Source organism: Morganella sp. BCCO 40_0007, from assembly GCF_032989665.1.
GTDB lineage: Bacteria > Pseudomonadota > Gammaproteobacteria > Enterobacterales > Enterobacteriaceae > Morganella > Morganella sibonii.
This window is the reverse complement of the sequence record NZ_JAVBIN010000012.1, coordinates 1-185,977: the sequence shown is the minus strand read 5'-3', so window position 1 is coordinate 185,977 and position 185,977 is coordinate 1. Positions and strand designations below refer to the sequence as shown.

Annotated in this window: 170 protein-coding genes, 1 pseudogene and 1 riboswitch; of the genes and pseudogenes, 90 read left to right on the top strand and 81 right to left on the bottom strand. The window is 49.8% G+C overall.

The genetic code is table 11. The features are described from left to right. Positions 1-292: hypothetical protein (locus R5268_RS15690; RefSeq protein WP_317423110.1), on the bottom strand; the 292-nt coding region annotated here is incomplete at its 3' end. A gap of 70 nt (positions 293-362) precedes the next feature. Here R5268_RS15690 and R5268_RS15685 point away from each other — a divergent pair. Then, entirely contained in the window at positions 363-1,049 is a 687-nt protein-coding gene (locus R5268_RS15685) for a FadR/GntR family transcriptional regulator (RefSeq protein WP_046892807.1), read from the top strand. A gap of 53 nt (positions 1,050-1,102) precedes the next feature. Beyond that, the gene (mdtD, locus tag R5268_RS15680) at positions 1,103-2,518 is read left to right on the top strand and encodes a multidrug transporter subunit MdtD (protein ID WP_046892808.1); all 1,416 of its coding nucleotides are present in this window, start codon (positions 1,103-1,105) and stop codon (positions 2,516-2,518) included. Here the strand turns inward: mdtD and rbsR are convergent. From rbsR to rbsD, 6 genes are all read right to left on the bottom strand, one after another. Further along, positions 2,515-3,516, bottom strand: a complete 1,002-nt coding sequence (rbsR, locus tag R5268_RS15675) for a ribose operon transcriptional repressor RbsR (RefSeq protein WP_369128120.1) — start codon at positions 3,514-3,516, stop codon at positions 2,515-2,517. The genes mdtD and rbsR overlap by 4 nt on opposite strands. 4 nt (positions 3,517-3,520) lie before the next feature. Continuing rightward, positions 3,521-4,447, bottom strand: a complete 927-nt coding sequence (rbsK, locus tag R5268_RS15670) for a ribokinase (RefSeq protein WP_317419671.1) — start codon at positions 4,445-4,447, stop codon at positions 3,521-3,523. Positions 4,448-4,510: 63 nt separating this feature from the next. Continuing rightward, positions 4,511-5,401 carry a ribose ABC transporter substrate-binding protein RbsB gene (gene rbsB, locus R5268_RS15665; protein ID WP_046892811.1) on the bottom strand — a complete coding sequence of 297 codons (891 nt, stop codon included), beginning with the start codon at positions 5,399-5,401 and terminating at the stop codon, positions 4,511-4,513. Between the two features lie 33 nt (positions 5,402-5,434). Further along, a complete protein-coding gene (gene rbsC, locus R5268_RS15660) occupies positions 5,435-6,406 on the bottom strand; it encodes a ribose ABC transporter permease (RefSeq protein WP_127378079.1) in 972 nt (323 codons plus the stop codon). A 3-nt stretch (positions 6,407-6,409) separates the two neighbouring features. Further along, positions 6,410-7,915: a ribose ABC transporter ATP-binding protein RbsA gene (gene rbsA / locus R5268_RS15655; protein ID WP_052927984.1), complete on the bottom strand. Its 1,506-nt coding sequence runs from the start codon at positions 7,913-7,915 to the stop codon at positions 6,410-6,412. Positions 7,916-7,922: 7 nt separating this feature from the next. Continuing rightward, the gene (gene rbsD / locus R5268_RS15650; protein WP_004236749.1) at positions 7,923-8,342 is read right to left on the bottom strand and encodes a D-ribose pyranase; all 420 of its coding nucleotides are present in this window, start codon (positions 8,340-8,342) and stop codon (positions 7,923-7,925) included. 322 nt (positions 8,343-8,664) lie between these two features. On the opposite strand from rbsD, the gene R5268_RS15645 reads away from it, so the two are divergent. The 3 genes from R5268_RS15645 (at position 8,665) to viaA (ending at position 12,374) form a co-directional block, all read left to right on the top strand. Then, positions 8,665-9,240 carry a lytic polysaccharide monooxygenase gene (locus R5268_RS15645; RefSeq protein WP_107679597.1) on the top strand — a complete coding sequence of 192 codons (576 nt, stop codon included), beginning with the start codon at positions 8,665-8,667 and terminating at the stop codon, positions 9,238-9,240. Between the two features lie 159 nt (positions 9,241-9,399). After that, on the top strand, positions 9,400-10,926 hold the full coding sequence (ravA, locus tag R5268_RS15640) for an ATPase RavA (protein WP_317419670.1): 1,527 nt from the start codon (positions 9,400-9,402) through the stop codon (positions 10,924-10,926). Continuing rightward, positions 10,920-12,374 carry an ATPase RavA stimulator ViaA gene (viaA, locus tag R5268_RS15635; protein ID WP_052927982.1) on the top strand — a complete coding sequence of 485 codons (1,455 nt, stop codon included), beginning with the start codon at positions 10,920-10,922 and terminating at the stop codon, positions 12,372-12,374. Before ravA ends, viaA begins: the two co-directional genes overlap by 7 nt. A 29-nt stretch (positions 12,375-12,403) precedes the next feature. Here viaA and asnA read toward each other — a convergent pair whose 3' ends face one another. Next, positions 12,404-13,396, bottom strand: coding sequence for an aspartate--ammonia ligase (gene asnA / locus R5268_RS15630; protein WP_046892817.1), 993 nt, complete (start codon positions 13,394-13,396; stop codon positions 12,404-12,406). A gap of 163 nt (positions 13,397-13,559) precedes the next feature. Here asnA and asnC point away from each other — a divergent pair, with 163 nt between their 5' ends. The 16 genes from asnC to R5268_RS15550 all read left to right on the top strand — a co-directional run bounded on the left by asnC (position 13,560) and on the right by R5268_RS15550 (position 29,859). Next, a complete protein-coding gene (gene asnC, locus R5268_RS15625; protein ID WP_004240216.1) occupies positions 13,560-14,021 on the top strand; it encodes a transcriptional regulator AsnC in 462 nt (153 codons plus the stop codon). Positions 14,022-14,109: 88 nt separating this feature from the next. Continuing rightward, the gene (gene mioC, locus R5268_RS15620; protein ID WP_052927981.1) at positions 14,110-14,553 is read left to right on the top strand and encodes an FMN-binding protein MioC; all 444 of its coding nucleotides are present in this window, start codon (positions 14,110-14,112) and stop codon (positions 14,551-14,553) included. 372 nt (positions 14,554-14,925) lie between these two features. Then, complete coding sequence (gene mnmG / locus R5268_RS15615) at positions 14,926-16,815, top strand: tRNA uridine-5-carboxymethylaminomethyl(34) synthesis enzyme MnmG (RefSeq protein ID WP_182106365.1); 1,890 nt, start codon at positions 14,926-14,928, stop codon at positions 16,813-16,815. Between the two features lie 3 nt (positions 16,816-16,818). After that, complete coding sequence (gene rsmG, locus R5268_RS15610) at positions 16,819-17,445, top strand: 16S rRNA (guanine(527)-N(7))-methyltransferase RsmG (protein WP_317419669.1); 627 nt, start codon at positions 16,819-16,821, stop codon at positions 17,443-17,445. Positions 17,446-18,048: 603 nt separating this feature from the next. Beyond that, on the top strand, positions 18,049-18,426 hold the full coding sequence (atpI, locus tag R5268_RS15605) for a F0F1 ATP synthase subunit I (protein ID WP_004236739.1): 378 nt from the start codon (positions 18,049-18,051) through the stop codon (positions 18,424-18,426). A 30-nt stretch (positions 18,427-18,456) separates the two neighbouring features. Continuing rightward, entirely contained in the window at positions 18,457-19,281 is an 825-nt protein-coding gene (atpB, locus tag R5268_RS15600; RefSeq protein WP_004236738.1) for a F0F1 ATP synthase subunit A, read from the top strand. 48 nt (positions 19,282-19,329) lie between these two features. Then, the gene (gene atpE, locus R5268_RS15595) at positions 19,330-19,569 is read left to right on the top strand and encodes a F0F1 ATP synthase subunit C (protein WP_000429386.1); all 240 of its coding nucleotides are present in this window, start codon (positions 19,330-19,332) and stop codon (positions 19,567-19,569) included. Between the two features lie 58 nt (positions 19,570-19,627). Then, positions 19,628-20,098 carry a F0F1 ATP synthase subunit B gene (atpF, locus tag R5268_RS15590; RefSeq protein ID WP_024473723.1) on the top strand — a complete coding sequence of 157 codons (471 nt, stop codon included), beginning with the start codon at positions 19,628-19,630 and terminating at the stop codon, positions 20,096-20,098. Positions 20,099-20,110: 12 nt separating this feature from the next. Then, positions 20,111-20,644 (top strand): F0F1 ATP synthase subunit delta, encoded by a 534-nt coding sequence (gene atpH, locus R5268_RS15585; protein WP_025153703.1) that lies wholly within the window; start codon positions 20,111-20,113, stop codon positions 20,642-20,644. A 14-nt stretch (positions 20,645-20,658) separates the two neighbouring features. Next, positions 20,659-22,200 carry a F0F1 ATP synthase subunit alpha gene (gene atpA / locus R5268_RS15580; protein ID WP_025153702.1) on the top strand — a complete coding sequence of 514 codons (1,542 nt, stop codon included), beginning with the start codon at positions 20,659-20,661 and terminating at the stop codon, positions 22,198-22,200. A 53-nt stretch (positions 22,201-22,253) separates the two neighbouring features. Next, the gene (gene atpG / locus R5268_RS15575) at positions 22,254-23,117 is read left to right on the top strand and encodes a F0F1 ATP synthase subunit gamma (RefSeq protein ID WP_046892821.1); all 864 of its coding nucleotides are present in this window, start codon (positions 22,254-22,256) and stop codon (positions 23,115-23,117) included. Positions 23,118-23,152: 35 nt separating this feature from the next. Then, positions 23,153-24,535 carry a F0F1 ATP synthase subunit beta gene (atpD, locus tag R5268_RS15570; protein WP_024473722.1) on the top strand — a complete coding sequence of 461 codons (1,383 nt, stop codon included), beginning with the start codon at positions 23,153-23,155 and terminating at the stop codon, positions 24,533-24,535. A gap of 21 nt (positions 24,536-24,556) precedes the next feature. Then, on the top strand, positions 24,557-24,982 hold the full coding sequence (locus R5268_RS15565) for a F0F1 ATP synthase subunit epsilon (protein WP_004236731.1): 426 nt from the start codon (positions 24,557-24,559) through the stop codon (positions 24,980-24,982). Between the two features lie 129 nt (positions 24,983-25,111). Beyond that, a complete protein-coding gene (gene glmU / locus R5268_RS15560; protein ID WP_182106363.1) occupies positions 25,112-26,485 on the top strand; it encodes a bifunctional UDP-N-acetylglucosamine diphosphorylase/glucosamine-1-phosphate N-acetyltransferase GlmU in 1,374 nt (457 codons plus the stop codon). Between the two features lie 94 nt (positions 26,486-26,579). Continuing rightward, positions 26,580-28,409 carry a glutamine--fructose-6-phosphate transaminase (isomerizing) gene (glmS, locus tag R5268_RS15555; RefSeq protein WP_166706749.1) on the top strand — a complete coding sequence of 610 codons (1,830 nt, stop codon included), beginning with the start codon at positions 26,580-26,582 and terminating at the stop codon, positions 28,407-28,409. A gap of 289 nt (positions 28,410-28,698) precedes the next feature. Further along, positions 28,699-29,859 (top strand): methyl-accepting chemotaxis protein, encoded by a 1,161-nt coding sequence (locus R5268_RS15550; protein WP_218411090.1) that lies wholly within the window; start codon positions 28,699-28,701, stop codon positions 29,857-29,859. Here R5268_RS15550 and R5268_RS15545 read toward each other — a convergent pair. The 3 genes from R5268_RS15545 to nagK all read right to left on the bottom strand — a co-directional run bounded on the left by R5268_RS15545 (position 29,850) and on the right by nagK (position 33,903). Continuing rightward, positions 29,850-31,358, bottom strand: a complete 1,509-nt coding sequence (locus R5268_RS15545) for a PAS domain-containing methyl-accepting chemotaxis protein (protein WP_317419668.1) — start codon at positions 31,356-31,358, stop codon at positions 29,850-29,852. The two genes, R5268_RS15550 and R5268_RS15545, sit on opposite strands and share 10 nt — an antisense overlap. Before the next feature lie 367 nt (positions 31,359-31,725). Then, positions 31,726-32,760, bottom strand: coding sequence for a DUF2169 domain-containing protein (locus R5268_RS15540; protein WP_317419667.1), 1,035 nt, complete (start codon positions 32,758-32,760; stop codon positions 31,726-31,728). 231 nt (positions 32,761-32,991) lie between these two features. Next, entirely contained in the window at positions 32,992-33,903 is a 912-nt protein-coding gene (gene nagK / locus R5268_RS15535) for an N-acetylglucosamine kinase (protein WP_317419666.1), read from the bottom strand. A gap of 203 nt (positions 33,904-34,106) precedes the next feature. On the opposite strand from nagK, the gene asd reads away from it, so the two are divergent. The 6 genes from asd (at position 34,107) to R5268_RS15505 (ending at position 42,023) form a co-directional block, all read left to right on the top strand. Beyond that, positions 34,107-35,216, top strand: a complete 1,110-nt coding sequence (asd, locus tag R5268_RS15530; RefSeq protein WP_166706746.1) for an aspartate-semialdehyde dehydrogenase — start codon at positions 34,107-34,109, stop codon at positions 35,214-35,216. An 890-nt stretch (positions 35,217-36,106) separates the two neighbouring features. Then, entirely contained in the window at positions 36,107-37,489 is a 1,383-nt protein-coding gene (locus R5268_RS15525; protein ID WP_273746329.1) for a glutamate decarboxylase, read from the top strand. A 98-nt stretch (positions 37,490-37,587) separates the two neighbouring features. Continuing rightward, a complete protein-coding gene (gene gadC, locus R5268_RS15520; protein WP_166706745.1) occupies positions 37,588-39,069 on the top strand; it encodes a putative glutamine/gamma-aminobutyrate antiporter GadC in 1,482 nt (493 codons plus the stop codon). Then, the gene (gene glsA, locus R5268_RS15515) at positions 39,066-39,995 is read left to right on the top strand and encodes a glutaminase A (protein ID WP_317419665.1); all 930 of its coding nucleotides are present in this window, start codon (positions 39,066-39,068) and stop codon (positions 39,993-39,995) included. Before gadC ends, glsA begins: the two co-directional genes overlap by 4 nt. Before the next feature lie 92 nt (positions 39,996-40,087). Further along, positions 40,088-41,368: an APC family permease gene (locus R5268_RS15510; RefSeq protein WP_218454822.1), complete on the top strand. Its 1,281-nt coding sequence runs from the start codon at positions 40,088-40,090 to the stop codon at positions 41,366-41,368. Continuing rightward, positions 41,361-42,023, top strand: coding sequence for a MarC family protein (locus R5268_RS15505; protein ID WP_052926473.1), 663 nt, complete (start codon positions 41,361-41,363; stop codon positions 42,021-42,023). The genes R5268_RS15510 and R5268_RS15505 overlap by 8 nt, the downstream gene beginning before the upstream one ends. A 78-nt stretch (positions 42,024-42,101) precedes the next feature. On the opposite strand, the gene gyrB is transcribed toward R5268_RS15505, so the two are convergent. The 4 genes from gyrB to dnaA are packed head-to-tail and all read right to left on the bottom strand — an operon-like array spanning position 42,102 to position 48,136. Next, complete coding sequence (gyrB, locus tag R5268_RS15500; protein ID WP_166706741.1) at positions 42,102-44,516, bottom strand: DNA topoisomerase (ATP-hydrolyzing) subunit B; 2,415 nt, start codon at positions 44,514-44,516, stop codon at positions 42,102-42,104. Between the two features lie 27 nt (positions 44,517-44,543). Continuing rightward, positions 44,544-45,626, bottom strand: a complete 1,083-nt coding sequence (gene recF / locus R5268_RS15495; protein WP_046892834.1) for a DNA replication/repair protein RecF — start codon at positions 45,624-45,626, stop codon at positions 44,544-44,546. A 4-nt stretch (positions 45,627-45,630) separates the two neighbouring features. Further along, the gene (gene dnaN / locus R5268_RS15490) at positions 45,631-46,731 is read right to left on the bottom strand and encodes a DNA polymerase III subunit beta (RefSeq protein ID WP_166706740.1); all 1,101 of its coding nucleotides are present in this window, start codon (positions 46,729-46,731) and stop codon (positions 45,631-45,633) included. A gap of 4 nt (positions 46,732-46,735) precedes the next feature. Next, positions 46,736-48,136 (bottom strand): chromosomal replication initiator protein DnaA, encoded by a 1,401-nt coding sequence (gene dnaA / locus R5268_RS15485; protein ID WP_317419664.1) that lies wholly within the window; start codon positions 48,134-48,136, stop codon positions 46,736-46,738. Between the two features lie 752 nt (positions 48,137-48,888). Here dnaA and rpmH point away from each other — a divergent pair. The 5 genes from rpmH to mnmE all read left to right on the top strand — a co-directional run bounded on the left by rpmH (position 48,889) and on the right by mnmE (position 52,739). Next, positions 48,889-49,029 (top strand): 50S ribosomal protein L34, encoded by a 141-nt coding sequence (gene rpmH, locus R5268_RS15480; RefSeq protein WP_000831330.1) that lies wholly within the window; start codon positions 48,889-48,891, stop codon positions 49,027-49,029. Between the two features lie 18 nt (positions 49,030-49,047). Continuing rightward, complete coding sequence (gene rnpA / locus R5268_RS15475; RefSeq protein ID WP_071592722.1) at positions 49,048-49,407, top strand: ribonuclease P protein component; 360 nt, start codon at positions 49,048-49,050, stop codon at positions 49,405-49,407. Further along, a complete protein-coding gene (yidD, locus tag R5268_RS15470; protein ID WP_015422368.1) occupies positions 49,371-49,628 on the top strand; it encodes a membrane protein insertion efficiency factor YidD in 258 nt (85 codons plus the stop codon). The genes rnpA and yidD overlap by 37 nt, the downstream gene beginning before the upstream one ends. Positions 49,629-49,630: 2 nt before the next feature. Continuing rightward, positions 49,631-51,253 carry a membrane protein insertase YidC gene (yidC, locus tag R5268_RS15465; protein ID WP_046892837.1) on the top strand — a complete coding sequence of 541 codons (1,623 nt, stop codon included), beginning with the start codon at positions 49,631-49,633 and terminating at the stop codon, positions 51,251-51,253. A 121-nt stretch (positions 51,254-51,374) separates the two neighbouring features. Beyond that, positions 51,375-52,739 (top strand): tRNA uridine-5-carboxymethylaminomethyl(34) synthesis GTPase MnmE, encoded by a 1,365-nt coding sequence (mnmE, locus tag R5268_RS15460; protein ID WP_024473709.1) that lies wholly within the window; start codon positions 51,375-51,377, stop codon positions 52,737-52,739. An 8-nt stretch (positions 52,740-52,747) separates the two neighbouring features. Here the strand turns inward: mnmE and R5268_RS15455 are convergent, their stop codons facing one another. The 6 genes from R5268_RS15455 to R5268_RS15430 all read right to left on the bottom strand — a co-directional run bounded on the left by R5268_RS15455 (position 52,748) and on the right by R5268_RS15430 (position 60,377). Next, the gene (locus tag R5268_RS15455) at positions 52,748-53,695 is read right to left on the bottom strand and encodes a DMT family transporter (protein WP_317419663.1); all 948 of its coding nucleotides are present in this window, start codon (positions 53,693-53,695) and stop codon (positions 52,748-52,750) included. After that, positions 53,692-54,285: a TetR/AcrR family transcriptional regulator gene (locus R5268_RS15450; protein WP_230059861.1), complete on the bottom strand. Its 594-nt coding sequence runs from the start codon at positions 54,283-54,285 to the stop codon at positions 53,692-53,694. Before R5268_RS15450 ends, R5268_RS15455 begins: the two co-directional genes overlap by 4 nt. Before the next feature lie 112 nt (positions 54,286-54,397). Next, positions 54,398-55,195 carry an energy transducer TonB gene (locus R5268_RS15445; RefSeq protein WP_317419662.1) on the bottom strand — a complete coding sequence of 266 codons (798 nt, stop codon included), beginning with the start codon at positions 55,193-55,195 and terminating at the stop codon, positions 54,398-54,400. 3 nt (positions 55,196-55,198) lie between these two features. Beyond that, on the bottom strand, positions 55,199-58,141 hold the full coding sequence (locus tag R5268_RS15440) for a TonB-dependent receptor domain-containing protein (RefSeq protein ID WP_317419661.1): 2,943 nt from the start codon (positions 58,139-58,141) through the stop codon (positions 55,199-55,201). A 40-nt stretch (positions 58,142-58,181) separates the two neighbouring features. Then, complete coding sequence (locus tag R5268_RS15435; RefSeq protein WP_317419660.1) at positions 58,182-59,534, bottom strand: surface lipoprotein assembly modifier; 1,353 nt, start codon at positions 59,532-59,534, stop codon at positions 58,182-58,184. Positions 59,535-59,597: 63 nt separating this feature from the next. Then, positions 59,598-60,377: a Slam-dependent surface lipoprotein gene (locus R5268_RS15430; RefSeq protein ID WP_317419659.1), complete on the bottom strand. Its 780-nt coding sequence runs from the start codon at positions 60,375-60,377 to the stop codon at positions 59,598-59,600. Positions 60,378-60,816: 439 nt separating this feature from the next. Here R5268_RS15430 and R5268_RS15425 point away from each other — a divergent pair, with 439 nt between their 5' ends. Together R5268_RS15425 and R5268_RS15420 are read left to right on the top strand one after the other, a co-directional pair. Further along, complete coding sequence (locus R5268_RS15425; RefSeq protein ID WP_317419658.1) at positions 60,817-61,257, top strand: hypothetical protein; 441 nt, start codon at positions 60,817-60,819, stop codon at positions 61,255-61,257. Between the two features lie 85 nt (positions 61,258-61,342). After that, positions 61,343-62,107 carry a GNAT family N-acetyltransferase gene (locus R5268_RS15420; RefSeq protein ID WP_317419657.1) on the top strand — a complete coding sequence of 255 codons (765 nt, stop codon included), beginning with the start codon at positions 61,343-61,345 and terminating at the stop codon, positions 62,105-62,107. On the opposite strand, the gene fdhD is transcribed toward R5268_RS15420, so the two are convergent. Then, positions 62,108-62,938 carry a formate dehydrogenase accessory sulfurtransferase FdhD gene (gene fdhD, locus R5268_RS15415; protein ID WP_317419656.1) on the bottom strand — a complete coding sequence of 277 codons (831 nt, stop codon included), beginning with the start codon at positions 62,936-62,938 and terminating at the stop codon, positions 62,108-62,110. 166 nt (positions 62,939-63,104) lie between these two features. Between fdhD and fdnG the strand changes: the two genes are divergently transcribed. The 7 genes from fdnG to R5268_RS15380 all read left to right on the top strand — a co-directional run bounded on the left by fdnG (position 63,105) and on the right by R5268_RS15380 (position 73,252). After that, on the top strand, positions 63,105-66,152 hold the full coding sequence (fdnG, locus tag R5268_RS15410) for a formate dehydrogenase-N subunit alpha (protein WP_107679580.1): 3,048 nt from the start codon (positions 63,105-63,107) through the stop codon (positions 66,150-66,152). Between the two features lie 11 nt (positions 66,153-66,163). Further along, the gene (gene fdxH, locus R5268_RS15405; RefSeq protein WP_046892846.1) at positions 66,164-67,105 is read left to right on the top strand and encodes a formate dehydrogenase subunit beta; all 942 of its coding nucleotides are present in this window, start codon (positions 66,164-66,166) and stop codon (positions 67,103-67,105) included. Continuing rightward, complete coding sequence (fdoI, locus tag R5268_RS15400) at positions 67,105-67,755, top strand: formate dehydrogenase cytochrome b556 subunit (protein WP_004240169.1); 651 nt, start codon at positions 67,105-67,107, stop codon at positions 67,753-67,755. The genes fdxH and fdoI overlap by 1 nt, the downstream gene beginning before the upstream one ends. A 139-nt stretch (positions 67,756-67,894) precedes the next feature. Further along, positions 67,895-68,821, top strand: a complete 927-nt coding sequence (gene fdhE, locus R5268_RS15395; protein WP_052926484.1) for a formate dehydrogenase accessory protein FdhE — start codon at positions 67,895-67,897, stop codon at positions 68,819-68,821. A 19-nt stretch (positions 68,822-68,840) separates the two neighbouring features. Beyond that, complete coding sequence (gene selA, locus R5268_RS15390) at positions 68,841-70,223, top strand: L-seryl-tRNA(Sec) selenium transferase (protein WP_317419655.1); 1,383 nt, start codon at positions 68,841-68,843, stop codon at positions 70,221-70,223. After that, positions 70,220-72,082 carry a selenocysteine-specific translation elongation factor gene (gene selB, locus R5268_RS15385; RefSeq protein WP_317419654.1) on the top strand — a complete coding sequence of 621 codons (1,863 nt, stop codon included), beginning with the start codon at positions 70,220-70,222 and terminating at the stop codon, positions 72,080-72,082. Before selA ends, selB begins: the two co-directional genes overlap by 4 nt. A 24-nt stretch (positions 72,083-72,106) precedes the next feature. Further along, positions 72,107-73,252 carry a GT-D fold domain-containing glycosyltransferase gene (locus R5268_RS15380; RefSeq protein WP_317419653.1) on the top strand — a complete coding sequence of 382 codons (1,146 nt, stop codon included), beginning with the start codon at positions 72,107-72,109 and terminating at the stop codon, positions 73,250-73,252. 50 nt (positions 73,253-73,302) lie between these two features. Here the strand turns inward: R5268_RS15380 and R5268_RS15375 are convergent, their stop codons facing one another. Both R5268_RS15375 and R5268_RS15370 read right to left on the bottom strand, forming a co-directional pair. After that, complete coding sequence (locus R5268_RS15375; RefSeq protein ID WP_182106328.1) at positions 73,303-73,731, bottom strand: molybdopterin-binding protein; 429 nt, start codon at positions 73,729-73,731, stop codon at positions 73,303-73,305. A gap of 38 nt (positions 73,732-73,769) precedes the next feature. Next, positions 73,770-74,429, bottom strand: coding sequence for a helix-turn-helix transcriptional regulator (locus R5268_RS15370; protein ID WP_182106326.1), 660 nt, complete (start codon positions 74,427-74,429; stop codon positions 73,770-73,772). Positions 74,430-74,518: 89 nt separating this feature from the next. Here R5268_RS15370 and R5268_RS15365 point away from each other — a divergent pair, with 89 nt between their 5' ends. From R5268_RS15365 to R5268_RS15355, 3 genes are all read left to right on the top strand, one after another. After that, positions 74,519-75,922, top strand: a complete 1,404-nt coding sequence (locus R5268_RS15365) for an MFS transporter (protein WP_317419652.1) — start codon at positions 74,519-74,521, stop codon at positions 75,920-75,922. 102 nt (positions 75,923-76,024) lie between these two features. After that, entirely contained in the window at positions 76,025-76,984 is a 960-nt protein-coding gene (gene accA, locus R5268_RS15360; protein ID WP_107679576.1) for an acetyl-CoA carboxylase carboxyl transferase subunit alpha, read from the top strand. A gap of 63 nt (positions 76,985-77,047) precedes the next feature. Further along, positions 77,048-77,956 (top strand): LysR family transcriptional regulator, encoded by a 909-nt coding sequence (locus R5268_RS15355; protein ID WP_317419651.1) that lies wholly within the window; start codon positions 77,048-77,050, stop codon positions 77,954-77,956. Here the strand turns inward: R5268_RS15355 and R5268_RS15350 are convergent. Both R5268_RS15350 and R5268_RS15345 read right to left on the bottom strand, forming a co-directional pair. Beyond that, a complete protein-coding gene (locus tag R5268_RS15350; protein ID WP_317419650.1) occupies positions 77,950-78,393 on the bottom strand; it encodes a DUF411 domain-containing protein in 444 nt (147 codons plus the stop codon). The two genes, R5268_RS15355 and R5268_RS15350, sit on opposite strands and share 7 nt — an antisense overlap. A gap of 137 nt (positions 78,394-78,530) precedes the next feature. Then, on the bottom strand, positions 78,531-79,559 hold the full coding sequence (locus R5268_RS15345; RefSeq protein ID WP_317419649.1) for an NAD(P)-dependent alcohol dehydrogenase: 1,029 nt from the start codon (positions 79,557-79,559) through the stop codon (positions 78,531-78,533). 98 nt (positions 79,560-79,657) lie between these two features. Between R5268_RS15345 and R5268_RS15340 the strand changes: the two genes are divergently transcribed. The 4 genes from R5268_RS15340 to R5268_RS15325 all read left to right on the top strand — a co-directional run bounded on the left by R5268_RS15340 (position 79,658) and on the right by R5268_RS15325 (position 83,865). Then, entirely contained in the window at positions 79,658-80,590 is a 933-nt protein-coding gene (locus tag R5268_RS15340; RefSeq protein WP_317419648.1) for a LysR family transcriptional regulator, read from the top strand. Further along, the gene (locus R5268_RS15335; protein ID WP_317419647.1) at positions 80,587-81,039 is read left to right on the top strand and encodes a hypothetical protein; all 453 of its coding nucleotides are present in this window, start codon (positions 80,587-80,589) and stop codon (positions 81,037-81,039) included. Before R5268_RS15340 ends, R5268_RS15335 begins: the two co-directional genes overlap by 4 nt. Positions 81,040-81,150: 111 nt before the next feature. Further along, positions 81,151-82,143 carry a dicarboxylate transporter/tellurite-resistance protein TehA gene (gene tehA / locus R5268_RS15330; protein ID WP_317419646.1) on the top strand — a complete coding sequence of 331 codons (993 nt, stop codon included), beginning with the start codon at positions 81,151-81,153 and terminating at the stop codon, positions 82,141-82,143. 321 nt (positions 82,144-82,464) lie between these two features. Next, complete coding sequence (locus R5268_RS15325; protein WP_317419645.1) at positions 82,465-83,865, top strand: nucleobase:cation symporter-2 family protein; 1,401 nt, start codon at positions 82,465-82,467, stop codon at positions 83,863-83,865. Positions 83,866-83,959: 94 nt separating this feature from the next. Here R5268_RS15325 and R5268_RS15320 read toward each other — a convergent pair whose 3' ends face one another. After that, complete coding sequence (locus tag R5268_RS15320; RefSeq protein ID WP_317419644.1) at positions 83,960-84,640, bottom strand: glycosyltransferase; 681 nt, start codon at positions 84,638-84,640, stop codon at positions 83,960-83,962. A gap of 621 nt (positions 84,641-85,261) precedes the next feature. After that, positions 85,262-86,125, bottom strand: coding sequence for a YicC/YloC family endoribonuclease (locus tag R5268_RS15315; RefSeq protein ID WP_046892861.1), 864 nt, complete (start codon positions 86,123-86,125; stop codon positions 85,262-85,264). Positions 86,126-86,249: 124 nt separating this feature from the next. On the opposite strand from R5268_RS15315, the gene rph reads away from it, so the two are divergent. Next, positions 86,250-86,978: a ribonuclease PH gene (gene rph / locus R5268_RS15310; RefSeq protein WP_004236673.1), complete on the top strand. Its 729-nt coding sequence runs from the start codon at positions 86,250-86,252 to the stop codon at positions 86,976-86,978. 80 nt (positions 86,979-87,058) lie between these two features. After that, positions 87,059-87,706 carry an orotate phosphoribosyltransferase gene (gene pyrE, locus R5268_RS15305; RefSeq protein ID WP_230059887.1) on the top strand — a complete coding sequence of 216 codons (648 nt, stop codon included), beginning with the start codon at positions 87,059-87,061 and terminating at the stop codon, positions 87,704-87,706. Positions 87,707-87,777: 71 nt separating this feature from the next. Here the strand turns inward: pyrE and slmA are convergent, their stop codons facing one another. The 3 genes from slmA to coaBC all read right to left on the bottom strand — a co-directional run bounded on the left by slmA (position 87,778) and on the right by coaBC (position 90,126). Beyond that, complete coding sequence (slmA, locus tag R5268_RS15300; protein ID WP_052926496.1) at positions 87,778-88,371, bottom strand: nucleoid occlusion factor SlmA; 594 nt, start codon at positions 88,369-88,371, stop codon at positions 87,778-87,780. Between the two features lie 104 nt (positions 88,372-88,475). Beyond that, positions 88,476-88,934 carry a dUTP diphosphatase gene (gene dut, locus R5268_RS15295; protein WP_004236669.1) on the bottom strand — a complete coding sequence of 153 codons (459 nt, stop codon included), beginning with the start codon at positions 88,932-88,934 and terminating at the stop codon, positions 88,476-88,478. After that, positions 88,912-90,126, bottom strand: coding sequence for a bifunctional phosphopantothenoylcysteine decarboxylase/phosphopantothenate--cysteine ligase CoaBC (gene coaBC / locus R5268_RS15290; RefSeq protein WP_317419643.1), 1,215 nt, complete (start codon positions 90,124-90,126; stop codon positions 88,912-88,914). Before coaBC ends, dut begins: the two co-directional genes overlap by 23 nt. A gap of 195 nt (positions 90,127-90,321) precedes the next feature. On the opposite strand from coaBC, the gene radC reads away from it, so the two are divergent. The 6 genes from radC to mutM all read left to right on the top strand — a co-directional run bounded on the left by radC (position 90,322) and on the right by mutM (position 95,092). Continuing rightward, positions 90,322-90,996, top strand: coding sequence for a RadC family protein (gene radC / locus R5268_RS15285; RefSeq protein ID WP_046892865.1), 675 nt, complete (start codon positions 90,322-90,324; stop codon positions 90,994-90,996). Between the two features lie 247 nt (positions 90,997-91,243). Then, positions 91,244-91,480 (top strand): 50S ribosomal protein L28, encoded by a 237-nt coding sequence (gene rpmB / locus R5268_RS15280; protein WP_015422374.1) that lies wholly within the window; start codon positions 91,244-91,246, stop codon positions 91,478-91,480. Between the two features lie 11 nt (positions 91,481-91,491). Further along, complete coding sequence (gene rpmG, locus R5268_RS15275; RefSeq protein ID WP_004236665.1) at positions 91,492-91,659, top strand: 50S ribosomal protein L33; 168 nt, start codon at positions 91,492-91,494, stop codon at positions 91,657-91,659. 414 nt (positions 91,660-92,073) lie between these two features. Then, the gene (locus R5268_RS15270) at positions 92,074-93,021 is read left to right on the top strand and encodes a glycosyltransferase family 2 protein (RefSeq protein WP_317419642.1); all 948 of its coding nucleotides are present in this window, start codon (positions 92,074-92,076) and stop codon (positions 93,019-93,021) included. 540 nt (positions 93,022-93,561) lie between these two features. After that, complete coding sequence (locus R5268_RS15265; RefSeq protein ID WP_317419641.1) at positions 93,562-94,272, top strand: O-antigen ligase family protein; 711 nt, start codon at positions 93,562-93,564, stop codon at positions 94,270-94,272. Between the two features lie 10 nt (positions 94,273-94,282). Next, entirely contained in the window at positions 94,283-95,092 is an 810-nt protein-coding gene (gene mutM, locus R5268_RS15260; RefSeq protein ID WP_317419640.1) for a bifunctional DNA-formamidopyrimidine glycosylase/DNA-(apurinic or apyrimidinic site) lyase, read from the top strand. On the opposite strand, the gene coaD is transcribed toward mutM, so the two are convergent. Genes coaD through waaA form a run of 3 tightly spaced genes read right to left on the bottom strand, consistent with a single transcriptional unit; the run spans position 95,093 to position 97,631 of the window. Then, complete coding sequence (gene coaD, locus R5268_RS15255; RefSeq protein ID WP_046892869.1) at positions 95,093-95,578, bottom strand: pantetheine-phosphate adenylyltransferase; 486 nt, start codon at positions 95,576-95,578, stop codon at positions 95,093-95,095. After that, a complete protein-coding gene (locus tag R5268_RS15250) occupies positions 95,575-96,354 on the bottom strand; it encodes a glycosyltransferase family 2 protein (protein ID WP_317419639.1) in 780 nt (259 codons plus the stop codon). The genes coaD and R5268_RS15250 overlap by 4 nt, the downstream gene beginning before the upstream one ends. Continuing rightward, positions 96,354-97,631, bottom strand: coding sequence for a lipid IV(A) 3-deoxy-D-manno-octulosonic acid transferase (gene waaA, locus R5268_RS15245; RefSeq protein ID WP_052926518.1), 1,278 nt, complete (start codon positions 97,629-97,631; stop codon positions 96,354-96,356). Before waaA ends, R5268_RS15250 begins: the two co-directional genes overlap by 1 nt. Positions 97,632-97,856: 225 nt before the next feature. On the opposite strand from waaA, the gene rfaQ reads away from it, so the two are divergent. Genes rfaQ through R5268_RS15225 form a run of 4 tightly spaced genes read left to right on the top strand, consistent with a single transcriptional unit; the run spans position 97,857 to position 102,164 of the window. Then, positions 97,857-98,930 carry a putative lipopolysaccharide heptosyltransferase III gene (gene rfaQ / locus R5268_RS15240; protein ID WP_182106295.1) on the top strand — a complete coding sequence of 358 codons (1,074 nt, stop codon included), beginning with the start codon at positions 97,857-97,859 and terminating at the stop codon, positions 98,928-98,930. Further along, entirely contained in the window at positions 98,927-100,054 is a 1,128-nt protein-coding gene (locus R5268_RS15235) for a glycosyltransferase family 4 protein (RefSeq protein ID WP_182106293.1), read from the top strand. Before rfaQ ends, R5268_RS15235 begins: the two co-directional genes overlap by 4 nt. Continuing rightward, complete coding sequence (locus tag R5268_RS15230; RefSeq protein ID WP_317419638.1) at positions 100,054-101,175, top strand: glycosyltransferase; 1,122 nt, start codon at positions 100,054-100,056, stop codon at positions 101,173-101,175. The genes R5268_RS15235 and R5268_RS15230 overlap by 1 nt, the downstream gene beginning before the upstream one ends. Before the next feature lie 11 nt (positions 101,176-101,186). After that, on the top strand, positions 101,187-102,164 hold the full coding sequence (locus R5268_RS15225; RefSeq protein ID WP_052926503.1) for a polysaccharide deacetylase family protein: 978 nt from the start codon (positions 101,187-101,189) through the stop codon (positions 102,162-102,164). A gap of 2 nt (positions 102,165-102,166) precedes the next feature. Here R5268_RS15225 and rfaC read toward each other — a convergent pair whose 3' ends face one another. Genes rfaC through rfaD form a run of 3 tightly spaced genes read right to left on the bottom strand, consistent with a single transcriptional unit; the run spans position 102,167 to position 105,139 of the window. After that, positions 102,167-103,144 (bottom strand): lipopolysaccharide heptosyltransferase RfaC, encoded by a 978-nt coding sequence (gene rfaC, locus R5268_RS15220; protein ID WP_054425637.1) that lies wholly within the window; start codon positions 103,142-103,144, stop codon positions 102,167-102,169. Then, positions 103,129-104,190, bottom strand: coding sequence for an ADP-heptose--LPS heptosyltransferase RfaF (gene rfaF / locus R5268_RS15215; RefSeq protein WP_112550554.1), 1,062 nt, complete (start codon positions 104,188-104,190; stop codon positions 103,129-103,131). Before rfaF ends, rfaC begins: the two co-directional genes overlap by 16 nt. Before the next feature lie 10 nt (positions 104,191-104,200). Next, complete coding sequence (gene rfaD / locus R5268_RS15210; protein WP_260249886.1) at positions 104,201-105,139, bottom strand: ADP-glyceromanno-heptose 6-epimerase; 939 nt, start codon at positions 105,137-105,139, stop codon at positions 104,201-104,203. 213 nt (positions 105,140-105,352) lie between these two features. Between rfaD and R5268_RS15205 the strand changes: the two genes are divergently transcribed. Together R5268_RS15205 and R5268_RS15200 are read left to right on the top strand one after the other, a co-directional pair. After that, complete coding sequence (locus tag R5268_RS15205) at positions 105,353-106,282, top strand: hypothetical protein (protein WP_317419637.1); 930 nt, start codon at positions 105,353-105,355, stop codon at positions 106,280-106,282. Positions 106,283-106,308: 26 nt separating this feature from the next. Beyond that, positions 106,309-107,292 (top strand): hypothetical protein, encoded by a 984-nt coding sequence (locus tag R5268_RS15200; protein ID WP_317419636.1) that lies wholly within the window; start codon positions 106,309-106,311, stop codon positions 107,290-107,292. Here R5268_RS15200 and R5268_RS15195 read toward each other — a convergent pair. Together R5268_RS15195 and envC are read right to left on the bottom strand one after the other, a co-directional pair. Then, complete coding sequence (locus R5268_RS15195; protein ID WP_410795840.1) at positions 107,289-108,365, bottom strand: divergent polysaccharide deacetylase family protein; 1,077 nt, start codon at positions 108,363-108,365, stop codon at positions 107,289-107,291. The genes R5268_RS15200 and R5268_RS15195 overlap by 4 nt on opposite strands. A 6-nt stretch (positions 108,366-108,371) precedes the next feature. Next, a complete protein-coding gene (envC, locus tag R5268_RS15190) occupies positions 108,372-109,655 on the bottom strand; it encodes a murein hydrolase activator EnvC (RefSeq protein ID WP_410795839.1) in 1,284 nt (427 codons plus the stop codon). Between the two features lie 354 nt (positions 109,656-110,009). On the opposite strand from envC, the gene R5268_RS15185 reads away from it, so the two are divergent. The 4 genes from R5268_RS15185 (at position 110,010) to cysE (ending at position 112,839) form a co-directional block, all read left to right on the top strand. Next, positions 110,010-110,447, top strand: a complete 438-nt coding sequence (locus R5268_RS15185; protein ID WP_036413461.1) for a rhodanese-like domain-containing protein — start codon at positions 110,010-110,012, stop codon at positions 110,445-110,447. A 71-nt stretch (positions 110,448-110,518) separates the two neighbouring features. Further along, positions 110,519-110,992 carry a protein-export chaperone SecB gene (secB, locus tag R5268_RS15180; RefSeq protein ID WP_046892880.1) on the top strand — a complete coding sequence of 158 codons (474 nt, stop codon included), beginning with the start codon at positions 110,519-110,521 and terminating at the stop codon, positions 110,990-110,992. Further along, on the top strand, positions 110,992-112,005 hold the full coding sequence (gene gpsA, locus R5268_RS15175) for an NAD(P)H-dependent glycerol-3-phosphate dehydrogenase (RefSeq protein WP_025152358.1): 1,014 nt from the start codon (positions 110,992-110,994) through the stop codon (positions 112,003-112,005). Before secB ends, gpsA begins: the two co-directional genes overlap by 1 nt. Before the next feature lie 33 nt (positions 112,006-112,038). Then, positions 112,039-112,839 carry a serine O-acetyltransferase gene (gene cysE, locus R5268_RS15170; protein WP_046892881.1) on the top strand — a complete coding sequence of 267 codons (801 nt, stop codon included), beginning with the start codon at positions 112,039-112,041 and terminating at the stop codon, positions 112,837-112,839. Positions 112,840-112,912: 73 nt separating this feature from the next. On the opposite strand, the gene trmL is transcribed toward cysE, so the two are convergent. The 13 genes from trmL to cpxR all read right to left on the bottom strand — a co-directional run bounded on the left by trmL (position 112,913) and on the right by cpxR (position 125,532). Beyond that, entirely contained in the window at positions 112,913-113,416 is a 504-nt protein-coding gene (gene trmL, locus R5268_RS15165; protein WP_214095746.1) for a tRNA (uridine(34)/cytosine(34)/5-carboxymethylaminomethyluridine(34)-2'-O)-methyltransferase TrmL, read from the bottom strand. 55 nt (positions 113,417-113,471) lie between these two features. Continuing rightward, positions 113,472-114,422, bottom strand: coding sequence for an NAD-dependent epimerase/dehydratase family protein (locus R5268_RS15160; protein WP_317419635.1), 951 nt, complete (start codon positions 114,420-114,422; stop codon positions 113,472-113,474). A 6-nt stretch (positions 114,423-114,428) separates the two neighbouring features. Continuing rightward, a complete protein-coding gene (locus R5268_RS15155; RefSeq protein ID WP_317419634.1) occupies positions 114,429-115,466 on the bottom strand; it encodes a glycosyltransferase in 1,038 nt (345 codons plus the stop codon). A gap of 112 nt (positions 115,467-115,578) precedes the next feature. Next, entirely contained in the window at positions 115,579-116,652 is a 1,074-nt protein-coding gene (locus tag R5268_RS15150) for a glycosyltransferase (RefSeq protein WP_317419633.1), read from the bottom strand. Position 116,653: 1 nt separating this feature from the next. Continuing rightward, positions 116,654-117,952: an O-antigen polymerase gene (locus R5268_RS15145; RefSeq protein WP_317419632.1), complete on the bottom strand. Its 1,299-nt coding sequence runs from the start codon at positions 117,950-117,952 to the stop codon at positions 116,654-116,656. Position 117,953: 1 nt separating this feature from the next. After that, the gene (locus R5268_RS15140) at positions 117,954-118,832 is read right to left on the bottom strand and encodes a glycosyltransferase family 2 protein (RefSeq protein ID WP_317419631.1); all 879 of its coding nucleotides are present in this window, start codon (positions 118,830-118,832) and stop codon (positions 117,954-117,956) included. Then, on the bottom strand, positions 118,825-120,090 hold the full coding sequence (locus R5268_RS15135; RefSeq protein ID WP_317419630.1) for an O-antigen translocase: 1,266 nt from the start codon (positions 120,088-120,090) through the stop codon (positions 118,825-118,827). Before R5268_RS15135 ends, R5268_RS15140 begins: the two co-directional genes overlap by 8 nt. 8 nt (positions 120,091-120,098) lie before the next feature. Then, positions 120,099-121,217: a DegT/DnrJ/EryC1/StrS family aminotransferase gene (locus tag R5268_RS15130; RefSeq protein WP_317419629.1), complete on the bottom strand. Its 1,119-nt coding sequence runs from the start codon at positions 121,215-121,217 to the stop codon at positions 120,099-120,101. Between the two features lies 1 nt (position 121,218). Next, complete coding sequence (locus R5268_RS15125) at positions 121,219-121,686, bottom strand: acyltransferase (protein WP_317419628.1); 468 nt, start codon at positions 121,684-121,686, stop codon at positions 121,219-121,221. Continuing rightward, complete coding sequence (locus R5268_RS15120; RefSeq protein WP_317419627.1) at positions 121,664-122,083, bottom strand: sugar 3,4-ketoisomerase; 420 nt, start codon at positions 122,081-122,083, stop codon at positions 121,664-121,666. Before R5268_RS15120 ends, R5268_RS15125 begins: the two co-directional genes overlap by 23 nt. Continuing rightward, complete coding sequence (gene rfbA, locus R5268_RS15115; RefSeq protein ID WP_317419626.1) at positions 122,080-122,952, bottom strand: glucose-1-phosphate thymidylyltransferase RfbA; 873 nt, start codon at positions 122,950-122,952, stop codon at positions 122,080-122,082. The genes R5268_RS15120 and rfbA overlap by 4 nt, the downstream gene beginning before the upstream one ends. Positions 122,953-123,460: 508 nt before the next feature. Continuing rightward, positions 123,461-124,831: an envelope stress sensor histidine kinase CpxA gene (cpxA, locus tag R5268_RS15110; protein WP_052925890.1), complete on the bottom strand. Its 1,371-nt coding sequence runs from the start codon at positions 124,829-124,831 to the stop codon at positions 123,461-123,463. Then, positions 124,828-125,532 (bottom strand): envelope stress response regulator transcription factor CpxR, encoded by a 705-nt coding sequence (gene cpxR, locus R5268_RS15105; RefSeq protein WP_046892893.1) that lies wholly within the window; start codon positions 125,530-125,532, stop codon positions 124,828-124,830. The genes cpxA and cpxR overlap by 4 nt, the downstream gene beginning before the upstream one ends. A gap of 154 nt (positions 125,533-125,686) precedes the next feature. Between cpxR and R5268_RS15100 the strand changes: the two genes are divergently transcribed. Beyond that, positions 125,687-126,184 (top strand): Spy/CpxP family protein refolding chaperone, encoded by a 498-nt coding sequence (locus R5268_RS15100; protein WP_052956656.1) that lies wholly within the window; start codon positions 125,687-125,689, stop codon positions 126,182-126,184. A 137-nt stretch (positions 126,185-126,321) separates the two neighbouring features. Here the strand turns inward: R5268_RS15100 and R5268_RS15095 are convergent, their stop codons facing one another. Next, entirely contained in the window at positions 126,322-127,086 is a 765-nt protein-coding gene (locus R5268_RS15095; protein WP_317419625.1) for a hypothetical protein, read from the bottom strand. Positions 127,087-127,384: 298 nt separating this feature from the next. Here R5268_RS15095 and R5268_RS15090 point away from each other — a divergent pair. Next, positions 127,385-127,556, top strand: a pseudogene (locus R5268_RS15090) (ATP-dependent 6-phosphofructokinase); the annotation flags it as partial. A gap of 163 nt (positions 127,557-127,719) precedes the next feature. Here R5268_RS15090 and R5268_RS15085 read toward each other — a convergent pair. Next, positions 127,720-130,173, bottom strand: a complete 2,454-nt coding sequence (locus tag R5268_RS15085) for an autotransporter outer membrane beta-barrel domain-containing protein (protein WP_317419624.1) — start codon at positions 130,171-130,173, stop codon at positions 127,720-127,722. 973 nt (positions 130,174-131,146) lie between these two features. Between R5268_RS15085 and pfkA the strand changes: the two genes are divergently transcribed. Beyond that, positions 131,147-132,124, top strand: a complete 978-nt coding sequence (pfkA, locus tag R5268_RS15080; protein WP_032098022.1) for a 6-phosphofructokinase — start codon at positions 131,147-131,149, stop codon at positions 132,122-132,124. Positions 132,125-132,838: 714 nt separating this feature from the next. Here pfkA and R5268_RS15075 read toward each other — a convergent pair. The 3 genes from R5268_RS15075 to R5268_RS15065 form a co-directional block, all read right to left on the bottom strand. After that, on the bottom strand, positions 132,839-133,156 hold the full coding sequence (locus R5268_RS15075) for a hypothetical protein (protein WP_317419623.1): 318 nt from the start codon (positions 133,154-133,156) through the stop codon (positions 132,839-132,841). A gap of 311 nt (positions 133,157-133,467) precedes the next feature. Further along, positions 133,468-134,238: a triose-phosphate isomerase gene (gene tpiA, locus R5268_RS15070; protein WP_072056858.1), complete on the bottom strand. Its 771-nt coding sequence runs from the start codon at positions 134,236-134,238 to the stop codon at positions 133,468-133,470. Positions 134,239-134,371: 133 nt separating this feature from the next. Next, positions 134,372-134,992 carry a DUF1454 family protein gene (locus R5268_RS15065; protein ID WP_046892898.1) on the bottom strand — a complete coding sequence of 207 codons (621 nt, stop codon included), beginning with the start codon at positions 134,990-134,992 and terminating at the stop codon, positions 134,372-134,374. A gap of 57 nt (positions 134,993-135,049) precedes the next feature. Here R5268_RS15065 and R5268_RS15060 point away from each other — a divergent pair, with 57 nt between their 5' ends. Then, a complete protein-coding gene (locus R5268_RS15060) occupies positions 135,050-135,478 on the top strand; it encodes a DUF805 domain-containing protein (RefSeq protein ID WP_046892899.1) in 429 nt (142 codons plus the stop codon). A gap of 34 nt (positions 135,479-135,512) precedes the next feature. On the opposite strand, the gene fpr is transcribed toward R5268_RS15060, so the two are convergent. After that, positions 135,513-136,262: a ferredoxin--NADP(+) reductase gene (gene fpr, locus R5268_RS15055; RefSeq protein ID WP_317419622.1), complete on the bottom strand. Its 750-nt coding sequence runs from the start codon at positions 136,260-136,262 to the stop codon at positions 135,513-135,515. A gap of 325 nt (positions 136,263-136,587) precedes the next feature. Between fpr and emrD the strand changes: the two genes are divergently transcribed. Beyond that, positions 136,588-137,775: a multidrug efflux MFS transporter EmrD gene (gene emrD / locus R5268_RS15050; RefSeq protein WP_052925880.1), complete on the top strand. Its 1,188-nt coding sequence runs from the start codon at positions 136,588-136,590 to the stop codon at positions 137,773-137,775. 68 nt (positions 137,776-137,843) lie between these two features. On the opposite strand, the gene glpQ is transcribed toward emrD, so the two are convergent. From glpQ to R5268_RS15030, 4 genes are all read right to left on the bottom strand, one after another. Beyond that, positions 137,844-138,926 carry a glycerophosphodiester phosphodiesterase gene (glpQ, locus tag R5268_RS15045; protein ID WP_112549951.1) on the bottom strand — a complete coding sequence of 361 codons (1,083 nt, stop codon included), beginning with the start codon at positions 138,924-138,926 and terminating at the stop codon, positions 137,844-137,846. A 14-nt stretch (positions 138,927-138,940) separates the two neighbouring features. Next, the gene (gene glpT, locus R5268_RS15040; RefSeq protein ID WP_218427028.1) at positions 138,941-140,293 is read right to left on the bottom strand and encodes a glycerol-3-phosphate transporter; all 1,353 of its coding nucleotides are present in this window, start codon (positions 140,291-140,293) and stop codon (positions 138,941-138,943) included. Positions 140,294-140,618: 325 nt separating this feature from the next. Beyond that, a complete protein-coding gene (gene glpK / locus R5268_RS15035) occupies positions 140,619-142,145 on the bottom strand; it encodes a glycerol kinase GlpK (RefSeq protein WP_166708836.1) in 1,527 nt (508 codons plus the stop codon). 69 nt (positions 142,146-142,214) lie between these two features. After that, positions 142,215-143,033: an MIP/aquaporin family protein gene (locus tag R5268_RS15030; protein ID WP_317419621.1), complete on the bottom strand. Its 819-nt coding sequence runs from the start codon at positions 143,031-143,033 to the stop codon at positions 142,215-142,217. Between the two features lie 315 nt (positions 143,034-143,348). On the opposite strand from R5268_RS15030, the gene zapB reads away from it, so the two are divergent. Further along, a complete protein-coding gene (zapB, locus tag R5268_RS15025) occupies positions 143,349-143,591 on the top strand; it encodes a cell division protein ZapB (RefSeq protein WP_004236611.1) in 243 nt (80 codons plus the stop codon). Between the two features lie 593 nt (positions 143,592-144,184). Here the strand turns inward: zapB and rraA are convergent. The 7 genes from rraA to priA form a co-directional block, all read right to left on the bottom strand. Then, entirely contained in the window at positions 144,185-144,724 is a 540-nt protein-coding gene (gene rraA, locus R5268_RS15020; protein WP_218411032.1) for a ribonuclease E activity regulator RraA, read from the bottom strand. A gap of 127 nt (positions 144,725-144,851) precedes the next feature. Beyond that, positions 144,852-145,781, bottom strand: a complete 930-nt coding sequence (locus tag R5268_RS15015; protein WP_317419620.1) for a 1,4-dihydroxy-2-naphthoate polyprenyltransferase — start codon at positions 145,779-145,781, stop codon at positions 144,852-144,854. A gap of 113 nt (positions 145,782-145,894) precedes the next feature. Next, on the bottom strand, positions 145,895-147,229 hold the full coding sequence (gene hslU / locus R5268_RS15010; RefSeq protein ID WP_046892908.1) for an HslU--HslV peptidase ATPase subunit: 1,335 nt from the start codon (positions 147,227-147,229) through the stop codon (positions 145,895-145,897). Between the two features lie 11 nt (positions 147,230-147,240). Further along, a complete protein-coding gene (gene hslV / locus R5268_RS15005; protein ID WP_046892909.1) occupies positions 147,241-147,771 on the bottom strand; it encodes an ATP-dependent protease subunit HslV in 531 nt (176 codons plus the stop codon). A 100-nt stretch (positions 147,772-147,871) separates the two neighbouring features. Next, entirely contained in the window at positions 147,872-148,678 is an 807-nt protein-coding gene (gene ftsN / locus R5268_RS15000; RefSeq protein WP_317419619.1) for a cell division protein FtsN, read from the bottom strand. Between the two features lie 77 nt (positions 148,679-148,755). Further along, on the bottom strand, positions 148,756-149,784 hold the full coding sequence (gene cytR / locus R5268_RS14995; protein WP_046892911.1) for a DNA-binding transcriptional regulator CytR: 1,029 nt from the start codon (positions 149,782-149,784) through the stop codon (positions 148,756-148,758). 279 nt (positions 149,785-150,063) lie between these two features. Beyond that, the gene (gene priA, locus R5268_RS14990) at positions 150,064-152,265 is read right to left on the bottom strand and encodes a primosomal protein N' (RefSeq protein ID WP_317419672.1); all 2,202 of its coding nucleotides are present in this window, start codon (positions 152,263-152,265) and stop codon (positions 150,064-150,066) included. Positions 152,266-152,569: 304 nt separating this feature from the next. Here priA and rpmE point away from each other — a divergent pair, with 304 nt between their 5' ends. Further along, positions 152,570-152,785, top strand: a complete 216-nt coding sequence (rpmE, locus tag R5268_RS14985; RefSeq protein ID WP_107679525.1) for a 50S ribosomal protein L31 — start codon at positions 152,570-152,572, stop codon at positions 152,783-152,785. Between the two features lie 120 nt (positions 152,786-152,905). Here rpmE and metJ read toward each other — a convergent pair whose 3' ends face one another. After that, complete coding sequence (gene metJ, locus R5268_RS14980; protein ID WP_004236602.1) at positions 152,906-153,223, bottom strand: met regulon transcriptional regulator MetJ; 318 nt, start codon at positions 153,221-153,223, stop codon at positions 152,906-152,908. A gap of 182 nt (positions 153,224-153,405) precedes the next feature. Between metJ and metB the strand changes: the two genes are divergently transcribed. The 6 genes from metB (at position 153,406) to R5268_RS14950 (ending at position 162,491) form a co-directional block, all read left to right on the top strand. Then, positions 153,406-154,566, top strand: a complete 1,161-nt coding sequence (gene metB / locus R5268_RS14975) for a cystathionine gamma-synthase (RefSeq protein ID WP_317419618.1) — start codon at positions 153,406-153,408, stop codon at positions 154,564-154,566. 8 nt (positions 154,567-154,574) lie between these two features. Continuing rightward, positions 154,575-157,013 (top strand): bifunctional aspartate kinase/homoserine dehydrogenase II, encoded by a 2,439-nt coding sequence (locus R5268_RS14970; protein ID WP_317419617.1) that lies wholly within the window; start codon positions 154,575-154,577, stop codon positions 157,011-157,013. 710 nt (positions 157,014-157,723) lie between these two features. Then, positions 157,724-160,357: a phosphoenolpyruvate carboxylase gene (gene ppc / locus R5268_RS14965; protein WP_107679522.1), complete on the top strand. Its 2,634-nt coding sequence runs from the start codon at positions 157,724-157,726 to the stop codon at positions 160,355-160,357. Between the two features lie 146 nt (positions 160,358-160,503). Then, positions 160,504-160,839 carry a carboxymuconolactone decarboxylase family protein gene (locus R5268_RS14960; protein WP_317419616.1) on the top strand — a complete coding sequence of 112 codons (336 nt, stop codon included), beginning with the start codon at positions 160,504-160,506 and terminating at the stop codon, positions 160,837-160,839. Between the two features lie 143 nt (positions 160,840-160,982). After that, complete coding sequence (locus tag R5268_RS14955; RefSeq protein ID WP_317419615.1) at positions 160,983-161,627, top strand: hypothetical protein; 645 nt, start codon at positions 160,983-160,985, stop codon at positions 161,625-161,627. Positions 161,628-161,822: 195 nt separating this feature from the next. Then, the gene (locus tag R5268_RS14950; RefSeq protein ID WP_317419614.1) at positions 161,823-162,491 is read left to right on the top strand and encodes a hypothetical protein; all 669 of its coding nucleotides are present in this window, start codon (positions 161,823-161,825) and stop codon (positions 162,489-162,491) included. Positions 162,492-162,548: 57 nt separating this feature from the next. Here the strand turns inward: R5268_RS14950 and R5268_RS14945 are convergent, their stop codons facing one another. The 3 genes from R5268_RS14945 to argE form a co-directional block, all read right to left on the bottom strand. Next, positions 162,549-164,402, bottom strand: a complete 1,854-nt coding sequence (locus tag R5268_RS14945; protein WP_317419613.1) for an autotransporter outer membrane beta-barrel domain-containing protein — start codon at positions 164,400-164,402, stop codon at positions 162,549-162,551. A gap of 279 nt (positions 164,403-164,681) precedes the next feature. Next, complete coding sequence (gene metF, locus R5268_RS14940) at positions 164,682-165,581, bottom strand: methylenetetrahydrofolate reductase (protein ID WP_046892917.1); 900 nt, start codon at positions 165,579-165,581, stop codon at positions 164,682-164,684. 273 nt (positions 165,582-165,854) lie between these two features. Beyond that, entirely contained in the window at positions 165,855-167,015 is a 1,161-nt protein-coding gene (gene argE / locus R5268_RS14935) for an acetylornithine deacetylase (protein ID WP_317419612.1), read from the bottom strand. A gap of 97 nt (positions 167,016-167,112) precedes the next feature. Here argE and argC point away from each other — a divergent pair, with 97 nt between their 5' ends. The 4 genes from argC (at position 167,113) to argH (ending at position 171,693) form a co-directional block, all read left to right on the top strand. Beyond that, the gene (argC, locus tag R5268_RS14930; protein ID WP_317419611.1) at positions 167,113-168,123 is read left to right on the top strand and encodes an N-acetyl-gamma-glutamyl-phosphate reductase; all 1,011 of its coding nucleotides are present in this window, start codon (positions 167,113-167,115) and stop codon (positions 168,121-168,123) included. 42 nt (positions 168,124-168,165) lie between these two features. After that, positions 168,166-168,939: an acetylglutamate kinase gene (gene argB / locus R5268_RS14925; RefSeq protein WP_317419610.1), complete on the top strand. Its 774-nt coding sequence runs from the start codon at positions 168,166-168,168 to the stop codon at positions 168,937-168,939. A gap of 69 nt (positions 168,940-169,008) precedes the next feature. Beyond that, complete coding sequence (locus R5268_RS14920) at positions 169,009-170,232, top strand: argininosuccinate synthase (protein WP_046892921.1); 1,224 nt, start codon at positions 169,009-169,011, stop codon at positions 170,230-170,232. A gap of 81 nt (positions 170,233-170,313) precedes the next feature. Beyond that, entirely contained in the window at positions 170,314-171,693 is a 1,380-nt protein-coding gene (gene argH, locus R5268_RS14915) for an argininosuccinate lyase (protein WP_317419609.1), read from the top strand. A gap of 62 nt (positions 171,694-171,755) precedes the next feature. Here argH and R5268_RS14910 read toward each other — a convergent pair whose 3' ends face one another. Beyond that, positions 171,756-171,977: a transcriptional regulator gene (locus R5268_RS14910; RefSeq protein WP_107680726.1), complete on the bottom strand. Its 222-nt coding sequence runs from the start codon at positions 171,975-171,977 to the stop codon at positions 171,756-171,758. Positions 171,978-172,175: 198 nt separating this feature from the next. Between R5268_RS14910 and R5268_RS14905 the strand changes: the two genes are divergently transcribed. From R5268_RS14905 to oxyR, 3 genes are all read left to right on the top strand, one after another. After that, positions 172,176-172,952: a hypothetical protein gene (locus R5268_RS14905; protein WP_317419608.1), complete on the top strand. Its 777-nt coding sequence runs from the start codon at positions 172,176-172,178 to the stop codon at positions 172,950-172,952. A gap of 238 nt (positions 172,953-173,190) precedes the next feature. Then, positions 173,191-174,393 (top strand): MFS transporter, encoded by a 1,203-nt coding sequence (locus R5268_RS14900; RefSeq protein ID WP_317419607.1) that lies wholly within the window; start codon positions 173,191-173,193, stop codon positions 174,391-174,393. Positions 174,394-174,508: 115 nt separating this feature from the next. Then, entirely contained in the window at positions 174,509-175,420 is a 912-nt protein-coding gene (gene oxyR, locus R5268_RS14895) for a DNA-binding transcriptional regulator OxyR (protein ID WP_283624133.1), read from the top strand. On the opposite strand, the gene sthA is transcribed toward oxyR, so the two are convergent. Then, a complete protein-coding gene (sthA, locus tag R5268_RS14890) occupies positions 175,417-176,817 on the bottom strand; it encodes a Si-specific NAD(P)(+) transhydrogenase (RefSeq protein WP_317419606.1) in 1,401 nt (466 codons plus the stop codon). The two genes, oxyR and sthA, sit on opposite strands and share 4 nt — an antisense overlap. Before the next feature lie 204 nt (positions 176,818-177,021). Between sthA and fabR the strand changes: the two genes are divergently transcribed. Together fabR and R5268_RS14880 are read left to right on the top strand one after the other, a co-directional pair. Next, entirely contained in the window at positions 177,022-177,678 is a 657-nt protein-coding gene (gene fabR / locus R5268_RS14885) for an HTH-type transcriptional repressor FabR (protein ID WP_046892927.1), read from the top strand. A gap of 23 nt (positions 177,679-177,701) precedes the next feature. Next, on the top strand, positions 177,702-178,076 hold the full coding sequence (locus tag R5268_RS14880; RefSeq protein WP_107680723.1) for a YijD family membrane protein: 375 nt from the start codon (positions 177,702-177,704) through the stop codon (positions 178,074-178,076). A gap of 64 nt (positions 178,077-178,140) precedes the next feature. On the opposite strand, the gene R5268_RS14875 is transcribed toward R5268_RS14880, so the two are convergent. The 6 genes from R5268_RS14875 to trmA form a co-directional block, all read right to left on the bottom strand. Continuing rightward, on the bottom strand, positions 178,141-178,785 hold the full coding sequence (locus R5268_RS14875; RefSeq protein ID WP_317419605.1) for an ABC transporter ATP-binding protein: 645 nt from the start codon (positions 178,783-178,785) through the stop codon (positions 178,141-178,143). Continuing rightward, a complete protein-coding gene (locus R5268_RS14870; protein WP_166708825.1) occupies positions 178,700-179,416 on the bottom strand; it encodes an energy-coupling factor transporter transmembrane component T family protein in 717 nt (238 codons plus the stop codon). The genes R5268_RS14875 and R5268_RS14870 overlap by 86 nt, the downstream gene beginning before the upstream one ends. Continuing rightward, positions 179,409-180,041 carry a cobalt transporter CbiM gene (gene cbiM, locus R5268_RS14865; RefSeq protein WP_046892931.1) on the bottom strand — a complete coding sequence of 211 codons (633 nt, stop codon included), beginning with the start codon at positions 180,039-180,041 and terminating at the stop codon, positions 179,409-179,411. Before cbiM ends, R5268_RS14870 begins: the two co-directional genes overlap by 8 nt. Before the next feature lie 13 nt (positions 180,042-180,054). After that, entirely contained in the window at positions 180,055-180,567 is a 513-nt protein-coding gene (locus R5268_RS14860; protein ID WP_046892932.1) for a nickel ECF transporter, read from the bottom strand. 9 nt (positions 180,568-180,576) lie between these two features. Then, the gene (locus R5268_RS14855) at positions 180,577-181,266 is read right to left on the bottom strand and encodes a DUF4198 domain-containing protein (protein ID WP_218454768.1); all 690 of its coding nucleotides are present in this window, start codon (positions 181,264-181,266) and stop codon (positions 180,577-180,579) included. 434 nt (positions 181,267-181,700) lie between these two features. Continuing rightward, the gene (gene trmA, locus R5268_RS14850; RefSeq protein ID WP_317419604.1) at positions 181,701-182,801 is read right to left on the bottom strand and encodes a tRNA (uridine(54)-C5)-methyltransferase TrmA; all 1,101 of its coding nucleotides are present in this window, start codon (positions 182,799-182,801) and stop codon (positions 181,701-181,703) included. Positions 182,802-182,908: 107 nt separating this feature from the next. Further along, positions 182,909-183,094, top strand: a riboswitch (cobalamin riboswitch). Positions 183,095-183,157: 63 nt separating this feature from the next. Between trmA and btuB the strand changes: the two genes are divergently transcribed. Both btuB and murI read left to right on the top strand, forming a co-directional pair. Further along, complete coding sequence (gene btuB, locus R5268_RS14845) at positions 183,158-185,047, top strand: TonB-dependent vitamin B12 receptor BtuB (protein WP_107680717.1); 1,890 nt, start codon at positions 183,158-183,160, stop codon at positions 185,045-185,047. Further along, complete coding sequence (gene murI / locus R5268_RS14840) at positions 184,992-185,858, top strand: glutamate racemase (RefSeq protein ID WP_218454766.1); 867 nt, start codon at positions 184,992-184,994, stop codon at positions 185,856-185,858. The genes btuB and murI overlap by 56 nt, the downstream gene beginning before the upstream one ends. The last annotated feature ends 119 nt before the right edge of the window (positions 185,859-185,977 follow it).

The following is a 185,977-nucleotide window of genomic DNA, read 5'->3' as shown; positions in this document are numbered from 1 at the left end:
TCTGATAAATTGTTAAAGAGCAGTTGCAACATTCGCTGCCGTTGCCGGTCTTCTGCGTTGTTGCGAGGCTGCGTATATTACGTTTCCAGCCCCTTCGAGTCAAGCGTTGTTTTTCAACTTTTTCGCTTTTCTCTGCTGCCGGCGCGCTTCTCAGCGTGTTGCTCCGTGTCAGTGAGGGCGCATTATAGACACTCGCTGAGATCACGCAAGTGTTTATTTCAAAAAAATGTTTGTTCGCGTTTTTTTTAGACAAAACATGTATATTTGAGCTTTTATTCGCCGGTTTTGTCATTAATATGCACCATAATGCGTCTTCTGTATCATTATCCCGCTTTGTTAATGCATTACACCAAGGAATCAGAATGCAGTTTTCAGAACAACTCAATGCGTCACAAAAGAACCTGTCTTATCTTCTGGCTGAAAAACTGGGGCAGCAGATTTTATCCGGCCAATATCCGCCGGAGTCTATTCTGCCGGGGGAAATTGAGTTGGCGGAGCAGTTTGAGGTAAGCCGGACAGCCGTCCGTGAAGCAATAAAAATGCTGGCTGCGAAAGGGATGGTCTTACCGCGCCCGCGCATCGGTACCCGCGTGATGCCGGTGATAAGCTGGAATTTCCTCGATCATGACTTTATTAAGTGGTGGCTGAGCAGCGGCGACCACCGGCAGGTACTGAAATATTTCCGCGAACTGCGTGCCGCAATTGAACCTCAGGCCTGTGCCCTGGCTGCCGCCAATGCAGGAAAGGAACAAAAGCAGTCGCTCTCTTTCCTGTTAAAAGAGATGACATTATTATCCGCCCATTTTGAGCGGGATAAATGGATAGCCGTTGATCACCGCTTCCACCACCTTATCTATCAGGCGTGCGGAAATCCGTTTTTTGCTTCTTTCGCGAATTTATTCGATTTTGTGTATCACAACTTCTTTGAATCTATCACCACCAATCAGGTTATTGAGATTGATCTCCATAAAGAGATTGTGGATGCCATTATTGACGGCAACGGAGAACGTGCCCGTCAGGCATGTCAGGTGTTGTTGAGTAAAGTGTGAATATGTAATAGTTACACTACTGACTATTCAGAGATAATGTATTAAGGGAAAACATGTTTAAAACAGCCCGGAATATGGCGGGTCTGCCGTGGATTGCCGCAATGGCGTTCTTTATGCAGGCGCTCGATGCCACCATTCTGAACACCGCACTGCCGGATATTGCCAGAAGCCTGAATCACTCTCCGCTGGCGATGCAGTCCGCTGTTATCAGTTATACGCTGACAGTGGCGCTGCTGATCCCGGTCAGCGGCTGGCTGGCCGACCGTTTCGGCACCCGCAGGGTATTTATTATCGCAGTGGTTCTGTTTTCCCTCGGTTCTTTATTATGTGCCTTTTCTCCCAGCCTTCCGTTTCTGGTGGTATCACGGATTATTCAGGGGATAGGCGGGGCGATGATGATGCCGGTGGCCAGGCTGGCACTGCTGCGGGCTTATCCGCGCAGCGAACTGCTGCCGATCCTCAATTTTGTCACCATTCCGGGATTAGTCGGCCCGGTACTGGGGCCGCTGCTCGGCGGAATACTGGTGACCTATGCCACCTGGCACTGGATTTTTATCATTAATATTCCTATCGGGATTCTGGGGATTATCTACGCCATCCGCCATATGCCTGATTTCACCATGCCGAAACGCCGGTTTGATACATTAGGCTTTGCCCTGCTCGGTGCCGGGCTGGTGTCTGTTTCTGTCAGTCTGGATCTGTTCGGGGATAATGCCCTGGCAGCGGCGACGCCGTTCCTGGTGATGGGCAGCGGTTTTGCGCTGCTGACCTTCTATGCCCTGCACGCCCGACGTATTTCTGCGCCGATTATTCCGCTGAGTCTGTTCCGTACACGGACATTCAGTGTCGGGATCGCCGGTAACGTGGCCACACGGCTGGGGACCGGCTGTATTCCGTTTCTGATGCCGCTGATGTTACAGGTTGGTTTTGGTTATCCGGCTGTGGTGGCGGGGATGATGATGGCACCGACGGCGATCGGTTCTATACTGGCAAAATCAGCGGTTACTCAGATTCTGCGCCGCTACGGTTACCGGCTGACGCTGTTTGCGGTCACACTGGTGATCGGCGCAATTATTTCATCCTTCTATTTCCAGTCACCGGGAATGTCGATTTATCTGCTGGTATTGCCGCTGTTTATTCTCGGGATGGCGATGTCCACACAGTTCACCGCGATGAATACCATTACCCTTGCAGATCTGACCGAGCATAATGCCAGTTCCGGTAACAGTGTGCTGGCCGTAACCCAGCAGCTTTCTATCAGTTTCGGGATTGCGGTGAGTGCGTCGGTATTACGCTATTTCGAATCTCAGGATTGGGGGTCTATCGTCGATAATTTCCACGCGACCTTTGTGACTGTCGGGGTGATGACGATTCTGTCGGCGTTTGTGTTCCTGTTCCTGAGCCGGACTGACGGACGGAATATGATTAAGAAGAAAACCCGCCCCTCAGACAGCCCGGCCCCGCATTAACGGCGGATAACTGAACCCCGGTTTATCAGTGCCGGGGTCAGCACCAGCAGGTCAGAAGGTGCATCTGCGTCATCCATGCGCCGCAGAAGTTTATCCACCGCCAGTTTACCCAGCTCATCTTTCGGCTGGTGGATAGTGGTCAGCGGCGGCGTGAGGAATGCCGCCAGATCGATATCATCGTAACCGACGACCGCAATATCCTGCGGGATACGTAATCCTTTCTGCCAGATAGCCTGATAAGCGCCGACCGCCATCGCATCGTTACCGGCAAATACCGCCTGCGGCGGTACAGGCAGGGAAAGCAGCTGATTCATGGCACTGAAACCGCCGCTGAATTCAAAATCACTCTCCAGCACATACTCTGACGGCACATCCAGCCCGGCCTGTGCCATTGCACGGTAAAAACCGTCCAGACGGGATTTGGCCGGTGATTTATCCAGCGGACCCGCAATGCAGGCAATCCGGGTAAAACCGTTTTCGATCAGGTGATTGGTGGCAATTTCACCGCCGAGGAATGAATTGTCCTGAATCACATCCCCGCCGAACGCGAACGGCGACCAGTCCATCATAACCATAGGCAGACGGGGATAGCGGCTGAACACCTCCGCTGACGGACCTTTTATCTCAGTGCACATCAGCAGCAGGCCATCCACCCGCTTTTGCAGCAACGTTTCCAGGCTGCTGTTCATCCGTTTGTGATCCCCCTCGGTATTACAGAGGATCAGGCTGTAGCCGCGCTCATAACAACTGCGCTCCACCCCGCGGACAACTTCCGCATAAAACGGGTTATTACTGGTGGTCACCAGCATCCCGATGGTATTTGTGCGGTTCATTTTCAGGCTGCGCGCAAGCGCAGACGGTGCGTAGTTCAGTTCGGCAATAGCATCATTCACTTTTTTGCGCACGCCGTCACTGACAAAACGGTTATTGTTGATGACATGGGAGACTGTCGAGGTGGATACCCCCGCCAGCCGTGCCACGTCTTTCATTGTCGCCACAGTATTAACCACGCTCCGCAAGGAAAGTATCAATTTCACGGCGCCACGGTACTGATGGCTGTGCACCCCGCCGGGTGACGGCGATCGCGGCGGCGGCATGGGCAAAACGCACAGCGTCATCTGCCGGTTTGCCTTCCAGAAGCGCAGTAACATACGCACCGTTGAAGGTATCACCGGCGGCAATAGTATCTACTGCATTGACTTTAAATCCCGGAATACGGCGGCCTTCACCATTAACACTCAGCCAGACACCGCGGCTGCCCAGGGTGATCAGCACCTGTTCAATACCTTTATCATGCAGTACCTGCGCGGCTTTGGCTGCGCCGGTTTCATCACTGACAGAAATGCCGGTCAGCTTTTCTGCTTCCGTTTCATTCGGAGTGATAACATCCACCAGCTTCAGCAGGCTGTCAGGCAATTCCCGCGCCGGGGCCGGATTAAGGATCACTTTGGTCTGGTGATGTTTTGCTGCCTGCGCGGCGGCTATCACTGTTTCCAGCGGAGATTCCAGCTGCATCAGCAGGGCATCGGACTGCTCAACAATCCCTTTATAAGGTGCAAAATGTTCCGGCGTCAGTGCAGCGTTGGCACCGGCACTGATACCGATGACGTTTTCACCGTCTTCATTCACAAAAATCATCGCCACGCCGGTGGCCGCTTCAGGTACCACACTGATTGCGGCAGTATGAATATGGTCGCGCTGTAGCTGCGCCAGAATTTCCGCCCCGATGGCATCATCACCCACACAGGCAATAAAGGTAATATCAGCACCGCTGCGTCCGCAGGCCACCGCCTGGTTTGCACCTTTGCCGCCGAAGGCTGTCTGATATTGCTTACCGATCACCGTTTCGCCCGGTGCCGGAAACTGTGCAATATTCATTATATAGTCGACATTAATACTGCCGAGAACGGTCAGACGGGATGTTGTCATTACCTTTATTTCCTTATTGCTGACAATACTCCCCGGCACACAGTACCGGGGAGGCTGATATCGTTAGTCTTTTACAATCAGTTCTAACTCAACCGGGATAGTTTTATCGATTTTTTCACCTTTCAGGACTTTATCGGCTGTCTGAATACCGATGATCCCAATCTGGTCAGGGCGCTGTGCCACTGTTGCACCCAGTTTACCGCCTTTCACCGCTTTGATACCGTCAGCAGTGCCGTCGAAACCAACCACCAGTACATCATCACGACCGGCAGTCTGTAATGCACGCTGCGCACCTAATGCCATTTCATCGTTCTGGGCGAAGACCGCCTGAACAGCCGGATGTGCGGTCAGCAGGTTCTGCATGACGTTCAGACCTTTGGTACGGTCGAAATCTGCCGGCTGGCTGGCCAGCACATTCATTTTATGCTCAGCAACTGCCTGTTTGAAACCTTCGCCGCGCTCGCGGGAAGCAGAGGTTCCGGTGATACCTTCCAGCTGGATAACTTTGGCATCCGCACCGGTTTTACGGGCGATGAAGTCACCGGCCAGTTTGCCGCCGAGGACGTTATCAGAGGCAACGTGGCTGACCACTTCACCTTTACTTGCAACGCGATCCAGAGTGATAACCGGGATATTGGCTTTGTTGGCCAGAATAACAGCGTTACCGACCGCATCAGAGTCTGTCGGGTTAATCAGCATCAGTTTGGTGCCTTTCACGGTCAGATCCTGCACGTTAGCCAGTTCTTTTGCCGGGTTATCCATAGAATCCAGAACCACCAGGTCGTAACCGAGTTTATCCGCTTCTTTCTGCGCACTGTCTTTCATGGTGACAAAGAACGGGTTATTCAGTGTGGAGATCACCAGGGCAATGGACTCTTTTGCCAGTGCATTGGCGCTGATAGTGGCGCTCAGTGCAACAACGGAGAAAAGGGTCGCAATCTTTTTCAGTTTCATGTTTCAGTTCCTTGCAGGATTCGGGTAAGTGGATTATTTACTGCTTTTATTATCAACAAGTACAGCCAGCAAAATCACAACCGCTTTGACAATCATCTGGTAGTTGGAGGAGATCCCCAGCAGATTCAGCGCGTTGTTCAGAAAACCTAAAATCAGCGCCCCGATCAGGGTGCCCATAATACGGCCTTTACCGCCGGCGAGACTGGTACCACCCAGTACCACCGCCGCAATCGCATCCAGCTCGTAACCGTTACCGGCCATCGGCTGTGCGGAAGATAAACGCGCCACTTCAATCACACTGGCTAACGCCGCCAGCAGACCACAAAGTGCGTAAACAATGATTTTGATTTTATCGACATTAATACCGGACAGGCGGGTGGCGGATTCATTGCCGCCCAGCGCATAGATATAACGTCCCAGACGGGTGTGATGCAGCAGATACCAGGCTGCTGCAAAAACGACAATCATCAGCCAGACCGGTGCAGGAATACCAAACAGGCGGCCGATACCAAACCAGCTGAACACATCGGCGTTATCACTGAATCCGGTGCTGATCGGGCTGCCGTCGGTATACACACGGGTTACACCGCGCAGTAACAGCATCATCACCAGCGTGGCGATAAAGGCCTGAACTTTCCCTTTGGCAACAATCACCCCGGTCACACCGCCGATAGCCGCGCCCAGTGCCAGTGCACCCGCAACCGCAACAATGGCGTTAACATCCGCACCCACCATGGAGGCCGCCACCGCACCAGTCAGTGCCAGCAGAGAACCGACAGACAGGTCAATTCCGGAAGTCAGGATCACCAGCGTCATCCCCACGGCCATAATGGCGTTAACAGAGGTTTGCTGGAGGATGTTGAACAGGTTATTCAGGGTAAAAAAGTTCGGGCTGATCATGGAGACAACCACAATCAGGATCAGCAGTGCTATCAGTGATTTCTGCTCAAGCAGCCATTCTTTGGAAAACCAGCGTTTTGACGCCGGGGTTGAATCTGTACGCATATCTTACTCCTGCCCTGCGCCATATTGTTTGCCGACTGCGGCGGCCATTAATGCTTCCTGAGTGACGTTTTCCGCGGCAAACTCCCCGCTTATCCGCCCTTCGTGCATGACCAGAATCCGGTCACTCATCCCCATCACTTCCGGCATTTCCGATGAAATAAGGATGATACTCAGGCCTTCCTGTTTAAATTTGTTGATCAGCTGATAAATCTCTTTCTTCGCCCCGACATCCACACCGCGTGTCGGTTCATCGAGGATCAGGACTTTCGGCCGGGTCATCAGACCGCGGGCGATGGCCACTTTCTGCTGATTACCGCCGGATAAAAATCCGATGATTTGATCCATACCCGGGGTTTTGATATTGAACAGCTGAATAAAATCACTGACGGTCAGATGCTCTTCTTTATGATTAAGGCGTCCGGTTTTGCTGCTGAAATACGGCAGCGCCGTCAGAGACATATTCTCTTTTACTGACATCCCCAGTACCAGACCATCACGTTTGCGGTCTTCGGAGATATACACGATACCGTTATTCAGTCCGGCTTTCGGCGAGTTTATCTGACAAACTTTGCCGTCCATTTCGACAGTACCGCCGGTTTTTGCCATCGCACCGTAAATGATTTTCATCAGTTCAGTACGTCCCGCGCCCATCAGCCCGGAAACACCGAGAATTTCGTTTTCATGCAGTGTGAAACTGACATCATGCACATCGCGGCCGCACAGGTTTTTCACCACCAGCTTCTCTTTGCCGCGCGGCAGATTCAGACGCGGATACTGATCTTCCAGCTTGCGCCCGACCATCATTTCAATCAGGGTATCTTCTGTCAGGTCAGATACCGGTTTTTCACCGATAAACTGACCGTCACGGAATACCGTCACATCATCGCAAATCTCAAAAATCTCTTTCAGACGGTGAGAGATATAGACAATCCCGCAGCCCTGCTCACGCAATTCGCGGATCACACTGAAAAGTGATTCGGTTTCAGTGTCGGTCAGTGCGTCCGTCGGTTCATCCATGATGATGACTTTCGACTCAAAGCTGAGCACCTTGGCGATTTCCACCATCTGCTGATCGCCGATAGACAGTTCCGCCACCAGCCGGTGACTGCTGTAAGAAAGATTCAGACGGGCCAGTAACTTATCCGCTTCGGCATACATCTTTTTCCAGTCGATATTGCCGAAACGGCCGGTGAATTCTCGGCCGAGGAAAATATTTTCTGCAATCGTCAGTTCCGGGATCAGGTTCAGTTCCTGATGGATAATCCCGATACCGGCTTCCTGAGACGATTTCGGCCCCGTAAACTGACGCTCCTGCCCCAGAAACAGAATCTGACCGGCATCTTTTTTATAGATCCCGGTCAGCACTTTCATCATGGTGGATTTACCGGCGCCGTTCTCTCCGACCAGCGCCATCACTCTGCCGGGATAAACCCGCAGGGCGGCACCGGATAAGGCTTTCACACCCGGGAAAGCTTTATCGATACCTTTGAGTTCAAGTAACGGTTCCATAGACACCTCAGAATGTCACGCCGGAGAACAGCATCACATTGGCAAACGGTGTGCACTCACCGGTCCGGATCACGGCACGGCTGTTTTGTGTCTGTAATTTGAAAGAAGCATGAGTAACATACTGAATCTGAATCACATTCCCCTGCTGTAATTCCAGGGCTTTCAGATGAGCCACAATCGCATCATGCAGTTCACTGTTGTGTGTCTGGATATCTTCCGCCATCAGAGCGGCTTCCACCTGCATCTCCTGTGTGATGACTTTAAACACCGACATAAAATCAGGCACACCCTGTGTTAATGCCAGATCAATACGCGGTGTGGCGGGCGGGATCGGCAGCCCGGCATCAGCAACAGTAATATGGTCGGTATGACCCAGACGCGCGATAACTGCGGAAACATCACCGTTCAGTAAAGCCCCTTTCTTCATAAAATCCTCCTGAGCGAAACGTTTCGCTTTTAAACTATGGTAGAAAAAATACGGGAAAACTCAATATTCATTCCCGAAAAATGTGATGGTGATCGAAACGTTTCGCTTGTGAATGTGTTAAATAAAAAATATAACTGATTGAATGAGTTATAGCTGAATGGATTCAATTATACCGGCAGCTTCCCCCCTGAAATCACCGGTTCCCCTCCCGGATATCCCGGATTTTTTATCACTCTGTTACACCACTGATAAGTTATGACATCGCAGAACATATCCCGGTGTTGTTATGTTGATTTCCCCCTCTCATACCGGAGATCTTCTTATGATAAAAAAAACGGCATTTGCCGGCATACTTTTCTGTTTACTGACTTCACAGGCGTTTGCTCACGGCTATATCACTGAACCGGCCTCACGGGCAGCAAATTGCCGTGACGGTGAAAATCCCGCTGCAATGTGTGGCTCCGCCCAATGGGAACCACAAAGTATTGAAACATTATCCGGATTTCCGGACGGAAAATTCCCGCCGGACGGCCGGCTTGCCAGCGGGGGTATTGAGCGTTTTCTGCCACTCGATACCCCCGGTGATAACTGGCATCAGATAACGGTAAAACCGGGAACCGCCATGTTCACCTGGAAAATAACAGCTGCCCACAAAACCCGTAACTGGCGTTACTACATCACCAGGCCGGACTGGCAGCCGGGAGCCCCGCTGACCCGGGCATCATTTGAATCCGAACCATTCTGTAGTTATGACGGTAAAAATCAGGTTCCGCCGCAGACAGTGACACATCAGTGCACCATTCCGGAACGGAGCGGCTATCAGATTATTTACGGTGTATGGGAAATCGCGGATACCGCCAACAGTTTCTATCAGGTGATTGATGTCCGGTTTGACTGATGTTCTGTTTTACTGATTAACAGCATTGCCGGTATCCCCGGCAATTTTTTTATCACTATTTGCGCAAAAAGCAGAAGAAACGTGATTTTACGCAGTAAACGCGGTAGCTTTTTTAGTTTATAAACGCAGAAACTGCATCAGTAAATTCACGGGAGTCCCATGCAACGTTCTGAACGTATCGCCCGGCTGAGCCGACATCTGGAATCCGGGCTGTATGAACGACAGCACGCCATCCGGCTCTGCTTACTGGCAACCCTCAGCGGGGAAAGTGTTTTTCTGCTCGGCCCGCCGGGAATAGCCAAAAGTATGATTGCACGGCGGATGAAACTGGTTTTCAGTGACGCCCGTGCCTTTGAGTATCTGATGACCCGCTTCTCCACCCCGGAGGAGATCTTCGGCCCGCTCTCAATTCAGGCACTGAAAGATGAAGGGAAATATCAGCGCATCACGCAGGGATATCTGCCGGATGCGGAAATCGTGTTTCTCGACGAAATCTGGAAAGCCGGTCCCGCTATCCTTAATACCCTGCTGACCGCGATTAACGAACGCAAATACCGTAACGGCGACAGCGAAAGCGCTATCCCGATGCGGTTGCTGGTGGCCGCCTCCAACGAACTGCCGGATAACGACAGCAGCCTGGAAGCCCTCTATGACCGGATGCTGATCCGCTTATGGCTGGATAAACTACAGGAAAAACAGAGTTTCCGCGCCATGCTCACCGTCACACCCGGCGCATCAGATGAACAGATCCCCGCGCATCTTCAGGTAACCGATGAGGAATATCATCAGTGGCAGGAAGAAATTGACCGTGTTGTGCTGACCGATCAGATATTTGAACTGATTTATCAGCTGCGTCAGCAGATTGAACGGCTGGATAACGCGCCGTATATCTCAGACCGGCGCTGGAAAAAAGCACTGCGGCTGTTACAGGCCAGTGCGTTTTTCAACGACCACAGCAGTATCACGCCTCTTGATCTGATTTTGCTGAAAGATTGCCTGTGGCATGATTCCGCGTCACTGAAAGATGTTCCGCAGCTGCTGACACAACTGGTGTGTGAGCAGGCCTATCAGCAGCGCAGCCTGCTGCTGGAGCTGGAAAAATACTATCAGGAATGGATACTGGAAACGCAGACCCGGCAACAGCAGGATGCCTTCAGTGTTATCCGCAGCAGTGCCCGTTTCGGGCGCAAAGTCAGCTATACGTTACCGGATACCCTGCCGCCCGGCCCGGTAACGCTGTTTTTACATAATCCCCTGACATTACATGATATGACCGTTACCCATGTGACTATTGAACGCAGTGCGTTTGATACCTTCTTTGATAAAGGCGTCTTTGATAAAGGAGGGAACATTGCGGCAAAACTCAATGGTATCGGGTTTACTCAGTCGGTTTCTGCCGCAGTGAATGATAACGGTCTGCTGGAACTGCATGATGTCAGCCTGCGCAGCAGCACGCTGTTCCCTGCGGATACTGACAGCCGGATGACAGAAGCACAAACACAAATCTGGCTGGATAAGCTTTCCGGAATCCGTCAGACCCTGGTACAGCAGCGTCAGCTGTTTGCACAGCATCAGCCTGCTCTGTTTGTCAGTGATGACTGGATTGCGCAGATAGAGGAAAGCTTCCTGCCGGTGACAGAGCGTCTCGATAAACTGACTCAGCAGATGAGCAGCACTCCGTGTTAAGTCTTTCGGCACTGGATGTCGCGCTGGCCGTCAATGAAGGGGAACTGATTGAAGAGATCCTGCTGACACTGCTGGCCGCCCCGCAACTGGCCTGGTTTTTCGAAAAACACCCGCGTTTGCGCCGGGCGGTACTGACCGATTTGCCATCATGGCGCAAATCACTGGAAGAACGGGTCAGAGAAGCGCTGGTTCCGGCGGCACTGGCGGATGAATTCTGTCTTTACCAGAAAAGCACTGCCGCAGACCGGACAGAATTTTACCGTCAGCTGCCGGAAATACTCAAAGCACTGGAGGACATAAACTCCCCGTTCTCTCCGGAAGCCCACCGCCTGCACAGAGATGAGCAGGAAACCACCTCTCATCAGATATTATTCAATCAGCGCTGGCGCATCAGCCTGATTTTACAGGTCACCGCTTACCACAAAGAGATTCTGGAGCAGGAAAAAGAACAGCTCCTCGCCGAGCTTCAGCAGCATCTGGCGCTGAGCGGCAATCTTGATCCGATCATCAGTGAAAATGAACAGGCTTCCGGCAAGTTATGGGATCTGACAAAAGGATCACTGAAATCCCCGGGACCGGCGGATGATCTCCTGCTGCGTTACAGTGAGTTCTTAAAATCCCAGCCGGAACTGGAAAAACTGGCCTCGCTGCTGGGGCGCAGCCAGACAGCGAAATCCGTCCCTCAGGACAGTGCGGTGACAGAACCGGTCATCATAACTGAGCTGGTGCCGGATCAGACCCCGGAAGAGGTCAGCGGGGTCGGGCTGAGTGATGATGTGCTGCGTCTTCTGCCCGCAGAGCTGGCATTACTCGGCATCAGCGGTCTGGAGCTGGAATTTTACCGGAAGCTGGCTGAGAAACAGCTGTATACCTACCGGTTACAGGGCGATCACTGGCAGGAACGGCAGGTGATGCGGCCGATCGTTCATCATAAAGATGAAAAACAGCCGCGCGGTCCTTTCATTATCTGTATCGATACCTCCGGCTCGATGGGCGGCTTTAATGAACGCTGCGCCAAAGCGTTTTGTCTTGCACTGGTCAAAATTGCCATGGCTGATAACCGGCAGTGTCATGTCATGCTCTTTTCCACCGAACAGGTACATTATGATTTTCTCGGTCAGGACGGCATCGAACAGATGACCCGCTTTCTGCTGCAGAGTTTTAAAGGCGGAACAGACCTGGCATCCTGTCTGACAGAAACGGCAAAACGGCTGGAGACACCGCAGTGGCGTGATGCGGATGTGGTGGTGATATCTGATTTTATTGCCCAGCGGCTGCCGGATGAAGTGGTAAAGCAGGTTAAACGTTCACAGCAGCAGGGAAAACACCGCTTCCATGCGGTAGCCCTGTCCCATTACGGAAAGCCCGGTATCATGCGGATTTTTGATCACATCTGGCGTTTTGATACCGGCTTAAAAAATCGTCTGCTGCGCCGTTTCAGGCGGTGAGCCTCCGGGCTCACCGTACAGCAAAAGTATTACAGCATATCAGAGATGGTTTCACGCACTTCCGGTGCCCACACACTGCACTGTACCTGGCCGATATGGCTGCGCTGGAGCAGTAACATCACCAGACGTGACTGGCCGATCCCGCCGCCGATAGTCTGCGGCATTTCACCGGCTGCCAGCGATTTGTGCCAGTCCAGCTCCATGCGCACCTGCTGGCCGGTCAGTTCCAGCTGACGCGCCAGGGTGACCGGGTCGACACGGATACCCATTGAGGATAACTCAAACGCATCCTGTAAAACCGGGTTCCACACGAGGATATCCCCGTTCAGCCCTTTGTAGCCGTCACTGTTCTCAGTGGTCCAGTCATCATAATCCGGTGCACGGACATCATGGGACTCGCCATGAGATAATTTACCGCCGATACCGATTAAGAATACGGCACCCAGTTCTTTCGCGATGGCACGTTCACGACCTTTGGCATCCAGGTCCGGATAACGCGCAAGCAGCTCTTCAGAGTGAATAAAATGAATTTGGTCCGGCAGGAACGGTGTCAGACCAAATTCCTTACTTACTGCAAGTTCTGTTTCTTTTATTGTCTGATATATTTTACTCACTGTCTGCTTCAGATAAGGCAGCGTACGCTCCTCATCTGCCATCACTTTTTCCCAGTCCCACTGATCAACATAGACAGAATGGATTGGGGTTAAGCGATCCTCATCAGGACGCAACGCTTTCATGTCGGTGTACAGACCCTGACCCGGCAGAAAATCAAAACGCCCTAAGGTTTTGCGTTTCCATTTAGCCAGTGAATGCACGACTTCAAAGGTTGAGCCCGGCAATGATTTAACTTTCACCTGAACCGCTTTCTCGCTGCCGGATAAATTATCCTGAGTACCATCACCCACGCGGCTTAAGATTGGCCCCTGGACTTCAATAAGGCCCAGTTGTTTTTCCAGCAGACGTGAGAAATATGACTTCACGAAGCTGATTTGCTGCTGCTGTCGGATGAATGATTTTTCCATGATAATAATCCTTGATATGCGGAACATGTATTGCCTGTGAAATAGATTAAGCAACAGAATGGGGTATAAATTCAATATCCTTTAGCAAAAATACCCTTTGCTATTTATAAAATTCATTTTTATGATGCTAAAAATGAATTTTCGTTAATTTAAGGGGCATAAAATGGCCGAAATTTATCAGATCGACAATCTGGACCGTGACATACTTCACGCTTTAATGGCGAATGCCCGTACACCTTACGCCGAACTGGCGAAAAAGTTTGCCGTCAGTCCCGGCACCATTCATGTCCGGGTCGAGAAAATGAAACAGGCAGGTATTATCACCGGCACCCGGGTGGATATCAGTGAAAAGCAGCTGGGATTTGATGTGACCTGCTTTATCGGCATCATCCTGAAAAGTGCCAAAGATTACCCCGCCGCCCTCAAAAAACTCGATAAGCTGGATGAAGTGGTGGAAGTCTATTACACCACCGGGCAATACAGCATCTTTATAAAGGTGATGTGCAAAACAATAGAATCTTTGCAGGACGTACTTATCAACAAGATACAGAGTATTGATGAGATACAGTCCACTGAAACCCTGATCTCCTTACAGAATCCGATCATACGGACGATCCGCCCGTAAAAAAAATTTCTTATAACCACATTATCCACAGGTAGATCCCAGCTGTTTCACAGCGTACAATAGCCGCTCTTTACAGCAGGGGATCACCATGACCACAGTTACTCTCATCACAGGCAGTACAATGGGCAGCGCAGAATATGTCGCTGAGCATGTTGCTGAAATACTGGAAAACGCCGGTTTTACCACAGATGTGCAGCACGGGCCTGAAGCGGATGACGTGCCGCAGCAGAACAGTACCTGGTTAATAGTCACCTCCACACACGGTGCCGGTGATCTCCCTGAAAATATACAGTCATTTGCCGATGCGCTGCGTGAACAGCAGCCTGATCTCAGCACTGTCCGTTACGGTGCCATCGGGATCGGCAGCAGTGAATATGACACTTTCTGCGGTGCGGTCCGTACACTGGATACCCTTCTTGCCTCTTTAGGTGCGGAAAAAATCGGTCAGTCACTCGAAATTGATATTCAGAAACACGATATTCCTGAAGATCCGGCTGAGATCTGGATCGAAGAATGGAAAAATTTACTCTGATTTGCTGATAAAAACAGCGATCAACTGTGGATAACTCGGGGATCAACTTGCGATCAACCCGTAGTTATTCACTGTATAAGATCACTCTCCGCCAGGCCCTGTGAATAAGTACCCGTTTTGACCCCAGCTTATACTGAACAGGATCAACGGTACTGCACAGGAAATGATCCTTTACAGTTTTATGATCTTTATGGGGATTTATCACTTATCCACAGAGGATCGCGATCCTAATAAAAGATCTAATAAAGAGATCTTTAAATAAAAAGATCTTTATATAATTACCTGCGTCTTTACCGCTCATGGTCAGACGGCAAGAGTTGAGTTATATTCTCTCCCCCGATGCGCTACTGCATTTTGTAATGAAGGTTTATCATGTTTTATCCGGATCATTTTGACGTCATTGTTATCGGCGGTGGCCACGCCGGTACTGAAGCTGCGATGGCAGCGGCACGTATGGGCCGTCAAACACTTTTACTGACTCACAATATCGACACTCTGGGTCAGATGTCCTGCAACCCTGCTATCGGTGGGATCGGTAAAGGGCATCTGGTTAAAGAGATCGATGCACTCGGCGGATTAATGGCACATGCCACTGACCGTGCGGGTATTCAGTTCAGAACCCTGAACGCCAGCAAAGGGCCGGCAGTGCATGCCACCCGTGCTCAGGCTGACCGTGTGCTTTACCGGCTGGCCGTTCGTACCGCACTGGAAAACCAGCCCAACCTGATGATTTTCCAGCAGCCGGTTGAAGATCTTATCGTTGAAAACGATATTGTTACCGGTGCGGTAACCCGGATGGGACTGAAATTCAGAGCCAAATCGGTGGTACTGACTGTCGGGACATTCCTGGACGGCAAAATTCATATCGGACTGGAAAACTACAGCGGCGGCCGTGCCGGTGATCCGCCGTCAGTTTCACTCTCACACCGTCTGCGGGAACTGCCGCTGCGTGTCGGTCGTCTGAAAACAGGGACACCGCCGCGTATTGACGCCCGGACCATCGATTTTGCTCAGCTGACACCGCAATTTGGTGACAACCCGATGCCGGTATTCTCCTTCATGGGCAGTGCGGATGAACATCCGGAACAGATGCCGTGCCACATCACCTACACCAATGAAAAAACCCATGAAGTGATCCGCAATAACCTTGACCGCAGCCCGATGTATGCCGGTGTGATCGAGGGGATCGGCCCGCGCTACTGCCCGTCCATTGAAGACAAAGTGATGCGCTTTGCGGATCGTAACCAGCATCAGATCTTCCTGGAGCCGGAAGGGCTGACCAGCCATGAAATTTACCCGAACGGTATTTCCACCAGCTTACCGTTTGATGTACAGATGCAGATTGTTCACTCGATGAAAGGCATGGAAAACGCACGGATTATGCGTCCGGGTTATGCTATCGAGTATGATTTCTTTGACCCGCGCGACCTGAAACAGACCCTGGAAAGCAAATATCTGCACGGCCTGTTCTTTGCCGGACAAATCAACGGCACCACCGGTTATGAGGAAGCGGCTGCTCAGGGGCTGCTGGCCGGTCTGAACGCCGCCCGTTATTCTGCTGATCAGGAAGGCTGGTTCCCGCGCCGTGATCAGGCTTATATCGGTGTGCTGGTGGACGACCTGTGCACACTCGGCACTAAAGAGCCGTACCGGATGTTTACCTCACGGGCGGAATACCGTCTGATGCTGCGTGAAGACAACGCAGATGCCCGTCTGACGGAAAAAGGCCGTGAACTCGGACTGGTGGATGACGCCCGCTGGGCGCACTTCAGCGAAAAAATGGAGCTGATCGAGAAAGAGCGTCAGCGCCTGAGAGATATCCGCGTTCATCCGCAATCCGAAAGCGTGAAAGAGATCAACGCGATCCTGAATACCCCTCTCTCCAAAGAAGCGACCGGGGAGGATCTTCTCCGCCGTCCGGAAATGGACTATAACCGCCTGATGACCCTGAGTGATTTCGGCCCGGGGGTTGATTCACCGGCCGCAGCACAGCAGGTGGAAATCCAGGTGAAATACGAGGGATATATCTCCCGCCAGCAGGATGAAATTCAGCGCCAGCTGCGTAATGAGAACGCCACACTGCCTGTTGATCTCGATTACAAACAGGTGAGCGGGCTGTCTAACGAAGTGGTGGCCAAACTGAACGACCACAAACCGACATCGATCGGCCAGGCATCACGGATCTCCGGTATCACACCGGCCGCCATTTCGATTCTGCTGGTCTGGCTGAAAAAGCAGGGCCTCCTGCGCCGGAGTGCATAACGGATGAGTGATTTACAGCAACAACTTACCGTACTGCTGCGCAGTACGGACATCCGGCTGACCGATCAGCAGAAACAGCAGCTGACCGGTTATGTGGAGATGCTTCACAAATGGAACAAGGCCTATAACCTGACCTCTGTCCGTCAGCCGGAACAGATGCTGGTGCGTCATATCATGGACAGCATTGTGGTGGAGCCGCATCTGACCGGCAGCCGGTTTATTGATGTCGGAACCGGTCCCGGGCTTCCCGGCGTGCCGCTGGCGATTGTCCGGCCTGAGTCTCACTTTGTCCTGCTCGACAGCCTGGGCAAGCGTGTGCGCTTCCTGAAACAGGTTCAGCATGAACTGGGGCTGACAAACATCGAACCGGTTCAGAGCCGTGTGGAAGAGTATCAGGGCGAGCCATTTGACGGGGTTATCAGTCGTGCGTTTGCATCACTGGACGATATGCTCAGCTGGTGTCATCACCTGCCGGCATCCGGAACCGGACGCTTTTTTGCACTGAAAGGCAGTGTGCCGGAAGAGGAACTGACCCGGTTACCGGAGGGGATTTCTCTCGTCAGTGTCGAAAAACTGGTCGTGCCGCAACTTGATGAACAGCGTCATCTGGTGATTCTTAAGCCAAACTGAGTTTGCTGTACGTCAAAAAACAGAAATATTTTTAAGGGGACGGAGTCAGCGCATTTTCTGCACCGTCCCTTTGTTTTTCCGGAGACGAAAATAAAATGCGTAACCGGGCCGTTACAAAGTAACAACGGCTGATTGGTTACTTTCCGGCAAGTTTATCTGCAAAAAATTTTATGCCGAATCGTTTTTACGGATGACGTATTATTTCAAAATAATTTATTTTATTTAAAATTAATCTGTAAATATCAGTTAAATATTTATTTTTTTGATTAACTGGTTGATTGATATTGCTATTTTTACAGCTGCTAATCGCTATAAAATGTTAATTCAACTAATGTATTTTATGTTATGTGATTTTTGTCACGTTTCAGAAATGAGTTACACGTCGTATTCCGAGGTAGGGTAGACTCTATTTTTTGTACGATTTGTGGCGGCGGCAAAGAAATTAAATTTTTATTCACTTTTTCGCTACTTATTGATTGAAAACAATCTGGCTGCCCGTATAATTTGCACGTTTTTGTCTCTTGACACTCTCGCTCAAAGGCAGTTTTATACATCATTCAGTAAGCCTGACCCCGGAAGGTGCACACGGAGAAACTAAATGTCATGTCTGTCTCCCTTTTCAACGGAAAATTGACCAAAAAACTGTTGTTTTTGCAGTTTATGACGTTTGTTGTTCTTAGTGCGCTTTTTTGCATAAAAAGTATCGAATGGGGGGCTTCCGCGCTTGCCGGGGGAGTAGCCGCATGGATACCGAATGCGATTTTTTTGCTGATCAGTAACCGGCAGAAAGCGCATGAGGAACCGCAGTCGTACCGGATTGCATGGTTTTTTGTGGTGGGGGAAGGGTTTAAAGTTATCTTCGCGATAGCGATACTGATGATTGCTTTAGGAGTGTTTAAAGCGGCAGTTGCACCACTGGTCTTGACCTATTTAGCGGTGCTTTTCGTGCAGATTATCGCACCGGCCGTGCTAAGCGGTTAGCGGTTTTAACAACAAAGGGTAAGAGGCATCATGTCTGCATCAGGAGAAAGTTTAACCACAAAAGAGTATATCGGTGGCCATCTGAATAACCTTCAGCTGGACCTGAATACTTTCGAGTTGGTCAATCCCCATGCGAACGCGACTCCATCTTTTTGGACGCTGAACATTGACTCCCTTTTCTTCTCAGTCGTATTAGGTATTTTCTTTTTATGGCTTTTCAGAAGGGTGGCAAAGAAAGCGACAAGTGGCGTTCCCGGGAAATTTCAGACTGCGGTAGAAATGCTTATCGGCTTCGTTGACAGCAACGTCCGTGATATGTATCACGGCAAGAGCAAGGTTATTGCACCTCTCGCATTAACTGTGTTCGTGTGGGTGCTGCTGATGAACGCACTGGACTTATTACCAATCGACTTCATTCCGTATATCGGTGAACACATCCTCGGTTTACCTGCGCTGCGTATCGTTCCGACCGCAGACGTAAGTATCACACTGTCGATGGCGATTGGTGTATTCGTTCTTATCCTCTTTTACAGCTTCAAGATGAAAGGCGTGAAAGGATTTGCAAAAGAGCTGACATTACAGCCTTTTAACCATCCGTTATTCATTCCTGTCAACCTGATTCTGGAAGGGGTAAGCCTGCTGTCAAAACCTGTTTCCCTCGGTCTGCGACTGTTTGGGAACATGTATGCAGGTGAGCTGATCTTCATTCTTATTGCAGGTCTGCTACCGTGGTGGTCACAATGGTTACTGAGCCTTCCGTGGGCGATTTTCCACATACTGATTATTACGTTACAAGCCTTTATTTTCATGGTTCTGACGATCGTCTATCTGTCGATGGCGTCTGAAGAGCATTAATTTTATTATCAATAACTGTGATTTAACTGAAACAAACTGGAGACTGTCATGGAAAACCTGAATATGGATCTGCTGTACATGGCTGCCGCTGTAATGATGGGCCTGGCGGCTATCGGTGCTGCGATCGGTATCGGCATCCTCGGTGGGAAATTTTTAGAAGGCGCTGCACGCCAGCCGGATTTAATCCCTCTGCTGCGTACTCAGTTCTTCATCGTAATGGGTCTGGTTGACGCCATCCCGATGATCGCTGTAGGTCTGGGCTTGTATGTAATGTTTGCGGTTGCGTAGTGATACGGCCACTCCCGGATATTTACATCAACTCAATTAGATAAAGAGGTATTGTGCTGTGAATCTTAACGCAACAATCCTCGGCCAGGCCATCGCGTTTGTCCTGTTTGTTTTGTTCTGTATGAAGTATGTATGGCCACCGATCATGGCGGCCATTGAAAAACGTCAGAAAGAAATTGCTGACGGTTTATCTTCCGCAGAACGTGCTAAAAAGGACCTGGACTTAGCGCAAGCCAATGCGACCGACCAAATGAAAAAAGCGAAAGCGGAAGCATCTGCCCTGATCGATCAAGCGAATAAACAACGCGCTCAGATCATCGATGAGGCAAAAGCAGAAGCGGAAGTTGAGCGTAGCAAAATCGTAGCACAGGCGCAGGCGGAAATTGACGCCGAACGCAAACGTGCTCGCGAAGAGTTACGTAAACAGGTCGCCATTTTAGCTGTCGCGGGTGCCGAGAAAATTATTGAACGTTCCGTGGATGAAGCTGCTAACAGCGACATCGTTGATAAACTTGTCGCTGAACTGTAAGGAGGATGGGGCATGTCAGAAATCGTTACTGTAGCTCGCCCCTACGCCAAAGCAGCTTTTGACTTTGCTGTGGAAAACCAGGCCGTTGAAAAATGGCAGAACATGCTGGCATTTACCGCTGAAGTGACTCGCAATGAGCAGATCGAAGATCTGATTTCCGGTTCTTTTGCTCCGGAAACCCTGGCTCAGGCGTTTATCACTGTTTGCGGTGAACAGATTGACGAGCATGTGCAGAACCTGGTTCGTATCATGGCTGAGAATGGTCGCTTAGTGACCCTGCCGGAAGTTAGCCGTCAGTTCGCAACATTGCGGGCTGCGCTGGAGTCAACTGTTGAGGTTGAAGTCACTTCAGCCGGCGAACTCAATGAACAGCAGCTGGCGAAAATTTCTGCAGCGATGGAAAAACGTCTGTCACGCAAAGTTAAGCTGAATTGCAAAATTGATAAGTCAGTTATCGCGGGGTTTGTATTGCGCGCCGGTGACCTTGTCATCGACAACAGCATTCGCAATCGACTCGAGCGTCTAACCGACGTCTTGCAGTCTTAAGGGGACTGGAGCATATGCAACTGAATTCCACCGAAATCAGCGAACTGATCAAGCAGCGCATTGCTCAGTTCAATGTCGTGAGTGAAGCTCACAACGAAGGTACGATTGTTTCCGTCAACGACGGTATCATTCGTATCCACGGTTTAGCCGAAGTTATGCAGGGTGAGATGATCTCTCTGCCGGGCAACCGTTATGCTATCGCACTGAACCTGGAGCGCGACTCTGTTGGTGCGGTTGTGATGGGTCCTTATGCCGACCTGGCAGAAGGCATGAAAGTAAAATGTACCGGCCGTATTCTGGAAGTGCCGGTTGGCCGTGGCCTGTTAGGCCGTGTGGTCAACACCCTGGGTGAGCCTATCGATGGTAAAGGCCAGGTTGAGCACGATGGTTTCTCACCTGTCGAAGTTATCGCACCGGGTGTTATCGACCGTCAGTCCGTTGATCAGCCAGTACAGACCGGTTATAAGTCTGTCGATGCGATGATTCCAATCGGCCGTGGTCAGCGTGAGCTGGTCATTGGTGACCGTCAGACCGGTAAAACCGCACTGGCAATCGATGCCATCATCAACCAGCGCGATTCCGGCATCAAATGTATTTACGTCGCAATTGGTCAGAAAGCGTCCACTATTGCTAACGTTGTCCGTAAATTAGAAGAGCACAATGCGCTGGCCAACACGATTGTTGTGGTCGCGAGTGCGTCTGAATCTGCGGCACTGCAATATCTGGCTCCGTATTCCGGTTGTGCAATGGGTGAATACTTCCGTGACCGCGGTGAAGACGCGTTAATCATTTATGATGACCTGTCAAAACAAGCGGTTGCTTACCGTCAGATCTCCCTGCTGCTCCGTCGTCCGCCTGGACGTGAAGCATATCCTGGTGACGTTTTCTATCTGCACTCCCGTCTGCTGGAACGTGCTGCGCGTGTTAACGCGGAATATGTGGAAGCGTTCACCAAGGGTGAAGTGAAAGGTAAAACCGGTTCTCTGACCGCGCTGCCAATCATTGAAACTCAGGCAGGGGACGTATCAGCGTTCGTTCCGACAAACGTTATCTCCATCACTGATGGTCAGATCTTCCTGGAATCTGCGCTGTTCAACGCCGGTATCCGTCCTGCGGTTAACCCGGGGATCTCCGTATCCCGTGTGGGTGGTGCAGCACAGACCAAGATCATGAAAAAACTGTCCGGTGGTATCCGTACCGCTCTGGCACAGTATCGTGAACTGGCGGCGTTCTCACAGTTCGCATCTGACCTTGATGATGCAACCCGTAAACAACTTGACCATGGTCAGAAAGTTACCGAGTTGCTGAAACAGAAACAGTATGCACCAATGTCAGTGGCACAACAGTCTCTGTCACTGTATGCAGCTGAGCGTGGTTACCTGGAAGATATCGAAATTTCGAAAGTCGTGCCGTTTGAAGCTGCTCTGATTGGCTATGCCACTCGTGAACATGCTGATCTTCTGAAAGAAATCGACCAGACGGGTAGCTATAACGATGATATCGAAGCGAAGTTGAAAAACGTGCTCGATACCTTCAAGGCGACTCAGTCCTGGTAATACTAAACGGCCTGTGTGAACAGTACAGGCCGTCTGGTTCATGAGGAGAGCAAATGGCCGGCGCAAAAGAGATACGTTCTAAGATCGCCAGCGTACAAAATACGCAGAAGATCACTAAAGCGATGGAAATGGTCGCGGCGTCCAAAATGCGTAAAACGCAGGACCGCATGGCGGCCAGCCGTCCTTATGCAGAGACCATCCGCAGTGTGATTGGTCACATTGCGTTAGGTAATCTGGAATATAAACATCCATACCTCGAAGAACGCGAGGTTAAGCGTGTCGGGTACCTGGTTGTTTCTACCGACCGTGGTTTGTGTGGTGGCTTGAACATTAACCTGTTCAAGAAGCTGATTGTCGAAATGAAAGATTGGTCTGACAAAGGTGTTCAGATTGATCTGGCACTTATCGGGTCCAAAGCAGCGTCATTCTTTGCCTCTGTGGGCGGTAATGTGGTTGCTCAGGTTAACGGCATGGGTGATGAACCTTCGCTGGCTGACCTTATCGGTTCGGTAAAAGTCATGCTTCAGGCCTACGACGAAGGTCGTCTTGACAAGCTGTACATTGTAACTAACCGGTTTGTGAATACCATGTCTCAGGTTCCGACCATTGTTCAGGTTCTGCCGTTACCGCCAAGCGATGACGAAAACCTGAAGAAGAAAACCTGGGATTATTTATACGAACCTGATCCTAAAGCGTTACTGGATTCCCTTTTACGGCGCTACATCGAAGCGCTGGTATACCAGGGCGTTGTGGAAAACCTGGCCAGTGAGCAGGCCGCGCGTATGGTTGCAATGAAAGCTGCAACTGATAACGGCGGTAACATGATCAAAGAGCTGAATTTAGTTTACAACAAAGCGCGTCAGGCAAGCATTACACAAGAACTCACCGAGATTGTGTCCGGTGCTGCCGCGGTTTAACACCCGGGTTTTACGAATTACGTAGAGGATTCAAGATGGCTACTGGAAAAATCATCCAGGTTATCGGCGCCGTTGTGGACGTCGAATTTCCTCAGGATGCAGTACCGAAAGTGTACGATGCGCTTGAGGTAAAAAATGGTAATGAAAAACTGGTGCTGGAAGTTCAGCAGCAGTTAGGCGGCGGGGTTGTCCGTTGTATCGCTATGGGTACATCTGACGGTCTGAGCCGTAATCTGGAAGTAACCGATTTAGGCCACCCGATCGAAGTCCCTGTCGGCGTGAAAACCTTAGGACGTATCATGAACGTTCTGGGTGATCCGATCGATATGAAAGGTGACATCGGCGCAGAAGAAAAATGGTCTATTCACCGTGCTGCACCAACATACGAAGAACTGTCTAACTCCCAGGAACTGCTGGAAACAGGTATCAAAGTAATGGACCTGATCTGCCCGTTCGCGAAGGGTGGTAAAGTCGGTCTGTTCGGTGGTGCGGGTGTGGGTAAAACCGTAAACATGATGGAACTGATCCGTAACATCGCGATCGAGCACTCCGGTTACTCTGTATTCGCAGGGGTGGGTGAGCGTACCCGTGAAGGTAACGACTTCTATCATGAAATGACTGACTCCAACGTTCTGGACAAAGTATCACTCGTGTACGGCCAGATGAACGAGCCACCGGGAAACCGTCTGCGTGTTGCACTGACCGGTCTGACCATGGCGGAAAAATTCCGTGATGAAGGCCGTGACGTACTGCTGTTCGTTGATAACATCTACCGTTATACCCTGGCCGGTACTGAAGTATCCGCGCTGTTAGGCCGTATGCCTTCAGCGGTAGGTTACCAGCCGACACTGGCGGAAGAAATGGGTGTGCTTCAGGAACGTATCACATCGACCAAAACAGGCTCTATCACGTCTGTACAGGCCGTTTACGTCCCTGCGGATGACTTAACTGACCCGTCTCCTGCAACCACGTTCGCCCACCTTGATGCGACCGTCGTTCTGAGCCGTCAGATTGCGTCTCTGGGTATTTACCCTGCGGTTGACCCGCTGGATTCCACCAGCCGTCAGCTTGACCCGCTCGTTGTTGGTCAGGAGCACTATGATGTTGCCCGTGGCGTACAGTCAATCCTCCAGCGTTATCAGGAACTGAAAGATATCATCGCAATCCTCGGGATGGATGAGCTGTCAGAAGAAGATAAACTGGTTGTTGCCCGTGCCCGTAAAATCCAGCGCTTCCTGTCTCAGCCGTTCTTCGTGGCAGAAGTCTTCACCGGTTCACCGGGTAAGTTCGTTTCCCTGAAAGACACTATTCGTGGCTTTAAAGGTATTCTGGAAGGTGATTACGACCATCTGCCGGAGCAGGCGTTCTACATGGTTGGTACCATCGAAGAAGCTGTGGAAAAAGCGAAGAAGATTTAATTCGGTTGACAGGAGGCTGATATGTCTGCAATGACGTTTCACCTGACGGTAGTAAGTGCCGAGAAACAACTGTTTAAGGGCTTAGTCCAGAAGATTCAGGTGACAGGCAGTGAAGGTGAGCTGGGTATTTACCCGATGCATACCCCGCTGCTGACTGCCATAAAACCGGGCATGGTACGGATTGTTAAGCAATTTGGTGAAGAAGAGCTGATCTACCTTTCAGGCGGAATGCTCGAAGTACAGCCAAACGGCGTTATCGTACTTGCGGACACGGCTATCCGTGCAAATGATCTGGATGCTGCACTGGCGATGGAATCAAAACGCCGCGCAGAAGAAAACATCCGGAAAGCACATGGTGACGTGGATTATGCTCAGGCATCAGCCGAACTGGCAAAAGCAATTGCAAAATTACGTGTAATTGACGAATTAGCCAAGAAGATGATGTAACCGAGGCAGTTAAAATATGAAAGCCAGTCAGTATCTGCTGACTGGCTTTTTTGCGTTGCGAAATATGTGGTATTTTCGTGTGTAAACAGGTTTACTTGGCACTCTAAAAGAGGAGCGATCAGATTTCTTATGTCTACGAATGCTAAAAGTGTGGTAATTCTCGCTGCGGGTAAAGGTACCCGGATGTACTCCGCGCTGCCGAAGGTGTTACATCACCTGGCAGGCAAACCGATGGTTCAGCATGTGATTGATACAGCCCTTTCGCTGGGCGCACAGAACGTGCATCTGGTTTACGGACACGGCGGTGATTTATTACAGAATACGCTGTCGGATCAGAATCTGAACTGGGTGTTACAGGCTGAACAGCTGGGAACCGGGCATGCGATGCAGCAGGCTGCACCTCACTTTGCCGATGACGAAGATATTCTGATGCTGTACGGCGATGTTCCGCTGATTGCGGCTGAAACCCTGGAGCGCCTGATGGCGGTCAAACCGGAAGGGGGGATTGGTCTGCTGACGGTGATCCTGGATAACCCGGCAGGTTACGGACGTATTATCCGCGAAAACGGTCAGGTGACCGGGATAATCGAACAGAAAGATGCCTCTGAAGAACAGCAGAAAATCAACGAAATCAACACCGGTATTCTGGTGGCCAACGGCGGTGATCTCAAACGCTGGTTAGCAAAACTGAACAACAATAATGCGCAGGGTGAATTTTATATCACCGATATTATTGCTATTGCGCATCAGGAAGGGCGTCGTATTGAGACCGCTCATCCGGAAAAACTGAGTGAAATGGAAGGGGTGAATAACCGCCTTCAGCTCGCGGCGCTGGAGCGTATTTATCAGCGTGAACAGGCTGATCGCCTGTTACTCGAAGGTGTCATGATCCTTGATCCGGCACGTTTTGATCTGCGCGGCACCCTGACACACGGTAAAGATATCATCATCGACGTGAATGTTATTATCGAAGGGGATGTAACCCTCGGGAATAATGTGGTGATTGGTGCCGGTTGTGTGCTGAAAGACTGCGTTATCGGTGACGGCTCTGTGCTCAGCCCGTATACCGTGGTTGAATCATCTGAAATGGCACGTGACTGTACTGTCGGGCCGTTTGCCCGTCTGCGTCCGGGCTCTGTGCTGGCGGATAAAGCCCATGTCGGTAACTTCGTGGAAATGAAGAAAGCGACACTTGGCACCGGCTCCAAAGCCGGGCATCTCAGCTATCTGGGGGATGCGGAAATCGGCAATGATGTGAATATCGGTGCCGGAACCATCACCTGTAATTATGATGGTGCGAACAAGTTTAAAACGGTAATCGGCGATGATGTTTTTGTCGGCTCTGATACCCAGCTGGTGGCGCCTGTCACTATCGGGAAAGGTGCGACTGTCGGTGCCGGTACGACCGTAACCAAAGATGTGGGTGAGAATGAACTGGTGATAAGCCGGGTCAGACAAACCCAGATTGCCGGCTGGAAACGTCCGGTAAAAATGAAGAAGTAAATACAATAATAACCCCATATCTACACAGCCCGGGGACACGGCAACGCCGTAAAAACAATCAGGCAGGACATCGTTAAATCAGGAATTTACAACTATGTGTGGAATTGTTGGTGCAGTAGCACAACGTGATATCGCTGAAATTCTGTTAGAAGGGCTTCGTCGTCTGGAATACCGCGGATATGACTCTGCCGGTATGGCGGTTGTGGACAGCGAAGGACATCTGACACGTTTGCGTGAAGTCGGCAAAGTAAAAATGCTGGCGGAAGAAGCAGAAAAAACGCCGGTTTCCGGCGGCACCGGTATCGCGCACACACGCTGGGCAACGCATGGCGAACCGCTGGAACGTAACGCGCACCCGCATGTTTCCGGGACTATCGCCGTTGTTCATAACGGTATTATTGAAAACTACAGTGAATTACGGGAAATACTGAAAGGCCGCGGCTATCAGTTCACTTCCGATACGGACACTGAAGTTATCGCTCATCTGGTAAACCATGAGCTTTCTCAGGGCGGTACACTGCGTGAAGCTGTGCAGCGTGCTATTCCGCAGCTGCGCGGTGCTTACGGTACGGTGATTATGGATTCCCGCACACCGGAACTGCTGGTTGCTGCCCGTTCAGGCAGTCCGCTGGTGGTTGGTCTGGGTGTCGGTGAAAACTTCCTCGCCTCTGATCAACTGGCTCTGCTGCCGGTTACCCGCCGCTTTATCTACCTGGAAGAAGGGGATATTGTCGAAATCACCCGCCGTCATGTGCATATTTTTGACTGCAATGGTGATGCCGCCGAACGTGATGTGATTGAATCCAACGTTCAGTATGATGCCGGTGATAAAGGTATTTACCGCCATTATATGCAGAAAGAGATCTATGAGCAGCCGCTGGCCATCAAAAATACGATGGAAGGGCGTCTGCGTAATGACACGGTTGAGTTCAGCGAACTGGGTGAAAAAGCCCGTGATGTGCTGTCCGGTATCGAGCATATCCAGATTGTCGCCTGTGGTACGTCATTCAATGCCGGGATGGTATCCCGTTACTGGTTTGAAGCACTGGCGGGTATTCCGTGTGATGTCGAAATCGCCTCTGAATTCCGTTACCGCAAACCGGCCTGCCGCAAGAACAGCCTGCTGATCACGATTTCACAATCCGGTGAAACCGCAGATACCCTGGCTGCGCTGCGTCTGGGTAAAGAATTGGGTTATCTGACTTCACTGGCTATCTGTAACGTTGCCGGTTCATCGCTGGTACGTGAATCTGATTTTGCCGTGATGACCAAAGCCGGAACCGAAATCGGTGTGGCTTCCACCAAGGCATTTACCACTCAGCTGACTGTTCTGCTGATGCTGGTGGCTTACCTCGGTCGTCTGAAAGGCAAAGGTGAGGAACTGGAGCACCGTATTGTGACTGCACTGCATGCTCTGCCTAGCCGTATTGAAAGCATGCTGTCCCAGGACAAAGTCATCGAGCAACTGGCGGAAGATTTCTCTGACAAGAGCCACGCACTGTTCCTGGGCCGCGGGGATCAGTTCCCGATTGCGGTGGAAGGCGCGCTGAAACTCAAAGAGATCTCGTATATTCACGCAGAAGCCTATGCAGCCGGTGAATTAAAACACGGCCCGCTGGCTCTGATTGATGCGGATATGCCGGTTATTATCGTGGCACCGAACAACGAACTGCTGGAAAAACTGAAATCCAACATTGAAGAAGTCCGTGCCCGTGGTGGCCTGCTGTATGTCTTCGCGGATAAAGACGCCGGTTTCAGCGACAGCGAAAATATGAAAATTATTCCGCTGCCGTATGTGGAAGAGCTTATTGCCCCAATCTTCTACACCATTCCGTTACAACTGCTTTCCTATCACGTCGCCTTAATTAAAGGCACCGATGTGGATCAGCCGCGTAACCTGGCAAAATCAGTGACGGTGGAATAAACCGGAGTCTGATTTAGTTTCAGAGAATTAAAGATTCAGGCCCGGAGCGCATCGCTGTGATGCACTCCGGGCTTTTTTTTACCCGGGTATTTCCATTGTTAAGAAAAACAACATCATTATTTGACCAATAATCATATTTGTAAACTAAATGTGATTAAGTTCACTTACTTATCAGTAATAAAATTTGAATTTACCCTGTTAATAATCAATTATATAGAAAGATAAAACAAAAAGTAAATTAAGATTCATTAACTAAAAATATCGAAAAATTCAAATTATGGAGTGAGTTATGCTTAAAAACATCAGTGTAAGAACGGTTATTATTGTGTTTCTTATCTGTAATTTCACTACAATTAATATTATATTTCTGTTACCCCTGTCAGCATTGATCAAATTAGTGATGCTTAATATTGTCAGTGTTTTTACGTTTGTCTGCTCATGGCTTTACATCACAAAGTATCTGGTGATGCCTATCAACGCAGTGAAAAAAAGTATTGATGAGGTCAATGCCGGTAACTTATCAGTACGGATACCGGTATTTGGCAATAACTGTCCCGGACGCCTGATCCCGGGGGTGAACCAGCTGGCGGAAAGCCTTTCTCTGCTGGTCAGGGAGATCCGCAACTCATCGGATTCTGCATCCGGGTTATCTGAACAACTGGCAATGCGCAGTTTTGAACTGTCCGCCAAGACAGAGCAGCAATCAGCCATGCTGGTGGAAACGGCAGCCAATATGGAAGAAATTGCCGCCGGAACAAAAAATAATGCAGAAAATACCGTTCTGATCAGTGAGCACGCGCAGGAAGCAACCCTGTTTGCAGGGCATGGCGGCAAGCTGATGGAGGAAGTTGCCACCAATATGCATTCTATTAATGAGTGCACCAATAAGATGACTGAAATCATCACTCTTATTGATTCCATTGCCTTCCAGACCAATATTCTGGCCCTGAATGCGGCAGTGGAAGCGGCCCGTGCCGGTGAGCACGGCAGAGGGTTTACTGTGGTTGCCGGTGAAGTCAGAAATCTGGCTCACCGCAGTTCGGAATCCGCAAAAAATATCAAATCACTGATTTCATTAACAACAGATAATGTGAAGCAGGGTGAGGAGATTGTTCACCGCGCCGAAGCGAATATGAATAAGATTGTTGAGGGGGCGGAGCGGGTAAACGGCCTGATGGCGCAGATCTCTGTTTCCACACAGCAGCAGCAACAGGGGATTGAGCAGATAGCAACGGCCCTTTCCGAGCTGGAACAGGCAACTCAGGGCAGTGTGATGATCGCCGATGAGCTTGCCGGTTCTTCTGATGCACTTAAGGTTCAGGTTGCGGATTTACAGTCACGGACACGGGATTTCCGCCTGACAGATCATGCCGCTGCTCAGCCGCACAGCAAACCGGTATTAAATACCGGCAAACGGGCAGCGCGGTTTGCCGCATCTGCTCAGGCATGATTACCGAAGACCTGTATTGCCTGCTGCAACCGTGAGGCCCGCCGCGTCAGTTCTGAGGTGGCACCGGTAACATTATTGACCATTTCAGTATTGTTGCCGGTCATGGTGCCGATACGGGCGACAGATTCATTGATAAGCTCCAGCGCCTGAGTCTGTTCTTTGGTGGCAAGGCCGATTTCATTGATCATGGATGACATTTTCAGCACATCGGTGACCATTTCCCCGAGCTGGGTTTCAGTCTGCTCTGCGATTGTCACACCTGTACGGACATTGGCCGCATTTTTCTCAATCAGGGTTTTTATCTCTTTGGCGGCAGAGGCGGAATGCAGTGCGAGGTTGCGTACCTCTGCAGCCACCACAGAAAATCCCCGTCCGGCATCTCCGGCACGGGCGGCTTCCACCGAGGCATTCAGAGCCAGAATATTGGTCTGAAAAGCAATACGGTCAATCACACCGATGATATCGACAATATGATTATTATCCGCAGAAATGGTATGCATCATATCGATCGTTTTCTGCATGGTTTCGTTGCTTTGTGTCGCACTGTTGCTCGCATTACCGGCGATATTCATAGTCAGATAGACACTTTCGGCCGTCTGCTGCACCGCACTGCTGATCTCCTCAATAGCAACGGCAGTTTGCTGCAAATGGGCAGATGCTTCTTCTGAACGGGTATGCAGCGCAGTCGTTTCCTGTGAAACCCGCTGGTTGATAGCTTTGATCCCGGCAACCTGGGTGCTGACGTCATCCACCAGCGAATTCAGGTTAAGCCCTGACTGATTCACCATGCGCATCAGCAGGCCGATTTCATCCACTCTGTCCATGTGTACGGGTGCTGGTTTACGGCCGGAAACTACTTTTTTCATCTGTGACAGCAGATAAAGCGATAGCAGAATAAACAGAGTCACTACGCCACCCGCCTGAATAAACGGATTTAACGGTGAAAATAACAGCGCCAGCGTTAATAACATGACACTTAATAAGGAATAATTAATCCGCTTTCCGACCGGCAGCCATTTCATTAATGATAAAAATGCCAGTTTACCTTTGCGGATAATAACGCCCTTAAAAAGACGGTATCCGTTTAGTTTATTATTCTTTAACCGGCTGTAAAGTGATGCGCTTTTTTTTATTTCATCGCGGGATGGTACTGTACGGACAGAAATATAACCGGTTAATTTTTTATCGTGCCATACCGGGGTGACATTTGCTCTTACCCAGTAATGGTCGCCGTTACGACAGCGGTTCTTGATAATACCTGTCCAGCTGTCACCCTGTTGCAGGGTATACCACATATCAGCAAAGGCAGCCGGTGGCATATCCGGATGACGGATAATATTATGAGGTTGTCCGGTAAGCTGCTCTTCCTCAAATCCGCTTGCTGTAATAAATGCAGAGTTTGCATAGGTTATATGGCTTTGAGTATCAGTGGTTGACATTAATATTGCATTATCGTTAAGCGAATACTCATGCTGTGTGACAGGCATGTTGTTTTTCATGATAACCCCGGGATAATGTAAAACAATTAAAAAGAGTCCTCCGCACTGTAAGAAGACAGCACGGAATAGGTTATTTTATTTTTGCGGTAATATATTCTCAAATGACCGGGAAATATATGACTTTTTATTTTTAAAAATTATTTTTTGTCATTGAAATGAAATAATTTAAGAGATGCTTAATTGTTGTATCAATATTACAGGTATTCTTTTTTATTGATGTAATAACATATTTTATGTTATTTATTGTTTATATCTGATAGGTAATTTTAATATAAATAAATCTCAGTTTCGGAAATGTAAAATAATTACTTAACCGTAATTTTTGGCGGAGACAATGGCGCCACTTTTTACGTGCAATGTGTACCGGTCATATGGCCGGATGATCCGGAATGTAGCGCAGCGTCACCTCTGTGATGTTCAGAGAGTCCGGCAGGGCAATGCGGTAAGTACAGAACACTTTTCTCAGGTTCATATCCACAACAATGGTGTCGAGCTGTAAATTTTTCGGGATAGAAAATCCGAGGCCGGAGCCGATAAAAACAAACAGATTTTCCACCGGAACATAAAACAGGACATGCTGGCGCTCAATCTCGGTCGCGGATACCAGACCAAACAGTTTCAGCGGGAGTTTATTACCGGCTTTAAGATGGGGAATCTGCAGCGTCGGGTGTGCACCACACCAGTAATTGAGATTATCCGGCATCTGTGACGGTGGGTTCTGATGGTAGTCACCGGCGTATTCCGCACGCCCCTGCCAGGTCCGGCCAAAAAAGCCGAAACCGTCCGGCCGGAGTATCTGACTGATATGCTGTGCCGGGATATCCGGGGATTCTATCTGATGCGCCGGTAACTGTGTTTTATCACTCCCCGCCAGAAATTCTGCCGGATACCAGCCCATACCAATCGGATTTGCCGGAGAAGTAAAAACAGTATCACCGGCATTGTATGTACCACCGGAGGCATGCTCATAGCGGATATTAAGATAACTGATCGGTTCAGGCTCTGTCAGAAACCATTCATTGTCCTCTTTTACCCAGTTACGGGGACCGAATATACGCAGGGCTTTCTGATATTTTCCTATCTGAATCCCCACATCAAAAACCGGAACCGGATTGTTTTCCGGTACAAACGCAGTGGCGTTAATGACAATATCCGTTTTTGGTTTATAGGGTGCCAAATCATTTTCATATTCAATGCTGGCATCAATCATTTCACTGTAGCTGATATCTGTATAATTCAGCGGGGATTGTTCGGGAGAAATAATAAGCTGACTCTGACCATTACGGGTATTTATCCGGATATCATAAGTGATACGTGATGCAACAACATGAAATTTATCATGATGCGGGTTATGACAGTCAAAATTCAGTGCCGGAAAAATAGTATGATTGATGAAATTCATTATCCACTCACCTATGATATATAATAATCACAAGAATACGTAATTTAACACGGACTGATATAATACAGAGAAAACAGAATGATATTCTATGTACAAATACGGTACGTTGCAGATTCAGCCGGCTTTTAATACAGTTAATCTAACCTTTTTCCGGGATAAATAAGATAAGAGTTAGCCTATATTATTTTTAATATTTACCGCCTGTATCCGCAGGCGGTAAATATATGCCGGTCAGCCGGAAAAATTCAGACAGGCTGCTCCTCTGGCACCGCCGGAATCCCCGTAACGGGCCTTATGAATGGCGGGCAGTGAGGCAACACCGTAAAGGTACTGCGGCAGGTATTCCGGCAGCAGGCGGTAAATTTCCTCAAATTGTGATAATCCGCCGCCGATCACGAGTAAATCAGGATCAAAAACATTCAGTATATTCCCCAGATAGTGCGCGAGCAGTGACATATAGCGTTCAACGTGCAGTTTTGCATGATGATCACCGTTGTAGTAACGGGTGATAATATCAACCGCACTGAGTTTTTCGCCGTAAAATGCCGTAAAAATACGCTCAAATCCCGGGCCGGAAAGATAGGTTTCAAAGCAACCGGTTTTTCCGCAGCCGCAGAGAGTCTCCGGAACCTGATGCCCGAGAAGTTTGTCCCCTTCCAGGGTCATATTAATATGACCGATCTCTCCGGCAATCCCGTTTTTCCCCGGCAACACGGTGCCGTTAATCACAAAGCCGCCGCCGACACCGGTACCGAGGATCAGACCCAGTACTGTCGGGTAGTGGCGGAATGCCGGGTCCCAGGCTTCGGAGAGAGCAAAGCAGTTGGCGTCATTTTCAATTTTTACCGGACGCTGCAGTATCGTTTCCAGGTCATGGCGCAGCGGCTGATACTGCGCGGCGGGCACATTGGTGGTAAATACAGTTCCTTTTTTATGATTCACAATACCCGGAACACCGATACCGATTTTTCCTTTACAGCCGAGTTCGGTATCCGCCTGTTCTGTCAGTTGCCGGAATGCTTCAAGCAGCGCGGCATAGCTCTCTTTGGGAGTCGCGATGCGTTTCTGCCAGACCGGCTCCAGTGCTTCATTAAAAACGGCAAGCTCAATTTTTGTCCCGCCCATATCAAAACCGTAATACATGATGATTCCGCCCTGTTCTGATCACTGTGGTGTTATCTCCAGCATAAAGCACCGGCGGCCGGATGAGAACCCGCTGCCTGATATAAGTCCGGCTTCTGAACAGCGGGGGATCATCAATAAATTCACTTGCACCGTTATTCATATTTTGTCAGGTTAAGAGTATTGCAAACGCAGTTCAGATGAGAATAAAAGGAAACATCACGATGAAAAATGTGGGATTTGTCGGCTGGCGCGGGATGGTGGGGTCTGTGCTGATGCAGCGCATGACAGAAGAGCGGGATTTTGACGGTATCCGTCCGGTATTTTTCTCAACCTCGCAGAGCGGCGGGGAAGCGCCGTCATTCGGCGGGCACCGCAGTACGTTACAGGACGCTTTTGATATTGATGCACTGCGTGCACTGGATATTATTATCAGCTGCCAGGGCGGTGATTACACCAATGATGTTTATCCGAAGCTGCGTGAGAGCGGCTGGAACGGTTACTGGATTGATGCGGCATCGGCACTGCGGATGAATGATGACGCCATTATTATTCTCGACCCGGTGAACGGTAAGCATATAGAAGAAGGGCTGAACCGCGGCATTAAAACATTTGTCGGCGGTAACTGTACAGTCAGTCTGATGCTGATGTCTCTGGGCGGCTTGTTTGAGGCGGATCTGGTGGAGTGGGCTTCTGTGGCAACCTACCAGGCTGCATCCGGTGCCGGTGCCCGTCATATGCGCGAGTTGCTGGTACAGATGGGTGCACTGAATGCGCACGTGGTGAAAGAGTTGCAGGACCCGGCTTCCGCAATCCTGGATATTGAACGCAAAGTGACTGAATTTACCCGCAGCGGTGCATTACCGGCGGAACAGTTCGGCGTACCGCTGGCCGGAAGCCTGATCCCGTGGATTGATAAGCAGCTGGATAACGGCCAGAGTCGTGAAGAGTGGAAAGGTCAGGCGGAAACCAACAAAATCCTGTCACGCGGTCAGAATATTATCCCGGTGGATGGTTTGTGCGTCCGTATCGGGGCACTGCGCTGCCACAGCCAGGCATTCACCCTGAAACTGAAAAAAGATCTGCCGGTTGCAGAGATTGAGTCTTTACTGGCTGCCCATAACGAGTGGGTACGGGTTGTACCAAATGATCGTGATATCTCCGTGCGTGAGCTGACGCCGGCGGCGGTTACCGGCACACTGAAAACGCCGGTCGGGCGCATCCGTAAACTGAATATGGGGCCGGATTATATCTCGGCATTCACTGTGGGTGATCAGCTTCTGTGGGGAGCTGCAGAGCCATTACGCAGAATGCTGAATATTTTATTGAAATAACGATAATAATCTAATTAAATGCAAAATAATGGACTCATGTGCTGATTTTTCCACGTGAGTCATTTTTTTTGTTTGTTATTTTGTTTTTTATCAGTATCTGTATCTTCTGACTGCCTGAACCGGTTAAACAGAGGGATACCGGTGTTTCCTGTGACCGCAAAATATACATCAGGTCTATATTGCCGGGATTCGTGGTGTATCCGGGTTTATTGTTTGTTATTTGCATAAAATAATCCGGTAACATTCCGCTCCTGACCCTTTTTTATTTTATTGTTAAAACGGTATACATAATTTGTTGTATATGCCGGATACTGCTTTATCACGGATAGTTATTTTTTCTTAAAATTAATATTCGGGTCATCAGAGAAACCGCCTGACTTAGCGTTTATATTTAGCGGTATGTTTTAAATGTCCCGCTGTATCTGTACCTTTCCTGATTTTTTGTCTGTGGTTTCCGGTGATGTAAAAATGGCTTGATTCGGGTAAGAAAAAAAGACACTGATTTATGATCCTCCGCACTGCCCGGTTTTTCCTGTCACTCATTCTTCTTCCGTTAATTTCATCCTGTTCAGTTCTTATATATACACGTCTGTGTTTCACAAAACGGTAACAAAACAAATAAACATTTCTTCTGTGTTTGTGGTGTTTTTTATCAGGATGATTTATTTTGGTTTATCATAATAAAAACGAATTATATAAGAAATTATAATTTCTGACCTGTTTTATGGATTTGAGTATTGTGTGTTTTATAAGCTAATATACGTAGGTTGCTTCGGTAATCACATGGTTTTAGCTGGCATTATCTTTTTTTACCGCAATTAGCCATGAATAACCGCATAGCACCATTAATTTATTTTAACTATCAATAAGTAGTCTGAGAAGGAGGTTGTATGTCTCTTCATGCTGTGAAAGGTAATAATAGTTCAGAATTTATTGATATTTACGCATCAACAGACTCGGATGCAAAACTCCCTAAATACAAAATGCCGGAAGACAGCAGTGACCCGCGAATTATTTACAGCGTGGTCCGGGATGAACTACTGCTGGATGGTAATTCCCGTCAGAACCTGGCGACATTCTGTACAACCTGGGTTGAGGATGAAGTCAAACAGCTGATGACGGACAGTGTCGATAAAAACATGATCGACAAAGATGAATATCCGCAAACGGCTGAAATTGAAAGCCGTTGTGTACATATTATTGCCGACCTGTGGAATTCCCCGCAGGCTCAGGAAACTATCGGCTGCTCTACCACCGGTTCCAGCGAAGCTGCGATGCTTGGCGGACTGGCAATGAAGTGGCGCTGGCGTAAAAACCGCGAAAAACAGGGGAAAGATACCGGTAAGCCGAATCTGGTGACCGGCCCTGTACAGGTATGCTGGGAAAAATTTGCCCGTTATTTTGACGTGGAACTCCGGCAAATCCCGCTGGAAGGCGATGCACTTGGTATGCAGCCGTCTGATCTGCGTAAGTATTGTGATGAAAATACGATTGGTGTGGTGGCGACGCTGGGTGTGACGTTTACCGGGATTTATGAACCGGTGGCGGAACTGGCAAAAGAGCTGGATGCAATACAGCGGGATACCGGTCTGGATATTCCTCTGCATGTTGACGGTGCCAGCGGCGGGTTTATTGCTCCGTTCATTCAGCCGGAACTGGTGTGGGATTTCCGGATTGAGCGGGTGAAATCCATTAACAGCTCCGGTCACAAATACGGTCTGTCACCGCTGGGTGTGGGCTGGGTGGTCTGGCGCAGTAAAGAAGATCTGCCGGAAGAGCTGGTTTTCAATGTCGATTATCTCGGCGGTAATATGCCGACATTTGCACTGAATTTCTCCCGTCCCGGCGGGCAAATCATTGCACAGTATTATAACTTCCTGCGTCTGGGACGCGCCGGTTATACCAAAATTCAGCAGGCGTGTGCAGATACTGCGCAATGGCTTGCGGATGAACTGAACAAGCTGGACATTTTCGATCTGGTGTATGACGGCCGCGGCGCTCTGCCTGCGGTGGCTTACAAGCTGAAACCTGGCGTGACGCAGTTCAATCTGTATGACCTTTCCGACCGCATCCGCACACGCGGCTGGCTGATAGCCTCTTATCCGCTCCCGGCGGACAGAGAGAAAACCGTTGTTCAGCGCATTATGATCCGCCACGGTGTCAGCCGTGATCTGGCCGCACTGTTGCTGGATGATATTAAGCGGGCTATCGATCACTTCAGACAAAATCCGGTGGTGAACTCCACGGCTAAAGCAACCTTCCATCACGGTTAATTTTCATCATGGTTAATGACCCTCACAGTTAATTAACCATGACCTCCGGCTGGTATCCGCAGCCGGAGGCTCTCACTCATTATCCTCCGGGGTGCTTTATGACTGATACTTCAACCAAAAAACCGTCTTCCGGTGCAGCAAAACTGACTATCGGCACACTTATCGTCATGAATATTGTGGCGGTGGTGAGCCTGCGCGGTTTGCCTGCCGAAGCGGAATACGGTCTCAGTGCGATTTTCTATTATCTGTTTGCGGCAGTGTTCTTCCTGATCCCGGTATCACTGGTCGCGGCTGAACTGGCCACGGGCTGGTCAGAGAAGGGCGGGGTTTTCCGCTGGGTCGGCGAAGCGTTCGGGCCGCGCCTGGCGTTTCTGGCGATGGCGATGCTGTGGATTGAGGTGACGGTCTGGTTCCCGACCGGGCTGACATTCGGGGCGGTGTCACTTGCCTTTATCAACCCTCATCAGGCATTTGATGAAGCGCTGGCGGCCAATAAATTCTTTGTGCTCGGTGTTGTGCTGTTTATCTACTGGCTGGCGACGTTTATTGCCTTTAAAGGGGTCGGCGCATTTGCCCGGGTATCAAAATGGGGCGGGATTATCGGGACGATTGTTCCGGCGATCATTCTGATTGTGCTCGGTTTCTCCTACCTGTTCAGCGGCCAGACACCGCAGATTGACCTGGCGTGGGATCAGGTTCTGCCGGATTTCTCAAACTTCGATAACATTGTGCTGGCGGCCAGTATTTTCCTGTTCTACGCCGGGATGGAAATGAACGCCATTCACGTAAAAGACATTGATAATCCGACCAAAAACTACCCGAAAGCCATTATTCTGGCAGCGGCGGGTACTGTCGCTATCTTTGTGCTCGGCACACTGGCGATCGCCTTTATCATTCCTCAGTCAGATATCAGTCTGACCCAGAGCCTGCTGGTGGCTTACGATGATATGTTCAAATGGGCGCATATTCCGTGGATGGGGCCGATTGTTGCCGTCATGCTGGCTATCGGCGTGCTGGCGAGTGTCGTGACCTGGGTTGCCGGGCCGTCTTCCGGTCTTCTGGAAGTGGCGAAAGCGGGCTATCTGCCGCACTGGTTCCAGCATACCAACAAGAACGGGATGGCAACACATATCCTGCTGGTGCAGGCGGTGCTCGTCTCTCTGCTGGCTGTGCTGTTTGTGGTGCTTCCGTCCGTACAGGCTGCCTATCAGATCCTCAGTCAGCTGACCGTTATTCTCTATCTGATTATGTATATGCTGATGTTCAGTGCCGCGATTTATCTGCGCTTCAGTCAGCCGCAGCGTGCCCGTCCGTACCGTATCCCGGGCGGTAATGCGGGGATGATTATTCTCGGCGGTATGGGGCTTCTCGGTTCATTAACCGCATTTCTGTTCAGCTTTATCCCGCCGGCACAGATTGCGGTCGGCAGCCCGGAAGTGTATGTGGGGGCGCTGATCGGACTGACCGTTCTGTTCGTTCTTCTTCCGTTTGTTGTTTATCAGATTCGTAAACCAGGCTGGCGTGATCCGGACAGTGATTTCGCACCGTTTACATGGGAAAACAAAGGAAAAGTATCATGACGGATTTAACAGCTATCAAACAGGCGGTAACCAATGCCCTGCAGCAGTTTCATCAGGCTCCCGGCGGTGCGAATGCGGATTATATTCCGTTTCTGGCAAATATCCCGTCCGACCTGGCGGCTGTCGCAGTGGTAACAGTGCAGGGGGATGTTATCAGCAGCGGCGATGCGGATTACCGGTTTGCCATCGAGTCGATTTCCAAAGTCTGCACACTGGCACTGGCGCTGGAGGATATTGGTCCGGAGGCGGTGCAGAACCAGATCGGTGCTGACCCGACCGGCCTGCCGTTTAACTCGGTGATGGCGCTGGAGCTGCATAATGATAAACCGTTGTCGCCGCTGGTGAACGCCGGTGCAATCGCGACCGTCAGTGCGGTAACCGCAAAATCGGCCGAAGAACGCTGGCAGCGGATACTGACGATGCAGCGCCGCCTCGGATCAGATGCGATTGCATTGTCGGATGAGCTGAATCAGTCGGAGCAGACCACTAATTTCCATAACCGTGGTATATCCTGGCTGCTTTACGCGGCACAAAATCTCTATTGTGATCCGATGGAGGCGTGTGATGTGTATACCCGCCAGTGCTCCACGTTGCTGACCACCAAAGAGCTGGCCACGATGGGGGCGACACTGGCCGGACACGGCAAAAACCCGGTGACCGGTGAGCAGGTGCTGAACCCGGCTCATACGCCGTTTATCCTGGCGGAAATGACGATGGAAGGGCTGTACGGCCGCTCGGGTGACTGGGCATACACCGTCGGATTGCCGGGTAAAAGTGGTGTCGGCGGCGGGATTCTGGCTGTCGTACCGGGCGTGATGGGAATCGCTGCATTTTCACCGCCGCTGGATGATGACGGAAACAGTGTCAGAGGCCAGAAAATGGTGGCCTCGGTTGCCGCCGCGCTGGGATATAACCTTTACCGGTGATCCCGCGGATAACGACAAAGCCCGGATTTCCGGGCTTTGTCAGATATAAATAAACATCAGCGGCAGCACGGGTTTTGTTTCGGGAGCAGGGTATGACGTCAGTATCATCAGAAAAACCGTTAACACTATTACAGGTCATTGCGCTGGGGATCGGCGCGATGGTGGGAGCAGGGATTTTTGCACTGCTGGGGCAGACAGCGCTGATTATGCAGTCTGCAACATGGATTGCATTTGCCTGCGGCGGCGTGGTCGCGTTATTTGCCGGTTATGCGTATGCCAGGTTATCCGCCTGCTATCCCTCTCCGGGCGGCATTATTGATTTCTTCCGGCTGTCTTTTCCTGCGGTACTGACGATTGCCTTATCTTTTTTGTATCTCGTCACGCTGATCCTGACAGTTGCGATGGTGGCCAGAGCATTCGGGGCCTATGCTGTTCAGCTTTTTCATCAGGGCAATGAATCCGCCTTATTACCGGAAGTGTATACGGCCTTTATTATCATCGTGGTCGCCCTGATGAATATCACCGGCAGTCATGCTGTCGGCAAAATTGAAGTCCTTCTGGTGGGCACCAAACTGGTGATTATTATTGCACTGGTGGCAACGGGAATATTTACGGTGGACACAACACTGCTGAATATAACCCCGTTCTCCGGTGATACGCTTTTTTCCGCCGTCGGGCTGACCTTTTTCGCCTATGCAGGGTTCGGCATGATGGCGAATGCCTCTGACAAGGTGGCAAATCCCGGCCGGGTAATGCCGAAGGCATTTATGATAGCTATTCTGTTCACGATTGCGCTTTATATCAGCCTGGCACTGGTATTACTCGGCAACCTTTCTCCGTCTGCGCTGGTTCGTTATGCTGATACCGCGGTGGCTCAGGTGGCTTATCCTGTATGGGGAAAAGCCGGTTTTGTGATTGTTGCCGCCGCCGCACTGCTGGCGACAACATCAGCGATAAATGCCACGCTGTTCTCCGCATTCAATATTACTGACAGAATGTGCAGCACCGGAATTCTGCCGGCTGCCTGGGGCAAAACAATATACCGTCAGGGAACGACAGTGAATATCCTGCTTATTCTGCTGACACTGTTGCTGGCGTTGTTCCTGAATCTCGGCGACCTGGCAAATGTCGCCAGTTTTACGTTTCTCCTGTGCTATCTGATGGTACTGGTGGTGGCGTGGCGTCAGAGCAGTGTTATCAGCGCTTCAAAATTCATTACCGGGACCGGGATTATCCTGGTTACCGCGGTACTGGCTGGTTTTGTTGTGACGCTGCTGAGCAGCGGGATGATCGCTGTCAGCGTGATTGCCGCGGCGCTGGTTCTTTGTCTGGCTGCCGGTTATCTGCGGACACGGAGCCGGAAAGATGAATGAATGGCTCGACAATATTCTTCTTAACTATGTGACGTTTGTATCACTGTTCAGTCCCCCGGCGACGATCACCGCCGCCACAATTATTCTCGGCCGGATTGATCGGGGGATACTGTGGCAAATTGCCTGGAAAATTGCGGCCGGATACACACTGGTCATGCTGGTGGTTATCTGGCTGGGGAACTGGCTGCTGACGGCGCTGGGGCTGAGTGCGGATGCACTGACTGTCACCGGCGGTATTGCGTTGCTGGCGCAGGGATGGCCGATGCTTATCCGCGGTGTTAAAGAGGAGCACAGTGATATTCCGGTCAGTGTCACGCCGCCGAAAGATATCATGCGGCTGGCGATGGTACCGCTGCTTTTTCCGCTCTCGATGGGCGGCGGAACAATAGCGGTCGGGATTTCGCTGGCGGGACACAGTGATTCACTGTCCGGCCTGATTCAGCTTTCCGTTGTGATCCTCCTGATGCTGCCCACTATTGCCCTGACTTTTCTGGCCACCGGGCCGCTGCACGGGCGTTTATCGCCCGGTGTGATGGATACACTGGCGCGGATCTCCGGCATTATTCTGGTCACGCTGGCGATTCAGTTACTGGTCTCGGGGATGGTCGGTATTATTACCACGAACCTGAAGCATATCGCTGACTTTGCGGGGTGAGGGGCTGCGGGCGGATCGCCGGAAAAAAAATAAAGCCCGGATTTCCGGGCTTTATCAGGTCTCAGAGAGAGGAAAAAATTATACGTCGATGTTTGCCGCTTTCAGGGCATTCTCTTCGATAAAGGCGCGGCGCGGTTCAACATCATCACCCATCAGTGTGGTGAATAACTGATCCGTTGCAATCGCATCTTTCACAGTAACCTGTAACATACGGCGGGTTTCCGGGTTCATGGTGGTTTCCCACAGCTGATCCGGGTTCATTTCACCCAGCCCTTTATAGCGCTGTACTGCCAGACCACGGCGTGATTCTTTCATCAGCCAGTCGAGTGCCTGCTCAAAGTTACTGACGTTCTGACGACGTTCACCACGGACAACATAAGCACCTTCTTCAATCAGACCGCGGATCAGCTCACCCAGTTTGGAGATACGGGCGTATTCGCTGCCGTGAACAAAATCGAAATCCAGGTTGTAGTCAGTATCAACACCGTGAGTACGGATAGTCAGTACCGGCTCAAACAGCTGACGCTCTTTGTTTTCCGCAATGTGATAGCTGTAGGTACTGCCGTGCTCTTCATGACGGGTCAGGCGCTCTGTCAGGCTCTTCGCCCAGGCTTCCACCTCATCTTTGTTCAGCAGCGCGGATTCTTCCAGTTTCGGCTGATAGACCAGGCTGTTTAACAGCGGCAGCGGATAGAGACGCTCTAAACGGCGGATAATTTTATGTGCGCCGTTGTACTCGTGCAGCAGTTTTTCCAGATGTTCGCCCTGAATCGGTGCGGCGGTTTCATTTACATACAGTGCCGCGCCATCCAGTGCGATAGATACCTGATACTGCTCCATCGCTTCGTCATCTTTAATATACTGTTCCTGCTTGCCTTTTTTCACTTTATACAGCGGTGGCTGTGCGATATACACATAACCGCGCTCAATGATTTCCGGCATCTGACGGTAGAAGAAGGTCAGTAACAGGGTACGGATGTGTGAACCATCGACGTCAGCATCGGTCATGATGATGATGCTGTGATAGCGCAGTTTGTCCGGGTTGTATTCGTCGCGGCCGATACCGCAGCCGAGTGCGGTGATCAGGGTGGCGACTTCCTGAGAAGCCAGCATTTTATCAAAACGCGCCTTCTCAACGTTCAGGATTTTACCTTTCAGCGGTAAGATGGCCTGGTTCTTACGGTTACGCCCCTGTTTTGCAGAGCCGCCCGCTGAGTCCCCTTCCACTAAGTACAGTTCGGAGAATGCAGGGTCACGTTCCTGGCAGTCCGCCAGTTTACCCGGCAGACCGGCTAAATCCAGCGCGCCTTTACGGCGGGTCATTTCACGGGCACGGCGTGCAGCTTCACGGGCACGAGCGGCATCAATAATTTTGCCGACAATGATTTTGGTGTCGTTCGGGTTTTCATCCAGATATTCAGACAGCTTTTCGTTCATCAGGGTTTCAACCGCGGTTTTCACTTCGGAAGAGACCAGCTTGTCTTTAGTCTGAGAGGAGAATTTCGGGTCCGGTACTTTGACGGAAATAACCGCCACCAGCCCTTCACGCGCATCATCCCCGGTCGTGCTGACTTTGGATTTTTTATTCAGCCCTTCTTTCTCAATATAACTGTTGAGAGTACGGGTCATGGCCGCACGGAAACCGGCGAGGTGAGCACCACCGTCACGCTGCGGAATGTTGTTGGTGAAGCAGTATACGTTTTCCTGGAAGGAGTCATTCCACTGCATGGAGACTTCCACGCCGATATCGTCTTTCTCGGTGGAGAAATAGAAAACGTTGTTATGAATCGAGGTTTTGGCGCGGCTTAAATATTCCACGAATGCTTTGATACCGCCTTCGTAATGGAAATGGTCTTCTTTGCCGTCGCGTTTGTCGACCAGACGGATCGACACACCGGAGTTCAGGAAGGAGAGTTCACGCAGGCGTTTTGCCAGAATATCGTACTGGAATTCAGTCTCGCCTTTAAAGGTGTTCATGCTCGGCCAGAAACGTACGCGCGTCCCGGTTTTATCGGTTTCGCCGACAATGGTCAGGCGATCCTGAGGCTCGCCGTGGCGGTAGATCTGCTCATGGACTTTGCCGTCACGGCGGATAACCAGTTCCAGTTTTTCAGACAGGGCGTTAACAACAGAGACCCCGACGCCGTGCAGGCCGCCCGAGACTTTATAGGAGTTATCATCGAACTTCCCGCCGGCATGCAGAACAGTCATGATAACTTCTGCGGCGGAGACGCCTTCTTCTTCATGGATCCCGGTCGGGATACCGCGGCCGTCATCCTGTACGGAGACTGAATTGTCATTGTGAATGGTCACAACGATGTCTTTACAGTAACCGGCGAGGGCTTCGTCGATAGCGTTGTCAACAACCTCGAAGACCATGTGGTGTAAACCGGTTCCGTCATCGGTATCACCAATGTACATTCCCGGGCGTTTACGCACCGCGTCCAGCCCTTTTAATACTTTGATACTTGAGGAGTCATAGGTATTCGACATCAACGTTTCCCGCTCATCTAATCCTGATTATTGAACCTGTATTTTACCTTTTTCCACGACAAACAGGCGACTGTTTTCATCCGTCATATCACTGACCTGTTCAGGAGTGATGGCACTGACAAAAACCTGAGCCTGTGTGGCTTTCAGCCGGTGAGCCAGTAAACGGCGGCGCCCGGCATCCAGTTCGGAGGCAAAATCATCAAGCAGATACAGGCATTGCTGCCCGCTCTGACGGGTGAAATATTCACCCTGTGCTAACCGCAGCGCGCACATCAGCAGTTTTAACTGACCACGTGAAAGTAAATCTTCCACCGGCACCCCATCCGCCCTGATCCGTAAATCCGCTTTATGCGGGCCGGAGGCGGTGTAGGTCAGTGCGCGATCCCGTTCAAACTGGCGCTGCAGAAGCTCTGAATAATCGGTCTCTTTATCCCATCCGCGCTGGAAAGAGACACTCAGCGAAAATTCAGGTAAAAACTGCTGACAGGTTTGCTCAATATCCTGCGCAATCGCTGTCACGTAATGCTCCCGCCACTGACTGATCTGTTCAGCAACCGGAATCAGCTGCTGATCCCAGTGGCGGATCTGACCATAATTCGATACCTGGCGAAGCGCGGCATTGCGTTGTTTCACCAGACGTTTTAAATCGCTCCACATCGCAAAAAATTGCGGCTCATTGTGGAAACAGCCCCAGTCAATAAAGGCGCGGCGGAATTTTGGTCCGCCGTTGAGCAGTGTAAAGCCTTCCGGGGTGATAAGCTGCATCGGCAGTAATTTTGCCAGTTCGGCAATTTTATGGCCGTCGGTGCCGTCAATACGGACCTTGCTGTCACCCTGGCGGTTTTTACTCAGGCCGACGCTGGTGGCCCGGTCCGTCTGTTCCTGCCCGAGTTTCCCGTGCAGAATAAATTCTTCATTATCGTGGCGTATAACACGCCCCGCCTGCACTGAACGGAATGCCCGGCCGTGGCCGAGTGTGTAAATGGCTTCCAGAACGCTGGTTTTACCGCTGCCGTTCGGGCCGACCAGAAAGTTAAACCCGGCAGCCAGCGGTAAATCCGCATTTTCGATATTGCGAAAATCACGGATAAGTAAACGCGAGAGGATCATCGTGTTACAGGCGCATCGGCATCACAACGTAAGCGGCTGCATCACTGGCGTCATCTTCAATCTGTACGCTGGATGTGGCATCAGTCAGTTTCACAGAGACATCTTCACATTTCAGTGTATTAAGAACATCAAGGACATAGCTGACATTGAAACCGATTTCCATATCCGTTCCGTCGTAAGTGACGTCCACGATTTCTTCGGCTTCTTCCTGTTCCGGGTTATTGGCGGTAATTCTGAGCTGATTGTTGTTCAGGTAAATCCGCACACCGCGGAATTTCTCGTTCGACAAAATTGCCGCACGCGAAAAAGCCTGCTTCAGCATATCACAATTTGCCGTCAGCGTTTTGTCCGGGTTCTTCGGCAGGACACGGCGGTAGTCCGGGAAGCGGCCATCCACCAGTTTGGAGGTGAAAATAAACCCGCCGACATGGGCGCGGATATTATTGCTGCCGATTTCCAGTTTCAACAGCGCATCGCCGCCGTCCAGCAGACGCATCAGTTCGATAACACCTTTACGCGGTACGATCACCGAATGGTCCGGCAGTTCCTGCCCGATATCCAGTGAGCAGACCGCCAGGCGGTGCCCGTCAGTGGCGACGGTGCGCAGAATTGAACCGCTGGTTTCAAACAGCATACCGTTTAAGTAATAGCGGACATCCTGATGCGCCATGGAAAACTGTGTGGATTCAATCAGGCGCTTTAATGTCGCCTGTGACAGAGAGAAAGTGACATCACTCTGCCAGTCATCCAGATTCGGGAAATCCGAGGCCGGTAAGGTGGACAGCGAGAAGCGGCTGCGGCCGGAACGGACCAGAAGACGATCACCATCCAGCTCAACGCTGATTTGTGCGCCGTCCGGCAGACCCCGCCAGATATCCAGGAACTTCCGTGCCGGTACCGTGGTTTCACCATTTTCATGCGGCTGATCCAGCGGAACCGCAGCCATCATTTCCATCTCAAGGTCTGTCCCTGTGAGATGCAGTACGCCATCAGAGACTTTCAGCAGTAAGTTACCCAGAATCGGTAGGGTCGGGCGACCGCCCAACGGACTGCTGACCTGTTGTAAGGGTTTTAACAATTGCTCACGTTCAATGATAAATTTCATAGCGCTATGATGATAATGTCCGGATTAAGTTAGAAAAATCTTCTTTGATGTCGTGGCTTTCCTCACGCAGCTGCTCGATTTTACGGCAGGCGTGCAGAACGGTCGTATGGTCACGGCCGCCAAAAGCATCCCCGATTTCTGGCAAACTATGGTTTGTCAGCTCTTTTGCCAGAGCCATCGCCATCTGGCGCGGCCGGGCGACAGAGCGCGAACGGCGTTTGGAGAGCAGATCAGCCACTTTAATTTTATAATACTCAGCAACAGTTTTCTGAATATTATCGATAGTGACCAGTTTCTCCTGGAGTGCCAGCAGATCGCGCAGCGCTTCACGCACAAAATCGATGGTAATCGCCCGCCCGGTAAAGTTGGCGTTGGCAATGACCCGGTTCAGTGCACCTTCCAGTTCACGGACGTTGGAGCGCAGACGTTTCGCAATAAAGAAAGCTACTTCATCCGGCAGGCGGATGTTGTTTTCATCAGCTTTTTTCATCAGGATCGCGACCCGCGTTTCCAGTTCCGGCGGTTCAATAGCAACGGTTAATCCCCAGCCGAACCGCGACTTCAGGCGATCTTCCACCCCGTTAATTTCTTTCGGGTAGCGGTCGGAGGTCAGGATTATCTGCTGATTACCTTCGAGTAAGGCATTGAAGGTATGAAAAAATTCTTCCTGAGAACGCTCTTTGTTAGCAAAGAACTGAATATCATCAATCAGTAAGGCATCGACAGAACGGTAGTAGCGTTTGAACTCTTCAATCGCATTGTTCTGTAAGGCTTTGACCATATCCTGCACAAAACGTTCTGAGTGCATATAGACCACTTTGGCGTTGGCTTTATTTTCCATAATGCTGTTGCCGACGGCATGTAATAAGTGGGTTTTACCCAGACCGGTTCCGCCGTATAAAAACAGCGGGTTATATGCGCCACCCGGGTTATCTGCCACCTGACGGGCGGCTGCGCGCGCCAGCTGGTTCGATTTACCTTCCACAAAGCTGTCAAAGGTGTGCTTCGGGTTAACGTTGGAACGGTAAGCCACATTCGGCTCCGCGCTGTTATCATGCCAGCTCGGGCGCAGTGCGGGTGCTTTTTCCCGCGAAGGCGGCTGTTTCATCGTCCGTGACGGGGGAATACTTCTTTCCGGTGTGCTGCTGATCGCGCTGACCGGTTTATTACCGACCTCAAAACGCAGTTGCGGGATATCGTTACCGCAGAAATCAGACAGGAGCGCATTAATGTTATTAATGTACTTCTCCCGTACCCAGTCGAGCACAAACCGGTTAGGGGCATAGAGCGCCAGAGTGTCATCACTCAGCTCAGCCTGAAGGGGGCGTATCCACATACTGAATTCTGTGGCAGGTAATTCATCCTGCAAACGGGCAAGACATTGCTGCCAAAGCGAAAGAGACACGGTGAACTCCCCTAAACAAGACCAGTCAAAGAAACAGAATAAGATTTTTCACGCAGACACAGCACATACAGACGTATTGTCCTCTGCATGTTTCAACGGACACTTCAGTGTACAAAAATGAGGCTGTGTTATGGACGATCATTCCCTGCACCGGCGATCACCGCACGGGTGAAAATGATCGTGACGACGGATCATATCGCAAAAGCGGGACAAGATCCTCATCCTTTTACACAGTTTTCCGGGTTTTTATCCACAGGGGCTGTCAGCCCGTCCGGAGCGGGATTCAGGCCGGAGTATAACGAATCCCGGCGGGAGAATACAGCGGGAAGATCCCGTTTGGGGATAAGTTTTGGTGAATTATCCTCAGGCAGAAAATCAGTGGTCCGGATCGGGGTATTGATCGAATATTCACAGATCGCTGATCGATCCTTGCGCTTTGCCGGGGAGTCCGTATAATCTTGCACCCTGTGCGTGTTATCTGTGTCTTGATGCAGTAATGTGTACAGGCAGGTTATGGGTAAATGCAATTATGTGCAGAAATCTGTGTTATCGCGCCATCTTTGATTGACGGACAGGCCCGGATTTTATTACAATCTCGCATCTTTCCATATTGATGTTGCGATAAGGCGCAGAGGTCAGCCACTTTCCGTGATGGCCCTTTCAGCAGAAAGATGTGAATCCGACGCTGAATTTACTGTTTGCCGATGCGTTTACTGAATCAGTAATAATTTAAAGTTTAGGTAGAAACCGCTATGAAACGCACTTTTCAACCGTCCGTACTGAAGCGTAACCGTTCCCATGGTTTCCGCGCTCGTATGGCCACTAAAAATGGTCGTCAGGTTCTGGCTCGCCGTCGTGCTAAAGGCCGCGCTCGTCTGACCGTTTCTAAGTAATAAAGCTAACCATCTGACGTGGTTAAGCTCGCTTTTCCGAGGGAGTTACGTTTGTTAACTCCCGAGCATTTCAACTTTGTCTTCCGGCAACCACAACGGGCAAGTACTCCTGAAATAACACTTCTGGGACGCCGTAATGAGCTGGAACATCCCCGCATTGGTCTTACCGTCGCTAAAAAAAACGTGAAACGGGCTCATGAGCGCAACCGCATCAAACGGTTAGCGCGTGAATACTTTCGTCTGCACCAACATGAGTTGCCCGATATGGATTTCGTGCTTCTGGTAAGAAAAGGGGTATCGGAGTTGAGTAATCGCGAGATTACGGAAGCATTGGGTAAGTTATGGCGTCGTCACAGTCGCTTGGCGCACGCTTCCTGATCCTGTTAATCAGAGGTTACCAGCTGGTGATAAGTCCGCTGCTGGGACCACGTTGCCGCTTCACACCAACCTGTTCGCAATACGGAATTGAGGCATTGCGCAGGTTTGGTATGATAAAAGGCGGTTGGTTAACGGTGAAACGCGTATTAAAATGCCACCCTTTACACGAAGGTGGTGATGATCCTGTCCCACCTAAAAATGATGATAACAGAGAACATTAACGATGGATTCGCAACGTAATCTTCTATTCATCGCTTTGCTACTCGTATCCTTCTTTGCATGGCAGACGTGGGAAAGTGATAAGACACAAGCACTTAACGCGGCTGTTCAGGCAACGCAGCAGACGACAACGCCAAGTGGTGAAAGCAGCGGGCAGAACAAATATATTACGGTCAAAACAGATGTGCTGTCACTGAACATCAATCTGCGCGGCGGTGATATTGATGAAGCTGACCTTTTGGCTTACCCGGCAACCTTAAAATCCGCAGATCCGTTCCGTTTACTGGAAACAACACCTGAATTTGCTTACCAGGCAATCAGTGGTTTAACCGGTGCGAATGGTCCGGATAACCCGAATAATTACAAAGAACGCCCGCTGTATACCACTGAAAGCGATACTTTTGTGCTGCCGGAAGGCCAGGATGAACTGCGAGTTCCTCTGACTTTCGTTCAGGATGGTGTCACGTATGTGAAAACCTACACCCTGAAGCGCAAAGATTATGCCATCAGTGTTGATTACACCATCAAAAACGACACCTCAGCTCCGCTGGAAATGGCGTTTTTCGGTCAGTTAAAACAGTCTGTGAATTTACCGGAACGTCTTAACAACGGCAGCAGCAACTTTGCGCTGCATACCTACCGTGGTGCGGCGTACTCATCCGAAGAAACCAACTACAAAAAATACAGCTTCAGTGATATCGAAGATAAACCACTGAACATCAACACCAATGTTGGCTGGGTGGCGATGTTACAGCAGTATTTTGCGACAGCGTGGGTTCCTGAGAAAGGGACCACCAATAACTTCTATACGCTGTACAGCGCTAAAACCGGCGATGCATTCATCGGTTATAAGAGTGATGCAATCCGTATCGGGGCAAACAGCGAAGCGAAATATAACGCAACACTGTGGGTCGGCCCGGAACTGCAGAACGAAATGGAAGCCGTGGCACCACACCTGGACTTAACCGTGGATTACGGTTGGTTATGGTTTATTTCCCAGCCGCTGTTCAAGTTACTGAAGTTTATCCACAGCTTCATCGGTAACTGGGGCTTCTCCATCATCGTTATCACCTTTATTGTCCGCGGTATCATGTATCCGCTGACCCGTGCGCAATACACCTCTATGGCGAAAATGCGTATGCTTCAGCCGAAGCTGAAAGCAATGCGTGAGCGTATCGGTGATGATAAACAGCGCATGAGTCAGGAAATGATGGCGCTGTACAAAGAAGAGAAAGTGAACCCGCTGGGTGGCTGCTTACCGCTGATTATCCAGATGCCTATCTTCCTGGCGCTGTATTACATGCTGATGGGCTCGGTGGAACTGCGTCACGCACCGTTTATCGGCTGGATCCATGACTTATCCGCACAGGATCCGTACTACATCCTGCCGATTCTGATGGGTGCAACGATGTTTGTGATCCAGAAACTGTCTCCGACAGCGGTCACAGACCCGTTACAGCAGAAGATTTTCACCTTCATGCCGGTGATCTTCACAGTCTTCTTCCTGTGGTTCCCGTCAGGTCTGGTTCTGTACTATATCGTCAGTAACCTGGTGACTATCCTCCAGCAGCAGATTATCTATCGCGGTCTGGAAAAACGCGGTCTTCACAGCCGCGACAAAAAATAAGCCCGTGACCGGCGGGGAATCTCTGCCGGTCTTATAGTATTATTTAAAGGCGGTCATATTGACCGCCTTTATTGTTTATCACACGGTGAGAAAGAGAGAGATGGCCATGAATAACGCTGAAATTCAGAGCACCGATACCATTGTGGCACAGGCAACCCCGCCGGGACGCGGCGGAGTCGGTATTCTGCGTGTGTCCGGCCCGCAGGCGGCACAGGTGGCTCAGATTGTACTGGGGAAACTCCCGAAAGCGCGTTATGCCGATTATCTGCCTTTCCGTGATGAAACCGGCAAAGTGCTGGATCAGGGGATCGCGATTTTCTTCCCCGGCCCGAATTCCTTTACCGGTGAGGATGTGCTGGAACTCCAGGGGCACGGCGGGCCGGTTATCCTCGATTTATTGTTAAAACGTATTCTTCTTATCGATAATATCCGTATCGCCAATCCCGGTGAGTTTTCCGAGCGTGCATTCCTGAATGACAAGCTGGATCTGGCGCAGGCGGAAGCCATTGCCGACCTGATTGATGCCAGTTCGGAACAGGCCGCCCGTTCTGCTATGAATTCATTACAGGGCGCTTTCTCCGGTGAAGTGCATCAGATGGTGGAAGCTCTCACTAATCTGCGGATCTATGTGGAAGCCGCAATCGACTTCCCGGATGAAGAAATTGATTTTCTTTCTGACGGCGTGATTGAAGCTAAACTTGATACTGTGATTGCTGATCTGGAGCGGGTGCGCTCTCAGGCACGTCAGGGCAGTCTGCTGCGTGAAGGGATGAAAGTGGTGATTGCCGGCCGGCCGAATGCCGGAAAATCCAGTCTGCTGAATGCCCTGGCCGGACGCGAAGCCGCGATTGTGACTGATATTGCCGGGACCACCCGTGATGTGCTGCGTGAACATATTCATATCGATGGTATGCCGCTGCATATTATCGATACTGCCGGTCTGCGCGAAGCCGGGGATGAAGTGGAGCGGATAGGTATCGAACGTGCCTGGCAGGAAATTGCGCAGGCGGACCGTGTCCTGTTTATGGTGGACGGCACTACGGTCGATGAACAGACGCCTGAGCAAATCTGGCCGGAATTTATGTCCCGCTTACCGGCCGGTATTCCGGTCACCATTATCCGCAATAAAACGGATATCACCGGGGAAACCACCGGCATCACAGAGCGGAACGGCGATACGCTGATTAAACTCTCTGCCCGTGAAGGTCACGGTATTGATTTGCTGCGCGATCACCTGAAAACCACCATGGGATTTGAAGGCAACACCGAAGGCGGATTCCTCGCCCGCCGCCGTCATTTACAGGCACTGAACACCGCCGCAGAGCATCTGATCTCCGGCCACGAGCAGTTAGTGGTTGCCCGCTCCGGCGAATTACTGGCAGAAGAACTGCGCCTCGCCCAGCAGGCACTGAGTGAAATCACCGGGGAATTCACCTCCGACGATCTGCTGGGGCGTATTTTCTCGAGTTTTTGTATCGGGAAGTGAGTTGAAAACTAACACTGATCCGGTTTAACGATTGCCACATTCACCGCCTGTGCCTTACGCCGTGCAGGCAGTGTAATACAGACCAGACAGGTGAAAATCAGTGCGACTCCGGCCCAACCCGCGGCAGTGAGTTGTTCGCCGACAATCAGAGCGGCGAGTGCCGCGGCGATAACCGGTTCCAGTAGTGTAATTGTGGTGGCGGTGCTGGCGGGAATACGTGCCAGCGCATAGCCGAAACAGACATAACCCATAAACATCGGCACACAAGCCATGTAAATGCCGACCGCGGCATTCTGCCACGAATCCAGGAATGGCGCGCCGTAAAGTGCCAACACCGGCATCAGCAGTAATCCCCCGATCCCGAAAATACCGCCCATTGCTGCCCGTGACGGAATGTTGCGCTGCATCAGGCGGCGTGCGGCCCAGGAATAAAGCGCATAAGTAAAGGCGGCGAGTAGTCCCAGTATTACACCGGTCAGAGTGGCGGATGTGTCTGCGGCGGTAATCTGTTCCGTACCGCCGGAAAGGGAAAGAAGCGCAATACCTGTCAGGCCGAGTACGGCGCCGCTCAGCCAGCGCAGTGTCATGCGGGCACCGTCCATGATAATTTCAATGATTGCCGATAAAACCGGTGCCGTACCGATAGATACCACGGTGCCGATAGTTACCCCGGCCAGTCGCATTGAGCCATAAAAGGCGAGCGGATATACGGCAACAGCAATGGCACCCAATAACAACAAATGCCACTGCTGCCGGAAAGTGCCGAGGCTGCGGCGGATAGGTGTGATGGCAATCGCAGCCTGGAGTAACCCGCCGAAACCCATGGCGGCAGCACCGATAGCAATAGCACTGACATCCGGTGCGAAGGTGGCAGAAACCCCGGTGGTTCCCCATAAGAAGGAAGCCAGGATAATGGCGGCAATACCGGCAAAGTGACCTTTGGGTGTCTGAATCACAGTGCCTCCAGCATGGTTTTTGCCATAGCAGCAGCCTGTAATACCCGCTCACCGTGCTCTTCCAGCCCGGCAAGCACAATTGCACCTTCCAGCAGGAATGTCAGGTGTGTTGTCAGCTGTTCTGCTTTCGCGGTGTCATCCGGCAGCAGCTGATAAAGATTTTTCCGGATAATATCAGCCACTTCAGATTTGTGAGCACACACTTCGCGGCGTTCCTCACTACCGGCCGGAAACTCAGCGGCTGCGTTCAGCAGGCCACATCCCCGAAATCCCCGTTCATAGGCAAACTCAGCATGGTCGTGATAAGCATCAAATACCGCGAGGATCCGCTCTTCCGGAGTTGTTGCCTGTTGCAGGCGGGTGTCATATAACGCCAGCCATTCCTCATGCCGCAGCCGGATGTAAGTGGTCACCAACTCAGCTTTGGAGCTGAAATTGTTATACAGACTTTTTTTGGCGACACCGGCCTTTTTGGTGATCGTATCAATACCGGTTGCCGCAATGCCCTCGTTGTAAAACAAGATGCCTGCGGCTTCCAGTAAACGATCTCTGGCACTGAGCCGGGTCTGTGTTGTGTCGGTATCCTTCATCCGGAAAATCTCTTGTGATCAATAAGTAGGTAGACCAGTATACCTATTAACTTTATGTGCACAAGAAATAATCATTGCCGTAAATATATTCAGCTGTTAAACACCGTTGTCACTAAAAACCCTGGTTCAGCTGAAAACGTAATGAAAATGTCACCCTCCGCTTGGCACCCGGGGGAGGATCACCAATAGCAGCAACCCTGATGACGGCATCCATTGCGGCGTTATCCAGTAACTCATAACCGGAAGAGCGGGTAACCGCCGGTGCAAAAGGTTTGCCGTTATCGTCGAGTGAAAATGAGATGGTGCTGATCCCCCGTTGTCCGGCACTGCGGGCCCGGCGGGGGTAATGTTTTTGCTCCTCAATTTTTTGCCGCAGCAGATTAAAGTAATCCTCCTGTGCTTTCCGGTTATCGGCTCCTGCGGTGGCAGAATTTGTCGGGGATACTGCCTGTCCGCCGGATTGCTGAAGTGTTGTTTTATCCTCTCCGGTATCTGCTGTAGTTGTTGTGGTAACAGGTTCTGATTTCTCCGCTTTTTTGTTCACGGCTTTTACTGCCGGTCTTTCTGACGGCGGCTTTGCTGTTTTCACAGGCACTTTCCGGCGGGCGGTTGCCAGTTCTGCCTGTGACGGTGATTCCTGCGGGGGCGGTAATTTTTCCGCTTCCGGTTCTGTTTCCTGATATGCCGGTGCTGCATTCATCTGAATGACAACGGAAGCCACCGGGGTTTGTCCCCGGTTATCAAGCTGATGCAGTTGCGGGGAGGTCACCCGGGGGCTGCCCATGATGAGCAGCCCGGCGACGGAGAAACAAATACCGATTGCAGCAGACGATGTCGTCTGCCGCCATGCACCGCATTTTTTCCGGTCAAACACGAACGGCGGATGAGGTAATGTTGTTACGCCGTACATAAATCAGAACCTCGCGGAGATATTGAATTTTACGGCCCGGCCCGGTGCCGGCATCATCGAACGGGTAAGCGGGTCGAGATAATATTCATTGGTCAGGTTGGTGGCCGTCAACTCCAGAGCAATGTCCGGGGTGATTTTATATTTGGCATAAGCATCCACGGTCAGTACCGAATTCCAGCGCATCGGGTAATTATTAAAATTGATGTATCGTTCCGGGATAATCGTCATCAGGCGTTTCTCCTGGCTGTTTTCCACCGCACTGTGGTAGAGCCAGCGGCTGCCGATTTCTAATGATTCCTGCAATAAACGCCCGCCGAGGTTAAAGGTTACAGAATAATGCGGCTGAATTTGGGTACGCAGGAACCCGCCCGGATAACCCCCGTCAATGCATGACGGGATACCTTTCAGACCTGTCGGATCCATAAAGGCATGGGATGTTTCATCACAGACTTTATTGGCGAGGTTATAGGTCACACCCAGATCACTGAAGATCCAGCCATGATCATAGCGGGCCTGGATTTCAATCCCTTTCAGGATCTGTTTATCCATCTGTGAAAAACGGAAATAGTTATCACGATCAAACACATTGAGGATATCCGTATGGAAGTAATTCAGCCGGATATCCGCATGACGGTCGGCACGGAGCAGTGATTTTCCGTTAAAAACAACACCGTATTCCCGGGTTACCGCGCGTTCCGGTTTATAACGGTAACCGATATGCGGAACAGAGGAACCGGAGAACCCGACAGTATCCTCAAACAGGCTCGGCATACGTACGGTTTCCGCATAGCGGCCATACAGACGCAGATCATCGGTCAGATGAACCGAGGCAGACAGCATCGGTGTCCAGGCGCTGGCCTGGCGGCGGGGCTTTTCTTTCCAGGTATGGGTGACGGGTTGTTCTTCTCTGTCACCATGCTGAATAGGATGAGGGCCATATTCATAGAGATAAGTTTCCTGCCCGGTATAGGGATCAATACCCCGCAATGCGGTATCGATATCCGGCCGGTCTTTCTGTTTCAGGCGTCCGTCACTGGTATCCACCGGCCAGAATGCCCGTTCATGTACCATTGGCCGGTCTTTTCGGTTATCAAGATAATCACGACGCCATTGGGGATATACAGAATAAAATTTTTTTTGCGATACTATTTTTCTTTCTTCCGGAGTCAGTTCGAGCCACAGGCCCTGTTGCCGCTTTTTATAAATCTGTGATTCTGCTTCGGTCATATTCCTGTAATAATTCAGGTAATAACCGGTAACTTCATAGTCTTGTTTACAGTAAGGGTCTTTACGGGCGGCGCACTCATTGGAAAGATCATCGACACTCCAGTATACGGTTTGTCTGCCGCCGGCACTGAGTGACAACCAGGAGACCGGCTGCCAGTCCAGGCTGACGGACTGCTGATATTCAAAGCGGCGGCCTTTACGGGCGGGAACAGCGAACATAAAGAGTTTATAGTTTTCCAAGCTGGTATTACTGTCCAGATGCTCAAACTGCATATTAGCGGCCAGGGTTACTGACAGTTCCGGGGTAAAAGCAAACTTATTGCTGAAATCCAGCCCGTAGCGCTGATTCTGTACATTCAGGGCAGCGGTGTTAATCAGTGTGCCGTCGATTGCCGGGTTGATGGTGCTGATATCCCCCTGTTTATAGCCGTAGTCCATATTTTTAGGGTAGCGCGGCCAGCCGCCGCCGGAGTTGGTATTACTGGTGGTCAGGGTGGTCCACAGGCGGATATCTGCATCAATATAGGCAAGATGCGCCGGTCGGGATTTCAGGTGAAGATAACCGGCCTGTGCATGCAGGTCAGCCAGCGGCCACTGCGGAATGATATTATCCTCAGCGCGGATCCAGCCCAGCCGGGAAGGCATAATATCGCCGAAATCCGAGCGGGTATCGCGCCAGCTGAGTTGCAGCGCGTGGTCATCATTCAGATACCAGGTATTTTTTATCAGCCAGGATTCCGTTTTTGCTGATGTATTGGGAACTTCATTGCCTTTACGGTAAATACGGGACACAAACGGCATATACGGGTCGTAAGTCATATTCGACATTTGCAAAATACCGATATCGCTGTCAGACATTTCATCATTATAGTTTTCGCTGTGGCGTTTACCGGTAAAATAGTTTCCCCGGTCGCGGTAGGCATAAGCCAGTAACAGATCCATATTTTCCTGACGGGTACCCACTGCCAGACGCCAGGCGTAATCACTGTTATTCAGTGCGGGGGCATTATCACGATTTTCCGGGGTTAAATGGGTGCCGGGGTCGTCAATAATAAGCCAATCGAACTGCATATTATCCACAAGGCGGTAATCTTCCCCGATCCCCAGATTTGGTATCCGGGCTTTGGTGGTGTTACTGCTGTTTTCCAGCATCAGTGCAGCACCAAACTGGTCACCGTTTTTCACCACGTCATTGATGGTGAGTGTTTTCATGGCAACACCGCCGCCTACCGATGTTTTCAGGAGCGGATTAAGGGACGGGCCTTTTTCAATCTCAATTTCACTGATCAGCATCGGGTCGAGGTAATTACGGTTATTGGCACCGTTATAACCCCGGTACACCGTCACGGCCTGTTCGGTGCCGTCGATGGTGACCGGTACCCGGCCCGGCCCCTGTATTCCGCGGATATTGACATCCAGCGCATTACCGTTGCGGGCATCACCGCTGAATACCCCGTTGGCGCCTTTAAGAATATCTGCAGCAGAGGCGCCTTTATAGCGCTCTATTTCTTCTTTGGTGAGGATCAGGGTGGAGACATTTTTGTCATAGATTTTATCTTTGGCGCTGTCAGCAGCGGCCTGTTCATTACGGAGCGTAATGTCGCCCAGTTGCTGATTTTTTTCCTCTGTTGCCAGTCCCGGCAGCGGGATAAATAACACGGGCAGAAGCAGTGTGATTGTTTTATATGGATGACCAGATAATGGTGAATGCGAAGACATAACGATTCCCGGATGATAAAAAATAAATAATCAGAAAGGGTTAAAACAGCCGTTCAAAACGCAGCATGATTTCAGTCTGCCGGTAGCTATAAAGCCACGGTACAGAACTGCGGTTACGGGTGTGGATCAGTGAAAGCTGAGGCGAAATCTGCGCGAATGACGGCGGGTAGAGCGCGAGTGTTGTGCTGTATTGTCGGGTGAAATCCTCCCTGGCCTGGCGGTGTAACGGATGTGTGTGGTGATAACGTTTACGGGTGTAAACGGCATGAACAGACTGGGACACAAACGGGTGCCACAGGTAGGTCAGGCCGGTATGCAGGGCAGCCGTCCGGTAATGTTTATAGGGATCATTTTTTTTATGAACGGTGGTTTCTGTCTGTAAATACAGTGTGGCTGCCGGATGCGGGTGCCAGGATATCTGCGGCATCAACTGGTATTCAGTGCCGTTATGTGAATGCAGATAAGGCTGATAACGGTGCTGTCGCAGTGCCGCCAGTCCGCCCAGAGACCACTCCGGGCTGAGTTGCTGATTCAGATACGTTTGTAAGCCGTAAGCGGAGGAAAAACGACGTCCGGCGGAAAAATACTGCTCCAGCAGCGGGGTCAGTTGCCATAAAGTATGGCGATCCTGATAGTGATAACCCGTTTTAGCGGTCAGTGTTACGGTATTGGCTACCTGATTCGCGGCATCATACCGGGTGGACACCCGGTAGTGCTGCGTCAGAAAATGAGAGCCGGACAGCGGTGTCAGCCTGCGTAAATCCCAGTCGCTGCGCCATTGTAAGACGGCATGGGGGATCTGCGGGATAAGGCTGGCGTAACAGGAACCATCAGGACTGTAGTGCAGGCAGTGTGCTGTCGGCAGCGGGGTCTGATAATAATTATCCGTGTAATGGCTGCCGGCACTGATCATTAATGACCAGCTGAGTGCCCGGGTGAGTTCTGTGATGGTACGGGTAATTTCCGGATAGTGGGGAGAGGTCACCGGCAGGCGCTGACTCAGTTCCCGGAACAAAAGCAAGGCGTTCCCGATCTGGCGATTGGCCCGGTAGCTGCGGGCCAGTTCCAGTTGTGCGGCAAAGAAATGGGGTTTTTGTTGCAGAATGGTGTTATATAACACGATAGCAACCCCGGGGCGCTGGTTTAAATAGGCCAGTTTTGCCTGGCTGAAGATAATCAGTAATGGATCAGTCTGGTGTTCATGCTGATAAATGGATAAGTAATGATAAATCGCTTTGAGGTTATTTTTCTTTAGTGAAAGGTATAAATTACGTGCGGTATTATTATCTTCTGAATGATTGTTTTTTTGTATAGTTGCAGATGCTGGTAATGAAAAAACAAGTAATAATAAAAAAAGAATAAATCCGTAAATTAACTTTATCTGCGACGACATATTTATATCCGGTAAACACCAGGAACAGAGAATCTGTTCCTGGTGAAATGTTTCAATAATGAATCAGGACTTGGTTCCGCCGAACGCGATATTCTTCGCTTTATCGCTGCTGAACTCAGCATAACCGGCAACCTGCTGTGCATTGTCACCAAAGAAATGCCCGTTGGTTATCCCGCTGACGGTTGTGGTATCGGTACCGGTGGTGCTGACAGATGCGCTACCACCAAAGGCTGAACCACTGACAGTGCCGCTCAGGCTGTAGCTGAGGCCGGTTGAGCTGAGAGAGCCGGTAAAGGTATTAGCATCAAAATCCGTGCTGAATGTACCGCTGATCTGTTCACCGCTGCTGTAGCCGCTGAGTCCTTTAATGCTGTACTGTGCAGTGCCTTCGGATGGCATAGCAGCGGTGATATCTTTCCCTGCGTAATACGCCATATGAGAATCATCGCTGAAATCAGTACCGGAAACCCATTCACCGTAATAAATATCGGCATCGGCTATTTTGGCAAAATTAAAAGAGCCCATATTGCGATGTGACTGCGGAACAGAGGTGATAACAGAAACTCCGTTATCGTTTGGTACTGCACGGTTTGGCCCCTGTAAGCTGGTGAAGCTGATTTTCATTCCGTCACGCATGCCGGAATAACCGATTCCCGGTTCTCCGCCGGGTGACGGATGTCCCTGACGTTCAGATGGTGCAGTTACACCAACAGATATATAGCTACTTAAACCTTCATCAGATGATGCTCCATAGCCCGCATCAGCCTGAGCCTGTGCAGCGGAGAATGCGGCACACAGGGTAACCAGTGTCGCCAGCGGGGTTTTCAGGTTAAACATCTTCATAAATTAAACTCCTTATAATTTCATGAATGGTCGGGTGAATAAAAAGGTATTTTCCGGTGTATTTCCGGAAAACAAATAAACGATAAAGGAGAATGAATTTTGTGTAAATGAGAATTATTATCATCCGTTGCAATGGGAATAATTTGATTAGATTGCTAATTAAGTAACGAACTAAAAAATCACTCTTTTTTATTTTTTGTGACAGTTTTATTTCAAATATAAGAATGAAAATATGTGATGCGCATTCAGAGTTTTTTTGTACGGTAAATCCAGTTATTAATTCATGAAGGAAATTTAAATTCTGATGTTATTTTTTCATTTTATTAATGATTGAATTTCAAAAGCAATAATAATGCATTTAATTAACGGCTGTTATCGCATTTGATTTTGTATTTATGTTTCATACTGTCCGGTATATGAAGGCTGAACAGATAATCTGATGATGAAACACACTCTGACATTTTTGCTGTTAACGGTGCTGATGCTGACCGGCAACCCGGCCACGGCCGCATGGCCGCAAACCGGAAGAAGCGATATTTCTGAGCGTTATGACGTTATTACTCTGACACCTGATATGCCGGTGCCCGGCTCAGTCAATAATGACTCTGCAACACAGGGGCTGCGTCTGATCGGGTTACGGCGTGACGGTAACGGGGAGTACACAGAGGTCACCCGCCAGTTTTCCTCCGGCGCGACTAAGCGCATTCATTACAACGGGCGGCAGTACCGGGTCGTCGGGGATGTTTACCGGGCTGATAATCTGTCAGATAGCGGGCAGTGGGATAAAGGGCAGTCGGTGGTGACGGAAGAGTATTACGAAATTCTGGATAAAAACGGAAAGCGGACAGGGAAGGGATTTCGGTTTTCCCGGCGGGACTAAGTGCGGAATTATAAAGCTAACGTTAATTATTTTTAGCTGAAAACCATTAATATATACGCAACAGAGTATGTAAGCGGAGAATCATATGTCGTCAGTCCGGATCCTCAGTGTCGCACAGTGCCATGAGTCACTGCTGAACAGCGCGGAAGCACTGGTTGCGGAACAATGGCCGTTGTTTATGTTAGCCAGTCCGGTCTCTGACCAGTACTGGGATACACTGTATCTTGAGGAAAATCTGCCTTTTCAGCAGGTTGCTGTTGCGACTATTGCCGGAAAAGATCAGGTCGTCGGGCTTCTGAGTGCGGTTCCGTTTTATTTTCCGGAAGATGCACCACTGACTGAGTTGCCGGATGAGGGCTGGGATGCGGTGCTGACCCTGGGGGCAACCGATACCCGGAAACCGACATTTGTATCTGCACTGTCGGTGACCGTTGACCCGGATTTTCGCGGGAGAGGTATCCCGGCACAACTTATCACCGCGCTGAAAGCGGCTGTTGCACAGGCCGGGCTGAAGGGGGTGGTGGTACCGGTGCGTCCGACGCTCAAGGCACAGTATCCGTTACAGGATTTCGCGGAATATTGTCAGTGGCAGACCCCGCAGGGCGAGCCGTTTGACCCGTGGATCCGCACGCATGTCCGGCTGGGCGGACAGATTATCAAACCGGCGATGCGTTCGATGGATATCACATCCTCCGCTGATAACTGGTCGGAATGGACCGGCATGGCCTTTCCGCACGCCGGTCAGTACATTGTGCCGGGTGCTCTGGTGCCGGTTCAGGCCGATCCTGAAACGGACCGGGTCATTTATCATGAACCGAATCTGTGGATATATCATCCGCTGGCTGAATAGTCAGGGAGTCAGGCGTTCCGGGTGGGTATAGATGGTGGCCCGCCCTTTTTTACAGAACCCAACCAGCGTAAGACGGCAGCGTTTGGCGGTTTCAATCGCCAGCGTGGTTGGTGCGGAAACCGCAAACAGTATTTCCGCGCCGCACTGCGCGCTTTTTTGTACCATCTCATAGCTGGCGCGGCTGGATACCAGTATCACACCGTCTGTCCATTGTGCTTTTGCCCGCATACCCAGCAGTTTATCAAGCGCCACATGGCGCCCCACATCCTCACAGCCCCCCAGTAATTTGCCCTGCGGAGAGATCCAGCCTGCGGCGTGGGTACAACCGGTCAGTTTTCCTATTTCCTGCACCTGCGGAAGCAGGCTGAGTGCCTCATCAAGGTGACTGAGGGAAAAAGTCTGCGTGAAATCCAGCGGCGGGATCGGACGGAAAATTTCGCTGATTTGCTCGGTACCGCAGATACCGCAGCCGGTGCGCCCGGCCATATTACGGCGGCGTTCTTTCAGTCCGGTAAAACGGCGGGCGGATAATTCCACATGGACTTCAAATCCGCCGTGGCAGGCATCCGTGATATCAATCCCGCGGATGTCGGCGGCGGATTCAATAATGCCTTCGGAAAGTGAAAAGCCGACAGCAAAATCATCCAGGTTTTTCGGACTGGCCATCATCACCACATGTGAAATGCCGTTGTACACCAGAGCAACCGGCGTCTCTTCCGCGACCCAGTCATTTTCATTATGCCCGGGTTTACTTTTTTGTTGCACACTTGTGAGATGCGCACCGCGAATTAGACAATTATGTAACGATTCTATGGAATAAATGTCATCCATCAGATGAATTCCTGCGCTTAATAATACATAATAATAGTATGGGTAAAAGTTTACACCATTCCACCAGGCAATGAACCTGATCGCACGCACCACTGTGCGGATAAAAAGAAAGTTCGCTGTGGCTTATTTTGCAGCGGCATAAGAGCAATGTAATAAGGAGATCTCCATGCAAGTCAGCAGAAGGCAGTTCTTTAAGATCTGCGCTGGCGGTATGGCGGGTACAACGGCAGCGGCTCTGGGTTTTGCCCCGGCGGTCGCTATTGCCGGTTCACGTCAGTATAAGCTTTTGCGCGCACGTGAAACCCGTAATACCTGCACGTACTGTTCCGTCGGCTGCGGGCTGTTAATGTACAGTCTGGGTGACGGGGCAAAAAACGCCAAAGAATCTGTTTTTCACATTGAAGGGGACCCGGATCATCCGGTAAACCGTGGCGCACTGTGCCCGAAAGGCGCAGGTCTGATTGATTTTATCCACAGCGAAAGCCGTCTTAAATATCCTGAAGTCCGCGAGCCGGGCACCAACGAGTGGAAACGTATCTCGTGGAATGAGGCGTTTGATCGTATCGCCCGCCTGATCAAAGATGACCGCGACAGTAACTTTATTGAAAAGAACAGCGATGGCGTCACCGTCAACCGCTGGTTAACCACCGGGATGTTATGCGCATCAGCCGCCAGTAACGAAACCGGATTTGTCACCCAGAAATTTTCCCGCGCCCTCGGCATGCTTGCCGTGGATAACCAGGCGCGTGTCTGACACGGACCTACGGTAGCAAGTCTTGCTCCGACATTTGGTCGCGGTGCCATGACCAACCACTGGGTTGATATTAAAAATGCCAACCTTGTTGTCGTGATGGGCGGAAACGCTGCGGAAGCTCACCCTGTCGGGTTCCGCTGGGCGATGGAAGCCAAAATTCATAACAATGCCAAACTGATCGTCATTGACCCGCGCTTTACCCGTACTGCGGCGGTGGCGGATTTCTATACGCCTATCCGTTCCGGTACTGATATTGCGTTCCTGTCAGGTGTAATTAAGTACCTGATGGAAAATGAAAAAATTAACCGTGAGTATGTTGAGGCGTACACCAACGCCAGCCTGATCGTACGTGAAGATTATGCGTTCGATAATGGTTTGTTCAGCGGTTATGATGCGGAAAAACGTCAGTACGATAAAACAACCTGGAATTACGAGCTGGATGAAAATGGTTTCGCCAGACGCGATACCACATTGCAGCATCCGCGTTGTGTCTGGAATTTACTGAAAGAGCACGTCAGCCGTTATACCCCGGATGTGGTGACCAACATCTGCGGAACGCCGAAAGATGACTTCCTGAAAGTCTGTGAATATATCGGCGAAACCTGCGCGAAAGATAAAACCGCCTCGTTCCTGTATGCACTGGGCTGGACCCAGCATACCGTCGGTGCGCAGAACATCCGTACCATGGCGATGATCCAACTGTTGCTGGGGAATATGGGGATGCTGGGCGGCGGTGTGAACGCGCTGCGCGGTCACTCCAATATCCAGGGTTTAACTGACCTGGGTCTGCTGTCGCAGAGCCTGCCGGGTTACCTGACACTGCCGTCTGACAAACAGACGTCGCTGGACAGTTATCTGGCTGCCAACACACCGAAACCAACGGTACCGGGACAGGTCAACTACTGGGGTAACTATCCGAAGTTCTTTGTCAGTCTGATGAAAACCTTCTACGGCGACAAAGCGCAGAAAGAGAATAACTGGGGCTTTGACTGGCTGCCGAAGTGGGACAAAGGTTACGACGTCCTGCGTTATTTCGACATGATGGATAAAGGGGAAGTCAACGGCTACATCTGCCAGGGCTTTAACCCGTTAGCCTCATTCCCGAACAAAAACAAAGTGGTTAAGGCGCTTTCAAAACTGAAGTTCCTGATCACGGTTGACCCGCTGAATACCGAAACATCGAACTTCTGGCAGAACCACGGCGAGATGAACGATGTGGATCCGGCACAGATTCAGACCACGGTGTTCCGCCTGCCATCCTGCTGCTTTGCGGAAGAGAACGGTTCTATCGTTAACTCCGCCCGCTGGTTACAGTGGCACTGGAAAGGTGCGGATGCCCCGGGCGAAGCGATCAGCGACGGCGAAATTCTCTCCGGTATTTTCCATCGTGTCCGCAAACTGTATGAGTCGGAAGGCGGTAAAGTGCCTGAGCAGGTACTGAACATGACCTGGAACTACTTCGATCGCGATAATCCGACCCCGGAAGAGGTCGCGCAGGAGAGTAACGGTCTGGCGTTGGTCGATCTGAAAGATGCTGACGGCAACGTGATTGTGAAGAAAGGCGAGCAGCTCACCTCATTCGCACAGTTGCGTGATGATGGTACCACGGCAAGCGGATGCTGGATTTTTGCCGGCAGCTGGACGCCGCAGGGCAACCAGATGGCACGCCGTGATAACGCTGATCCGACCGGACTGGGTAACACCCTTGGCTGGGCGTGGGCATGGCCGCTGAACCGCCGCGTGATTTATAACCGTGCATCTGCGGACCCGGCGGGTAAACCGTGGGATCCGAAACGCCAGATTCTGGAATGGAACGGCAGCAAGTGGATCGGTATGGATGTGCCGGACTACAGCAACGCCGCGCCGGATTCGGATGTCGGGCCGTTTATCATGCAGCCGGAAGGGATGGGCCGCCTGTTTGCTATCGATAAGATGGCGGAAGGGCCGTTCCCTGAGCACTACGAGCCGATTGAAACCCCGCTCGGTACCAACCCGCTTCATCCGGATGTGGTTTCCAACCCGGCTGCCCGTATCTTTAAAGATGACTGGGCGCAGATGGGTAAAGCAGAGGAATTCCCGTATGTCGGTACAACGTACCGCCTGACTGAGCATTTCCACTACTGGACAAAACATGCACGGTTAAATGCCATTATTCAGCCGCAGCAGTTTATCGAAATCGGTGAGCGTCTCGCGAATGAGAAAGGTATCTCTCAGGGTGATACGGTGAAAGTCAGCTCCAAACGCGGTTATATCAAGGCCAAAGCAGTGGTCACCAAACGTATCCGGACACTGGATGTGAATGGTCAGAAAGTGGATACCATCGGTATTCCGATTCACTGGGGCTTTGAGGGTGTGGCGGTGAAAGGCTTTATCACCAACACGCTGACACCGTTTGTCGGGGATGCGAACACCCAGACGCCTGAATTTAAAGCCTTCCTGGTTAATGTGGAAAAGGTGTAAGGAGATAAATTATGTCAATGCAATCACAGGACATTATTCGTCGCTCTGCCACCAATTCCCTGACCCCCGCACCTCAGGTGCGGGATTTTAAGGAAGAAGTGGCGAAGCTGATTGACGTGACTACCTGTATCGGCTGTAAAGCCTGCCAGGTAGCCTGTTCGGAGTGGAATGATATCCGTGACAAGATCGGTACCAACGTGGGGGTGTATGACAACCCGCAGGATCTGACCGCCAAGTCATGGACCGTGATGCGTTTTTCCGAAGTGGAAGAAAACGGCAACTTTGAGTGGCTGATCCGTAAAGACGGCTGTATGCACTGCGCGGACCCGGGCTGTCTGAAAGCCTGTCCGGCGGAAGGCGCTATCATTCAGTATGCCAACGGGATTGTCGATTTCCAGTCAGAGCACTGCATCGGCTGCGGTTACTGTATCGCGGGCTGTCCGTTTAACGTGCCGCGTATCAACGAAGAAGATAACCGCGCTTATAAATGCACACTGTGTGTTGACCGCGTGGATGTGGGTCAGGAACCGGCGTGTGTGAAAACCTGTCCGACAGGGGCGATTCATTTCGGCTCGAAAGAGGATATGCAGGCGCTGGCGGGTGAGCGGGTCACTGAGCTGCAAAGCCGCGGTTACGCCAAAGCCGGTCTGTATGATCCGCAGGGCGTCGGCGGTACGCACGTGATGTATGTGCTGCACCATGCTGATAAACCGCAGTTATATCACGGTCTGCCGGAGAATCCGGAAATCAGTGCGGCGGTGAAATTCTGGAAAGGCGCATGGAAACCACTGGCAGCAGTCGGCTTTGCGGCGACCTTTGCGGCGGCAATCTTCCATTACGTGGGTATCGGCCCGAACCGGGTATCAAAACGCGAGGAAGAAGAGGCCCTGAAAGATATTCAGGATGTTCCGGCAAAGACTGAGCAATCAGCAGGTCAGGAGGAGCAGAAATAATGCAACAGGATGATCGCGAAAAAATTATCCGCCACAAACCCATTGAGCGCGTGAATCACTGGGCTGTGGTCATTTGTTTTCTGTTCACGGCCATCAGCGGGCTCGGGTTTTTCTTCCCGTCGCTTAACTGGTTTATGAACATTCTGGGTACCCCGCAGTTATCACGTCTGCTGCATCCGTTTACCGGTGTGGTGATGTTCTTACTGTTTGTGTTTATGTTCTTCCGTTACTTTAAACACAACTTTATCAACCGTGATGATATCGAGTGGGCGAAGCAGATCGGCAAAATCATGAAAAATGAGGAAGCCGGAGATGTCGGTCAGTATAACCTCGGTCAGAAAGGGGTGTACTGGGCGGCCAGTATCTGCCTGTTCCTGCTGCTGCTGAGCGGTATTGTTATCTGGCGTCCTTATTTTGCGGAGTATTTCTCCATTCCGGTGATCCGCATCGCGCTGCTGGTACACTCAATTTCTGCTATCGGGCTGATTATCACCATTATTGTTCACGCTTATGCGGCAATCTGGGTGAAAGGATCAGTGCGTGCGATGACAGAAGGCTGGGTAACCCGCGGCTGGGCGAAGAAACATCACCCGCGCTGGTACCGTCAGATTGTGGCAAAAGAGCGCGAAGAAGATAAAAAAGGTCAGTGACCGTTTTTAATCTTCTCGTGTGATTATTCAGAAGGCAGGGATCTCCCTGCCTTTTCGACATTTTAAGGCAGCCGGTTCATAATAGGGTTTTATTTGCCGGACCGGCTTATCCTCTCCATATCAGAAGAAGAGCAAGATCATGAGTATCCGAATTGTATCCAAAGAAGAGCTGGGACAGGCTCAGAAAAATGAAAAAGGGATTGGTTTTATCCCGGCAGTGCTGTTTCCTAATCTGAAGAATCTGTATCAGCGCCGTGCCGAACGCTTTGATGAGCTGGCCAAAGATAATCCGTTTGCGGATTACCTGGAATTTGCTGCTGAAATCACCCGTGCCCAGCAGAAAGCCCTGTATGACAATCCGCTCAGTATGGATATGGATGCCCTGATGGCTGCGAATATGCCGGGTAAAGCACTGCTCGACTGCCGTACCTTTCAGCGTACTGAACACTGGCGTAAACTGCTGAAAAGCATTATTGCCGAGCTGCTGCCGGTCGCTCCGGATCATGCCCGCCCGACCCTGGAAAACCTGGATAAAGCGTCTGAGAATGAGCTGGAAGATATGGCAACTGCGTTGTTTAATCAGGAATTTTCCGCTGTATCACCGGATAAGTCCGTGTTTATCTGGGCGGCATTATCTTTATACTGGGCGCAGATGGCGTCGATGATTCCGGGTAAAGGCCGTGAAGAGCACGGCGAACATCGTCAGTTCTGTCCGGTCTGTGCAGCGATGCCGGTTTCCGGCGTGATCCAGATTGGTACCACACAGGGATTGCGTTATCTGCATTGCGGATTATGTGAAACCGAATGGCATGTGGTCCGTATTAAGTGTACGAACTGCGAACAGACCCGCGATCTGAATTACTGGTCACTGGAAAGTGAGCAGGCGGCAGTGAAAGCCGAAAGCTGCGGTGACTGCGGCAGTTATCTGAAAATTATGTCACAGGAAAAAGACGCGAAAGTGGATACTGTGGCTGATGACCTGGCAACCCTGATCCTGGATGCCCGTATGGAAGAAGAAGGTTTTGCCCGCAGCAGTATTAACCCGTTCCTGTTCCCGAACGAATAAGCCCGGAAGTGAGCCCGCTATGAACGAACGTGCATTATACAGTCAGATACCTGCCATTGACGGGTTATTACATGAAACACCGGTCACTGCGCTGACAGAACAGTACGGCCAGACCTGTATCGTCAGTGTACTGCGGGAAATGCAGGATGATGCACGTGACGCGATCCGTGAACGGCAGCAGCTGCCGGACTGGCACGATTGCTGGGCGGCTGAACTGTCCCGCCGCCTGGACAGCGAGCGGGAGGCACTGCGTCCGGTCATTAACCTGACCGGTACCGTGCTGCACACCAATCTCGGCCGTGCCCTCCAGGCGGAAGCGGCTATTGAGGCGGTGACCAATGCCATGCGCTGGCCGGTTACGCTCGAATATTCTCTCGATGATGCCGGACGCGGCCACCGCGACAGCATTGTCGCGGAGCGTCTCTGTCTGCTGACCGGCGCGGAAGCTGCCTGTGTTGTTAATAATAATGCGGCGGCGGTATTACTGGTGCTGGCAACGATGGCGGCCGGACGGGAAGTGATTGTTTCCCGTGGTGAGCTGGTGGAAATCGGCGGCGCTTTCCGTGTGCCGGAAGTGATGAGTCAGGCGGGATGCCGGCTGAGAGAAGTCGGTACCACAAACCGTACTCATCTGCATGACTATAAAAATGCGATCAGCGAGCAGACTGCGCTGCTGATGAAAGTCCACACCAGTAATTATCATATTGAAGGTTTTACGGCTGAAGTTTCCGGACAGGAACTGGCGGAACTTGGCCGGGAACAGAATATCCCGTCAGTGATTGATCTGGGCAGCGGTGCACTGATTGATATGACACTGTGGGGGCTGCCGGAAGAGCCGATGCCGCAGCGTTATCTGGCTCATGGTATTGATATTGTCACTTTCTCCGGCGATAAACTGCTCGGCGGGCCGCAGGCGGGCATTATTCTCGGTAAAAAAGCGTGGATTGAGGCAATACAGCGTCATCCGCTCAAACGTGCCCTGCGGGCAGATAAAATGACCCTGGCGGCACTGGATGCCACGCTGCGCCTGTACCGCCGTCCGGAAAAACTGGCGCAGACACTGCCGTCACTGCGTTTGCTGACCCGGTCTGCTGACGATATTTATGATATGGCACAACGGCTTGTGCCAAAAATTCAGGCATATTACGGTGATGAATGGGTGATCCGTGCAGAGCCCTGCTCTTCGCAGATTGGCAGCGGATCACTGCCGGTGGAACGTCTGCCCGGCTGGGCTGTGACGTTTACCCCGCAAAACGGAAAAGGCAGCGCCTTAGCCACCCTGACGCAATCTCACCGTCAGCTGACCATTCCGGTGATCGGACGGGTAAGTGACGGGCGTCTGTGGTGGGATCTGCGTTGCCTTGAAGATGAAAACCGACTTTTACAGGCACTGTTACCATGATTTTTGCTACCGCCGGCCATGTTGACCACGGAAAAACAGCACTTATCCGGGCCGTCACCGGTGTGGATACCACCCATCTGCCGGAAGAGAAAAAACGCGGAATGACCATCGACCTGGGCTATGCCTACTGGCCGCAGGATGATGATACCGTTATCGGTTTTGTGGATGTGCCGGGCCACGAAAAGTTTCTCGGCAATATGCTGGCGGGCATCGGCGGTATCCGCCATGTGCTGCTGATTATAGCCTGTGATGACGGGGTGATGGCACAAACCCGCGAGCATCTGGCGATTCTGCGCCTGGCGGGACGTCCGCAAATCTCGGTGGTGCTGACCAAAGCGGATCGTGTTCCGGCGGAACGGACTGAAGAAGTCCGGCAGCAAATCACAGAACTGCTGTTATCTGACGGCTGGCCGGAAAGCCCGGTATTTGTCACATCATCCCACAGCGGTGAAGGGCTGGATGCATTGCGGGCACATCTGCGTCTGCACCATCAGCAGCAATCGTCAGACAGCCGGACAGAAAAACGGTTCCGGATGGCGATTGACCGTGTTTTCAGTGTCAAAGGGGCGGGGCTGGTGGTAACCGGTACCGCGCTGGCCGGACGGGTCAGCACCGGTGACACATTATGGGTGACCGGCAGTGACAAATCTGTCCGTGTGCGCGGTATTCATGCCCAGAACCGCCCGCAGGAGACGGCACAGGCCGGTGACCGCGTGGCGATCAACCTGAGCGGTGATGTCAGTAAAGAGACGGTTTCCCGCGGTGACTGGCTGCTGAGTGAAAAACCGGTGCAGTCTGCACACCGCATTCTGGCTGAACTTGAAACGGACGAAGGCCTGAAAAGCTGGCAGCCGGTGCATATCCACCACGGTGCCAGCCATATTACCGGCCGCGTGTCTCTCCTGAATGACGATAACAGTTATCCGCTGCTGGCGGAAATTACCCTCGATACCCCGCTCTGGCTGGCGGAGGAAGACCGGCTGATTCTGCGGGATATCAGTGCGCAGCGCACACTGGCGGGGGCACGGGTACTGAATTTATCCTCCCCGCGCCGCGGAAAACGCCGTCCGGAGTTTCTGGCGTGGTTATCAGAACGGGCTGCGGCACAGGATGACCGGGCGGTTTTATGTTGTGAATTACCGCGCGGAGAGGTATCCCTGCCGGTATTTGCCTGGGCGCGGCAACTGACAGCGGAAAAACTGACGGAATGCACTGACGGTCTGAGTCTGCTGATCAACGATGGTTACGCCCTTTCCGCACAACGGGTTGAAACGGCAAAAGCTGTTCTGCTGGCAACGCTGGCGGATTACCACCAGTCACACAGCGACCAGATGGGCGTCGGGCGTGACAGACTGAAACGGATGGCATTACCGGTGCTTTCTGATGCTATTGTGTTTCCGGTTATTGCACAATTACTGGATGAAAAGCAGATTGCCAGAACCCGCGGCTGGCTGCATCTGCCGGATCACGGGCTGGCGTTTGATCCGGCTCAGAGCGCGCTCTGGCTGAGCGCCGAACCGCTGTTTCAGCAGGAACCGTGGTGGGTGCGGGATCTGGCCGTTAAACTCGGTATTGATGAAACTGTAACCCGGCCGTTTCTGAAAAAAGCCGCACAGCTTGGTCATATTATGGCGATTGTGCCGGACCGCTATTACCACCGGTCACAAATCACGGAATTTGCGCAGGTGATCCGTGAATATAACCGGTCACATGAAGAAGGTATCGGCGCGGCACAATTCAGGGATAAATACGGCATGGGGCGTAAGCTGGCCGTACAGATTCTGGAGTTTTTTGACAGAACCGGTTTTACCCGCCGCAGAGGGGACAAACATATTTTGCGGGATGAGGGATTATTTTAATTTTCTTCGAAAAGGATTTGAGGTATGAAGATTGATTTGGAAAAACTCCTCGATGAGTTTAATAAAAATAAATTTCCAAGCTATTATGTCGAAAAGGCTAAAGCTTATGGATGGGATATAGTATATATCGATATAAAAACTGACGTATTTAATGTCGCGCTGGATATCGATATCAGAGGGAATATTTATCTTGTCTTCCGGGATCATGAATCCCGCTGTATTTTTAATAAATTTCTTCATCGTGATTTTGAAGAAAGGGTGATGATTTATAATAAGAAGAATAATGAGTATGAACTTGGAACAATTCCCGGTCAGGATTTTGATACTCTTTCAATAACGTATGGTGCTATAAGAAATATTATTGAGTTTTATAATGATATTTATCAGTATTACCATAATAAAAAACAGCGGGAATCAGCCGGTAATATAGAGTCACTCCTTCGTCAGAAAACAGAAAATGAAACCTGGAATGATGTATACCATTTCTTTAAAGAAAAACGATTATCTGCGCTGGAAACAGTTAAATGGATAAAGGAAAATCACTGTAGCCTCAGCCGGTTTGGCGATGGTGAAATGAAGCTTCTGACAGAAGATGGTGTTTATTTTCAGAAAGCTGATAAAAAACTGACATATGAATTAAGAAGAATATGCTCAGAAAAACATAACACACTGGTATGCATGCCGCATTGCGCTATAGAAGATGGTTTTTGGCATAAGTTCTGGGTTAAATATTGGTTCCGGTGTAAGTTTTTTATTGACCAGCCGGTATATGGCGATTCATTTGTCAGTCGTCCTGAAGGCTTTTATCAGTTTGGTGATGAATTGGTTAATGCCTGGATGGATATATGGAAAGATAAAAATGTCTGCATTGTTACCGGTGATAAATCCCGGCTGGACTGTGAACACTTTATGTTGTCAAATATAAAAAATAAGGAAATTATTCACACTAAAAATACAAATTCTTATGATGATATCGATTTGCTGACAGAACAATGCCTGGAAAAAAAGGATGTTGATATATTTTTAATCGCATCAGGCCCGGCGGGTACCGTATTATCCGCCCGGCTGGCAGATAATAACAGGATGGCACTGGATATCGGCCATTTAACAAACAGTTATGATGTGGTTTATGAAGGAAAAGAGAGCCCGGAACAACTGCCTTTTTACTGAAAATAAAACAGGCCGCAACTGCGGCCTGTTTTGTACTGTATTTGCTGTTATCAGGCTTTAGTCGCGACTATTACACTGGAGGCTTTTATCAGTGCGACAATTTCATTACCTTCATGTAATTCCATTTCATCGCGGCTTTCATTGGTAATAACCGCTGTCAGCGGCAGCCCTTTTTCGGTTCTCAGATGAATCGTGCTGTTCACGGCACCGTTGACTATTTTGCTGATTTTACCGCGGAACTGGTTGCGGGCGGAAAAACGCAGACCGCAATCCGGATTTGCCAGAACAACCCACGGTGCTTTAATAACCGCAACAGCTTCTTTTCCTTCGCGGATTTCTAATACGTCACAGCTCTCTTTGGTGATAACCGTTGTCAGGATTTCGCCATGCTCAAGTGTTAATTCCACTTCATTATTAACAGCACCGGTAACAATACGGGAAACTTTACCGGTGAGCTGGTTACGGGCGGAAATTTTCATTGTGTGACCTCTTTCCTTTCAGTGATTAGCCGGAATGGTTAATCTTCCTGTTGTATCACACGATATACGCAGCGGCGAGAACCTGTCAGTAAATATTCGACCCGTTCCACATTTGCATCCAAAACGGTCTGAAACAGTTCGAGCTCAGCACGGCAGAATCCCTGACACATACGGGCGGCGGAGCAGATAGGGCAGTGATTTTCAATAATCAGCCAGCTCCCTTCCGGTTCTTTTTCCCACTGTGCCATATAGCCTTCCTCTGTGCGGATAGCAACGAGGCGGATAATGCGTTCTTCCAGGGTTTCCGCACCCTGAAGTTTATCAAAATAGTCGCGGCGGGCTTCATTTTCACGGGCAGTAATAATTTTGCCGATAGCATCCTCACCGAGTTCGCGGCGGATGGTGGTCAGGATTTTGACCGTCAGCTCAGCGTGACAATCCGGAAAGCGTTTGTTGCCCAGCGCGGTCAGATGCCAGCGCTGCACCGGACGGCCGACACCCCGGCATTCGGAATGTGCCTCAACCATGCCGTCCCGGGCCAGCTTGGTAAATTGCTGACGGGCAGCTTCCCCGGTGGTGCCCAGGTGCTCCCCGGCCTCGGATGCCTGCATCGGGCCATGCTTTTTCAGGAGAATAAGCAATTTTTCTCCGACCGATTGTGCGGAACTGAGGTTGCTTTCCAGGTTAGTTCTTGACATATTCTCGTGCCCGGTATCTATTTATCCAAGTTAATTCTTGTTTAATTTATCGTATTCAGCAAAGTATCACAAGACTAAAGGATGGTTCTATGTTGCCTGATGACAGCCGCTGGCGTGATCTCTTTTCAGGGAAAAACGCTGCGATTTCAGTCGCTCTCTCGTTCGGTGTTGTTATCCACGCCGTTAATATTTTAATGGCAACCACCATTTTGCCATCTGTGGTTGCCGATATCGGCGGCCTGAATCTGTACGCCTGGAACACCACACTGTTTGTGGCGGCATCCATTATCGGCTCCGTACTTTCTGCCCGCATGCTGGCCGTATATGGTGCCCGCATCGCCTATCTTCTTTCTGTCATTGCCTTTTTTGCCGGCAGCCTGGCCTGTGCCCTGGCTCCCCGGATGGAAATTATGTTGCTGGGGCGTGCCATTCAGGGCTTCGGCGGCGGTGTTATGTTCGCATTGTCTTATGCCATGATCAATTTAGTGTATGTTCCGGCATTGTGGCCGAGAGCAATGGCACTGATTTCCGGGATGTGGGGAGTTGCCACATTAGTCGGTCCGGCTGTCGGAGGTATTTTTGCCCAGTTAAATGCCTGGCGTTATGCTTTTGGTGTGATGTTGCCGCTGATGGTCGTTTATGGGCTCTTTTTGCTTACGATTATGCCTAAAAAGCAAAAGAATGACGGTAACCGGCCACATCTTCCCCTGATCCAGCTGACATTACTGACCGCTGCGGTACTGGTGGTTTCCGCCGGCAGCCTCAGTCCGGATGTATTCCTGAATGTGGGCGGCGTGGTGGTTTCCCTTCTGTTGCTGATTGTGCTTGCGGTGATTGAGCAGCGCAGCAGTACCCGGTTATTACCGGAGAATACTTTCCGGCGCGGCAGTCATCATGCCGCGCTGTATGTCACTATCTCTCTGCTGGCTATCGGGATGACCTGTGAAGTGTTCGTGCCGTATTTCCTGCAACGCCTGCACGGCCAGTCACCGCTGGCATCCGGTTATATGAGTGCACTGATGGCGCTGGGCTGGACAGTCAGTGAGATCATCAGTGCGGGATGGAAAGGGGCGAAAATGCGGGCCAGTATTCTGCTCGGGCCGGTCTTTGTACTGGCGGGGCTGGTGTTGCTGGCACTAACACTCTCTGTACCGTCTGCCGGAACATGGGCCATTATGTCGCCGATCCTGCTGGGATTATCGCTGGTCGGGTTCGGGATCGGGTTCGGCTGGCCGCATCTGCTGACCCGGATTTTACAGGTTGCGGCACCTGCGGATAAAGAGATTGCCGCCGCTTCCATCACCACAGTACAGCTCTTTGCCACGGCACTGGGTGCCGCTCTGGCCGGTATGATTGTGAACGTCAATGGTTTCAATGACGGAACACTGACGGGCGTGATGTCTTCAGCCTACTGGCTGATGATGTTACTGGCGATTGCCCCGCTGATTGCGATTTTTACTGCCCGCCGCTGTGCGGCCATTTCTTACGGCTGATTATCCCGTTTATGATAATAGTGTATGCCGGAATGAGGACTGTATCCCGTTCCGGCCTTTTTTTACACTGACCGGATGTTTTCTGTCAGGGTAATATCCGTTATGTCTCAGTATCATCTCGAATTTGAAAGGCCAATCATTGAGCTGGAAGAAAAAATTGCTGCATTACAATCATTTAAAGAGCGCAGCAGCGATTTGGGGTTTGATCCGGATGATGAAATCGCCTGCCTGCGGAAAAAATGCGAAAAGCTGACGCAGTCGATTTATGCTGATCTCGGTGCATGGGAAATTGTCCGGCTGGCCCGTCACCCGCTGCGGCCCTATACCCTGGATTATATCAGTCTTATTTTTACCGATTTTCAGGCGCTGGCCGGTGATCGCGCCTTTGCGGATGATAAAGCGATTGTCGGCGGGCTGGCACGCTTTGAGGGCCGCCCGGTGATGGTTATCGGTCACCAGAAAGGGCGTGATACCAAAGAGAAGTTACTGCGCAATTTTGGTATGCCCTCACCGGAGGGGTACCGCAAGGCACTGCGACTGATGAAAATGGCCGAACGTTTTCATATGCCGGTACTGATGTTTATTGATTCCGCCGGTGCCTATCCCGGTGTGGGTGCGGAAGAGCGCGGACAGGCGGAGGCGATAGCCCGTAACCTGCTTGAGCTGTCGCGGCTGAAAACCCCGGTGATCTGCACTATCACCGGCGAGGGATGTTCCGGCGGTGCGCTGGGGATTGGTGTCGGTGATCGTATCAATATGCTGCAATACAGTACCTATGCGGCAATCTCGCCGGAGGGGTGTGCCTCTATCCTGTGGAAAAGTGCGGATAAAGCACCGCTGGCTGCCGAAGCCATGGGGATGACCGCGCCGCGCCTGAAAGCGCTGGGTATTATCGATACCATTATTCCCGAACCGGCAGGTGGTGCTCACCGCAACTATCAGCAGGCGGCGGATAATCTGCGCGATCAGCTGTTGCAGGATCTGGCGGTATTATCAGCGTTGCCGGAAGACGAACTTCTGGCACAGCGCTATCAGAAATTAATGTCTTTCGGCCATTGCTGAAGACAGATTAACCTGTTTGTGATAACAATAGAGCCGGATATCTCTCACAACGGGGACGCTGTCATGGCGGTCGATCTTAATTTGCTGCCGGTTTTTCTGGCAGTGGCGGAACAGGGCAGTTTTACCGGTGCCGCCACCCGGCTGGGGATGCCGTCGTCTAATGTCAGCCGGGCCATCAGACAGCTGGAAAACCAGGCCGGCTGCCGTCTTATCGAGCGGACAACCCGGCGTATGCGCCTGACGGCACAGGGACAGCAACTGTATCAGTGCGCCGGAAAAACGGACGCCATGCTGCGGGAAACCTTTTCACAGATCCGTAATGATGATGTGCTGACCGGCTGTTTCCGGCTGACGGTACCCGGTGAAGGCTGCGGGGAAATGCTGGCGCCGGTGCTGGCCCGTTTTGCCGCACTGCATCCGGATTTGCAGATCCGGTGTGATACCCGGCTGACCCCGGCGGATATTATCAGTGATGATATCGATCTGCTGCTGACCTATCAGCGCGGGGAGATGGCAGACAGCAGTTATCACAGCCGTCTGATTCAGTCATGGTCGTGTGTGGTGGTGGCCGCGCCGTCATTACTGGCCCGGACCGGCATCCCGGTTTCTGCCGCTGAGCTGACCCGGCTGCCCTGTATTTCCAGCCTGAGTGCCCTGAACGGTCAGCCGTGGGTTTTCCGTAAACCGGACGGCGGGTGGCTGACTGTGCGCATTAACAGCCGCTACCAGGTTAACGGTGCGGCACTGGCAGCGGCGGCAGCCGTTGAAGGGCTGGGTTTTGCGATTCTGACCGGGCATTTGTGTCAGCAGGCTTTTCGTGACGGCACATTGCAGGCTGTCCGGCTGAATGAAGAACCGGCTCCCATCGAGCTGAGAGCCGTCTATGCCAGCCGCCGTGAATTATCACCGGTTGTCGACAAATTCCTGCATTTTCTCGAAAGTTCGCTGCGGAATCAGACTGAAAATCAGTAGCTGCGGAATACCGTCTGTTTTCCGTCCGCATCATACGCGATCACATCATACGGCTCTTTCATATCCTTATATTCCATGCCGAGGCTGCCGACCGGCATTCCCGGAACAGATATTCCTTTGGCACTTTCCGGCAGTGTATTAATAGCATCCAGGCTGTCAGCCGGGACGTGGCCAATCACATATTTACCGTTCAGTGTGGCGAGGTGACAGCTCATCAGATTCGCGGTTGCACCGGAATCGAGCATCATTTTCTCCAGCTGTGCCTGCGGAATAATATTGGTTTCCACATCATAACCGGCTTTTCCCACCCCTTCCGCCCACTGGCCGCAACAGCCGCAGGTCGGGGATTTGTATACGGTGACTGTCCCTTTTGCCGCCATGGCACCGGCAGATAATGTGGTTAATAATAAAGATAACGCTAAAACGGATTTTTTCATCGGTATTCCCTGTAATGAGTCGGATAATAATGATGAGATTAATGGTTTACCTTAGGGGAAGGTCAATACAGGGAACGTATAGTTATACAGAGAAGTGTAAAGGTTCCGGCGCGGGAAATTGCCGGAACCGGAGAATACTATTTTATACGGATAACTATTTTACCGAACGGGCCGCGCTGAAGATGAGCAAAAGCTGCCGGAACATCACCGAAAGGATAGACAGTATCGATAACCGGTTTGATCTGATACCGCTCAACCGCGGCACAAAGCCGTTCCAGTGCCCGGCGGTGACCGACCGTGATCCCCTGAAGGGTTGCCTGTTTCAGCATCAGCGGAACGGCAGGCATCACCAGTTCTTCGCCCTGCATAAAACCAATCTGTGCAATGTGTCCGCCCGGCGCCAGGGCCGCCACGGACTGACGCAGGTTTTCCCCGCCGATAACTTCCAGAATATGATCTGCGCCGTGACCGCCGGTCAGTGACATTACGGCATCAGCCCATGCCGGTGTCGTCCCGGTATCAATAATGCGGGTTACACCCAGTGCATTCAGACGGGCGATTTTTTCTGCGGAACGGGTCAGTACAACGGGTTCCGCCCCTATTGCCAGTGCTATCTGTAACCCCGACAGTGATACACCACCGGTACCCTGGAGTAATACGGTCTGTCCGGGTTGCAGATTCCCGCTCTCTATCAGGGCAAACCAGGCGGTCAGCCCGGTGATCGGCAGTGTGGATGCTTCTTCATCTGTCAGTGACGGCGGAACGGCGACCAGCGTTTCCTCATGCAGTACAATATACTCTGCCAGTACGCCGGGCAGCGGGCCGCCGAGTGACATCCCGTGATGTGCCATTTCTGCCGGCGGGGCGTTATCTGTCCACTGTGTCCAGAAATTGCCGATCACCCGTTCACCGGTATGAAACCGGGTGACCTTTTCCCCGGCAGCGACAATCTCTCCGGCCATATCCGAGGCTGGTGTGAACGGCATTTCCGGCAGCTCCGGTAACAATTTTCCGTCAATAACCAGCAGATCGCGGTAGTTCAGGGAGACTGCGGATACGCGGATCAGTACCTCATGATCTCCCGGTACAGGTACCGGGACATCTGCAAGGGTCAGGTTATTCAGTCCGGTGCCGGTCAGTTGCCAGCGTTTCATCATTTTTTGCATAAAAAGCTCCTTTTAATCTGTTCTGCTATTTTATTGGTAACTTTTTTGCGTGTATGCTGATGTTTTGGTGTAGCAATGACTCCTGAAAGTAGACAATCATGGCGAATCTGAATCTGTATTCACAATTGAAAAATATGGCGGCATTTGTGCACACCGCAGAGACCGGCAGCTTTACGGCGGCAGCGGTGCGGATGGGGGTATCCAAATCCGCGACCGGCAAAAGTGTGGCAAAACTGGAGGAACGCCTGGGAGTACGGTTGCTGCACCGGACAACGCGGAGTGTCAGCCTGACGGAAGAAGGGCAGATTTATTATCAGAGCTGTTTATCTGTGCTGGATGAGCTGCATCAGACGGAATCACTGCTGTCTGCCCGCCGTCAGACAGTTTCCGGAACATTGCGGATCAGTCTGCCGGTCTCCTACGGACGGTTGTATGTGATGCCGGTACTGACACAACTGACAAAATTACATCCGGAATTAAAACTGATAGTCAGCTTTACTGACCGCCGGGTGGATCTGATAGAAGAAAATACGGATATTGCGGTCCGCCTCGGGTATCCGCAGGACAGCACAACACTGGTTGCCCGCCGTCTGGGAACACAGCATGCCGTGATTTGCGCATCACCTGATTATCTTGCCCGCCGTGGTATACCACAGACGGCGGAAGCCCTGGCAGAGCATGATTGCCTGGGATTTATATCCCGGGGGCAGATTCTGCCGTGGCCGGTGATGAACAAAGACGGCACCGTTAACCGGCTGACCATCCGTCCGAAACATATTATCAGTAACGGCGAAGCTTTGCGTGATGCAGCAGCGGACGGAATGGGGATCGCGTATCTGACCACCTGGCTGGCAGCACGGGATATTGAACAGGGGCGGCTGCAGGTACTGCCGGTTGCCACCCCGGAAGATGATGCGCCTGCGCCGGTTTTTGCGGTATGGCCGCGCTCACGTGATCTCTCCCCGCGTATCCGCGTAGTGGTGGACGCTTTGCTTGCGGCACTCAATCCTGACCCGGAGGTAACAGAATGACTCACCTGACATTACAGATAACAGCAACCGAAACGCGGATTTTTTCTGCGGATGCTGATGTGCGGCTTCCGCTCGGTGACAGTGTGATTGACGGATTTGTTTTTCAGCATTCGCCGGTGACCGCGTATGAAGCGGAAGTGGCGATTGAGCATATTGAAAACCGGATTATCCCGGCACGGGCCTTATTACTGGCAGGAGAGCTTATTTTGCATTGTCCGGACCTGCGGCTAAACTATTTACTTGCCGGTGATAAAACGGATTTCTTATCCACAGAGGAAATAGAACGCGGGTTTAATGAGATCGTGAATGTTATCAGCGGCAGCCCGGTCTCATCAACATCACTTCCCTCAGACAAACAATTCACGGCGTTTTTACTGATTATCCGTGAAATTACGCATCACTGGGGACTGACAGGGCTGATTCCGGAAATGACCGGAAAAATGATGTGATGTAACATGTATACAAAATGACTCTTATCAAAATAAATTATAAAATTTGTACTATTATTTAGTTCCCGTACATCTGTACCGGGAATGATAGGACGACAGAGCTGAACAGATATGAGCATTGCACTGATAAATAAGATTAAATCCGTTTCTTCCCGGTTTTCAGCCGGGTATTTCGGCATGGTTCTGGGGCTTATCGGCACCGGGATGGCGTGGCGCTATGCCGCGGCTGAGCAGGGATATCCGGTATTCATCGGTGAGGTGATTATCGGTGCCGGTTGTGCGGTCTGGCTGGGGCTGATCTCTCTGTTTATTATCCGCAGTTTCTGTTTCCCGGAAAAAATGACCGATGAGTTCCGTCATCCGGTAGCCAGCGGGTTTTCCAGCCTGTTACCGGCAACCACTGTCCTGGTGGCGATGGGGCTGACGCCTTATTTTCCGCTGTTTTCCACCGGATTATTTGCCCTTGGTGCAGTAGCGCAGCTCTCTTATGCCGCGTGGCTGGTGGGCTCCCAGTGGAAAGGCGAGTACCCGAAAGCAGCAACCACCCCGGTACTTTATCTGCCGACCGTCGCTAATAATTTTATCTGTGCCATGGCATGTGGTGCGCTCGGGTTTACTGACCTTGGTATTCTCTTTTTCGGCGCCGGGGTTTTCTCCTGGCTGAGCCTGGAACCGGCGATTCTGAAACGTATCCGCAGTGACGGGCTGATGGATGAAAAATCACGTCTCTCTTTCGGTATTCAGCTGGCACCGGCTCTGGTGGCATGCAGCGCCTATCTGGCGGTGAATCAGAATCATATTGATTTCTTTGCCAAAATGCTGCTCGGTTACGGGTTATTGCAACTGGTATTTATGATCAGGCTGATCCCCTGGTTTACCCGGCAGGCATTTACCTTATCATTCTGGAGTTTTTCATTCGGCGTATCAGCACTGGCAAAATCCTCTCTGAATATCAGCATGTCTTCAGATAGTGAATTTATCCACCTGCTGGCATTCACTCTGTTTATCTTTTCCAACGCCTTTATTCTGCTGCTGGTGGTGAATTCACTGCGTCTGCTGGTCAGAAAACAAATCACCCGTGTCCGTATCCGCGGGGAAAACTGATATTCAGCCGCCGGTTACCGGCGGTTATCAATTTGATTGTTTATTAATCATCATTCTCATAATGATATCTGCACTGAAAATCACCGGCATCCTGATGTCATCAGTACAAATAGTGAACAATTTCACAAAGTGATCAAAAACTCCGTTATTAATCACATTTTATAACCCTTTTCCCCGTTTATACCCTCTCCTGGTGTGGTTATTGCTTTATCTGTTGATACAGATTGCATGACAGCCGTCTGTTCTCCACAAGAGTCTTAAATAAAAACAGATAGTTATTAACAGAGTCAGATAGTCAAATTCACGTACAGGAGAGAAGAGATGTCTGATCAACAAAACACAGCATCTGATCTTATTTACCAGCTCGAGGATAAACCCCCGTTTTTACAGGCGATTATTGGTGCCGTGACCCATCTGCTGGCGATTTTTGTCCCGATGGTCACACCGGCGCTGATTGTCGGTACTGCCTTACAGTTATCGCCTGAGACCAATGCGTATCTTGTTTCCATGGCCATGATTGCTTCCGGTGTCGGCACCTGGCTGCAGGTAAACCGTTACGGCATGGTCGGCTCGGGGTTATTATCGATTCAGTCCGTTAACTTTTCATTTGTGACAGTGATGATTGCCATCGGAACCAGCATGCGGGCTGATGGTGTTGATGAGGAACTGTTACTGTCCACTATCTTCGGTATTTCGTTTGCCGGTGCGTTCTTAGTTGTGGGATCGTCTTTTATCCTGCCCTATCTGCGCCGGGTGATTACGCCAACAGTCAGCGGTATTGTGGTTCTGATGATCGGGCTGAGCCTGATAAAAGTCGGGATTATTGATTTCGGCGGCGGCTTCTCCGCCAAGTCGTCCGGTACTTTCGGCGATTATCAGAATATCGGTGTCGGGTTACTGGTTCTGCTGGTGGTTATCGGGTTTAACTGCTGTAAAAGCCCGCTGCTGCGCATGGGCGGAATCGCTATCGGGCTGATTGTCGGCTATGTCTGCGCCCTGTTTCTGGGGATGGTTGATTTCAGTCAGATGAGCAAAGCCTCGTTTATCACGATCCCGGTACCGTTCAAATATGGTTTCTCGTTTAACTTCGGGCATTTCCTGGTCGTCGCCATTATTTATCTGCTCAGTGTGCTGGAGGCGGTCGGTGACCTGACGGCAACCGCACTGGTGTCCGGGCAGAAAATTCAGGGGCCGGAATTTCAGTCCCGTCTGAAAGGCGGCGTGATGGCGGATGGTCTGGTGTCTGTGGCGGCATCCGCGATGAGTTCTCTGCCGCTGACTACCTTTGCCCAGAATAACGGGGTCATTCAGATGACCGGGGTGGCTTCCCGCCATGTCGGGAAAATCATTGCTGTTATCCTGGTGATTCTGGGGCTGTTTCCGGGGATCGGCTGGTTCTTTACGACGATTCCGGCACCGGTGCTGGGTGGCGCTATGACACTGATGTTCTCTATGATCGCCATTGCGGGGATACGTATCATTCTGTCGAACGGTCTGCGCCGCCGCGAAACCCTGATTGTGGCGACCTCGCTGGGGCTTGGACTGGGTGTCTCTTATGACCCGGCGGTTTTCCACGTCCTGCCGACATCCCTTTACGCACTGGCAGAAAACCCGATCTGTATGGGGGGTGTGACCGCGATTATTCTGAATCTGATTATCCCGATCAATAAGGAAGCCGAACCGGATGATATTGAAGAATCTGTGAAGGAAGAGGAAGTTTAAGTAAATTCATCTGACAGCCCGCGTATTTCAGCGGGCTGTGCGTTGAATCTATTCATTGAGTAGGGGGCTCAAGTACGTGGGTGCTGGTTTTTTTCTATTCAACCTTTCCCGGGGATACATGTCGTCCCCAACCAAGATGATAAACTGCGCTTTTTTCTAGTATCACACTAAACATACCCATATTAAAATATGCGATCGAAATTTCGCTTTCAGTGTCTATAGCCGGCTTGTTACGATAAAAAGGTGCTTCCTTTTCGTAGTCTGATTTTCTTCTCAATCCGGGATTTAAACTAAATCCTTTCCAATTTGGATTACAACTTTCCAATTTAAAATAAGTAATATCATTAATTATTTTTTGATTAGAAATAGAATGGAAAGAGTAGCATTTACTAATATCATCGGTAAAATCCCGTAGCCAGACCTGCAGGATATTTTCATTTGAATTCAACACTTCTAATGAATCTTCTATAAATCCCTTTCTATAAAACATCCAATCATCTTCACAATGAAATATGTATGGTGTGGTAACAAAGCTATAAGCAAGATCAATTGATTTTAGTTGCCCAAGTTTTGGGTTGTTAATCAATAACCGACAATTCCAATGCGCAGGAATACACTTTTTGATATTTTCATTACCTGAATCTTCAGTAATGATGACCTCTTTAACTTTATATGTATTATTGATATCCAGGGAGGTTATCGTTTCTTTAAGGAGGTCGAATCTATCACAGCTCGTTATTACAATGGTTACATCGCTATCGTTATCAAATTCCATTTTAACTCCTGATTGAATTATTTTTTATTTGACAGTTGGCTTTGTTTTGAGAGTTGTCCGCAATTCCTGAGTAACGAAATAAATAAGAATTTTCTGCATTAAGAGCGAACTGTACGTAATAATAATTAGGTGGATATCCACTCATAGTTAACAGTGCAGGATATACGATCTATTTAAAAACACCAGCACTCTACGGGTACCAATCTTTTTTGTAAAACCGGCCAGCAATATCTGACCGGCATTAAAAAAGCCTATCGCATTCACGCCGTTCTTTTGGTCAGCGCCTAACAGAATCGCAATAGATTTGCGTTTCTGTAACCGTTATCATTAAACATTCTGAGGGCAGGAATAATTGGTTTGATATAAGGCCTATTCCGTTAAACGGACGGATTAGTTAGCGAAGACTGTCCGTTTATCCGCACCACCGGTATCAGGGCAATATTTTGACATTTACCGGCAGCGTTGCGTTTCATCACATTCACGGCGGAGCCGGTGACGTCGGTGCGGTACACGCCAATCATGCGCTATTGTGATTCACTCTGCAATGCTCTGATAGCAAAAAAGCCAGCGAATACAAGGTATCGGCTGGCTTGTTGATGTGCTCTGATTTACTGTGAAACGTTACTCAATATTCTGAATCTGCTCACGCATCTGCTCAATCAGCACTTTCAGTTCAATGGCGGAACTGGTGATACCGGCATTGATCGATTTTGAGGCGAGAGTGTTCGATTCGCGGTTGAACTCCTGCATCATAAAGTCCAGACGGCGACCGACGGCCTCTTTTTTCTTCAGGATATTATGGGTTTCTTTCACATGGGCATCGAGACGATCTAACTCTTCCGCCACGTCAATACGCTGTGCCAGCAGGATCAGTTCCTGTTCCAGACGGTTCGGGTCCACCTGAATTTGTGCATCATCCAGTTTGCTTTGCAGACGTTCACGCTGCCATAACAGGATATCCGGCATCTGCGCGCGGACTTTGCGGACTTCTTCTGTCACGCCGTCAAGGCGCTGCTCGATCAAGGTTTTCAGTGCGGCACCTTCACGTTCGCGGGCATCAATAAAGGCCGTGATGGTATCATCGAGTGCTGCCAGCAGTTCTTCACTGATGGTATCCAGATCCTGCTCCTGTGCAGACATCACGCCCGGCCAGCGCAGAATTTCCAGCGGGTTGATTTCCCCTTCGTGACTGTAGTTTTTAACCCAGTTTGCTGCCGCGACCAGCTGTTTTGCCAGCTCTTCATTCATATTCAGCCCGCTTTGCGCGTTGCTGCTCAGGTCAAAACGGAGGTTACACTCCACTTTGCCGCGGGTCAGACGCTGACGCAGACGCTCACGGATCACCGGTTCCAGGCTGCGGAGCTGTTCCGGCAGGCGGATGTAGGTTTCAAGGTAGCGCTGGTTAACAGAGCGGAGTTCCCATGAGGCGGTGCCCCACGGGCGTTTGACTTCCTGACGGGCAAACGCGGTCATACTACGGATCATAATATCTGTCCTGTGATGGATTTATTGCTCTGATTATAGCGCTGTTATGGTGTTAAGGCATAGGCATTCACCGGTTTAAGCCGTATAATGCGCGCCCAACAGTTAACTGAACCGGAGAATCGCTATGAGTCAGTCATCACGTCCCGCTGGCCGGGGAACAGACCAGGTGCGTCCTATTACTATCACCCGTCATTATACCAAACATGCCGAAGGCTCTGTGCTGGTAGAGTTCGGTGACACTAAAGTGTTATGTAATGCCTCCGTTGAAGAAGGTGTGCCGCGTTTCCTGAAAGGTCAGGGACAGGGCTGGATCACTGCCGAATACGGCATGCTGCCGCGTGCGACCAATTCCCGTAATGCCCGCGAAGCTGCCCGTGGCAAACAGACCGGCCGCACAATGGAAATCCAGCGCCTGATCGCGCGTTCGCTGCGCGCAGCGGTTGATCTGACCAAACTGGGCGAATTCACCATCACTCTCGACTGTGATGTTATCCAGGCTGACGGCGGTACCCGTACTGCTGCTATCAGTGGTGCCTGTGTGGCGCTGGCGGATGCACTGAATCAGATGGTCGCAAAAGGCCAGCTGAAAGCCAGTCCGCTGAAATCCATGGTTGCTGCTGTTTCTGTCGGTATCGTGGACGGTGAGCCGCGTTGTGATCTGGAATATGTCGAGGATTCTGCGGCAGAAACCGATATGAATGTGGTCATGATTGATGACGGACGGATGATTGAAGTCCAGGGCACGGCAGAAGGCGCGCCGTTCAGTCATGATGAGTTGCTGTCGTTACTGGCCCTTGCAAGGGGCGGGCTGGAAACCATTTTTTCCGCCCAGAAGGCGGCACTAGAAAATTAATCAGAAGGCGACGTGATAGTCGCCTTTTTTATGCCTGTGATTCAGGCGCGTTATCCGTAAATCAGAATCAGGAGATCCCGATGAAAGCTTATCAGCGCGAATTTATTGAACTTGCGATGAAAAAACAGGTACTTAAATTTGGTGAATTTACGCTGAAGTCCGGCCGGAAAAGCCCGTATTTCTTTAATGCCGGGTTATTTAATACCGGACGGGATTTGGCGCTGCTCGGACGCTTTTATGCTGCGGCATTGTGTGACAGCGGTGTGCAATATGATGTCCTGTTCGGGCCGGCCTATAAAGGCATTCCGATTGCAACGACGACTGCGGTTGCACTGGCGGAGCATCATGATCTTGATATGCCATACTGTTTTAACCGTAAAGAAGCCAAAGACCACGGGGAAGGCGGAACGCTGGTCGGCAGTCCGCTGAATGGCCGGATTGTGGTGGTGGATGATGTGATCACCGCCGGGACGGCAATTCGTGAGTCGATGGAAATTATCAGACAAAATAATGCAACACTTGCCGGTGTGATGCTGAGTCTTGATCGCCAGGAAAAAGGCAAAGGCGAGTTATCGGCGGTTCAGGAAGTGGAGCGTGATTACGGTTGTCAGGTATTTTCCATCATCACACTGAATGATTTAATCAGTTATCTGGCGGAAGATCCGCAGATGGATACCCATTTACAGGCTGTACGGGCTTACCGTGAGCAGTACGGTATCGAAATCTGAGCGTAACAGCAGGTAAAAAAAGCCCTCGCCCAATAAAACGGGCGGGGTGAGTAGTTTAACTAAAAACGGTGTTACTGAAGTTGTGCAAGGATCAGCGGCCAGCGGGCTTCAAATTCCTGTGTCGGCCGGTATTTAAATTCTGAGCGAACAAAACGGGACAGCATGCCTTCGCAAAAGGCGAGTAGCTGAGATGCTAACAGGCTTTCGTCATAAGTAAAACCGCTGCCGTCACGGATTCGCTTTTCTTTTAAGACCTGGCGCAGCTGAGCTTCGATTCGTTCATACAACTGATTAATCCTGCTCTGTAATTTATCCTGTTCAAACATCAGTGCATGACCGGTCATGATACGGGTCAGGCCCGGATTTTTTTCCGAGAACCCCAGGAGGAGCATCAGAATCAGTTTTATCCGCGAAATGGTTTCTTTCTCATCCTGAAGGATAAGGTTTATCCGCGAAATCAGTGAGTCCTCAATAAATACAATCAGGCTGTCGAACATTTTTGTTTTACTGGAAAAATGACGATAGAGCGCTGCTTCTGAAACCCCTACGCTGGCGGCAAGCTTGGCGGTTGTTATACGCTGACTGCCGTCGCTGGACTCAAGCATCTGCGCAAGCGCCTGCAGGATCTCCTCGCGCCTGTTCCTCTTTTTTGTACTTTCTGCCATGTCAGATAAAACCCCTGCGTTAAAGCAAACACACATCTGCCTGCTGACAGCAGTACAACAGTACCACTGTCAGAAAAGTGACGGAGATAACGGCGTTATTAGTATTATTGACGGCCTGAATGGCCAAATCCGCCTGCTCCGCGTTCACTTTCAGTAAATTCTTCAACAATGTTGAATTCAGCCTGAACAACAGGAACGATAATCATCTGTGCAATACGTTCGCCCGGTTCAATCGTGAAAGTGGTGTCGCCCCGGTTCCAGACAGATACCATCAGCTGTCCCTGGTAGTCAGAGTCGATTAAGCCCACCAGATTGCCGAGAACCACGCCATGTTTGTGGCCGAGCCCGGAACGCGGCAGCACCATTGCCGCCAGAGACGGGTCTGCAATATGGACGGCAAGACCGGTCGGCAGTAATAGCGTTTGCCCCGGTTTCAGTTCGGTGGCTTCATCCAGGCAGGCACGTAAGTCGAGACCCGCAGAGCCCGGTGTGGCGTAGGCCGGTAACGGAAATTCCCCGCCGATACGCGGATCAAGAATCTTAATGTCGATTTTTTTGGTCATAGTGTTTCAGTATTTCGTCCAGTAAATGGTGGCTGAGCTCTGATTTGCTCATGTTCGGTAAGCTGATATCGCCGGTACGCCAGTACAGATGCAGGGCGTTGTTGTCACTGTTAAACCCTTGGTTTTCAACAGAAACATCATTGGCGCAAATCATATCGAGCTGCTTTTTCACCAACTTGCCGCGCGCGTATTCTTCCACATTTTGGGTTTCAGCTGCAAATCCAATCACAAACGGACGGTTTTTTTCCAGAGCGCCGACACCGGCGATCACATCCGGGTTTTTCACCATCGTGAAAGTGATTTCGTCGCCCTGTTTTTTAATTTTTTCAGGCGCAACCGCTTTGGCACGGTAATCGGCCACAGCAGCACAGCCGATAAAAATGTCCTGCTGCGGGGCTGTCAGCTGTGCGGCATCATTCATTTCACAGGCACTGCTGACATCAATACGTTTAACACCCGGTGGTGTCGGTAATGTGACAGGCCCGGCTATCAGAGTGACATCCGCACCGCGTGCTGCGGCAGCGGCAGCAATGGCAAAGCCCATTTTACCGGAGCTGTGATTGCTGATGAAACGCACCGGGTCGAGTGCTTCGCGTGTCGGCCCTGCGGTAATGGCCAGACGGATGCCGGTCATGTCCTGTTTTTTGCGGAAGTGCTGTTCTGCCCGTGAGACTATCTCTGACGGGTCCAGCATGCGTCCCGGGCCGGTGTCACCACATGCCTGGCTGCCGCTGTCCGGCCCCCAGACGGCAAAACCGAGCTGCTCCAGATGCGCGAGGTTCTCCTGAGTGGTCTGCGCTCTGTACATCTGCTGGTTCATGGCCGGTGAAACGGCAATGGTGGCATCTGATGCCAGGCAAATAGTGGTGACCAGGTCATTGGCCATACCGGCACTCAGGCGGGCAATCAGATCAGCGGTGGCGGGCGCGAGAATAATAAGATCCGCCCATTTTCCCAGTTCAATATGGCCCATTGCCGCCTCAGCTGCCGGGTCAAGCACACTTTCCGCAACCGGGAAGCCGGAAACGGCCTGAAGTGTGAGCGGGGTGATAAATGCGGTTGCAGCAGGTGTCATGGCGACACGGACAATCGCCCCCCGATCACGCAGACGGCGGACAATCTCAGGGGCTTTATAGGCTGCGATACCACCACTGATACCCAGAACTATTTGTTTTCCTGTCAGTTCGGACATTGTGTTTTATCCAGTTATTTTTCGGAGACAGGCGATTTTACCACAACACCGCTGTATGGGTAGGGTGCTGTGTATTTATCCAGCTAAATAATGTTTTTTCTTCGGCGTGCCTCGCAAAAATAGGGGGTTTTATGCGGAAAAACAGCCGGGGCTGACATACTTTTTCCGGTAAAACAGGAAAAAAACGGAGAAAAAATGGACAACATAACCGGAAATACGGCATTGATGCCGAGAGAGAAACTGATCGCATACGGGGCGTCGGTACTGAGTGATTCAGAGTTGCTGGCGATTTTTTTACGTACCGGCACCCGGGATCGGCCGGTCAGGCAGTTTGCCGAGTATCTGCTGGAGGTTTTCGGATCACTTCACCGGTTGCTGACAGCCGGTTATGAGGAATTCAAATCCCTGAACGGGATCGGGGACAGTAAATTTTGTCAGATGCAGGCGATTGTGGAATTGTCCCGGCGCTATTTCAGCAGCCAGTTTCAGGAAACACAATTTCTCAGTAGTGCCTGTACCGTAAAGGCATATCTTAATCAGCGGATGGCCGGGCAGGAGCGGGAAGTGTTTGCTGTGCTTTTTCTCAACAATCAGAATCAGCTTATCCGCTATGAAGAGATGTTTTCCGGTACGGTAAACTGTGTGGAAGTGCATCCCAGAGAGATTTTGCGCCTGGCGCTCAAAGTGAATGCAGTTTCTGTGATTCTGGCGCATAATCACCCCTCCGGTAACGAAAACCCCAGCCGGGCTGACCGTCTGCTGACAAAAAAAATTGTTCAGGCATGTGAGCTGGTGGGGATTAACGTATTGGATCACCTGATTGTCGGGAAATTCAATACGTTTTCGTTTGCAGAACACGAGCTGATCTGAGCAGTTTTTTTCGCAGAAACACACGATCTTTACTGTTCGGGTCTTGAGCGTTTGCGCCGGAAAGCGTATACTACGCCACCTTTGAGGATCTTGGGTTTGGCGAGAAGAGCCTATCTCAGCATATTTTTGCTGGTTGACAGAGCAATTTCCCGGCGAGTCAAAAGTAAGCTGAGATAGGCTCCTAAGCCTGACGAGGCAGCCTCACCCAATACAAAGCTCGAGCTGATTAGATTTTTGGAGAATAGACATGTCCCGAGTCTGCCAAGTTACTGGCAAGCGTCCGATGAGCGGTAACAACCGTTCTCACGCATTAAATGCGACCAAACGTCGTTTTCTGCCGAACCTGCACTCTCACCGTTTCTGGGTTGAGTCTGAAAAACGTTTCGTGACTCTGCGTGTATCTGCTAAAGGTATGCGTATCATTGATAAAAAGGGTATCGAGGCTGTTTTAGCTGATTTACGTACCCGCGGTGAGAAGTACTAAGGAGCTGAAAAATGGCTAAAGGTATTCGCGAAAAGATTAAACTGGTTTCTTCTGAAGGTACAGGTCACTTCTATACCACTACGAAGAACAAACGTACTATGCCTGAAAAACTGGAAATGAAAAAATTCGATCCGGTTGTTCGCAAGCATGTAATGTACAAAGAAGCAAAAATTAAGTAATTTCTGCTTTCTGATTGAAAAAACCCGGCTTCGGCCGGGTTTTTTATTGCCTGTTATCCGGCGGAGGAGAGCTGACAAAGGGTAATGTTTTCATCTGTACTCATTCTTTGAGTCGGGTAGTGCAATTGGCTGGTATTTTACAAATTATTAGTGTTTTTATATAAAATGGTATCATTTTTAATGTTAATTGAAGATAAAATCATAGATAAATCGTATACTTATCTTAAATACTGATTGTAAGAGTATTAAAATATTATGATTACTGTATCATTTACGGGTAGTATTGCTTTATCAGAACATACAACGACAAAAGCTGATTTATTTATTATTTTTATATAATTTTTATATGATTACGGAGTTGGCGTGTCAGTAGCCGCCAGAATCTGAATCAGTTTACTTCGCAGACCAAAACGAATGTTGGAATATGATATGGGTAACCCGGTTATTTCGGTCATGATTGCAGTACATAATGCGGAGTCATCAATTCTGGCCGCATTAGAGAGTCTGGATAATGCCCTGAATGAGAATGGTTCTCCGGAGAGGGTTGAAGCGATCATTATTAATGATGGCTCAACAGACAAATCATTAGATATTATCAGTCATTATCAGCCGCGGAATTTTATTAAAGTTGTTGAAACTGTTAATTTTTCTAATGTCGGTAAAGTCCGGCATTATGCGTATTCATTGTCCCGCGGCGAATATATCACAGCATTAGACAGTGATGATGTCCTGAAAAACGGTGCACTGACCCGGGTTATGGATATTATACGGGAACATCCGTTTGATTTGCTGATAACCCGTCTGGATGAACACCATGACCGCAATCCGGTATTAGTGATTGAGGATAAACCGGTTGTATCAATCACTCAGGACAGACTGAAAGAATTATATCTGGAACATAAGACGGTAAAAGGCCATTTACTCGGCAGATTTATCCGCCGGGATATCCTGACGGATGATATGTTTCCTGAGATTTTTTGCTATGAAGATGTGGTGATTACTGCAAATGTTATTTGTGCGGCTCAGAATATCCTGATCACTGACACTCAGATCTATTGTTACTATAAGCATCGTGGCAGTTTATCCACAGAGAAAAGTCTGAATAAAACCGTCCTTTTCCTGCAGATTGTTTTATCGATGGAAAGTTTCTTCGTTAAAAATTCAAATGAAAAAGTGATGTTTGAAGGGCTGTTTGTTAAAGTCTGTTCTGATTATTTATCACGAAATAATAAACGTAAGCTTCCGCGTTTTGTTATGGATCGGTTCAATGACATCAAAGTATTTCGGTTTTTGTTCAGCTCAAAAGTAAGATTAAGCAGAAAAATAATGTTTTTAAAAATAAAGTCATCGGGAGCATTTTAAATGATAATGAACAGAACATTACCAATTATTATTGGTATGTTAATGGCATTCTCGATGGTTATTGCTTCTTTTGCAGATACGTGGTCACGGGATTCTTATTTTATATTGAGTTATTTATCCGTGATCGTGACAATCTGGCTGGTTTTTTTCAGAAAGATATCACTTTGTCGTGACCGTGCAGCACTGCTTGTTGCAGCCTCATTTCTGTTGTTTGGTATCTCCCGGGTTGCGTGGTCATTTTTGATGAATGATGACGGACCGGGTATTTATAAAAGTTATTCTCCGACAGCATCAAGAATTATACTCGGCGCTTTTATCTTTTGTGTTTGTATTTTATTAAAGAATGAACTGAGAAAATTTTTCAGTAATATATATGTATCAGGCATCATCAAGGTGCTGCCGCTTTATATTTTATTGTATGCACTCTATGATATTTTTGTTTTACATAAAGACAGGGTGGAATTAGATACAAACCGGGCAACAGTTACTGCATATTTGGTCAGCGCGATTTTTTTTGTCAGTCTTCATTTCTGTACTCAGGTGAAAAATAAATTAAATATTTCGTTGTTTTTCACTAATCTGATAGTTTCAAATGCGATCATCATACTGACACAGACCCGCGCGGCAATCGCTGTCTACCTTCTGCTTTCTGTTTTTTATACCGCCATTGTTTTCCGCAAGAGCCTGAGTATTAAAAAGGTTAGTATCGTTGTTGTGCTTCTGCTGATTTTTGCAGGAACATCATATGAGTTCTTATATAAGTCCCGTATTAATGAGGCGATTACTGAAACTCAGGGTTATGATGTGACAAAACCGGGAGGGTCACTGGGCGACCGCTATACCATGTGGTACGCCGGGCTGTCTGCGTTTAAGCACGCACCGTTCGGACAATCTTTTCAGGCCCGTAATGACTTTATTTCAGAAAAAATAGCGGCCGGTAATATCAGTGATTCAATAGTTGTTTATCTCACCGTACACTTGCACAGTGAGCTGATTGAGGTTCTGTCATTACAGGGGATCATCGGTGGTGTGCTGCTGGTGCTGATTTATCTCTCGCTGTTGTACGCCGGCATCCGGAATAAGAATCTCCTGCTGATTATGATTACATTGTGTCTGGGCGGTTATGGCCTGACTGATGTCTTGTTCTTCAGCCGTGAGAGTATTACAGTTTATCTCCTGTGTATTGCCGTGGCGCTGGTGACCGGCGGTAAAGAAGATACCGCAGAGCAGCCACAGCCGATAAATCGCTGAGGAGTTATCTGTGCCTGAATTACCCGAGGTTGAAACCAGCCGGCGCGGCGTTGAGCCGCATCTTGTTGGTAATACCATACGTTATGTTGAAGTCCGCAACCGGCGGCTGCGCTGGCTGGTGTCAGAGCAAATTGAGCGTCTGAGTGACCGGCCTGTGCTCAGCGTGCAGCGCCGCGCCAAATATCTGCTGGTTGAACTGCCGGAGGGGTGGATTATCATTCACCTGGGAATGTCCGGCAGCTTGCGTATTCTTTTGGAGGAAACACCGGAAGAGAAACACGACCATGTGGATATGGTACTGGGTGACGGCAAAATCCTGCGTTATACCGACCCGCGCCGTTTTGGTGCCTGGTTGTGGGCGGATGATTTGGCAACCTGTCCGGTGCTGGCCAATCTGGGGCCGGAGCCGCTGAGTGATGATTTTGACGCCGCTTATCTGTTCGCCAAATCCCGCAAACGGAATACACCGGTCAAAAGCTGGCTGATGGATAATAAGATAGTGGTGGGTGTCGGGAATATCTACGCCAATGAATCCCTCTATTTATCCCGTATTCATCCGCTGCGCCCCGCCAAAGATCTGACTGAGGATGAAGTTGTCCGTCTGGTTGCCACCATTAAACAGGTACTGACGGAGTCCATCAGACAGGGTGGTACCACGCTGAAAGATTTTTTACAGTCAGATGGTAAACCCGGTTATTTTGCCCAGGAACTGTTTGTGTACGGAAAACAGGGAGAGAACTGTCCGAACTGCGGACAGAAGATAGAAGTGGTGAAAGTCGGTCAGCGGAGCACGTTTTTCTGCCCCGCCTGTCAGCACTGATTACGACTTACCGAGTTTTTGCATCATCGCCTGTGCGACGGACTCCGGCAGAAATGCCGAGACATCGCCGTCGTGCAGGGCCACGTCTTTAATCAGGGATGAAGAAACAAAAGAGAGATTCTGCGACGGCAGAAGGAAAACACTTTCCAGATCCTGTGCAAAATGGCGGTTCATATTCGCCAGCTGCCATTCATATTCAAAATCAGCAACAGACCTGACACCACGGATCAGCACATTGGCATTCTGCTTTTTGGCAAAATTCGCCATCAGCTCAGAAAACCCCAGCACTTCCACATTCGGGATGTGCGCACACACATCTTTGGCCAGCGCCACCCGCTCATCCAGGGTAAACATCGGATTTTTACGGCTGCTGTTGGCGATCGCCAGCAGGATGTGATCAAACATTTTTGAGGCGCGCTCAAGAATATCGATATGTCCGCAGGTAATGGGATCAAAAGTGCCGGGATAGATTGCGCGTGTTTTCATGATGCTGACTCATCGTTGTTGCTCACGGACCACAGGGTGGCATATTTATTAAAGGTATATTGTGCATTCACAAATGCAAGGATAAGCCCCTGCTTACCGTCAAGGAATCCGGCTCTCAGCAGCCAGGTTTTGCAGAATGCACCGGCAGTGTGAGTCAGAACGGAGAGAAAAGAGCAGCGTTTACCGGCCAGATGGCGGGCTTTTGCCCAGTCAGCGGCATAGCGTAACTGTTTTTGCTGAAACTCCGGTAAATCGCGGCAGGTCAGGTGCAATACATCCCCTTTCAGTGTGATGACATTGGCACCCTGAGTCTCCAGAGATTCATGAACTGCATTACTGTTGTACTGATATTGGTCCCGCGGATATAACCGCAGGACATGATCAGGGTACCAGCCGCTGTGCTTCATAAAACGCCCGAGAAACAGATTTCGGCGGGCGAAGCGATACACGGTATTTTTCTGTGGTGCGGAAAGCACCTGCTCAATGGATTGTTTCAGCTCCGGCGTGACCCGCTCATCGGTATCGAGCATCAGGATATAATCCCCGGTGGCATATTGCTGGGCAATTTGCCGCTGGCGGCCGAAGCCCGGCCAGTCCCGGTTTTCATACACCTGTGCGCCGGCATCGCGGGCAATGGTCAGTGTGTCGTCCTGACTGCCGGAATCGAGCACAATGATCTCATCCGCCAGGCCCTGAACGGAGGTCAGGCAATCACCGATAACATCGGCATTGTTTTTGCTGATCATCACAACAGAAAGGCGTTTTTTCTCTGTCATCAGTGGCTCCGCGGCGGCAGATACGGCCCGAGCAATTGCATCAGACGGTGCAGTGCGCCCTGATTTTCATGAAGCACTTCAGCGGCATGCCGTCCGCAGTACAGCCGGTAATCCTCATCATTAAGCAGATTACTGACGGCATCACTCAGACTTTGTTCATCCGTAACGGTCAGCAGGGCGTCAGCCTGCTGTAATTTACCGCAGATGTTTTTGAAATTGAACGTGTGCGGTCCCATCAGCACCGGCAGCGCGTGTGCCGCGGCTTCCAGCGGATTATGCCCGCCGCGCTCAACCAGGCTGCCGCCGACAAATGCGATATCCGCCAGTCCGTACAGCAGCATCAGTTCGCCCATAGTATCCCCGACCACGACCTGTGTTTCCGGTGACGGAATGGTATTACTGCTGCGCATCACATAGGTCAGACCGGCTTTTTCAGTCAGTTCCCGTGCTTTGGCAAACCGCTCCGGATGGCGCGGTACCAGAATCAGCAGAAGATTCGGAAAGCGGTTCAGCAGGGTTTTATGAGCGCTGAGGATAATTTCTTCCTCGCCTTCATGGGTGCTGGTTGCGATCCAGACCGGGCGGCGGGCGGCCCACTGACGGCGCAGGGTAACGGCTTTGGCGGCCAGTTCCGGCGTGACAGAAATATCGAATTTCAGGCTGCCGGTCACATGCAGCTGCTGGCGGCGCAGCCCGAGTTCAATAAAGCGTTCCCCGTCTTCCTGATTCTGCGCGGCGACCAGCGTGATCCTGTTCAGGATGGTTTTCACGAAACTGCCCGCTTTCTTATAACCGGCAGCCGAGCGCGCAGACAGGCGGGCATTGGCGATCACCAGCGGAATTTTCCGGCGGTGCAGTTCGGTTATCATGTTCGGCCACAGTTCCGTTTCCATTACGATCACCAGCTTCGGCTGAACAGTATTGAAAAACCGTTTCATCGAACCCGGTAAGTCGTAAGGCAGATAGACGTGGTAAACATCATCCCCTAATGCGGATAAAACACGCTCTGAACCGGTGGGGGTCATCGTGGTGACAGTGATAGGTAACGTCGGATAATGGTGGCGTAACGCACGGACCAGCGGTACTGCGGCGAGTGTTTCGCCGACAGAAACTGAGTGCAGAATGATGCCGCCGGTGCCGGTTTTTCCTTTACAGAAACCATAACGTTCACCCCAGCGTCTGCGGTAGGCCGGGGAGCGGCGGCTGCGCCATAACAGACGTAACCAGATAAGAGGTTGGATCAGGTAAAGCAGAACCTGGTATACACGCAGTAACATTTTATCAGTTTCGCAGATAAGATTGCGGCAATAGTAGCATAAAACTAACACGAATAGCGCATTAAAAAGCATAAACCCGGTGGTGCCGGGGGCGGAATTACGGCTGTCCGGCATAACACACTGCGCTATCTGTTAATACTGCCGGGAACGATTTATGGTAATCTGTGCCTCAGATATTGATACCTGGTATTCTTTGATTTTTGTCTGATCTTAAATGGAACTCTTATGCAAACAGCATCCGCGCCGGTACAGCGTATTCTGGTAATAAAACTCCGTCATCACGGCGATATGCTGCTGATAACACCAGTGATTAATACACTGAAAGCGAATTACCCGGATGCTGAGGTGGATGTTCTCCTGTATCAGGAAACGGCACCAATGCTCAGCCGTCATCCCGGCATCAGCCATATTTTTGCCATGGACAGAGCCTGGCGTAAAGAAGGAACCTGTAAACGTATCGGGCATGAGTGGCGTTTACTGAAATCACTGCGCCGCCGTCGTTATGACATGGTGGTGAATCTGGCTGATCAATGGTACAGCGCAATTGTGACCCGTTTCACCGGTGCCCGTATCCGTATCGGGCTGGATTTATGGAAACGGCAGAGTATTTTCTGGAAAAAATGTTACACCCTGCTGGCGGATACCTCACAGGAACTGACCACGCATACGGTGGAGCAGAATCTTAACGGGTTAGCGCCGCTGAATCTGCCGGTGACTGTCAGTCATGTCACGATGGCGTATTCAGAGGAAGACCGGCAGAAGACAGAGCAGCTTTTGCAGCATAAACAGGTGACCGGTGAGTATATTGTGGTGCAGCCGACGTCCCGCTGGTTCTACAAATGCTGGGATGACGACAAAATGAGTGACGTTATCCGCACCCTGGCGGATGAAGGACATCAGATTGTCCTCAGCAGCGGGCCGGATGCGCGTGAAAAAGAGATGATTGCATCCATTCTGGCGCGGTGTCAGCAGGCAGTGGCAGACGGCCGGATTGTCTCCGTTGCCGGAGAACTGACCCTGCCTCAGCTTGCAGCCCTGATTGATCGCGCAAAACTGTATATCGGCGTGGATTCTGTTCCGATGCATATGGCCGCCGCTCTGAAAACCCCCATGATAGCCCTGTTCGGCCCGACAAAACTGGTGTTCTGGTCGCCGTGGCAGGCAACCGGTGAGATCATTAAAGCATCAGACTACGGCGAACAGCCGGACCCAGATGATGTGGATACCGGGACGGATGAGCGTTACCTGAGTCCGATCCCGGCAGAAGCAGTGATTGCAGCGGCACGGAGATATTTATGAAAGAGATGCGTCTGGCGATTGTCCGTCAGAAATACCGTCCGGACGGCGGCGCGGAGCGTTTTGTATCCCGGGCACTGGAGGCTCTGGATAATCAAAATCTGGAGCTGAATGTCATCACCCGCTCCTGGCAGGGTGCAGCTGCACCAGGCTGGCATATTCATGTGGTGAATCCGCCGAAATGGGGCCGGATCAGCCGTGAACGGGGATTTGCCAACGCTGCCCGTACCTGCTGGCAAAAAGAAAAATTTGATATTGTGCAGAGCCATGAGCGTATTGCCGGCTGTGATATTTACCGGGCCGGCGATGGCGTGCACCGCCGCTGGCTGTTGCAGCGGGCGCGGGTACTGCCCGCCTGGCGGGCAAAACTGTTATTTGCCTCACCGTACCACCGTTATGTGATGAAGGCGGAGCAGGAGATGTACCATGATCCGCACTTTAAGCAGGTGATTTGTAATTCAGTGATGGTGAAAAAAGAGGTGATGGAAGACTTTGGTTTGTCAGAGTCACAGATAACCGTCATCTATAACGGGATTGATTCTGAGAAATTTCATCCGTTACCGGAAGCTGAGCGCCTTGCGCTGCGGCAGACTTATCAAATCCCGGCAGCGGCAAAATGTCTGGTGTATGTCGGTTCCGGGTTTGAACGCAAAGGGCTTGCGGCTGCGATTGCTGCTGTCAGCCGCAATGATGCGTATCTGCTGGTAATCGGTCAGGATAAGGCAGAAAAAAAATATCGTCAGCTGGCGGTATCTCTGGGGTGCGCTGATCGTATCCGCTTTGCGGGCATGCAGAAACAGACACTGCCGTTTTATCAGATGAGTGACGGGTTGCTGCTGCCGACGCTGTATGATCCGTTCCCGAATGTGGTACCGGAGGCGATGGCCTGCGCACTGCCGGTGATCACCAGCACCACCTGCGGCGGAGCGGAGTTTATCACGCAGGGTGAAGAGGGGTTTGTCTGTGATGCGCTCGATATTGACGGGCTGGCAGAGGCGGTATCACAACTCCCTTGTGATCACCTCAGCAGCCGGATGTCGGAATGTGCCCGGCAGCGGGTTTTACCTTATACACCGGCGGCGTTATCACAGCAGCTTATCGATCTTTACGGGCGGGTCCTGGCATAATGAAACAGCATATTTTATTTATTATTGACGGTTTACCGGGCGGCGGCGCTGAACGGGTGGTTCTGAGCCTGAGCCACGGACTGGTTCTGGCCGGTTATGATGTGACGCTGTTATCACTCAGTAATACCCGTGATTATGACATTCCGGAAGGCGTGGATTATCAGGTATCCGCGGACACATACCGGGGATTGTTCCGCCGTCAGACTGAAATCCGGCGTCGTGCCGGAAAGATGGACACTTTTTTATCCGGCCTGTTTGCCCGCAAAGGTAAACCGGCACTGGTGGTGTCCAATCTGCACAAAACCGACCGTATTGTAGCCGCATCACAGGCGCTGGCCGGGCTGAATGTCTGGTTCTGTCTTCACGGTATGTTTTCGGCCAGTTATCTGGGGAATAAAACCGGTCTGCGCCGCCGTGTGAAACAGGCGAAAATCCGCAGTGTGTATAACGGACGGAATATTATCGGGGTTTCCGGTGCGGTGTGCCGGGATTTATGTGAAAACGTCGGGGTGATTCCGCAGCAGTGTGTGACCATTTATAACCCGTTTGATATTGAGGATATTCAGCGCCAGTCGCGGGCAGATAATCCGTATCAGGGGCAGGATTATATGGTGCATCTCGGGCGTTTTCATGAGGTAAAACGGCAGGATAGATTACTGACCGCATTTGCGCTGGCTAATCTGCCGTGCAAGCTGCTGCTGGCGGGGCAGGGCAGTGAGTCGTTTACACAGACACTGAAAAGCCAGGTAGCTGAACTGGGGCTGGAAGACCGGGTGGAATTTATCGGTTTTCAGTCAAAGCCGATGCCGATCATCCGTGGTGCGAAAGCGGTGGTTCTGAGTTCTGACAGTGAGGGACTTTCTTCTGTTCTGATCGAATCACTGATCTGTGGTACACCGGTTGTCAGTACCCGCTGTCCGGGCGGGATCAGTGAAATTATGACCGGTGAACTTACCGCTTATTTATCCGACCTGACCCCTGTCAGCCTGGCGGAAAAAATCCGTCTGGTTTATGAACATCCGCCGGTGATCACCCCGGAGATGTATCATAAGTTTGAGCAGCAGACGATAGTCAGTCAGTACTGTGACCTGATTCAGCCAGTCGCGTCAACATACGCGTGAGGAGCACAACCATGGCGAAACCCGCTTTTATCATCACCCTTGATACAGAGGGGGATAACCTCTGGGAATCCGGTCCTGCGATCACCACGCAGAACACCCGGTTTTTACCGCGTTTTCAGACACTGTGTGAGAAGTACAACTTTAAGCCGGTCTGGCTGACCAACTATGAAATGGCCACCGATGATGCCTATATTGAATTTGCACAGGATGTGATTGCCCGGCAGACCGGAGAAATCGGCATGCATCTGCACGCCTGGAACAGTCCGCCGCTGAAAGCACTGACAGCGGATGATGACCGTTTCCAGCCCTATCTGATTGAATACCCTGACGATGTGATGAAAGAAAAAATTAATGTCATGACATCGCTGCTGGAAGATAAATTACAGACCAAAATGGTCAGTCACCGTGCAGGCCGCTGGGCATTCAATGAAAAATACGCCCGCTTACTGGCAGAGTTTGGTTATCAGACCGATTGTTCCGTGACACCACGGGTGAACTGGGCATATACCCCCGGAGCACCGGCACCCATCGGTAACGGGGGCACCAATTACCTGAACTTTCCGTCTGACGCCTATTTTATGGATCTGAATGATATCCGCCGTGCCGGGGATTCTTCTCTGTTACAGGTGCCGATGAGTGTTCAGTTCCGCCATTCCCCGCTGATGAACGGTCTGAAACAGTTTTACGACACGTTACGCGGCAAAAAGCGTTCGCCGTCCGTAAACTGGCTGCGGCCGAAAGGCGGGAATCTGGCGCAGATGCAGCAGGTGGTTGATGCCTGTCTGGCTCAGGGAAACGATCACATTGAATTTATGCTGCATTCATCTGAGTTTATGCCGGGCGGAAGCCCGACATTCAGGGATGAGGCAGCGATTGACGCACTGTATGATGACCTGGAACAGCTGTTTGCGTATATCGCTCAGCGTGCGGAAGGGATGACGCTGGCGGAGTTTTATCAGCGGAAACTCGCACAGCGTAACGCATCGTAATCTTAACGCGGCATGTGCTCTGCCATTGCGGCGAGCACATCATCCGCACTGACCGATGACAATTCCCCGTCTTTTGCTGTCAGGGCAAACTGTCCTTTACCGTAACCGCCGATAAGCCCCGGATCAGTCGGGCCGTACAGGGTGATATTGGGTTTATCCAGTGCCGCTGTCAGGTGGCTCAGTCCGGTATCCACTGAAATCACGCCCTCTGCACCGGCAATTTCTGCCGCCACATCTGCCAGTGATAATTTTGGTAACACATGCACATGTGTAAATCCGGCAGCCAGACGCTGCGCCCGCTCCTGTTCATGCGGTGCACCCCACGGCAGGCGGATATGCAGATCCGTGTCCGCCAGCTGTGCAAACAGCGCCCGCCAGTGTGACTCCGGCCAGTGTTTGGCATCGCGGGTGGTGGCGTGCAGGCAGACCAGATACGGCGCGGTATCTGACGGTGTGGTGCGGTTATTCAGAAAATGGGCGGCAATCGCGTAATCGCCCGGTATCTGCGGTTTTTCATAACCGAGACTCAGGGCAAAAAGCTGGCGGATGCGCTCAACGGCATGCTGTGTCTTACTGACAGCGTGTTTTTCATCATAGAAAAAACTCGCCAGCGGCTCGCGGATACTGTGCCGGTCATAGCCGTGCTTGCGGCCGTGAGCCAGCCGCGTGACCAGCAGTGCGCTTTTAATCAGTCCCTGTGCATCAATCACAGCATCATAAGTCTGCGACTGAACAGCTTCGCGGAACTGACGGCGCTCATTGCGGATATCGCGGCGGAACCAGTTTTTCCGCCAGCGGCGGATAGCGACCGGAATGACGCGATCAACCGCAGAGTGCCAGCCCGGGATCTGGGCGAAGCCCTCTTCAACCACCCAGTCAAAGGTGATATCCGGGAATACCTGCACGGCGTCAGTCAGTGCGGGCAGGGTATGCAGCACATCGCCCATCGATGAGGTTTTGACGATTAACACACGGCGCATGGCGGGGAACTCTTCAGCAAATCATCCAGTTCAGACAGAACACGTTCCGGCTGAATATCAATCAGGCTCTGGTGATAGCCCTCATGCGCATCCCCTTTACGGACTTTGTGATAACCGGTGATCAGGCGGATAACGCGGGCCTTATCTGACAGCGGCGGCGTGAAATCCGGGCTGCTCGGGCCGTATAAGGCGACCAGCGGGCGATCCAGTGCGGCGGCCACATGCATCAGACCTGAATCGTTGGTGATAATGGCATGACAACCGGCAATCAGGTTTACCGCCTGTTCCAGCGAGGTTTTTCCGGCCAGATTCAGGCAGTTTTCACGCTGCTCATCACTGAGCATGGCGAGAATATCCTCTCCGGCGGCGTGATCTTTTTCCGAGCCGAACAGGATTATCTGAAAATCACGCTCATCAATCAGTTTCTTCGCTAATTCACCGTAGTGATAATGTGGCCAGCGTTTGGCCGGGCCAAACTCAGCCCCCGGACAAAAACCGATGACCGGGCGGTGATCGCTGATATTAAACGCCGCCATACTCTCGGCGATATCCTCATCCCGCACCACCAGCTTCGGCCACAACAGAGGCTGCGGCAGGGCAGTGGCGGCAGGGACATCCGCTTTATCATACGCGAGGGCAACATAGCGCTGCACCATCAGCGGAAAAGCGGCTTTGTCGAGTTTCCGGTGATCGTTGAGCAGACCATAACGCATCTCGCCCAGCCAGCCGGTGCGCACCGGGATCTTCGCAAAAAACGGCACCAGAGCCGATTTTAACGAGTTCGGCAGCACATAAGCACGATCATACTTATTATCACGCAGGGAATGCCCCAGACGGCGGCGCTCGCCGAGAGCCAGCGCGCCGTGGCCGAGCGGCATGGCGATAGCTTCATCCACTTCCGGCATTTTTGCCAGCAGCGGACGGCACCACGCAGGTGCCATCACATCAATTGTTGCCTGCGGATAACGTGTTTTCAGGGTACGGTAAAGGCTTTGTGACATCATCATGTCACCGACCCACGACGGCCCGATCACCAGAATTTTCATGTGCGTTTAATTAATTTCCCTGATTTAACCAAGCCATATATTCACGAACACCTTCGGCGACCGTTTTGAATCCGCCCGGATAACCAGCGGCACGCAGATTGGTCAGGTCAGCCTGGGTATAAGCCTGATAACGGCCTTTCAGTTTTTCCGGGAACGGAATGTAATCGAGAGCACACTGGCGATCAGTGTGGAACCCGGTCACGGCATCGGCGACCGCCTGGAAAGATTCCGCACGGCCGGTGCCGCAGTTGAAAATACCGGATTTGGCATTTTTCCAGAACCACAGGTTCACATCCGCCACATCACCCACATAGATGAAATCGCGCAGGAAGTTTTCGCTGCCGGAGAATAATTTCGGGTTTTCGCCGTTTAAAATCTGATTATTCAGATGGAACGCGACACTCGCCATGCTGCCTTTATGGCCTTCACGCGGGCCGTACACATTGAAATAACGGAAACCGCAGATCTGAGATTCTGCTTCCGGCAGGATTTCGCGGACATACTGATCAAACAGGAATTTTGAGTAACCATACACGTTCAATGGTTTTTCGTACTGCCGATCTTCAATAAAGTTATCGCTGCGTCCGCCGTAGGTGGCGGCAGAAGAGGCATACAGGAACGGGATCCGGCGATCCAGACAATAATGCAGCAGTTCTTTGGAGTACTGATAGTTATTATCCATCATGTACTTGCCGTCCCACTCGGTCGTGGAAGAACAGGCACCTTCATGGAAAACCGCCTCGACATCCCCGAAATCATCCCCGGCCACAATACCGGCGATAAAATCTTCTTTATCCATGTAATCGGCGATATTCAGATCCACCAGATTGACAAACTTGGTACCGTCTTTCAGGTTATCCACGACTAAAATATCCGTGTAGCCGTCATCATTCAGTGCTTTTACAATATTGCTGCCGATAAATCCGGCGCCGCCGGTGACAATAATCATCACGCATTCCTCTGTTCGGTTCATTTAAGAAAATGAAAAAATCACTGTTTTCATCATAGCATTGATGGGGGTCTGACGTGGATGAAAAAATTGCGGCGGCAGGAAGATCCCTCGTGTCATCAGGTTGTTTTCCGCCGGTGATCTGTTATACCGTGGATATTATTTATTATGTTATCCGGCCGGACAGTGTCTCCGGATTTTAAAGGAATATGCATGAACCCGACCACTGTTTTCCGGTTACCGCTATTATTTGTACTGGCCTATGCACTTATTCTGAGTGGTTCGCTGATCCTGGTCTCTTACCCGGATATCAGTGTCCGCTATCCGGAATTATCATTAGCGGCCTATTTGTCAAAAGTATTTGCTTTTCAGCTGATTCAGCTGACCGGGCTTTTTACTCTGACATCATTATTTTTTTATCATTACCGGATAACACAACTGAATCGTAAAACCGTTCTGGCCGTTATCGGTCTTACTCTCTTTCTGTATACAGCAAACATGATCCTCGGCAGCCTCAAAGCGGAATGGCTCAGTCATCTGATGGCGAAAATGATTGCGGAGAAAGCGGAGTTTGCGGACGTTATTCTGCTGGTCAAAACCGCAGATATTGGTCTGTACCTGATCTCATTTGTATTACTGGGTATCGCAACCCGTCTGGTGGCGAAATATTATCTTAAAGTCAGCCATCCTGCGGTTATTCCGGACGGAAAAACGCCGGATATTTACGCACTGTTGTTCAGTTGCGGGATGGTGTATCTGATGTGGATGATCACGTTATTTCTGACGGCGGTGATAACTCCGTATCTCCCCGGCGGCATACCGGCGCCGCTGTCTGATAATGTGTATACCACCGCAGCAGGTTTACTGATTTCGTGCGGCATTATTTTTATTGTTGTTCGTCATAAATTCCCGGTGGCAGGCGGAATAGTGCAGATCAGGCCGCTGGTCATTTCCGTTCTGCTCAGTACCGTGCTCAGTTTTCTGGCGATGGTGGCTGTCACGGCCGGTACTATTTATATGGTATTAGTCACCGATAATTTCCGGCACTTCGGGGAGACCGGGTTATGGACTATAACGGCGGTCTGTGTCGTGCTGACACTGTGGATAAGCCGTGCTGTCACCGGTGTGATGTTCCGCCGGTAACAGGCTGATATAAAAAGGAGTGATACATGCAGGGAGAATCATCCGCGGATAACACGTCATTTTTCCGCCTGCCGCTGTTATTTGTGCTGGTCTGGCTGGGGGCAGGATACCTCTGGGTATATGTTATTCTGCCGAAATTGCTGACGGGGTATGTCTTTTATTATCTCTGGCCGCTGATTCAGCTTAACAGCATCACGGAGTGGATTGTGTACAGTCCGCTGTTCTTTGTGGTGACGTCATTTGTTTTCCTGCAGCGGCATTTCAGCCGGGCAGATTCCGGGGCGGTTATCCGCGTCATTATTATGGCGGTTATCTGTTTTGTCCTGATTGAAGCCGCCGGTTTTCTGCAGCTGATGATGACATTACCCGGTATGGAAAAGAGGCCGCACTTTTCCTCTCCGCCGGTACTGATGATGACACTGCACTGGTTTTTAAAATTGCTGGTGGCGGTTGCCGTTGTATGGCTGACGACGTGGCTGATGACCAGAGCATGCAGTAAAAATACCCCGGCATCCCGGCTGACACCGCAGAATCACCGTCTGGTGAACAGTGTATTACTGGTGATACCGATGCTGATCATTTATTTTCTGACGTCATTCCTGATTTTTATAACCGCGGCGGACAGCTCGTCCCGTGAGGGGATCATACAGTTCGTGTTTATTCTGTTTACCTCCGGGTTCACGGACTTATTGCTGCAACTGCTGATCATGGCTTCTGTTCTGATTGCGATACTGTACAGTGCCTTCGGATACAGCGGGGAACAGCTGCGGGTAAAACGACTGTTGCTGACAGCTGTGGCCGGTGCACTGGTGATCGGTCTGGTATATTACGGGCTGATTTTTATCTCGTTTTATTTTACCGGCGGTAATACTTACGGTAATCCGGACGCAACGGAAGGCTCAGTTACCGCTTCCCGCTATCTGGGCCTTGTGATCGCCGGGTTTATTCTGCGGATGATGGTGAAAAAACTGTTCCGGGAAATACCGGCATCGGAACCGATGTCGAATTAATTACCGGTGTTCTGCTCTTTATTTATTTCCGCTGCTTTTTCCGCAGCCTTCAGGTCAGTGCTGACTGACTCTTTTGCCGCAGGCGGTGTTACATCCGGCTGCGGCAGCGCCATACGGATGGAAGACAGGACTTCTGCCACGTTACCGTTCAGTTGATCTCTCATAACGGCTTCGGCCAGCAGATTGATATAGCGGACGTAAAACTCCCCGCCGATTTCCGCTTGACCCGCGCACTGCTCTGTCATTGGTGTCAGCCACGGTTTTTCCTGCTCTGCGGGTTTAACCGGCACGACCGGTTTTTCCGGCTGTGGTTTCACGGAGGACGGCTTACCGGCATGTGTCAGCATATACCCCGGAGACACCAGCTGAATATCCGGCGGCAGTTGCGGGATAAGCTTATGCAGGGCGCGGACCGTTGACGGATGCGGGTGCCCGATGGCGATCACCGAACCCTGCTTGCGGGCAAGCGCAACAGCGCGGTTCAGTTGTTTGCGGGTTTCTTCTTCTGTCTGCACGTTATCCAGAAAAACCTGGCGACGCAGCACGCGAACCGGTGTTCCCTGTGCGGCCTGTGTGACTTTGGTGCTGCCGATGGTCACACTGTCGAGAAAGTAAAAACCGGAGCCGGAAAGCGACGTCATCACATGCTGCATGGCGGTCAGATCAGAGGTCATCGCACTGCCCATATGGTTATTCATCCCGGTGGCATACGGCACCCGGGCAATTGCGGCTTTAATCAGGGTATCAATTTCTGCGGCACTCATGGACGGGCGCAGGGTATCGCGTTCCAGCGGTTGTTTGCTGATCGGAGCCATCGGCATATGGATCAGAATTTCACGGCCCTGGCGGTGTGCTTTCTCCGCCATCTCTTTGCCGAACGGGGAGTTTGGCAGAATAGCGATCGAGACCTGCGGCGGCAGTTCCAGGATACGGTTATCATCCTGTTTGCGGTAACCGAAATCATCGATCACAATGGCGAGCTGTGCAGCCGCGGCAGAAAACGTTATCAGTGACGAAGTGATAAAAATTAACGAAGTCAGTAAGATATTTTGGGTTTTCTGCCGGTAAGTCACTGTGTGCTATCTCCCCAGCCAGGGCTGCGGGTTAACCGTCCGTCCCTGGCGCCGGATTTCAAAATAGAGGCCCGGTCTTTCCTGACCTCCGCTGTTGCCCACCAGTGCAACCGGCTGACCGGCTTTCACCTGATCACCCACATTCACCAGTGCGCTCTGGTTATATCCGTAAAGGCTCATATCCCCTTTACCATGCTCAACCACCACAACCAGACCATATCCCTGCAGCCAGTCAGCGAGCAGGACACGGCCATCGGCCACGGCTTTTACCTGTGTGCCTTCCGGTGCGCCGATCACCATACCTTTCCAGCGCAGCTCACCGGAGATGCTGTCACCGAACCGGTGCAGCAGCGGACCGCGAACCGGCCAGATCGCCTGACCGGCAGGGCGGCCCAGTCCCCCGGTACGGGACATCAGCGAGCGCTCGTCCTGTGTCGGCGTATAGGTGGAGCCTTTTTTCTTCGCCTGCGCCTGTTTTTCACGGATACGGGCGGCTTCACGGGCTTCGCGTTCCGCACGGGCTTTGGCCTCGCGCTCCGCTTTGGCTATCTTGTTACGCAGCTGGCTTTCGTTTTCCCGCATCACCAGCAAATCTTTCTGATCAGCTTTCAGTGAGCGCTCCAGCTCGGTCAGCGTGGATTTCCGCGCAATCCGGGCACTGTCCAGTTTTTTCTTTTCTGTCTGCTGCTTACCGAGCAGATTTTTCTGCTCTGCACGTTTCTGCTGCTCAGTCTGACGGCGGGCGTGCAACTGCTGAGTGGTCTCTTCCAGCTCCGCGATGGTTTTTTCCCGCGCAGCGCCGATATAGGTGTAATAGGCAAGGATACGCTCATCGCGCTGGCCTTCCTCACCTTTGAAAATCAGTTCAACACCCTGATGACGTCCCTGACGGAATGCGGCATCGAGTTGTTTTGACAGGAGTTCACGCTGGGCTTTCTGCTTCGAATCCAGCTGTTTGATTTCCGTGCTCAGCGTCGCGATTTCATTCTCGAGCTGTTTCAGGGTTTTCTGAGTGGAATAGAGTTCACGACCGGCAGCGGCGATATCTTTTTCCTGATTTTTCAGCTGGGTTAACAGACTGGCGCGTTTTCCCTGCTGCTCTTTGACGCTTTTTTCCTTCTCCGCAATATTCAGCTGGAGATTTTTCAGTTCATTTTTGCTGGCATCCGCAGTGGTTGTATTGGCGGCAGAAACAGCAAAAGAGACCGGTAACAGCAGTGCTGCCAGCAATGTGCGGACACCGGGAGATACCCGGCGTGAATGTGTGCGGAAAACGTGCTTATGCGCCAATTTATCTGACCCTGCCGTTGCGCCAAAGAAACGATCGTATTTAACTATTCTAAACTACAATTATTCCATGCCATTTAAAGCGTTACCAGTCCTGTTATCCGGGATTTACACTTCGGGACAATCCGGCGGCGGAGATTCACGGTGAATTTGTTGCGTTTGTTTTTTACCTTAACCGTGAATCAATGGTAAATTAACCCCTCTGTCTGACGGAAAAATGAATTTTCGCGGCATACGCCGCAAAATTATGATGAAAACAGCCGTAACCCGGGCAAGACCGGCTGTATTTGAACCGGCACACAGGTATACTTCTGCCCTTTGATCTTTGTTATTAACCAACGGGAGTTATTGTCCCCCATGCTGCAAGAAATTATGCCATTTGTCAGTAAGCACCCTATTATCAGCCTTGTCTGGGTTGCATTACTGATTTCAGTCATCGTACTGACTGTTAAAGGACTGTTTTCAAAAGTGAAAACGATTCCGCGTTCCACGGCTATCGCACTGATGAATAAAGAAGAAGCGATTGTTGTGGATACCCGTACCCGGGACGATTTCCGCCGTGGTCATATCATTGACGCGGTCAATCTGACACCGTCAGAAATTAAAGACAACAATCTCGGTGAAGTGGAAAAGCACAAAAACCGTCCTGTTATCCTGGTTTCCGCCAACGGTATGGAACTGGTTAAACCGGCCGAAAGCCTGCTCAAAGCGGGTTTTGAACGTGTATTTGTGCTGAAAGACGGCCTCTCCGGCTGGACCGGTGATAACCTGCCGCTTTCCCGCAGCAAAAAGTAATCCGGCAAAGGATGATTGGAACATCCCCTTTGTAACTCACACTCTTTATATGGATATCAAAAGGTAACACTATGTCAGAACAACAAAACACAGAAATGTCTTTCAACATTCAGCGCGTTTACACCAAAGATATTTCTTTTGAAGCGCCGAATGCACCTGCCGTTTTCCAGCAGGAGTGGCAGCCGGAAGTGAAGATGGATCTGGACACCGGTTCAACCAAACTGGCAGATGACGTTTATGAAATCGTTCTGCGCGTCACTGTGACCGCGACCATGGGCGAAGAAACCGCATTTCTGTGTGAAGTTCAGCAGGCCGGTATTTTCACCATCGGTGGTCTGGAAGGAACCCAGCTGGCACACTGCCTGGGTGCATACTGCCCGAATATCCTGTTCCCGTATGCCCGTGAGTGCATCGCCGGTCTGGTCGGCCGTGGTACATTCCCGCAGCTGAACCTGGCACCGGTTAACTTCGATGCATTGTTCATGAACTATCTGCAGCAGCAGGAACAACAGCAGGCTGCGCAGGAAGATACACAGGAAGCATAATGACAGACGCTTCTATGACTGTACTCGGTGCCGGTTCATACGGCACCGCTTTAGCGATCACACTGGCCCGTAACGGGCACCGTGTGGTGCTGTGGGGACATGACCCGGAACATATCCGTCAGCTTGAAGCGGATCGCGCCAACCAGGCATTTCTGCCGGATGTACCGTTCCCGGATACCCTGATCCCTGAAGCTTCCCTTGAAAAAGCCCTCGCGGCCAGCCGTAATATCCTGCTGGTGGTACCGAGCCATGTGTTCGGGGACGTGCTTAAACGCGTCAAACCACTGCTGCGGCCTGATGCCCGGATTATCTGGGCGACCAAAGGTCTGGAAGCGGAAACCGGGCGTCTGCTGGGCGAAGTGGTGCGTGAAGTCCTCGGGGATAACATTCCGCTGGCCATGATTTCCGGCCCCTCTTTTGCCAAAGAGCTGGCTGCCGGCCTGCCGACGGCGATTGCTGTCGCGGCGACAGAACCTGCCTTTGCGGATGAGGTTCAGCAGCTTTTCCACTGCGGCAAAAGCTTCCGTGTCTATAAAAACCCGGATTTTATCGGGATCCAGCTTGGTGGTGCCGTGAAAAACGTCATTGCGATTGGGGCGGGGATCTCTGACGGAATGGGGTTTGGTGCCAATGCGCGAACCGCGCTTATCACCCGGGGGCTGGCAGAAATGACCCGCCTGGGCGTGGCATTAGGCGCAGATCCGTCTACCTTTATGGGAATGGCCGGTCTGGGTGACCTGGTGCTGACCTGTACCGACAACCAGTCCCGTAACCGCCGCTTCGGCATGATGATGGGGCAGGGCGTGAGTGTTGATGAAGCACAGGAACGCATCGGCCAGGTCGTGGAAGGATACCGTAATACTAAAGAAGTCCGTGCGCTGGCAGAGCGTGCAGGTGTGGAAATGCCTATCACCGAGCAAATCTATCAAATACTCTACTGCAATAAAGATGTGCTCGAAGCTGCCCGTGCCCTGTTGGGGCGTGCCACCAAAGAAGAAGGTGAGCACTTTTAATCCCGTTTTTTATCCGAAGTCTGTGAGGTAATTATGTCCTACGAAGAACTGGAAGAAGTCTGGAGCTATATAAAGCAGGAAGCACGGGACTTTGCTGATTGCGAGCCGATGCTGGCCAGTTTTTTCCATGCGACATTACTCAAGCATGAAAACCTGGGCAGCGCGCTCAGTTTCATGCTGGCCAATAAACTGGCAACCCCGACCATGCCGGCGATTTCTGTCCGTGAAGTGGTGGAAGATGCCTATCACAACGATCCGCAGATGATTAAATCTGCCGCAATGGATATCAAAGCCGTTCGCCTGCGCGACCCGGCAGTAGATAAATACTCCACACCACTGCTCTATCTGAAAGGTTTTCATGCCTTACAGGCTTACCGCATCGCCAACTGGCTGTGGAATCAGAACCGTCGTGCGCTGGCAACGTATCTCCAGAACCAGGTTTCAGTAACATTTGGTGTGGATATCCATCCGGCTGCAAAAATCGGCCACGGTATTATGTTTGACCACGCAACCGGCATTGTCATCGGTGAAACGGCAGTAGTGGAAAACGATGTCTCCATCCTGCAATCCGTTACCCTCGGCGGTACCGGCAAAACCGGCGGCGATCGCCACCCGAAAGTCCGCGAAGGCGTGATGATCGGCGCAGGTGCCAAAATCCTCGGTAATATCGAAATCGGACGCGGTGCCAAAATCGGCGCTGGCTCCGTGGTTCTGCACCCGGTTCCGGCACACACCACCGTTGCAGGCGTACCGGCAAAGATAGTCGGCAAACCGGGCTGCGAAAAACCCTCTCTGGATATGGATCAGCACTTTAACGGGTGTGAGGGGATTTAGTTTCCTGATTCAGCAGCCAAAAGTAAAAAAGACAGCCAAGGCTGTCTTTTTTATATATGAAATACAGAACACATTAATCCCGCAATAACGCCCCTGCATAATCCAACTGCCGCCAGGCTTCAAATACAATCACGGCGACCGTATTGGATAAATTCATACTGCGGCTGTCCGGCAGCATCGGCACCCGGATTTTCTGATCAACCGGCATATTATCCAGCACATAAGGCGGCAACCCGCGGGTTTCCGGCCCGAACAGCAGATAATCTCCGGCCTGATAGCTGACGTTACTGTGTCGTGGTGTGCCTTTGGTCGTCAGTGCAAACACCCGGTTGCCGGTCGGCGACTGCGCATTATCAGAACTCAGCCCCTCGCTTTCCAAAAAAGCATGATAATCATGGTGATGTTTGATATCCGCAAATTCACTGTAATCCAGCCCGGCCCGGCGCAACCGCTTATCATCCCAGGTAAACCCCAGCGGATGAATCAGATGCAGCCGAAAGCCGGTATTGGCACATAGCCGGATTATATTGCCGGTATTTGGTGGTATTTCTGGTTCAAATAAGACGATGTTGAGCATATTACCCCTCTCTTAAGGGGCAATAGTTTATCAAATAAAACATGGTGTTATAATATTATTTCTTAAATTCGTGGCGAACAGTATTAGCAATTCCCTGCTCCAGGCTTACCGGAGCAACAAATCCGGTATCAGCAATAAAATCAGATTTAAACTGAGTACGGGCACAGAATTTTTTAATACGAATACTACTTATCGGGAATTCCTTGCCAGTGACTTTTGCCAGGATATCAAAACAGTAACCACCAAGCAGGCCAACACTGTATGGTACATGGATATTAGACTTATGCTTATCCATTGCCTTACAGATAATATCGGTCAGATCTTCCATATTAAAATCAGGTTTATCGACATAGTTAAATACATGACGGCCTGAATTAAATGTGGTGGAAAACTTTAAGAATGCAGCAATATTTTCAACATAAGCCATCGATTTTTGGTTTTTACCACCACCAATCATCAGGAAGCGACCGGATGCAATCTGGCGGAATAAATTATAGACATTGCCACGGTTATTCTCACCAAATACAACGGTAGGGCGGATAGTTACCAGTGTGCGCACTGAATCTTCTGCTTGCCAGGCATCATAGACATGTTCAGCTGCTAATTTGGATTTACCGTAATCATTGAATGGCTCATATGCACCATCTTCACCGGTTTCTTTTTCAACAAAACCGTAAACAGCCACAGAGGATGTAAAGACGATGTGTTTGATTCCAAGCTGGGCAGCGACATCACATACATGCTTAGCACCATCAACATTCACATCATAGTAAAGACTGATAGGATGCACATTATCTTTGTGCTTTGCAGCCAGATTGATAATAACATCTGAACCCGCTAATGGCTCAACCAGAGAATCCGGTTTAGTTACATCCCCAAATTCCCAATGATCAGGAAATGCAGTACTTTTCTCAATATCAACGATCTTGAACGGGATATTGTCTTTTTGTAATTGTGTGGACAGGCGAGTACCAATGAAGCCTGAGCCGCCGATAATTGTAAGCATGAATAGCTATCCTTGAATTAGTTTTATATAATCATCAGCTACAGTTTTGATATCAAATTCATATCTAAAGTTTTGTGCAGCATCATAATAATTAGAGTAGTGAGAAGATATTTGCGTTAATGCTGATGTAATACTGTTTGTATTATTTTCAACAAGTAAGCCATTAGTTTGATTACTTAATGAATATATTAATTCAGAACAACCGCCCACATCACTTAAAACTAGTGGCAAACCTGCTGAACCTGCTTCAATAGCAGACATCGGCAGTCCTTCACTATCAGAGCAAAGAACAAAAATATCAAAATCACAGTAAGAATTAAAATTATTTATTTCACCAAGAAAAAATATATTTTTGTCGTAACCCTGACTAAGCGATTTGAGATCTTTAATTAAAGGGCCATCTCCCACAAGGTAAAAATCAATATTAGGGAGTTTTTTTGCAGCTTCTATAAATAAATCTGCTCTTTTAGGATGTGTCATTCTGCCGACAAATAGCGCCTTCAGTCGGGGGTTTGTTTTTTCTTTTTTAGGGAGTGGCGTTATTTTATTTTTAATAACTGTTATTTTTTCTTCTTTTATACCAATAATTTCAAGAGCATTTTTTTTATCTCGCTCAGAGACGCATAATATAGTGTTAGATAAATATGATAATATTTTTTCTACCCAGCAAAATAATCGTTGAGAACGACCGCCATTGTAAATACATGACCAACCATGAGATACATATATATGTTTGTGTGGCTTTAAAATTTTAGCTAATCTAGAGTATAAACCAGCATTAGCGGAATTTGAAATGACAACATCAATATTATTATCTTTCAAAACTGCTGCTATCTTCATTACAGTTAATGGTTTTTTTATACTAGATATGCTGGAAATAATGTATGTCTTATTTTTAGGAAAATTAGTAGTCAGCCATCCAGATTCTGATGTGATCAGATAAATATCAAAGTATGAATTTAATATAGAATATAGTTCCATAACCCATGTTTGGGCTCCGCCTATTTCTGATTTAGTAATTACAATAGCAATTTTTTTCTTCATTTTATCGTGGAGTAATTTTAATGTTGTGATATCAGTGGGTAATTAAATAATAAATATTATAATTTCATGGTTGTATTTTAGTGGGCTTTTTATACGAGTAATGTAATTATTGTTACAGGTTTTTTTTCTGGGAATAGATATTATCCCACTCATTTGCAACCTTATTTAAATCAAAATTTTTATATGTGTATTCAAGTGCTTTTTTATTATTTTCTTTGATGGTGGGGCTGGGCATTTTTATTGCTTTCAGAATTCCGTCCGCTAATGCTTTGCTATTTTTAGGAGGAACAATAATACCTGTTTCTCCCATAATTTCTCTACTTCCACCACAATCTGTTGCTATAACAAATAATTGGGATGCTTGCGCTTCAATTAATACAGTCGGTAAGCCTTCGTGTGATGAGGATAGAATAAAAAAATCAGATTTATGCATTAATTGTGAAATATCACTCCTAGCACCTAAAAGACTAACAAATTTTGATATTTTTAGGTCAATAATAGATTTTTCAATTAATGAATATAAGTCGCCATCACCAACAATATTAAAGTGAATGTTTTCATGTTGTTCTGAAACTATTTTTATAGCATTTAATAAATTGAAGTAATCTTTCTGGGCATTAAGCCTTCCGACAGAAAGGAATTGTATATAATCAAGGTTATTATCAGATTGTTCTTTTTTGGAGAACAACTCTAAATCAATTCCATTATAAACTGTTTTTAAATTTTTATGGGTAAACGCACCTTTATTAATCAAAGACAAAGATGCTTCTTGGCTGACATTAGTATTAAGGTCTGATAGACAGTTCGTGTATTTATATGCAAGCATTCGTAATTTTCCTCCTTCATTTGTATTATGAGCAGTACAAATAAGTTTGGGGATATTACAGAATAGACGACTTATTCGGGAAAAAATATTTGCATGTACCATATGTGCATGAACAACGTCTGGTCGGTAACTCTTAATTAGAGCTCTATAATTTTTTATAGCACTGAGAATATTAGTAGGTTTTTCTAATCCTAAATATACTAATTCGATATTTGAGTGTTTAGGAGATACAAAAACTTTCCCTTTCAAATAAGCTATTTTTACATTATGGCCTTTCAGATACATTTGATCTGCAAGATTTGCTACAACCTTTTCGGCACCGCCGAGACCTAACCCCGTAATTAAATAGAGAATATTCATATTATATTTTTCTTAAAAAAAGCCATATCATAATGGTTAAAATGAACCCTGACGAGTAAATGAAGTTATTAAAGTTAGTAGATAGTGATACCATAAAAATACTAGAATAAGAATAAACTGCTAATATGGCCGGTGTTTTTGGAGATCGCATGACATATAGAACACAAAAGTAAATAACAGTAGCACACCATATTGGTGCAAATATTATTCCGAAGATTCCAAAATTAGCCCATGCACCTTGAATGATAAAGCTATTAGTATTGCGCCATAAATTGTTATCATATTGATATGGAAAATAATAAGAAACAAGCTCTTCAGAAGCTGGCATTGTTACATTATTTCCAAGCAATGCATCTAGTCGGAAAAAAACTTCATGGAAATACTTAAAAGGAGCATTTGTACCATAATATTCCATTGATAAATAGGAACCGGATATTTGCGATATAAATACCCTATTGGCCAAAGATATAACAGCATCATTTATACCATTATTATAAAAAAATGTTATCATAAATAGAAGTAGGAGAGTTGACATTATCAGGAATGCTGCAACTTTCTTTTTATTTATGACGAAATTTTTGTTTGTTATATTTACAGTAAAGATAATCGCCATTATAAAAAATAAAACTGGGGCTTTTTCTGTACTATAGGATAAAATAAATACGGCATTAAGGAGGCTAATCAGCAAGATATAAATTGGTATTTTTTTTATTGAATTTAATGCTAATAGATAAAGAAAGAATATTGGAAGAAAATACACTAGTAACCGTCTGAAAACATATATTTCTCTAGGTAAATCAAAGGCTGATTTTAATCTATATTCCATAATGGTATCACCCCCTGAACCTATGTGGAATATAGGAACTACGGGAAGTAAATAAATAAAAAGGAATAAAGAAATTGTACTTAATAGCGTCAGGATTTTAATTTTATTCAAGGTGTGTTTTTGGTTATGCACTACCTCTTTTTCATGAAATTGAACTATTTTCTTTTTTAATTTTTGGTGAAAGAGTGTATCCAAAATCAGCATTGTAATAGGGAATGCTATAATGCACCACATAATTGCGAGTAGTGTATCTAGTATAGTATTTTCAGATACTGGTTGAAGGGCCAATTCAAACCTAATACCAAATAATATGGCGATAGTGCCTGGAACAATAAAAATAAAGAAATGCAAAATATATTGGTAAGATATAAAGTTTAAATACTTAAAATTTAAAATGGTTACCTTAGATAAAAAGTAAAACCCTAAGCAAGATAATGAGATTAACGTTAATGATAAAATTAAATAAAGAATCATATTATTTTAATCCATACTTGGCTAGATATCTTAAAGATTTAATCCTAAAAAAATTAATGGGATTATAACTTAAATACTTTTTATAGTAAGAGAAAGACTCTTGTTTATTAGAGGATACATTGTCGTTAGCGGCAACCAAGTAAGCGCACGCTTTGGCATAATTAAAATCTTTATGGTGCTTGAAATGATTTAGAACATCTAGACGGGCATTCATCATTTCTTTAAATTGCTTTGATGTATTATTTGTATGTTGTCGATATAATGCCAAGTTATGGTTTATATAATCTAAAGTCCCACCCTTTTCAACTAACTTTAACCACATATACCAATCTTCAATTTTTATATTTGAGTCATATGAGTGTTTTTTTAGTTCTATCGCCCTGCACATATTAGTTGGTGCAGGTAGATAGCAATTATGAAGTAATATATCTGTAAATTTGAATTTTTTAGATCTATGACTTATACATTTTATACTGCGTGAAGACTCATCAATTAAGGTTATATTACCAAAGACCCCAATGCACTGATGATTGTGATTTAAATAATTTACTTGAAGGCTTATTTTATTATTTACCCATATATCATCTGAGGCAAGGCTACATATATATTTTCCTTGAGTCCACTCAAGAGCTTCATTCAAAGTACTACATAAACCTTTATTTTCTCTATGCCGAAATTCGAATTTTGTAAAACGTGTTTCACATATGCTTATCATTTCTTCAATTTTATATATGGAATTATCTTTTGAGCCATCATCAATAATTATTAGTTCTAGGTTTTGATAATCCTGCTCAATTACACTTTGGATACATTCTTGAACAAATAGTTCATGATTATAACAAGGGATGATAACAGAAACCAAAGGGTATTCATCATTCATATTTTATTCTCTGAGAATTTAATGTTCTAAAAATAAATTTTGCCATGACAGCCCAATAAAGAGCATAGTTAACCATATAAGCTATTGATACACCTTCAAAACCAAAAAAGGTATTTCCTAAAACCGTCAATAAAATTGAATTTAATGCAAAAACTATTTCTGTAATAATGAAAGTCTTAGTCATAGCTTTGCTAAGCATTAAATATGAAAGAATCCAGCTTCCTATTTTTAAAGAATCACCAATCATTTGCCAAAGAAAAAGTTTTTCCATGGGTAAAAAAGATTCGGAGAATAAAAGTTTAATAACAAAATCTCGTAATAGATATATAGTTAAACCAGTGCAGAGTGTTAGTGGTAAGATGAATTTGTAGCCACGATATACTTCTTTTTTTATTTTATCAATTTGTTGTAATTCAGCAAAGCGAGGGAGATAGTAAACTCCTAGTGTTGTAGTTACAAACATAAGATAAGCGGTACTTAAACGTGTCATAGCTTCCCAATATCCTGCATAATAGAGGTTATACTCACTCATAAGATAGTAACGAATAGTTATCTGAGATAAGGGTACGCATATAGCACTAACCAAAGCCATTAATACAAAAGATGATAGGTTTTTTGCAATTTTTTTATTAATCTTTCCAAATAGATAGTTAACCTTAAACCAAGATGATTTTAGGCAAAGGGTAAAAGTGACAATAAAAACAATTGACTGATAAATAGATAGTGCAATTAATGCACCATAAAGGTTATACTGAATAGCTAAAAAGCTAGTTATTATTAATGAAAATAAGCTACCTAAAATATTTGCAGTAATTAATTTTACAATCTCTTTCTTACCATTTAAAATAGCTAAGAAAAAAGCATTAAAATTAAAAAATATGAGAAATATTGCAAGCCAAATGAAAATCGATTGATATTCTGATGATTTGAAAATGTAGTTAGATAGAGGTGCTTTAAAAATAAGAATCAATATAGAGAAAATAATACTCAGAATGAAAATTAATGACCCTGCTGTTTGCCATATTAACTTTTGTTTTTTTGGTGAATCATAGTATTCCGCAGTGTATTTTATAATTCCAGTATTAATGGCACTGCCTGAAAAAGAGGTAACCATTTGAATAAAATTTTGAAATTGTCCAATGATGGTATATCCAGCTGGCCCTACATATATTGCTAGTATTTTATTAAGCACAAACATTGTTAACGTCTTAATAAGTACGGCAATGCCATTGAGAATACTAGTTTTAAATAGACCCATAATCGTTTTTATATTCCAAAAAGATTACAAGTATCTATTATTTTCATTAATTCATTTTCTGTCATAGTTGGTCCAATAGGAATACTTAATACTTCAGTATGAATTTTTTCTGTTATAGGTAATGATCGCGAGTTATATTGTGGATAAGCTTGCTGTTTATGTGGTGGTGTTGGGTAATGGATTAATGTTTGGATACCGCAATCCGAAAGATGTTTCTGTAATTTTTCCCGATGTTGGCAAGAAATAACAAACAAATGCCAAACATGTGTCTGTGTTTCCTCTCTATATATTTCAGGATTTACAGGTAATTTAATCAATGGGTTGCTAATATTATCAAGATATAATTGTGCTATGGATTGTCGAATCTGTGTTTCATGTGGAAGATATTTTAATTTAATATCCAGCATAGCTGCCTGAATTTCGTCTAAACGACTATTAACACCTTGATATAAATTTAAATATTTTTGGTGAGAGCCATAATTTTGTAATGCTAAAATTACATTAGCTAATTCATCATTATTAGTTGTAATCGCCCCAGCATCTCCTAATGCTCCAAGATTCTTCCCGGGATAAAAGCTAAAGCCAGCAGCGTGTCCCCAGTTCCCAGCTTTTTTTCCACCAATAGATGCACCATGGGATTGCGCGCAATCTTCAAGAACAAGCAGGTTAAATTCATCGGCTATTGCCATTATTTCTTGCATAGGTGAAATTTGGCCGTATAAATGTACTGGCAATATGGCTTTGGTTTTATTTGTAATTGCTTTTCTGATATTTTCCGTAGATAAATTGTATGTGTCTGGGTTTGGTTCAATAAAAACAGGTACTAAATCATTTTCAGTAATTGCTAATACTGAAGCAATATATGTATTAGCTTGTACGAGAACTTCATCACCTGGTTTAAGTTTATTTAGTTCTTTCCATGCTCTCAGTACTAAGGTTAATGCATCTAAGCCATTAGCAACACCAATACAATATTTAGTATCAATATATTTAGAAAAGTTATTCTCGAAGTTCTTTAATTCATTTCCCATGATATACCAGCCAGAATCGATTACACGGGAACATGCATTTTTTAATTCTGTTTCGTATTGTTTGTTAATGGATTGCAAGTCAAGGAATTTTATCATTTTATTTATCTTCTTCTAAGAAACGAATGATTTTAGCCGGGTTGCCAAACACAACCGCGTAATCTGGAACATCTTTCGTGACAACACTACCAGCACCTACCATACATTTTTTTCCTAATATTACTCCGGGTAAAATAGTAGAGTTTGCACCAAGAGATGCACCTTCACGGATATATGTTTCAGGAAATTCAGATGGATATATTTTCGATCGCGGATATTTATCATTAGCAAAGGCAACTGCCGGGCCAATGAAGACATTATCTTCAATTCTAAGTCCATCCCATAGGTAGACACCGGATTTTATAGTTACGTTGTTTCCTATGATTACATCGTTTTCGATAAATGTATGGGCACAGATGTTGCAATTTTCACCTATCTTTGCGTTGGCTAAAATAACGCTGAATTGCCATATTTTAGTATTCTTACCAATGTTTTCTGATTGGGTGTCACTTAATGGATGAATATACATTTTTGCATGCCATCATAAAGTCATCATAATTTCGAATATAATCTGATTCTAAGTAAAAATCACTTGCCAGCACAATCAAAACACAATCAGGAGAAAAATCATGCATTTCTCTCCACATATAGTTACTAATATATAACCCTTTATCAGGTGAGTTCAGAATAATATCTTCTCTTTTTTCACCATTGTCTAAAACAAAGCGGCAACTACCACTGAGACATACGGCTACTTGCTGCAGATTTCTGTGTGCATGAAATCCACGGGAAACATTTTCTTTTGTGCCAAAAATATAGTAGATACGTTTTATTTCAAAAGGAATATTTTTATTCTGCTCTAATGAAATCAGGGAGCCACGGTCATCTCCAAGTGTCTTGAATTCAATTAAATTTATCAGGCTCATTCTTTATTCTCGATTAATTTAAAAAGATACTGGCCGTATCCATTCTTTTTTGATTTTTCAGCGGCATCTAATACTTGCTGTTCAGTCAGCCAACTTTGCCGGTAAGCGATTTCTTCCAGACAAGCAACCTTAAAACCCTGCCGTTTTTCAATGGTTTCAACAAAACTGGCTGCATCCAGCAGGCTGTCGTGTGTGCCGGTGTCTAACCAGGCAAATCCGCGTCCGAGCAATTCGACTTTTAGTTTATTGTTTTTTAGATAAATTTGGTTAACTGTTGTGATTTCCAGTTCACCACGCTTGGACGGTTTTATATTTTTAGCGATTTCAATAACATCGTTATCGTAAAAGTATAAACCGGTTACAGCATATTTTGATTTCGGTTTAATCGGTTTTTCTTCGATTGATACAGCATTATAGTGCTCGTCGAACTCGACTACGCCAAATCGTTCCGGATCTTGTACTTCATAACCGAAGACAACCGCACCTTCTTCTAAAGAAGCCGCTTTAAGCAGTTTAGGTGAGAAACCCTGTCCCCAAAAAATGTTATCTCCGAGTACCAGGCACACCGAGTCATCACCAATAAATGTCTCACCAATGATAAAGGCTTGTGCAAGACCTTCCGGTTCAGGTTGCACGGCATATTCCAGAGAAATGCCAAAATCACTGCCGTCACCTAATAAACGCTGAAAGCCTGATTGATCTTCCGGTGTTGTAATAATTAATACTTCCCGGATTCCCGCCAGCATTAATACAGAAAGCGGGTAATAAATCATCGGTTTATCATAAATAGGTAATAATTGTTTTGAAATTCCTAATGTAATAGGAAATAAACGTGTACCTGAACCGCCTGCTAAAATAATACCTTTCACAGTAAACCTTGTTGATTAATATAATGATTGTATTCTTTCGGCCATAGCTACCGCACTGGGTTACCGCTCCCAGAGTGCGCTATTGCGAGTTTATCTTACTGATTCTATTGAGGAATCGAGTCAGTAAGAGTTGTAGTGTGTTACGGAGTGCTGATTTTTCAATATGTTGGGAGGTGATTTATACCCAATCAATCAGCGCCGTTTATATTTGCTGCCAAAGGCTAGTCCGATTACCCGGACAGGTCAAGCATGATAACACTCGCGCGTCTTTCATTAAACGAACTTTATCCGGTTTAATCAGGGATTTTTTTTCTTTAAATCTGCTGTTTTTGTGTTAGCAGCAGAAAAAGTGTTACTTTAAGCCATAGCTATGGTTTATTACTTTTTCTAATCGATATATGCATAATCACAGCAGAAATATTTTATTACATCATATTGATGTTACTTGTTATTCCTGAGTAAGAAAGAATAGTTACCGGGGCGGGTTCCCCGGTAACTACAGAGCGTTTCAGCGCGGATGCAGAGGCAGCCAAATTTCCAGCCTCAGTCCGCCGAGCGGGCTGTCATTGGCAGTAACTTTGCCGTTGTGCTGGCTGATCGCGGTGCTGACAATCGCAAGCCCCAGCCCGGTGCCGCCGGATTCCCGGTCGCGGGCTTCGTCAGTGCGGTAGAACGGACGGAAAATATGTTCACGATCTTCCGGGCTGACGCCCGGGCCGTCATCATCCACCACAATGCTGATGCCTTTGGTGTCGGCACTGAATGCCACCTGGATGTGCTGGTTTGAGTAACGCAGCGCGTTACGGACAATGTTCTCAAATGCACTGCCGAGTGCGGACGGGTTACAGTAAATTGTCCACGGGCCCGGCGGGGAGGTGATCTCCAGCGTTTTGTGGCGCTGTTCCGCCTCAAACTTCGCATTGTCGAGAATGTCATCCCACAGTTCATTGGCCTTGATGTTCTGGCGCAGCAGCTCATTTTTGTGCTGGCTGCGGGAGAGCACGAGCAGGTCGTTGATCATACCGTCCAGGCGGTGGGTTTCGGTTTCGATACGTTCCAGTTCTTTACTCTCACCATGACGGCGGCGCAGCAGTGCCGTGGCCAGCTGGAGCCGGGTGAGCGGGGTGCGCAGTTCGTGGGAGATATCGGATATCAGCCGCTGCTGTGCATTGACCATACGTTCAAGCGCGCTGATCATCTGGTTAAAGCTGTTACCCGCCGCAAGGAACTCCTGCGGGCCGGCTTCCAGTTCCGGATGCTGGCGCAAATTACCTTTGGCAACATCATCCGCCGCGTTTTTCAGTTTTCGTGCCGGTTTTGCCAGGCTCCACGCCAGCCAGAGCAGCAGCGGGGTGCTGATCAGCATCGTGGCGGCCAGTAACAGGAACGGGCGGTCGATCAGGAAGTTGATAAAGTCGGACTGTGCGGTGTTTGCCGGACGGATAAGGTAAAGCTGATAGCGGTCTTCGCCGTCACGAACCTCAAACGGGCCGAGCAGCTCAATGCGGCCGTAACGCTTCTTTTTCGGGTTGTCAGTGTTATCTGACTGGCCCATAAAGTTGCGGATGACCTGGGAATCATTGCGGATAGGCCCGATAATCCGGCCTTCCGTGGTAACAATAATCAGGCGCTTGTCCGGCGGTGTCCATTTTACCAGGGCGCGGGTCAGCCGCCGCCACCAGAGCAGGTCATTGGCCGGGTCTTGTGCGAGATCAGATTCAATATGTTGCTGCAGCATCATCCCCTGCCGGTACTCGTTCTCCTGGAGCGGCATCAGCTGCCGGGAGTCGAGTTTCGGTACCATAAGCACCAGTAACAGTACCAGTGCCAGGGTAAACCAGAAGATGGCGAAGATCCGCGCCGTCAGGCTGCTTATCATGTTGCAGATACCATTAAGTAGCCGCGGCCGCGTAAGGTTTTAAACCACGGCAGACCGTCAGTGCGCTCCGGTAATTTACGGCGCAGGTTGGAAATGTGCATATCAATGGCGCGGTCAAACGGGGTCAGGCGTTTGCCCAGCACTTCCTGGCTTAAGTGTTCACGGCTGACCACCTGGCCGAGATGCTGCGCCAGCAGGTAAAGCAGGGTGAACTCGGTTCCGGTCAGATCCAGTACTTCGTCACCGAAGCTGGCTTCCTGACGGCCCGGGTTAAGCTGGAGTTTATCCACCATCACCACGGACGAGTTGCTGCCGCTGTCGCTCTGCTGTTGTTGCTCACTCCAGTTGGAGCGGCGCAGAATCGCGCGTATACGCGCCACCAGCTCGCGATCGTTAAATGGTTTAGGCAGATAGTCATCCGCACCGAGTTCGAGTCCCAGAACGCGGTCAAGGTCGCTGCCGCGCGCGGTCAGCATAATCACCGGGGTCTGGTAGTTCTGGCGCAGTTCTTTCAGGGTTTCAATCCCGTTTTTGCGCGGCATCATAATGTCGAGCAATAACAAGTCTATGGAATCGTCAAGGAGGGTCAGTGCCTGCTCGCCGTCATGTGCAATGACAACGTTGAACCCTTCCATATCGAGTAATTCTTTTAACAGCGAGGTTAATTCGCGGTCATCATCAACAAGCAGTATTTTATTCATTATTCACGTCCTCCACGTGCAAAATACGACAACAAACGTTTCTATTCCATGACTTTACGTTCTTTTACATGCTCTGACGCATGTTTGCAGCCGGGTGCGTATAGTTAATTCCAACGGGTCAGGTGACGCAGACTCAGAAGTTTAAGGAGTTACTATGGGTAAGATAGCAACAATCACTTTAGCGTCAATGTTTGTGATGCAAAGTGCGCCCGGACTGGCGCAGGATTCGGAAAGTGATAGCTGCGTTGCCCCGGTGCAGAGTCACAGTCAGTATAAAGGTATAACGACATCAGGGGGAGATGGTTATACCTCTATGTTGACCGGTATCCGGTTAACGGAAGAACAACGGATGCAGTTGCGGGATCTGATGCACAATTATCGTGATCAGTTACGGAATGTCCGTAATCTCGCAGAAGATGATATCGCGCTGTATGAGCTGGTAAAGGCCGAAAAGTTTGATGAAACGGCGGTACGTAACCAGCTGGAGAAGGACATGCGCAAGCGGCTGGATTACCAGGTTGAGATGATACGGGTTCACCATCAGATGTATCAGTTACTCAACCCGGAGCAGAAAATGCAGCTGGATGCCAATTTTGAGCCGGAGAGTATCCATACTTCATCCGCCTCTTCCGCGCAAAATACGCCGGAATGAATTTGTCAGAAGTCATTTGTCAGAAATAATTTGTCAGAGTAGTGAAGTCAGTAGAGTCGTTAAGTAGCACCCAAGAAGTTTTTCCTTGCCATAGACACCATCCCTGTCTTTTACAGCCCCTCTTGAGGGGCTTTTTTTTATCTGAATTTCAGGGCAATGAGGTCTGCCGCCAGCCGGGATTCTGAGGAAACAGCCAGGGTGAGTGTTAACGTGTCTTTTTCTGATAAGGTTTCAGTGGTACTGAAATGAGTTACACGTATTCCTGTCATCGTAATGTCGTTCTGATAACACGCGGCTTCCTGATTTGTACTGCGTAAAATAAAGTCAGCTTCTGATGTTATCTGGTAATCACCCGGAGACAGTTGCTGAATAGTCATCTTTCCTTTACTGCCACCCGGCGCGATAAACAAGATGTCATCGGTATCATTTTGGGATTTCAGTAGTTCAGTGAAACGGATATTCGCCATGCTGGCATGTCCCTGATGCGCAATTTTTGAGATTTCAGTGGCATCAGTAAAGCCAATCTCCGAAAAAAAATGACTGATTTTTTCGTTACTGTTCAGCGGGGTGCTTTCTCCGTTTCCGGAGATGTAATGATATGTCATACGTCCGTACTCTTCACTGCCGGAAGCCGGTTGCTGATAACCGGAGTCAGCACAAAACGTGTAACAAAGGTCGATAGTTTTTTCCTGTTCAGTCACGCTGCAATCCGTACCATCTGATAAAGGATGGTGACCGGGCGGAATATAAAATGGTGTTCCGGTCAGCTCTGTATCACTGCCGGACGGAATATAACGTTCTGTGTTTTCTGACCATGTATATTGTATCCGGGCGTCAGAGTCACTGTGTATCACGGCCGGATGAATACCGTCAGGTACCCGGAAGTAGCGTGTCAGAGTCATCAGCCCGGGGTGTGTTTCCGGCTTATGAGGCACGGGTTCGGAACTGTTTACGGCGCACTGCAATAAACGCAGGAACGAATTGAAGATACTGCACCTATTAGATTCCGGTTTCGGAGTTGTTTCTGATGTACGGGGAAGGTTTTTAATCTCTGGGATCATAGTGTATTTTCCGGAAGTGAAAAATAGTCATTTTACCGGGAGGGCAGGGAAATAATTGCAGAAAACAATTTACGGGCCTGTATCACAGCGTTTTTTGTGAAAAAATATTTCGGATACGCTAATTGTTTTTGGTTTTCGGGTATCAGAAGGGCCGGAAGTCACCGGGATTTATGACGGCTATCCCGGGCTGTATGAAAACCGGATGAAACAGCCCGACTGCTTCAGTGTCTCTGATGTGATCAACCGCGGCGTGTTTCCCTGAATTCCGTGATGACAACGTGCGGGAAACCGCGATTGAAAATTTGTCAGAAATAATTTGTCAGAGTAGTGAAGTCAGCAGAGTCGTTAAGTAGCACCCAAGACGTTTTTCCTTGTCACAGACACTATTCCTGTCTTTTACAGCCCCTCCGGAGGGACTTTTTTGTCTGTAAAAAAGCGGCCTTGCGGCCGCTGTAAATGAATCATAACGAGAGATTAAAAGTTATAGCGAACGCCGATATTGCCGTGTACAGGCGATTCTGTTTTGTCGCCTTTACGGTAATCAATTTCCGCATATGCCTGAATCTGCGGGGTGAAACGGACAGTTAACCCGCCGCCGGCTTTCAGGCTGTCGCCGGAGAAATCCGTATCAAAGGTATTGCGCTGGTTAATGGTCACATCATTATTGCTGATAAACTCATGCTGCCAGGCCAGTGTGGCATAAGGGGTGATGATCACCTGATTGTTCAGGGTGAAATCTTTGCCCGCATGCAGGCCGAGCTCTGATTGCAGGGATTGCTGTGCATCCAGCTTTGCCTGCATATTATTATTCAGGTGAACTGATTTGCTGTCCGCACGCATATAGCTCAGGCGGGCATACGGTTCTGCCCAGAAGGCTTCCGGCAGATCAAATGAGTAACCGGCTTCAGCGGATGCGCCGTAAGCATTCTGTGAATAATCTCCGCGTATGCTGCTGCGGTTAGTGGAAACTGCACGTAACTCATTATTGAAATGGTTATATTTCAGCACACCATCGAGATACCAGCCGTTATCTGAGAACCAGGTGGCGTAACCACCGGCAGTAATACTGTCGATGCTGCTTTCACCGCCGCGCTGATGTTTCAGTTTGACATCGTTATAGCCGGTGAAAACGCCGAGCCATAATTTGCCGTTTTCCAGCGGGACGGATTTATCCGCACCCAGCTCAAAACCGGCCTGGTTCAGTTTAAAGTGTGTGTGCCCGGTACCCGCACGGGTTCTGTCACCGGTCAGGCGCACCCAGACACCCGCATCGCCCTGATTATCCCGTAATTCACCACGGCGGAACCGCAGATTGTCGAGTTCATGATTAAAAATCAGCTGCGGTGCGGCCGCCATGGATAACACCGCATCGGTGGATGGCGTGGTTTTATCATCCGGTACGACCGGCGGAACTGGTTTTTCAGGTTCGCCCGGTTCATCTTTCTGAGCGGCCAGATACCAGATTTTACCGTCCTGTTCATCACGCTCATACAGCGAGTACATATAGGTACCGCCGTCTACTGCATTGATATTGGTGCCGTCGAGGGCGCTCAGACTGAACTGTGCATTGCTGCTCTCGTCTGTGATCAGGTCAAGACGTGATTCATCCGGACGGGTAATTTCAGCCCCGGAATCCTGAATATTCAGTGCATGATCACCACTGCCGTTACGGATGGTGAGGTAATCACCCTGTTGTTCCGCAATCGCCGTGTTCATATGGAATGTCTGGCTGCCGGAGAGATCATCAATGGTCAGGTGGCTGTATCCGGCGTTGACCGGTGCGACAAACCGCACATGCCCCTGTCCGCTGAGAGAACCGGCAAATGCGGCATTCCCGGTATCACCGGTGATCACCAGCAGGGAGCTGTCCGGGCCGGATAAGATTACATTTTCCGCGTAAGCCCCGGCATCCGCAGCCAGTCTGTCTTCCGCACCGGCGGTGAGTTGCACCTGAGACTGCTGATTAACCGTGGTGACGCCGAGGAGCTGAGCCCCTGCCGCCAGCCAGCTTTTGGCGCTGTCATTCAGTGTGGTGTCAGTGGCGGAGGAGCCGCTGTAGATACTTTGCACTGAGGTATCATATAATTCGTTATCAATGGCTTGTCCGCCGCCTCTGATGATCTGGGCGCCGCCATTTTTTATCCGGTTGAATTCCGCAATACCGGCAGTGGCTGCTGTATCCTGACTGAAAATATATTGCTGGCCGCCATCAACCGTTGTATTGGTTGCTTTGGAGTTATCAACAACATATTGCCGGGCTCCGGTATTGACCAGCGTATTATCTGCAAAACCGCTGTTGTGCAGTTGCTGTAATCCGCCGTCATTAATAATTGTGCTGTCAGCAAATCCGCCGGATCTCAGCATCTGGGTACCGCCGTTATTCACAACCGTGTTCAGGGATTTACCATCCTGCTGGACATATTCATAACCGCCGTCATTGACCTGTGTACCGGTTGATTCTCCGCCCAGGTAAATAAATAATTTTCCGCCGCTGTTAACGGTATTATTTTCAGACTGGCCCGGGTCATCGGCTTTCCCGGTATTACTGACATAGACCGTTCCGCCGTTGAGTACGGAATCTTTTAATGTTCCGCCGTCCAGAACACGGATTAATCCGCCGCTCTGAATATCAATACGGCTGCCGGTGGCCGGGAAGCCGGTGTCATAGCCGTCCCAGGCAATATGGGTTGTTTTATCAATCCAGACTTCAGCACCGCCCTGAACCTGAGAATCCTCAAACAGGCCGAGTACACTGAGTTTACTGCCGCTCAGCAGGGTCAGATCTTTGGCAATCCCGATATAGTCTGTGGGATCGCCGGTAACCCATGCTCCAACCTCATAGCACTGGTTCGCGGTGAGTTCTCCGGTCAGTGTTGTGCCTCCGCCGTACGTGATATCGCTTCTGTCACCGCAAAATGTTTCTGCCATAACTAATGAGGGCACTGTTGAACATAAGACTGCAATAATAGAAAGATGCAAAATCTTCTTTTTTGTTTTCATTAAATTAGTTATTCCCTGGTGTCGGTGAATATAACGAAAATCATTTCATCATCCTGAAATGATAAGTTATTAAGTGATAATTTTTATTTATGAGACAAGTATCTTATTTAGAATTTATTTAAGCAATGGGGGGCAAAATGCATATTTCAGTGAATTTTTTAATATTCCCGGGTGATGAGGAATGCAGATTCATACGGTAAATAAAGATAATCTGATGGTTTATTTGTTTATTTTGTCAGTATAAAATACTGTTTTTACCTATTTTTGTGGTAAAGAGATTGGCCAGGCTCCGTATTTGATTTGTGCAGGTCAATGGATATACCCGTGTCACGAGTAATAATGGCGACGTAATAAACATTAACTAAGTATGTCAGAATATTGCTGCTACTTTTTTTTAAAAACCCATCATAAGTCAAATTAAATAATTTCAAAAAAACATTATATAAATTTATATTGTATTTCTTGTGTCACAATGTAAGGGTTGAAATAGTTAGTTACTATTTGTTTTTATTAATTACATAATGTGCGGTAAATCCGGATATATATTTTCACCCGGATATGATTTTAATTTCAGATCCTGTTTTTGATACCTGATATTTCTGTAACGCATTATTTGTGAAAAAAATGTTTCGGATACGCTAATTATTTTTTATTTTTCGGGTATCCTTAACGGGTATGCTGAGTAAAATCCCGGTCACTGAGGTTCTGTGTTCCGGAGTCTCAAAATGACAAAAAAATCCGCAAAAGGTAGGTGCATCCGGCGGAACCTTATCTTACTATAGGATTAGGTGAATCAATTCAGCTATAGGTTACAGCAGTGAATTCCCGAAGCCTGATCGTGGAAGCGTGATAACATGCCGCTCAGGTTTACATATATTACATCTGCAAATCAGAGGTCATCATGAGCAAGAAGATCAAACGAATCGGTGTGCTGACAAGCGGCGGTGATGCGCCGGGCATGAATGCCGCAATCCGCGGTGTTGTCCGCGCGGCGCTGTCAGAAGGGCTGGAGGTTATCGGGATTTATGACGGCTATCTCGGGCTGTATGAAAACCGGATGAAACAGCTCGACCGCTTCAGTGTCTCTGATGTGATCAACCGCGGCGGTACGTTCCTCGGGTCGGCGCGTTTCCCTGAATTCCGTGATGACAAAGTGCGGGAAACCGCGATTGAAAATATGCGCAAAAATGGCATCGACGCGCTGGTGGTTATCGGCGGGGACGGTTCCTATCTCGGTGCCAAAAAACTGACAGAAGCGGGTTTCCCGTGTATCGGTCTGCCGGGTACGATTGATAATGACGTGGCGGGAACCGATTACACCATCGGCTATTTTACCGCGCTGGAAACCGTGGTTGAAGCTATCGACCGCCTGCGTGATACCTCCACATCCCACAAACGTATTTCTATTGTCGAAGTGATGGGGCGCTATTGCGGTGACCTGACACTGTCCGCTGCCATTGCCGGGGGCTGTGAATTTATCGTTCTGCCGCCGAATGAAGTGGAATACAGCAGTGATGAACTGATTGCAGAAATCAAAGCCGGGATTGATAAAGGCAAACGGCATGCGATTGTGGCGATCACCGAACATGTCACCGATGTGTATGAGCTGGCACGGCAGATTGAGGCGACAACACATCACGAAACCCGCGCAACGGTGCTGGGCCATATCCAGCGCGGCGGTTCGCCGGTAGCGTATGACCGCATCCTTGCATCCCGTATGGGCGCGTATTCTATTCAGTTACTGCTGGAAGGTTACGGCGGCCGCTGTGTCGGTATCCAGAATGAAAAACTGGTTCATCACGATATTATTGATGCGGTGATGAATATGAAGCGGGTGTTTAAGAAAGACTGGTATGAGACCGCGAAGAAACTCTACTAAAAAATCCTCGTCATCCTTCAGCCTGTGGCCGCGTTGGCTGCGCTCGTCCACCCCGGTCACATACTGGTGTATGTTCCCGGGGATGTCCTCACTTTGCCGCCTTGCCACAGACTGAATGATTTAGAGGATTAAGCGAATTGCCTTTCAGCCAGTGACCGCGTTGGCTTCATTCATCGCCCGGGTCACATACTGATGTATGTTCCCGGGGATGTCCTCACTTTGCCGCCTTGCCACAGACTGAATGATTCAGAGGATTGCGCGAATTGTCCTTCAGCCTGTGGCGGTGTTGGCTGCGTTCGTCCACCTCGGTCACATACTGGTGTATGTTCCCGGGGTTCTTAGTATTGCCAGCGTGATACGGTTTGCTGGCTGATAACATCAGCTGGCAATTTACCCCTTTATATTGGGTGAATAATACACCGATAGGTATATCATGAAAAAGAAACTACTGTATCTAATCAGGTCGCAATTACCTTTCTCTATAAATAAGCTGCCGATGTAAAATTTTTCACCATGAGCAAAGATGATAAGATAAGAACTGCCGATTATAAATACTGATATCAAGTATAATAATTCCAGGAATAACGGTCTCTTCAGAGTGAAGAATACTCTTGCTTTTCGTATCAATAAGAAAATTATAATAGATATTATATAAAATAATATGAGCTTAATCCATCCGAATGGAGCTGTTGATAATATATTGAAATCAGTCATTTATTTTTTTTTTGCTTTTGGATAAGTGAAAAGACATAAAAATGCTAACAGAAAGCTGCTGATCCTTATTGTCATTTCATTTCCATAGCGGATAAATAGCCCGCCTGCTGTAAAATCTTTACCTATCCCGAAAATTAAAAAAAATATCACGCCTAATCCAATTGATAAATAGGCACCTATTAAGTTAAGCGATTTAATATTTTTCTTTGAAATAATTTTGTTCAGAGCTAAAACAAATAAAATTAAAAAGAAAGATACAAGGTAAAAAAATATTAATTCAACCCATCCAAAAGAAAATAGTTTATTGATATCATTCATTTTTTATTCTCTTTATTTATTTCATATGCGGAATAAAATGTTACGCAGGGTACTTTGGTATGCTTCACTGAATGAATAATCTAATTCGTGTTGGCTCATTCATCACCTGAGTCTGTTGATAAACCGTTTCTCTGCTGTGCATTTTCCGGGCAAATGCCGTGACTGATAATATCACCATAACCTAAATTTTCAAAGACTACAGCCTGGCGACTCAATACCGGATGCATCAGAGTGAAAGGATATGGTCTGCATAGTGACAGATACAAAAAAAGCGGCGATTTCGCCGCTTTTTGCTGTCCGGAGGCCGGGAATTATTTTGCAGCTTTCGCTGCCGCTGCGGCTTTGACGATCACGCCGAAAGCATCAGCTTTCAGTGATGCGCCGCCGACTAATGCACCGTCGATATCCGGCTGAGTGAACAGCTCTGCGGCATTCTTATCATTCACAGAACCGCCGTACTGGATAATAACCTGCTCTGCCACTTTCGCATCTTTCTTCGCGATATGGCTGCGGATAAATTTGTGGACTGCCTGTGCCTGCGCAGGGGTGGCGGATTTGCCGGTGCCGATAGCCCAGATAGGCTCATAGGCAATGACCGCGCCGAGGAAAGCGTCTGCACCCTGGGTATTCAGAACAGCATCAATCTGACGTGCGCAGACTTCTTCGGTTTTACCCGCTTCATTTTCCGCTTCGGATTCACCGATACACAGTACCGGGGCCAGACCCAGTTTTTTCAGGACAGCAAATTTCTCTGCCACTAATTCATCACTTTCACCGTGGTAAGTACGGCGCTCAGAGTGGCCGATAATGATGTAGTGTGCGCCGATGTCTTTCAGCATCTCAGGAGATGTTTCACCGGTGAATGCGCCGGAGAGATTCAGACCGGTATCCTGGGCACCCAGAACAATGGAAGAACCCGCCAGAACCTGTTTGGCCTGAGAGAGATAAATTGCCGGTGGTGCGATCGCAACATCACACCCTGTGACATTGCCGATTTCATGACGCAGAGCGGTGATCAGCTCGTGAACCATTTTACTGCTGCCGTTCAGCTTCCAGTTACCCATGACTAAGGGATGTCGCATTGTATTTCCTCCTGCCGGAATAAGTTAAATGACTTAAGCTTTATTACCATTGTCCGCGCAGAGCGGCGAACAGGCAAACAGAGAGACAGTATAGTGAAACCGGCGCGAAATAGCTTTGCTTTTCGGCCACTGTTTACTGTGTCGTATCACTATTAGATAGCGAAAGCTTAATCGGTTCAATAGCGAAAGTTACCCCATTTATCTCATCAACTACCAGAAGATAGCGTAATGCACCGAATTGAGAGGCATAAGTCCCGGTTTTGAAATCCGTTGCCAGTGCTCTGCTCAGGGCGGCATCAATATTGCTTTGATTCAGTGTCGGTTCAAACTGAATAATCAGCGCCTTAATATAGGCCAGCATCAGAGCACGGTTGGTTTTTTCCGCTGTACTGTCAGCGCCCGGTAACAGGGTCAGCTGGAGGCTTTTGATTTTTTCACTATCGCGTTCGAGAACGGCAGAGGAGTAAATATAAGGGCTGATGCGGGTTGCCGCCCGCAGATAGCTGGCAGTAATGTCGTTTGAGGCCACGACTTTGTATTCCCGTAATGGCAGCGACGGGTTGTTGCGGTTAAACTGTTCGCGCATAACGGGGATGGTGATGCCGAAGGCCGGTGCATCCGCCTGAAGCCAGAGTGTTTCCGGTGCGCAGGGGATGGGGATAAGTACCGCGTCACCTGCCGCAGCCGGTATGGCGGGCAGCAGTGTGCATCCTGCTGTCAGGGCGGTCAGTACGGTTTTTTTGACTGCGTTCATAGCGACTCCCTGTGGTCCGTCTGCAATATAACCAGTGTACACGATTAGGAAAGAGAAATGACACTACAACAATGGGCGTTTTCGTTTCACGGGCGGATCGGCCGCAAAGCATTTTGGGCGGGGATCGGCGTGTGCGGCGCAGTGCTGTTTCTCCTGATGTCATTGCAGGGGCTGTTTCAGTTACCTGTTGAAGTGATTATGGTGCCGGTGCTGGTGGTGATGTATCCCGCCGCCGCGATTTTTACCAAACGCCTGCATGACCGCAACAAGCGCGGCGGCTGGGCGTTAATGCTGGTGATGGCGTGGGCACTTACCACACCGGACTGGAGCCCCGCCGGTGATTTCTGGCAGTGGGGGCTGGGGCGCTTTCTGCCGATTTTTATCGTGATGATAATGGTGCTCGACTGCGGCGTGTTTAAAAGCCTTGATGAAGGTAACCGTTTCGGGGAGAGCACGCAGCCGGTGGATAAAATCGACAGCCTCTGAAGCAAAGACAGCGGGAGAACCCGCTGTCACAGGCTCACCAGTATTGCTCGCTGGTGATATGACCGGGCTTGCGGCGCAGGTGTTTGCGCATCTCCCGCTCTGTTTTCAGCAGATTCTGTGTATCTTTTACCATTTCCGGGTTACCGCACAGCATCACATGGCTGTTGCCGGCGGTCAGCGGTAATCCGGCGGCCGCTTCCAGCTCACCGGTGCGGATTAGCGTCGGTACCCGGCCATGCAGTGAGCTTTCCGCATGCTCCCGGCTGACGACCGTCACAATCCGCAGTTTGTCACTCCCGATTTTTTTCTGTAATTCCTGCATCAGCGGCAGATAGCTCAGGTCGGCGGCATAACGCACGGCATGTACCAGCACAATATGACGGAACCGCTCCAGATCCCTGCCGTATTGCAGAATGGATAAAAACGGGCCGATGGCGGTGCCGGTGGAGAGCATCCAGAGGGTATCGCAGTCCGGTACCTCATCAAGTACGAAAAAGCCGGATGCTTCATCGGTGATGAGCAGTTCATCTCCCGGGGTCAGTGCTGCCAGACGCGGGCTGAGTTTACCGTCGCCGACGGTGACCAGGTAAAATTCAAGATCATCATTATCCGGTGCATTAACATAAGAATAAGCGCGCTGTATGCGTTCGCCGTCAATTTCCAGGCCGAGTTTGGCAAATTGTCCCGCGGTAAACGGGCGGACAGGTGCCTGAACATGCAGGCTGAATAAAGTGTCAGTCCAATGTGTGACACGTGTGACACGTCCTGTGATCCAGTTTGACATGCATAACCTCCGTCAGTCGCAGAGTCATCGTTATTAATATGTAAACCAGTGTAATGAGCCGGCGGGGAAAAATGTATCGATTAAATGCGTCAGAGGATCCTGTCGCATGAATACGATAAATCAGGATGAAGTGTACAGTTTAGTTGCCGGAAACAGCATAAAAACGGTCGTTTGGTAACAAAAATAAATGTGTGAACTATCTCCCAAAATTTTTTTAATTTGCTATTTTATACAGTATCGCAAGTATGACTGATTCCGGCCGTAATTATCACTGCCGGAATTGTGCTGTGCCCTCCCGGTAACAATGTAAAGACTGACAATAAAAATGAAAAAACTGGAAAACTTTCATCTGCTGGTAATGCTGATTGCGCTGATTGCTGTGGGGCAAATGACGCAAACGGTGTATGTGCCGGTAATAACCGATATTGCGCTGGATTTCGGTGAACCTGCGGGTGCCGTTCAGAGCGTGATGGCCGCGTATTTATTTACCTATGGTGCATCCCAGCTTATTTACGGGCCGATCTCAGATAAAATCGGCCGTCGTCCGGTGATCCTCACCGGATTATTTATTTATGTACTCTCCACGACCGTCGCGCTGTTTTCGCCGAACCTGACCATGCTGGTCATTGCCAGCGGATTACAGGGATTGGGCACCGGTGTGGCCGGGGTGATGGCTCGGACCATGCCGCGTGATTTATATACCGGGATTTCTTTGCGTTATGCCAACAGCTTACTGAATATGGGGATTCTGGTCAGCCCGCTGATCGCTCCGATGCTCGGCGGTGCGCTGGCGTTTTTCTTCGGCTGGCGCGCCTGTTATGCGTTTCTGCTGCTGCTCGGTCTGGCAGTGGGCTACAACATGTGGCATAAACTGCCGGAAACCCGTCCGCCGATGAAAGAGAAACCAAAAATGTGGGCCTCTTTCCGTCTGCTGCTGACCAACCGGACATTTGTACCGTATCTGGCGATGCTGATTTGCGGTCTGGCCGGGGTGGCGGTGTTTGAGGCCTCCAGCGGCGTGCTGATGCGTGACGGCCTGGGTCTGAGCAGTATGGCCGTGAGTATTCTGTTTATTCTGCCGATTCCGGCAGCATTTTTCGGCGCCTGGTTTGCCGGACGGGACAGTAAATCGTTCAGCTTTCTGGTGTGGTGTGCCGTGATTTGCTGTCTGGCAGCCGGGGCACTGATGTGGATACCCGGGCTGATGGGGGTGATGAATGTCTGGACATTACTGATCCCTGCGGCACTGTTCTTCTTCGGGGCGGGGATGCTGTTCCCGCTGGCAACCACGGCGGCCATGGAGCCGTTCCCGTATCTGGCGGGGGCTGCCGGTGCGCTGGTGGGCGGATTACAGAATGTGGGTTCCGGTGTCGCCACCTGGATTTCGGCGATGATGCCGCAGGGCGGACAGGGCAGTGTCGGTCTGCTGATGCTGGCGGTATCTGTAATTATGATGTTGTGCTGGCTGCCGCTGGCTCACCGGTTGCAGAATCAGCAGCCGATGGCATCCTGAGTCAGACTTCTGATATAAAAAAACGGGCACTGTTGTGCCCGTTGTTCTGTTTCGCAGCGGAGTAGTGATCACTGATGCAGTTTATGTTTTTGCAGAAACTGTATACCTTTGTCCGGAAAATCAGTAAATAACCCTTCTGCACCGGCCTGAATATAAATAGCATCAAATAACTGTTCAGTGTTCTCCGCATACGGCGGTAAGGCATCCGCGCGGACAGTAAACGGATGGATCATCAGTTGCGAAGCGTGTGCCTCTTTTGCCATCGGCGTCAGAGTGATGTGGCCCGGTCTGGACTCTTTGCTGATAAGCATATGATAATCAGGTCCGATACCATCAGCATATGCTGCGATTTTACTCATCGCACCGGGAGCCATCATCCAGTCGTAGTTATAGTTGACCCATTTACCTTCCGCATTCTGTTCAAAGGTTTCCTGCCAGTCGGTATAAGCGATCAGCTGTATCAGCATCAGATCCATCTTCATTTCCGGCATCAGTTCATTTTTGATGCGCTTTAATTCATTCGGATCGAAACACTGAAGAAATACCCCGGAATCTTTAGTCTGGTAGCCGTAGGCTTTCAGCACTTCCAGGGTTTTACGGGTGATATCTTTACCTTCCTGACGGTGGAACCACGGCGCTTTGATTTCCGGGTAAATCCCGGTATTTTTTCCGGTGGAATGATTCAGACCCTGAATGAACTCAAGTTCTTCCTGAAAGGTATGAATACGGAAATCTGATTTTCCCATCGGAAAACGACCCGGATATTTTTGTACCGCTTTACCGTTTTCGATTTCAAACCCCTCAGTGAATTTCAGGGATTTAATTTCCGCGAGGGTAAAATCGATGGCGTAGTAACGGCCATCCTTACGCGCGCGATCCGGAAAGCGTTTTGCCACATCGGTAACACGGTCGAGATAATGGTCATGCAGGACGATGAGTTCATCATCTTTGGTCATCACCAGATCCTGTTCCAGATAATCAGCACCCTGCGCATATGCCATCGCTTTGGCCGGCAGGGTATGTTCCGGCAGATACCCGCTGGCGCCGCGGTGTGCAATCACAATCTTATTGTCTGCCGCAAAAGCGGCAGAGCCGCAGAGCATGGCACCCGCGAGGGCACTGACAAGATAAAACTGACGGGATATATTCATCTGTCTGTCTCCGCTTAGGCTTTATTGCGGGCGATTTCATCGTGGTGTTTTTTCTCACCACGCATCACCACAACTAACAGGATCACAGCGAGCACACTGCCGCCAATCATGACACCAAAACCGCCATCCCAGCCGAAATAATCCACAGTAAAGCCGACGATGGCACTTGCGGCCACTGAGCCGCCCAGGTAGCCGAATAACCCGGTGAATCCCGCGGCGGTACCGGCTGCTTTCTTCGGTGCAAGCTCCAGGGCGTGCAGGCCGATCAGCATGACCGGGCCGTAAATCAGGAAGCCGATGGTGATCATACATGCCATATCAATAGCCGGGTTTCCCGGCGGGTTGAGCCAGAAGACCACAGTAGCGATAGTCACCAGTGTCATAAAGAACACCCCGGTTGCGCCCCGGTTTCCTCTGAAGACTTTATCTGACATCCAGCCGCACAGCAGTGTGCCCGGTATCCCCGCCCATTCATACAGGAAATAGGCAAAAGAATAGCCTTTGATATCGAAATGTTTGACCTCCTGGAGATAGGTCGGTGACCAGTCCAGCACGCCGTAACGCAGCAGATAAACAAAAACGTTAGCGAAAGCGATATACCACAGTAATTTATTCGGCAGAATGTACTGCATAAAGATCTGTTTTGCCGTCAGTTCAACTTCGCTGTTCTCTGTATAATCATCAGGATAGTCGTTTTTGTACTCTTCAATTGGCGGCAGGCCACAGGATTGCGGAGTGTCCCGCATCAGGGCAAATGCGATGATTGCCACAAGGATGGCCGCAAATGCCGGCATATAAAACGCCGCTTTCCAGTCACCGAACCAATACATCCCCAGCAGCATCAGCATCGGCGGTAAGCCGCCGCCGACGTTATGGGCGCAGTTCCAGATTGATACAATCCCGCCGCGTTCTTTCTGTGACCACCAGTGAACCATGGTGCGTCCGCACGGCGGCCAGCCCATGCCCTGGAACCATCCGCAGATAAACAGGAGGATAGCCATCATCCAGACGGAAGAGGTTGCCCAGTCGCAAAAGCCCATGATTAGCATGACAGCGGAGGCAAGGATAAGTCCGGTCGGGAGAAAATAGCGCGGGTTAGCACGGTCAGAAAACGATCCCATGATAAATTTGGAAAGACCGTAAGCAATGGAGATCGCAGATAATGCCGTACCCAGCTCGCCTCTGGAGAATCCCTGCTCCATCAGGTTGGGGAAGGCCAGGGCAAAATTTTTCCGGACCAGGTAATAAGCGGCATAACCGAAAAAGATACCCATAAAGATTTGCCAGCGCAGACGGCGGTATACCGGATCAATTTGGTCAGCACTGAGCCGCTGAATATGTGGTGCGGGTTTGAACAGGCTTAGCATAGACATCTCCCTCGCTAAGTATTTGTCAGTATTTGATAACGAAGTTTACCGGAATGGCAGCGGTTATCTTCATGTGTTTTCCTTTGCGCTCACAGAATATTCGTTTTAATTCGTTATTACTGTGAATTTCAGCACAAGCAGTTACATTTTGATTACAGTTAGTGATTTTTTGTGATCACCAACTGCTTTCCGGGAATTTAGTCTGCGGATAGGTATCTTTACCGGGTCAGATGGTTCTTTGTTCTGATACTGATTGTTATTTTCGCGCATAAAAAACCGCCGGCATTAACCGGCGGCAGAGCGTTAAAACAAAAAGGGAAGGGAATCAGTTATGATCTTCCCAGTCCTGTGCGCGGGTAACGGCTTTCTTCCAGCCGCTGTAACGGACATTCCGTTCTGTTGTTTCAATGCCCGGACGGAACGTTTTCTCGATGGTGGATTTGGCTTTAATTTCTTCCGGGTCCTGCCAGAACCCGGTGGATAACCCGGCCAGCAGTGCCGCACCCAGTGCGGTACTTTCGCGGATCAGCGGGCGCTCTACGGGCGTGCCCAGAATATCGGACTGGAATTGCATCAGGAAATTGTTGGCCACCGCGCCGCCGTCCACACGCAGTGCTTTCAGGCGGGTACCGGCATCGGCCTGCATGGCTTCCAGCACGTCACGGGTCTGATAGGCGATAGACTCCAGGGTGGCGCGGATCAGGTGATTGCTGTTCACGCCCCGTGTCAGGCCGAAAATTGCACCGCGTGCATACGGGTCCCAGTAAGGGGCGCCCAGACCGGTGAATGCGGGAACCACATACACACCGTTACTGTCTTTGACTTTGGTGGCGAAGTATTCGGAATCCGTGGCATCGGCAATGATTTTCATCTCATCGCGCAGCCACTGAATGGATGCCCCGGCGACAAATACCGCCCCCTCAAGAGCATAATTTACTTCACCGCGCGGGCCGCAGGCGATAGTGGTCAGCAGACCGTGTTCAGACAGCACCGCTTCTTTGCCGGTGTTCATCAGCAGGAAGCAGCCGGTACCGTAGGTGTTTTTCGCCATACCCGGCTGAACACACATCTGACCGAACAGTGCTGCCTGCTGGTCACCGGCAATACCCGCGATAGGAATACGGGTGCCGCCTTTCCCGCCAATGTTGGTTTTGCCGTAGATCTCCGATGAGGCTTTCACTTCCGGCAGCATGGCTCGCGGGATACCGAACAGGTCGAGGATTTTCTGATCCCATTCCAGCTTACGGATGTTATACAGCATGGTGCGCGACGCATTGGTGTGATCGGTGACGTGTACACGTCCCTGAGTCATGCGCCAGACCAGCCAGGTATCGACGGTGCCGAACAGTAATTCGCCTTTTTCTGCTTTCTCCCGTGCACCCTCCACATTATCGAGGATCCACTTCACTTTGGTGCCGGAGAAATACGGGTCAACCACCAGACCGGTGTTTTCCCGGATATAGCGGACCATCTCTTCATCTTGTTTGAGGCCGGTGCAGTAATCTGATGTCCGGCGGCACTGCCAGACAATCGCATTGTAAACCGGTTTGCCGCTCTCTTTTTCCCAGACAATGGTGGTTTCGCGCTGGTTAGTGATACCGATAGCGGAAACTTCGTCCGGGTGCACGTCTGTTTTGGCGAGTACTTCTGTTAAAACGGAACTTTGTGTTGCCCAGATTTCCATCGGGTCATGTTCCACCCAGCCCGGTTTCGGGTAGATTTGGGTGAATTCGCGCTGCGCGATATCGACAATATCAGCATTACGATCAAAAAGTACCGCCCGTGAGCTGGTGGTTCCCTGATCCAGTGCGACGATATACTTTTTCTCACGAGTGATTGTTTCTGTTGTCATAATTAAACCTGTTTTATTTCTGAGTGAACAAACACGCGATAACGTAAGAGTACGCGATTCGCTGCGGTATTATTTTTCTTCCCTGACATCACACACTTCACACGGCAGATGACGGCCGATCAGTTTGCGGTAACCAAATGCACCGAGTAATCCTCCGGCGATTGGCGCAAACATCGGCACCAGGAAATACGGGATATCACGCCCGCCGGTGAAGGCAATATCTCCCCAGCCTGCAAGGTATGCAACCACTTTCGGGCCGAAGTCACGGGCAGGGTTAAGGGCGAAGCCGGTCAGCGGACCAAAGGAGCCGCCGATGACCGCAATCAGCAGACCAATCAGCAGCGGTGCCAGCGGACCGCGCGGTACACCGTTGCCGTCATCGGTCAGTGCCAGGATAAGGCAGACGAGGATAGCGGCGATCACCACTTCGATAAAGAATGCCTGACCCACGCTGACCGGTGCTGCCGGATAAGTGGAGAAGACACCGGCGGTAAAGAGGCTTTCCTGTGAGCCGCGCACAATATGATGCACCTGATCATAATCGAGGAACACATTGTAATACATGGCATAAACGAGAGCAGCAGCGGCAAAACCGCCGAGGAATTGTGCCACGATATACGGGAGCACTTTGCGGCGATCAAAGCAGGCAAACAGCCAGAGTGCGAGTGTCACGGCCGGGTTAAGGTGTGCGCCTGAGATCCCGGCTGTCAGATACACCGCCAGTGCCACACCCAGACCCCAGATGATACTGACTTCCCATAATCCCAGTTGTGCACCGGCGATACGGACCGCAGCTACACAACCTAAACCAAAGAAGACCAGCAGTGCTGTACCCAGGAATTCGGAGAGACATTGTCCGAAGAGGGTCGGAGATTTTATTAGACTCATAGTATCAATCCTGATAATGCAAAATTAGGGTGAAATAAGTGCAAATTATTAACAAATGATGTTCTTCGTGTATCAGACGTATGTCTTAGTGTGAATTTATCGTTAATGAGCGGAAACGAGAAATAACGAAATCAAAAACTGTGCATTCCGTCAACAAATTGAGCGATTTCGCTTATTTTATAACAAGCAATCAACATTCAGACTGATAACAGCCGGATTCTGTTCTGCTGCATTATGGGGAATACACGGGATGTGACTGGACACATGGATAACACCTACTTACAATCAGAGCATCGCTTACAAGGAGGACGCAAGATGTCATTTGAAGTATTTGAAAAGCTGGAAGCAAAAGTCCAGCAGGCTATCGACACCATCACCCTGTTACAGATGGAAATCGACGAATTAAAAGAAACGAACAACAACCTGAACCGTGAAGTACAGAATGCTGCCGGTGCCCGTGAGTCACTGGTGCGTGAAAACGAACAGCTGAAGCAGGAGCAGGCAGGCTGGCAGGAGCGTCTGCGGGCGTTGCTCGGAAAAATGGACGACGTCCAGTAATTACGCGTCATCCTTCGCCCTGTGGCTGTGTTGGTTTCGCTCAGCTCCCCGGTCACATACTGATGTATGCTCCCGGGGCTCTTCGCTTCACCGCCTTGCCACAGAACGAATGATTTAGCGTAATCGCAGTTTTGATGCTGTGGCTGTACTGGTTTCGCTCAGCTCCCCGGTCACATACTGATGTATGCTCCCGGGGCTCTTCGCTTCACAGCCTTGCCACAGAACGAATGACTTAGCGTAATACAGATGTTGTTGCACGGCGGCGTTGGCTTTGTTCGTCCGCCCCGGTCACATACTGGTGTATGCTCCCGGGGTCGTCCTCACTTCGCCGCCTTGCTGCAAAACGAATGATTTAGTGTAATGCGCGGTTTTGATGCTGTGGCTGTGTTGGTTTCGCTCAGCTCCCCGGTCACATACTGATGTATGCTCCCGGGGCTCTTTGCTTCACCGCCTTGCCACAGAACGAATGATTTAGCGTAATCGCGGTTTTGCTGCAAAACGAATAATTAAGTGTGATGCGGTTTTTATCTTGTGTCATAACGACAAAAGGGCGGATATTCCGCCCTTTTTGCTGTCTGTGTGTCTGATGAGGATTACGCTTCAGTCAGCGCGTCTTCATCGTCATCATCTTCGTCTTCGTCCGGAAGTGCCAGCGGGATATCTGACAGAATGATCCCGGTATTATCGGCATACAGATAATCACCGGAGAAGAATGTCACACCGCCGAAATTGACGCGGATGTCGCTGTCACCGATGCCTTCTGAACTGCATCCGGCCGGAATGGCAGCCATCGCCTGGATTCCGATATCCATTTCTGCGAGGTCATCCACCTGACGCACCGCGCCGTACACCACAATACCTTCCCAGCCGTTCTGCACAGCCAGTGCCGCGAGTTCCGCATCAATCAGCGCACGGCGGACTGACCCGCCCCCGTCAATGAGGAGAATACGGCCCTCTCCCTCTTCTTCCAGGAGATCAAAAAGTACGCCGTTATCTTCAAAGCATTTTACGGTGGTGATTTGCCCCGCAAACGATGAACAGCCCCCGAAGTTGGAAAACAGGGGTTCGACGACATTCACATTTTCCTGGTAAATGTCACAAAGTTCTGAGGTGTCGAAGGTATCATTTTTCATAGGATTTTACGTCTGGTTGCTGCCGGATGTAATCAGTATAGCCCTTTCACACGGTTGTTTGCAAAATCAACAGCGGACCGCTTTCCGATCTGAATCAAGAAAGCGGCAGATTCCGCAATAATCCGGGTTACAGACGCTGGCAGATGAGCCCCGCAGAAAACAGGATATTAACCAGCAGTGCGGCTTTCACCATCTGTTCCAGCAGCGGACGCATACCCGCTGCTGTCATATCGCCCAGCACACGTCTGATATGCATAAACAGAACCGGAGCCGCGAGCAGGAACAGCCAGCTGTACCAGCCGTGCAGATAGAGCAGGGTGAAAAGAATCAGGCACAGGAAGGCAACGGTGATCACCGCCGCATGATAATAGCGGGATTTCAGCGGGCCGAGGCGGACAGCCAGGGTGTTCTTCCCGGTGAGGATATCATTTTCGATATCGCGCATATTATTGATATTCAGCACGGCAACAGACAGCAGTCCGCAGGCGGTCGCCGGCAGAATGGTCAGCGGGCTGAAAAAACCGGCCTGAAGGTAATAGGTGCCTATCACACTCAGCCAGCCGAAAAAGATCAGAACAGAAATATCCCCCAGCCCGAGGTAGCCGTAAGGTTTTTTGCCGACGGTATAAGTGATCGCAGCGATAATCGCGGCCACACCTAATCCCAGAAAACCGACAATATCTTCCGGCTTCTCGCAGGCGACAATAATCAGCGCCAGCCCGGACAGACAGGCAAGGGTAACGGTCAGAATCAGCGCTTTTTTCATCTGAGCTGCGGTGATCACACCTTTTTGCATACCACGCAGCGGCCCGAGGCGTGCATCGGTATCAGTGCCTTTTACCGCATCGCCGTAGTCATTTGCCAGATTCGACAGAATCTGCAAAATCCCGGTAGTGATAAGGGCGAGCAGGGCAACAGGGAATTTAAAGTAGCCGGTCCAGTAAGCCAGCGCGGAACCGGTAATAATTGCGATCACCCCGAGAGGTAATGTTTTGGGCCGCAGGCTTTCCAGCCAGGCTTGGGTACGGCTGATGGCCGGTGAAGGGGTGACTGACATTGAAACTCGCTTACTTTTCAGAATGTAATAATAATGACAAAAATAATAACGCAGACTGACGGGTGGCATACACCCGTACAGTCTGAATAATATTATGTCTGATTATTATCGAATTACAGAATAAAGCGACTTAAATCTTCATCTGCGACCAGCTGATCCAGATGATCTTTCACATATTCCGCATTAATCTCAACGGATTGCCCCTGTTTTTCACTGGCATCGTAGGAAATTTCTTCCATTAATCGTTCCAGCACCGTATGTAAACGACGGGCACCGATATTTTCGGTGGTTTCGTTGACCTGCCACGCGGATTCGGCAATTTTACGGATACCGTCCGGTGTAAAGGTGATATCCACACCTTCGGTGGCCATCAGTGCTTTGTACTGAACCGTCAGTGACGCATTCGGTTCAGTCAGGATGCGCTCGAAATCTTCAGTGGTCAGTGCCTGTAATTCCACACGGATAGGCAGACGGCCCTGTAATTCCGGGATCAGATCTGACGGGCTGGAAACCTGGAATGCACCGGAGGCGATAAACAGGATATGATCGGTTTTCACCATGCCGTGCTTGGTGGAGACAGTACAGCCTTCAATCAGCGGCAGCAGGTCACGCTGAACCCCTTCGCGGGAGACATCAGGCCCGGAGGACTGGCCGCCGCGCTTACAGATTTTATCGAACTCATCGATAAACACGATACCGTGTTGCTCAACGGCTTCGATGGCCTGCTCTTTCAGCTCTTCCGGATTCACCAGTTTGGCGGCTTCTTCCTCAATCAGCAGTTTGAAAGCTTCTTTGATCTTCATCTTGCGCGGTTTTTGTTTCTGCCCGGCCAGATTCTGGAACATAGACTGTAATTGGCTGGTCATCTCTTCCATGCCCGGAGGCGCCATGATTTCCACACCCATCGGTGCGGCAGACACTTCAATTTCAATGTCTTTATCATCCAGCTGCCCTTCGCGCAGTTTTTTGCGGAATGCCTGACGGGCCGCAGACGGCTCAGCCTGAGTATCAGCCTGACCCCAGCTGTTTTTTGCCGGCGGGATCAGCACATCGAGAATGCGTTCTTCGGCCATTTCCTCTGCACGGAAACGGTTTTTCTCGATGGATTGCAGACGCACCATTTTTACAGCGGAATCGGTCAGATCGCGGATGATAGAATCCACTTCTTTACCGACATAACCCACTTCGGTGAATTTGGTGGCTTCCACTTTGATAAACGGCGCATTGGCCAGTTTGGCAAGACGACGGGCAATTTCAGTTTTACCGACACCGGTCGGGCCAATCATCAGAATATTTTTCGGGGTGACCTCGTGACGCAGCTCTTCATTGAGCTGCATACGGCGCCAGCGGTTACGCAGCGCGATAGCAACAGCACGTTTGGCTTTATCCTGGCCGATAATATGGTTATCGAGTTCGCTGACAATTTCGCGTGGAGTCATTTCGGACATAACGTCGATCCTTATGCTTTTGAAGATAATTCTTCAAAATTCAGATTGTGGTTGGTGTAGATACAGATATCACCGGCAATAGTCAGCGCGCGCTCCGCGATTTCCCGGGCACTCAGATCGGTGGTTTCCAGCATGGCGCGGGCTGCTGCCTGGGCGTACGGGCCGCCGGAACCAATGGCAATCAGGTCATTTTCAGGCTGAACGACATCACCCTGGCCGGTGATAATCAGCGATGCGGTTTCATCGGCAACGGCCAGCAGTGCTTCCAGTTTGCGCAGCATGCGGTCGGTACGCCAGTCTTTGGCGAGCTCAACGGCGGCTTTTGTCAGGTGTCCCTGATGGAGTTCAAGTTTGCGTTCAAACAGTTCAAAGAGGGTAAAGGCATCCGCGGTACCACCGGCGAAACCGGCAATGACTTTGTCGTGATAGAGGCGGCGGACTTTGCGGACATTACCTTTCATGACGGTATTACCCATTGTCGCCTGCCCATCACCACCAATTACGACCTGGCCATTACGGCGAACACTTACGATTGTTGTCATGAATCAGCCCCTGGTTATGCTAAAGGATGGAGAAAGGCTGCCGGGTATATTCCCGGCAGCACAGAATTAACTTCAGATATGGGGGGAGGGCTGAAGGATTTCAACCCCCGGCAGCGCGAAGAATACAATTTGTTACGCCGGCATCAGCGGCGCGGCTTTTCACGGATTGTGCAGCGGATTTCTCATACGGGCCGAGCATTACACGATACCAGCCGCCGCCCTGTGAGACCCGGCTTTCGATACCGGAGAAGGCAAGACCGGCACGGACTTCTTCTGCCTGGCCGCTTTCACGGAATGAGCCGCACTGGATTAACCAGCGCTCAGGTACAGCCTGCGGTTTTTCCTGCGCCGGTTTTGGTTTCTCCGCCGGTTTTTCAGCCGGTTGCGGTGCCGGACGGGTTTCCGGCTGCATACGCAGCTGCGGAGCCTGACCGGTGACCACCACCTGAGAGCGCGGAACCGTACCGTTTGCCGGGACTTCCTGTAACTGAACCGGAGCCTGCTGCATATCAGACTGCATCTGTTCCAGCAGCTGTCGCTGTTCCTCCGTCAGTTTTGCACCCGGATCAATACGGTTGGCCGGTGCCTGCGGGTTGGAGTAATACTGCTCCGGTACCCCGGCTTCCCGGTTTTCCAGTTCTTTGATATAGCGCCAGCGTTCCTCCGGGATCGGCGGGAGTCCGTTACCGGTACTCTGCTGATGCGCAGGGGGAACAATGCTGTCAGCGGTGGTCTGACTTTTTTTGTTATAGACCAGATAGAACAGGCCGCCGACAAAAAGAACCACCAGTGCCACGGCGATCACCAATGTGGTGAACGGCAGGCCTTTCGCCTGACTTTTCTTCCGTGATTTACTTTTTTTACGCGGCGCAGAGCGGCCGCGTCCCACATAATCTCGTTGTGCCACTGTTTCAATTCACTAATGAGTCGGTTAAGGAAACATATTATTCAGCGTTACATGTTACTTAACCTTATGGTCTTTGCCTAGCTTTTAGGCGCGCAGGCACTCTCTCTGATGATTAAATCAGAATCCAGCAGGCGTGAACCTTTTGCCACGGTGTGTCCCTGTAACTGTTCCAGCAGCAGTAAAAAAGACTGGCGGCCGATTTCATAACGGGGTTGTGCGATAGTCGTCAGCGTCGGTGAACAGTATTGTGCGGCCGGTAAATCATCAAAACCGACAACCGAGAGATCCTGCGGCAGCGTCAGCCCCTGTTTTCTGGCCGCCCAGATCGCGCCGATAGCCATGATATCGTTATGACAGAAAACAGCCGTCGGCGGTTCCGGCAGAGCCAGCAGCTGTGCGGCACACTCCGCCCCGCTTTCGTGGGTGAAATCGCCGCGCACCAGATACTCTTCCCGTACCGGCATACCCATGCGGCGCATCGCCTGAATATAGCCTTCGATACGGTACTTACACAGCGGCAGCTCTTCCGGCCCGGAAATACAGGCGATCCGGGTGTGTCCCAGTGACTGTAAATAATGTGTGGCATTAAAGGCGGCGGTCAGGTTATCAATATTTACCGTCGGCAGTTCCAGCTCCGGGGCAAATTCGTTGGCCATCACCATCGGTGGGAAGTGACGTTGTTCATCATGACGGCTGTCAAACGGCACATCGGAACCGAGCAGTACCATGCCGTCGATTTGTTTGGTGATAATCAGATTCAGAAAAGTATGTTCCGGCTTGTGCTGATACCGGCAGTCACCGATCAATACCAGATAGCCGTGTTTGGCGGCAATTTCTTCGATACCGACGATGATATCGGTAAAAAACGGGTCACCGATGTCCGGTACAATCACCAGAATGGTGCGGGATTCATTACGCTTCATACCACGGGACAGATTGTGCGGGTAATATCCCACTTCCAGGACGGCATTTTCCACTTTCTGCCGGGTCTGCACGGACACTTTTTCCGGATTCATCAGTGTCCGCGACACGGTTGCGGTTGAGACGCCCGCGGCTCTGGCGACATCTTTCATTGTCGCGCCGGTATCGTTGCGGCGTGGTTCCATCATTAATTCCTTTGGTTACCCTGTAAGTGTATCGATTGCGCGGTTTTTGTGATCATTATGGTCCGCTGTATTTTTCACATATGTGCTTTTCACATACGTACTTTTCACATACCTGTGAAAAACCGCCTGAGCTTCTTAAGTGAAATTCAGACGGTTTATTAATCATTCTATTAACGGCTATTCTAAGCCCTTTGTAAAATTAATCTGTTACCTGGTTTGCATAAAACTGTGAGATATCTCAATTTTTTGAGATAGCGCACGCACGGTAAGGCCTCAGACTCAGCCGTCAGTCGGATCGACATCCACATTCCAGCGGACTTTCCGGCTCTCCGGCATCTGCTGAATATAAGGAATAGCCTGCGCGACAATTTTCTGTAACTGACTGCGTGACGGATGCTGTAACAGTAACTGCCAGCGGAAACGCCCGCCGCGTTTGGCCTGAATGGCAGGCAGCGGCCCCATCAGCCAGAAATGCTCATCCCGCAGCGGATGGGATTCGAACAACTGCCGCACAGCTTGCAGAAATGCATTTGCCCGCTGGTTATTCTGATCTTCAGCACGGATCATCACCTGGCTGGTGTAAGGCGGCAGGCAGACACTCTGCCGCTCATTCAGCGCCTGTGCGGCAAAGGCGGCGTAGCCTTTTTCCAGCAGCACCGTCAGCAGCGGGTGCTCCGGATGGTGAGTCTGCAAAATCACCTCACCGCGTTTACCGGCACGTCCCGCCCGGCCGGAGACCTGGGTATAGAGCTGTGCAAAACGCTCCGCCGCACGGAAATCTCCGGAGAACAGCGCGCCGTCCACATCCAGCAGGGCGACCAGGGTAACATCCGGGAAGTGGTGACCTTTGGCCAGCATCTGGGTGCCGATCAGGATACGGGCACCGCCCTGATGCACATCCGCGAGGTGCTGCTCCAGTTCGCCTTTGCGGCTGGTGGTATCGCGATCCAGCCGTGTAACCGGCACATCCGGAAACAGCGGAGCGATGCTCTCTTCAAGCTGTTCGGTACCCAGCCCGACCGGCACCAGTTGTGTGGAGCCGCACTGCGGACACTGTTTCGGTACCGGACGCTGGCTGTCGCACTGGTGGCAGCGCAGCATGCGGTGGTTCTGGTGCAGGGTGTAAAAATGGTCGCAGCGCGGGCATTCCGCTATCCAGCCGCACTCGTGGCACAGCATTGCCGGGGAAAAGCCGCGCCGGTTGAGGAACAAAATGACCTGATTATCCGCTGCCAGATGATGGCGGATACGTTTGATCAGCGGCGGCGACAGCCCGGCAGTGAGCGGGAGCCCTTTCAGATCGAGCAGATGCTGATCAGCAAGCTGTGCATTTCCCGCCCGCTGTGTCAGCGGCAGCACTTTGTATTTTTTCTGCCGGACATTAAACAGGGTTTCCAGTGACGGGGTCGCGGTGCCCATCACAATCGGAATATCATTTTTCTTGGCGCGGAATACCGCGAGGTCGCGGGCATGGTAGCGCCAGCCATCCTGCTGTTTATAGGAGCCGTCGTGCTCCTCATCAATAATAATGATGCCGAGCGAGGTAAACGGCGTGAACAGCGCGGAGCGGGTACCGATAACAATTGCCGTTTCCCCGCGTTTCGCCCGCAGCCAGACCGCCAGCCGTTCGCTGTCATTCATGCCGGAGTGAAGAATATCCACCGGTGCCTGAAAACGTGCGCGGAAGCGGGCGATAGTCTGGGGTGTCAGGCCGATTTCCGGTACCAGTACCAGCGCCTGGCGGCCTTCGGCCAGCACATTTTCCAGCACACTGAGATACACCTCGGTTTTCCCTGAACCGGTCACACCGTCCAGCAGCCAGGGGGAAAACTGATGCTGTTCTGCGCGGATCGCCCCCACGGCAGTGGCCTGTTCAGTATTGAGTTTCAGACGCTCACCGGTGACCGCAAAATCCGGCTGCCAGGGTTTGTTGTCCGGCTGCACATCGTTCAGGGTGATCAGGTTTTTCTTTTTCAGTCCCTGTAATGCGCTGTCGCTGAGTTCAAATTCTGCGGTCTGATGGCGGTAAACCGGCTGACGGCGCAGGCAGGCCAGTGCCTGCTGCTGTTTCGGGGAGCGTTTGAGGGTGTGGATATCAATCTCACGTCCTTCCGGGGTAACTTCCCAGCGCCACAGCGGCGCAAAGGCGGCTTCTTTACCCTGGCGCAGCAGAATCGGCATGGCATGAAACAGCACTTCGCCCGGCGGATAGTGGTAATACTGTGCCGCCCAGTTCAGCAGCGGCCATAAATCGCCCGGAAACAGGGTATCGTCATCCGGACAGGCAATAACAGGTTTGAGTTTTTCCGGGCTGAAGGTACTGGTTTCCGCCAGTTCAGCCACAATACCGACGGCCTGCTTCTGCCGTCCGAACGGCACGATCACCCGTGCCCCCGGCACCGGGCGGGGCATATCATCAGGCAGTAAATAATCAAATGTTTGTGTCAGTGGTACTGGTAATATCACCCGGACGACTGTCATTATAATGTCCATCATCGGCAGAGTGCCGGTGCGTAAAAAACACACAGCGGCGAAAAAGGTACAAAAGTGTCTGAGTAATCAACGGATTTCAGCTTTTCCCCGGTAAAAACAGGGAAATTATCCGTAAAACAGAACTCAGAATACCACGAAAAGACAGCGGATTTCATTGCATGGTTCCGGGATTTTCTGTATGATCCGCCGCCTTTGGTAATTAAAATACCAGCGATAACTTATCATCAACACGACGTGTGGTGTCCGGCAAAAAGGCCCGGATAGCGACACGGCCTTAACCGAGGTTTTCCCCATGAAAAAAGGTATTCATCCTAACTACGCAGAAGTCACTGCAACCTGCTCTTGCGGCAACGTAATGAAAATTAACTCAACCGCAGGGCACGACTTCAACCTGGACGTCTGTGGCGAATGCCACCCGTTCTACACCGGTAAACAGCGTGACGTTGCAAGCGGCGGCCGTGTTGATCGCTTCAACAAACGCTTCAGCGTTCCTTCTGCGAAGAAATAATGGCACAGCGCGGCATGCCGCGCTCTGTTCCATAAAAAACGCCCTGAATGAAAATATTTCACAGGGCGTTTTTTTATGTCTGTTTCCGGGGTGATAAGTCGTATAACACGCGGATAAAACTCAATATTCCCACGTATCCGGGTCGACCCCATGCTGGCGCATAATTTCTTTCGCCACTTCCGGGATTTCATCGCTGCGTTCTTTGCGCAGGTCATCATCATCGGGCAGTGGCTGTCCGGTAAAAGCATGCAGAAATGCTTCACATAACAGTTCGCTATTGGTGGCATGACGCAGGTTATTCACCTGGCGGCGTGTGCGCTCATCCGTTAAAATTTTAAGCACTTTCAACGGGATAGAAACTGTAATCTTCTTTACCTGCTCACTTTTTTTGCCATGCTCAGCATAAGGGCTGATATATTCGCCGTTCCATTCAGCCATGGATTACCTTGTTATCTTAGTCAGTTTGAGGAGGGTCGGGCACAGAATTGTGCCTGACAGATATCGGTATTATCCCACTTGTATATATAACCGTAAAGCAGGATGGATGTCCAGACATATTGACGTCTAAATAAACCGCGGATATGCTGATAACTCGTTCGGTTACTGACAGGGAAAGAGGTATGGCACGCAAACCCGCGACAGCGGCAATTCATAACGGACTTAATGAAGAGAACCAATTCGGCTGTGTCATACCGCCGGTGTATCTCTCGTCGACTTACAATTTTCCGGCTTTCGGCAGCCCGCGTGAACATGACTATTCACGGCGCGGTAATCCCGGCCGGGATATCACCGGCCGCACACTGGCTGAGCTGGAAGGCGGTGCCGGGGCGGTGGTCACCAGCAGCGGGATGTCAGCACTGCATCTGCTGTTCACGGTGTTTTTATCACCCGGGGATGTGATTGTTGCCCCGCACGACTGTTACGGCGGTACTTACCGGCTGCTCGACAGCTGTCAGCAGCGCGGCCATTTTATTGTCCGTTTTGCGGATATGAACGATGAGGCGTCACTCAGTGCCGCACTGGCAGAAAAGCCGAAACTGGTACTGATTGAAACGCCGGGCAATCCGCTGCTGCGGATCACGGATATCGCGGCGGTCAGTAAAAAATCACATCAGGCCGGGGCACTGGTGGCGGCAGATAACACATTTCTCAGTCCGGCATTACAGCAGCCGCTGGCGCTGGGCGCGGATTTTGTCATCCATTCCTGCACCAAATACCTGAACGGACATTCTGATGTGGTGGCCGGTGTGGTGATCGCCGCAGATGCGGAACACTGTGAAACACTGGCGTGGTGGGCGAATAATATCGGTGTGACGCTGGGGGCGTTTGACAGCTATCTGCTGTTGCGCGGTATCCGCACCCTGATCCCGAGAATCACCTTACAGGAAAAAAATGCCCGCATCCTGGCGGATTATCTGGTGCATCAGCCGCTGGTGAAAAAAGTGTATTATCCGGGACTGGAGACGCATCCCGGACATGAACTGGCCGCAAAGCAGCAGAAAGGATTCGGTGCAATGCTCAGTTTTGAAATTAATGGTGATGAAGCTGCAATTTCCCGCTTTTTATCTCACCTGTCTCTCTTTACACTAGCAGAGTCATTGGGCGGGGTGGAAACGCTGATTTCCCATGCCGCGACGATGACACATGCGGGAATGCCGGAGCAGGCACGGCATGCAGCGGGAATTTCAGACAGCTTATTACGTATTTCTGCGGGGATTGAGGACAGCAGTGATTTGATTGCTGATCTGGATCGCGCATTTCAGTCAGTGACTAAGGGGTAAGGGTAATCATGAGTGCGTTGGCGATTGATGAATCAGTAAAAGGGCGTCAGTTACATAAATTCGGCGGCAGCAGCCTGGCAGATGCAAAATGTTATCTGCGGGTGGCGAATATTATGGCGAACTACAGTGAGCCGGATGACCTGATGGTTGTATCTGCCGCGGGCAGTACCACCAACCAGCTGATTAACTGGGTCAAACTGAGTCAGAGTGATCGTGCTGCCGCAGAACAGGCGCGGCAGACCCTGCAACGCTATCAGACAACCCTTATCAGTGACTTACTGCCGGAAGTTCAGGCCAATGTCCTGATCTTTCAGTTTAATGATGATATTCAGCGCCTGGCGAAACTGCTGGAAAATCCGCTGAATGATGTGATTTACGCGGAAGTGACCGGCCACGGAGAAATCTGGTCTGCCCGTCTGATGGCTCAGGTACTTCAGGAGCAGGGTATGGCCGCACAGTGGCTGGATGCCCGGACATTCCTGTGTGCGGAGCGGGCGGCGCAGCCGGAAGTGGATACCGCGCGGTCGCAGCCGCTGCTGGCAGAACTGCTGGCGCTGCATCCGGGTAAACGTCTGGTGGTGACCGGGTTTATCTCCCGTAACGCTGCCGGGGAAACCGTGCTGCTCGGCCGTAACGGCAGTGACTATTCCGCCACCCAGGTCGGCGCGCTGGCCGGGGTGAAAAAAGTCACCATCTGGAGTGATGTTGCCGGGGTTTACAGCTCCGACCCGCGCAAAGTCAAAGATGCCTGTCTGCTGCCGCTGCTGCGTCTGGATGAAGCCAGTGAACTGGCTCGTCTCGCCGCACCGGTGCTGCATACCCGCACATTACAGCCGGTGTCCGTCAGTGATATCGATTTACAGTTGCGCTGCAGCTATCAGCCTGAACAGGGTTCGACAAAAATTGAGCGTGTGCTGGCATCCGGTACCGGGGCGAAAATCGTGACAAACCATGATGAGGTTTGCCTGATTGATATCCGCCTGCCGGCCGGGGATGACGCGAAAGCGCGTTATAAAAGTATTGATCTGCTGCTTAAACGCAGCCAGATCCGCCCGCTGGCCATTGGTCTGCATAATGATGACAATCTCATTCAGCTCAGTTATACCGCTGAAGTGGCAGACAGTGCTCTGCATGTACTGGAAAGCGCCGGTCTGCCGGGCACACTGACTCTGCGTGACGGCTTCTCGCTGGTGGCACTGGTCGGAGCGGGAGTCTGTAAAAACCTGCTGCATTATCACCGTTTTTATCAGCAGCTCAAAGATCAGCCGGTGGAATTTATCTGGCAGGCGGAGGACGGCATCAGCCTGGTGGCGATTCTGCGTACCCGCCAGACCGGGCATGTGATTCAGGGTCTGCACCAGAGCCTGTTCCGTGCGGAAAAACAAATCGGTCTGATGGTCTTCGGCAAAGGGAATATCGGCAGCCGCTGGCTGGAGCTGTTCGCGCGTGAGCAGAGCAATCTCTCTGCCCGCAGCGGGTTTGAATTTATTCTGGCCGGTGTGGCGGACAGCGAACGGGCACTGCTCAGCTATGACGGGCTTGACCCGAGCCGTGCACTGGCTTTCTTTAATGAAGAAGCGGAGCCGGTGGCAGATGAAGACACGCTCTATCTGTGGATGCGCAACCATCCGTTTGATGACCTGGTCATTATCGACCTGACCGCCAGCAAAGCACTGGCGGAAAGCTACGCTGATTTTGCCGCGTACGGTTTCCATGTTATCAGTGCCAACAAAATTGCCGGGGCGGCCAAAACCCGGGATTACCGTCAGATCCGCGATGCTTTCCGCAAAACCGGGCGTCACTGGCTGTACAATGCCACCGTCGGAGCGGGACTGCCGATCAACCATTGTGTGCGCGATCTGCATGAAAGCGGTGACAGCATCCTGGCGATCAGCGGGATCTTCTCCGGCACACTTTCCTGGCTGTTCCTGCAATTCGACGGTACCGTACCGTTCAGCGAGCTGGTGGAGCAGGCCTGGCAGCAGGGACTGACCGAACCGGACCCGCGTATTGATTTGTCCGGTCAGGACGTAATGCGCAAGCTGATTATCCTTGCCCGCGAAGCCGGATATGAAATTGAGCCGGAAGATGTCCGTGTGGAATCCCTGGTGCCGGAAGCGGCACAGGAAGGCACCACCGATCACTTCTTTGAGAATGTCACGGCACTGAATGAACAGATGGCCTGCCGGCTGGAAGCCGCCCGCGAAATGGGCATGGTGCTGCGCTACGTGGCCCGCTTTGATGCTAACGGCAAGGCACGGGTCGGCGTGGAGGCAGTCCGTCCTGAACATCCGCTGGCGTCATTACAGCCGGGTGATAACCTTTTTGCGGTGGAAAGCCGCTGGTACCGTGATAATCCGCTGGTGATCCGCGGGCCGGGTGCCGGACGGGATGTCACCGCCGGGGCGATCCTGTCAGATTTAAACCGTCTGGCACAGTTATTGTAATTCGTCGGATTGTGATAACTAACGGGGTTAAATAATCTTAAACATCCTGTAATCAGAACAAAAGATGACTATAACGGGAATTATCTTATTACGTTAACGGTACAGGATTGATATAAATAACGCATGGTGATGTTTCATAACGGACATATAACCATTATGGATGATGGCTGTGACAGGATGTCATGGTAAGGATATGCACCGGATGTGCTTCTTCTGACAGGATGTCAGTCTAAGGACAGAAACAATCCCGGCGGGATGCAATTAACGGATTTAATTGCATCCCGTTACTATTTTCACTTCCCTGTTGTTTTCCCGCTGACATTAAACGTTTCTGCTGAATTTTTCCCGCCGGACTGAGGATTTTTGCTCAGGCTGAATCGTTACTATTTTTGCCTTAATTCGCGATATCTGTCTGTAACGCTTGTTTTTCCCTTTCATTATGCTGCCGGGACGGATTTTTACCCGATAATGCGGTGACAGCCGGTGTACCGCATGATGTCTGTGCGGCAATTAAATCTGATAAAGTCCTTTCAAAGCGCGTTTTTTTTGATATGAATATAGGGCAGAGATAAATGCAAGGGAACGGCGTCACAAAATAAGAATTAATCCGTCGTATGAAATCACTAAGATGTACAGGACAGAGAACTGCCGGCTGAAAGTTCCTCACCGGCGGTCATAGGATTCTGCCGTCAATAAGGGTCAGGGGTCGTATGAATCAACAATATTCCGCAATGCGCAGTAACGTCAGTATGCTGGGAAAACTTCTCGGAGACACGATCAAAGAGGCCCAGGGTGAACATATTCTCGAAAAAGTAGAATCCATCCGTAAGTTATCCAAAGCATCACAGGCAGGTAATGAAATCCAGCGGCAGAAGCTGCTGATGACACTGCAAAATCTATCCAACGAAGAACTGCTGCCGGTTGCCCGTGCATTTAACCAGTTCCTGAATTTAACCAACGTGGCGGAGCAGTATCACAGCATTTCGCCGCACGGTGAGGCGGCCAGCAATCCGGTCGCTCTGGCGGCGCTGTTTGATCAGCTGAAAGCCAAAAACTTTACCAATGAAGAGATGCGCAGGGCCGTGGATGAGCTTTCCATTGAGCTGGTGCTGACCGCGCATCCGACCGAAATTGCCCGCCGTACGCTGATCCATAAATTGGTGGCGGTAAATACCTGCCTGGCGCAGTTGGATCACGATGATCTGGCTGATTATGAGCATGATCGTATTATGCGCCGTCTGCGTCAGCTGGTGGCACAGGCCTGGCATACTGATGAAATCCGCAAAGACCGTCCGACACCGCTTGATGAAGCGAAGTGGGGCTTTGCTGTGGTGGAAAACAGTCTGTGGGAAGGTGTTCCGGCGTTTCTGCGCGAATTTAATGAGCAGCTTGAGGCGTCACTGGACTATAACCTGTCCGTGGAAGCCACGCCGATCCGCTTTACCTCCTGGATGGGCGGTGACCGCGACGGTAACCCGAATGTGACTGCAGATATCACCCGGCGCGTGCTGACCCTCAGCCGCTGGAAAGCTGCTGATCTGTTTTATAATGATATTCAGGTGCTGGTTTCCGAGCTTTCCATGAGTGAATGCACACCGGAGCTGCGTGAGCGCGTGGGTGAAGATGCTGCCGAGCCGTATCGTGTGATCACCAAACAGCTGCGCGCCCGTCTGAAAAGCACGCTGGACTATCTGGAGCGCTGTCTGTCCGGTGAACCGGCGATTAAACCGGATAACCTGCTGACGGATAACGAAGAGTTATGGGAGCCGCTGTATCTCTGTTACCGCTCGCTGGTTGAGTGCGGCATGAAGATTATTGCCAACGGCCAGCTGCTGGATACATTGCGCCGCATCCGCTGTTTTGGTCTGCAACTGGTGCGTATTGATGTGCGTCAGGAAAGCACCCGTCACACTGAAGCACTGTCTGAACTGACACAATACCTCGGCCTCGGGAATTATGCTGACTGGCCGGAAGAGGAAAAGCAGGAGTTCCTGCTGCGTGAATTGCAGTCAAAACGCCCGCTGGTACCGCAGAACTGGCAGTGCAGCAATGAAACGCGTGAAGTCTTTGATACCTGCCGGGTGATTGCCGAATCACCGGAAAATTCTGTCGCTTCCTATGTGATTTCGATGGCGAAAGTGCCGTCAGATGTTCTGGCCGTTAAACTGCTGCTGAAAGAATCCGGCAGCCCGGTCACACTGCCGGTCGCACCGCTGTTTGAAACCCTGGATGACCTTAATAATGCAGAGAGTGTCATCACCCGCCTGCTGAGCATCGACTGGTACCGTAACCTGATTAGTGACCGCCAGATGGTGATGATAGGTTACTCCGACTCCGCCAAAGATGCCGGGGTAATGGCGGCATCCTGGGCACAGTACCGCGCCCAGGATGCACTGATTAAAGTCTGTGCCCGCGAAGGTGTGACACTGACGCTGTTCCACGGCCGCGGCGGCACCATCGGCCGCGGGGGCGCACCGGCACATGCCGCACTGCTCTCACAACCACCGGGAAGCCTGAAAGGCGGCCTGCGCGTGACAGAGCAGGGTGAGATGATCCGCTTTAAATTTGGTCTGCCGCAGGTCACTATCAGCAGCCTGGCGATGTATGCCAGCGCCAGCCTGGAAGCGAATTTGCTGCCGCCGCCGGAGCCGAAACCGGAATGGGCGGCGGTGATGGATCGCCTGTCTGAAGTTTCCTGTGAGATGTATCGTGACTATGTCCGTGAACAGCCGGATTTTGTTCCGTATTTCCGCGCGGCCACACCGGAGCAGGAGCTGGGTAAACTGCCGCTGGGCTCCCGTCCGGCAAAACGCCGTCCGACCGGCGGCGTGGAAACCCTCCGTGCGATCCCGTGGATTTTTGCCTGGTCGCAAAACCGTCTGATGCTGCCGGCCTGGCTGGGTGCAGGCGCGGCACTGAAAACCGCCGTGGATGAAGGTAACCGGGCTATGCTGGAAGTGATGTATTACCAGTGGCCATTCTTCAGAACCCGCATCGGTATGCTGGAAATGGTATTCGCCAAGGTCGATTTATGGCTGGCGGAATACTATGACCAGCGCCTGGTCGAGCCGCGTCTGTGGCCGCTGGGGGCAAAACTGCGCGAACAGTTATCAGAGGATATTAAGAGTGTCCTGATGATTTCCAAAGATGAGCAGTTAATGGCTGACCTGCCGTGGATTGCGGAATCTATCGCTTTGCGTAACGTGTATACCGATCCGCTCAACGTCTTACAGGCCGAACTGCTGCACCGTTCACGCGAATGTGATCAGTCTGACCCGCAGGTGGAACAGGCACTGATGGTGACTATCGCAGGTATTGCCGCCGGTATGCGAAATACCGGCTGATATTATCAGCACTTATTTTTTACCCCGGATGGCCGCTTTTATCAGCGGCCATTTTTTTGACATCCTTTTGCCGGAAAAGGGTATATGTTATCCATTTTAATATTATATAATAATATATATTGTTTGTGTCTATAACTGAGGTAACTATGTCCTACTACAAAGATGTGATCAAAGATATCGCCGGTAACATGCAGGATTTACACAAAAATATTCCGGATGTGATGAGTGCGTTTATGGCCGTCATGCAAAGCGGCACGGCTGACGGCGCGCTGGATAAAAAGACCAAAGAGTTGATTGCGGTGGCGATTGCCGTTGCCAACCGCTGTGACGGCTGCATTGGTTTTCATACCAAAACGCTGGTCGAACTGGGTGTGACAGAGCAGGAATTATCTGAAGCACTGGGCATTGCTATCGGGATGGGCGGCGGACCGTCTGTGATGTATGCGGCGAATACATTAAAGGCATTTAAAGAGTTCTCATAAAGATATCGTCTTTTTGATACGGGTTACAGACGACAGTGTGTAACCCGTATTTTTTATCAAAAGTAAAAGGCGCTTTCTTAAAATACGGTAACCGGTTCATTCCTTACTATCTGTTTGTTTTTAATTCAATGAGGAAAGAAAAAGTGCCAGTAAATGCAATAAATCGGCAACCGGTTCATGAGACACAGATTACAGGGGAAAGCCGGAATATTTTTCAGACGATGGCGGATAAGTTTGTCGAACTTGTGAACAGTTGCAAGACATTCTCCACGGGGTGCAGTACACAGAAGGATCATAATATACAAAAAGCGTGTGAAAGACTGGCCGCCCTGACGCTGGTGAAACCGGAAAGCTATACAACAAGTGAGATGAAAGAAAGTGCGGAAAAATTGGGTATGACATTGCCGTATGATACTGAATCTGTCAGTAAAAGAAATTTATCTGCTACTGATTCTATCGGCAAGTTATTTACTCTGAAAACAACAGAGTGTTCCGCACAGGAATTACATGACATGCTCAGCAAACAGCTGGATAAACCCGGAACTTCGCCGGAGATGCGTGAAAAAATACAAACAATACTGGGTATGGCGGATGCAGGTACAAGCGGTGATGACATTAAAGATAAAGTATACGCTGACATGGTTGAACGTGGTGTGAATAAACTGAGGAGTGCTCTCAGCGCCGATATACTGAAGGAACATCGCAGGAATGAAATTGGCGGTAATGAAGTATTAGATCATGACATGGTTAAAGAACTTGAAAAATTGAGTAATAGTTTATCTTCGTAATAAGAAAATTAAACGGGATACTGATATTCTGATACTTACTGGTTAAGTACTTAAAAGGCCGTAACATATATAGTTTCGGTCTTTCCTTCATTGCTTCATATTTTTTCACCCTGAGAAAATGGCGCTTTCTTAAAATACGGCAACGATTTCATTCCTTATTATTTATTCTTTTTTTAATTAAATAGGTAAGAAATCATGCAATTAAATGGAATAGTACAGCAAAGAATGGGTGAAAAATCCGTAAATCAGGTTACAGAGCAAGGCAGTGGTGCTTTTCAAATGACGGCAGATAAGTGTATCGCGGTTGCTAACAGCGATGAGACAATCTTCGCGGGGTGCAGAGAACAGAAAGAGTATAATATCATGACTGTGTGCGGTGCATTACTGGCGCAAACATTGGTGAAACGGGAGTATTATACTGAAGGTCTCACAGGAGATTGTGTAAAAAAACTTAATATGACATCGACTGTTGAGATTTCTGACAGACGTGAACAAGGTGTGCCCTACAGCTACGCTATCAGCAGATGGTCTGATCTGGAGGGATTGGAGTACTCCGCTCAGGAACTGTATGACATGCTGAGTAGTGAGCTGTATGAACAGAAAGTCTCACCGGAAATGCTGGAAAAAATACGGACTGTGATGGAGATGGCAGAAAAAGGTTCAGACAGTAAATCTATCCGGGGAACTGAATTTGCAGAGATAGTTGAAGATTATGGGGATAAGATAAAAAACACCGTGATTTCCGACATATTAATAGCTAATGATATTAATGAGGCTGAGCACGAGCCGGTATTAGAAGGGACAGATGTTATTCAGCTGGAATTAATGAAAGATATTTCATTTCATTCACTGAATAATTACTGACAGATATTGTTGTAAAGCCCCGGTAAAATCACAGGGGCTTTATTGAGTGTGGTGTTATCAGAAGCGCACACGGAAACCAAGATCAGCACTCACCGGTGTTTCACTCTTATTACCGTTCAGGTAATTGATTTCAGCATAGAATGCGGCCTGCGGAGTGATCTGTGCATCCAGTCCCAGACCATATTTGCCGGTGCTGCCGGAAAAATCATTACTGAAGGTATTGGCGCGATTGATGGTTACATCATTCTCTTTGGTGAACTCATGAACCACTGCCAGGCGGACATATGGTTTCAGTACCGCACTGCTGACATCAAAGGAGGTGGAAATCAGTGTTCCGGCTTCACCCTGAAAACTGTCCGCACTGTGAATATCAGCACGCATACCGTTACTCAGTTCATAATCTGCGCTGCCGATCCGGGCATATTGCAGTCTGCCGTATGGCTGTACGGTCAGAGCCGGCAGGATTTCATAGTTAAATCCGCTTTCGATAGTGGCAGTAAAGGCATTCTGATGATAATCGCCACGGGCGGCACTACTGTTTTTCATCCGGCCGTTATTGCTGTTATCCAGACGGTTGCCTTTGAGCATAGTATCTGCGTAGAAACCGCTGTCGTGCAGATATGTGGCATAAAGACCACCGTGCCAGCTTTCAACCGTACCGTTGCCGTAATCAGAGGTGCTGACTTTACTGCGGCTGAAGCCGGTGAATACACCAACCAGTACGGTGGCATCATTCAGGCGGAGTGGTTTATCCACACCAATCTGCATACCGTCGAGTTTATTTTTAAACGCAGTATCGTTTTTATCATTCAGACGGGTGTTATCATGCAGATAACGGGTCCATAATCCGTAGCCGTGCTGCGGGTTACTGTAGTAATTCCCCAGACGCTGTTGCAGGGACACGGATTCCGCCTGTAACACCTGGCGCGGTGCCGCTGCCATTGCCATCACATTTTTGGCGCTGTAACTCAGGACGGGTTTGGTGCCGCCGTTATTACCGTTATTGCCGTTATTACCGTTGTCGGTATCTTTATCGCCTTTGCGCTTGCCCTGTAAGTACCACTCTGTGCTTTCGCCGGATTGGGTTTTCTTCAGGGAATACTGATAAGCACCGATTTCAGCGGTTTCGTCTTTATTCAGCAGACGGAACGTGGCATCACCGCTGTTAACGGACACAACCGTGTGGCGGGTGGCGCTTTTCGGCTCTTTACCGGAGTCCGCAAATTCAATACCGAAATTACCGGTAGCTTTATTGCTGACAGTAATATGATCGCCCCAGCCATCTGCCATCTGTGTGGAGATATAAAAATCACCCTGTCCGGTTAATGTACCGATCTTCAGGTGATTTTGCTGGGCCGCCGGAGAATAAGCTTCCAGGGCAACCATGCCGCCCTTCATATTCAGGGTATTAATGGTGGTGACCAAATCCGCACCTAATTTATCCGGCATCGGGGCAAAATCTTCAACCTCCGCACCGCCGGTCCAGGCCGGGCCGATTTCCAGTAATCCGGCATTATCAACGGTTTCAAATGTCACATTCCCCGGTACGGCAGGGTTATTTGTTGTCACATCAATTTCTTGTTCATTGGTATTGTTCGCGAAAACTTCCGCGCTTTTTTCAATCACCAGTGTGCCCGTTGAACGGGTATCTTCGCTGAAACTGACCTCACCACCGGATTTGATCACTGCGCCGTTCAGTATACTGGTTGCATTTAGTGAAAGCTGTCCGCCGTTTTCAATGATGAAATCTGTTCCGGTCACGTTGCGGTTTAAATGCAGATGCTGATTATCCCGGACAATAACACCGGATTTATTTTCGGTAATCACATCATCCTGAATATCCGCCATTGCCCCGGCAGAATACCCTGCAATAGCTGCTTCAATTAAACAAACTAATACTAATTTTTTCATGTGACTTCTGACCTGCTGATATCCGTGACGACAAGCATCACACTGAGAGAGAGTGAAAAAGAATAAACATTCTTATGGTTTTTACAGCCTGTTTGCCGGGTATTATGCAGGAAGTGCGGTAGTGATACATAAGTGAAATATAACAATGACGGATAAAGAGTGAGATATAGCGCAGCGGAGTTATATTGTGCTTATTTGGGTTAGCGATGATTTAAAATAACGTAAAATACAAAATAATTTAACGATACCACTGATTACTCAATGATATCGTTATCTTTTCTATGCCACACAGGCCGCCGGGCGGACACCCAGGGTATGGCAGATAGCGTAAGTCAGTTCCGCGCGGTTCAGGGTATAAAAATGGAAGTCTTTCACCCCCTCACGGCTGAGCAGTTTCACCATCTCCATCGCCACGGAAGCCCCGACCAGTTTGCGGGACTCCGGGTCGTCATCCAGTCCCTCAAACATGGTACCAAGCCAGCCCGGGATGCGGACATTAGTCATACCGGCAAAGCGCTGCAACTGTTTAAAGTTAGAGACCGGCAGAATGCCCGGCACAATCTCCACATCAATCCCTGCCGCTGCGCAGCGGTCACGGAAGCGCAGATAGGTGCTGACATCAAAGAAAAACTGTGTGATAGCGCGATCTGCACCGGCATCAATTTTCTTTTTCAGACTAATCAGATCCGCCTGTGCACTGCGGGCTTCCGGATGCACTTCCGGATAAGCGGCGACGGAAATATCAAAATCGGCGACTGATTTTAACAAACCGACCAGGTCAGCGGCATACATATCCGGTTTACTGCTGCTGTCAGGCAGATCACCGCGCAGCGCCACAATATGACGGATACCGTTATCCCAGTAATCTTTGGCGATGGTTTTCAGCTCATCACGGGTGGCATCAATACAGGTGAGATGCGGAACCGCAATCAGCCCGGTTTTCTCTTTGATATTTTTAATTACTGAATGAGTGCGATCCCGTTCACCGGAGTTCGCCCCGTAAGTGACGGAGACAAATTTTGGTTTCAGCACACTGAGGCGTTCGATGGATTGCCACAGGGTCTTTTCCATTTCCGGTGTGCCCGGCGGAAAGAATTCAAAGGATACGGCCACCCGACCGGCCAGTTCTGCCAGGTTCTGATTCAGTGCTTCGTGCTGGTCTATATGTAAAAAACTCATCGCTGCCCCCCGCAGTCGTCCGTGGCGCAAATACCCTTATTCATTCAAACTGCAGGTTCGTTTGCTGCATCCTGAATGACGTTGGGTATATATCCCGGCACGTCATTATTTAAGTGTCTATACGTTTAGACGTCTGGATGTAGATTACGGGATGAGTTGGTTAAACGTCAACCACTAATTGTCACAGTGCGGGTGAGGTTTTCTCACACACTGTATGAAAGTTCGTCATGATGAGGGAAAAGCAGCGGACAGGCAGGCTGTCCGCTGAGAAGGTTATTCCGGGTCTTTACAGCAGAAATGGGTGACAAGCTGGGTCAGCAGCTCGCGGGTCGGCTCAATAAAGCGGGTTTCGAGAAATTCATCCGGCTGATGCGCCTGTTCAATTGAACCGGGGCCGAGTACCAGCGTCGGGCACAGATCCTGAATAAACGGCGCTTCCGTACAGTAATTCACGGTCTGTGCTTTTTCACCGAGCAGACTTTCAATCACGCCGACCATTTTGTGGTCGGTCGGGCAGGCGTAACCCGGAATCGGCGCGTGCAGAGCCTCAATAGCCAGACGCCCCGGCCAGCGTTGTTTTACCGGTTCCAGCGTCGCATTGAGCATGTCATCGATATCACTGAGGGTCATTCCGGGCAGCGGGCGGATATCCATATGTAATTCACAGCAGCCGCAGATACGGTTTGCTGCATCACCACCGTGAATGTGACCGAAATTCATGGTCGGATACGGAATGACAAACGCCGGATTATTGAATTTTTCTTTCAGCTCATTACGCAGTGACATCAGGTGAGTGATCGACTCATTCATCAGCTCAATCGCATTCACGCCGCGCTCCGGATCACTGGAGTGACCGGACTGACCGGTGATACGGATAGCATTGGAGAGATGGCCTTTGTGCGCCCGCACCGGTTGTAACGACGTAGGTTCACCGATAATGGCAAAAGACGGGCGGATAGCGGCATTGGCGGCAAAATAGCGCGCTCCGGCCATGGTGGTTTCTTCATCCGCCGTAGCGAGGATATAGAGCGGGTGCTGTAAGTCTTTCACACTGATATCACGCAGCGCATCGAGGATAAAGGCGAAGAAACCTTTCATATCCGCCGTTCCCAGACCGTACAGCTTGTTGTTCTGCTCGGTCAGTGTGAAAGGATCTTTGCTCCAGCGCCCTTCATCAAACGGTACGGTGTCAGTGTGGCCGCACAGCAGCAGACCGCCGTCACCGTCACCGAGACTGGCAAGCAGATTGAATTTGCCGCGTGTTTCCGGAACGGGTTGCACTTCAACATCAAAGCCCAGCGTTTCAAACCAGGTCGCCAGCAGATTGATTACAGTTTCATTACTCTGATCCGATTCCGCTTCCGTGGAACTGATGGAGGGGGCCGCGATGAGCTGACGATAAATCTCAATAAATGCAGGTAATTTAATATTCACTGTTGACAGCCTTTAGTCATAATAGTATCAATATTCATGCAGTTTATGTGAATAAAAATACATTGTTTGTGTTTCAGGTACAAGGTGAAGATAACTTATGTTGAAAACGCTGATTATCGGTGCCAGCGGATATACCGGAGCGGAACTCGCAGCTTATATCCAGCGCCACCCGCAGACGGAGCTGACCGGCCTGATGGTATCCGCCAGCAGTGCGGATGCCGGAAAATGTTTTTCGGATCTGCATCCGCAGTTCAGAGGCCTGGTGGATTTACCGCTGGAGCCGCTGACAGACCCGGCTGCCGTTGCACAAAACACGGATGTGGTATTCCTGGCCACTGCTCATGAAGTCAGCCATGACCTTGTGCCGGTTTTCCTTGCGGCGGGTTGCGCGGTATTTGATCTTTCAGGCGCTTACCGCGTTCAGCAGGATAATTTTTACCCACAATACTACGGATTTGAACACAAACATACCGCCTTATTGGCACAGGCGGTGTACGGGCTGGCGGAATGGCAGCATGACAAAATCCGCACCGCGCAGCTGATTGCTGTACCGGGCTGTTATCCGACGGTCTCCCAGCTGGCTCTGAAACCGCTGCTGGATAATGACTTACTGGATCTGACCCAATGGCCGGTAATCAATGCCACCAGCGGTGTGAGCGGCGCCGGGCGTAAAGCCGCACTGAATAACAGTTTTTGTGAGGTGAGTCTGCAACCCTACGGGCTGTTTACTCACCGGCACCAGCCGGAAATTTCTGCGCACCTCGGCACGCCGGTGATCTTTACCCCGCATCTCGGCAATTTTAAGCGCGGAATTCTGGCAACTATCACCTGCAAACTGAAAAGCGGTGTGACCGCAGAACAGGTCAGTGCGGTTTATCACAGAGCCTACGACGATAAACCACTGGTGCGGGTGTATGACCACGGCGTACCGGCACTGAATGCAGTCACCGGCCAGCCGTTCTGCGACCTGGGCTTTGCCGTGCAGGGAGAGCATCTGATTGTCGTTGGTGCAGAGGATAACCTGCTCAAAGGCGCAGCGGCTCAGGCGGTTCAGTGCATGAATATTCGTTTTGGCTTTAATGAAACGCTGTCCCTGCTGCCACAGTAAGCAGACAGCACGACTTACTCTTTTATCTGACGGAAAACGGAAATGGAACCATTAGTCATCAAATTAGGCGGTGTGTTACTGGACAGCGAAGAAGCGCTGAGGCGTCTGTTTACTGCCCTGGCCGCATACCGGGCGTCGAATAACCGCCGCATTGTCATCGTTCACGGCGGCGGCTGCGTGGTGGATGAACTGATGGCGAAATTACAGTTACCGGTAGTGAAAAAACAGGGACTGCGGGTCACCCCGGCGGATCAGATCGACATTATCACCGGGGCGCTGGCGGGCAGTGCCAACAAAACACTGCTGGCGTGGGCGACCCGTTATCAGCTCAACGGCACCGGTTTGTGTCTCGGGGATGGTCAGAGTGTGAAAGTCACACCATTAAACGACGAACTGGGCCATGTCGGCAAAGCCGCACCAGGCAATCCGGTTCTGCTGAATCTGTTACTGAACAACGGTTTTCTGCCGGTCGTCAGTTCCATCGGTATCACGGAAGACGGGCTGCTGATGAACGTGAATGCTGACCAGGCGGCCACCGCCATTGCGGAAACGCTGGGCGCGGATCTGGTACTGCTGTCGGATGTCAGCGGTATCCTGGACGGCAAAGGGCAAAAAATTAAGGCACTCGATGGCGTACATGCACAGAAACTGATCGACGACGGCATTATCACCGACGGCATGATTGTGAAAGTGAATGCGGCGCTGGAAGCGGCGGCCACACTGGGGCGTCCGGTGGATATCGCCTCCTGGCGTCACGCGGATCAGCTGCATTTATTATTTGATGGCGAAGCCATCGGCACGCGGATTTCCGCGTAATCCGGATTATCAGCACATTGGCAGAATCACTCCGCAGCGGCGGATAACATTTACTGAAAGGACAGGGTTATGACAGAGGCAAAAAAGACAGGTATTAAAAAAATCGTACTGGCTTACTCCGGCGGTCTGGATACATCGGCCATTATTCCGTGGCTGAAAGAGCATTATGATAACTGTGAAGTGGTGGCATTTGTTGCCAATATCGGTCAGAGCGCGGAAGACCTCGACGGTGTCGAGCAGAAAGCACTGAACTCCGGGGCATCTTCCTGCTATGTCGTCGATCTGCGCGAAGAATTTATCAAAGATTTTGTCTATCCGGTACTGAAAAGCGGCGCTCTGTATGAGGGTAAATATCTGCTGGGCACCTCCATGGCGCGGCCGATTATCGCCAAAGCCCAGGTTGAGCTGGCACTGAAAGTCGGTGCGGATGCCCTGGCACACGGCGCGACCGGCAAAGGAAATGACCAGGTGCGCTTTGAGGGAACCTATACCGCTCTGGCGCCGCAGCTGAAAGTGATTGCGCCGTGGCGTGAGTGGGATCTGCGTTCCCGTGAGGCGCTGCTGGATTACCTGAAAGTCCGTAATATCCCGACCACCGCATCTCTGGAAAAAATCTACAGCCGTGATGAGAACGCATGGCATATCTCCACCGAGGGTGGCGTGCTGGAAAGTCCGTGGAATCAGTCGAATGCGGATTGCTGGGTGTGGACCGCAGATCCGCAGGAAGCCCCGGATCAGCCGGAACTGGTCACTGTCACCATTAAGGCCGGTGAAGTCACCGGGGTGAACGGCAAAGCACTGTCCCCGTATAACTGCCTGAATGCCCTGAATGAACTGGGTGCGAAACACGGTATCGGCCGGATCGATATCGTGGAAAACCGGCTGGTGGGGATGAAATCCCGCGGTTGTTATGAAACCCCGGGGGGCACCATCATGATGGCGGCTCTGCGCGGACTGGAAGAGATCATTCTCGATCGCGACAGCTTCAAATGGCGTCAGCAGATCGGACTCGAAATGTCTTATGTGGTGTATGACGGCCGCTGGTTTGCCCCGCTGCGTAAATCTATTCAGGCAGCAGCAGATTCCCTGGCGGAAGAGGTCAGCGGCGAAGTCGTGCTGAAACTGTATAAAGGGCAGGTTACGGCGATTCAGAAACAATCTGCCAACAGCCTTTACTCTGAAGAATTCGCCACATTCGGCGAAGATGATGTCTATGACCACAGCCATGCGGGCGGCTTTATCCGTCTGTATTCACTCTCCTCGCGGATCCGTGCGCTGAAAGCACAGAAATAACCGGCGGGAGACAGGGAGATTATGCACAGGGACGTGTATCAGACTGATTTATCATTAAAAACAGAAAGAAAGGGAAAAAGTATGGCACTGTGGGGCGGACGCTTCAGTCAGGAAGCAGATCAACGGTTCAAACAATTCAACGACTCGCTGAAATTCGATTATCGTCTGGCGGAGCAGGATATTACCGGCTCTGTGGCTTGGTCGAAAGTACTGGTGACTGTCAATGTGCTGACCGCGCAGGAGCAGGCAGCGCTGGAGCAGGCACTGAATGAGCTGCTGGCGGAAGTACAGACCGACCCGCGTGCTATTCTGCGCAGTGATGCGGAAGATATTCACAGCTGGGTGGAAGGTAAACTTATCGCTAAAGTCGGCGATCTGGGGAAAAAACTCCACACCGGGCGCAGCCGTAACGACCAGGTGGCCACAGATTTAAAACTGTGGTGCAAAGAGGCGGTCAGCCAGATCCTCGCGGCATTGCAGGAATTACAGCAGGCACTGGTGCTGACGGCAGAACAGAATCAGGATGCGGTGATGCCGGGCTACACCCACTTACAGCGGGCACAGCCGGTGACCTTTGCCCACTGGTGTCTGGCATACAGTGAAATGCTGGCGCGGGATGAAAGCCGTGTCAGCGATGCCCTGGCGCGTTTTGATTACAGCCCGCTCGGCTCGGGCGCACTGGCCGGAACCGCGTATGCCATCGACCGGGAACAACTGGCCGGCTGGCTGGGATTCGCGGGCGCGACCCGTAACAGCCTCGACAGTGTATCTGACCGTGACCATGTGCTGGAACTGCTCAGCGATGCGGCGATCAGCATGGTGCATCTCTCCCGTTTTGCTGAAGACATGATTTTCTTCAACAGCGGTGAAGCAGCGTTTATTGAATTATCTGACCGCGTCACTTCCGGCTCCTCCCTGATGCCGCAGAAAAAGAACCCGGATGCCCTTGAGCTTATCCGCGGTAAATGCGGACGGGTACAGGGCGCACTGACCGGCATGATGATGACACTCAAAGGCCTGCCGCTCGCTTATAACAAAGATATGCAGGAAGACAAAGAAGGGCTGTTTGATGCTCTCGATACCTGGCTGGACTGCCTGCATATGGCAGCGCTGGTGCTGGAAGGCATTCAGGTAAAACGTCCGCGCTGTGAGGAAGCGGCCAAACAGGGCTATGCCAACGCGACAGAACTGGCGGATTACCTGGTGGCAAAAGGCGTTCCGTTCCGCGAGGCGCATCATATTGTCGGTGAAGTGGTGGTCGGTGCGATAGCAAAAGGCGTGGCACTGGAAGAAATGCCGCTGACAGAATTACAGGAATTCAGCCCGGTGATTGCACTGGATGTGTATGACATCCTGTCACTTCAGTCCTGTCTGGAAAAACGCTGCGCGAAAGGCGGTGTCTCACCGGAGCAGGTGGCCGCGGCTATCAGCGAAGCGAAAATCCGGCTGAAACTGGCGTAACATAATGCATTGTCCCCGGATCACGTTCTGTTCCCCGTGATCCGGGGTTTTATGTATTGTCATCAGTATATTTTTTGCATATAACGCGAAGGCCAGATGTCGGCCGGTGATACATTCAGGAAATCCGCAATAATCTTCTCTCCTTTCGGCCAGCGCCGGGCAAGGGCATTATTCAGTGTTGCCGGCCGCAATCCGGCATTACGAGATAGTGCTGACAATGACGTTCCTCTTTTTTTGATAGCGGCAATAATATCCGCCGGATGCCAGTCTTGTGCTTTATTCATATTTATACCTTTATTAATTAATCTGACTAAATTTAGTGAGCATTTAATATCATGCTAATTAGTGATATTAATGCTGAAATTAAAGGGTAGATTAAATTATAAATTTTAAAATACGTGTAAATTGAGGGGTTGAAATTTCATTTCACTATGCTAAACATTAAAGTGATTTAACCAATACTTACTTGCACAGGGAATAATATGAATATTCAAAGTATCGCAATGGAAGAATTATGTAATCGTCTGACAAATGACTTTTCTCAGTATTTTGATTGGAATGATATGGGGATTAATTATTCCAGAGTTAATCTTTCGGATAAATCGGTCAATGTGTTATCCAGTGACTATGACTGGCTGCTGACATTCTGGGGGGATGATATGGATTTACGTATCGGAGAACGCCTGAGTGCAGGCATTCAGTATTGGAGTAACTACAGTGATGAGTACAGAACTGTTTTACAGAAAGGGAAAAACAGTACTTTTAAAGTGGATTTCTGTACAAAACATGGTGATTTATTCGAGATTGTGTCTATTAACTCAGGAAAGAAATTATCTGTCGCAGACATGATGGCTATTTATAAATGGAAACCAACTATTTCTGATTATGCAGATCGACTTTGGCAAAAAAAAGAAGATTTAGTTTTGCCATTACGGGCAGAGGTAAATAAATCAGTTAATGAAAGTGAATTAGTAAATAATGATTCCACTGATATTTTAGATATCCACCAATATATGCGCTTCGGTAATATCCGTTTTACCCGTAAAGAAGTTCTGACTATCCGGTTATTATTATCTCATCGTAAAGTAAAAGAAATCAGTGCAGTGCAGGGATGTTCAGAAGCATCGGAGCATAAACGTATTCAGCGCATAAAAGAAAAACTTGGCTGCCCGCATGCATCGTCAGGCGGGGTATTTAATGCACTGAAAGAAAACGGGATCACACTGGCGTGTCTGGATACGCTGGTAAGCCTGCCGTAAGCCATCTGTACAAATAACACAAGAACAGAACGGGCTGCCGGGCAGCCCGTGAGATTGCAGACAAAGCAGGATAAAACGTGGTTTTTCCTGCTTTGTGTTATCAGCCGAAAATCAATAAATTGATTTTCCTGGTTTATTTTTACAACCACTGTCGGTCGTCGCCAACCCCTGCGGGTTTGTCAACGGCCTGACGGGCTGCCGGGCAGCCCGTCTTTATCAGGATCAAAGGGAATTGAGAATGAAATGGAGATACCGGCTGGGTGCCGTGGCAGGGAATGCACTGGAGTATTACGATATCGCAGTTTTTGCGGCAATCTCCGTATATCTCAGCGCTGAGCTTGAAAGGCTGGGTTATGAATCAGCAACTGAAATGGTCTGGGGAATATTTGCGCTGCGTTTTCTGGCACGTCCGGTCGGCGGCTATATTATCGGACGTTATGCGGACAGGGAGGGGAAAAAGGCGGCATTGGTTTTAACCAGCCAGATTACCGGCGTTGCGACATTATGTATGGCATTATTACCAGTTCATTTACTGGGCTCTTATACACCGGTTGCTATTCTGTTGTTGCAAATGGTGTTGTCTTTCAGCTTTGCCGGGGAAAACCCGTCGCTGATGACATATTTATTCAGTGATGCAAAGAGAAATGAATATGCCAGAATTTCCGCTCTGATTGTCGGCAGTTCTGTTACCGGCGTTATTGTGTCTCTCGGACTGGTGCTGGTACTGGAAAATATGCTCACACCGGAGATGATGCAAACTGTCGGCTGGCGGATCCCGCTGCTGGTCGGGGTGCTTAATATTATTATGAGTTTCTGGTTCCGCACCCGATTACCTGCACTGCCGGTGCAATCTGTTATCACAAAGCGTGTTGACGGCCTGCGGGCATTACTGATTTTCCTGATGACCGTGCCGGGATCTGCGGTATTCTATTCTTATAATATGTCTTCTTCACTTGTACGGGATCATATCGGAGCTGAATCCCTGAAAAGCAGTTATGCAATTTTTTCATCCTGTTTATATCTGTGCTGTATTCTGACCTGCGGGTGGCTGGCGGATAAATACAGCTCGGCAGAAAAAGTGTTTAAAAGCGCATCAGCGGCACTGGTCATTTTTTCTGTCCCGCTTTATTTCTTACTCAGCAGTGAACAAACCGGTCTGGTGATTATCGCTCAGTTAGTTCTGACCATTAATGCGTCCTGTATTTCCTGCACACTGGCATCGGTGATTGCCGGCATTTCCCGTGGTCACACTACCACCTTAAGCCTGGGATATAACCTTGCATCCACTCTGATCGGCGGATTTACCCCATTAATTATCGGCTGGCTGGTGTCATATAACCTGACATATGCCGGGGGGTATATCGCGGCCTCCGGCCTGACCGTCATGCTTTCTTACCGGTTAATGCGGAAAGGTGATGTAAAAGCCTGTGCTTACCGGTAACGCTATCGGTTTTCTGTCTGTTTCCGGCCTGCGATTTAAGCTCGACTAACAATGCAGTTGCGTTATGATAGTTATCAATTGATTTTATCTATTAATCGCAGACGGAGACACAGGCATGAATATCCGGGATTTGGAATATCTGGTGGCACTTTCTGAGCATAATCACTTTCGCCGTGCGGCGGATGCCTGTCATGTCAGCCAGCCGACACTGAGCGGGCAGATCCGCAAGCTTGAGGATGAGCTGGGAGTGATGCTGCTGGAGCGGACCAGCCGTAAGGTCCTGTTTACCCAGCAGGGAATGCTGCTGGTGGATCAGGCCCGGACCATCCTGCGTGAAGTGAAAATCCTCGAGGAAATGGCTTCTCTTCAGGGGGAAAGCATGGCGGGACCGCTGCATATCGGGTTGATCCCGACCATCGCCCCGTATCTGCTGCCGCATATCATTCCGGAACTGCACAGGTTATGGCCGAAACTCGAGATGTATCTGCATGAAGCTCAGACACATCAGCTGCTGGCGCAACTGGACAGCGGTAAGCTCGACTGCGCGATTCTGGCGCGGGTAAAAGAAACCGGCAGCTTTATTGAAGAGCCGCTGTTTAATGAGCCGATGAAACTGGCGATTTATGATGAGCATCCGTGGGCATCACGTCAGGAAGTGGAAATGCACGAGCTGGCCGGTGAAAAACTGCTGATGCTGGAAGACGGGCACTGTCTGCGTGACCAGGCGATGGGATTCTGTTTCCAGGCGGGCGCGCGGGAAGATACTCACTTCCGTGCGACCAGTATGGAAACGCTGCGTAATATGGTGGCCGCGGGCAGCGGTATCACGTTACTGCCGGATCTGGCCATTCCGCCGGAGCACAAACGCGATGGTGTGTGCTATCTCTCCTGCACCAATCCGGAGCCGTTTCGTGAAGTAATTCTGGTTTATCGCCCGGGATCACCTCTGCGCAGCCGTTACAGTCAGCTGGCAGAGGCTATCCGTGCAAAAATGAGTGCGTATTACCAGCAGGAACCCACTGTTTAAAATAAGCGGTTGAGCCCGTTCAGTGCGGCAACCCGGTAGGCTTCTGCCATGGTCGGGTAGTTGAAGGTGGTATTGACGAAATAATCGATGGTATTACCTTCACCTTTCTGTTCCATAATCGCCTGGCCGATATGGATAATCTCAGCCGCACGCTCGCCGAAGCAGTGGATCCCCAGAATCTGCCGTGTTTCACGGTGGAACAGAATTTTCAGACTGCCGGCATCCAGCCCGGCGATTTGCGCCCGCGCCAGATGTTTGAATTGTGCCCGGCCCACTTCATACGGAACCTTCATCGCGGTCAGCTGCTGCTCTGTCTTGCCGACTGAGCTTATCTCCGGAATGGTGTAAATTCCGGTCGGGATATCCTCAATCAGATGCAGCGGGGCATCGCCGTCATGGGTGATTGCCCGGGCGGCAATCCGCCCCTGGTCATAGGCCGCCGAGGCGAGGCTCGGATAGCCGATAACATCCCCGACCGCATAAATCGCCGGATTGCTGGTCTGGTAGGTATCGTTAACACTGATAAGACCGCGGCTGTCAGCGGTGATCCCGACATGCTCAAGGCCGAGATTATCGGTGTTACCGGTGCGGCCGTTGGCAAAGAGCAGACAGTCTGCTTTTACTTTTTTGCCGGAGCGGAAGTGAATAATCACGCCATCACCGGTACCCTCAATCCGCTCATACTCTTCATTCTGACGGATAACCACGCCGTTGTTCCAGAAGTGATAGGTGAGTGCGTCCGACATCTCCTGGTCGAGAAATGCCAGTAACCGGTCGCGGGTGTTAATTAAATCCACCTTGACGCTCAGACCGCGGAAAATCGAGGCATATTCACAGCCGATAACCCCGGCACCATAAATGATGACATGGCGGGGTTCGTGCGTCAGTGACAGAATGGTATCGCTGTTATAGATGCGGGAGTGGCTGAAATCGACATCCGGCGGGCAGTACGGCCGCGAACCGGTGGCGATAACCACATTATTCGCACGGAGAATATCGCAGCTGCCGTCGCTGTAGCGCACACAGACATCACCTTCTTCGGTGAATTTTGCTTCGCCGCAGAACATCGTGCAGCCGTTACGCTCGTAAAAGCCGCGCCGCATGCCGGTCTGCTGGGTAATGACCCGCCCGGCGTGTGCCAGGATCTCTGAAAATGACGATTTCAGAATCCGGGAGTTATCACTGTACAGCGGATTCTGGTTAAATTCGATAATACGGCTGACGGCGTGGCGCAGCGCTTTGGAAGGAATCGTTCCCCAGTGGGTACAGCCGCCGCCGACGTCGTTATAACGCTCAATCACGGCAACCCGTTTTCCCTGCTTCACAAGTCCCATTGCCACACCTTCGCCACCCGGGCCGGAGCCGATGACAATGGCGTCAAACTGGTTCTGTTGCATATGAGAAATAACCTGTTTATACATAAATTAACAACATCATCTTAACATCAGATGCAAAATCAGCCTATGATTAGTAAGGTTTACAGGTCACAGTTCGGAAAATCTTTTTTTCAGGAATTTCACCGGCCATAAGCTAATCATCACTGAAAAAAGTATTAAGTTTGTTATATTGATCCGTCTGAATAAATTGAGAGTCTGAATTCCGTGAGTAACGTGATTGGTGTAAGAGCAAAACAAAAAGAAAAAACCCGCCGGGCCCTGATTGAAGCGGCTTTCAGTCAGCTGAGCGCCGAGCGCAGCTTCACCAGTCTGAGCCTGCGTGAGGTCGCCCGCGAGGCCGGAATCGCTCCGACGTCTTTTTACCGTCATTTCAAAGATGTGGATGAACTGGGGCTGACCATGGTGGACGAGAGCGGATTGATGCTGCGCCAGCTGATGCGTCAGGCACGGCAGCGTATCGCCAAAGGCGGGAGTGTGATCCGGACATCAGTTGCGACATTTATGGAGTTTATCGGTAATAACCCCAACGCTTTCAGGTTATTATTGCGTGAGCGCTCCGGGACATCCTCAGAATTCCGCGCGGCAGTCGCACGGGAAATCCAGCATTTTATTGCAGAGCTGGCAGACTATCTGGAACTGGAAAGTAAAATGCCGCGTCAGTTTACTGAATTGCAGGCAGAATCGATGGTAACCATCGTATTCAGCGCCGGTGCGGAAGCTCTGGATATTGATTTGGAAAAGCGGGCGTACCTGGAAGAGCGGCTGGTATTACAGCTGCGGATGATCGCCAGAGGCGCGTATTACTGGTATCGCCGCGAACAAGAGAAAATGCATGACCCCGATTATACCCCTTTAATTTAGCACTCATCACCAAGGAGAACGTTATGACGGAACAGTATCGCCGTGACAAAGGAACCTTACTGCTCGCTTTTATTGTCGGGCTTTCAGTACACGGTACTTTTTCAGCACTTTTTAATTCCGCAGTCCATTTTTCGGTTTTTCCGGTTCTGGCATTGTGTCTTGCGGTTTATTGTTTCCATCAGCGTTATCTTAACCAGATGTTGCCGGAAGGTATGCCCAAGCTGGTGACCGGCACGTTCTTCCTGGGTCTGTTCGCCTATAACGCCCTGATGCGCGCGGAATATCCGGAAGCCGGATCAAACTACTTTTCTGCCGTCTTTATTGTGATTATCGCATTGTGGCTCTACCGGGCGATGAAACAGCGCCGTGCCACCGGGCAGGATGAAGTAACGGAGTAATTTCCGCAGAAAGAATATGAAAAAACCGGTCACTTTTGAAGTGACCGGTTTTTTTGTATCCGTGTCAGGCACGGCAGGGAAACGGGATTACGCGGTGCGCCATCCGCTGCGTGAACTGCTGATTATGAGAGGCAACAATCATCGGCAGATTCAGCTGTGTGAGAATATCTTCCAGCCGCTGAATATTTTTCTCATTCAGACCGTTGGTCGGTTCATCCAGCAGGAGAACTGACGGTGACATTGCCAGTACACCAGCCAGTGCGGTAAAGTTTTTTTCACCGCCGGAAATTTCAGTCACAGCGCGATCTTTCAGCCGGACGATATCCAGCATTTCCAGGCACTGCAGGGCGCGTTCCCGTGCTGCATCCTGTGTCATCCCCATATTCAGCGGGCCAAACATCACATCATCCAGCACACCCGGACCGAACAACTGATCATCAGGATGCTGAAACAGCAATCCCAGCGGGCCGCGCACCTCTGTGAAATCGTCCTCAGAGTGACGGGACTTGCCGAAAACCGAAATATTCCCGGTAAACGGGATAAAACCTAACAGAGTGTGCAGCAGAGTGGATTTCCCGCTGCCGATATCACCGCACAGAAAAAGTCGTTCTCCGGCGTTCAGTTCAAAGCTCAGATCCTGAATTATGGGTACATTGTTGCGGCTGACAACCAGATTGCTGACCTGAATCAGGGGATTTTGGGACGTCATTAACAGACCTTTTTGTATTAACAGAAGACGGGCGTGCGTAAAAACCCCGGGCTTTCAGCGCCATTTCAGTGGTTTCCGCTTTGTGCATCGCTTTGATCAGCAGCAGGGCGACCAATTGGGACAACATGGTAAATGTCCGTTTATTCATCCCTTTGCGGAATCCCCGTGCTTTCATGGCAGTTTCAAGCTGTTGTTTGGTCTCGCTGAAAATCGCGATATAGCGGATTGTCAGAATAAACAGTTTAATCAGTTTGTCGGGCAGAGGATAACGTTTCACGGCACACGCCAGATCGATATCTGTCATATTTGTCAGCATTGCAGAAACAAACAGCAGAATCGCATTCATTTTCAGCGTGATTTGCAGGGCGAGAAACACGCCTGCCGGGGATTGCACAATGCCCTGACTCTCAATTTTCCACGGCAGTGTCAACCAGACAAACAGAATAAAAATATTCAGTTTCAGCACCGTCAGCAGTGAACGGCCCAACTGACGGCGGCGGCAGATAATAAACAGCAGAAAAGCACCCGACAGACCGGCAATAAGCCAGTCGGTCTGCCGGATACCGCTGAGCAGAAAAGCCCAGAGAACCGCAAGAAGCAGGCGCCGGTGAGGAGGCAGCCAGTTATCCATAGGTATGTTGCCCGTGCTGATTCACCATCAGGGCGGCCGGACGCATTTTTGCCAGTGCCAGCAGGATCCCCACACTGATCAGGGAGTCGGTGACAAAAATCGGCAGGTGCCCGATAAACAGCAGCCAGACCAGATCGATATAAGATTTACCGCTGTCCAGCACCAGTGCCAGCGAGGTCAGACACACCGTACCCAGGGTGCCGATAACCCCGGCCATCACACCGAGATACACCAGACGCCCCTGACTCAGCCCCGGACGCAGGGAATTACGGAACAGGTAATAGACCAGCAGCGCCGGAATGGAAATATTACACAGGTTAACCCCGAGAACCGCGAATCCGCCGAAGGAGAAAAACAGTACCTGCAGCGCGAGGGCAATCAGGAATGCCGGAAAAACCGCCCAGCCGAGGAATAATCCCGCAAGCCCGTTTAAGATCAGATGCACACTGCTGACCCCGATCGGCACATGAATCGTTCCGGCGACAAAAAACGCAGCCCCGAACAGGGCTGCCAGTGACAGACGCGAAGTATCCAGCTGACGGATGCCGATGGCAACCCCGGCGGCCGCGACCACACCGGCCCCGGCCAGTACAGGAAGATGTAATACGCCTTCAGATAAATGCATGGTCTTCCTCCTGTTATGCGGCGTTTTTAGCGGCCTGCTTAGTTAATTCACGGGCACGGAAGAACGCGATCACACCGAAAATACCCACGATATAACCCACACCACCGAGAATATTCTGCAGATAAATTTTATTCTTCAGCTGATCAATATCCTGGCGGATCTGAATATAGCCGGAAGAAGAATCACTGCTGCCGGTGCCGGCTGTTGCGGAAATAACCGGGACTTCCGTTTCCACTTTGTGCCCTTCATCACCTTCAACATAGAGAATATAATCACCGGTTGCCGGTACTTCGATTTTGAAATAGCCTTTCTCATCGGTCTTACCGGATATTTCATCATCTTCATGGCCTTTCAGATAAGTACCGACATAGGTATCTTTTGCCGGAGACATATCAGAATAATAAGACTGTCCGCTGATAACATTACCTTCCAGCTGTGCAACCACATGCATGGAATGAGCTTGTGCTGTTGTTGCCAACAGCACCCCGTTAATCAGTAAAATGGCAAATAAATAAACAGATTTCATAACGTTTAATTACTCAGCGTCAAAAGATAAAACATATTCCAGCTGCTGGAATCCGTACTCTTTATTATCCGGAGTATCCAGTTTGTATTCGGCGTAAACTTTATTGGCGCCTTTTTCAGCTTTGAATTTTGCCAGGCCGTCTTTGTTGGTTAACACACCCGGATCTTCTTCACTTTTGGCAATCTTCATGCCTTCCAGCGGCTGACCATCTTTCAGAGCTTTGATTTCAAACTCCTGACCGACGACAGGTTTGGTCATCGGTACCAGTTCATAAGGGGTGTTAAAGACTTTAGTGGCATTATCATCCCACTTCACGATGTTTTTACTGAATTTAATCGGATTTTTGCTGAATTCCGCGTCCGGTACTTCAATTTTATTTTTTTCGACGGTACGGCCGTTCTTTAATTTACTCCAGACGCCGTTGTCGTAGCCTAATAAGATAATCGCCGCATTCTCAGGCATGACGAAGTAAGCTTCACCATCTTTATAAGTCGTACTGACTGTTTCAACTTTACCATCCTGCATAACAGCCTGAACCGGTTTTAATTTATTTTCAGGATAGGTTTCTGTCGGGTTGTGACCAAAGCGGACAACATAATCAGAGCCGTCAGTTTGTTCTATCCAGATATTATGTGCACTTGCCTGAAAACTGCCAAATAACAGAGCGGCTGAAATTAACGTCATTTTCTTCAGAGACATAAAAATACCTTTCGATTAAGTTACGGGATTATTTACGGCCGAGTATAGAGCAGTGAAAATAAAAATAAGACCTTAAATTCAGAAGAATAATTAATATCAGGAGCGGCTCACAGTAAATTGTTAAATATTTATTTACCGCAAACGTATTTTTTAATAGGACAGGGCAGGTTGTTAATTTATTGCATGAGGGTTATTTTTTGTCTTTAAAATGTTATGAGTGTAATGAATATTAGTTGAATGAATATTTACAGAATTTAAATATCACTTTATGACGTATTTTTCGTCATCAGGGGCCGGGCTCAGCAGATCATTCTGACGGAGAAAGAAAACCGTGAAAACAGCAGATGATCATAAAGGAATTAGTGCGTTAAACTCATAAAGTAAAAAAGTTCCTGATCATTGATCAAGAACTTTCCGGGGAAACGCGTAACAACTTATCTGCGCCGGATCAACAAAACACCGCTTTCCATGTGCGGGGTGTACGGAAACTGATCAAACAGCGCCAGCCGTACGACATCATGTGTCTGGTTCAGTGTTTCCAGATTTTCACATAATGTTTCCGGATTACAGGAAATATACAGAATCCTCTCGTAGCCCTGAACCAGTTTAACGGTTTCGGCATCCAGCCCGCTGCGCGGCGGATCGACAAAAATGGTATTGCATTCATAAGAAGACAGATCAATTCCGGCAAGACGGTTAAACTCACGTACTCCCTGCATCGCCTGTGTGAAATCTTCTGCGGACATACGGATAATCTGCACATTATCAATATGGTTAGCATCGATATTATATTGTGCGGCAGCGACGGACGGTTTGGCAATTTCCGTTGCCAGCACGCGGCGGAAATTACGCGCCAGCGCCAGTGAAAAATTACCGTTACCACAATACAGCTCCAGTAAATCGCCCTGTGATCCTTCTGTTGCCGAAAGTGCCCACTCCAGCATATGAATATTGACCGCCGCATTCGGCTGCGTGAAGCTGTTTTCCACCTGACGGTAAATCATCTCTTTACCTGCGACCGGCAGAACTTCATCAACATAATCATTATCCAGCATGATTTTTGTTTTTGATGCGCGGCCAATCAGCTGTAAATCAAAGCCCTGTGACTGCAATTGTGCCCGCAATGCCTTGGCGGCTTCTGTCCAGTTATCATCGAGTTTTTTATGATAGAGCAGGGAGACAATAATTTTATTGCTTCGTGTCGACAGATAATCAATCTGAAAAAGTTTGTGGTGCAGCAGATGAGTTTGTTTCAGTAACGGCAAAATGGCCTGCATCATGTCATTAATCAGCTGACTCGCGGCAGGGAAGGTGTCTATCCGGATACGCTGTTTGGTCTGCTGATCAAACATGATATGCCAGAGGTCATCCCCTTCATGCCAGATACGGAATTCGGCCCGCATCCGGTAGTGTGAAACCGGTGACGCAAATACGTGAGCATCCGGCGCCTGAAAAGGTTGCATCATTTGTTGCAGACTTCTTGCCTTCTCTGCAAGTTGTTCTTCATAATTTTCAATGGGTAACGTGTTATGCATGGCGCGTTGATCCGTTTTGCTGATCACAAAAAATGTTCGTGTCTTAGTGATTAAAGTGTTCCGCCCGACAATTCAGACATCTTATTCTGGACAGATTTTAAGGCCGGATCGTAGCATGATAATTCGGTTTCTTCATAAGAATGAAAAGGGAATCCGGTGAAATTCCGGAACTGGCGCGCAGCGGTAATGGTAAAGCAACACGATGACACTGTTATAAATGACGGGAAGTCGTTGCGGGGAATTGAGAAATACCCTCCTGAGTCCGAAGACCTGCCGAAGATTTGTCGTCCGTCCTGCTGACGCTACAAAGCAGACGGGTGGCATCCTCTTTATATATATGTGGGTGCTCAGGAAAAATGAAAATGACCTCGCCTTATGCGCTGTCCGCTGTCGGACTGGCCGTGTTTTCCGCATTGTCTTTTAGCGCTTCTGCTAATACTAATGATGATCAGATAATTGTTTCCGCTAACCGTTTTCAGCAGCCGGTTTCGTCCGTGCTGGCTCCGGTAACCGTTGTGACCCGTGAAGAGATAGATAAGTGGCAGTCGAATTCTGTAGCGGATGTGTTGCGGAGACTGCCGGGGGTAGATGTTGCTCAGAGCGGAGGTATCGGGCAGACCAGTTCAGTTTTTGTCAGAGGAACAGATGCGCGTCATGTGATGATTTTAGTTGATGGTGTCCGTTTGAATCAGGCAAATGTATCCGGCAGTTCAGATATCAGTCAAATTCCGTTATCGATGGTTCAGAGCATTGAATATATCCGCGGTCCCCGCTCTGCGGTATATGGTTCCGATGCTGTTGGTGGCGTCATTAATATTCTTACGGAGCGTAAAACAGAAGGAACCACACTGAATGCAACCATGGGATCTCATGGTTATCAGGAATACGACGCTTCAACACAGCAAAAAATCGGCGACAGAACAACAATCACTGCCGCAGGAAGTTATCTTTATACGAAAGGTTTTGATGTTGAAGCTAACGGCAATACCGGTGGTGTTCGCCAGCCGGATCGTGACGGATTTATGAATAAGTCTCTCTGGCTGGGGGTAAAACATCAGATAAATGATAATTTTGATGTATATGCCAGAGCATACGGGTTTGATAACCGGACGGCTTATGATGCGTTTTATGATAGTTATAACGATGTATTAGCTGATACCCGTCAGTTGTATAGCAGAACGTACGATGGGGGGATCTCATATAACCGCGGGATTTATTCTTCATTTCTGAATTACAGCTATAACCGTACCAAAGATTACAATTATGATCCGCGCTATGGTCAATATGGTAAAGAGCACCGGCTTACAGATACTGAGCAGCAGAATGTGCAGTGGGGAAATCATGTTCAGGTCGGAAATGGTTCAGTCAGTGGCGGTGTCGACTGGTCGCGCCAAAAAATGATGGATGGTTCCAGTGACTTTACAACAGCGGATAAAAATTATTTCGATAATACCGGTGTGTATTTAACAGGACAGCAAGGGCTGGGGCCTGTTATTGCGGAAGCATCAATCAGATCTGATCACCATTCAGATTATGGCTGGCATACAACATGGCAGACAAACGTTGGCTGGGCGTTTGCTGATGGGTATCGTGTAATCGGCGGGTACGGAACTGCATTTAAAGCACCGACATTAAATCAGCTCTATAGTGCATGGGGAAGTAACCCTAATCTGAAACCGGAGACAAGTAAGCAATGGGAAGGCGGATTTGAAGGAATTACTGGTCCGCTGGAATGGAGGCTGACGGCATACCGCAATGACATAGAGGAATTGATTCAAAGCGAATCAAGTTATCCGTATCAAAACTATAATGTCGGAGAAGCAAGAATAGAGGGTGTGGAGTTTACCGGGGAAATGGATACCTGGATTTTCCATCATACGTTTTCTTATCAGTATATTGATGCAAGAAACGGAAAAACCCATGAGAGGCTGGAACGCCGGGCAAGACAACAACTCAAATATCAGCTGGACTGGAATATTGAGGAATGGGATCTCGGCCTGACCTATAATTACATTGGCCAGCGTACTGATAAAGATTACGGTACTTTTGATCCTGCAATTAACGGTTATAAACCTGTCTCTATGGGCGGGGTTAGTCTTTTTGATGTGACTGCGGCATATCCGGTCACTGACCATCTGACAATTCGTGGTAAAGTAGCTAACCTGTTTGATAAAGACTACGAGACTGTGTATGGCTATCGAACCGCTGGCCGTGAATACTTCCTCACAGGAAGCTACAACTTCTGATCCGAAAGCCCGCCCGACAGTGCTGCTGTTTGATTCCGGCATGGGCGGTTTATCTGTTTATCAGGAAGTAAGAAAGTTACTTCCTGATCTCCGCTATATCTATGCATTCGATAATGAAGCATTTCCTTATGGTGAAAAAACCGAAGCCTTTATTGTCGATCGTGTGACTAAGATTGTCCGCCAGATTGCTCAGCAGCATCCGCTGGCAGTGATTGTCATCGCCTGCAATACCGCCAGCACTATTACACTGCCTGCGCTGCGTGCAATGTCCGATATTCCGGTGGTCGGTGTGGTTCCGGCGATCAAACCTGCGGCAAAACTGACACGTAACGGCCTGGTCGGGCTGCTGGCAACACGGGCGACGGTAAAACGGGCTTACACCCGGGAACTGATTGACCGGTTTGCCTCTGAGTGCCGGGTATCACTATTAGGATCCGCGGAGCTGGTCGAACTCGCGGAACGCAAGCTGTACGGTGAGGCAATTCCGGCAGGTGCTCTGGAAACTATTCTTGCGCCGTGGCGGAATATGAAAGAACCACCGGATACGGTGGTATTAGGATGTACACACTTCCCGCTGATCGCCGAAGAGCTGAAATCCGCATTACCGGACGGCACCCGGCTGGTGGATTCCGGTGCGGCGATTGCCCGCCGCGTGCAGTGGTTAATCAATAATAGTGAAAAGCCTCATCACTTAACGGATGAAGAAAATGTGGCGTATTGTCTGCGGGATGATGAAACCACACAGAAATTACAGCCTGTTTTGCAGCAATTGGGACTGGAATCGCTGAAAAAACTGACAATTACAGGGTGATTTGCTGTAATAATCAGCAGTCAGCACATTTTTATAAATTACCCCTTGCGGTCAGATGAAAACTCCCTATAATTCGCATCCGTTGTCACGGCACAGGACGCTGAGTCCGCTGAGATAAC

What these genes read in the sequence shown, in the direction of transcription:
- rfaD (WP_260249886.1), bottom strand. Translation starts at nt 105,139, where the DNA reads ATGATTATTGTCACCGGCGGCGCCGGATTTATCGGCAGCAATATTGTA.
- argH (WP_317419609.1), top strand. Translation starts at nt 170,314, where the DNA reads ATGGCACTGTGGGGCGGACGCTTCAGTCAGGAAGCAGATCAACGGTTC.
- mnmG (WP_182106365.1), top strand. Translation starts at nt 14,926, where the DNA reads ATGTTTTATCCGGATCATTTTGACGTCATTGTTATCGGCGGTGGCCAC.
- R5268_RS15430 (WP_317419659.1), bottom strand. Translation starts at nt 60,377, where the DNA reads ATGAAGATGTTTAACCTGAAAACCCCGCTGGCGACACTGGTTACCCTG.
- fpr (WP_317419622.1), bottom strand. Translation starts at nt 136,262, where the DNA reads ATGTCAAACTGGATCACAGGACGTGTCACACGTGTCACACATTGGACT.
- R5268_RS15130 (WP_317419629.1), bottom strand. Translation starts at nt 121,217, where the DNA reads ATGATAAAATTCCTTGACTTGCAATCCATTAACAAACAATACGAAACA.
- selA (WP_317419655.1), top strand. Translation starts at nt 68,841, where the DNA reads ATGAACGAACGTGCATTATACAGTCAGATACCTGCCATTGACGGGTTA.
- rpmH (WP_000831330.1), top strand. Translation starts at nt 48,889, where the DNA reads ATGAAACGCACTTTTCAACCGTCCGTACTGAAGCGTAACCGTTCCCAT.
- secB (WP_046892880.1), top strand. Translation starts at nt 110,519, where the DNA reads ATGTCAGAACAACAAAACACAGAAATGTCTTTCAACATTCAGCGCGTT.
- R5268_RS15060 (WP_046892899.1), top strand. Translation starts at nt 135,050, where the DNA reads ATGACACTACAACAATGGGCGTTTTCGTTTCACGGGCGGATCGGCCGC.
- R5268_RS15325 (WP_317419645.1), top strand. Translation starts at nt 82,465, where the DNA reads ATGTCTGATCAACAAAACACAGCATCTGATCTTATTTACCAGCTCGAG.
- zapB (WP_004236611.1), top strand. Translation starts at nt 143,349, where the DNA reads ATGTCATTTGAAGTATTTGAAAAGCTGGAAGCAAAAGTCCAGCAGGCT.
- R5268_RS15065 (WP_046892898.1), bottom strand. Translation starts at nt 134,992, where the DNA reads ATGAACGCAGTCAAAAAAACCGTACTGACCGCCCTGACAGCAGGATGC.
- R5268_RS15445 (WP_317419662.1), bottom strand. Translation starts at nt 55,195, where the DNA reads ATGTACGGCGTAACAACATTACCTCATCCGCCGTTCGTGTTTGACCGG.
- R5268_RS15320 (WP_317419644.1), bottom strand. Translation starts at nt 84,640, where the DNA reads ATGGAATTTGATAACGATAGCGATGTAACCATTGTAATAACGAGCTGT.
- R5268_RS15145 (WP_317419632.1), bottom strand. Translation starts at nt 117,952, where the DNA reads ATGATTCTTTATTTAATTTTATCATTAACGTTAATCTCATTATCTTGC.
- R5268_RS15370 (WP_182106326.1), bottom strand. Translation starts at nt 74,429, where the DNA reads ATGTCAAGAACTAACCTGGAAAGCAACCTCAGTTCCGCACAATCGGTC.
- hslU (WP_046892908.1), bottom strand. Translation starts at nt 147,229, where the DNA reads ATGTCCGAAATGACTCCACGCGAAATTGTCAGCGAACTCGATAACCAT.
- R5268_RS15335 (WP_317419647.1), top strand. Translation starts at nt 80,587, where the DNA reads ATGACTCACCTGACATTACAGATAACAGCAACCGAAACGCGGATTTTT.
- R5268_RS14855 (WP_218454768.1), bottom strand. Translation starts at nt 181,266, where the DNA reads ATGTCTCTGAAGAAAATGACGTTAATTTCAGCCGCTCTGTTATTTGGC.
- rraA (WP_218411032.1), bottom strand. Translation starts at nt 144,724, where the DNA reads ATGAAAAATGATACCTTCGACACCTCAGAACTTTGTGACATTTACCAG.
- glsA (WP_317419665.1), top strand. Translation starts at nt 39,066, where the DNA reads ATGACGGATTTAACAGCTATCAAACAGGCGGTAACCAATGCCCTGCAG.
- metB (WP_317419618.1), top strand. Translation starts at nt 153,406, where the DNA reads ATGGCACGCAAACCCGCGACAGCGGCAATTCATAACGGACTTAATGAA.
- R5268_RS15510 (WP_218454822.1), top strand. Translation starts at nt 40,088, where the DNA reads ATGACGTCAGTATCATCAGAAAAACCGTTAACACTATTACAGGTCATT.
- rsmG (WP_317419669.1), top strand. Translation starts at nt 16,819, where the DNA reads ATGAGTGATTTACAGCAACAACTTACCGTACTGCTGCGCAGTACGGAC.
- R5268_RS14875 (WP_317419605.1), bottom strand. Translation starts at nt 178,785, where the DNA reads ATGACGTCCCAAAATCCCCTGATTCAGGTCAGCAATCTGGTTGTCAGC.
- R5268_RS15100 (WP_052956656.1), top strand. Translation starts at nt 125,687, where the DNA reads ATGGGTAAGATAGCAACAATCACTTTAGCGTCAATGTTTGTGATGCAA.
- dut (WP_004236669.1), bottom strand. Translation starts at nt 88,934, where the DNA reads ATGACCAAAAAAATCGACATTAAGATTCTTGATCCGCGTATCGGCGGG.
- yidD (WP_015422368.1), top strand. Translation starts at nt 49,371, where the DNA reads ATGGCGTCGTCACAGTCGCTTGGCGCACGCTTCCTGATCCTGTTAATC.
- R5268_RS15340 (WP_317419648.1), top strand. Translation starts at nt 79,658, where the DNA reads ATGGCGAATCTGAATCTGTATTCACAATTGAAAAATATGGCGGCATTT.
- glmS (WP_166706749.1), top strand. Translation starts at nt 26,580, where the DNA reads ATGTGTGGAATTGTTGGTGCAGTAGCACAACGTGATATCGCTGAAATT.
- R5268_RS14950 (WP_317419614.1), top strand. Translation starts at nt 161,823, where the DNA reads ATGCAATTAAATGGAATAGTACAGCAAAGAATGGGTGAAAAATCCGTA.
- radC (WP_046892865.1), top strand. Translation starts at nt 90,322, where the DNA reads ATGGACAACATAACCGGAAATACGGCATTGATGCCGAGAGAGAAACTG.
- argB (WP_317419610.1), top strand. Translation starts at nt 168,166, where the DNA reads ATGGAACCATTAGTCATCAAATTAGGCGGTGTGTTACTGGACAGCGAA.
- trmA (WP_317419604.1), bottom strand. Translation starts at nt 182,801, where the DNA reads ATGCATAACACGTTACCCATTGAAAATTATGAAGAACAACTTGCAGAG.
- R5268_RS15140 (WP_317419631.1), bottom strand. Translation starts at nt 118,832, where the DNA reads ATGAATGATGAATACCCTTTGGTTTCTGTTATCATCCCTTGTTATAAT.
- mdtD (WP_046892808.1), top strand. Translation starts at nt 1,103, where the DNA reads ATGTTTAAAACAGCCCGGAATATGGCGGGTCTGCCGTGGATTGCCGCA.
- R5268_RS15355 (WP_317419651.1), top strand. Translation starts at nt 77,048, where the DNA reads ATGGCGGTCGATCTTAATTTGCTGCCGGTTTTTCTGGCAGTGGCGGAA.
- R5268_RS15225 (WP_052926503.1), top strand. Translation starts at nt 101,187, where the DNA reads ATGGCGAAACCCGCTTTTATCATCACCCTTGATACAGAGGGGGATAAC.
- glpQ (WP_112549951.1), bottom strand. Translation starts at nt 138,926, where the DNA reads ATGAATATATCCCGTCAGTTTTATCTTGTCAGTGCCCTCGCGGGTGCC.
- rpmE (WP_107679525.1), top strand. Translation starts at nt 152,570, where the DNA reads ATGAAAAAAGGTATTCATCCTAACTACGCAGAAGTCACTGCAACCTGC.
- rfaF (WP_112550554.1), bottom strand. Translation starts at nt 104,190, where the DNA reads ATGAAAATTCTGGTGATCGGGCCGTCGTGGGTCGGTGACATGATGATG.
- R5268_RS15200 (WP_317419636.1), top strand. Translation starts at nt 106,309, where the DNA reads ATGCAGGGAGAATCATCCGCGGATAACACGTCATTTTTCCGCCTGCCG.
- priA (WP_317419672.1), bottom strand. Translation starts at nt 152,265, where the DNA reads ATGACAGTCGTCCGGGTGATATTACCAGTACCACTGACACAAACATTT.
- R5268_RS15425 (WP_317419658.1), top strand. Translation starts at nt 60,817, where the DNA reads ATGATGAAACACACTCTGACATTTTTGCTGTTAACGGTGCTGATGCTG.
- R5268_RS15030 (WP_317419621.1), bottom strand. Translation starts at nt 143,033, where the DNA reads ATGAGTCTAATAAAATCTCCGACCCTCTTCGGACAATGTCTCTCCGAA.
- R5268_RS14880 (WP_107680723.1), top strand. Translation starts at nt 177,702, where the DNA reads ATGACGGAACAGTATCGCCGTGACAAAGGAACCTTACTGCTCGCTTTT.
- oxyR (WP_283624133.1), top strand. Translation starts at nt 174,509, where the DNA reads ATGAATATCCGGGATTTGGAATATCTGGTGGCACTTTCTGAGCATAAT.
- R5268_RS15440 (WP_317419661.1), bottom strand. Translation starts at nt 58,141, where the DNA reads ATGTCTTCGCATTCACCATTATCTGGTCATCCATATAAAACAATCACA.
- R5268_RS14960 (WP_317419616.1), top strand. Translation starts at nt 160,504, where the DNA reads ATGTCCTACTACAAAGATGTGATCAAAGATATCGCCGGTAACATGCAG.
- R5268_RS15545 (WP_317419668.1), bottom strand. Translation starts at nt 31,358, where the DNA reads ATGAAAAACAACATGCCTGTCACACAGCATGAGTATTCGCTTAACGAT.
- emrD (WP_052925880.1), top strand. Translation starts at nt 136,588, where the DNA reads ATGAAAAAACTGGAAAACTTTCATCTGCTGGTAATGCTGATTGCGCTG.
- R5268_RS14870 (WP_166708825.1), bottom strand. Translation starts at nt 179,416, where the DNA reads ATGGATAACTGGCTGCCTCCTCACCGGCGCCTGCTTCTTGCGGTTCTC.
- yidC (WP_046892837.1), top strand. Translation starts at nt 49,631, where the DNA reads ATGGATTCGCAACGTAATCTTCTATTCATCGCTTTGCTACTCGTATCC.
- R5268_RS15150 (WP_317419633.1), bottom strand. Translation starts at nt 116,652, where the DNA reads ATGAATATTCTCTATTTAATTACGGGGTTAGGTCTCGGCGGTGCCGAA.
- pfkA (WP_032098022.1), top strand. Translation starts at nt 131,147, where the DNA reads ATGAGCAAGAAGATCAAACGAATCGGTGTGCTGACAAGCGGCGGTGAT.
- gpsA (WP_025152358.1), top strand. Translation starts at nt 110,992, where the DNA reads ATGACAGACGCTTCTATGACTGTACTCGGTGCCGGTTCATACGGCACC.
- rfaC (WP_054425637.1), bottom strand. Translation starts at nt 103,144, where the DNA reads ATGCGCCGTGTGTTAATCGTCAAAACCTCATCGATGGGCGATGTGCTG.
- R5268_RS15135 (WP_317419630.1), bottom strand. Translation starts at nt 120,090, where the DNA reads ATGGGTCTATTTAAAACTAGTATTCTCAATGGCATTGCCGTACTTATT.
- rfaQ (WP_182106295.1), top strand. Translation starts at nt 97,857, where the DNA reads ATGCAAACAGCATCCGCGCCGGTACAGCGTATTCTGGTAATAAAACTC.
- accA (WP_107679576.1), top strand. Translation starts at nt 76,025, where the DNA reads ATGTCTCAGTATCATCTCGAATTTGAAAGGCCAATCATTGAGCTGGAA.
- coaBC (WP_317419643.1), bottom strand. Translation starts at nt 90,126, where the DNA reads ATGTCCGAACTGACAGGAAAACAAATAGTTCTGGGTATCAGTGGTGGT.
- cysE (WP_046892881.1), top strand. Translation starts at nt 112,039, where the DNA reads ATGTCCTACGAAGAACTGGAAGAAGTCTGGAGCTATATAAAGCAGGAA.
- R5268_RS14905 (WP_317419608.1), top strand. Translation starts at nt 172,176, where the DNA reads ATGAATATTCAAAGTATCGCAATGGAAGAATTATGTAATCGTCTGACA.
- atpI (WP_004236739.1), top strand. Translation starts at nt 18,049, where the DNA reads ATGTCTGTCTCCCTTTTCAACGGAAAATTGACCAAAAAACTGTTGTTT.
- R5268_RS15350 (WP_317419650.1), bottom strand. Translation starts at nt 78,393, where the DNA reads ATGAAAAAATCCGTTTTAGCGTTATCTTTATTATTAACCACATTATCT.
- R5268_RS14860 (WP_046892932.1), bottom strand. Translation starts at nt 180,567, where the DNA reads ATGAAATCTGTTTATTTATTTGCCATTTTACTGATTAACGGGGTGCTG.
- pyrE (WP_230059887.1), top strand. Translation starts at nt 87,059, where the DNA reads ATGAAAGCTTATCAGCGCGAATTTATTGAACTTGCGATGAAAAAACAG.
- argC (WP_317419611.1), top strand. Translation starts at nt 167,113, where the DNA reads ATGTTGAAAACGCTGATTATCGGTGCCAGCGGATATACCGGAGCGGAA.
- selB (WP_317419654.1), top strand. Translation starts at nt 70,220, where the DNA reads ATGATTTTTGCTACCGCCGGCCATGTTGACCACGGAAAAACAGCACTT.
- cpxR (WP_046892893.1), bottom strand. Translation starts at nt 125,532, where the DNA reads ATGAATAAAATACTGCTTGTTGATGATGACCGCGAATTAACCTCGCTG.
- R5268_RS15420 (WP_317419657.1), top strand. Translation starts at nt 61,343, where the DNA reads ATGTCGTCAGTCCGGATCCTCAGTGTCGCACAGTGCCATGAGTCACTG.
- R5268_RS15365 (WP_317419652.1), top strand. Translation starts at nt 74,519, where the DNA reads ATGTTGCCTGATGACAGCCGCTGGCGTGATCTCTTTTCAGGGAAAAAC.
- R5268_RS15645 (WP_107679597.1), top strand. Translation starts at nt 8,665, where the DNA reads ATGATAAAAAAAACGGCATTTGCCGGCATACTTTTCTGTTTACTGACT.
- tpiA (WP_072056858.1), bottom strand. Translation starts at nt 134,238, where the DNA reads ATGCGACATCCCTTAGTCATGGGTAACTGGAAGCTGAACGGCAGCAGT.
- R5268_RS14945 (WP_317419613.1), bottom strand. Translation starts at nt 164,402, where the DNA reads ATGAAAAAATTAGTATTAGTTTGTTTAATTGAAGCAGCTATTGCAGGG.
- rbsD (WP_004236749.1), bottom strand. Translation starts at nt 8,342, where the DNA reads ATGAAGAAAGGGGCTTTACTGAACGGTGATGTTTCCGCAGTTATCGCG.
- cpxA (WP_052925890.1), bottom strand. Translation starts at nt 124,831, where the DNA reads ATGATAAGCAGCCTGACGGCGCGGATCTTCGCCATCTTCTGGTTTACC.
- atpE (WP_000429386.1), top strand. Translation starts at nt 19,330, where the DNA reads ATGGAAAACCTGAATATGGATCTGCTGTACATGGCTGCCGCTGTAATG.
- R5268_RS15375 (WP_182106328.1), bottom strand. Translation starts at nt 73,731, where the DNA reads ATGAAAATTTCCGCCCGTAACCAGCTCACCGGTAAAGTTTCCCGTATT.
- R5268_RS15505 (WP_052926473.1), top strand. Translation starts at nt 41,361, where the DNA reads ATGAATGAATGGCTCGACAATATTCTTCTTAACTATGTGACGTTTGTA.
- R5268_RS15085 (WP_317419624.1), bottom strand. Translation starts at nt 130,173, where the DNA reads ATGGCAGAAACATTTTGCGGTGACAGAAGCGATATCACGTACGGCGGA.
- R5268_RS14920 (WP_046892921.1), top strand. Translation starts at nt 169,009, where the DNA reads ATGACAGAGGCAAAAAAGACAGGTATTAAAAAAATCGTACTGGCTTAC.
- R5268_RS15315 (WP_046892861.1), bottom strand. Translation starts at nt 86,125, where the DNA reads ATGATCCGTAGTATGACCGCGTTTGCCCGTCAGGAAGTCAAACGCCCG.
- metF (WP_046892917.1), bottom strand. Translation starts at nt 165,581, where the DNA reads ATGAGTTTTTTACATATAGACCAGCACGAAGCACTGAATCAGAACCTG.
- R5268_RS15125 (WP_317419628.1), bottom strand. Translation starts at nt 121,686, where the DNA reads ATGTATATTCATCCATTAAGTGACACCCAATCAGAAAACATTGGTAAG.
- glmU (WP_182106363.1), top strand. Translation starts at nt 25,112, where the DNA reads ATGTCTACGAATGCTAAAAGTGTGGTAATTCTCGCTGCGGGTAAAGGT.
- atpA (WP_025153702.1), top strand. Translation starts at nt 20,659, where the DNA reads ATGCAACTGAATTCCACCGAAATCAGCGAACTGATCAAGCAGCGCATT.
- rpmG (WP_004236665.1), top strand. Translation starts at nt 91,492, where the DNA reads ATGGCTAAAGGTATTCGCGAAAAGATTAAACTGGTTTCTTCTGAAGGT.
- atpB (WP_004236738.1), top strand. Translation starts at nt 18,457, where the DNA reads ATGTCTGCATCAGGAGAAAGTTTAACCACAAAAGAGTATATCGGTGGC.
- R5268_RS14970 (WP_317419617.1), top strand. Translation starts at nt 154,575, where the DNA reads ATGAGTGCGTTGGCGATTGATGAATCAGTAAAAGGGCGTCAGTTACAT.
- cytR (WP_046892911.1), bottom strand. Translation starts at nt 149,784, where the DNA reads ATGGAACCACGCCGCAACGATACCGGCGCGACAATGAAAGATGTCGCC.
- asnC (WP_004240216.1), top strand. Translation starts at nt 13,560, where the DNA reads ATGGCCGAAATTTATCAGATCGACAATCTGGACCGTGACATACTTCAC.
- sthA (WP_317419606.1), bottom strand. Translation starts at nt 176,817, where the DNA reads ATGCAACAGAACCAGTTTGACGCCATTGTCATCGGCTCCGGCCCGGGT.
- atpG (WP_046892821.1), top strand. Translation starts at nt 22,254, where the DNA reads ATGGCCGGCGCAAAAGAGATACGTTCTAAGATCGCCAGCGTACAAAAT.
- R5268_RS15120 (WP_317419627.1), bottom strand. Translation starts at nt 122,083, where the DNA reads ATGAGCCTGATAAATTTAATTGAATTCAAGACACTTGGAGATGACCGT.
- R5268_RS15550 (WP_218411090.1), top strand. Translation starts at nt 28,699, where the DNA reads ATGCTTAAAAACATCAGTGTAAGAACGGTTATTATTGTGTTTCTTATC.
- asd (WP_166706746.1), top strand. Translation starts at nt 34,107, where the DNA reads ATGAAAAATGTGGGATTTGTCGGCTGGCGCGGGATGGTGGGGTCTGTG.
- R5268_RS14910 (WP_107680726.1), bottom strand. Translation starts at nt 171,977, where the DNA reads ATGAATAAAGCACAAGACTGGCATCCGGCGGATATTATTGCCGCTATC.
- tehA (WP_317419646.1), top strand. Translation starts at nt 81,151, where the DNA reads ATGAGCATTGCACTGATAAATAAGATTAAATCCGTTTCTTCCCGGTTT.
- R5268_RS15015 (WP_317419620.1), bottom strand. Translation starts at nt 145,781, where the DNA reads ATGTCAGTCACCCCTTCACCGGCCATCAGCCGTACCCAAGCCTGGCTG.
- ppc (WP_107679522.1), top strand. Translation starts at nt 157,724, where the DNA reads ATGAATCAACAATATTCCGCAATGCGCAGTAACGTCAGTATGCTGGGA.
- R5268_RS15270 (WP_317419642.1), top strand. Translation starts at nt 92,074, where the DNA reads ATGTTGGAATATGATATGGGTAACCCGGTTATTTCGGTCATGATTGCA.
- ravA (WP_317419670.1), top strand. Translation starts at nt 9,400, where the DNA reads ATGCAACGTTCTGAACGTATCGCCCGGCTGAGCCGACATCTGGAATCC.
- R5268_RS15230 (WP_317419638.1), top strand. Translation starts at nt 100,054, where the DNA reads ATGAAACAGCATATTTTATTTATTATTGACGGTTTACCGGGCGGCGGC.
- R5268_RS15540 (WP_317419667.1), bottom strand. Translation starts at nt 32,760, where the DNA reads ATGAATTTCATCAATCATACTATTTTTCCGGCACTGAATTTTGACTGT.
- cbiM (WP_046892931.1), bottom strand. Translation starts at nt 180,041, where the DNA reads ATGCATTTATCTGAAGGCGTATTACATCTTCCTGTACTGGCCGGGGCC.
- recF (WP_046892834.1), bottom strand. Translation starts at nt 45,626, where the DNA reads ATGATCCTCTCGCGTTTACTTATCCGTGATTTTCGCAATATCGAAAAT.
- gyrB (WP_166706741.1), bottom strand. Translation starts at nt 44,516, where the DNA reads ATGTCGAATACCTATGACTCCTCAAGTATCAAAGTATTAAAAGGGCTG.
- btuB (WP_107680717.1), top strand. Translation starts at nt 183,158, where the DNA reads ATGAAAATGACCTCGCCTTATGCGCTGTCCGCTGTCGGACTGGCCGTG.
- fdoI (WP_004240169.1), top strand. Translation starts at nt 67,105, where the DNA reads ATGCAACAGGATGATCGCGAAAAAATTATCCGCCACAAACCCATTGAG.
- rbsB (WP_046892811.1), bottom strand. Translation starts at nt 5,401, where the DNA reads ATGAAACTGAAAAAGATTGCGACCCTTTTCTCCGTTGTTGCACTGAGC.
- rbsA (WP_052927984.1), bottom strand. Translation starts at nt 7,915, where the DNA reads ATGGAACCGTTACTTGAACTCAAAGGTATCGATAAAGCTTTCCCGGGT.
- R5268_RS15450 (WP_230059861.1), bottom strand. Translation starts at nt 54,285, where the DNA reads ATGAAGGATACCGACACAACACAGACCCGGCTCAGTGCCAGAGATCGT.
- fdxH (WP_046892846.1), top strand. Translation starts at nt 66,164, where the DNA reads ATGTCAATGCAATCACAGGACATTATTCGTCGCTCTGCCACCAATTCC.
- R5268_RS15435 (WP_317419660.1), bottom strand. Translation starts at nt 59,534, where the DNA reads ATGTCGTCGCAGATAAAGTTAATTTACGGATTTATTCTTTTTTTATTA.
- dnaN (WP_166706740.1), bottom strand. Translation starts at nt 46,731, where the DNA reads ATGAAATTTATCATTGAACGTGAGCAATTGTTAAAACCCTTACAACAG.
- mioC (WP_052927981.1), top strand. Translation starts at nt 14,110, where the DNA reads ATGACCACAGTTACTCTCATCACAGGCAGTACAATGGGCAGCGCAGAA.
- atpD (WP_024473722.1), top strand. Translation starts at nt 23,153, where the DNA reads ATGGCTACTGGAAAAATCATCCAGGTTATCGGCGCCGTTGTGGACGTC.
- rbsK (WP_317419671.1), bottom strand. Translation starts at nt 4,447, where the DNA reads ATGACAACATCCCGTCTGACCGTTCTCGGCAGTATTAATGTCGACTAT.
- rbsC (WP_127378079.1), bottom strand. Translation starts at nt 6,406, where the DNA reads ATGCGTACAGATTCAACCCCGGCGTCAAAACGCTGGTTTTCCAAAGAA.
- R5268_RS15380 (WP_317419653.1), top strand. Translation starts at nt 72,107, where the DNA reads ATGAAGATTGATTTGGAAAAACTCCTCGATGAGTTTAATAAAAATAAA.
- gadC (WP_166706745.1), top strand. Translation starts at nt 37,588, where the DNA reads ATGACTGATACTTCAACCAAAAAACCGTCTTCCGGTGCAGCAAAACTG.
- rpmB (WP_015422374.1), top strand. Translation starts at nt 91,244, where the DNA reads ATGTCCCGAGTCTGCCAAGTTACTGGCAAGCGTCCGATGAGCGGTAAC.
- asnA (WP_046892817.1), bottom strand. Translation starts at nt 13,396, where the DNA reads ATGGAAAAATCATTCATCCGACAGCAGCAGCAAATCAGCTTCGTGAAG.
- waaA (WP_052926518.1), bottom strand. Translation starts at nt 97,631, where the DNA reads ATGTTACTGCGTGTATACCAGGTTCTGCTTTACCTGATCCAACCTCTT.
- R5268_RS15685 (WP_046892807.1), top strand. Translation starts at nt 363, where the DNA reads ATGCAGTTTTCAGAACAACTCAATGCGTCACAAAAGAACCTGTCTTAT.
- coaD (WP_046892869.1), bottom strand. Translation starts at nt 95,578, where the DNA reads ATGAAAACACGCGCAATCTATCCCGGCACTTTTGATCCCATTACCTGC.
- R5268_RS15565 (WP_004236731.1), top strand. Translation starts at nt 24,557, where the DNA reads ATGTCTGCAATGACGTTTCACCTGACGGTAGTAAGTGCCGAGAAACAA.
- R5268_RS15345 (WP_317419649.1), bottom strand. Translation starts at nt 79,559, where the DNA reads ATGCAAAAAATGATGAAACGCTGGCAACTGACCGGCACCGGACTGAAT.
- atpH (WP_025153703.1), top strand. Translation starts at nt 20,111, where the DNA reads ATGTCAGAAATCGTTACTGTAGCTCGCCCCTACGCCAAAGCAGCTTTT.
- R5268_RS14900 (WP_317419607.1), top strand. Translation starts at nt 173,191, where the DNA reads ATGAAATGGAGATACCGGCTGGGTGCCGTGGCAGGGAATGCACTGGAG.
- trmL (WP_214095746.1), bottom strand. Translation starts at nt 113,416, where the DNA reads ATGCTCAACATCGTCTTATTTGAACCAGAAATACCACCAAATACCGGC.
- R5268_RS15250 (WP_317419639.1), bottom strand. Translation starts at nt 96,354, where the DNA reads ATGACAGAGAAAAAACGCCTTTCTGTTGTGATGATCAGCAAAAACAAT.
- R5268_RS15095 (WP_317419625.1), bottom strand. Translation starts at nt 127,086, where the DNA reads ATGACTCTGACACGCTACTTCCGGGTACCTGACGGTATTCATCCGGCC.
- rph (WP_004236673.1), top strand. Translation starts at nt 86,250, where the DNA reads ATGAGTCAGTCATCACGTCCCGCTGGCCGGGGAACAGACCAGGTGCGT.
- fdhE (WP_052926484.1), top strand. Translation starts at nt 67,895, where the DNA reads ATGAGTATCCGAATTGTATCCAAAGAAGAGCTGGGACAGGCTCAGAAA.
- nagK (WP_317419666.1), bottom strand. Translation starts at nt 33,903, where the DNA reads ATGTATTACGGTTTTGATATGGGCGGGACAAAAATTGAGCTTGCCGTT.
- R5268_RS15235 (WP_182106293.1), top strand. Translation starts at nt 98,927, where the DNA reads ATGAAAGAGATGCGTCTGGCGATTGTCCGTCAGAAATACCGTCCGGAC.
- R5268_RS15160 (WP_317419635.1), bottom strand. Translation starts at nt 114,422, where the DNA reads ATGCTTACAATTATCGGCGGCTCAGGCTTCATTGGTACTCGCCTGTCC.
- R5268_RS15185 (WP_036413461.1), top strand. Translation starts at nt 110,010, where the DNA reads ATGCTGCAAGAAATTATGCCATTTGTCAGTAAGCACCCTATTATCAGC.
- metJ (WP_004236602.1), bottom strand. Translation starts at nt 153,223, where the DNA reads ATGGCTGAATGGAACGGCGAATATATCAGCCCTTATGCTGAGCATGGC.
- R5268_RS15525 (WP_273746329.1), top strand. Translation starts at nt 36,107, where the DNA reads ATGTCTCTTCATGCTGTGAAAGGTAATAATAGTTCAGAATTTATTGAT.
- slmA (WP_052926496.1), bottom strand. Translation starts at nt 88,371, where the DNA reads ATGGCAGAAAGTACAAAAAAGAGGAACAGGCGCGAGGAGATCCTGCAG.
- R5268_RS15205 (WP_317419637.1), top strand. Translation starts at nt 105,353, where the DNA reads ATGAACCCGACCACTGTTTTCCGGTTACCGCTATTATTTGTACTGGCC.
- glpK (WP_166708836.1), bottom strand. Translation starts at nt 142,145, where the DNA reads ATGACAACAGAAACAATCACTCGTGAGAAAAAGTATATCGTCGCACTG.
- fdhD (WP_317419656.1), bottom strand. Translation starts at nt 62,938, where the DNA reads ATGGATGACATTTATTCCATAGAATCGTTACATAATTGTCTAATTCGC.
- R5268_RS15155 (WP_317419634.1), bottom strand. Translation starts at nt 115,466, where the DNA reads ATGAAGAAAAAAATTGCTATTGTAATTACTAAATCAGAAATAGGCGGA.
- R5268_RS15075 (WP_317419623.1), bottom strand. Translation starts at nt 133,156, where the DNA reads ATGAATGATATCAATAAACTATTTTCTTTTGGATGGGTTGAATTAATA.
- murI (WP_218454766.1), top strand. Translation starts at nt 184,992, where the DNA reads ATGGCTATCGAACCGCTGGCCGTGAATACTTCCTCACAGGAAGCTACA.
- hslV (WP_046892909.1), bottom strand. Translation starts at nt 147,771, where the DNA reads ATGACAACAATCGTAAGTGTTCGCCGTAATGGCCAGGTCGTAATTGGT.
- glpT (WP_218427028.1), bottom strand. Translation starts at nt 140,293, where the DNA reads ATGCTAAGCCTGTTCAAACCCGCACCACATATTCAGCGGCTCAGTGCT.